General features: G+C 60.9%; 212 protein-coding genes, 1 tRNA gene, 2 pseudogenes and 3 riboswitches (1 of these 218 running past the window's edge). Of the genes and pseudogenes, 130 read left to right on the plus strand and 85 right to left on the minus strand.

The window, feature by feature from the left end:
* Positions 1-27 precede the first annotated feature (27 nt).
* The 6 genes from QTL56_RS14235 to QTL56_RS14260 all read right to left on the minus strand — a co-directional run bounded on the left by QTL56_RS14235 (position 28) and on the right by QTL56_RS14260 (position 8,225).
* Positions 28-1,959 (minus strand): beta-galactosidase, encoded by a 1,932-nt coding sequence (locus tag QTL56_RS14235; protein ID WP_245137343.1) that lies wholly within the window; start codon positions 1,957-1,959, stop codon positions 28-30.
* The gene (locus QTL56_RS14240; protein WP_245137342.1) at positions 1,959-3,050 is read right to left on the minus strand and encodes an ABC transporter ATP-binding protein; all 1,092 of its coding nucleotides are present in this window, start codon (positions 3,048-3,050) and stop codon (positions 1,959-1,961) included. Before QTL56_RS14240 ends, QTL56_RS14235 begins: the two co-directional genes overlap by 1 nt.
* The gene (locus tag QTL56_RS14245) at positions 3,043-5,148 is read right to left on the minus strand and encodes an alpha-galactosidase (RefSeq protein ID WP_245137341.1); all 2,106 of its coding nucleotides are present in this window, start codon (positions 5,146-5,148) and stop codon (positions 3,043-3,045) included. Before QTL56_RS14245 ends, QTL56_RS14240 begins: the two co-directional genes overlap by 8 nt.
* The gene (locus QTL56_RS14250; protein ID WP_245137340.1) at positions 5,145-5,996 is read right to left on the minus strand and encodes a carbohydrate ABC transporter permease; all 852 of its coding nucleotides are present in this window, start codon (positions 5,994-5,996) and stop codon (positions 5,145-5,147) included. The genes QTL56_RS14245 and QTL56_RS14250 overlap by 4 nt, the downstream gene beginning before the upstream one ends.
* Positions 5,996-6,904, minus strand: coding sequence for a carbohydrate ABC transporter permease (locus QTL56_RS14255; RefSeq protein ID WP_229575175.1), 909 nt, complete (start codon positions 6,902-6,904; stop codon positions 5,996-5,998). Before QTL56_RS14255 ends, QTL56_RS14250 begins: the two co-directional genes overlap by 1 nt.
* Positions 6,905-6,992: 88 nt before the next feature.
* A complete protein-coding gene (locus tag QTL56_RS14260) occupies positions 6,993-8,225 on the minus strand; it encodes an ABC transporter substrate-binding protein (RefSeq protein ID WP_229575176.1) in 1,233 nt (410 codons plus the stop codon).
* A gap of 260 nt (positions 8,226-8,485) precedes the next feature.
* Between QTL56_RS14260 and QTL56_RS14265 the strand changes: the two genes are divergently transcribed.
* The gene (locus QTL56_RS14265) at positions 8,486-9,295 is read left to right on the plus strand and encodes a helix-turn-helix domain-containing protein (protein ID WP_229575177.1); all 810 of its coding nucleotides are present in this window, start codon (positions 8,486-8,488) and stop codon (positions 9,293-9,295) included.
* 12 nt (positions 9,296-9,307) lie between these two features.
* Here the strand turns inward: QTL56_RS14265 and QTL56_RS14270 are convergent, their stop codons facing one another.
* Together QTL56_RS14270 and QTL56_RS14275 are read right to left on the minus strand one after the other, a co-directional pair.
* On the minus strand, positions 9,308-10,396 hold the full coding sequence (locus QTL56_RS14270) for a mannitol dehydrogenase family protein (RefSeq protein WP_245137339.1): 1,089 nt from the start codon (positions 10,394-10,396) through the stop codon (positions 9,308-9,310).
* 3 nt (positions 10,397-10,399) lie between these two features.
* The gene (locus QTL56_RS14275) at positions 10,400-11,287 is read right to left on the minus strand and encodes a GntR family transcriptional regulator (protein WP_229575179.1); all 888 of its coding nucleotides are present in this window, start codon (positions 11,285-11,287) and stop codon (positions 10,400-10,402) included.
* Positions 11,288-11,533: 246 nt separating this feature from the next.
* Here QTL56_RS14275 and QTL56_RS14280 point away from each other — a divergent pair, with 246 nt between their 5' ends.
* The 7 genes from QTL56_RS14280 (at position 11,534) to QTL56_RS14310 (ending at position 19,495) form a co-directional block, all read left to right on the plus strand.
* Complete coding sequence (locus QTL56_RS14280; protein ID WP_245137338.1) at positions 11,534-13,039, plus strand: UxaA family hydrolase; 1,506 nt, start codon at positions 11,534-11,536, stop codon at positions 13,037-13,039.
* Positions 13,040-13,067: 28 nt separating this feature from the next.
* Positions 13,068-14,087, plus strand: coding sequence for an aldo/keto reductase (locus QTL56_RS14285; protein WP_245137337.1), 1,020 nt, complete (start codon positions 13,068-13,070; stop codon positions 14,085-14,087).
* A gap of 9 nt (positions 14,088-14,096) precedes the next feature.
* Positions 14,097-14,543 carry an RbsD/FucU family protein gene (locus tag QTL56_RS14290; RefSeq protein WP_229575182.1) on the plus strand — a complete coding sequence of 149 codons (447 nt, stop codon included), beginning with the start codon at positions 14,097-14,099 and terminating at the stop codon, positions 14,541-14,543.
* Positions 14,544-14,734: 191 nt separating this feature from the next.
* Positions 14,735-15,721: an ABC transporter substrate-binding protein gene (locus QTL56_RS14295; RefSeq protein WP_229575183.1), complete on the plus strand. Its 987-nt coding sequence runs from the start codon at positions 14,735-14,737 to the stop codon at positions 15,719-15,721.
* Between the two features lie 101 nt (positions 15,722-15,822).
* Entirely contained in the window at positions 15,823-17,376 is a 1,554-nt protein-coding gene (locus QTL56_RS14300; RefSeq protein ID WP_245137336.1) for a sugar ABC transporter ATP-binding protein, read from the plus strand.
* Between the two features lie 50 nt (positions 17,377-17,426).
* Positions 17,427-18,398 carry an ABC transporter permease gene (locus tag QTL56_RS14305; protein ID WP_229575185.1) on the plus strand — a complete coding sequence of 324 codons (972 nt, stop codon included), beginning with the start codon at positions 17,427-17,429 and terminating at the stop codon, positions 18,396-18,398.
* An 80-nt stretch (positions 18,399-18,478) separates the two neighbouring features.
* Positions 18,479-19,495 carry a zinc-binding alcohol dehydrogenase family protein gene (locus QTL56_RS14310; RefSeq protein ID WP_245137335.1) on the plus strand — a complete coding sequence of 339 codons (1,017 nt, stop codon included), beginning with the start codon at positions 18,479-18,481 and terminating at the stop codon, positions 19,493-19,495.
* Positions 19,496-19,558: 63 nt separating this feature from the next.
* Here the strand turns inward: QTL56_RS14310 and QTL56_RS14315 are convergent, their stop codons facing one another.
* Together QTL56_RS14315 and QTL56_RS14320 are read right to left on the minus strand one after the other, a co-directional pair.
* Positions 19,559-20,167 carry an alpha/beta hydrolase gene (locus QTL56_RS14315; RefSeq protein ID WP_245137334.1) on the minus strand — a complete coding sequence of 203 codons (609 nt, stop codon included), beginning with the start codon at positions 20,165-20,167 and terminating at the stop codon, positions 19,559-19,561.
* Between the two features lie 62 nt (positions 20,168-20,229).
* Entirely contained in the window at positions 20,230-21,159 is a 930-nt protein-coding gene (locus QTL56_RS14320; protein WP_245137333.1) for a ring-cleaving dioxygenase, read from the minus strand.
* A gap of 121 nt (positions 21,160-21,280) precedes the next feature.
* Here QTL56_RS14320 and QTL56_RS14325 point away from each other — a divergent pair, with 121 nt between their 5' ends.
* Positions 21,281-22,192, plus strand: coding sequence for a LysR family transcriptional regulator (locus QTL56_RS14325; protein WP_229575189.1), 912 nt, complete (start codon positions 21,281-21,283; stop codon positions 22,190-22,192).
* A 5-nt stretch (positions 22,193-22,197) separates the two neighbouring features.
* Here the strand turns inward: QTL56_RS14325 and QTL56_RS14330 are convergent, their stop codons facing one another.
* Positions 22,198-22,884 (minus strand): type 1 glutamine amidotransferase, encoded by a 687-nt coding sequence (locus QTL56_RS14330; protein ID WP_229575190.1) that lies wholly within the window; start codon positions 22,882-22,884, stop codon positions 22,198-22,200.
* A 156-nt stretch (positions 22,885-23,040) separates the two neighbouring features.
* Here QTL56_RS14330 and QTL56_RS14335 point away from each other — a divergent pair, with 156 nt between their 5' ends.
* Positions 23,041-23,721 carry a GntR family transcriptional regulator gene (locus QTL56_RS14335; protein WP_229575191.1) on the plus strand — a complete coding sequence of 227 codons (681 nt, stop codon included), beginning with the start codon at positions 23,041-23,043 and terminating at the stop codon, positions 23,719-23,721.
* 15 nt (positions 23,722-23,736) lie between these two features.
* Here the strand turns inward: QTL56_RS14335 and QTL56_RS14340 are convergent, their stop codons facing one another.
* Complete coding sequence (locus tag QTL56_RS14340; RefSeq protein ID WP_245137332.1) at positions 23,737-26,442, minus strand: cation-transporting P-type ATPase; 2,706 nt, start codon at positions 26,440-26,442, stop codon at positions 23,737-23,739.
* A gap of 397 nt (positions 26,443-26,839) precedes the next feature.
* On the opposite strand from QTL56_RS14340, the gene QTL56_RS14345 reads away from it, so the two are divergent.
* The gene (locus QTL56_RS14345) at positions 26,840-31,087 is read left to right on the plus strand and encodes a hypothetical protein (protein WP_245137331.1); all 4,248 of its coding nucleotides are present in this window, start codon (positions 26,840-26,842) and stop codon (positions 31,085-31,087) included.
* Positions 31,088-31,125: 38 nt separating this feature from the next.
* On the opposite strand, the gene phnF is transcribed toward QTL56_RS14345, so the two are convergent.
* Entirely contained in the window at positions 31,126-31,845 is a 720-nt protein-coding gene (gene phnF / locus QTL56_RS14350) for a phosphonate metabolism transcriptional regulator PhnF (protein ID WP_245137330.1), read from the minus strand.
* Between the two features lie 102 nt (positions 31,846-31,947).
* Between phnF and phnG the strand changes: the two genes are divergently transcribed.
* The 18 genes from phnG (at position 31,948) to QTL56_RS14440 (ending at position 46,467) form a co-directional block, all read left to right on the plus strand.
* Positions 31,948-32,418 (plus strand): phosphonate C-P lyase system protein PhnG, encoded by a 471-nt coding sequence (gene phnG, locus QTL56_RS14355; protein WP_245137329.1) that lies wholly within the window; start codon positions 31,948-31,950, stop codon positions 32,416-32,418.
* The gene (phnH, locus tag QTL56_RS14360; protein WP_245137328.1) at positions 32,418-33,026 is read left to right on the plus strand and encodes a phosphonate C-P lyase system protein PhnH; all 609 of its coding nucleotides are present in this window, start codon (positions 32,418-32,420) and stop codon (positions 33,024-33,026) included. Before phnG ends, phnH begins: the two co-directional genes overlap by 1 nt.
* Before the next feature lie 3 nt (positions 33,027-33,029).
* On the plus strand, positions 33,030-34,136 hold the full coding sequence (locus QTL56_RS14365; RefSeq protein ID WP_245137327.1) for a carbon-phosphorus lyase complex subunit: 1,107 nt from the start codon (positions 33,030-33,032) through the stop codon (positions 34,134-34,136).
* Positions 34,133-35,038 (plus strand): alpha-D-ribose 1-methylphosphonate 5-phosphate C-P-lyase PhnJ, encoded by a 906-nt coding sequence (locus tag QTL56_RS14370; RefSeq protein ID WP_245137326.1) that lies wholly within the window; start codon positions 34,133-34,135, stop codon positions 35,036-35,038. The genes QTL56_RS14365 and QTL56_RS14370 overlap by 4 nt, the downstream gene beginning before the upstream one ends.
* Entirely contained in the window at positions 35,035-35,811 is a 777-nt protein-coding gene (gene phnK / locus QTL56_RS14375; RefSeq protein ID WP_229575199.1) for a phosphonate C-P lyase system protein PhnK, read from the plus strand. The genes QTL56_RS14370 and phnK overlap by 4 nt, the downstream gene beginning before the upstream one ends.
* An 11-nt stretch (positions 35,812-35,822) precedes the next feature.
* The gene (gene phnL / locus QTL56_RS14380; protein ID WP_245137325.1) at positions 35,823-36,530 is read left to right on the plus strand and encodes a phosphonate C-P lyase system protein PhnL; all 708 of its coding nucleotides are present in this window, start codon (positions 35,823-35,825) and stop codon (positions 36,528-36,530) included.
* Positions 36,527-37,141 carry a DapH/DapD/GlmU-related protein gene (locus tag QTL56_RS14385; RefSeq protein WP_245137324.1) on the plus strand — a complete coding sequence of 205 codons (615 nt, stop codon included), beginning with the start codon at positions 36,527-36,529 and terminating at the stop codon, positions 37,139-37,141. The genes phnL and QTL56_RS14385 overlap by 4 nt, the downstream gene beginning before the upstream one ends.
* A 121-nt stretch (positions 37,142-37,262) precedes the next feature.
* Complete coding sequence (gene phnC, locus QTL56_RS14390) at positions 37,263-38,120, plus strand: phosphonate ABC transporter ATP-binding protein (protein ID WP_245137323.1); 858 nt, start codon at positions 37,263-37,265, stop codon at positions 38,118-38,120.
* 76 nt (positions 38,121-38,196) lie between these two features.
* Positions 38,197-39,102, plus strand: a complete 906-nt coding sequence (gene phnD, locus QTL56_RS14395; protein WP_245137322.1) for a phosphonate ABC transporter substrate-binding protein — start codon at positions 38,197-38,199, stop codon at positions 39,100-39,102.
* 84 nt (positions 39,103-39,186) lie between these two features.
* Complete coding sequence (phnE, locus tag QTL56_RS14400; protein WP_229575204.1) at positions 39,187-40,149, plus strand: phosphonate ABC transporter, permease protein PhnE; 963 nt, start codon at positions 39,187-39,189, stop codon at positions 40,147-40,149.
* A gap of 7 nt (positions 40,150-40,156) precedes the next feature.
* Positions 40,157-41,683 carry a phosphonate ABC transporter, permease protein PhnE gene (phnE, locus tag QTL56_RS14405; protein ID WP_245137321.1) on the plus strand — a complete coding sequence of 509 codons (1,527 nt, stop codon included), beginning with the start codon at positions 40,157-40,159 and terminating at the stop codon, positions 41,681-41,683.
* 50 nt (positions 41,684-41,733) lie between these two features.
* Positions 41,734-42,435 (plus strand): DUF1045 domain-containing protein, encoded by a 702-nt coding sequence (locus QTL56_RS14410; RefSeq protein WP_245137320.1) that lies wholly within the window; start codon positions 41,734-41,736, stop codon positions 42,433-42,435.
* 5 nt (positions 42,436-42,440) lie between these two features.
* Positions 42,441-43,577 carry an alpha-D-ribose 1-methylphosphonate 5-triphosphate diphosphatase gene (locus QTL56_RS14415; protein ID WP_245137319.1) on the plus strand — a complete coding sequence of 379 codons (1,137 nt, stop codon included), beginning with the start codon at positions 42,441-42,443 and terminating at the stop codon, positions 43,575-43,577.
* Complete coding sequence (gene phnN, locus QTL56_RS14420; protein ID WP_245137318.1) at positions 43,577-44,176, plus strand: phosphonate metabolism protein/1,5-bisphosphokinase (PRPP-forming) PhnN; 600 nt, start codon at positions 43,577-43,579, stop codon at positions 44,174-44,176. Before QTL56_RS14415 ends, phnN begins: the two co-directional genes overlap by 1 nt.
* Before the next feature lie 321 nt (positions 44,177-44,497).
* Positions 44,498-44,812 carry a 50S ribosomal protein L21 gene (gene rplU / locus QTL56_RS14425; protein WP_076396955.1) on the plus strand — a complete coding sequence of 105 codons (315 nt, stop codon included), beginning with the start codon at positions 44,498-44,500 and terminating at the stop codon, positions 44,810-44,812.
* A gap of 36 nt (positions 44,813-44,848) precedes the next feature.
* Complete coding sequence (rpmA, locus tag QTL56_RS14430) at positions 44,849-45,118, plus strand: 50S ribosomal protein L27 (RefSeq protein ID WP_112239648.1); 270 nt, start codon at positions 44,849-44,851, stop codon at positions 45,116-45,118.
* Between the two features lie 126 nt (positions 45,119-45,244).
* Positions 45,245-45,883: a GNAT family N-acetyltransferase gene (locus tag QTL56_RS14435; RefSeq protein WP_245137317.1), complete on the plus strand. Its 639-nt coding sequence runs from the start codon at positions 45,245-45,247 to the stop codon at positions 45,881-45,883.
* On the plus strand, positions 45,880-46,467 hold the full coding sequence (locus QTL56_RS14440; protein WP_245137316.1) for a GNAT family N-acetyltransferase: 588 nt from the start codon (positions 45,880-45,882) through the stop codon (positions 46,465-46,467). The genes QTL56_RS14435 and QTL56_RS14440 overlap by 4 nt, the downstream gene beginning before the upstream one ends.
* A gap of 33 nt (positions 46,468-46,500) precedes the next feature.
* On the opposite strand, the gene QTL56_RS14445 is transcribed toward QTL56_RS14440, so the two are convergent.
* The gene (locus QTL56_RS14445; protein ID WP_245137315.1) at positions 46,501-47,364 is read right to left on the minus strand and encodes an endonuclease/exonuclease/phosphatase family protein; all 864 of its coding nucleotides are present in this window, start codon (positions 47,362-47,364) and stop codon (positions 46,501-46,503) included.
* 86 nt (positions 47,365-47,450) lie between these two features.
* Here QTL56_RS14445 and obgE point away from each other — a divergent pair, with 86 nt between their 5' ends.
* From obgE to QTL56_RS14495, 10 genes are all read left to right on the plus strand, one after another.
* On the plus strand, positions 47,451-48,539 hold the full coding sequence (gene obgE, locus QTL56_RS14450) for a GTPase ObgE (RefSeq protein ID WP_229575212.1): 1,089 nt from the start codon (positions 47,451-47,453) through the stop codon (positions 48,537-48,539).
* Complete coding sequence (gene proB, locus QTL56_RS14455; RefSeq protein WP_245137314.1) at positions 48,539-49,714, plus strand: glutamate 5-kinase; 1,176 nt, start codon at positions 48,539-48,541, stop codon at positions 49,712-49,714. The genes obgE and proB overlap by 1 nt, the downstream gene beginning before the upstream one ends.
* Positions 49,707-50,990, plus strand: a complete 1,284-nt coding sequence (locus QTL56_RS14460; RefSeq protein ID WP_245137313.1) for a glutamate-5-semialdehyde dehydrogenase — start codon at positions 49,707-49,709, stop codon at positions 50,988-50,990. The genes proB and QTL56_RS14460 overlap by 8 nt, the downstream gene beginning before the upstream one ends.
* A complete protein-coding gene (locus QTL56_RS14465; protein WP_245137312.1) occupies positions 50,971-51,624 on the plus strand; it encodes a nicotinate-nucleotide adenylyltransferase in 654 nt (217 codons plus the stop codon). Before QTL56_RS14460 ends, QTL56_RS14465 begins: the two co-directional genes overlap by 20 nt.
* Positions 51,625-51,801: 177 nt before the next feature.
* Positions 51,802-52,161, plus strand: coding sequence for a ribosome silencing factor (gene rsfS / locus QTL56_RS14470; RefSeq protein ID WP_245137311.1), 360 nt, complete (start codon positions 51,802-51,804; stop codon positions 52,159-52,161).
* A gap of 103 nt (positions 52,162-52,264) precedes the next feature.
* Positions 52,265-52,747, plus strand: a complete 483-nt coding sequence (rlmH, locus tag QTL56_RS14475) for a 23S rRNA (pseudouridine(1915)-N(3))-methyltransferase RlmH (RefSeq protein ID WP_245137310.1) — start codon at positions 52,265-52,267, stop codon at positions 52,745-52,747.
* Between the two features lie 158 nt (positions 52,748-52,905).
* Positions 52,906-54,324, plus strand: a complete 1,419-nt coding sequence (locus QTL56_RS14480; protein ID WP_245137487.1) for a murein hydrolase activator EnvC family protein — start codon at positions 52,906-52,908, stop codon at positions 54,322-54,324.
* Positions 54,314-55,633 carry a S41 family peptidase gene (locus QTL56_RS14485; RefSeq protein ID WP_229575218.1) on the plus strand — a complete coding sequence of 440 codons (1,320 nt, stop codon included), beginning with the start codon at positions 54,314-54,316 and terminating at the stop codon, positions 55,631-55,633. The genes QTL56_RS14480 and QTL56_RS14485 overlap by 11 nt, the downstream gene beginning before the upstream one ends.
* 83 nt (positions 55,634-55,716) lie before the next feature.
* A complete protein-coding gene (locus tag QTL56_RS14490) occupies positions 55,717-56,898 on the plus strand; it encodes a divergent polysaccharide deacetylase family protein (RefSeq protein WP_245137309.1) in 1,182 nt (393 codons plus the stop codon).
* A gap of 7 nt (positions 56,899-56,905) precedes the next feature.
* Positions 56,906-57,439, plus strand: a complete 534-nt coding sequence (locus tag QTL56_RS14495) for an RNA pyrophosphohydrolase (RefSeq protein ID WP_245137308.1) — start codon at positions 56,906-56,908, stop codon at positions 57,437-57,439.
* A gap of 18 nt (positions 57,440-57,457) precedes the next feature.
* Here the strand turns inward: QTL56_RS14495 and QTL56_RS14500 are convergent, their stop codons facing one another.
* A complete protein-coding gene (locus QTL56_RS14500) occupies positions 57,458-57,856 on the minus strand; it encodes a rhodanese-like domain-containing protein (RefSeq protein ID WP_245137307.1) in 399 nt (132 codons plus the stop codon).
* A gap of 96 nt (positions 57,857-57,952) precedes the next feature.
* Between QTL56_RS14500 and ftrA the strand changes: the two genes are divergently transcribed.
* A complete protein-coding gene (gene ftrA, locus QTL56_RS14505; protein ID WP_245137306.1) occupies positions 57,953-59,026 on the plus strand; it encodes a transcriptional regulator FtrA in 1,074 nt (357 codons plus the stop codon).
* A gap of 95 nt (positions 59,027-59,121) precedes the next feature.
* On the opposite strand, the gene QTL56_RS14510 is transcribed toward ftrA, so the two are convergent.
* On the minus strand, positions 59,122-59,565 hold the full coding sequence (locus QTL56_RS14510) for a metallopeptidase family protein (protein WP_229575223.1): 444 nt from the start codon (positions 59,563-59,565) through the stop codon (positions 59,122-59,124).
* A gap of 159 nt (positions 59,566-59,724) precedes the next feature.
* Between QTL56_RS14510 and QTL56_RS14515 the strand changes: the two genes are divergently transcribed.
* The 5 genes from QTL56_RS14515 (at position 59,725) to bfr (ending at position 66,642) form a co-directional block, all read left to right on the plus strand.
* Positions 59,725-60,651: an ImuA family protein gene (locus QTL56_RS14515; protein WP_245137305.1), complete on the plus strand. Its 927-nt coding sequence runs from the start codon at positions 59,725-59,727 to the stop codon at positions 60,649-60,651.
* Between the two features lie 40 nt (positions 60,652-60,691).
* The gene (locus QTL56_RS14520) at positions 60,692-62,119 is read left to right on the plus strand and encodes a Y-family DNA polymerase (RefSeq protein ID WP_245137486.1); all 1,428 of its coding nucleotides are present in this window, start codon (positions 60,692-60,694) and stop codon (positions 62,117-62,119) included.
* 10 nt (positions 62,120-62,129) lie between these two features.
* Positions 62,130-65,516, plus strand: a complete 3,387-nt coding sequence (locus tag QTL56_RS14525; RefSeq protein ID WP_245137304.1) for an error-prone DNA polymerase — start codon at positions 62,130-62,132, stop codon at positions 65,514-65,516.
* 118 nt (positions 65,517-65,634) lie between these two features.
* A complete protein-coding gene (locus QTL56_RS14530) occupies positions 65,635-65,958 on the plus strand; it encodes a (2Fe-2S)-binding protein (protein WP_229575226.1) in 324 nt (107 codons plus the stop codon).
* Between the two features lie 198 nt (positions 65,959-66,156).
* Positions 66,157-66,642 (plus strand): bacterioferritin, encoded by a 486-nt coding sequence (gene bfr, locus QTL56_RS14535; protein WP_229575227.1) that lies wholly within the window; start codon positions 66,157-66,159, stop codon positions 66,640-66,642.
* Positions 66,643-66,789: 147 nt separating this feature from the next.
* Here the strand turns inward: bfr and QTL56_RS14540 are convergent, their stop codons facing one another.
* Positions 66,790-67,629: an AAA family ATPase gene (locus QTL56_RS14540; RefSeq protein WP_245137303.1), complete on the minus strand. Its 840-nt coding sequence runs from the start codon at positions 67,627-67,629 to the stop codon at positions 66,790-66,792.
* Between the two features lie 364 nt (positions 67,630-67,993).
* Between QTL56_RS14540 and QTL56_RS14545 the strand changes: the two genes are divergently transcribed.
* The 9 genes from QTL56_RS14545 to QTL56_RS14585 all read left to right on the plus strand — a co-directional run bounded on the left by QTL56_RS14545 (position 67,994) and on the right by QTL56_RS14585 (position 77,588).
* Positions 67,994-68,284, plus strand: coding sequence for a cold-shock protein (locus QTL56_RS14545; protein WP_245137302.1), 291 nt, complete (start codon positions 67,994-67,996; stop codon positions 68,282-68,284).
* Between the two features lie 221 nt (positions 68,285-68,505).
* Entirely contained in the window at positions 68,506-69,159 is a 654-nt protein-coding gene (locus QTL56_RS14550) for a thiamine diphosphokinase (RefSeq protein ID WP_245137301.1), read from the plus strand.
* Positions 69,160-69,163: 4 nt separating this feature from the next.
* The gene (locus QTL56_RS14555; RefSeq protein ID WP_245137300.1) at positions 69,164-70,996 is read left to right on the plus strand and encodes an ABC-F family ATP-binding cassette domain-containing protein; all 1,833 of its coding nucleotides are present in this window, start codon (positions 69,164-69,166) and stop codon (positions 70,994-70,996) included.
* Between the two features lie 108 nt (positions 70,997-71,104).
* A riboswitch (TPP riboswitch) is annotated at positions 71,105-71,219 on the plus strand.
* A gap of 66 nt (positions 71,220-71,285) precedes the next feature.
* Positions 71,286-72,284: a thiamine ABC transporter substrate binding subunit gene (gene thiB / locus QTL56_RS14560; protein WP_229575232.1), complete on the plus strand. Its 999-nt coding sequence runs from the start codon at positions 71,286-71,288 to the stop codon at positions 72,282-72,284.
* 6 nt (positions 72,285-72,290) lie between these two features.
* A complete protein-coding gene (thiP, locus tag QTL56_RS14565; protein ID WP_245137299.1) occupies positions 72,291-73,949 on the plus strand; it encodes a thiamine/thiamine pyrophosphate ABC transporter permease in 1,659 nt (552 codons plus the stop codon).
* Positions 73,942-74,685, plus strand: coding sequence for a thiamine ABC transporter ATP-binding protein (locus tag QTL56_RS14570; protein WP_245137298.1), 744 nt, complete (start codon positions 73,942-73,944; stop codon positions 74,683-74,685). Before thiP ends, QTL56_RS14570 begins: the two co-directional genes overlap by 8 nt.
* 221 nt (positions 74,686-74,906) lie before the next feature.
* A complete protein-coding gene (locus QTL56_RS14575) occupies positions 74,907-76,433 on the plus strand; it encodes a M48 family metalloprotease (RefSeq protein ID WP_370660294.1) in 1,527 nt (508 codons plus the stop codon).
* 79 nt (positions 76,434-76,512) lie between these two features.
* Complete coding sequence (locus tag QTL56_RS14580) at positions 76,513-76,965, plus strand: MarR family winged helix-turn-helix transcriptional regulator (RefSeq protein ID WP_245137296.1); 453 nt, start codon at positions 76,513-76,515, stop codon at positions 76,963-76,965.
* Entirely contained in the window at positions 76,962-77,588 is a 627-nt protein-coding gene (locus QTL56_RS14585) for a cysteine hydrolase family protein (protein WP_245137295.1), read from the plus strand. The genes QTL56_RS14580 and QTL56_RS14585 overlap by 4 nt, the downstream gene beginning before the upstream one ends.
* 92 nt (positions 77,589-77,680) lie before the next feature.
* Here the strand turns inward: QTL56_RS14585 and QTL56_RS14590 are convergent, their stop codons facing one another.
* Positions 77,681-78,553: an RNA polymerase factor sigma-32 gene (locus tag QTL56_RS14590; RefSeq protein WP_229575238.1), complete on the minus strand. Its 873-nt coding sequence runs from the start codon at positions 78,551-78,553 to the stop codon at positions 77,681-77,683.
* 318 nt (positions 78,554-78,871) lie between these two features.
* The gene (gene leuB, locus QTL56_RS14595) at positions 78,872-79,984 is read right to left on the minus strand and encodes a 3-isopropylmalate dehydrogenase (protein WP_229575239.1); all 1,113 of its coding nucleotides are present in this window, start codon (positions 79,982-79,984) and stop codon (positions 78,872-78,874) included.
* A gap of 175 nt (positions 79,985-80,159) precedes the next feature.
* Between leuB and QTL56_RS14600 the strand changes: the two genes are divergently transcribed.
* Positions 80,160-81,092 carry a pyridoxal-phosphate dependent enzyme gene (locus QTL56_RS14600; RefSeq protein WP_245137294.1) on the plus strand — a complete coding sequence of 311 codons (933 nt, stop codon included), beginning with the start codon at positions 80,160-80,162 and terminating at the stop codon, positions 81,090-81,092.
* A gap of 55 nt (positions 81,093-81,147) precedes the next feature.
* Here QTL56_RS14600 and leuD read toward each other — a convergent pair whose 3' ends face one another.
* Positions 81,148-81,753: a 3-isopropylmalate dehydratase small subunit gene (leuD, locus tag QTL56_RS14605; RefSeq protein WP_245137293.1), complete on the minus strand. Its 606-nt coding sequence runs from the start codon at positions 81,751-81,753 to the stop codon at positions 81,148-81,150.
* Between the two features lie 170 nt (positions 81,754-81,923).
* Complete coding sequence (locus QTL56_RS14610; protein ID WP_229575242.1) at positions 81,924-82,154, minus strand: hypothetical protein; 231 nt, start codon at positions 82,152-82,154, stop codon at positions 81,924-81,926.
* A 110-nt stretch (positions 82,155-82,264) separates the two neighbouring features.
* On the opposite strand from QTL56_RS14610, the gene QTL56_RS14615 reads away from it, so the two are divergent.
* The 5 genes from QTL56_RS14615 to QTL56_RS14635 all read left to right on the plus strand — a co-directional run bounded on the left by QTL56_RS14615 (position 82,265) and on the right by QTL56_RS14635 (position 86,927).
* Positions 82,265-83,188, plus strand: a complete 924-nt coding sequence (locus QTL56_RS14615) for an HpcH/HpaI aldolase/citrate lyase family protein (protein ID WP_245137292.1) — start codon at positions 82,265-82,267, stop codon at positions 83,186-83,188.
* Complete coding sequence (locus QTL56_RS14620) at positions 83,185-83,391, plus strand: DUF1737 domain-containing protein (protein ID WP_229575244.1); 207 nt, start codon at positions 83,185-83,187, stop codon at positions 83,389-83,391. Before QTL56_RS14615 ends, QTL56_RS14620 begins: the two co-directional genes overlap by 4 nt.
* Before the next feature lie 112 nt (positions 83,392-83,503).
* Positions 83,504-83,581, plus strand: a riboswitch (SAM riboswitch).
* A 92-nt stretch (positions 83,582-83,673) separates the two neighbouring features.
* Positions 83,674-84,603: a homoserine O-acetyltransferase MetA gene (metA, locus tag QTL56_RS14625; protein WP_245137291.1), complete on the plus strand. Its 930-nt coding sequence runs from the start codon at positions 83,674-83,676 to the stop codon at positions 84,601-84,603.
* Between the two features lie 82 nt (positions 84,604-84,685).
* Entirely contained in the window at positions 84,686-85,870 is a 1,185-nt protein-coding gene (locus QTL56_RS14630) for a vWA domain-containing protein (RefSeq protein WP_245137290.1), read from the plus strand.
* Positions 85,871-85,916: 46 nt separating this feature from the next.
* On the plus strand, positions 85,917-86,927 hold the full coding sequence (locus QTL56_RS14635; protein ID WP_245137289.1) for an aldose epimerase family protein: 1,011 nt from the start codon (positions 85,917-85,919) through the stop codon (positions 86,925-86,927).
* Between the two features lie 109 nt (positions 86,928-87,036).
* Here QTL56_RS14635 and QTL56_RS14640 read toward each other — a convergent pair.
* Positions 87,037-87,111: transfer RNA gene (locus QTL56_RS14640), tRNA-Gly, on the minus strand.
* 273 nt (positions 87,112-87,384) lie between these two features.
* Between QTL56_RS14640 and QTL56_RS14645 the strand changes: the two genes are divergently transcribed.
* The 4 genes from QTL56_RS14645 (at position 87,385) to QTL56_RS14660 (ending at position 89,892) form a co-directional block, all read left to right on the plus strand.
* Positions 87,385-87,888: a prolyl-tRNA synthetase associated domain-containing protein gene (locus QTL56_RS14645; RefSeq protein WP_370660295.1), complete on the plus strand. Its 504-nt coding sequence runs from the start codon at positions 87,385-87,387 to the stop codon at positions 87,886-87,888.
* 64 nt (positions 87,889-87,952) lie between these two features.
* Positions 87,953-88,927: a thioredoxin gene (trxA, locus tag QTL56_RS14650; RefSeq protein WP_245137288.1), complete on the plus strand. Its 975-nt coding sequence runs from the start codon at positions 87,953-87,955 to the stop codon at positions 88,925-88,927.
* An 85-nt stretch (positions 88,928-89,012) separates the two neighbouring features.
* Positions 89,013-89,690 (plus strand): LON peptidase substrate-binding domain-containing protein, encoded by a 678-nt coding sequence (locus tag QTL56_RS14655; RefSeq protein WP_245137287.1) that lies wholly within the window; start codon positions 89,013-89,015, stop codon positions 89,688-89,690.
* 4 nt (positions 89,691-89,694) lie between these two features.
* Positions 89,695-89,892, plus strand: a complete 198-nt coding sequence (locus QTL56_RS14660; protein ID WP_229575251.1) for a Trm112 family protein — start codon at positions 89,695-89,697, stop codon at positions 89,890-89,892.
* A gap of 42 nt (positions 89,893-89,934) precedes the next feature.
* Here the strand turns inward: QTL56_RS14660 and QTL56_RS14665 are convergent, their stop codons facing one another.
* On the minus strand, positions 89,935-91,149 hold the full coding sequence (locus QTL56_RS14665) for a ubiquinone biosynthesis hydroxylase (protein ID WP_245137286.1): 1,215 nt from the start codon (positions 91,147-91,149) through the stop codon (positions 89,935-89,937).
* Between the two features lie 83 nt (positions 91,150-91,232).
* On the opposite strand from QTL56_RS14665, the gene tesB reads away from it, so the two are divergent.
* The 6 genes from tesB to QTL56_RS14695 all read left to right on the plus strand — a co-directional run bounded on the left by tesB (position 91,233) and on the right by QTL56_RS14695 (position 98,629).
* Positions 91,233-92,117 carry an acyl-CoA thioesterase II gene (gene tesB / locus QTL56_RS14670; RefSeq protein WP_229575253.1) on the plus strand — a complete coding sequence of 295 codons (885 nt, stop codon included), beginning with the start codon at positions 91,233-91,235 and terminating at the stop codon, positions 92,115-92,117.
* Between the two features lie 215 nt (positions 92,118-92,332).
* A complete protein-coding gene (locus tag QTL56_RS14675; RefSeq protein WP_162760140.1) occupies positions 92,333-92,683 on the plus strand; it encodes a P-II family nitrogen regulator in 351 nt (116 codons plus the stop codon).
* A 27-nt stretch (positions 92,684-92,710) separates the two neighbouring features.
* Positions 92,711-94,072 carry an ammonium transporter gene (locus QTL56_RS14680; RefSeq protein ID WP_245137285.1) on the plus strand — a complete coding sequence of 454 codons (1,362 nt, stop codon included), beginning with the start codon at positions 92,711-92,713 and terminating at the stop codon, positions 94,070-94,072.
* A 202-nt stretch (positions 94,073-94,274) separates the two neighbouring features.
* The gene (locus QTL56_RS14685) at positions 94,275-96,923 is read left to right on the plus strand and encodes an FtsK/SpoIIIE family DNA translocase (protein ID WP_245137284.1); all 2,649 of its coding nucleotides are present in this window, start codon (positions 94,275-94,277) and stop codon (positions 96,921-96,923) included.
* 127 nt (positions 96,924-97,050) lie between these two features.
* The gene (locus QTL56_RS14690) at positions 97,051-97,707 is read left to right on the plus strand and encodes an outer membrane lipoprotein carrier protein LolA (protein WP_245137283.1); all 657 of its coding nucleotides are present in this window, start codon (positions 97,051-97,053) and stop codon (positions 97,705-97,707) included.
* A gap of 115 nt (positions 97,708-97,822) precedes the next feature.
* Positions 97,823-98,629 carry an exodeoxyribonuclease III gene (locus tag QTL56_RS14695; RefSeq protein WP_245137282.1) on the plus strand — a complete coding sequence of 269 codons (807 nt, stop codon included), beginning with the start codon at positions 97,823-97,825 and terminating at the stop codon, positions 98,627-98,629.
* Positions 98,630-98,650: 21 nt separating this feature from the next.
* Here the strand turns inward: QTL56_RS14695 and QTL56_RS14700 are convergent, their stop codons facing one another.
* Positions 98,651-99,106 carry a cyclic nucleotide-binding domain-containing protein gene (locus tag QTL56_RS14700; protein WP_245137281.1) on the minus strand — a complete coding sequence of 152 codons (456 nt, stop codon included), beginning with the start codon at positions 99,104-99,106 and terminating at the stop codon, positions 98,651-98,653.
* A 126-nt stretch (positions 99,107-99,232) separates the two neighbouring features.
* Positions 99,233-99,916 carry a response regulator transcription factor gene (locus QTL56_RS14705; protein ID WP_136559925.1) on the minus strand — a complete coding sequence of 228 codons (684 nt, stop codon included), beginning with the start codon at positions 99,914-99,916 and terminating at the stop codon, positions 99,233-99,235.
* A gap of 124 nt (positions 99,917-100,040) precedes the next feature.
* Here QTL56_RS14705 and QTL56_RS14710 point away from each other — a divergent pair, with 124 nt between their 5' ends.
* From QTL56_RS14710 to QTL56_RS14725, 4 genes are all read left to right on the plus strand, one after another.
* Complete coding sequence (locus QTL56_RS14710; protein ID WP_245137280.1) at positions 100,041-100,598, plus strand: L,D-transpeptidase family protein; 558 nt, start codon at positions 100,041-100,043, stop codon at positions 100,596-100,598.
* Between the two features lie 156 nt (positions 100,599-100,754).
* Positions 100,755-101,585, plus strand: a complete 831-nt coding sequence (locus QTL56_RS14715; RefSeq protein ID WP_245137279.1) for an aldo/keto reductase — start codon at positions 100,755-100,757, stop codon at positions 101,583-101,585.
* A 176-nt stretch (positions 101,586-101,761) separates the two neighbouring features.
* A complete protein-coding gene (locus tag QTL56_RS14720; RefSeq protein ID WP_245137278.1) occupies positions 101,762-102,559 on the plus strand; it encodes a transporter substrate-binding domain-containing protein in 798 nt (265 codons plus the stop codon).
* A 37-nt stretch (positions 102,560-102,596) separates the two neighbouring features.
* The gene (locus QTL56_RS14725) at positions 102,597-103,418 is read left to right on the plus strand and encodes an amino acid ABC transporter permease (RefSeq protein ID WP_245137277.1); all 822 of its coding nucleotides are present in this window, start codon (positions 102,597-102,599) and stop codon (positions 103,416-103,418) included.
* Between the two features lie 7 nt (positions 103,419-103,425).
* On the opposite strand, the gene ppk2 is transcribed toward QTL56_RS14725, so the two are convergent.
* The gene (gene ppk2, locus QTL56_RS14730; protein ID WP_229575263.1) at positions 103,426-104,319 is read right to left on the minus strand and encodes a polyphosphate kinase 2; all 894 of its coding nucleotides are present in this window, start codon (positions 104,317-104,319) and stop codon (positions 103,426-103,428) included.
* 118 nt (positions 104,320-104,437) lie between these two features.
* Here ppk2 and QTL56_RS14735 point away from each other — a divergent pair, with 118 nt between their 5' ends.
* The 3 genes from QTL56_RS14735 (at position 104,438) to QTL56_RS14745 (ending at position 107,070) form a co-directional block, all read left to right on the plus strand.
* Positions 104,438-104,566, plus strand: coding sequence for a hypothetical protein (locus tag QTL56_RS14735; protein ID WP_006724282.1), 129 nt, complete (start codon positions 104,438-104,440; stop codon positions 104,564-104,566).
* A gap of 79 nt (positions 104,567-104,645) precedes the next feature.
* Positions 104,646-106,055: a 3-isopropylmalate dehydratase large subunit gene (leuC, locus tag QTL56_RS14740; protein WP_245137276.1), complete on the plus strand. Its 1,410-nt coding sequence runs from the start codon at positions 104,646-104,648 to the stop codon at positions 106,053-106,055.
* Positions 106,056-106,239: 184 nt separating this feature from the next.
* Positions 106,240-107,070, plus strand: a complete 831-nt coding sequence (locus QTL56_RS14745; protein WP_229575265.1) for an EamA family transporter — start codon at positions 106,240-106,242, stop codon at positions 107,068-107,070.
* Between the two features lie 87 nt (positions 107,071-107,157).
* Here QTL56_RS14745 and rplS read toward each other — a convergent pair whose 3' ends face one another.
* Positions 107,158-107,694 carry a 50S ribosomal protein L19 gene (gene rplS / locus QTL56_RS14750; RefSeq protein WP_229575266.1) on the minus strand — a complete coding sequence of 179 codons (537 nt, stop codon included), beginning with the start codon at positions 107,692-107,694 and terminating at the stop codon, positions 107,158-107,160.
* Between the two features lie 277 nt (positions 107,695-107,971).
* On the opposite strand from rplS, the gene QTL56_RS14755 reads away from it, so the two are divergent.
* On the plus strand, positions 107,972-108,718 hold the full coding sequence (locus tag QTL56_RS14755; RefSeq protein WP_229575267.1) for a sulfite exporter TauE/SafE family protein: 747 nt from the start codon (positions 107,972-107,974) through the stop codon (positions 108,716-108,718).
* On the opposite strand, the gene trmD is transcribed toward QTL56_RS14755, so the two are convergent.
* The 5 genes from trmD to ffh form a co-directional block, all read right to left on the minus strand.
* Positions 108,700-109,392: a tRNA (guanosine(37)-N1)-methyltransferase TrmD gene (trmD, locus tag QTL56_RS14760; RefSeq protein ID WP_245137484.1), complete on the minus strand. Its 693-nt coding sequence runs from the start codon at positions 109,390-109,392 to the stop codon at positions 108,700-108,702. The two genes, QTL56_RS14755 and trmD, sit on opposite strands and share 19 nt — an antisense overlap.
* A gap of 6 nt (positions 109,393-109,398) precedes the next feature.
* Positions 109,399-109,977: a ribosome maturation factor RimM gene (gene rimM, locus QTL56_RS14765; RefSeq protein ID WP_245137275.1), complete on the minus strand. Its 579-nt coding sequence runs from the start codon at positions 109,975-109,977 to the stop codon at positions 109,399-109,401.
* Positions 109,978-110,099: 122 nt separating this feature from the next.
* Entirely contained in the window at positions 110,100-110,474 is a 375-nt protein-coding gene (gene rpsP / locus QTL56_RS14770) for a 30S ribosomal protein S16 (RefSeq protein WP_229575270.1), read from the minus strand.
* Between the two features lie 68 nt (positions 110,475-110,542).
* Complete coding sequence (locus QTL56_RS14775; protein ID WP_245137274.1) at positions 110,543-110,863, minus strand: chorismate mutase; 321 nt, start codon at positions 110,861-110,863, stop codon at positions 110,543-110,545.
* A gap of 11 nt (positions 110,864-110,874) precedes the next feature.
* Positions 110,875-112,437, minus strand: coding sequence for a signal recognition particle protein (ffh, locus tag QTL56_RS14780; protein ID WP_245137273.1), 1,563 nt, complete (start codon positions 112,435-112,437; stop codon positions 110,875-110,877).
* 308 nt (positions 112,438-112,745) lie between these two features.
* Here ffh and QTL56_RS14785 point away from each other — a divergent pair, with 308 nt between their 5' ends.
* The 11 genes from QTL56_RS14785 to QTL56_RS14835 all read left to right on the plus strand — a co-directional run bounded on the left by QTL56_RS14785 (position 112,746) and on the right by QTL56_RS14835 (position 123,393).
* Positions 112,746-113,831 carry an MBL fold metallo-hydrolase gene (locus tag QTL56_RS14785; RefSeq protein WP_245137272.1) on the plus strand — a complete coding sequence of 362 codons (1,086 nt, stop codon included), beginning with the start codon at positions 112,746-112,748 and terminating at the stop codon, positions 113,829-113,831.
* Between the two features lie 47 nt (positions 113,832-113,878).
* Positions 113,879-113,999: riboswitch (TPP riboswitch) on the plus strand.
* Positions 114,000-114,090: 91 nt separating this feature from the next.
* Complete coding sequence (thiC, locus tag QTL56_RS14790; protein ID WP_245137271.1) at positions 114,091-115,929, plus strand: phosphomethylpyrimidine synthase ThiC; 1,839 nt, start codon at positions 114,091-114,093, stop codon at positions 115,927-115,929.
* The gene (thiO, locus tag QTL56_RS14795) at positions 115,926-116,906 is read left to right on the plus strand and encodes a glycine oxidase ThiO (RefSeq protein ID WP_245137270.1); all 981 of its coding nucleotides are present in this window, start codon (positions 115,926-115,928) and stop codon (positions 116,904-116,906) included. Before thiC ends, thiO begins: the two co-directional genes overlap by 4 nt.
* Positions 116,903-117,100, plus strand: coding sequence for a sulfur carrier protein ThiS (thiS, locus tag QTL56_RS14800; protein WP_245137269.1), 198 nt, complete (start codon positions 116,903-116,905; stop codon positions 117,098-117,100). The genes thiO and thiS overlap by 4 nt, the downstream gene beginning before the upstream one ends.
* A gap of 1 nt (position 117,101) precedes the next feature.
* The gene (locus QTL56_RS14805; RefSeq protein WP_245137268.1) at positions 117,102-117,878 is read left to right on the plus strand and encodes a thiazole synthase; all 777 of its coding nucleotides are present in this window, start codon (positions 117,102-117,104) and stop codon (positions 117,876-117,878) included.
* On the plus strand, positions 117,875-118,480 hold the full coding sequence (locus QTL56_RS14810) for a thiamine phosphate synthase (protein ID WP_245137267.1): 606 nt from the start codon (positions 117,875-117,877) through the stop codon (positions 118,478-118,480). The genes QTL56_RS14805 and QTL56_RS14810 overlap by 4 nt, the downstream gene beginning before the upstream one ends.
* An 87-nt stretch (positions 118,481-118,567) precedes the next feature.
* Complete coding sequence (dapF, locus tag QTL56_RS14815) at positions 118,568-119,476, plus strand: diaminopimelate epimerase (RefSeq protein WP_245137266.1); 909 nt, start codon at positions 118,568-118,570, stop codon at positions 119,474-119,476.
* 71 nt (positions 119,477-119,547) lie between these two features.
* Positions 119,548-120,765 (plus strand): tRNA (N(6)-L-threonylcarbamoyladenosine(37)-C(2))-methylthiotransferase MtaB, encoded by a 1,218-nt coding sequence (mtaB, locus tag QTL56_RS14820; RefSeq protein WP_245137483.1) that lies wholly within the window; start codon positions 119,548-119,550, stop codon positions 120,763-120,765.
* Between the two features lie 18 nt (positions 120,766-120,783).
* The gene (gene ftsY, locus QTL56_RS14825) at positions 120,784-122,136 is read left to right on the plus strand and encodes a signal recognition particle-docking protein FtsY (protein WP_245137265.1); all 1,353 of its coding nucleotides are present in this window, start codon (positions 120,784-120,786) and stop codon (positions 122,134-122,136) included.
* Positions 122,137-122,164: 28 nt separating this feature from the next.
* The gene (locus QTL56_RS14830; protein ID WP_229575281.1) at positions 122,165-122,806 is read left to right on the plus strand and encodes a septation protein A; all 642 of its coding nucleotides are present in this window, start codon (positions 122,165-122,167) and stop codon (positions 122,804-122,806) included.
* Positions 122,807-122,853: 47 nt separating this feature from the next.
* Positions 122,854-123,393 carry a DUF2585 domain-containing protein gene (locus QTL56_RS14835; protein WP_370660364.1) on the plus strand — a complete coding sequence of 180 codons (540 nt, stop codon included), beginning with the start codon at positions 122,854-122,856 and terminating at the stop codon, positions 123,391-123,393.
* A 3-nt stretch (positions 123,394-123,396) separates the two neighbouring features.
* Here the strand turns inward: QTL56_RS14835 and QTL56_RS14840 are convergent, their stop codons facing one another.
* Genes QTL56_RS14840 through ccmA form a run of 5 tightly spaced genes read right to left on the minus strand, consistent with a single transcriptional unit; the run spans position 123,397 to position 126,290 of the window.
* Positions 123,397-123,987 carry a DsbE family thiol:disulfide interchange protein gene (locus QTL56_RS14840; protein WP_245137264.1) on the minus strand — a complete coding sequence of 197 codons (591 nt, stop codon included), beginning with the start codon at positions 123,985-123,987 and terminating at the stop codon, positions 123,397-123,399.
* Positions 123,984-124,163: a heme exporter protein CcmD gene (ccmD, locus tag QTL56_RS14845; RefSeq protein WP_245137263.1), complete on the minus strand. Its 180-nt coding sequence runs from the start codon at positions 124,161-124,163 to the stop codon at positions 123,984-123,986. The genes QTL56_RS14840 and ccmD overlap by 4 nt, the downstream gene beginning before the upstream one ends.
* On the minus strand, positions 124,160-124,927 hold the full coding sequence (locus QTL56_RS14850; protein ID WP_245137262.1) for a heme ABC transporter permease: 768 nt from the start codon (positions 124,925-124,927) through the stop codon (positions 124,160-124,162). Before QTL56_RS14850 ends, ccmD begins: the two co-directional genes overlap by 4 nt.
* Positions 124,928-124,986: 59 nt before the next feature.
* Entirely contained in the window at positions 124,987-125,646 is a 660-nt protein-coding gene (gene ccmB / locus QTL56_RS14855; RefSeq protein ID WP_229575285.1) for a heme exporter protein CcmB, read from the minus strand.
* Positions 125,643-126,290, minus strand: coding sequence for a heme ABC exporter ATP-binding protein CcmA (gene ccmA / locus QTL56_RS14860; RefSeq protein WP_245137482.1), 648 nt, complete (start codon positions 126,288-126,290; stop codon positions 125,643-125,645). The genes ccmB and ccmA overlap by 4 nt, the downstream gene beginning before the upstream one ends.
* A gap of 273 nt (positions 126,291-126,563) precedes the next feature.
* Between ccmA and acnA the strand changes: the two genes are divergently transcribed.
* Together acnA and QTL56_RS14870 are read left to right on the plus strand one after the other, a co-directional pair.
* A complete protein-coding gene (acnA, locus tag QTL56_RS14865; RefSeq protein ID WP_245137261.1) occupies positions 126,564-129,257 on the plus strand; it encodes an aconitate hydratase AcnA in 2,694 nt (897 codons plus the stop codon).
* 258 nt (positions 129,258-129,515) lie between these two features.
* Positions 129,516-130,205, plus strand: coding sequence for a DUF1223 domain-containing protein (locus QTL56_RS14870; protein WP_229575287.1), 690 nt, complete (start codon positions 129,516-129,518; stop codon positions 130,203-130,205).
* 270 nt (positions 130,206-130,475) lie between these two features.
* On the opposite strand, the gene QTL56_RS14875 is transcribed toward QTL56_RS14870, so the two are convergent.
* From QTL56_RS14875 to chvE, 9 genes are all read right to left on the minus strand, one after another.
* Positions 130,476-131,108 carry a 2-dehydro-3-deoxy-6-phosphogalactonate aldolase gene (locus QTL56_RS14875; protein ID WP_245137260.1) on the minus strand — a complete coding sequence of 211 codons (633 nt, stop codon included), beginning with the start codon at positions 131,106-131,108 and terminating at the stop codon, positions 130,476-130,478.
* Positions 131,109-131,112: 4 nt separating this feature from the next.
* On the minus strand, positions 131,113-132,042 hold the full coding sequence (locus tag QTL56_RS14880) for a 2-dehydro-3-deoxygalactonokinase (RefSeq protein ID WP_245137259.1): 930 nt from the start codon (positions 132,040-132,042) through the stop codon (positions 131,113-131,115).
* Between the two features lie 9 nt (positions 132,043-132,051).
* Entirely contained in the window at positions 132,052-133,566 is a 1,515-nt protein-coding gene (locus QTL56_RS14885; RefSeq protein ID WP_245137258.1) for an aldehyde dehydrogenase (NADP(+)), read from the minus strand.
* Between the two features lie 21 nt (positions 133,567-133,587).
* Positions 133,588-134,517, minus strand: a complete 930-nt coding sequence (locus QTL56_RS14890) for a Gfo/Idh/MocA family protein (RefSeq protein ID WP_245137257.1) — start codon at positions 134,515-134,517, stop codon at positions 133,588-133,590.
* Between the two features lie 11 nt (positions 134,518-134,528).
* Positions 134,529-136,274 (minus strand): L-arabinonate dehydratase, encoded by a 1,746-nt coding sequence (araD, locus tag QTL56_RS14895; RefSeq protein WP_229575292.1) that lies wholly within the window; start codon positions 136,272-136,274, stop codon positions 134,529-134,531.
* A 49-nt stretch (positions 136,275-136,323) separates the two neighbouring features.
* Positions 136,324-137,289, minus strand: a complete 966-nt coding sequence (gene araD1, locus QTL56_RS14900) for an AraD1 family protein (RefSeq protein ID WP_245137256.1) — start codon at positions 137,287-137,289, stop codon at positions 136,324-136,326.
* 10 nt (positions 137,290-137,299) lie between these two features.
* Positions 137,300-138,511, minus strand: coding sequence for a multiple monosaccharide ABC transporter permease (gene mmsB / locus QTL56_RS14905; RefSeq protein WP_229575294.1), 1,212 nt, complete (start codon positions 138,509-138,511; stop codon positions 137,300-137,302).
* Complete coding sequence (gene mmsA, locus QTL56_RS14910; RefSeq protein ID WP_229575383.1) at positions 138,511-140,046, minus strand: multiple monosaccharide ABC transporter ATP-binding protein; 1,536 nt, start codon at positions 140,044-140,046, stop codon at positions 138,511-138,513. Before mmsA ends, mmsB begins: the two co-directional genes overlap by 1 nt.
* Positions 140,047-140,167: 121 nt before the next feature.
* Positions 140,168-141,220, minus strand: a complete 1,053-nt coding sequence (chvE, locus tag QTL56_RS14915) for a multiple monosaccharide ABC transporter substrate-binding protein (protein ID WP_370660365.1) — start codon at positions 141,218-141,220, stop codon at positions 140,168-140,170.
* Between the two features lie 190 nt (positions 141,221-141,410).
* On the opposite strand from chvE, the gene QTL56_RS14920 reads away from it, so the two are divergent.
* Both QTL56_RS14920 and QTL56_RS14925 read left to right on the plus strand, forming a co-directional pair.
* Positions 141,411-142,349 (plus strand): LysR family transcriptional regulator, encoded by a 939-nt coding sequence (locus QTL56_RS14920; protein WP_229575296.1) that lies wholly within the window; start codon positions 141,411-141,413, stop codon positions 142,347-142,349.
* Between the two features lie 102 nt (positions 142,350-142,451).
* A complete protein-coding gene (locus QTL56_RS14925) occupies positions 142,452-142,853 on the plus strand; it encodes a DUF2794 domain-containing protein (RefSeq protein WP_229575297.1) in 402 nt (133 codons plus the stop codon).
* A gap of 3 nt (positions 142,854-142,856) precedes the next feature.
* Here QTL56_RS14925 and QTL56_RS14930 read toward each other — a convergent pair whose 3' ends face one another.
* Entirely contained in the window at positions 142,857-143,408 is a 552-nt protein-coding gene (locus QTL56_RS14930) for a GNAT family N-acetyltransferase (protein ID WP_245137255.1), read from the minus strand.
* Between the two features lie 415 nt (positions 143,409-143,823).
* On the opposite strand from QTL56_RS14930, the gene QTL56_RS14935 reads away from it, so the two are divergent.
* Together QTL56_RS14935 and QTL56_RS14940 are read left to right on the plus strand one after the other, a co-directional pair.
* Positions 143,824-144,855: an aspartate-semialdehyde dehydrogenase gene (locus QTL56_RS14935; RefSeq protein ID WP_229575299.1), complete on the plus strand. Its 1,032-nt coding sequence runs from the start codon at positions 143,824-143,826 to the stop codon at positions 144,853-144,855.
* 181 nt (positions 144,856-145,036) lie between these two features.
* Positions 145,037-145,858 (plus strand): lytic murein transglycosylase, encoded by an 822-nt coding sequence (locus QTL56_RS14940; RefSeq protein ID WP_229575300.1) that lies wholly within the window; start codon positions 145,037-145,039, stop codon positions 145,856-145,858.
* A gap of 56 nt (positions 145,859-145,914) precedes the next feature.
* Here the strand turns inward: QTL56_RS14940 and QTL56_RS14945 are convergent, their stop codons facing one another.
* Positions 145,915-146,592: a carbonic anhydrase gene (locus QTL56_RS14945; protein ID WP_245137254.1), complete on the minus strand. Its 678-nt coding sequence runs from the start codon at positions 146,590-146,592 to the stop codon at positions 145,915-145,917.
* A 65-nt stretch (positions 146,593-146,657) separates the two neighbouring features.
* Positions 146,658-147,545 carry a pyridoxal kinase PdxY gene (gene pdxY / locus QTL56_RS14950; RefSeq protein ID WP_229575302.1) on the minus strand — a complete coding sequence of 296 codons (888 nt, stop codon included), beginning with the start codon at positions 147,543-147,545 and terminating at the stop codon, positions 146,658-146,660.
* A gap of 187 nt (positions 147,546-147,732) precedes the next feature.
* Between pdxY and QTL56_RS14955 the strand changes: the two genes are divergently transcribed.
* Positions 147,733-152,520, plus strand: coding sequence for an NAD-glutamate dehydrogenase (locus tag QTL56_RS14955; protein WP_245137253.1), 4,788 nt, complete (start codon positions 147,733-147,735; stop codon positions 152,518-152,520).
* A 99-nt stretch (positions 152,521-152,619) separates the two neighbouring features.
* Positions 152,620-153,939 (plus strand): MFS transporter, encoded by a 1,320-nt coding sequence (locus QTL56_RS14960; protein WP_245137481.1) that lies wholly within the window; start codon positions 152,620-152,622, stop codon positions 153,937-153,939.
* Positions 153,940-154,009: 70 nt separating this feature from the next.
* Here QTL56_RS14960 and purH read toward each other — a convergent pair whose 3' ends face one another.
* The 5 genes and pseudogenes from purH to htpX form a co-directional block, all read right to left on the minus strand.
* Positions 154,010-155,626 carry a bifunctional phosphoribosylaminoimidazolecarboxamide formyltransferase/IMP cyclohydrolase gene (gene purH / locus QTL56_RS14965; protein ID WP_229575305.1) on the minus strand — a complete coding sequence of 539 codons (1,617 nt, stop codon included), beginning with the start codon at positions 155,624-155,626 and terminating at the stop codon, positions 154,010-154,012.
* Positions 155,627-155,728: 102 nt separating this feature from the next.
* Positions 155,729-156,070: a heparinase II/III domain-containing protein gene (locus QTL56_RS20895; protein ID WP_353958559.1), complete on the minus strand. Its 342-nt coding sequence runs from the start codon at positions 156,068-156,070 to the stop codon at positions 155,729-155,731.
* Between the two features lie 230 nt (positions 156,071-156,300).
* Positions 156,301-157,608 (minus strand): annotated as a pseudogene (locus QTL56_RS14975) (heparinase II/III family protein); the annotation flags it as partial.
* Between the two features lie 156 nt (positions 157,609-157,764).
* The gene (locus QTL56_RS14980; protein ID WP_245137251.1) at positions 157,765-159,153 is read right to left on the minus strand and encodes an RsmB/NOP family class I SAM-dependent RNA methyltransferase; all 1,389 of its coding nucleotides are present in this window, start codon (positions 159,151-159,153) and stop codon (positions 157,765-157,767) included.
* Positions 159,144-160,106 carry a zinc metalloprotease HtpX gene (htpX, locus tag QTL56_RS14985; RefSeq protein WP_245137250.1) on the minus strand — a complete coding sequence of 321 codons (963 nt, stop codon included), beginning with the start codon at positions 160,104-160,106 and terminating at the stop codon, positions 159,144-159,146. The genes QTL56_RS14980 and htpX overlap by 10 nt, the downstream gene beginning before the upstream one ends.
* A 125-nt stretch (positions 160,107-160,231) precedes the next feature.
* On the opposite strand from htpX, the gene QTL56_RS14990 reads away from it, so the two are divergent.
* Genes QTL56_RS14990 through QTL56_RS20955 form a run of 3 tightly spaced genes read left to right on the plus strand, consistent with a single transcriptional unit; the run spans position 160,232 to position 161,268 of the window.
* Positions 160,232-160,441: a DUF1674 domain-containing protein gene (locus QTL56_RS14990; RefSeq protein ID WP_245137249.1), complete on the plus strand. Its 210-nt coding sequence runs from the start codon at positions 160,232-160,234 to the stop codon at positions 160,439-160,441.
* Positions 160,442-160,492: 51 nt separating this feature from the next.
* Positions 160,493-160,945, plus strand: coding sequence for a thermonuclease family protein (locus QTL56_RS14995; RefSeq protein ID WP_245137248.1), 453 nt, complete (start codon positions 160,493-160,495; stop codon positions 160,943-160,945).
* Positions 160,946-160,998: 53 nt separating this feature from the next.
* Entirely contained in the window at positions 160,999-161,268 is a 270-nt protein-coding gene (locus tag QTL56_RS20955; protein WP_245137247.1) for an excalibur calcium-binding domain-containing protein, read from the plus strand.
* Between the two features lie 41 nt (positions 161,269-161,309).
* Here the strand turns inward: QTL56_RS20955 and acs are convergent, their stop codons facing one another.
* On the minus strand, positions 161,310-163,262 hold the full coding sequence (acs, locus tag QTL56_RS15005) for an acetate--CoA ligase (protein ID WP_245137246.1): 1,953 nt from the start codon (positions 163,260-163,262) through the stop codon (positions 161,310-161,312).
* 233 nt (positions 163,263-163,495) lie between these two features.
* Between acs and QTL56_RS15010 the strand changes: the two genes are divergently transcribed.
* The gene (locus tag QTL56_RS15010; protein WP_229575311.1) at positions 163,496-164,197 is read left to right on the plus strand and encodes a DUF1013 domain-containing protein; all 702 of its coding nucleotides are present in this window, start codon (positions 163,496-163,498) and stop codon (positions 164,195-164,197) included.
* 69 nt (positions 164,198-164,266) lie between these two features.
* Here QTL56_RS15010 and QTL56_RS15015 read toward each other — a convergent pair.
* Together QTL56_RS15015 and QTL56_RS15020 are read right to left on the minus strand one after the other, a co-directional pair.
* Positions 164,267-166,281: pseudogene (locus QTL56_RS15015) on the minus strand (AMP-binding protein).
* A gap of 110 nt (positions 166,282-166,391) precedes the next feature.
* Positions 166,392-167,051 (minus strand): YggS family pyridoxal phosphate-dependent enzyme, encoded by a 660-nt coding sequence (locus tag QTL56_RS15020; protein ID WP_229575313.1) that lies wholly within the window; start codon positions 167,049-167,051, stop codon positions 166,392-166,394.
* Between the two features lie 193 nt (positions 167,052-167,244).
* On the opposite strand from QTL56_RS15020, the gene leuS reads away from it, so the two are divergent.
* Genes leuS through holA form a run of 3 tightly spaced genes read left to right on the plus strand, consistent with a single transcriptional unit; the run spans position 167,245 to position 171,426 of the window.
* Positions 167,245-169,866, plus strand: a complete 2,622-nt coding sequence (leuS, locus tag QTL56_RS15025; protein ID WP_245137245.1) for a leucine--tRNA ligase — start codon at positions 167,245-167,247, stop codon at positions 169,864-169,866.
* Positions 169,856-170,371, plus strand: a complete 516-nt coding sequence (locus tag QTL56_RS15030) for a hypothetical protein (RefSeq protein ID WP_245137244.1) — start codon at positions 169,856-169,858, stop codon at positions 170,369-170,371. Before leuS ends, QTL56_RS15030 begins: the two co-directional genes overlap by 11 nt.
* An 8-nt stretch (positions 170,372-170,379) precedes the next feature.
* Positions 170,380-171,426: a DNA polymerase III subunit delta gene (holA, locus tag QTL56_RS15035; protein WP_245137243.1), complete on the plus strand. Its 1,047-nt coding sequence runs from the start codon at positions 170,380-170,382 to the stop codon at positions 171,424-171,426.
* Here holA and QTL56_RS15040 read toward each other — a convergent pair whose 3' ends face one another.
* The 8 genes from QTL56_RS15040 to hemE all read right to left on the minus strand — a co-directional run bounded on the left by QTL56_RS15040 (position 171,427) and on the right by hemE (position 180,086).
* A complete protein-coding gene (locus QTL56_RS15040) occupies positions 171,427-172,308 on the minus strand; it encodes a ParB/RepB/Spo0J family partition protein (RefSeq protein WP_229575317.1) in 882 nt (293 codons plus the stop codon).
* A gap of 23 nt (positions 172,309-172,331) precedes the next feature.
* On the minus strand, positions 172,332-173,126 hold the full coding sequence (locus tag QTL56_RS15045) for a ParA family protein (protein ID WP_229575318.1): 795 nt from the start codon (positions 173,124-173,126) through the stop codon (positions 172,332-172,334).
* A 15-nt stretch (positions 173,127-173,141) separates the two neighbouring features.
* On the minus strand, positions 173,142-173,774 hold the full coding sequence (gene rsmG, locus QTL56_RS15050; RefSeq protein ID WP_245137242.1) for a 16S rRNA (guanine(527)-N(7))-methyltransferase RsmG: 633 nt from the start codon (positions 173,772-173,774) through the stop codon (positions 173,142-173,144).
* Positions 173,775-175,646, minus strand: coding sequence for a tRNA uridine-5-carboxymethylaminomethyl(34) synthesis enzyme MnmG (gene mnmG, locus QTL56_RS15055; protein ID WP_245137241.1), 1,872 nt, complete (start codon positions 175,644-175,646; stop codon positions 173,775-173,777).
* 26 nt (positions 175,647-175,672) lie between these two features.
* Positions 175,673-177,001: a tRNA uridine-5-carboxymethylaminomethyl(34) synthesis GTPase MnmE gene (mnmE, locus tag QTL56_RS15060; protein WP_245137240.1), complete on the minus strand. Its 1,329-nt coding sequence runs from the start codon at positions 176,999-177,001 to the stop codon at positions 175,673-175,675.
* 52 nt (positions 177,002-177,053) lie between these two features.
* The gene (gene rho, locus QTL56_RS15065) at positions 177,054-178,319 is read right to left on the minus strand and encodes a transcription termination factor Rho (protein WP_229575322.1); all 1,266 of its coding nucleotides are present in this window, start codon (positions 178,317-178,319) and stop codon (positions 177,054-177,056) included.
* A gap of 194 nt (positions 178,320-178,513) precedes the next feature.
* Positions 178,514-179,050 (minus strand): protoporphyrinogen oxidase HemJ, encoded by a 537-nt coding sequence (gene hemJ / locus QTL56_RS15070; protein WP_245137239.1) that lies wholly within the window; start codon positions 179,048-179,050, stop codon positions 178,514-178,516.
* 4 nt (positions 179,051-179,054) lie between these two features.
* Positions 179,055-180,086 carry a uroporphyrinogen decarboxylase gene (hemE, locus tag QTL56_RS15075; protein ID WP_245137238.1) on the minus strand — a complete coding sequence of 344 codons (1,032 nt, stop codon included), beginning with the start codon at positions 180,084-180,086 and terminating at the stop codon, positions 179,055-179,057.
* A gap of 404 nt (positions 180,087-180,490) precedes the next feature.
* On the opposite strand from hemE, the gene QTL56_RS15080 reads away from it, so the two are divergent.
* The 5 genes from QTL56_RS15080 to dnaQ are packed head-to-tail and all read left to right on the plus strand — an operon-like array spanning position 180,491 to position 184,092.
* The gene (locus QTL56_RS15080) at positions 180,491-181,312 is read left to right on the plus strand and encodes a pyruvate, water dikinase regulatory protein (RefSeq protein WP_229575325.1); all 822 of its coding nucleotides are present in this window, start codon (positions 180,491-180,493) and stop codon (positions 181,310-181,312) included.
* A gap of 31 nt (positions 181,313-181,343) precedes the next feature.
* Positions 181,344-181,943, plus strand: coding sequence for a Maf family protein (locus QTL56_RS15085; RefSeq protein ID WP_245137237.1), 600 nt, complete (start codon positions 181,344-181,346; stop codon positions 181,941-181,943).
* Positions 181,936-182,796 (plus strand): shikimate dehydrogenase, encoded by an 861-nt coding sequence (locus QTL56_RS15090; RefSeq protein WP_245137236.1) that lies wholly within the window; start codon positions 181,936-181,938, stop codon positions 182,794-182,796. Before QTL56_RS15085 ends, QTL56_RS15090 begins: the two co-directional genes overlap by 8 nt.
* On the plus strand, positions 182,793-183,398 hold the full coding sequence (gene coaE, locus QTL56_RS15095; RefSeq protein ID WP_245137235.1) for a dephospho-CoA kinase: 606 nt from the start codon (positions 182,793-182,795) through the stop codon (positions 183,396-183,398). Before QTL56_RS15090 ends, coaE begins: the two co-directional genes overlap by 4 nt.
* Entirely contained in the window at positions 183,391-184,092 is a 702-nt protein-coding gene (dnaQ, locus tag QTL56_RS15100; RefSeq protein WP_245137234.1) for a DNA polymerase III subunit epsilon, read from the plus strand. The genes coaE and dnaQ overlap by 8 nt, the downstream gene beginning before the upstream one ends.
* Positions 184,093-184,143: 51 nt before the next feature.
* Here the strand turns inward: dnaQ and secB are convergent, their stop codons facing one another.
* Both secB and QTL56_RS15110 read right to left on the minus strand, forming a co-directional pair.
* Positions 184,144-184,626: a protein-export chaperone SecB gene (secB, locus tag QTL56_RS15105; RefSeq protein WP_245137233.1), complete on the minus strand. Its 483-nt coding sequence runs from the start codon at positions 184,624-184,626 to the stop codon at positions 184,144-184,146.
* Between the two features lie 89 nt (positions 184,627-184,715).
* On the minus strand, positions 184,716-185,297 hold the full coding sequence (locus tag QTL56_RS15110) for an FxsA family protein (RefSeq protein ID WP_370660296.1): 582 nt from the start codon (positions 185,295-185,297) through the stop codon (positions 184,716-184,718).
* A 70-nt stretch (positions 185,298-185,367) separates the two neighbouring features.
* On the opposite strand from QTL56_RS15110, the gene QTL56_RS15115 reads away from it, so the two are divergent.
* The 13 genes from QTL56_RS15115 (at position 185,368) to QTL56_RS15175 (ending at position 199,087) form a co-directional block, all read left to right on the plus strand.
* The gene (locus tag QTL56_RS15115; RefSeq protein ID WP_245137231.1) at positions 185,368-186,066 is read left to right on the plus strand and encodes a Tim44/TimA family putative adaptor protein; all 699 of its coding nucleotides are present in this window, start codon (positions 185,368-185,370) and stop codon (positions 186,064-186,066) included.
* Complete coding sequence (gene mltA, locus QTL56_RS15120) at positions 186,063-187,184, plus strand: murein transglycosylase A (RefSeq protein WP_245137230.1); 1,122 nt, start codon at positions 186,063-186,065, stop codon at positions 187,182-187,184. Before QTL56_RS15115 ends, mltA begins: the two co-directional genes overlap by 4 nt.
* Positions 187,185-187,745, plus strand: a complete 561-nt coding sequence (locus QTL56_RS15125) for a Smr/MutS family protein (RefSeq protein ID WP_245137229.1) — start codon at positions 187,185-187,187, stop codon at positions 187,743-187,745. It begins immediately after the preceding gene.
* Positions 187,742-188,107, plus strand: a complete 366-nt coding sequence (locus tag QTL56_RS15130; protein WP_229575334.1) for a helix-turn-helix domain-containing protein — start codon at positions 187,742-187,744, stop codon at positions 188,105-188,107. The genes QTL56_RS15125 and QTL56_RS15130 overlap by 4 nt, the downstream gene beginning before the upstream one ends.
* A gap of 141 nt (positions 188,108-188,248) precedes the next feature.
* Positions 188,249-190,684, plus strand: a complete 2,436-nt coding sequence (gene gyrB / locus QTL56_RS15135; RefSeq protein ID WP_229575335.1) for a DNA topoisomerase (ATP-hydrolyzing) subunit B — start codon at positions 188,249-188,251, stop codon at positions 190,682-190,684.
* A gap of 554 nt (positions 190,685-191,238) precedes the next feature.
* A complete protein-coding gene (locus tag QTL56_RS15140) occupies positions 191,239-192,522 on the plus strand; it encodes a polyhydroxyalkanoate depolymerase (RefSeq protein ID WP_229575336.1) in 1,284 nt (427 codons plus the stop codon).
* A 144-nt stretch (positions 192,523-192,666) separates the two neighbouring features.
* A complete protein-coding gene (locus tag QTL56_RS15145) occupies positions 192,667-193,098 on the plus strand; it encodes a DUF2852 domain-containing protein (protein ID WP_229575337.1) in 432 nt (143 codons plus the stop codon).
* Positions 193,099-193,194: 96 nt separating this feature from the next.
* Positions 193,195-193,953 (plus strand): M48 family metallopeptidase, encoded by a 759-nt coding sequence (locus QTL56_RS15150; protein ID WP_245137228.1) that lies wholly within the window; start codon positions 193,195-193,197, stop codon positions 193,951-193,953.
* Positions 193,954-194,025: 72 nt separating this feature from the next.
* The gene (locus tag QTL56_RS15155; protein ID WP_245137227.1) at positions 194,026-194,700 is read left to right on the plus strand and encodes a phosphoribosylanthranilate isomerase; all 675 of its coding nucleotides are present in this window, start codon (positions 194,026-194,028) and stop codon (positions 194,698-194,700) included.
* Complete coding sequence (trpB, locus tag QTL56_RS15160) at positions 194,697-195,917, plus strand: tryptophan synthase subunit beta (RefSeq protein ID WP_245137226.1); 1,221 nt, start codon at positions 194,697-194,699, stop codon at positions 195,915-195,917. Before QTL56_RS15155 ends, trpB begins: the two co-directional genes overlap by 4 nt.
* Before the next feature lie 2 nt (positions 195,918-195,919).
* Positions 195,920-196,759, plus strand: coding sequence for a tryptophan synthase subunit alpha (trpA, locus tag QTL56_RS15165; protein ID WP_229575341.1), 840 nt, complete (start codon positions 195,920-195,922; stop codon positions 196,757-196,759).
* Positions 196,760-196,797: 38 nt separating this feature from the next.
* Positions 196,798-197,706 (plus strand): acetyl-CoA carboxylase, carboxyltransferase subunit beta, encoded by a 909-nt coding sequence (gene accD, locus QTL56_RS15170; protein WP_245137225.1) that lies wholly within the window; start codon positions 196,798-196,800, stop codon positions 197,704-197,706.
* Between the two features lie 40 nt (positions 197,707-197,746).
* Entirely contained in the window at positions 197,747-199,087 is a 1,341-nt protein-coding gene (locus tag QTL56_RS15175) for a bifunctional folylpolyglutamate synthase/dihydrofolate synthase (RefSeq protein ID WP_245137224.1), read from the plus strand.
* Between the two features lie 51 nt (positions 199,088-199,138).
* On the opposite strand, the gene trxA (QTL56_RS15180) is transcribed toward QTL56_RS15175, so the two are convergent.
* The 12 genes from trxA (QTL56_RS15180) to QTL56_RS15235 all read right to left on the minus strand — a co-directional run bounded on the left by trxA (QTL56_RS15180) (position 199,139) and on the right by QTL56_RS15235 (position 216,713).
* A complete protein-coding gene (gene trxA / locus QTL56_RS15180) occupies positions 199,139-199,459 on the minus strand; it encodes a thioredoxin (protein WP_136560009.1) in 321 nt (106 codons plus the stop codon).
* Between the two features lie 75 nt (positions 199,460-199,534).
* Complete coding sequence (gene addA / locus QTL56_RS15185; protein ID WP_245137223.1) at positions 199,535-203,092, minus strand: double-strand break repair helicase AddA; 3,558 nt, start codon at positions 203,090-203,092, stop codon at positions 199,535-199,537.
* Positions 203,085-206,273 (minus strand): double-strand break repair protein AddB, encoded by a 3,189-nt coding sequence (gene addB / locus QTL56_RS15190; RefSeq protein WP_370660297.1) that lies wholly within the window; start codon positions 206,271-206,273, stop codon positions 203,085-203,087. The genes addA and addB overlap by 8 nt, the downstream gene beginning before the upstream one ends.
* A 1-nt stretch (position 206,274) precedes the next feature.
* Positions 206,275-207,009: a nucleotidyltransferase family protein gene (locus QTL56_RS15195; protein ID WP_245137222.1), complete on the minus strand. Its 735-nt coding sequence runs from the start codon at positions 207,007-207,009 to the stop codon at positions 206,275-206,277.
* Positions 207,010-207,014: 5 nt separating this feature from the next.
* The gene (gene tsaE, locus QTL56_RS15200; protein ID WP_245137221.1) at positions 207,015-208,544 is read right to left on the minus strand and encodes a tRNA (adenosine(37)-N6)-threonylcarbamoyltransferase complex ATPase subunit type 1 TsaE; all 1,530 of its coding nucleotides are present in this window, start codon (positions 208,542-208,544) and stop codon (positions 207,015-207,017) included.
* Positions 208,541-210,991: a PAS domain-containing sensor histidine kinase gene (locus tag QTL56_RS15205; RefSeq protein WP_441295303.1), complete on the minus strand. Its 2,451-nt coding sequence runs from the start codon at positions 210,989-210,991 to the stop codon at positions 208,541-208,543. The genes tsaE and QTL56_RS15205 overlap by 4 nt, the downstream gene beginning before the upstream one ends.
* Positions 210,992-211,324: 333 nt before the next feature.
* On the minus strand, positions 211,325-212,722 hold the full coding sequence (ahcY, locus tag QTL56_RS15210; protein WP_245137220.1) for an adenosylhomocysteinase: 1,398 nt from the start codon (positions 212,720-212,722) through the stop codon (positions 211,325-211,327).
* A 161-nt stretch (positions 212,723-212,883) separates the two neighbouring features.
* Positions 212,884-213,162: an HPr family phosphocarrier protein gene (locus QTL56_RS15215; RefSeq protein ID WP_267499010.1), complete on the minus strand. Its 279-nt coding sequence runs from the start codon at positions 213,160-213,162 to the stop codon at positions 212,884-212,886.
* Positions 213,163-213,166: 4 nt separating this feature from the next.
* Complete coding sequence (locus QTL56_RS15220) at positions 213,167-213,568, minus strand: PTS sugar transporter subunit IIA (protein ID WP_148164974.1); 402 nt, start codon at positions 213,566-213,568, stop codon at positions 213,167-213,169.
* 117 nt (positions 213,569-213,685) lie between these two features.
* Positions 213,686-214,144: an HPr kinase/phosphorylase gene (locus QTL56_RS15225; protein WP_245137219.1), complete on the minus strand. Its 459-nt coding sequence runs from the start codon at positions 214,142-214,144 to the stop codon at positions 213,686-213,688.
* A complete protein-coding gene (locus tag QTL56_RS15230; RefSeq protein WP_370660298.1) occupies positions 214,141-215,922 on the minus strand; it encodes a sensor histidine kinase in 1,782 nt (593 codons plus the stop codon). Before QTL56_RS15230 ends, QTL56_RS15225 begins: the two co-directional genes overlap by 4 nt.
* Before the next feature lie 65 nt (positions 215,923-215,987).
* Positions 215,988-216,713 carry a response regulator transcription factor gene (locus QTL56_RS15235; RefSeq protein ID WP_229575389.1) on the minus strand — a complete coding sequence of 242 codons (726 nt, stop codon included), beginning with the start codon at positions 216,711-216,713 and terminating at the stop codon, positions 215,988-215,990.
* A gap of 339 nt (positions 216,714-217,052) precedes the next feature.
* On the opposite strand from QTL56_RS15235, the gene QTL56_RS15240 reads away from it, so the two are divergent.
* The 3 genes from QTL56_RS15240 to QTL56_RS15250 all read left to right on the plus strand — a co-directional run bounded on the left by QTL56_RS15240 (position 217,053) and on the right by QTL56_RS15250 (position 219,844).
* Entirely contained in the window at positions 217,053-218,663 is a 1,611-nt protein-coding gene (locus QTL56_RS15240; RefSeq protein ID WP_245137218.1) for a phosphoenolpyruvate carboxykinase, read from the plus strand.
* A 114-nt stretch (positions 218,664-218,777) separates the two neighbouring features.
* The gene (arfB, locus tag QTL56_RS15245) at positions 218,778-219,212 is read left to right on the plus strand and encodes an alternative ribosome rescue aminoacyl-tRNA hydrolase ArfB (protein ID WP_245137477.1); all 435 of its coding nucleotides are present in this window, start codon (positions 218,778-218,780) and stop codon (positions 219,210-219,212) included.
* Positions 219,213-219,214: 2 nt separating this feature from the next.
* Positions 219,215-219,844: an alpha-ketoglutarate-dependent dioxygenase AlkB gene (locus tag QTL56_RS15250; protein WP_245137217.1), complete on the plus strand. Its 630-nt coding sequence runs from the start codon at positions 219,215-219,217 to the stop codon at positions 219,842-219,844.
* Positions 219,845-219,859: 15 nt separating this feature from the next.
* Here QTL56_RS15250 and coaA read toward each other — a convergent pair whose 3' ends face one another.
* From coaA to hisB, 6 genes are all read right to left on the minus strand, one after another.
* Positions 219,860-220,855 carry a type I pantothenate kinase gene (coaA, locus tag QTL56_RS15255; protein ID WP_229575352.1) on the minus strand — a complete coding sequence of 332 codons (996 nt, stop codon included), beginning with the start codon at positions 220,853-220,855 and terminating at the stop codon, positions 219,860-219,862.
* Positions 220,852-221,175 carry a phosphoribosyl-ATP diphosphatase gene (locus tag QTL56_RS15260; RefSeq protein ID WP_245137216.1) on the minus strand — a complete coding sequence of 108 codons (324 nt, stop codon included), beginning with the start codon at positions 221,173-221,175 and terminating at the stop codon, positions 220,852-220,854. The genes coaA and QTL56_RS15260 overlap by 4 nt, the downstream gene beginning before the upstream one ends.
* A 16-nt stretch (positions 221,176-221,191) precedes the next feature.
* A complete protein-coding gene (hisF, locus tag QTL56_RS15265) occupies positions 221,192-221,968 on the minus strand; it encodes an imidazole glycerol phosphate synthase subunit HisF (RefSeq protein ID WP_245137215.1) in 777 nt (258 codons plus the stop codon).
* A 10-nt stretch (positions 221,969-221,978) separates the two neighbouring features.
* The gene (gene hisA, locus QTL56_RS15270) at positions 221,979-222,713 is read right to left on the minus strand and encodes a 1-(5-phosphoribosyl)-5-[(5-phosphoribosylamino)methylideneamino]imidazole-4-carboxamide isomerase (RefSeq protein ID WP_245137214.1); all 735 of its coding nucleotides are present in this window, start codon (positions 222,711-222,713) and stop codon (positions 221,979-221,981) included.
* 17 nt (positions 222,714-222,730) lie between these two features.
* A complete protein-coding gene (gene hisH / locus QTL56_RS15275; RefSeq protein ID WP_245137213.1) occupies positions 222,731-223,381 on the minus strand; it encodes an imidazole glycerol phosphate synthase subunit HisH in 651 nt (216 codons plus the stop codon).
* An 84-nt stretch (positions 223,382-223,465) separates the two neighbouring features.
* Positions 223,466-224,062 (minus strand): imidazoleglycerol-phosphate dehydratase HisB, encoded by a 597-nt coding sequence (hisB, locus tag QTL56_RS15280; RefSeq protein ID WP_245137212.1) that lies wholly within the window; start codon positions 224,060-224,062, stop codon positions 223,466-223,468.
* 200 nt (positions 224,063-224,262) lie between these two features.
* Between hisB and hslV the strand changes: the two genes are divergently transcribed.
* The 5 genes from hslV to QTL56_RS15305 all read left to right on the plus strand — a co-directional run.
* A complete protein-coding gene (gene hslV, locus QTL56_RS15285) occupies positions 224,263-224,790 on the plus strand; it encodes an ATP-dependent protease subunit HslV (RefSeq protein ID WP_245137211.1) in 528 nt (175 codons plus the stop codon).
* 66 nt (positions 224,791-224,856) lie between these two features.
* Positions 224,857-226,164 carry an ATP-dependent protease ATPase subunit HslU gene (gene hslU / locus QTL56_RS15290; protein WP_245137210.1) on the plus strand — a complete coding sequence of 436 codons (1,308 nt, stop codon included), beginning with the start codon at positions 224,857-224,859 and terminating at the stop codon, positions 226,162-226,164.
* A gap of 117 nt (positions 226,165-226,281) precedes the next feature.
* Positions 226,282-227,280, plus strand: a complete 999-nt coding sequence (locus tag QTL56_RS15295) for a DUF1402 family protein (protein ID WP_370660299.1) — start codon at positions 226,282-226,284, stop codon at positions 227,278-227,280.
* Between the two features lie 38 nt (positions 227,281-227,318).
* Complete coding sequence (locus QTL56_RS15300) at positions 227,319-228,722, plus strand: cytochrome P450 (protein WP_245137209.1); 1,404 nt, start codon at positions 227,319-227,321, stop codon at positions 228,720-228,722.
* Positions 228,723-228,820: 98 nt separating this feature from the next.
* Positions 228,821-230,686: the 5' portion of a hydantoinase/oxoprolinase N-terminal domain-containing protein gene (locus tag QTL56_RS15305; RefSeq protein WP_245137208.1), read on the plus strand. It continues 138 nt past the right edge of the window; only the first 1,866 of its 2,004 coding nucleotides appear in the window; it begins with the start codon at positions 228,821-228,823; the stop codon falls past the right edge of the window.

Below are 230,686 nucleotides of genomic sequence, written 5' to 3' on the forward strand. Positions count from 1 at the left end.
TAGTGCCGGCCATCTGGAGATCACCGATCAGGCGCGCCAGGCGGCAACCGCCTGCGGCTTCAACACCGCCTCCCCGAGCAGCGGATCAGCTCCCTCGGGAAGGGGCCAGTTTTCGGTCCCATAATTGAATGCGAAGACGAGGTCGCCACGGCGTCGGAGACGGATAGAATCTGGGACGCGCAGGGTCGCAACGCCTGCCTTCTTCGTCGCGAGTTCCAGCACCTCGGCCAGAAGTTCAGCATCGGCCCAGCAGGCGAGATAGAGCGTCTTTCCCTTTCCGGTCAGCGCCGGATCACCGTTCTCGAAGGTGGCGAGAACCGAAGCCGAGGTCTCGATATATTCCCGCCAGCGAATGGCCCGGCCCGAAACGGCGCCGGACACACCATCCGAGAGCCCCGGTCGCATCGAGGAGACCTGGATCACGCGATTGCCGGTCAAATTACCAAGCGGACCGGGCGGCAGCATGTCCGGAATACGGAAATTGCGGTCGCGCGAACCTGTGCGGGCGCCGATGACGACGACACCCTCCACTTTTTCGAGTTCCGCCTGCGCCGCTTCGCTGACTTCCGTCATACAGGGCACGACGACAAGCGGGTAACCTTCCAGCGAAGCGCCCGGACGAACGAAATCCACGTTGAGGCCAAGATGGCGCAGCGCCTCGTACCAGCGGAAGCAGAGTTCCTCGTAGCGGAAATCCTTGCCCTGCGGCTGGATCATCGTCGACCAGTAGCTCTGGTAGTCGAAAACGAGCGCGACAGGTGCCTGGCTCGTTTCAGGAAGCGCGCCGAGCGCCGCCAGCTCCTCCGAGACCTGCATGGCCTCGCGGCCGCCCGGCGACCATTCGTCGAGACCCGGCAGGTTCAGCCCAGCATGCATCTGTTCCTGCGCGAACGGTGCCTGGCGCCAGCGGAAATAGCTGACGACGTCAGCACCATGCGCCAGCGCTTCCCATGTCCACAGCCGCACCATGCCGGGCTTCGGCACGGGGTTCCACGGTGCCCAATTCACCGGGCCCGGCTGCTGCTCCATCACCCAGAAGCGACCCTTGCCGACGGCACGGTAGAGATCGTGGTGATAGGGAGCGATATCCGGGTGCGAGGTCTCGGCCCAGCGATTGCGCTCTTCTTCCGTGAACGGAAACTTCTCGACGAAGCCGATCGGATAGCTGTCCCAGGAGGCGAGATCGAGGTTGTCGCCGACCTTGAAGTGGTCGAAATCCGAGACGAAGCCCATGAAGTTATGGGTGATCCAGCGGCCTGGCGAATGCTTGCGGATGATCTCGCACTGCATCTTGTCGTAAGCCGCGACCTGATCCGAATGGAAGCGCCAGAAATCAAGACGGGTTGCCGGGTTCGGCTCCGTGACTGTGAGGTTGGGAAGAGCGACGTCGTCGAAGCTCGACAATTCCATCGACCAGAACACTGATCCCCAGGCTTCGTTCAGCTGATCGCTCGACTGGTAGCGCAGACGCAACCAGCGCTTGAAGCTTTTCAGATCCTCCGGTCCCCAGGAAATCGTCGTATCGTGGCAGCCGTATTCGTTGTCGGTCTGCCAGCCAACGATGCCGGGGTGTTCGCCGTAGCGCTTGGCGACGATCTCGACGATCCGGGCACTCTCCTTCCACCAGGTCTCCGACGAGAAGGTGTAATGCCGGCGAGAACCGAAGCCGCGCGGGCGGCCCTGTTCGTCATAGGGAATGATGTCGGGGCACTCGTCCACCAGCCACTTGGGTGGGGTGGCGGTCGGCGTGCCGAGCACGACCCTTAGCCCGGCTTCGTGCAGCACATCGATCGCGCGGTCGAGCCATTCGAAGGTGAATGTTCCGCGCAAAGGTTCGAGGCGGGACCAGGCAAACTCACCGATGCGCACGAAGGAAATGCCGAGTTCACGCATCCGGCGCGCGTCGGTTCGCCACCGGTTTTCATCCCAGTGTTCCGGATAGTAGCAGACGCCCAGCATTATCGTGTCAGATCCCCATTGATGACGGCCTTGCCGTCTTTGTCGAACAGATGGCAGGCCTTGGCATTGATGCCAAGGCGCAGCGTCTGGCCGGGCTTTTCGCTGGCAAGACCGTCGGCCTTGACCGCAAGCTCCGAGCCATCGGCCAGCGTGACGAAGAACAGCGTCTCCGAACCCAGATATTCGGCGAGCTTGACTGTCGCTTCGACAACGACATCGCCCTTGCCGGTCGCATCGATATGCTCCGGACGCAGACCGAAAGTCATTTCGCCCGCTGGAACGCTCGCCCCATGCGTCGGGATCGAGATATCAACCCCTGGCAGGTGGACCAAGGCAGCGCCCTCGGCAGAAGACGCCTGCACCTTGAGAAAATTCATCTTCGGCGAGCCGATGAAGCCGGCAACGAAGAGATTGTTCGGACGGTGATAGAGTTCGAGCGGCGAGCCGACCTGTTCGATCAGGCCAGCCGACAGCACCACGATCTTGTCAGCCATGGTCATGGCTTCGACCTGATCATGGGTGACATAGATCATCGTCGCCTTGATGTCCTGATGAAGCTTTGAAAGCTCTGTGCGCATCTGGACGCGCAGCGCCGCATCGAGGTTGGACAGCGGCTCGTCGAACAGGAAGACTTCCGGATTTCGCACGATGGCTCGACCGATGGCCACGCGCTGGCGTTGGCCGCCCGAGAGCTGGCCGGGCTTGCGCTGCATGAGCGGCTCAAGCTGCAAAAGCTTGGCCGCAATCGCGGTACGCTCCGCAATCGTGGCTTTCGGATGGCCGGTCATCTTCAGGCCGAAGCCGATGTTTTCCTCGACCGTCATATGTGGATATAGCGCATAGGACTGGAAGACCATGGCGACGCCACGGTCCGAGGGGCCGATGCTGGTCATATCCTTTCCACCGATCGACAGCACTCCGGAAGTGATGTCTTCAAGGCCCGCGATCATGCGTAGCAGCGTGGACTTGCCGCAGCCGGACGGGCCGACGAAGACGCAGAATTCGCCGTCTTTCACGTCGAGATCCACACCCTTGATGACGCTGAGCGCGCCAAACTGTTTCTTGACGCTACGCAGGCTTACGTCAGCCATGGGTCTTGCCTCCCTTGATCGCTTCGAGTTCGAGGAGAAGAGCACTTTCGGGTGTCAGCATCGGCAGCGGCAGCCCGGCAAGTCCGGCACTGGAAAGCGCGAAAGTGACAGCCCCGGAAAGCAGCGCTTTCTGACCCTCGGAGATACGGATGAATTGTGGCTCTGCCGGCAGCACGGACTTGATCCGCCATTGGCCGCCGAACTGCGTTACCTGCTCGGGCAGGCGCAAGGGTGCTGGCTGTTCCCCCACCATTTGCGGCCCCTGGGCGACGACAAGCACGATCTTCTCGGCCGAAGCCGCACCCCAGACGTATCGACCATCGATAGGCTCCATCCGGAAACCGGCGCCCGGCGCGTGGAAGAGGTGGCGCAGCTGCTTGTAGCGCTCGATATAGACCTTGAGCTCGGCGCGCTCTTCGTCGGTCAGGTCCAGCGGGTTGAGCTCGACGCCGAGGTGATAGCCCATCGCCACCAGCGCCCGGAAGGCAAGCGTGTGGCGGCGCCCGGTCTGATGGTTGGGCGACGCAGAAATATGGCTGCCCAGGATTTCCGGCGGCACGAAGACGGATGCGCCACGCTGTATCTCCAGCCTTTCCAGTGCGTCCGTGCAGTCCGACGTCCAGACGCGGTGCGTACGGGCGAGCGCACCGTAATCGATCCGTCCCCCGCCCGACGCGCAGCTCTCGATCTCGACATCGGGATGGGCGGCGCGAATGCGATCCATCAGCGCATAGACCGCACGCGTCTGCGCGGCAATCTTCGCCTTTCCGTCACGACCACCCGCATGGGTGAGATCGCGATTCATGTCCCACTTGATGTAGGACACCGCGTGCTGGGAGAGCACCGCGTCGATCTTGCCGAATAGATAGTCGGAGACCTCAGCGCGCGTCAGATTGAGCACCAGCTGCGTGCGCGATTCGAGAACCGGACGACCCTCGATGGTCAGCGCCCAGTCCGGATGCGCCTTGTAGAGATCCGAAACAGGATTGACCATTTCCGGCTCGAACCAGATGCCGAACTGCATGCCAAGCCCGGTAACATGGTCGACCAATGGTTTCAGGCCATCAGGGTATTTGCGCGCATCGATGTCCCAGTCGCCAAGACTGGTCGTGTCGTCGTCGCGCTTGCCAAACCAGCCGTCATCCAGCACGAAGCGCTCGATGCCGAGTTCAGCGGCAGCCGTCGCCTGGGCCTTCAACGAATCCATCTGGTGGCCGAAGTAATTGCCTTCCCAGGTATTGAGCGTGACGGGCCGCGGCGTCATCGTGCCACCCGGCCAGGTGATCAGTTCTTCGCGCACGAAGGCGTGGAAGTCTTCCGCATCCGCACCGGCATAGGCAATCGGGCTCTCATAGCTTTCGCCCGGTGCGAGGATGATCTCGCCGGGCTCGAACAACTCTCCGAGATGCACGAGGCGCTGGCCATCATCTGTCCGGTCGATCACCATCTGGTGGTTGCCGCTGAAGCCGAGCGTCACGCCGAAGATCTGGGTTTCGCTTTCGATGAACAGCATCGGGAAGCGGTCGTGTGATGTGCGGCCACGGCGGTTTTCCTGAATCCAGGTACCATTGCCGAGAAGCTCACGCCGCGTCTGGAATTCCCGACCCCAGATCCCGGTGAAGCTCATCACCTGCAAGTCACCCGCAGGCGCAAGAAATGTCCCGGCCATGCAGCGGTCCAGCTGGTAGTCCGTCTCGCCCCGGTTCGTCAGCTTCGTCGCCATCGATATGAGACCTGACGGGTGGGCTGTGAGCGTAATCGAAAGCGACAGCTTGGCCACGGGGTCGAGACCCGCAAGAATGGTCCGATGCCCGTCCCGGGAGAATTCCCAATTGCCGAACTGGGCGATGAAATCGCGTCCACCGCGATGGCCTGATATCGCCGGCCATCCAAAGAAGCCCATGCCACCAGTCGGCAGCAGAACCGCTGACGGCACTGCAACGTCCATACCGTTGACGCGGCTCGACCGCTCGATCTCGAAGAGCGGATCAGTTTCTGCGGGTTCTGTTCCGAACGACAGGATTTCGGGCATGCCCAGTTCCGGCAGGCGCAGGCTCAGCGCCAGTTGCCCGGAATCGATGGTGACAATCTTGCTCATCCCTTGGTCGCTCCGAGTGTAAGGCCAGCGATGAAGTGGCGCTGCATCAGGAAAAACATCGCAACCGGCGGCAAGGCCGCGACGATCGAACCGGCAGAGACGAGATGCCATGCGGCGACCCATTGGCCGTTCAGCGAATAGAGACCCGCCGTCACTGGCATGGCGTGCTGGCCCTGCACCAGGACCGTCGCCCAGAAGTAGTCGTTCCAGACGAAGGTGAAGATCAGCACCGACAGGGCAGCGATCGCCGGGCGCATCAGCGGCAACACGATGTAGCGGAAGATCCGCCATTCCGAGACGCCCTCAACGCGGGCAGACTCAATCAGTGCGAAGGGCAGGCCCTTGATGAAATTGCGCATGAAGAGCGTGCAGAACCCGGTCTGGAAGGCGACGTGGAACAACACGAGACCCATCGTGGTATCGTAGAGACCCGCGCGCAGCGTCATGTCCCGTACCGGAACCATCAGGATCTGGAACGGGATGAAATTGCCAGCGACGAACATGAAGAACAGGACGAGATTGCCCTTGAACTTGTAGACCGCGAGCGCAAAGCCGGTGAGGCAGGAGAGTGCGACAGCCCCGATGGCCGTCGGGATCGTTACCTTGAACGAATTCAGGATGTAGTAGCCGATCGGCGAATTGTTGAAGACGGCCGAATAGTTCTCGAAACCGGCGAACCCGGAGGGAATGCCGAAATAATTGCCGGCTGCGAGGTCGCCGGCCGGGCGAACCGACGTGATGGCGACGCCGATCAGCGGCAGAAGCCAGAGGAAAAGCGCCACCGGCAGCAGGATCTTGTAGGCCATCTGCGCAAGCGGGGAGGCCTTCTGGATCGGAGTGGGGAACATCAGGCGTTCCTTTCCTGGGCGAGCATGCGGACGATGAAGAGCGAGATGAAGACGATCATGATCAGGAACAGCACGACCGCAATCGACGCGCCGTAGCCCATGCGGAAGCCGTATTCGGAGAGCGCCTGCTCATACATGAAGTAGGACAGCACCGAACTCGAGCCGTAAGGGCCGCCGGCTGTCATGATCGAAACGAGGTCGAAGGAGCGCAGCGAGCCGATGACGGTCACCACCATGGCAATGAAGGTTGCCGGCGCGAGCTGCGGCAGGATCACGTACCAGAGCAGCTTCAGCCCCTTGGCGCCATCCATTCGGGCGGCTTCCACCTGCTCATGATTGATGTTGTTGAGACCCGTCAGGTAGAGGATCATGCAATAGGCTGTCTGCGGCCAGAGACCCGCGACGATGATACCGTAGGTGACGTAACGCTCGTCGGCGAGCACCGCGATCTGCTCGCCCAACAGCACTTCCGTAAGCTTGGAAAACAGGCCGAAATCCGGGGCATAAAACCAGGTGAACATCAGGCCGACAACGACCTGGCTGATCACGAAGGGAAAGAAGAACATCGACTTGTAGAGCCGTATGCCGGTGACGGTCTGGTTGAGGAAGAGCGCGACGGCAAGGCCCGCCGGGATCGACAGCAGGTAGAGCACCAGCCAGATCAGGTTGTTGTAGAGCGACGTGTAGAAGGTGTCGTCGTCGAGGAGCTCGACATAATTGCCGGCGCCGATCCAGGTCATGGCGCCGAGACCGTCCCAATCGTGGAAGCTGATCCAGATCGACTCGAAGATCGGGACAAGCACGTAGACCAGGAACATCAGCATGCCGGGCGCCAGGAACAGGAAAGGCGCGAGCGTCTGCTGGTTTCGCTTCCAGAAGCCGGACGATGAAGGAACGGTGTTGCTCATGGCGGCACCTCTGAGAAAACAGGATACGGCAACCGGATGCCATGGGCCCAGGGAGACCCACAGCACCCGGCGCAGGGAGCTTTATCGCTTACTTGTAAACGCGGGCGCGGACCTTTTCGAGCCGCTCCAGGATGGCGTCCAGACGATCCGGCTTGACCATGAACTCCTGGAAGCCTTCCATGCCGGCCTTTGCCATTTCGGCATTGGCGTCGCGGTCGTAGAACTGCGCGAGCGCATAAGCGTTCGACAGCATCTCGAAACCGGCCTTCAGGAACGGATCAGCCGGCTTTTCGGCCTGGTTGTTGACCGGCAGCTGCCCGAGCGTGGCGTTCATCTTGCTCTGGGCTTCCGGCGAAGCGAGGTAGGCGAGGAACTTCTTCGCATCTTCCTTGTTCTTCGCGCCCGACGGGATGTGGAAGGTGTCGGTCGGAGCCTCTTCAGACATCGGGATGCCCGCTGTGATTTCCGGGAACTGCATGAAGCCGATCTGGTCTTCCTTCAACCCGCCGTCCTTCATCGTGGCCACGGCGAAGTTGCCCATCAGATACATGGCCGCCTGGCCCTGGACCATCTGCGGGATGGCATCCTGCCAGTCGATCGCGGCATGGTTCTCGTTGAAGTATCCGGCCTTGACCAGCTCGCCCCACTTCTCGAACACGGCCTTCACGCGCGGATCCGTATAAGGAACCTTGCCGGAGGTCACGTCCATGTGGAACTCATAGCCGTTGACGCGCAGGTTCAGATAGTCGAACCAGCCGCCCGTCGGCCACAGCGCCTTGGTGCCGATGGTGATCGGGGTAACGCCGGCAGACTTCAGCTTTTCGCAAGCAGCAAGAAATTCCGTCCAGTTCTTCGGCGGCTCGATGCCCTGTTCGGCGAAGATGTCCTTACGATAGTAGATACCCCACTGGTAGTAGGTGTAGGGAACGCCCCATTTCTTGCCGTCGATGGTCATGGAGGCGGAAGCCGACTTCAGCTGGTCGTTCAGGCCATTGGCCTCCCAGACATCCGAAACGTCTTCGAACAGACCTGCCTTGACGAAGGGCTCCATGCGGTTGCCGGCATACCATGCGGCAACATCGGGAGCGTCAGCGGTCAGGAAGTTGCGGATGGCAGATTTGTAGCCTTCGTGGTCGAAGTTGTTCCACTTGACCGTGATATCGGGGTTGGCCTTCTGGAAATCAGCGATCAACTCTTCCATCGCCTTCTTCGGCGCCGGATCCGATTGGTCGGAATTGAGAACGATTTCACCGGCAAACGCGGTGGAAGACAGAAGGGCAGCACCCAGAGCAATGCTGCTCAGGCTTTTGAAAAAGGTCATGTTTTCCTCCCTATGACCGTTACGCAGTCCATATGCGGAGCTTGTGGCCCCGGATCCCACCGGAATTGTCAGCTCATCTTGATCATCCGACTCAAACCCGTAATAATCCACCGAGTTTCGGCCTAAGTTTTCCGGGATCCTAAGATTTGGAACCATTAGAGACAGTGCTTCGCGATGAATCCGTTCCTGTTCATCCCGATCACGATCCGCGCCATCCCCTGGTTGTCTTCGGCGACCACCGCTTTTGCGCCGGCGAAAGCATGACAGTGCACAAGATGGCCGGGCCGCACATGCACAGCCAGATCGAGCTGAACTTCGTGCTGACAGGCGCCATGACCTATTGGTTCGATGGCCGTGAACTGACCGTCGATGAGGGCAGGCTCTGCCTCTTCTGGGGTATGATTCCGCATCAGGTCATCGACCGGCGGGAGGGCACTCAGTTCATCTGCCTCTATGTACCCATGTCTGTTTTCCTTGGTCTGGCCAACCTCAACCGGTTTCGCGACGCAGTCTTCCGGGGCGCCATGATCGAGGCCTTGGAGATCCGCTCTTATGATCGGGACATTTTCGAGCGCTGGCGCCAGGAACTGCTCGCTGGCGATCCCGACCTGATGGAGATCGTCCGCAACGAGTTGACCGCGCGTGTGCTCAGGATCGAACGGGAAGGCTGGCGCGATCTGCGCGAAGAAGGGTCGGCAATTGCCAATTTCAGTACCAATGAAAGCGAGCGCGTCGAGCATATCGAACGCATGCTGCGCTTCATCGCTGAACACGCATTGGAAGAGATTTCGTCAGAGGATGTCGGGCGCGATGTGGGCCTGCATCCGAATTACGCGATGGCGATCTTCAAGCGGGCCGTTGGGCACACCATCAACCAGGCAATCGTCCGCCATCGTCTCGATACCGCGCAATCGCTGCTGATTTCGACCGACCTGTCGATTACAGACGTGGCCTTCGAGAGTGGATTCGGTTCGGCCTCTCGCTTTTATGAGGCCTTTGCCGGTCGCTTCCGGGAAAAGCCGAAGGCCTTCCGCCGACGCATGCGATCGAAGGGGCTTCCGCCGACCTGAATAGCATTTGCATCAACGATCGGCGATCGCGGATAGTCTCGGCATGGGGACACCCGGGCACCAGTCGCGGAAACCGATGATGCGACGAACGATCTTTTCCGGATGATGTCCGGCAATGTCTCGCAGCCGGTGGTCGAGATAGGGATTGCCGAACCGCTCCAGCGTCGTTTCAACATAGGCCTCGGCCTCATCACCCAGTTCATGCATCCGGAAACCGGGCACCACCTCGTTGCGATAGATCTGCTGGAGTTCCGCGCGGATCGCCGTGTCGGCAAGGATGTCCTTGACGCACTCCGCCTCGGGTCGCCCTTCTCTCATCCAGCGATCCGCAAGAACCGTGTGGCCGAGATTGAGAATATGCAACTTCAGCCTCTCGTAGGGTGTCAGATCAGCGACCACCTTGATGCAAGGATGTTCGCACGGAAGGATGAGGCCAGTCTGCCGCTCGATCGCCCAGATCGCGTAGGGCTCGGCAATCGCACCCGCCGGCTCGATCGGCTCGGACACGATGCGATCGACGAGTGTGTTGCCCCAGACGACCCGCTTCGTCAGCCAGGAAATAAATGCCTCGTCAGGCGTGTGACGGCCAGCAAGATCGACGACGAGACGCTGAAGCACTTCGCCATTCCGCGAAATCAGTTCGCAGGGCAGAATTGTCAACGGCATGCCGCCGCCGCGAAAGCGCGCGTGGAGGAGCGCCAGAAGCTTCATCGGGAAGGAACGCGGAACGCCGTTGACGCCGTCTCCATCGACAAGCGCATACCCCATGTCGCCTGTATTGCTGAGCACGACCCTCGCCTCTTCGACAAAGATCCGGGTGACTTCGTCCCAGTCCTTTGCTGTGGACAGCGATCGGGTTACCGACCGTACGCGCAGCGCCCGCTCAACCGGCGTTCCACCTTCGAGGCCCCGGATAATCACCGGGTACCCCTCCGGCGCAGAGATCGCGCCTATCCGCCCCGCCCGCGTGGGGTCGCCGCTTGTCTGGACCACGGTGATCGACCCGATTGCATGTCCTGACTCCATCGCCTCGCTGACGAAGAGGTCGGCATGCGCCTGAAGAAACCGGCTCGTGCCGAATTGCAGGATGGGCGTGCTCATGGCTCAGACGGTCTCCTGTATGGATTGCAACAGCGTCTCGCGTGCCGACTTGAGATGTTGACGGCAGGCCTTTTCGACTTTCGCTGGATCGCGGGAAAACAGCGCCTGGATGTAATCGAGATGCTCTTCCAGCGCCCGCTGGTTTCGGGCCCGCGCATTCGTCTTGTTCCACTGGTAGTGATAGTGAAAGACGATCGTGATGATGTCGTAGAAGTCGATGATGAAGCGGTTGCTCGATGCTTTCTGGACGAGCAGGTGGAAGCGCTCGTCCAGCTCCGAGAAGTCCATGTAGCGATTGTCGATATCGGCAAGCAGTGCATGATGTTGCGCTTCGACCAGCCGAAGCTCGGCCCAAGCCGGGTGATCCTCGGCCAGATGGACGAAACTCGCCGCCGAGCGGAGCTCGAACATTTCGCGCACTTCTGTCAGTTCCAACGCAAATTCTCGGGTAAAGCCCTTGAGCACCCAATGGCTGTTCGGCCGCTTCTCGATGAGCCCGAAACGACTGAAGCGAATGAGAAATTCCCGCACGCTCGTGGTACCGATGCCGATTTCACGGGCAAGTTCCAGCTCGTTGATCTGCATGCCCGGCTGTGCGCCGCCGGCGAGGATGCGGCGCATGAAACTGCGCTCGATGATCTCGGAGAGTGAACTCGTTTCCTCATCGGGAAAATAGTCAGACCCGATCGGCCGACGCAGTACGGTCTTGGAGCGCTTGTCCCAGGCGACGAGCCCCGCTTCGCCGAGCCGGGTGAGCACCGTGCGTACGGTCGTGCGGCTCACGCTCAACAGACCACAGAGCTCCGGTTCCGAGGGAAGCGTATCCGTCTCCTCGATCAGCTTCAGCGTGCGATTATAGGCGTCCTTGAAGACGGTGTTCTGCTTGGCCATGGATCTGCCTGGGTTGATGTGATGCGGGGCTTTGGCCCTTCGCCTCTTGGCGCAAGACGCGAGCCCGCGCAATACCGCCGATTGCGGTGGCCTTTCCTTCTCTGCTCTCGGGTTTTCGCCCTCCCGCTCCCTGCTGGAGCAAATTGTTCTTTATCGATAGCATACCCATTGACGAGAAACTGTCTATTGCCGATAAAAGACAAAACACAGGATCCGGTGCAGCCGGACACATGGGAGAAACATCAGGTGTCGAAACCAGCCTGCATCCTGCTGTCGCAGGACGACAATGTCGCCGTGACCACCGTTGCAATCGAGGCGGGGCACGTGCTGCCCGGCGGCGCGCCGGCAGCGGCAAAGATTGATCCCGGCCACAAGGTTGCGGTGAGAGCCATTCGCAAGGGCGAACCTGTCGTCAAATATGCCCAGGCGATCGGCCGTGCCACCACGGACATTGCCGCAGGCGAGCATGTCCATTCCCACAATCTCGCCTTCGATGAAGATCGCCTGTCCGTCACCGGGCTCGCCCAGCCCGAAAACGCAACCGCAGCCGACAAGGGCCGCACCTTCCTGGGCTATCGCCGCGCCGACGGCCGTGCCGCGACCCGCAACTATATCGGCATCATCGCCAGCGTAAACTGTTCCACCACGGTCTGCCGCGCGATCGCGGAAGCCGCCAACCGCACCATCCTGCCGCATTACGAGGGCATCGACGGCTTCGTGCCGATTGTCCACGATCAGGGCTGTGGCATGAGCTCGACCGGCGACGGCATGCGCACGCTGCATCGAACGATAGCCGGCTACACGAGGCATGTGAATTTCGGCGGCGTGCTGATGGTCGGTCTTGGCTGCGAGGTCAATCAGCTGACGCTATACGGCCAGAGCGGCGCCGGAGCCTCCAAGCGCCACTTCAACATCCAGGACGCCGGCGGATCCCGTCGCGCGGTCGAGAACGCGCTTTCGATCCTCAAAGAGATCGCAGCCGAGGTCGGTACGATGCGCCGCGAACCGATTTCCGTCAGCGAGATTATCGTGGGACTGCAATGCGGCGGGTCGGACGGTCTGTCCGGCATCACAGCCAACCCGGCCCTCGGCGTGGCTGTCGATATCCTGGCCGGTGCCGGCGGCACGGCCATCCTGTCGGAGACCTCGGAGATCTATGGCGCCGAACACTTGCTGAGAAGCCGTGCGGTCAACGAGCAGGTCGCGGTCAAGCTGGACGGGCTGATCTCCTGGTGGGAGGCCTATGTCGCCCAGCACGGCGCCTCGCTGGACAACAACCCCTCTCCCGGCAACAAGAAGGGCGGCCTCACCACCATTCTCGAAAAATCGCTCGGGGCCGTCGCCAAGGGTGGGCGCTCGCCGCTGACAGCCGTCTACAACTACGCTGAACGCGTCACCGAACATGGCCTCGTCTTCATGGACACTCCCGGCTACGACCCGGTCTCCGCGACCGGCCAGGTGGCAGGGGGCGCCAATGTGATTGCCTTCACCACAGGCCGCGGCTCCTGTTTCGGCTCACGCCCCGTGCCTTCGATCAAGCTGACGAGCAACACCGCGCTCTATAAATCGATGGAAGAGGACATGGACATCGACTGCGGCGTCATCGCCACGGGTGACGCCAGCGTCGCGGGCCTCGGCCGGAACATCTTCGACCTGATCATCGACACAGCCTCGGGCCAGAAGACCAAGAGCGAACTCTTCGGCTATGGCGACAACGAATTCGTGCCGTGGCACCTGGGTGCCACGCTCTGACCTCGACAACTGGGATCCGGAAATCAGCATGAAAACGAGACGCATCGGCAAGACTGCCCTCGAAGTGACAGAATACTCCTTCGGCACGGCACCGCTTGGCGGCCTCTACCGGCCCTGCCCCCGAGATACTGGCATCGCGACTCTGCAAGCGGCCTGGGATCATGGCATCCGCTATTTCGACACCGCTCCGCATTACGGTTTCGGCCAGGCGGAGCGTTATGTCGGCGACTTCCTGCGCGACAAGCCGGAGGACAGCTATGTGCTGTCCACCAAGGTCGGCCGCCTCCTGGCACCGGTGCCGAAGGACCAGATTCCGAATGTCGGTTTCGTCGATCCTCTGCCCTTCAAGCTGGTCTATGATTACAGCTATGACGGCATCATGCGCTCGGTCGATTTCAGCTACGCCCGGCTCGGCCTGAACCGCATCGACATTCTCTATGTCCACGACATCGGCGTCTATACCCACGGCCGCGAAGCCAACGACCGCTACGTGAAGCAATTGCGAGACGGTGGCTACAAGGCCCTCGACCAGCTGAAATCCTCAGGTGCAATCAAGGCCTTCGGCCTCGGCGTCAACGAGGTGCCGGCCTGCCTCGAAATGATGGCCGACATTGACATCGATGTCATCCTGATGGCGGGCCGCTATTCGCTGCTCGATCGCTCCGCCGTCGAAGAACTGCTGCCGCTCTGCGAGAAGCGCGGCACGTCGATCACGGCTGGCGGTGTATTCAACTCCGGCATCCTGGCGACGGGCGCGGTTCCGGGCGCCCATTTCGATTACGCCCCGGCAACGGACGAGGTCCTCGCCAAGGTGCGCGCCATGGAGGAACTTGCAGCAAACGCCGGCAAGCCGCTTGCCCAGTTTGCGCTGCAGTTTCCGCTGCATCATCCGGCCGTTGCCTCCGTCATCATCGGTACGGCAAAGCCGGAAAGCCTTGATCGCAACATGGCATTGACGACCGAAGAACTGCCGGGATCCGCCTTTGCCCCGTTCGAAACCCACACTCTCGTTGCACCGCCGCTCGGCGATGCCGCTGTCAGAGAATAGGAGCGCGCCATGTTGAAGGGCATCCATCCCCTGCTCGGACCCGACCTGCTGCATGCCATCGCGACCATGGGCCATGGAGACGAGATCGTGATTGCCGACGGCAATTTTCCGGCAAGCACCATGGGGCCGCCGGTAATCCGCGCCGATGGCGTCGGCGCCGTGGAGATCCTGGAGGCAATCCTTGCCCACATGCCGCTCGACCAGTTCGTCGAGGATGCGGCCTGGCGCATGCAGGTCGTCGGCGATCCGCATGCGGTACCGGAGATCTGCGCCGAATTCCAGGCGATGATCACGAAACTGGCCGGCGACGTACAGCTGGAAAGTCTTGAGCGCTTCGCCTTTTACCAGCGCGCACAAACGGCGGCCTACATCGTCGCGACCACGGAATTACGGATCTACGGCAACGTCATCCTGAAGAAGGGCGTCGTGTATCCCGAAGAAATTCACCGGGTCTGATAGAAGCGCGGAATACCCTGAAAACAAGGGCGAAAGGGCTTCGGAGGAGACCATTTTTGTCCGCTTGCATTCTCCAGAATGCTGGAGTAGCGTGCCTCGATAAAATGTTTTTTATCGATAAAGATCTACCTGGTTGCGTGCTGCGGGTTGATCTCACCGGAGGAACAGGACGCGTTGAGAGGAGAACCACAATGACCATTCTGAAGAGCATGACTCGCCGCGCCCTGATGGGGATCGCCGGCGCTGCAATGATGACGTCGATGATGCCGGCCGCATCCTTCGCCCAGGACGTAACCATTCCGATCATCGTCAAGGACACCACGTCCTTCTACTGGCAGATCGTGCTCGCCGGCGCTCGCCAGGCCGGCAAGGACCTTGGCGTGAGCGTGCCTGAACTCGGCGCCCAGTCGGAGTCCGACATCAACGGTCAGATCAGCATCCTGGAGAATGCAGTGGCTGGCAGCCCTGCAGCTGTCGTCATCTCGCCAACCGAATTCAAGGCACTCGGCAAGCCGATCGACGAAGCTGCCAAGTCGGTTCCGATCATCGGCATCGATTCCGGTGCGGATTCCGAGGCATTCACCTCGTTCTTGACCACCGACAACGTTCAGGGCGGCCGCATCGCGGCTGACGGCCTGGCAGCAGCAATCAAAGAAGCAACCGGCAAGGAGGAAGGCGAAGTCGCCATCATCACCAGTCTGCCGGGCGTCGGTTCGCTCGACCAGCGCCGTGAAGGCTTCCTCGACCAGATGAAGACGAAGTATCCGGGCATCACGATCGTCGTCGACCGCTTCGCCGATGGTCAGGCTACAACCGGCCTCAACATGATGACCGACTTGATCACCGCAAACCCGAATATCGTTGGCGTCTTCGCCTCGAACCTGATCATGGCACAGGGCGTCGGCCAGGCGATCGCCGAAAACAAGCTCGGCGACAAGATCAAGGTCATCGGCTTCGACTCGGATGAAAAGACCGTCGGCTTCCTCAAGGAAGGCGTTCTCGCCGGCCTCGTTGTCCAGGATCCCTACCGCATGGGCTACGACGGCGTGAAGACGGCGCTCGCGGTGTCCAAGGGCGAAAAGGTCGAGACCTTCGTCGACACCGGCGCAAATCTCGTGACCCAGGCCAATATGGCTGAGCCCAAGATGGATGCCCTTCTGAACCCGAAGGTCAACTGATCGAACTGCCGGCACGCGCGGCGTCCGTCGCGCGTGCCGGACCGGAAACGGCGGGCGCGGGAGGCGTCGGCCGCTTTCCCTGACTTGAGGGAGGAATGGACATGACTTCGCTGCACGATGTGAGCCACCGGCACGACGACCAGCCGGAACTGCGGGAGACCGATCGCATCCCGCCGGGAACGCCGATCCTCGAACTCGTCGGCCTGCAGAAGAAGTATGGCGCCGTGGAGGCGCTTAAGCCCGCAACGATCAGCTTCCTGGCCGGTGAAATCCATGCCATCGTCGGCGAAAACGGAGCCGGGAAATCCACCCTCATCAAGCTTTTGACCGGTGTCATCCCGCGCACATCAGGCGAGATACGCTGGTGCGGCAAGAACGTGGCGCTGGCGACACCCAATGAAGCGATCAATCGCGGCATCAACGCCGTGCATCAGGAGGTCGTGCTTTGCGCGCACCTGACGGTTGCCGCGAACATGTTCCTGGGCGACGAAATTTCCTCAGGCGGCATCATGCGCCAACGGGCCATGACGACCGCTGCCCAGAACGTGCTCGACGACCTCGGTTTCAATCTTCCTGCCGGCGAGATCCTCGGCAATCTGACGATCGGCCAGCAGCAACTGGTCGCTACGGCCCGAGCCGCGATGCGCGGGATCCGTTTCCTGATCTTCGACGAGCCGACGGCTTACCTCACTCGGCAGGAATCGGCCCAGCTCTTCCGCCTCATCCGGCGCCTGCAGTCGGAAGGCGTGACAATCGTCTATATCAGCCATCGCATGGAAGAGGTCTTCGAACTCGCTGACCGCGTCTCGGTTCTGCGCGACGGCACCCATGTCGGCACACGCCTGATTGGCGAGACCGACGATGCCGAACTCATTTCGCTGATGATCAACCGCTCGATCGAGCAGATCTACCACAAGGAAAAGCTGCCGATCGGCGAGACCATTCTCGAAACGAAGGGTCTTTCCGGTCCCGGTTTTTCGGATGTCTCGCTGTCGGTCCGCTCGGGCGAGATCGTCGGCCTCTACGGACTGATCGGCGCCGGCCGCAGTGAATTTGCACTCGGCCTCTATGGCCGCCACAAATGCAGCGCCGGCGATGTCTTCTGGGACGGCAAGAAGGTCGTCATCGCCACCGAGCGCAAGGCAATGGATCTCGGAATTGCGCTCGCACCAGAAAGCCGGCGCGACCAGGGTCTTTGCCTCAATCTGCCGATCGGCCTCAACATCAACCTGCCGGTCTTCGGTCGCTTGAGCCGGGGCCTCACCATCAGTCGAAAGCTTGAAGCGGGGAATGCCGACAAGCAAATCGATGACCTCATGATCAAGACCCCGACCCGGGCTGTACTCGCCTCGGCCATGTCGGGCGGCAATCAGCAGAAGATCGTCATCGGCAAATGGTTGAGCCATGGCGCGCGCCTCTTCATCTTCGACGAGCCCACCGTGGGCGTCGATGTCGGCACCAAGGCGGAAATCTACCGCCTTTTCGCCGAGCTCCTGAAGCAGGGCGCCGGCATTATCCTGATCTCGTCATACCTGCCGGAGGTCTACGAGCTGGCAGACCGTCTGCACGTGTTCCGCCAGGGCAGGCTGGTGGCGAGCCACGACTATCGAAGCGCATCGCATGAAGACGTGCTGACAGAGGCGATCGGCGTCTGAGACGAGATCCCCGCAAACAACGACACGAAAAGACGACTGGGAGGACAATGATGAGCACCGACACTACAGAGACCAAGGTCGCGCCGAAGAGGGGCATGAGCATCCTTTTCAGCCTCACTCTGCTTGGGCTCCTGCTCTTCCTGTGGCTGCTTCTCGGCTTTGCGACCAACAGCTTCTGGACCCCGAACAACATCAGCAATCTGCTGCGCCAGGGTTCGATGACGGCGATCCTTGCCGTCGGGCAGACATTCGTCATCATCACAGCCGGCATCGACCTTTCGGTCGGTGCCGTCGTCGGCTTTGCCAGTGTCATTTTGGCCTGGCTCCTGGCAGCCGGTCTGCCTGTCTGGCTTGCGATCATCTTGACGCTCCTGATGGGTGCCGCGATCGGCAGCTTCCACGCCTTTGGCATCGTCCGCATGGGTCTGCCGGCCTTCATCATCACGCTGGCCACACTCACTTCGCTGCGCGGTATCGGTCTTTTGATCACCAACGGTTCGACCATCTCGATCTCCAACGACGCCTTCACGAACTTCGCTCGCGCCGATTTCCTCGGCGTACCCAGCCTGTTCTGGATGGTCATCGTCGTTGCCGTGCCTGCCTATATCTTCCTGCACCTGAGCCGCTGGGGACGCTATCTCTTTGCGGTCGGCTCCAACGGTGAAGCGGCCCGCCTCTCGGGCGTCAACGTCAACCGCACGATCTACATGGCTTATATCCTGTCCTCGACCTGCGCGGCCTTTGTCGGCATCCTGCTGGCCTCGCGCATCGGGATCGGCAACGCCACCCAGGCGGAAGGCTGGGAATTGCAGGCGATCGCATCTTCGGTTATCGGCGGTACCAGCCTCTTCGGCGCCGTCGGTTCGGTGCAGGGTCCACTGCTCGGCGCCTTCATTCTGGCGACGATCAACAACGGCGCCAACCTGATGAACGTCAACTCCTTCTGGCAGCGCATCATCACCGGTGCCCTGATTATCCTGATCGTCTACTTCGACCAGCTCCGCCGCCGTGGCAGCCGCTGAGAGTTTCCCAAGGTGGGGGTGCCGCGAATGGCATCCCCTTTTTTTGTCAAGATCTTGCCGGGCAGCCGAAAGGAACCAACATGAAGGCCGCATTGTGTGTCGAACCGGGCCGTCTCGAAATCGTCGATCGCGATCCGGCGCCGCGTCCAGGAGCGGGTGAAGCTCGCATCGCCATCAGCCATGTCGGTATATGCGGCACCGACTACCACATCTTCGAGGGCAAGCACCCCTTCCTCGAATACCCGCGCGTGATGGGCCACGAGATCTCGGCCACCATCGTGGAGGCTGGCGAAGGGGTCGACCTGCCGGCCGGCATGAAGGTCATCGTCAACCCCTACATCGCCTGTGGCACCTGCATCGCCTGCCGCAAGGAAAAACCCAACTGCTGCACGAACATTCGTGTGCTGGGCGTGCATGGCGATGGCGCCATGTGCGAGGAGATCACGGTGCCGTCGGGCAATCTCTATCCGGCAGGCGATCTTTCACCGGAAGCCGCCGCCACGGTCGAATTCCTGGCGATCGGCGCCCATGCCGTCCGCCGATCCATGGCCCCCTCGGGCTCACGGGCGCTGGTGATCGGCGCCGGCCCCATCGGACTTGGCACGGCGATCTTCGCGCGCATAGCTGGCCACGCGGTGACCCTGCTCGATACCAGCCAGGAACGCCTGAAAATGGCAGCCGATCGCCTCGGCTTCTCGACAGGACTGCTGGCCGATGAGGGCCTGGAAGCTTCGGTCGAGGAACTCACCGGGGGAGACGGCTTCGACGTTGTCTTTGACGCTACGGGCTATCGACCCTCGATGGAACGCGCCTTCCGCTTCGTTGCCCATGGGGGAAGCCTCGTGCTCGTCAGCGTCGTGAAGGAGGACATCACCTTCTCCGATCCGGAATTTCACAAACGCGAGATGATGCTGATTGGCAGCCGCAACGCGACCCGCATCGACTTCGATCACGTCCGCAAGTCCATCGCCGAAGGACGTGTGCCGATCGACCAGTTGATCACGCACCGCACGACCATGGCGGATCTCGCAACGGATCTGCCGCGCTGGGCGCGCGAGAAATCGGGCCTGATCAAGGCTCTCATCAAGATCGGCTGATCGCCGAGACGCAAGAAAGGGCCCGCAGCTTCGCCGGGGCCCTTCGCATTTGCTGTGCCTGCATTAGGCCTTCTGCAGGAAGGCGGTGATCGCATCGACCTCGCCTTGCGAGATCTCGTGCCCGCCGTGATGCAGGAAAGTCTCGACCCGAGCGCCTTGCGCCCCGAAGTAGGCCGTCAGACGCTCGGTGAGCGGCAACGGGCAAATCGGATCGCGCTGGCCGGCAGTGATCAATACCGAAAGTGATGCGAGCCGCGGCTGCGCCGGCGGATTGAACGGGATCAGCGGATGCATCAGCACCGCCCGATCGAAGAGATCGGGAGCTTCGAACAAGACGGAAGCCAGGATATTCGCCCCGTTCGAGTAACCAAGCCCGTAGATCGGGCGATCCGGGTTGTTCTCCTTGTGGGAGCGGATGAAGGCGGCCATCTGGCTGGTCCTCTGGGCGAGGTCGGCCATGTCGTATACGCCTTCGCCGGCCCGCTTGAAGAAGCGGGCAGCCCCGTATTCGGAGACGTCACCGCGCGGCGAGACGATGCCGGCCTCTGGCAGGATCCGGTTCACGAAGCCCGGAAACTGATGTTCGTCTCCGCCGGTACCATGAAAGGTGAAGACCAGCGGTGCAGCACCCTGCGGGGCCTGGGAATGATGGATATAGCTGTCGATTGCCATGATGGTTCCTCCACAAGAGGGGACAATGCCTTCAAGTTCAGGCATCGCCCCCCTCTGTGCGATTAGTCCTGGATCGGGGGCAGTTGCGCTTCGATCTGCGAGCGATACTGCTGGTAGCGGGTCGGCAGCTTCAACGCCTCACCGAGATGAGCGGTGTCTTCGTCTCGGTTGAAACCGGGTTCATTCGTGGCGATCTCGAACAGCACGCCGCCCGGCGTGCGGAAGTAGATCGCCCAGAAGTAGTCGCGGTCGATGACAGGTGTGACCTGGTAGCCCGTGTCGAGAAGCGCCTTGCGGACTTCGAGCTGTGCCGCACGGTCTTCGACCGCAAAGGCAACGTGGTGGACCGAACCCGCACCCTGCATGGCACGCGATGCACCCGGCAGGACTTCGAGATCGATATAGTCGGCGCCATTGCCGCCTGGAACCGCGTAGCGAATGAAATCGCCCTGGTTGTCAACCGGCTGATAGCCCATGAACTTCAGGAGTTCGCCGGTGGCACCTTCATCGCGCAACCGCATGGTCACACCCCGGAAGCCATGGATCCCTTCGGAAATCCCGACCGGACCGGCAAACGGCACACGGCTGTCACCATCGACTTCCGCAAGCGCAAAACCGTCGCCATCGGGCCCGGCAAAACGCAGACGATTCTCACCGAAGAGGGAGTAGGCACCGAGGTCCTTCACGCCTTCCTTCGACAATCTTTCTTGCCAGAAGCCGAGCGTGCCCTTCGGTACGGAGAACACCGTTTCCGAAACTTCACCGGCACCGCGACCACCCTTGCCCATATTGGCAAAGGGGAAATAGGTCATGACCGACCCGGCATTGCCGACTTCGTCGCCATAATAGAGATGGTAGACATCGGGAGCATCGAAGTTGACGGTCTTCTTGACCCGGCGCAAACCGAGGGTCTTTGTGAAGAAGCTGTTGTTTTCCTGGGCATCCGCAGCCATCGAGGTAACGTGATGCAGGCCTTTGATCTGGGTAAGCATGGCTGATCCTTTCCCGGCACTCACGCCGGTCTTGTTCTGTTGGATCGAATATAGGTCATGGCTTTCTGCATGATAATGTCTGTAATATTGCGAATATTGTTACATTTGGAGCAACAATCACATGGGCGAAGTCGAGGCGATCCGGACGTTCCTGGCGGTCGCACAGCATAGCAGCTTCAGTGCGGCTGCGCGCCTTCTCGGCATGACAGCGGCTTCGGTTACCCGGACCATCTCCGCACTGGAGGAACAGCTGGGCGTTCAGCTTCTGCTGCGAACCACGCGGAAAGTTTCGCTGACCTCGGCCGGCGCCGCCTATGCCGCCCGCGTCGCCCCACTGGTTGAGGGACTTGCCCGGGCGGCGGAGGAAACGCGGGATCTGCAAAAGGTGACTGCCGGCTCGATCCGCGTATCGGCGCCGATGTCGCTTGGCCTGAAGGTATTGCCGACCGTGTTGTCACAGTTCGCGATCATTCATCCGAAGACGAGTGTCGCAATTGAACTCTCGGACCGTTTCGTCGACATCCTCGATGAGAACTACGACCTGGCGATCCGGATCTCGGGGCCCCCGACCGACAAGTCGACGATCTGGCGCAAGATCCGTCCCGTGCCCCGTCTTCTCGTGGCCTCACCATCCTATCTCGCGAAACACGGCACACCGAAGCTTCCCGAAGACCTCGCGACACTCGAATGCCTGAGCTACCACGACCATTCGAAAACCGAGACCTGGGAGCTGAGCAGGCCGGGCCAGACACGAACTGTGGATGCCAGGGGCCGCTTTTCGATCAACAACGGTGATTTTCTCTGCCGCCTGGCCGCCGCCGGGGAGGGAATTGCCTTGCTGCCACGTTTCATTGTCGAGGACGACCTGCGCGCGGGCACCCTGGTCGAGGTCCTGCCGGGGTGGACGACGCCGGAAATCTGGCTGACGCTATACTACCCGCCCTACGAACAGCTCCCCCTGCGGGTCGCGACGTTCTCGGACTTCTTCGAGGCCTTCGTCAAGGAGAGCTGGGACGGCGGCCAGTCCTCCTGATCGGCTTAGCGGTCACGCCGCAAAAACTCGCCGATTTCTTGCGCGATCTTGTCGGTCGCAATCGGGACCTCGACCTTTTTCACGTCTTCGAAAAGCGTCTCGGGAATGGCCGTCTTGCGGGCCTCGGCAAGTCCTTCAAAGAAGCGCGGTGAAAACTCTGGATGCGGCTGATAGGAGAGCCCCCAATCGCCATATCGGATGACCGCATTCTCGCAACTATCCGTCTTGCCGACGACCTCGGCGCCCTCCGGCACGCGGGTCACCTGATCCTGATGCCAGGCGAGCAAGACTTGTTCCTCACCCGTATCGGACCGCTTGTAACGGACCGGGCCGGCGGACCATCCACCCTTGAATTTTTCCACCTCGCCACCGAGCGCCTTCGCCATCACCTGATGACCGAAGCAGATGCCGACCATCGGAACCTTGGCCGCATGCACCTGACGAATGAAATCTTCGAGCCGGCGAATCCACTCGTGGTCCTCGTAGACGCCGAATTTCGATCCCGTCAGCAGCCAGCCATCGACTTCGGTCGGGCTATCCGGAAATTCGCCATCGACCACGAAATAGCGCTTGAAGGTGAAGTCAAACTTGCCCAGCAGAGCAGCGAACATGTCGGCGTAATTGCCGTATTCGCTCGCGAGTTCGGCAGGCGAATGGCCGGTGACGAGGATGCCGATGGTCTTGGCGGTCATGAGATGTTCCTGCAGCATGGCAAAAGAGGGTTTCTCCTCTTGCACTCCGTCAGACTATACCAAATGTTAGTTTGATCAAATTTCAAGAGGGTGAAGGCCCAAATCGAACAATTCCGAAGTTTGGCAACCGACAAGGGCAGGAGAATTTCGTCGAGCATGGCGAGCGAAGAGCGCAAAGTGGAGGAATCGCTGAAGCAGCGGGTTTACCGGACGCTGCGCGCCCGTGTCATGTGCGGCGCCGTTGCCCCCGGTCTGCCGATCACCATCAACGGCGTCGCAGATGATCTGGGAGTCAGCGCCATGCCCGTTCGCGAGGCCCTGCACCGCCTCGTCGCCGACGGCGCGCTGGAATATCTCGACAATCGCCGTGTCCGCGTTCCGGAAATGACGCTATCGAAGTTCGAGGAAATCATCGCCGCCCGCACGGCGCTCGAAACACTCGCGGCAATCCGCGCCTTGCCGCACATCGATTCCAACCGGCTGAAGCGCCTGCAGGAGATCGATGCGATGATCGACGAAGCCTATGGTGCAGATGATCTCCTGCGTTCGACAGAACTCAATTTCCTTTTCCACCGCACCTTGTACGAGCCAGGTGCAAGCGGCGTCCTGCTCGACCTCATGGAGTCGGTCTGGTTGCGTCTTGGCCCGTTCATGCGACTTGCAACGGCAAAGCTTGAGGAAAGCTACCGCATAGACCGCCACGCCGAAGCCTTGACTGCAATCCGCAGGGACGATGCGGAGGCGCTCTCTGCGGCGATCGAGGCCGACATCCAGGATGGTGTCGGCCACCTTGGACGCCATTTCCTGGGCAAGGAAGCGCCACCTTCGGCGTCCTGAGTGAGCCCAGCCGGCTCAAGCACGCTTCCGCAACGTCAGGCGCATCTGCTTTTCGATCTCGACCAGGGCAAAGAAGACCCATCCGAGGGCGAAGATCAGCAACCCTTCGCGCAGGGGCACGCTCTCGGTCCCGAACAACGACTGCATGAAGGGCAGATAGGTGACGGCAAACTGGGCAATGGTCACCGAGATCACGCAAATCCAAACCACCTTCGTGCCACGAACGGCGCGCCAGGTGAGCGAGGTTCCGTAAATATTGCGGATGAAAAAGACGTGGAAGATCTCCATGACGACGAGCGTGTTCATGGCCATCGTCCGGGCAAGCTCGATCGAGTGCCCCTTATCCACCGCATAAAAGAAAACACCGAAGACCGCGGCGGCGAAAAGCAGCGAGACGAGGGCGACGTGCCAGATGAGCTCGCCCGTCAGCAGCGGCTCGTCGCGCCGGCGCGGCGGCCGCCGCATCGTTCCTTCCTCAGATGGCTCGAAGGCGAGGGCGAGGCCGAGCGTGATCGCAGTGACGAGATTGATCCAGAGAATTTGCACAGCGGTCACCGGCAGGGCGAGGCCGACGAAAAGCGCAATCATGATCGTGGTGGCTTCACCGGCATTGGTCGGCAAGGTCCAACTGATCACCTTCTTGATATTGTCGTAGACGGTTCTTCCCTCACGCACGGCAGCGGCAATCGACGCGAAATTGTCATCTGCCAACACGAGTTCCGCGGCCTCCTTGGCCGCCTCACTCCCCTTGACCCCCATGGCGATCCCGGCATCGGCACGCTTGAGCGCCGGCGCATCGTTGACGCCGTCACCGGTCATCGCGACCGTCAACCCTTGTGATTGAAGCGCGGTGACGAGCCGCAACTTGTGCGCCGGCGAAGTGCGGGCAAAGATGTCGGTCTCCATCGCCGCAAGCGCCAGCGTCGCGTCGTCCATGCGGTCGATGTCTGCTCCGGTGAGCACCAGGTCGCTGTTCTTCAGCCCGACCATGCCCGCAATGGCCCGGGCGGTTGCAGCATGGTCGCCGGTGATCATTTTCACCCGGATCCCGGCCAGGTGGCATTCGGTAACGGCAGCGATCGCCTCGGGACGCGGAGGATCGATGAGACCGACGAGACCGATCAGCGTCAACGTGCCGGAGAGTTCATCCTGCGTCAGCGGCTGCTCGTCGTCCGAGGGAGCGCCGGCCGCCACAGCGAGCACGCGCTGTCCCTTGGCTGCGAGGCTTTCCACCATGGTCTCCCAATAGGCCAGGTCGAGGGCCGCAGTCTGGCCGTCCGGCATGCACTGGGCGGCGCAGAGCGCAAAAACTGCCTCCGGCGCTCCCTTCACATGCACATGCCTTCGTCCCTCCTCGTCCTGATGAAGCACAGCCATATACCGGTGCGCCGCATCGAAAGGAATGGCGTCGACACGCGTCCAGCCCACCGCGAACGGATCGCCCCCGTTCCCGGTGATCTTGCCCGCAAGGGCCATCAGTGCCCCTTCCATCGGATCACCTTCGACCTGCCATGCCCCATCGGCCGAGCGCAGGACGGCATCATTGCAGAGGCCCGCCGCACGGGCGAACGCGAGAAGCACGGCATGTTCACGCGGATCCGCATCCGCTTCATTCCAACGGACTGCGCCGCCGGGTGCATACCTGTCACCGTCGACGCGATAGATGTGACGCGCTGCGACCAGGTTCGCCACCATCATTTCATTTCGGGTCAGTGTGCCCGTCTTGTCCGTGCAGATTACCGACACCGAGCCGAGCGTTTCGATTGCCGGCAGACGGCGCACGATCGCGTTTCGGCGGGCCATGGCCTGCACCCCGACGGCGAGCGTGATCGTCATCACGGCTGGCAGGCCCTCAGGAATGGCGGCAACCGAAAGACCGACGATGATCATGAAGAGTTCGGCAAAGGGCAGATGACCGACCACGAGTCCGTAGGCGAGCAACAGTGCCGCAATGATGAGGATAAAGAGCGTCAGCCAGCGCGAGAAAATGTCCATCTGACGCACGAGCGGCGTCGACAGGGTTACGACCCTTTCCAGCATACCACTGATCTTGCCGATTTCTGTTGCCATGCCCGTTGCGACCACAATGCCCCGCCCGGTGCCAGCCGCAACGAGTGTCCCGCTATAGAGCATGGAACTGCGATCACCGAGCGCAGCATCGATTGCAACCGGGTCGGTAGATTTGTCGACCGGAACGGATTCGCCGGTCAGGACGGCCTCTTCGAGCTTGAGGCTACGCGCCTCCAGCAATCTCATATCCGCCGTCACCCGATCGCCCGCCTCGATCAGGACGATATCGCCCGGCACGAGGTCCGAAGCATCGACAGATGTCCGACGGCCGTCCCGCAGCACAGCGGCACGTGGCGCCAGCATACCGCGAATCGCATTCATCGCCTCCTCGGCGCGCCCCTCCTGCAAGAAGCCGACAACCGAGTTGCCGAGCACGACTGCAATGATAACGCCGGTATCGATCCAGTGCTGAAGGAACGCCGTTACAATGGCCGAGGCGATGAGCACATAGATCAATACGTTGTGAAACTGAGAAAGAAAGCGCACCAGTGGGCCTCGGCTCGGTGCCGCGATCAGGCGGTTCGGACCATGAGCCGCAAGTCTGCGCTCCGCCTCTGGCGTTTCGAGTCCGGTGCTTTGCGAACCGATGATCCGAAGGGTTTCGTCCTTCGGCAATGCGTGCACTGCCAGTTCCTCAAGATTGTCTGTCATCTGGGACCCTCTGCGATCAAGCGTGATCTCTCATCCGGTAATGGGAAGAACAGGCCCGAAACACCTGCAGCTGTCTGCACCATATGGCTGCAGACCAAAGCGAACATGTCGATCCAATAGGGACCTCGCCTTGATCTATGACAATTTTACAGTACGGCCGCGCCATCAAAGCACCTCACGCTTTTTGTTGTTGAACCAACCGGGAGATGTGGAAGCACAGGCTCAGGCAAGTCTTGGCGGCTAGAACCGGGTCAAACCGGGTGACTTCCACAAGCCTGCCGGGCGAGACCTTCTGCCGGAACGCTGAAAAGGTTGAGATGCGTCGCCTCGATCGGATGGAATGAAAACCGGTGAAATACTTTTGAGCACATTCGTTTGAAACAAGAGGCCGATAGACATGACGTCGCCCATTTCCCTGCTCAGCCCTGCCCAGATCCGGGCGCTCCCCAATTCGACGGTGAACTCCTGGTCTGACGAGGAGGTGAGCCAGCTTTCGAGCTCGCAGGTCAACGCGCTGACGTCGTCCCAGATATCCGCGCTGCAAACCGAAGCGGTGGCCGGGTTGTCGACGTCACAGCTCAAGGCTATCGCCCCGCGTTCGATCACCGGCCTCACCCTGGACCAGATCACGGCGCTTTCGACAGAAGATGTCTCAAGTCTGGTCTCCACCCAGGTCGCGGCCATGTCGGCGACCCAGCTCGGCGGCTTGAGCACGGAGCAGTCGGAAGCACTGACACCAGCGCAGATCGCCAGACTGACCGCGACCCAGCTCAGCGCCTTCAGCGCCGAAGACCTTGCAACCTTTTCCGCTGAAGACATGGCAGCCATCAATACGGCTGCTCTCCGCGGGCAGTCGCCGGAAAGGATCGCCGGGCTCTCGACAACCCAGATTGCGGCATTGAAATCGACCCAGATCGCCGCATTGAGCCCCGCCCAGATTGCAGCGTTGACGCCTGAGCAGGTCGCAGCCTTCTCGAACACGCAGATTGCGGCGCTCAGCGGAACGCAGGTTGCTGCTCTGACGACCGATCAGCTCGGAGCACTCTCCACGACGCAATTCACGGCGATCAGCGCGCGCGCTGTCGTCGGACTGAGCACAACCCAGATCGCCGCCCTCGGAAACGAGAAGATCGGGGCACTGACGACAGTCCAGATGGCCTCGCTGACATCCCGGCAACTTGCGGCCTTGAGTGTGGAGCAGGTCGCCAGCTTCTCGACCAGTCAGCTCTCGGCCATCAATTCGCGCGCCATTTCGGGACTTTCCACAGATCAGGTTGCGGCCTTGTCACCGACGCAGGTCGCGAGCCTGACAGGCGCGCAGATTTCGGCGCTGACCCGGACGCAGATGTCTGCCTTCAGCGAGGATCAGCTGTCGGCCCTGACCGCGACACAGGTCAGGGCTCTCAGCGCATCCCAGATCACAGCACTGCCGCCAGCGACAGTTGCGGGTTTCACGACGACCCAGATCGCGGCACTCACGCCGAAGACGGTAGCTGGCTTGAATGCCGAGCAACTTGCTGCGATGAGCGTTGATCAGGTGAAAAGCCTCAGCACATCCCAGATCTCCGCCATGACCGCGACACAGGTGGCAAGCCTCTCGACGGCCCAGATTTCTGGCCTTTCGCCCGCCCAGATCGGTGCCTTCAGTTCAGCGGCGGTCACCGGGCTGACGTCTTCGCAGATCTCGTCATTGAGCTTCAACCAGCTGGCGGCCATGTCGACCACCCAGATCTCGGCGCTCAAGGCAACACAGGTAGCAGTCTTCACGCCCGACCAGATCGCAGGATTTACTGCGACGCAGATACGCGGCCTGACCGGCACCCAGATTGCCGCCATGCCGGTCGAAGCGATCGCCAGCTTGTCGGGCGAGCAGATTGCTGCGCTCAGTGTCCGAGCCATGGCCGGCCTCACGGCTGACCAGATCGGCGCGATGTCGATGGATCAGCTGGATGGTCTGAGCACCTCACAGGTCGGAGCCCTGAGTGCCGCTCAGATCAAAGCCATGCCGGCAGAGTTGATCGACGCCATGAGCCCGGCGAAGATCGCTGCCATCAGCACCAAGGCGATCACTGGTCTGACAGCAGAACGCATGGCAGCACTTGGTCCGGACCAGATCGCAGCACTCACGACCAGCCAGATCAAGGCTCTGAAGGCCGAGCAAATCGCCGGATTGACCGCCTTCCAGACGGAAGCGATGTCGAATGGCCAGATTACGGCCCTCACCGCCGCCCAGATTTCCGCGCTTTCTGTGAGCGCAGTCAAGGCTTGGTCACCGTCCCAGATCGCAGCGCTTTCGCCAGCCTCGATCACGGGACTGACGACAGAGCAGATAACCGCGCTCGAAGACAGCCAGATCGACGGCCTCACCGCCGCACAGTTCGCGAGAATGAACGGCCCGCAGATCGGAGCACTGTCCAAAGCCCAGCTGGCAGCATTGCTTCCGGCAGAAATTGCGGCGATTTCGACGAGCGCCATCTCGTCCATCTCCGCCGACAAGATCGACAGCCTGAGCCTCGAACAGATCGCGAGACTGACGACGGGCCAGATCGCCGCCATGAAAAATGAACAGGTCGTCGCCTTCACGCCGACCCAGCTTGCATCGTTGAGTGCAAGCCAGTTGCAAGCCGTCACGACCGCCCAGATCGCGTCGCTCTCTCCGAGCAACATAGCATCGCTGTCGCGTGAGCAGATCGCAGGCCTTTCTGCGCGCACGATTTCCGCCCTGAGCACCGATCAGATCGCCGCCATGTCGGCGGATCAGATCGACGCCATGACGGCGACCCAGATCTCCGGTCTGACTGCCGCCCAGCTTGGCGCCATGCGCAAGTCCGACATCCTCGCGTTTCTGCCGGCAGAGATCGCGGCGATCAATACGAGCGCATTCGCCAGTCTCGACGCTGAAACCATTGCTGCGCTGAACCTCGACCAGGTTGCCGCCTTGACGCCCGCTCAGCTCGGAGCGATGAGCGCGGAACAGGTCGCCGCCCTGACACCGACCCAGGTGGATGCCTTGAGCGCAAAGCAGGTGGCCGGATTTGGCGCAACGCAAGCGGCGGCACTGACGACGGCTTCCCTCGGGGCGATGTCGCCGGAGCAGATCGCCGCATTGAGCGCGTCCGCGATATCAGCGCTTTCGACGAACCAGATCGCCGCGTTGTCAACCAACCAGATCGAAGCGTTGACGACGGCGCAGATGGGCGCATTGACCGGTGCGCAGGTCGCCGCACTGACACCGACCCAGCTTTCCAGCCTGCCAACCGCGAAACTGGCTGCCCTCAGCGCCACCGGGATCGGGGGCATGACTACCCAGCAGATTGCCGCACTGGGAGCCGACCAGATCAGCGCATTGACGGCCAGCCAGATCGCCTCGCTGACACCGGCACAGATCGGCGCCCTCACACCACAACAGGTCACCCTCCTGTCGACAACACAGGTTGGCGCCCTGGGTGCCAACCAGGTCGCCGCGCTGTCAAACGACAGCCTGGCCACCCTCACGAGTGAAAAGATCGCCGCATTGAACGCCAAGGCTATTCCGGGGCTGACCACCGCTCAGATTGCCTCCATGTCGACAACCCAGATCGACAGTCTCAGCCAGACCCAGATTGCCGCACTGACGGCCACGCAGATCGGTGCACTCTCGTCCGCACAGCTGGCGACGCTCTCCAACGCCGAGCTTGCTGCAATCGCACCATCCGCGATCTCGGGCTTGTCGGCCGCCAACATTTCCGGCCTGAGCCAGGAGCAGATCGGGGTGCTGACGGCAGCACAGGTCGGCGCCTTGACCTTCGATCAGTTGAATGCACTGCGGCCGGACCAGCTCGGCGTGATGACCGCAACGCAGATTGGCGCCCTCACGGCAACCCAGATCGCCTCGCTTTCGTCAGGAACCATTTCGGCCCTGTCGGCCACGCAGATCGCAGCCATTTCCACGAAGGCCATTGCCGGCCTGAGCAGTGCGCAAATCGCCACACTGACGGCAAGCCAGATCGACGCGATGACCTCTGTCCAGCTCGGTGCGCTGAGCGCCACCCAGCTGGCCGCCTTTAGCCCGGCCGCCCTCGAAACCTTGTCCTCTGCCGACATTGCGGCATTGTCCCCGAGCGCCATCGGCGGTCTGGCACCGGCGGTCTTCGCAACACTGCAACCCGAACAGATCGCAGCCCTGACCACGGGGCAAGTCGCCGGTCTTACCTATCATCAGCTTCGGGCGATGACCCAGGATCAGGTCGGGGCGCTGACGACGGCACAGATCGGCTCGATGAACGCCATCCAGTTGGCGACGCTTGGAACCGACAAGCTGAACTGGATGTCGACCAGCCAGATTGCGTCCATGGATCCCAAGGCAATCGGTGGCTTGACCGTGTCACAGGTCGGAGCTTTCTCGGCGGACCAGGCGGAAGCCCTGACGGCCGCACAGGTGGCCGGCCTGAATTCGGCGCAGTTGACGGCGCTGGGCGCCACCAACTTCAGAACCTTCTCGACCGATGACATCGCGGCAATCAGCCAGCAGGCGCTTCCCGGCCTGACGGTGAGCCAGATCTCGAACATGACTCCGGCCCAGTTGCGGGCGATCAGCGCGACCCAGTCCAACAATCTGAGCCCTGAACAGATCTCGGCGGTTCTCGCCGCCTATCAGGCCGTTTAATGTCTGCGGGATGAGGTCGGCAAAAGGCCGGCCTCATCTCAGTTTCGAATGGTGAACTGGACCCGGTCTGCCGGGAAACGGGTGACCGCGAATTGGATGGGACGCCCCTCCGGATCGGTGTTCACCGCGTGCGTGACGAGCACGATTGCACCCGGCGTCAATTCCAGATGTGCGACGTCGTCCGGCTCGGCATGCACCGCTGAAATCTCCGTCACGTCGCGCAAGTAGTCATCCACGCCACATGCCGACAGGGCACGGGTGATCGAACCTGTCTCGGCAAAAGTCTTGTCGATGCCGGCGAACCGCTCGGCCGGAAACCACATCGTGGAGCGCGAGACGGCCCGTCCATCCGCTGTTCGGACCCCGTCCAGTCTCAAGACCTCATCTCCCTGCGACAACTGCAAACGCTCGATCAGGTCCGGCGTGGCCACCTCACGCGAGGACGAGAGAAGAATACCCTTGAGATCGCGCGCCTGCTCCCCGATGCCTTGCGTGAAGCGCGTACGCCGGCTGATCGGGAAATCGAACTTGTCGCGCTGGATGATCATGGTGCCCCGGCCCTGTGCCGCACGCACGATCCCCTCCTGCTGCAGGGCGGCTAGCGCCGCCCGCACCGTGTGCCGGTTGACCCCGAATTCCTGTGCCAAGGCGGTTTCGGCCGGCACCATGCCTGTCCTGTCATAAAGACCTGCCAGGATGTTGGCGCGGATCCGATCGGAAATCTGGCGCCACAGGGCAACGCCCTTCTGTCTCTGCATCACTGGAATTGGGCTCCCTGTCACAAGCTTGTCACGACCAGCGACTACTTCTAAAGTAACTTGTATAGTTGTCTACATTACTAGACATTTCGAGGACTGACAATGCACAGAGCCAACGAAATCGAACCCGGTGCACCGGCCAGGCGAAAGCGGATCGTCGATCTGCTGGCCAGGGCCACGCTTGCCGAACTGCAGGATGCCATCGCGACGATCGAACCCGCGCCGGGCTTCACTACGCTGCGCGGTCCGGAAACCGGACTCGTGATGGTCAAGGGTCGCATCGGCGGCGGCGGCGCGCCCTTCAATCTTGGCGAAGCGACCGTGAGCCGGGCAAGCGTGCGGCTCGCCGACGGGCGCATCGGCCACGGCTATCGCCTCGGCACGAACCGGAAGGCAGCGAGCCTCTCGGCCGTGCTCGACGCCCTGGCGCAAGACGAAGCGGCCCTGGCCATGCTGGAGCCCGCACTCTTCGCGCCACTTGAGGCACGCCTCGCAGCGGAGGCCGAACGACTGGAAACCGAGACGGCTGCCACGAAGGTCGATTTCTTCACCATGGTTCGCGGAGAAGACTGATGCTTGAACACACCGAAACCCTGGAGGGCGGCTTCCCCGATGCCGCAACACATGCACAGGAAATCTTTCGCGCCGTCATGGATGCCATGGCCCGGCCCGGGACCCTCGGCCTCGTGCAGGTGCCGGTCGCGCCACCCGCACCGCTTGGCATTGCCGCCGGCGCTCTGCTGCTGACACTCTGCGACCATGACACCCCCATCTGGGTATCATCGACCATTGCGAAATCGGCCCTGCCCGCCTGGATCAGTTTCCATACGGGGGCGAGCCTGACCAGCGACAAATCCGAAACCGGGTTTGCCTTTGTCGAAGCCGGGGCTCCGATTCCTTCGCTCACGCAGTTTTCCCCTGGCACCCAGGAATATCCGGATCGGTCGACAACGCTGGTGATCGAGGTTGCAGCACTCGACGATGGCCAACCGCTGCATCTGACGGGCCCTGGTATCCGCGATACAGCCATGATCGCACCGGAAGGCCTGCCGGAAACCTTCCTGCGGCAATGGAGTGACAATGGCGCAATCTTCCCGCGCGGGGTCGATGTCATCCTCAGCTGCGGCCACCGCTTTATAGCCCTTCCGCGCACCACCAAGATCCGTGAGATGGAGGCCTGAGCCATGTATGTTGCCGTCAAGGGTGGCGAAAAGGCCATCGCCAACGCCCACAAACTGCTCGCAGACCGCCGGCGTGGAGATCGGGCGCTGCCATCCGTCACCATCGACCAGATCGTTGCCCAGCTGGGCCTTGCTGTTGATCGCGTGATGGCCGAAGCGTCGCTCTACGACTGTGCGCTCGCGGCACTGGCCCTCAAGCAGTCGCGCGGCGACATGATCGAGGCAATCTTCCTTCTGCGCGCCTATCGCACGACGCTGCCACGCTTCGGCACCTCGCGTCCGATCGAAACAGGCGGCATGCGCGTGGAGCGCCGTGTCTCCGCCACTTACAAGGATCTGCCCGGCGGACAACTGCTTGGGCCCACCTTCGACTACACCCATCGCCTGCTGGATCCTTCACTGCTTGACGATGATGCCGTGGAGACGGGCGAACAGCGCGAGGGCGGCCTCGAGCATGTCATGCGGGTCTCGGACATTCTCGACGGCGAAGGCCTGATCGAGCCGGACGGCGAGATGCCGGAAGATCACATCGCAGGCGACATAACCCGTGAACCGATGGAATTTCCGATGCCACGCGACCTGCGTCTCCAGGCGCTCGCCCGCGGCGACGAGGGCTTCCTGCTGGCGCTCGGTTATTCGACACAACGCGGCTATGGCCGTTCTCATCCCTTTGTCGGCGAGATCCGCATGGGGCTCGTCGAGGTGGAGTTCGACGTCCCGGAGCTCGGCTTTGCCGTCTCGCTCGGCGAGATCCGGGTGACGGAATGCCAGATGGTCAACCAGTTCAAGGGATCGGCCAAGGCGCCGCCCCAGTTCACCCGCGGATATGGTCTTGTCTTTGGCCAGAGTGAGCGAAAGGCCATGTCCATGTCGCTCGTCGATCGGGCGCTCCGGACGGAGGAATTCGGCGAGGACGTCGTCGCGCCTGCCCAGGACGAAGAATTTGTCATCTCCCATTGCGACAACGTCCAGGCAACCGGCTTTGTCGAACATCTGAAGCTGCCCCACTACGTCGACTTCCAGGCAGAACTCGACCTTGTCCGCCGGATGCGGGCCAAGCACGAGGCCAGCCGCACCGAACAGACTGACCTGAAGGAGGCGGCAGAATGACCGCGCTGGCTACCGAACTCGCCACTTACAATTTCGCCTATCTGGACGAACAGACCAAGCGCATGATCCGCCGCGCGATCCTGAAGGCAATTGCCATTCCCGGGTACCAGGTGCCGTTTGCCAGCCGTGAAATGCCGATGCCCTACGGCTGGGGCACCGGCGGTGTGCAGGTCACCGCTTCGATCATCGGACGCGACGATACGCTCAAGGTCATCGACCAGGGCGCCGACGACACGACGAACGCCGTCTCCATCCGCGCCTTCTTCCAGAAAGTCGCAAATGTCGCCGTGACCACAAAGACGAGTGAAGCGACGATCATCCAGACACGCCACCGCATTCCCGAGGAAAGATTGAAGGAGGGTCAGGTTCTGGTTTACCAGGTCCCGATCCCCGAACCGCTGCGTTTCCTCGAGCCGCGTGAGACCGAGACGCGCAAGATGCATGCGCTTGAAGAATACGGGCTCATGCATGTGAAGCTCTACGAGGACATCGCCAAGCACGGCCGCATCGCCACGACCTACGCCTATCCGGTGAAGGTCGAGGGACGCTACGTCATGGACCCTTCGCCAACACCGAAATTCGACAATCCCAAGATGCACATGTCGGAAGCCCTGCAACTCTTCGGCGCTGGCCGCGAGAAGCGCATCTACGCTGTCCCGCCCTTCACCGACGTCGTCAGCCTCGACTTCGAGGACCATCCCTTCGAGATCCAGACCTTCGACAAGCCCTGTGCGCTCTGCGGCGCCCACAATGTCTATCTCGACGAAGTGGTGCTCGACGACAAGGGTGGCCGAATGTTCGTCTGCTCCGACACCGACCATTGCGAGACGCGCCAGGCCGAGGGCCATGTCGGCGAAATGCTCGCCCAGAACCCAAAGCTCTCCAAGGAGGCCGCGGAATGAGCGACCAGCCGCTTCTGAAAGTTCGCAACCTCTCGAAGTTCTATGGCAAGCGCATAGGCTGCTCGAACGTATCCTTCGACCTGTGGCCGGGCGAAGTGCTGGCCATCGTCGGCGAAAGCGGCTCGGGCAAGACGACCCTTCTGAACTGCCTGTCGACCCGGCTCATGCCAACGACCGGCAGCGTCGACTACCATATGCGCGACGGCCAGTATCGCGAGCTCTACCATATGGGTGAAGCCGAACGTCGCTTCCTGATGCGGACCGACTGGGGCTTCGTGCACCAGAACCCTGCCGACGGACTGCGCATGACGGTCTCCGCCGGCGCCAATGTCGGAGAGCGCCTGATGGCAATCGGTGACCGGCATTATGGAAAGATTCGCCAGACAGCAAGCGAATGGCTGGAGCGGGTGGAGATTTCCATCGACCGCATCGACGACCAGCCGCGCGCCTTCTCCGGCGGCATGCGCCAGCGCCTGCAGATTGCCCGCAATCTCGTGACCGGGCCCCGCCTCGTCTTCATGGACGAGCCGACCGGTGGCCTCGATGTCTCGGTCCAGGCTCGCCTGCTCGATCTCGTCCGCGGCCTCGTCAACGATCTCGGCCTTTCGGCCATCGTGGTCACCCACGATCTCGCCGTGGCCCGACTTCTGTCTCATCGGATGATGGTCATGAAGGATGGCAATGTGATTGAACACGGCCTGACCGACCGCGTCCTCGACGACCCCCGCGAACCCTATACGCAGTTGCTCGTATCCTCGATCCTGCAGGTCTGACGGAGATATTCATGGCCACGCCCCTCATTGTTTCGGAAGTCGCGAAAAGCTTCATCATGCATCTGCGCGGCGGGCTCGTCCTGCCGGTGATCTCCAACGTATCTTTCTCGGTGGCGGCCGGGGAATGCGTCGTGCTCGGCGGCCCCTCGGGCATCGGCAAGAGCTCGATCCTGAAGATGCTCTACGGCAATTATGCCGTCGATCAGGGACAGATCCTGATCAATCACGGCGGCCGCATCGTCGATATCGCGAGTGCCGATCCGCGCATGGTGCTCGAAGTCCGGCGCGGTACACTCGGCTATGTGAGCCAATTCCTGCGCACCGTACCACGCGTCTCGACGCTCGATGTCGTCGCCGAACCGCTTGTCGCACGCGGCACCGCAGTCGAAGAGGCCCGCGAACGCGCAAGCGAACTTCTGGACCGGCTGAATTTGCCGCAGGATCTCTGGCAGCTGCCCCCCTCTACCTTCTCTGGCGGAGAGCAGCAGCGCGTCAACATCGCGCGCGGCTTCATCACCGATCATACCGTGCTGTTGCTGGACGAGCCCACCGCTTCGCTCGATGCCACGAACCGTGCCGTGGTGGTCTCGATGATCCGCGCCAAGAAGGAAGCAGGCGTTGCCCTGCTCGGCATCTTCCACGACGAGGAAGTCCGCGAAGCGGTTGCTGACCGGATCCTCGACGTCATGCAGTTTTCGCCCCGCAAGGCTGCAGCATGACGAAAAAGCTCGGGATTGAACCCCTCGTCCACGAGACCGCTCGGGTCATCAATTCGACGCTCGGCCGCTACACTGAAGTCGCCGATCGCTGCCGCCTCGATGAGGTGGAGATGGGCGACTATTCCTACATCATGCAGGATGGCTCCATCTGGTGCGCGACGGTCGGGAAGTTCGCCAATATCGCGGCGGCCGTACGTATCAACGCCACCAACCACCCGACCTGGCGCCCGACGCTGCATCATTTCACCTATCGCGCTGCCGACTATTTTGATGGTGCGGAAAACGATCACGACTTCTTCGCCTGGCGTCGGGGAAACCGCGTGGTGATCGGACACGACGTCTGGATCGGCCATGGTGCGACAATTCTCCCCGGCGTCAACGTCGGTGACGGCGCGGTGGTCGGCGCAGGTGCCGTCGTCTCACGCGATGTGGCCCCCTACACCATCGTCGGCGGTGTTCCGGCAAAGCTGATCCGCGAACGGTTTCCCGGACCGGTTGCCGAACGCATGCGGGCACTCGCCTGGTGGGACTGGGATCATGACCGGCTGTTCGCTGCACTCGACGATTTTCGTCACATGGACACAGAAACCTTTATCGAAAAACACCGATAATACCATTATTTTCAAGCGGTTATACGGTTTAACAAATCCTACACAAATCTGACATTCCGGCTTCACGGGCCACCGCTAATGCATTCCCAGCACCGCAATTAATGACGGCGAAGGAAAGACGATGCTTTTCAGGCTGGACAACCTCACCCGCCAGTTCGGGACCAACAAGGCCGTGGACTCGGTGACTCTGGAGATTCCGGCCGGCCAGATGGTTGGCGTGATCGGACGTTCGGGTGCCGGAAAGTCGACGCTGCTGCGCATGATCAACCGCCTCGTCGATCCGACCTCCGGCAGCATTATGTTTGGCGATCTCGAGATCTCCAATCTTCACGGCACGGCGCTTCGCAACTGGCAGCGCGACTGCGCCATGATCTTCCAGCAGTTCAACCTGGTGCCACGCCTCGACGTGCTGACCAATGTGCTGCTCGGTCGCCTGAACCATCGGTCGACCGCGCTTTCGATCCTCAGTGTTTTCACCCGCGAAGAGCGTCTGATGGCGATCGCCGCCCTGGAACGCCTTGGTATCGAGCAAACCGCCCTGCAGGCAGCCGGCACGCTGTCCGGTGGCCAGCAGCAACGCGTCGCAATTGCCCGCGCCCTTATGCAGTCGCCAAAGATGATCCTTGCCGACGAGCCGATCGCCTCGCTCGATCCCCTCAACGCAAAGATCGTGATGGACGCGCTGCGCGACATCAACGAGCGCGAAGGCATCACTGTCATCACCAACCTGCACACGCTCGATACCGCACGCAATTACTGCGAGCGCATCATCGGCATGGCCCGTGGCCGCGTCGTCTTCGACGGCTCCCCGAACGAACTCACGGCCGAAGCCGTGCATGAAATCTACGGCGCCGACAAACATGGCGCCGGCATCGACGAGACCATGACCTCGACGAGCATCAACATTGCGCATCAGGACAACGAGTTGCGCAAGACCCCATCCGCTGGCCTTCGCCCTCTCGCAGTTGCCGAGGCCTGAGCCACGACGATCGCAGGCCCTGCGACAAGGGCAAGAAGTCAAGACATTCCCATCCTATAAAACAGGAGATGCACTCATGTTGAAGAAGACCCTGCTCGCTACGGCCGCTCTCGTTGCTCTGGCTTCTGGCGTTCACGCCGAAGATCTCAAGGAATTCCGCATCGGTATCCTCGGCGGCGAAAACGAAGCCGACCGCCTGCGTAATTTCCAGTGCATGACCGAAAAGCTGCCGTCGGTCCTTGGCGTCGAAAAGGTTTCGCTCTTCCCGGCCGCCGACTACGACGGCGTCGTTCAGGGCCTGCTCGGTGGCACGCTCGACTATGCCGAACTCGGCGCCTCGGCCTTCGCCAAGGTCTATCTCGCCAAGGCCGACGCCGTCGAGCCGATCCTGACCACCGTCCAGACCGACGGTTCCAGTGGCTACTACTCGATCATGGTTGCCCGCAAGGATTCTGGCATCACCAAGATCGAAGACATAAAGGGCAAGAAGCTGGGTTATGCCGACCCGGACTCCACCTCTGGCTACCTCGTCCCGCTCGTGACCCTGCCGGAAGCTCTCGGCGCTCCGGTTGATCAGGTCGTCGCTTCGACCGGTTTCGGCGGCGGCCATGAAAACCTGGTTCTCGAAGTCGTCAAGGGCACCTTCGACGCTGGCACGACCTGGGGCTCTGGCGTTGGCGAGTTCAAGGATGGCTACTCCTCCGGCAACCTGCGCAAGATGGTCGACAAGGGCATCCTGAACATGGATGACCTCGTCGAAGTCTGGAAATCCCCGCTGATCCCGAACGGCCCGGTCGTTGTCCGCACCTCGATGAACGAGGACATGAAAACCAAGTTCAAGCAGTTCATGTTGGATCTGCCGAAGTCCGACCCGGCCTGCTTCTCGGCCATCCAGGGCGGAGATTTCGCTGGCTTCACCGAGGTCAACGTCGATTTCTACAAGCCGATCATCGACGCCCGTAAGGCGACCATCGGCGGCTGATCGCTGACGAGACCAATGAGACCGCCGGTCGGATCCACCGCCGGCGGTCTTTCCTTGAAGCCTTTCCCAGAGGAATTTGCGGCGATGGCCATGACGGCGACACAGCCCCCCTTGAGCGAACGCGGCGCGGTCGTAGAACGCCATTGGCAGGAACTCGCGGCGAAGCGGCGTATCTACACAGGCCTCGGCGCCGTCATTCTGTTGCTAGCCGTGACAGGTTCGCTCTGGTTCGCAAACGATACGAATGCCGGCAAGTTTTTTGACAGGCTGCCTTATCTCTTCGATTTCATCGGCGACCTCGCCCCTCGTGACGGATGGGAGATCTGGCGCGCCCTGTTCGACCTGCCGTCTCCCTATGATGATGGCAGTCTCAAGTACAATTACCCGGAAGGGCGGTTCTACGTTACCGAGAGCCTCTACATCCCCGAATATTTTCACAAGATGCTCGAGACGGTGAACATCGCGCTTCTGTCCACCGTGATTGCGATGATCTTCGGCTATGCCTTTGCCTTCCTCGCGGCAAGGAACACCATGCCGAACACCTGGATCCGCTGGCCGGTGCGTCGTGTCATGGAAATCCTGCGCGCCTTTCCCGAAGTGGTCATTGCCGGCTTCTTCCTGGCCATCCTGTCACTCGGCCCGATCCCGGCCATCATCGCAGTCACGGTTCACACCATCGGTGCGCTCGGCAAGATGTTCTTCGAAGTCATCGAGAACGCCGACATGCGGCCGGACGAAGGCCTGCGAGCGGTCGGCGCGAACTGGTTCGAGCGCGTCTGGTTCGCGATCACGCCCCAGGTCATGCCGAATTTCATGAGCTATTTCCTGCTGCGTCTGGAGATCAACGTACGCGCCTCGACAATCATCGGCGCTGTCGGCGGCGGCGGCATCGGCGAAGCACTCCGTCTTTCGATCGGCCAGGGCCACGAAGCAAAGACCCTCGCCATCATCCTTCTCCTTCTGTCGACAGTCATCGCCGTCGACCAATTCTCGGCCTGGCTGCGCCGCAAGCTCGTCGGCGAGCAGGCCTTCCAGTCGGTTACGTGAGGTTTCGATGTCCATGATCAACACCGCCGAACTGAACCGTCTGGCCGAGCGCTACCCGCAGGTGCTGGAGCGCAGCCTCTGGCAACGCTATCGGATCCCCTTTTCGATAGGGGTCCTCAGCTTTTACTTCCTGTTCTGCTGGTGGTTCTTTGCCATCGGCAAGACGCTGACCGAAGCCAATTGGGGCATAGCCGGAAACTATCTCGCCGATTGGGTCTCCTACGAGGTCCGCCCCGAATTCGAGATCGATCGCGACCGTGCACTGACCATCACGTATCCCCGCTTCGATCCGATCGGTCCAAATCCGAAGCCCGACTGGATCGAAACGACGCGCGAGACGATCACGCGGACCGAACCTGCACCGCCGGCCGCAGCTGCCCCGGCTTCCGCAACTCCGAAGCCCAGCTCCTCCTTCAGCTTCATGGCTCCTCCGTCTCCACAGGGATCCATCGCCACGGGCGGAGCCGATGCAGCAGCCCCTACGCCTCAAGTGACCACCGAAGAGGTGATCACGGAAGCCCGGATAACGCTCTCCGGAAACGCCCGGATCGATATCACAGGCGAGCGTGTCATGCTGGTCCGTGGCGACGAATATGTAACCCTGCTGCTGGATCCCGAGAGGGACACCGTGACGATCGACGAAGACCACCCCGACTGGGTGGAACAACGCCTTGAAGGCGGCCGCGTGATCGCCTTTTTCGGATCGGCCGGCTGGCTCGACATCTCGTCCGATCGGATCCGTGTTCGCAAGCGCTTCTTTGGCTGGGAAAACTTCATCTTCGATACCAACTCGCCCTTCTTCGGCCTCTCTTCCGCTGAAGTCTGGCAGTCGATCTCGTCCGGAGAACGTATCGACCCCAAGATGAGCAATCTGGCGCTTGCCTGGAACAACATCCTCTACAACGCCTCCTGGCAGCATCTCGACGTCTGGACGAAGCTGCTCCAGACCATCGTCATGGCTTTCATGGGAACGCTGCTGGCTTCGCTGATCGCCTTCCCCCTTTCCTTTGTTGCCGCCCGCAACATCACTCGCAACCGCCCGGTCAATCAGATCACGAAGCGCTTCTTCGACTTCGTCCGCTCGGTAGACATGCTGATCTGGGCCCTGTTCTTCACCCGCGCCTTCGGCCCCGGGCCACTGGCCGGCATTTCCGCAATTTTCGTCACGGACACCGGCACGCTCGGCAAACTCTATTCCGAGGCGCTGGAGAACATCGACGACAAGCAGCGCGAAGGCGTGAAATCGGTCGGGGCCCCGTCAGCGGCCGTACAGCGCTTCGGTGTATTGCCACAGGTCATGCCGGTTTTCGCCTCACAGGCCCTCTATTTCTGGGAATCGAACACGCGGTCGGCCACCATCATCGGTGCTGTCGGCGCAGGCGGCATTGGCCTCAAGCTCTGGGAAGCCATGCGTACCAATTCCGACTGGGAGAACGTCGCCTATATGGTTCTGCTGATCCTGATCGTGGTGTTTCTATTCGACGCCATCTCCAATAGCCTGCGCTCCCGCCTGATGGGCAAGAGCCGCCACTGACTTGCACGGTGCGGGAGCACGTCCCGCACCGCAGATAGAAAGACATGCCCTTGCGATACGCTCTTTATTTCGTCCCTTCTGCCGAATCGCCGCTCAGCCGAGCGGCAGCGGAATGGCTGGGGCGCGATGCATTCACCGGCGGGGCGCATCCGAGAAGCGTCGAGAGGGAATTTGCGGCGGAAGAACTTGATGCACTGACCGCCGATCCCCGGCGATACGGCTTTCACGCAACACTGAAAGCCCCCTTTCACCTGGCGGAAGGCATGAGCGAAGACGATCTTCTGGTCGCGTTTGCCGCCTTTGCGGAGAGAACGGCAGCGTTCGAGCTCCCCGCCGTGGTCGTCGGCCAACTCGGGCCATTCTTCGCCCTGGTCCCGGATCGGCCGCACCCGCCGCTGCAGAATTTCGCAGCCAGCGTCGTCGAAGTCTTCGAGCCCTTCCGCGCACCGCTGTCGGAGGCTGATATCGAGCGACGGAAACCCGACAGCCTGCCGTCACGCCAGCGCGAGAACCTCATGCGCTGGGGATATCCTTATGTTTTCGATGAGTTCCGTTTTCACATGACGCTGACCGGGCCCGTTCCGAAGGCCAAGGCATCCGACATGGCCAGCGTCCTCAATGACCGCTTCGCCGACTTCATTGGTCGCCCTCTGCGGATCGACGGACTTGCACTCTTCGTCGAGGCCGAGCGCGGCGCACCTTTCCTGGTCCATTCACGGCTGCCGCTGACAGCCATCCAACCGAACGGCTGACCCTTATGTCCGAACAGATTTTTTCCAACGCCCGTATCGTGCTTGAAGACCGCATCGTCGATGGCAGTGTCCTCGTTCGCGACGGCAAGATCGCCGCAATCGATGAAGGCACGAGCAGCAGCGGCGAGGACTTCGGCGGCGACTACCTGATCCCGGGCCTCGTCGAACTGCACACCGACCATCTGGAATCGCACTACTCGCCCCGTCCGGGCGTGCGCTGGCACATGACATCGGCCATCCAGGCGCATGACGCCCAGATCGTCACGTCAGGCATCACCACCGTCTTCGATTGCCTGCGCATGGGCTCAGACGAAGACGGCGGTTTCGACAAGGGCGAGATGCGCGACATGGCAGACGCTATCCAGGCCGCCGAACGGGACGACCGCTTGAGGGCGGAGCATCTGATCCACCTGCGTTGCGAGGTCGCCTCCGACAATGTGATCGAGCACTTCGCCGACTTCGAAAAAGACCCGCATGTGCGTCTCGTCTCGCTCATGGATCATTCGCCGGGCCAGCGCCAGTTCCAGACGATGGAGCAGTACACGCTCTACTACAAGACCAAGCGCGGCCTGACAGACGAACAGTTCGCCCGCTTCGTCGAGAGCCGTCTTTCGCTTTCGGAGCGCTACTCGACAGTTCATCGCAACGCTCTGGCCAAGGCCTGTGCGGAGCGTGGCATTACGGTCGCGAGCCATGACGACGCCACACTCGCCCATGTCGAGGAAGCGAGGGGCCACGGAGTGAAGCTTGCGGAGTTCCCGACCAGTTTCGAGGCCGCCGAAGCCTCGCACAAGTCCGGCATGAGCGTGCTCATGGGTGCGCCCAACGTGGTGCGCGGCAAGTCCCATTCCGGCAACATCGCCGCGCGCGATCTCGCCAAGCGCGGCCTGCTGGACGTTCTCTCATCCGACTACGTGCCACTCAGCCTGCTGCATGCCAGCTTCGTTCTGGCCGACGAGATCGATGGCATCTCCCTGCCGCAGGCGATTGCCATGGTCACGGCCACGCCGGCCCGGACCGTCAGCCTGTCTGATCGGGGTCGCATCGAATCCGGTCTGCGGGCCGACCTCGTCCGTGTCCGCCGCGACCACGGCGTTCCTGTCGTTCGTGCCGTCTGGCGGGAAGGGCGGCGGGTGGCCTGATGACGCAAGTGGCAAACGATGTTGCGCCAGAGACGAAGGCGGCAAGCGGCACCCTGATCGCCGTCGTTGGCCCGAGTGGTGTCGGCAAGGACAGCCTGATGGATATCGCCCGGCACCGTTTCGCCGGAAGAGACGACCTGCGCTTCGTTCGCCGCGTGATCACCCGTGCCGAGGACGCCGTTGGCGAAGACCATCACGCCGTCACATCAGACGCTTTCCAGGATCTCTTGAAATCCGGAGCCTTCGCGGTGAGCTGGCAGGCCCACGGCCTCGGCTATGGTATCCCCGCCGACGTCTACGACGATCTCGCCGCTGGCCATGTCGTCATCGCCAATGGATCCCGCTCGGCGCTCGACGCCTTCCACGCGGCATTCGCCCACCTCGTGGTGGTCAATGTCACCGCACGCCCGGAGATCCTGGCCAAGCGCCTCGCCTCACGTGGACGCGAGACTGCCGCCGACATCGAGGCGCGCCTTGCACGACCATCCGAGCCTCTATCGCCGCATCTGCATATCGTCACCATCGACAACAGCGGCGAGCTCGACCTTGCCGCCAAAGAGCTTGTGACGCTCATCGAGGGACTGCTCCACAAGCGATAGGGTTGGATTTACCCCCCGGAAAGCACCGTAACGCACCATGTTCTGGGAGGTATCTCGGTCAGCATTTGATGCCGCGATGTGTCTCTCTGCGGCAACCCATCGCCCATGCTGCAATGAATGCGTCAGATTTTCCCGCTTTCATCTTGACTCAGTGGGGCGCCTCACGTATGCGACGCTCGACTAAAAGCGTGGGCGAACTGCGCCTTGTGTTCTTCGCGAAACGCGAAGCTGAACCGGCGGAACGAAGGTTCCGCTCCTCCGACTGGCAAAAAGACGGCCCCTCGCAAGTGGAGAGCCGGAACGAACATGAAAGGATAAAAAATGTTCGCAGTCATCAAGACCGGCGGTAAGCAGTACCGCGTTAATGCCAACGACGTGCTGACCATCGAAAAGCTGGAAGCCGAAGCTGGTGCAACCATCGAATTCACCGAGATTCTGATCGTCGGCGAAGGCGAGACAGCGACCATTGGCGCGCCCTTCGTGGCTGGCGCCAAGGTCACGGCCGAAGTTGTCGAGCAGATGCGCGGCAAGAAGGTCATCGCCTTCAAGAAGCGTCGTCGCCAGAACTCCAAGCGTTCGCGCGGCCATCGTCAGCACCACACCGTGGTGCGTATCACCGACATCGTCGCTGCCTGAAGCGCGTCTAAGAACAAGGTTTAAAGGAGAACTCCCATGGCACACAAAAAAGCTGGCGGTTCCTCGCGCAACGGTCGCGATTCCAATTCCAAGCGCCTCGGCGTGAAGAAGTTCGGTGGCGAAGTCGTCATTCCGGGCAACATCATCGTGCGTCAGCGCGGCACCCAGTGGCATCCGGGCGCGAACGTCGGCATGGGCAAGGACCATACCATCTTTGCACTTACGGCCGGCAATGTGGACTACCGTACGAAGTCGAACGGTCGAGTCTTCGTGTCTGTAATGCCGAAAGCCGAAGCAGCGGAATAAGCCGGTAGCGCTCTAAAACAGCCGGCGTCTCATCGACCCGGCTGACCGCATCAGGTTCAGTTCAGACAAAAGGGGAGATGGGGCGCCATCTCCCCTTTTTTCTTGTCCAACGAAGGAGACTGAACCATGCAAAGTTTAATGTTGAGGGATGACCAATCACGGTCGCCCGAAGAACAGCCAAGGCCTGATCGGCCAAGGAGCGATTGCCCCGTCTTGTTGTCGCAAAGGCTCGTCCTGCGCGCACCCCACATCGAAGACATCGACGCCCTTGCCCATCTCGCCAACAACGCCGCGATTGCCACCATGGTGGCGCGCATGCCGCATCCCTACACGGCGAAAGACGCGGCCGACTTCGTGCGACGCACGAATATCGGCGAGATCGGCAAGTGCGTCTATGCCATCACGAAAGCGGACAATGGCGAGTTCCTCGGTTGCTGCGCGATGGAGCCCAATCCTGTTGACGATACAACACTGGAATTGGGGTATTGGCTGGGTGAACCCTACTGGAACAAGGGGTATGCCACCGAAGCGGCCCATGCGCTGATCGACATGGTATTCCGCACCCGCGAATGGGTGGGCCGGATCGATGCGCGATGCCGGGTGACCAACATCGCCTCGCGTCGCGTCATCCAGAAGTCCGGCTTTCAGTTCCAGGGCACCGGCATGGTCGGCAACCTCGCCATGGGCGGCACCGTTCCCGTCGAGTGGTACCGGCTCGACCGCAAGACCTGGCTGTCGCTGAAGAGCTGGGGAGACATGCGATGAGCGCGATGCTGGCGGAAAGGCCGGCGTTCAAGCCGGCAATACCTGGCCCCTGCCCGGTCATCGAAACGGAGCGCCTCGTCCTGCGTCCCCATCGGATGCAGGATGCGGATGCGATCGCTGCATCGCTCAGCGATTTCAGCGTCGTCCGCATGTTGACGCGCGTGCCGGCAACCTATGATCGGGAAGACGGCCGTGACTGGCTGAACATGGTGACGTCAGGGTTGAAGCCCGACTGGCATTTCGCCATCACGCTCGACGGCGTGCATGTTGGCGTCGCCTCCCTGGAGCTCCGGCACGGCCTCTGGCACATCGGTTACTGGCTGAACCGCTTCTACTGGGGCCGTGGCCTGATGACGGAAGCGGTCGAAGCAGCACTGGAGCGCTTCTTCCAGCGCATGCCGCAGGCCGACATCCTCGGTGGCGCCTTCGCCGACAATCCGGCATCGCTTCGCCTGCTGGAAGCGCGGGGCTTTCGGATATCAGGTGTCCGGGATGTCTTCTCCAGGGCACGCAATGCCATGTCACCTCTGGTGGAGTCACGGCTCTCGCAGGCAGACTTTGCAGCGCGCCGGCGCAAAGCATAGCCGACAATGCTCCGGGCGCTTGCCGCCCGGAGCTCAAGTTTCCGCGATTTCGACCCAGACTGGAAAATGGTCTGAGCCGCGTGCGGAATTGTCCACCCGGCAGGCCTTCAAACGATGGACGAGGCCTCCACTGACGAAACAATAGTCCAAATGCATGCGACGCGATTGATCCTCGCTGATCCAGCTGTAGCCGTCCGATGGGCGGGACCTCAAATGCGCCTCGGCATCCGTCGGATAGCCGGCCCTCGGCGCGCGCCCGTAATAGGCGTCGTTGCGACCGACCATGGCGATGTATTCGGGGCTTTCCGGCTCCATGTTGAAATCACCCATGATGAGGAAGTCCGCAGGCACCGGCAGATCGGAGATCGCGAATTCGATAGCCCCGGTCAATGGGCCACCCTCGTCCACGTAATGGCAGGCACGGTCCTTGAGAAAGTCGATCTGCGCCAGCCGCTCGTCCGGAGAGACATGATCGAGGTGAACGGAATAGACACGCAAGGCACCGCCCGGCGCATCGATGACCGTCTCGAGCGCCCCGCGCTGCAGATTGAGTTTGTCGAAAGTTCGTTTGCGCGGCAGAAGCAGGTTCCGGCTGGCGCGGATCGGATAGCGCGACAGCACCATGTTGCCGAACTGAAAACGCCGCTCGCGGAGGCGACCGTCGACGATCTGGTGGTCCACCAGGACGTCGCAGGCCGGACCAAAGGCTGCGAAATAGTCGGGAAAGAGCGCGGACATGATCTCCACCAGATCGGCGTAGTCATTCCGACTATAGCCACGGGTGACCTCTTGCAGGGCGATCACGTCGGCGTCGCGCATGCTCTCGGCGATGCGCGCAGGGTCGAAACGCCCGTCCTGCCCGATGCCATACTGGATGTTGTAGCTCACGAACTTCACGATACTCTTTGACCTCCGCGCCAAGCGGCTATATCGATGGCCGCAATCTCCGCGCAGAACCTGACAGAAGAATTGACGGCAGCAAGATGAAATTTCTCGACGAAGCTAAGGTATATATTCGCTCTGGCGACGGTGGCGCCGGTGCTGTCTCGTTTCGGCGCGAAAAATTCATCGAGTTCGGCGGCCCTGATGGTGGCGACGGCGGTCGCGGCGGCGATGTCTGGGTAGAAGCCGTCAACGGCCTCAACACGCTCATCGATTTCCGCTTCCAGCAGCATTTCAAGGCCAAGACTGGCACGCACGGCATGGGCCGCAACCGCACGGGCGCCAATGGCGAAGACGTGACGCTCAAGGTTCCTGTCGGCACGCAGATCTTCGAGGAAGACAACGAAACCCTGATCGTCGACATGACGGTCGAAGGCCAGCGTTTCAGAATTGCCAAGGGCGGCAATGGTGGCTTCGGCAATGCGCATTTCAAGACCGCGACCAACCAGGCGCCGGACTGGGCCAATCCTGGCCTCGAAGGCGAGGACAAGACTGTCTGGCTGCGGCTGAAGCTGATCGCCGACGCCGGTCTCGTCGGTCTGCCCAATGCCGGCAAATCAACCTTCCTCGCCTCGGTCACCCGCGCCCGGCCGAAGATTGCCAACTACCCCTTCACCACCCTGCATCCGAACCTCGGCGTCGCGACCATTGACGAGCGCGAGTTCATTCTCGCCGACATCCCAGGCCTGATCGAAGGTGCGCATGAAGGCGTGGGCATTGGTGACCGCTTCCTCGGCCACGTCGAACGGACCCGTGTGCTCCTGCATCTGGTCTCCTCTCAGGAAGAAGAGGTCGGCAAGGCCTACAAGACCGTGCGCCACGAACTGGATGCCTATGGCGCAGGTCTGGAGGACAAGCCGGAGATCGTGGCCTTGTCGCAGATCGACGTGCTGGATGAGGTGGAGCTGAAGAAGAAGGCAGCGGAACTGAAAAAGGCCTGCGGCCAGACGCCCCTCCTGCTTTCGGCCATCACCAACAAGGGCATGACGGATGCACTTCGCGCCCTGCGTGACGTCATTGTCGCCGCCCAGGGCAACCGGCCCCTGCCGGAAAAACGCGAAAAAAACCGTCGCAACCGCGATGACGACGGCAATCTCGAGGCCGGACTGGACGGAGAAGGCGACGACTGATGGGAACCCGGCTCCGCTCGCTCTCCCGCGTCAAGCGTGTCGTCATCAAGATCGGCTCCGCTCTGTTGGTCGATCGGGGCTCCGGCATTCGCAAGGACTGGCTCGATGCGATCAGTGACGACATCGCAGCCCTGAAGGCGCGCGGCACGGATGTGCTCGTCGTTTCCTCCGGCGCCATCGCGCTGGGCCGCACCGTGCTCGACATGCCCTCGGGCGCCCTCAAGCTGGAAGCGAGCCAGGCCTGTGCTGCGGTTGGCCAGATCGCGCTGGCCCGGCATTGGTCAGAAAGCCTCTCGCGCCACCAGATCGTCGCCGGTCAGGTTCTGCTGACGCTGGGCGATACGGAAGAGCGCCGTCGCTATCTGAACGCCCGTGCGACACTGAACCAGTTGCTCAAGATCGGCGCTGTGCCGATCATCAACGAGAACGATACGGTCGCGACCACCGAAATCCGCTACGGCGACAACGACCGGCTTGCCGCACGCGTCGCCACCATGGCCGGCGCCGACCTGCTCGTGCTGCTGTCGGACATTGACGGTCTCTACACCGCCCCGCCGCATCTCGATCCGAATGCCTTGTTCCTCGAAACGATCGAGGAGATAACGCCCGCAATCGAGGCCATGGCCGGTGGCGCCGCATCGGAACTGTCCCGCGGTGGCATGCGCACCAAGATCGACGCCGGCAAGATCGCGACAAGCGCCGGCTGCGCCATGATCATTGCATCGGGCAAGACGAAGAATCCGCTCTCCGCGATCGAGAACGGCGCGCGCCACTCCTGGTTTGCGGCGTCCAAGTCCCCCGTCACCGCGCGGAAAACCTGGATTGCGGGTCAGCTGCAGCCTGCAGGCACCCTGCAGGTCGATATCGGCGCCGAGGGGGCGTTGCGTTCCGGCAAGAGCCTTCTGCCGGCTGGCGTGCGATCCGTGTCTGGCGCTTTCCACCGCGGCGATACCGTCTCGATCGTGACAACAGACGGACGCGAGATCGCCCGCGGCCTCGCGGGCTACGACGCCGAGGAGGCCCGGCGAATTTGCGGCCGCAAATCGAACGAAATCGGGCAGATTCTCGGCTATGCCGGTCGCGCTGCGATGATTCACCGGGACGACCTCGTCATGACCGAACTCGGGCAGCGCGAAGCCAGTACCGAAGACCGGAAGGATGCAGCCCATGCTTGATACCGTGTCGAACCAAAATTCCGTCGAAGGACTGATGCTCGGCATCGGCCGTCGCGCCCGCGCAGCTGCCCGACCGCTGGCCATCGCTTCTGCCGAAGCCAAGAACACGGCACTATTGGCCATGGCCGACGCCCTTGTCGCAGCGGAAGCTGATATCCTCGCGGCGAATGCGCTCGACCTGAAGCATGCAGCAGAGGCCGGCCTTGCTGCCTCTTTCGTCGATCGCCTGACCCTCGATTCGACCCGCGTTGCGGCAATCGCGCAGTCGATGCGCGAAATCGCCGAGCTTGCGGACCCGGTCGGCACCATCATCACCGAATGGGATCGCCCGAACGGCTTGCATATAGAGCGTGTCCGCACCCCGCTTGGCGTCATCGGCGTCATCTATGAGAGCCGGCCAAACGTCACCGCCGATGCCGGCGCTCTTTGCCTCAAGGCCGGCAATGCCGTCATCTTGCGCGGAGGCTCGGATTCCGCCCATTCCTCGCGCGCCATCCATGCCTGCCTGGTCAAGGGCCTTGTCGCCGCCGACCTTCCGGCCGATGCGATCCAGCTCGTGCCCACCACCGATCGTGCAGCCGTCGGCGCACTGCTCTCAGGCCTCGAAGGCTCCATTGACGTGATCGTCCCACGCGGCGGCAAGAGCCTCGTTGCCCGCGTCCAGCAGGAAGCGCGTGTGCCGGTCTTCGCCCATCTCGAAGGCCTCTGCCATGTCTATGTCGACAGCTCCGCCGACCTCGACATGGCGAGGAAGATCATCGTCAATGCCAAGATGCGCCGCACGGGCATTTGCGGATCCGCCGAAACCCTGCTCGTCGACAGCGCCGCAATCGCCACCCATTTGCAGCCGCTGATCGAAGCACTGACGGAAGCCGGTTGCGAGATCCGTGCCTCGGCCACGGTGCTCCGCATCATTCCGGGCCTGAAGCCTGCGACGGAAGAAGACTGGCGCACCGAATATCTCGACGCGGTCATCTCCGTTGCCGTGGTCGATGGCATAGGTGGTGCGATCGATCATATCGCCCGCTATTCGTCGAACCACACGGAAGCGGTGGTCGCCGAAGATCCTGATGTCGTCGAGCGCTTCTTCAACGAGATCGATTCGGCCATCTTGCTGCACAACGCCTCGACCCAGTTTGCCGATGGTGGCGAATTCGGCATGGGCGCCGAGATCGGCATCGCCACCGGCAAGATGCATGCGCGCGGCCCCGTTGGCGTCGAACAGCTGACCTCCTTCAAGTATCGCGTCCGCGGCAATGGCCAGGTCCGTCCCTGACGTGGCGCAAGCGGAACTCGCCCATCGCCATACAGTAATGCCTCATGTCGAACGTGGCATGGTGGTCGGTCTCTTCGGTGGCTCCTTCAATCCGCCACATCCGGGACACCTGCTTGTGGCCGAGATCGCCCTGCGTCGCCTGGGTCTCGACCAGCTATGGTGGCTGGTGACCCCCGGCAACCCGCTGAAGAATCAGAAGGAGCTGGCGCCGCTTGCCGAACGCCTGGCCGCGTGCGAAGCGCTGGCTGGAGATCCACGGATCAAGGTGACGGCATTCGAGAAGACGCTCGGCACGAGCTATACGGCGAGAACTCTGGAATTCATTCGGTCCCGAAATCCGCATGTTCATTTCATCTGGATCATGGGCGCCGACAATCTGGCCGGTTTCCATCACTGGCAACGCTGGCAGAAGATCGCGACCACCCTGCCGATTGCCGTCATCGACCGTCCCGGCTCGACGCTCGCCTATCTCTCGTCGAAGATGGCGCGCACCTTCGATTTCGCGCGGATCGATGAGGAAGACGCCGGTGTGCTCTGGCAGAAGCGGGCGCCGGCCTGGACCTTCATCCACGGGCCCCGCTCGGCGCTGAGTTCGTCGGCAATTCGGGCAGCGGGCACCCTGCCGCGTCCATGACGGGATGAGGGCCACATTTCCGACCATGCCTTGAAAATTTAAAGGATCGATGCCACCTTTTAGCTGCGATCCGAGTTATGAGAATCGCAGACGTGCTGTTCTGTTTTGCCAAGGAAAGGACGAACTCTGACAACAGTACACACCAAGGGACGTGCCTCCCGCGCTATCCCGAAGAGCATGGAACGTGGCGCCGATGCTGCAGCCCGTGCACTTGAGCTGGTCCTCGCAAGCCTCGAGGACTCGAAGGCAGAAGACATCGTCTCCATCGACATTGCCGGAAAATCGGCGCTGGGCGACTACATGGTAGTCGTATCCGGACGCTCGAACCGTCATGTCTCGGCGATCAGCGAACACCTCATTTCCGACTTGAAGGACGAAGGCCTGGGTTCTGCCCGCGTCGAAGGCCTGGAGACCGGCGATTGGGTCCTGATCGACACGGGAGACATCATCGTGCATGTGTTCCGACCTGAAATTCGCGAGGTCTACAATCTCGAAAGGATGTGGGCCACTCCGGACATCGAGGACCGCCTGCACTGAAAACGGCCGGCCGTCCGTCGGACGGTCCCGAAGCCGGATTGACACGGCGGGGCACTTCCTGCCGATAGAGATGGTTTTGTGACCTGAAATTGGGACCGCCCGCATGAAGATTGGCATCTATGCCGTTGGCCGGCTGAAAGCCGGGCCGGAGAAGGAACTTGCGTCCCGCTATCTGGACCGTCTTGCCAAGGCCGGACCGCAATGCGGCCTCGAATTCACGCGCTCCGTGGAGCTGAATGAAAGCCGCGCCGGCAATACCGACACGAGAAAGCGCGAGGAAGCTGCAGAGCTTTCCCGCCAGATCCCCGACGGCGCGCTCATTGTGGTTCTCGACGAACGCGGCAAGGCCTTCGACAGCGCCGAATTTGCGAAGTTCGTCGGTGACGCTGCCGACAACGGCCAGCGCGACATGGCCTTCGTCATCGGCGGGGCCGACGGCATCGACCCGGAGCTACGCGATCGTGCCCGCCTCGTCCTCAATCTTGGCAAGCTAACCTGGCCGCATCAGCTCGTTCGTATCCTGATCGCCGAGCAACTCTACCGCGCCGTGACCATCCTGACGGGCCACCCCTACCACCGCGTTTGAACGCCTGGGGCCGATCGTCGAGGCGGTGCTTTGCCTAGAGCGCAAATCAGCGTATTTTCCCGCCGAACCGGATGAACCTCTTGCCCATCGCAGCAGCCGACACCACCCACGCCTCGAAAGCCCGCCAAAGGCGGGCCGTTCTGGCTGTGGCCTGTGTCATGGCCAGTCTCCTGGTGTCCACTGCTCCATATTCGACGCAAGCCCAGCAGGCAGAGACATCCGCAACGGGGCCCGCACCTGGCGCAGGCGAGACGAGCGAGACGCTGTCCGCGCTTCCTTCAGCGACAGTCGACCGGATCGTGCCGCAGGAAACGGCTGATCCCGCGCTCGAATTGCGCGCCAAACGCGACCAGGTCAGCTCCGAATTGCGGGACATTGCCGCCAGCATGAAGCTGTCAGAGGAAAAAGCGACCGAGCTTCAGCAAAGCATCGAGGAGCTCGAGAAAACCTCGGAAAGCCTGAAGACGGCTTTGATCGAGTCCGCAAAGCGTCGCAAGGATATTGAAAAGCAGATCAGCGAAGGCGAAAGACGTCTCGCCGATATCGGCCTGCGCGAAGATGACATTAGAGCCTCTTTCCGGGAACGTCGGACCATGCTTGCCGAGGTCCTCGCAGCTCTCCAGCGCATGGGGCGCAATCCACCCCCGGCGCTACTCGTCAGCCCCGAAGATGCACTTGGATCGGTTCGCACGGCGATCCTGCTGGGAGCGGTCGTGCCCGGCATCCGGCACGAGACCGACAAGCTGGCCGCCGATCTCGAAGAGTTGATCGCGCTCCGCGAAGCCGGAAAGAAGGAGATGGACGCCATGGTGGTCGCCATCGCCAACCGCCAGGAAGAAGAGCGACGAATGGATCTTCTGGTTGCGGAGAACGAACGCGTCGCTCGGACCAATTCGCTTCAGCTTCAGGCGGAACGCAAGCAATCAGAAGCACTTGCGGAGCGTGCCACGACGATGGAAGCACTGATCCGTTCGCTTGAAAACGAGATCACCTCTGTCCGTCAGGCCGCCGAACTTGCTCGGGCTGAAGAAGAAAGACGCAGCCAGATGAGCGAAGAACAGAGAGCCCGCGCTCTGGAGCTCGCCCAGTCTGGACTGCCCGATAAAAACCGTATTGCGCCAGCATATCCTTTCAATGATCTGAAGCAGAAACTGGAATTGCCGATTGCCGGCGAAACCCTGCGTCAGTTCGGTGACCCGGACGGGACAGGCCACCAGGCTCAGGGCATCGTCATTGCCTCACAGCCCGGCGCGCTCGTTACTGCGCCCGCGGATGCATGGGTGGTGTTTGCTGGAAATTTCCGGAGCTACGGCCAGATGATCATTCTGAACACGGGCGACGGCTATCACATGGTGCTGTCAGGCATGGACCGGATCAGCACCAGTCAAGGCAAGTTCGTGCTCTCCGGGGAGCCTCTGGCGACCATGGGTGAGAAAAGAGTGGCCAGCGCCACCGCTTTGGCGCTGGAAACCGATCGGCCAACACTTTACATTGAACTTCGGAAAGACGGTAAACCGGTTGATTCCCGCCCCTGGTGGGTCGGAGGCGATTCTGGAAAGGCACAGAATGATACGTAGGGTCTCTCTTCTCCTCGTCGGCGCACTGATGGGCGCAACTGCGATGAGCGTCATCTATTCCGCAGGCGTTCCGGCCCAAGCCGCTGGCAACTCCACCTATAGGGAACTCTCGATCTTCGGAGACGTCTTCGAGCGCATTCGTGCGCAATACGTCACGCCGCCGGACGAGAACAAGCTGGTCGAAAGTGCCATCAACGGCATGCTGACCTCGCTCGACCCGCACTCCGTCTACATGAATGCCAAGGATGCGGCGGACATGCAGACCCAGACGCGTGGCGAGTTCGGCGGCATCGGCATCGAAGTCACCATGGAAGAGGAACTCGTAAAGGTCATCACGCCGATCGACGATACGCCCGGCGCCAAGGCCGGCATCCTTGCCGGCGACTTCATCTCGGAAATCAACGGTGAATCCGTTCGCGGCCTCAAACTCGAGGAAGCCGTCGAGAAGATGCGTGGCGCAGTCAACACCCCGATCAAGCTGACCATCCTGCGCGAAGGTGCCGACAAGCCGCTCGACATCACCGTCACCCGCGAAATCATTCCGATCCGCGCCGTCAAGTCGCGCGTCGAGGGCGATGTCGGCTATCTCCGCGTCATCTCGTTCACCGAGAAGACCTATGACGACCTGGAAGCCGCGATCGAAAAGATCAAGAAGGAATTGCCGGGCGACAAGCTGAAAGGCTATGTCCTCGACCTGCGCCTCAATCCGGGCGGCCTTCTCGACCAGGCAATCTACGTTTCAGACGCCTTCCTGGAGCGTGGCGAAGTGGTATCGACCCGCTCCCGCGATCCGCAGGACACCCGCCGCTTCAACGCGACGGCCGGTGACCTGACCGATGGCAAGCCTGTCATCGTGCTTGTCAACGGCGGCTCTGCATCGGCGTCGGAAATCGTTGCCGGCGCCCTGCAGGACCTGAAGCGGGCAACGGTGCTCGGCACGCGCTCCTTCGGCAAGGGATCGGTTCAGACGATCATCCCGATGGGCGAAAAGGGTGCGCTGCGGCTCACCACGGCGCTCTACTACACGCCGTCTGGAAAATCGATCCAGGGGACCGGCATCGAACCCGACATCAAGGTGGATCAGCCGCTTCCGGAAGAACTTCAGGGCAAGGTTCGCACGGAAGGCGAATCCTCGCTGCCGGGCCACATCAAGGGGCAGGACGAAGGCGAGGAAGGTTCGGGCTCCGTTGCTTACGTGCCGCCGGAAGCCAAGGACGATGTCCAGCTCAACTACGCACTCGATCTGCTGCGCGGCGTGAAGAACGATCCGGCCTTCCCGGCCGATCCGCAGAAGGCGTCGCTTCAGTAAAGACCTCAATCGGCCGCCCGCGTATCCAGGATACGCGGGCGGCCTCTTCGTATCCGGGCCGCCGGCATCACTGGAAGTTTCGCATGGACCTTCATGCACCGCTCGGTCAGGGGCGAAAGGACAAGAGCCGAGGCAAGGCGCGCCTCCGCGTGTCTACCGTGTCGTCCGCGTTTGCCGTTCTCGCCCTGTTCGGCCTGTCTGCCTGGACAGCCCTGTCGCCCGTAGCACTGCGCAACGAACCACCGATCGGCCTGACGCCCACACCCCCGCAAGCAAGTGAAATCGCCGAAAGCGAGACTGACCGCAATCCGAAGGATGGACCTGCCGGCATTGCGACCAGCGGCCCGAACGACGGTGCCGTCATCCGCCGCACGACGACGGCCGATGGCAATGTGGTGACCACGTTCAGCCCCAATGCCCGCAAGGGCCCTGTTGTCATCGGCTCGAGCCCCACCCAGGATCCGCGTCTGGCCGGCCAGCCCAACGAGGAGCTGATCGAAATGACGGACGCGGGTGGACTTCCCACCGTCTCCGCTTCCGGTCTCCGCCCCGTCGACTTCTACGCCCGTCCATGGTCAGGCGCACGCGGCACCCGCATTGCAATCGTCATCGGCGGCATCGGCCTCAGCCAGACAGGCAGCCAGAAAGCCATTCGCGACCTGCCGGAGGACATCACGCTCGCTTTCGCCGCGACCGGCAACAGCTTGCAGCGCTGGATGCAGGAGGCCCGCCGCAAGGGACACGAAATCGTCCTGCAGGTGCCGATGGAACCTTTCGATTATCCCGCCATGGATCCGGGACGCGGCACGCTGCTCGCCGAAAAGGCGGCGACGAGCAATCTCGCCAACCTCCATCAGGCCATGGCGCAGATCACCAATTACACCGGCATCATGAACTACATGGGCGCCCGGTTCCTGGCCGATGACAAGGCCATGGACCCTGTCATGCGCGATATTGGCGAACGTGGACTGATGTTCCTCGATGACGGCTCCACGGCACGCTCCCTGTCCGGCGATTTCGCCAAGGCAATCGGCATCCCACATGCCTATGCCGACGTCATGATCGACGCGCAGGTCGATCGCCGGGCGATCCTGGCCAAGCTCGACGAGCTGGAACGCATTGCCCGGCGCAACGGCCAGGCCGTCGGGGTCGGCGCCGCCTTTGACGAGACGATTTCAGCTGTCAGCGAATGGCGGGACGAAGCCGTTGCCCGCGGCATAGAATTTGTCGGCGTTTCAGCATTGGCCAATGAAAACAGACCCTGAGGACCGCATGACCGACCCCGTATCGACGAAGCCCATGGTTAAGGCCGAGGATCTGCCCTATCGCCCCTGTGTCGGGATCATGGTGCTGAACCGGGAGGGTCTGGTCTGGTCCGGCCGGCGCATTCCGCAAGGCAATTCCGAGTATGACGGATCACCGCAACTCTGGCAGATGCCCCAGGGCGGCATCGATCCCGGCGAAGATGCGCTGCCCGCCGCCATGCGCGAACTCTACGAGGAAACCGGCATGAAGACCGTTTCGCTTCTGGCCGAGGCGAGCCGCTGGATCAATTACGACCTGCCTGCAGAACTGATCGGCATCGGCCTGAAAGGCAAGTTCCGCGGCCAGACCCAGCGCTGGTTCGCCTTCCGCTTTGAAGGCGACGAAAGCGAGATCGCCATCAACCCACCGCCTGGTGGTCACGAGGCGGAATTCGATGCCTGGGACTGGAAGCCGATTGAGGACTTGCCTGACCTCATCGTTCCGTTCAAGCGGCGCGTCTATGAAGAGGTCGTTGCAGAGTTCGCCCATTTGGCAGGGTAAACGAAGCTTCCGGTCCGCTCACGCCCCGCTCGCGAACTCGAAGCCTTCGTCGGCCCAGCCGGTCATACCGCCGATCATCACCTTGACCCTGCGCCCCAACCGCGCAAGCCGAAGCGCCGCCCGATCGGTGCCGTTGCAATGCGGTCCGGCGCAATAGACGACGAACAGCGTATCCTCGGGCCACTCCGCCATTTTCCGCTCGGTCATCTTGCCATGCGGCAGGTTGATTGCGGCAGGCACATGGGACTTTTCGAATAGCTTCGGCCCTCGCACGTCGAGCAGCACGAAGTCGGGATCACCCCGGCTGAGGGATTCGTGCACATCCCAGCAATCGGTCTCGAAGGAAAGCCTTGCAGTATAGTGCGCAGCAACGAGGGCAGGTTCGGCAGCGGGGATTTCACTCACAAGGCTCGACATGGCAGCATCCTTTCATTCGAACGATGAAAGAACGTTGCATTTTTGCCAGCTTCGATGAAACTGGCTTGAATGACAACATGCGTAAAGATCACGCCAATGGCGCAACATCATCGCGGTAACGACGCAGACGGGTATGGAACTGACGTGTCGATCGATGCGCCTCTGTCCGAAGACCCGCGGCAGACTTCGCCTTTCGCCATCTCGCCGCTCATCGGCCCACGCGTCGTGACGCTGGCCTATGATGGCCTCTGCACCTTCGAATTCGGCGTCGCCGCGGAAGTCTTCGGCCTCGCGCGACCCGAAATGGGGGAGGGCTGGTATCGTCATGCCACGGCAGCCATCGAAGCCGGACCTTTGCGCGCGGCCGGCGGACTGACCGTGATGGCAACCGGCGGGTTGGCGCTCCTCGAAGAAGCGGATCTGATCGTCGTGCCCGGCTGGCGTGGGATCGACGAGCCTGTCCCGAAGACGCTGCTTCAGGCCTTGCGCGCCGCGTATAGCCGAGGCGCCCGGCTGATGTCACTTTGCTCCGGTGTTGCAGTGCTTGCCGCCACCGGACTGCTCGACGGTCGCCGTGCCACCACGCATTGGCGCTATGCCGATGCGATTGCGGCACGCCATCCCGAAATCCGCCTCGATCCGGATGTGCTCTATGTCGATGAGGGTGAGATCCTGACCGCCGCCGGAAGCGCGGCCGGCATTGATCTCTGCCTGCATGTCGTCCGCCGCGATTTTGGCGCAGAGGCGGCCAACAGCGTCGCCCGGCGCCTCGTGGTCCCCCCCCATCGGGAGGGCGGCCAGGTACAATTCATCGTCAGGCCGGTGCCGCAGGAGCGCGAGGGTCAACGGCTCAGCCCCCTGATCGGCTGGATCGACGCCAATCTGCAGCGCGAGGTGACGCTCGCCGAAATGGCTGCACGGGCCGGCATGAGTACACGGACATTCCAGCGCCGGTTCCGTGACGCGACCGGTACGAGCCCGGGGGAGTTTCTGCTTGCCCGCAGGCTGCGCCACGCCTGCGACCTTCTGGAACGGCAGGCAAGACTGTCGCTCGATGACATTGCAGTCGCCTCGGGCTTCGGCACGCCGGCGACGCTGCGTCACCATTTTCGCACCCGCCTCTCCACAAGCCCTGCAGCTTATCGAGCCCGTTTTGCACAGGGATCCTGAGATGGCTTCGCTGGCGCACAGGGAAATATCAGCCGCAAAGAAATAGAGCCTGTAGTGGCGGCGATTCACAAACATCCCTGAATCACGGCGCGATTTTACCGTTCGGCGGATGCAGCCTCTTCGGCGCTTTCCTCGATCCGCTCCATATCATCGTCGGACAGGCCGAAATGATGGCCGATTTCGTGGATCAGCACATGAGTGATGATGTCACCCAGCGTCTCCTCGTTCTCGGCCCAATAGTCGAGGATCGGCCGGCGATAGAGCGTGATCCGGTTCGGCATCGTGCCCGTTTCCATGGAAAATCGCTCGGACAGACCCTGACCCTCGAAGAGGCCCAGAAGGTCGAAAGGCGTTTCGAGCGCCATGTCTTCGAACACTTCATCCGTCGGAAAGTCGGTGATCTCGATGATGAGATCCTTGCTCAGGTCGCGGAATTCTTGCGGCAGGTGGCCATAGGCCTCAATCGCCAGCGACTCGAACGTGCTGATCGTCGGGGCGTGCCGTTCATGCCAATCCTCGCTCTGGTCTATGCGGGCCATGAATACTCCTTACTGACCGCAGATATAGGATGTTTGCAGCGGCATTTCGAGAGTGAATTCAACAGAGGAATAAATTCTCATTTGAATCGGGTTGACTCTCGCGCGAAGCTCTGGAATCCATAGGAACAAATAGAGAACAATTCATCAGGAGAGATCGTCATGGGCGAGGGCCCTCAGGCGCGGGAGACGCTTTTTGCCTTGCGAGAGGCAATTGCCCGGATCGAGGGAAAGCCGGACCATGCCGCACGCCTGACAGCCGGCCTACACCCGGAGGCAGGTGAAGCGACACCAGAGGAGAGGCTGGAGGGACAGGGGCTCTTTGATGGCATGATGGACGAAATCCTTGCCCCGGGTACTTTGGTCGAACTCAGGGGTCTCCGGTTACAGCAGGCTGGCTCTGTGGCCGGCTTCGGCCTGGCCCTTGCCCTCATGGCTGCGGAAAAGAACGCGAAGGCAAGGCAGCGCCTGCTCTTGGTCGCCGACCCCCATGTCGTGCGCGAAGCCGGCCTTGCCTATGCACCCGGCCTCCACGACTTCGGCATGTCAACTGCCGGACTGGTCCATGCCCTGCCGCGCCGCATCGAGGATGCGTTGTGGCTCGCCGAGGCAGCCCTCACCTCGCGCGCCTTTTCCACCGTGCTTCTCGAAGTGCACGGCAATCCAAAGAAATTCGGCCTCACCGAGAGCCGGCGCCTGAGTCTCAAGGCGCGTGCCACCGGTGGAAGGCTTCTGATCCTCCGCCAGGCCGGCGAGGAAGAGGCTTCCAGCGCTTTTCTTCGCCTGTCTGTCGAACCCGCGCCGGCGGCGGCGCGCCATCTCGCCGACGGATCCCTGCTAAGCGGCAGCATCGGGTCTCCCGTCTTTCGCATCACCCCTGAGAAATCCCGCATCCCGGGCTCACCCGAACTCATTCTGGAGTGGAATTCCGATGACCGCCGCCTTCACCTTTTCGAACAGTTCCAACCATCCGGCCTCGGATCGCCGCATTCTGTCGCTCTTTTTCCCAAAGCTTCCGACCGACCGCATCGCCAGGCGGCGCTGGGGTCTCTCCTGGCGTTTGCTCCACGCCTCGACCGCGCATCCTGAACTTCCCCCGCTGGCCTGTGCCGGCCGGATCGCCAATGCCATGCGCATCACGGCACTGGATGAAACGGCGGAAAGCTTTGGCCTTCGGACCGGCCAGGGACTGGCGGAAGCCCGTGCCATTTGTCCGAGCCTCGATGTGGTGGAGGCGGATCCTGCCGCAGACCGCGCACTGCTCGGCGCCGTCGCCGACTGGTGCGACCGTTATACACCGCTGGTGGCGCTGGACGGCGACGACGGCCTGATGCTTGATATCACCGGCTGCGCGCATCTCTTCGGCGGCGAAGAAAGGCTGGTCGAGGATGTCGATCGCCGCCTGACCGCCTTCGGCCTTGCCGTCCGCATCTCGGTTGGTCCGACGCCGGGTCTGGCCCGTGCCTGCAGCCGCTTTGGCGGCCCGAGGCATATTGCAGCCTCAGAGTCCTCGGCAGCGCTCGCCCCCCTGCCGACCGTCGCTCTGCGGCTCCAATCCCAAACAGTGATGGATCTCGCCCGTGTCGGCCTGAAGACGGTTGGTGACCTTCTCGCGGCTCCGCGACCGCCGATCACCCGCCGTTTCGGGCGGGAACCGATGCTCCGCCTCGACCAGGCCCTTGGACGCGAGGGTGAGCCGATCTCACCCAGGCGCCATCTGCCGCTGCTGTCGGCCGAACGACGGCTCGCGGAACCGATCATGACAGAGGATCAGGTAATCGATCTCGCCGGTCGCCTCGCTGCGGGCCTGAAGACCTCGCTGGAGGCCCGTGGCGAAGGGGGCCGGCTGTTTGAGCTTCTCGTCTTCCGGGTCGACGGCCGGGTCTTCCGCATCGAGGTCGGCGCCTCGGCTCCCTTGCGCGACATCGCGCGCATCAAGGCACTCTTCGAGGAGCGACTTTCTGTCCTGCACGACGATCTCGAGGCTGGTTTCGGCTTCGAACTCGTCCGCCTCAATGTTCTCCTGAGCGAGACTTACGACACAAGCCAGGCCGAACTTGCCGGCGAGGAGGACAATCGCGAAGACCTCACGCGGTTCCTCGATCAGGTTTCGGCCCGTTTGGGTGAACGCGCACTCCGTCTGCCCGTGCCGCTTGCCAGCCATTGGCCGGAGAGAGCGTCGATCCATGCACCGACCACCGATGCGCTGAAGGAACTCGACCATCCGCCAGCGCGGACAGAAGTGGTCGCGAGACCGGTTCGAGGCCTGCGCCCCTTGCGCCTGCTCGATCGCCCCGAACAGGTCGAGGTGATGTCCGCCGTTCCGGACGGCCCGCCGGCAAGCTTTCGCTGGCGCCGTGTCCAGCGGCGCATCCTGCGGGCGGAGGGGCCGGAACGCCTTGCCCCGGAATGGTGGGTCGATGGCGAGGACGCCCCGCCCCGGGATTATTTCCGCATCGAGGATACCGACGGCCAGCGCTTCTGGCTTTATCGCCAGGGCCTTTACGAGCGGCGGACCGTGACCCCGTCCTGGTTCCTCCAGGGCTTCTTTGCGTGAGGCACGCGCCATGACCACGACCCCCTTTTACGAGATCGGACTGCGCAGCAACTTCTCCTTTCTGGACGGCGCCTCCCATGCCGAGGAACTGGTGCAGCAGGCGCTTCTCATCGGCCTCTCGGGTCTCGGCCTCGCCGACCGAAACACGGTTGCCGGTGTCGTGCGTCTGCATGCCTCGGCCAAGCTGAACGGTCTCGAGTTCCGACCCGGTGCCCGCCTGGTCTTTGACGACGAAACGCCCGAGCTTCTCGCCTATCCGATGAACCGCAAGGGATGGGGCAATCTCTGCCGCATGCTGAGCGAGGGAAATCTGCGGTCGAAAAAGGGCATCTGCACGCTTTGGGAGAAGGATCTTCTTGACTGGTCGGAACATCTTCTTTTCATCGCCATGCCTCCCTCACTGCCCAAGGCTGCCGATGTCGAGAGATTCGAGATCCGTCTTGCCCATATTCGACCCTGGCTTGGGGATCGGCTCCACCTCGCCCTTGTTCCTCGCTATGACGGCTTCGACCAGAAGACCTTCGGCGAACTCGATGGGATAGCGAGAAGACTCGATCTTCCCCTGATCGCGACAAATGATGCCCTTTATCATGCGCCGGAACGCAAACCCGTGGCCGATGTTGTCGTCGCGATCAAAGAGCATGTGACCATCGCCGAAGCCGGCTTGCGCCTGCATGCCCATGCCGAACGGCACCTGAAGAGCCCCGCCGAAATGGCCCGTCTTCTGAGCGCCTGGCCCGTGGCACTCGACAACAACATCCGTTTCTTTAGTCGGCTTAAGTTCTCTCTCGATGAACTGTCGCATCAGTATCCCGACGAAATCTTCGATGGCGAATCCCCGGCTCTGGCCCTGCGCCGGCTGACCTATGAAGGCGCGCGAAAACGTTATCCGGACGAAATTCCGAGGAAAGTCCTTGGCCTGCTCGACTACGAACTCAAGCTGATCGCGGAGAAGCGTTACGAGCCCTATTTTCTCACCGTCTACCGGATCGTCTGCCATGCGCGCGAGGAGGGTATCCTGTGCCAGGGCCGCGGATCGGCCGCCAATTCCGCCGTCTGTTTCTGCCTCGGCATCACAGAGGTGGACCCGCAAAAGACGACCCTGCTCTTCGATCGCTTCATTTCCACCGAACGCGACGAACCGCCCGATATCGACGTCGATTTCGAGCATGCGAAGCGCGAAGAGGTGATCCGGTTCATCTACGAGACTTACGGCCGGGAGCATGCGGCACTGACCGCTGCCGTCATCAGCTACCGCGCCCGTTCCGCCGGTCGCGAGGTCGCCAAGGCCTTCGGCCTGTCGGATGATGTACAGTCCGCACTCGCCGGTTCGATCTGGGGCTGGTGGACCAGCCATTTCACCGAAGACCAGGCCAAGGCCGCCGGGCTCGACCTCAAGGATCCGACCACACGGAACGTCCTCGCCTATGCGCAGGCCTTGCAGAATTTTCCCCGGCATCTCTCCCAGCATGTCGGCGGCTTCGTCATCACCCGGGACCGCCTGGACGAAGTGGTTCCGATCATGAACACGGCGGACGGCCGCTATATGGTCGAATGGGACAAGGACGACCTCGATACGCTGAAGATCCTCAAGATCGACGTGCTGGCACTCGGCATGCTCACCTGCCTCGCCAAGGCTTTCAAGCTGCTGTCCATCCATCACGACCGCCACGAGACCCTCGCCTCGGTCAACGAAGATCAGCGCACAGAAGTCTACGACATGATTTGCCGCGCCGACACCCTCGGTGTCTTCCAGATAGAAAGCCGGGCGCAAATGAGCATGCTGCCGCGGCTGAAACCACGCGTTTTCTACGATCTTGTCATTGAGGTCGCCATCGTCCGCCCCGGCCCGATTCAGGGCAACATGGTCCATCCCTATCTCAAACGCCGCGCAGACAAGCTCGCGGGCCGCCCGATCGACTATCCAAGCCCCGAACTCCGGCAAGTGCTCGAGCGCACGCTGGGCGTGCCCCTCTTCCAGGAGCAGGCCATGCAGATCGCCATCACTGCCGCCGGTTTTACACCCGCCGAAGCCGACAGGCTGCGCCGCGCCATGGCCACCTTCCGCCGCACCGGCCAGGTCTCCAGCTTCCAGAAGCGTATGGTCGAAGGCATGGTCGAGCGCGGTTACGACCCTGAATTCGCGGCTCGCTGCTTCAGCCAGATCGAGGGTTTCGGCGAATACGGCTTCCCCGAAAGCCATGCGGCCTCTTTCGCCCTGCTCGTCTATGTCTCCTGTTGGTTCAAGGCCTTCTATCCGGACATCTTCTGCGCCGCGATCCTGAATTCCCAGCCGATGGGCTTCTATGCGCCGGGCCAGTTGGTGCGCGATGCCCGCGAACACGGCGTTGAGATGAGGCCCGTCGACGTCAATCATTCCGTCTGGGATTGTACGCTGGAAGGCGATGAGCAAGGGCAGTCGGCCTTTGACCCCGCCCGCATCGCATCCCGTCACCGTTCCATGACCGGCGTGATCAAGAGCCGCCACGCCGTTCGTCTCGGCTTTCGGCAGATCAAGGGAATTTCCGAAAGCGAGATGGCACGGCTCGTCGAGAGGCGCGGTGCGGGTTATGATTCCATCCGTGATCTCTGGCTGCGCACGCGCCTGCCCCGCACGGTGATCGAGAAACTCGCCGATGCCGACTGTTTTTCCTCTCTCGGTCTCAACCGTCGCGATGCCCTCTGGGCCGCCCAGGCGCTTGATGCGGGAGCGGCCGTCGAAAATCTGCCGCTCTTCCTGGCGCTTCCGGGCCAGGATCTGCAGCAGGAAGTCGAGGTCGACCTGCCCCGCATGCTGCCGGGCGAAGAAGTGCTCAGTGATTATCGTACACTATCCTTTTCGCTCAAGGCTCACCCCTTGTCCTTCCTGCGCGAAGCCATGCATCGGGCCGGCCTCAAATCGGCGGCCGATCTCGAAACCCTGGCCCATGGCGCCAAGGTCGAGATCGCCGGACTTGTCCTGGTGCGTCAGCGCCCGGGATCGGCCAAGGGTGTGATCTTCATGACCCTGGAGGACGAAACAGGCACGATGAACGCCATCGTCTGGCCCAAAACCTTCGAGCTTTATCGACCGGTGGTCATGGGCGCGAGGCTGGTTGCCCTGCGCGGCCGACTGCAAAAGGCACATGGGGTCATCCATGTCGTGGCCGACCATCTCGTCGATGCCAGCGCTCGTCTTGGCCTGCTGCTCGAAGACCTCAAGACCTTCGATACGCTTGCCCATGCTGACGAGGTCCGCCGGCCGGGCATCGACCCGCGTCAGGCAAGACACGAGAAACAGGCCCGGAACCAACCGATAAAGCCACCTCCTGCACTGCCAGCTGCCGCACCGCCCCCAGGACATCCAAGACGCAGCGCCATGGCCGAGTTGATGCCCAAGGGCCGTAACTTCCACTGAAGCCCACTCTGGGGCCCGACGGATCGACCAGCCCTTTGCCTGCGAATTTTCTTGACAAAGCCCATCTTGTTTAAGAGAAAGGCGAGAGTAAGTGTCATGTTTGACGAGTGACCCGACCATGCTGGTCTGCAGCTGCAATTACATCACCGACAAGGACATACAGGCCGTCATCACCGAGATGCTCGATGATGATTGTTGGCAGCTGATCGTTCCTGGCAAGGTCTACCACGCCATGAGCAAGCGTGGCCGTTGTTGTGGATGTTTCCCAAATGTCGTCGATATCATCATTCGCACGACTGCGGAGTATCACGCCGCCCGCAAGACCGAAGAAACCAAGGTCGTCAATTTCATGGAGCGGCTCAAGCAATTCCACGAAGAGCAGAAGGCGGCATTGGCAGAGCGCCGCCAGGCCATGGCAGCTGCGCGCCGGGCTGCCGGCTGATCTCCAGATCTTTCATCGCACAGGGCAGGATTTACCTGCCCTTTTTCATGGAAACCGAAGACCGGGGTCCTGTGCCACGGTTCCATTCAGCACCGTCGGACCCTCACCCGAAAATTAGAATGCTTCTAAAGCGGCTCGACACGGGAAGACAGCGGCGCTAGAGTTGCCGCTTCCGAATTCACAAAAAGGATGAACATCATGAAGGGTGATCCGAAGGTCATCGAACGGCTCAACGAAGCTCTGTTTCTCGAGCTTGGCGCCGTCAATCAGTACTGGCTGCACTACCGCCTGCTCAACGACTGGGGCTATACGAAGCTCGCCAAGAAAGAGCGTGCCGAATCGATCGAGGAAATGCAGCACGCCGACAAGATCATCGACCGGATCATCTTCCTGGAAGGCCACCCGAACCTGCAGCAGGTTGCTCCCCTCCGTATCGGCCAGAACGTCAAGGAAGTGCTGGAAGCCGATCTCGCCGGAGAATATGATGCCCGGACCTCCTACAAGGCCTCGCGCGACATCTGTCACCAGGCTGGCGATTACGTCTCGATGAAGATCTTCGAACAGCTCCTCATCGATGAAGAAGGTCACATTGATTTCCTGGAGACGCAGCTCGAGCTTCTTTCCAAGATCGGCGAAGAGAAATACGGCCAGCTCAACGCAGATTCGGCCGACTCCGCCGAATAATCTGCAGTTGCAGCCAATGACAGAGGCCCCGTCCTGAACGGACACCCGAAAACTGGACCTCCAATTTCGGGAAGCCGTTCACGCGGGGCTTCATTTTTGTTTCCAGGTCCTGATGACCTGGCCGCGCCCGCGATCCTCGCCGAGGGATCAGCGGTCCCGCCGTGCCATGAACGCCAGTCGCTCGAAAAGATGCACGTCCTGCTCATTCTTCAATAACGCGCCGTGCAGCTTGGGAAGGGCGCTTTTCGATTCGCCGCGCAGATCGGCCGGATCGACATCCTCGGCGACCAGAAGCCGGATCCAGTCGAGCGCTTCCGATGTCGACGGCTTTTTCCGAAGACCTGGCGTTTCGCGGATCTCGTAGAACTGGGTCAACGCGTTGCGAAGCAGTGTCTTCTTGATACCGGGATAATGCACCTCGACGATCCGTTCCAGCGTCTCTGAATCGGGGAACCGGATGTAATGAAAGAAGCAGCGGCGCAGAAAGGCGTCTGGCAGCTCCTTCTCGTTGTTCGAGGTGATGATCACGATCGGTCGCACCCGGGCCATGACCGTTTCACCGGTCTCGTAGACATGAAACTCCATCCGGTCGAGTTCCTGCAGCAGGTCGTTGGGGAATTCAATGTCAGCCTTGTCGATCTCGTCGATCAGCAAAACGCATTTCCGCGCAGCGACAAAAGCCTGCCACAGCTTGCCTTTGCGAATGTAGTTGTTGACGTCGTTGACGCGGGCATCACCAAGCTGGCTGTCACGCAGGCGCGATACGGCGTCATACTCGTAAAGCCCCTGCTGCGCCTTTGTCGTCGACTTGACGTTCCATTCCAGCATGTCGAGGCCGAGAGCGGTCGCAACCTGACGGGCAAGCTCGGTCTTGCCAGTGCCTGGCTCCCCTTTGACCAGCAACGGCCGCTCCAGCCGGATCGCGGCATTGACCGCAATCATCAGGTCCTTGTCGGCAACGTAGTCGGCGGTTCCCTGAAACTGCATCTTGCATGAGCCTCTTTCATTCATGGGCGCAACCTAATGACGAGCCTCAAGGGGTGCAAGCGCGGTCACGGCTTTCACCCTATTCACCAGATAAAGCTTGTGTTTTGGCGCCAATCTGACAGGCTGTTTTCCACGAACGCTGATGCGTGTCCGTCTGCAAGCGCCCCATCCCCCAAGGACGGAATTTCAGGCACCGGACATCACCGACCTTCTCCACGACCCCATTATCACCGTCCGGACAAACGTGTTCGGCGGCCAAGACCCGCACAATGGCGGGCCCCGTGAACGGAAGGACCCAAAGTCCGACCCGCCGGTCATCTGGGCGCCTGCCACGACCGCAGCCTCCCCGCTGCAGGAGATACCCATGAGCAGACACATCTATTCCATCGGCGACACAGTGGTTCTGAAGGACGGCCCCGTCCGTCTTGCCCGCAGCAATGGCGCCTGCAAGGTACTGGCGACCCTGCCCGAGACAGGCGGAAGCCGCCAGTACAGGGTCCGCTTTGAAAGCGAGAGCTTCGATCGTTGCATCGCCGAAACCGACATTGATCCCAGCCGCAGCAAGGCCTCCGCCCGGGCAATGGCTCCTGCAAACACCCCGAAGAAGGAAAACACATCATGGCTAAAGGCCAACAGCGTTCGAACCGCGAAGTAAGGAAGCCGAAGCAGGACAAGTCCAAGCCGTCCGCGGCCCCGGTTTCGACCTTCACGACCCAGATCAAGAATGCAGAGTCAGCCGCCCCCAAGAAGCGCTGAGAAGACAAGACCCGGACCCCTCGCAGAGGTCTGTCCGGGCGACTCTCTCCCGCCAGTGCGGGCGCCTTCCCCTCAGCATTGACCTTTCCCTTTTGGGCAGAGATGCGCTATGGGCTGGCCATGACTTTGACCTCTTTCACCCTATTGCTCGGCGGCAGCCTGGCCGTCACGGATCGCCTGCGGGCGCTGACCACGGGAAGCCGCGTGATCGCGGCCGATGGCGGCATGCGCCATGCGACGAAACTCGGTGTGACACCCGAGCTATGGGTCGGCGATTTTGACAGCAGCGACACCACTCTGATCGAGCGCTTTCCTGACGTCGAACGGCGAACCTACCCCGCCGCCAAGGCCGTCACAGACGGTGAAATCGCAGTCGCCGAAGCAATCGCACGCGGCGCCACCCGGCTGATTTTCGCCGGCGCTCTCGGAGGCGAGCGGTCCGACCATGCACTGCAGCACTACCTGAACGCGCTCGGCCTGGTCGAAGACGGCTACGAGGTCGTGCTCACCTCAGGCGAGGAAGAGGCCTATCCCTTTGTCGAACAGAGCGAACTCGCGCTCGAATTGCCCAAGGGTGCGCTTTTCTCCGTGCTCGGCTTCACCATGCTCGAAGGCCTGACAATCCGAAACGCACGCTATCCGCTCCAGGATTTCCGGCTGCCCTTCGGCTCGTCGCGCACGATTTCCAACATCGCTGAGGGCCCGATCTCGGTCTCCCTTTCCCGTGGCCGGGCCATGCTGCTCGCCCGCCCTTACGATCTTTCCGGAGCCTGAAACCTTGGCGCCTCCCATTCTCAAACTCGATGACATCCAGCTTTCTTTCGGTGGTACGCCGCTGCTCGCCGGCGCGGGCCTTCAGGTCGAACCGGGAGACCGGATCTGCCTCGTCGGCCGCAACGGCTCCGGCAAATCGACACTCATGAAGATCGCCGCCGGAATTGTCGAAGCGCAGTCCGGCGAGGTTTTCCGCCATCCGTCCTCGACGATCCGCTATCTGGAGCAGGCACCGGATTTCGACGGCTATTCCAGCGTTCAGGCCTATGCCGAGGCGGGGCTCGGACCAGGCGATGATCCCTATCGTGTCACCTATCTGCTCGAACACCTCGGCCTCACCGGCCAGGAAGACCCACAGCAACTCTCAGGCGGCGAGGCACGCCGCGCAGCACTCGCCCGGGTCCTGGCGCCGGAGCCGGACATCCTGATGCTCGACGAGCCGACCAACCATCTCGATCTGCCGACGATCGAATGGCTGGAAGGGGAACTGTCGAAGAGCCGCAGCGCACTTGTTCTCATCTCCCACGACCGACGCTTCCTGGAAAAGATCTCGACCGCCACCGTCTGGCTTGATCGTGGCCTGTCACGCCGGCTGAACCGCGGCTTTGCTCATTTCGAGGAGTGGCGCGACCAGGTCCTCGAAGAGGAAGAGATCGAGCAGCACAAGCTCGGCCGCCAGATCGAGCGGGAGGAGCACTGGCTGCGTTATGGCGTTACCGCGCGTCGCAAGCGCAACATGCGCCGCCTCGGCAACCTGCAGACGTTGAGGGCCAATTACCGCGGCCACAAGGGACCGCAGGGAACGATTCAGGCGTCCGCCACAGAAGGCAAGGAAAGCGGCAAGCTCGTCATCGAGGCCGACAAGATCACCAAGACCTATGGTGACCGTGCCATCGTCGCACCGTTTTCGATCCGCGTGCATCGCGGCGACTGCATCGGTCTGATCGGACCCAATGGTGCAGGCAAGACGACACTGCTCAAGATGCTGACGGGCCAGCTGGCACCAGATGAAGGTGTCGTGAAACTCGGCACCAATCTCGAGATCGCCGTGCTCGACCAGAAGCGTGAGGACCTCAATCCGGAAGACACACTCTCCCACTATCTGACCGACGGCCGCGGGGAGAATCTGCTGGTCAATGGCGAACAGAAGCACGTCACCGGCTACATGAAGGACTTCCTCTTCCAGCCGGAACAGGCTCGCACCCCGATCCGCAACCTGTCAGGCGGCGAACGTGCGCGCCTGATGCTGGCGCGCATCATGGCCAAGCCTTCGAACCTGCTCATTCTCGATGAACCCACCAACGATCTCGACATCGAGACACTCGATCTGCTGCAGGAAATCGTCGCTGGCTATTCCGGCACCGTCATCCTTGTCAGCCATGACCGCGACTTCCTCGATCGCACGGTCACCTCGACGATTGCGCCAGCAAATCCGGATGCGCCCGATGGCCGCTGGATCGAATATGCCGGTGGCTATTCCGATATGCTCGCCCAGCGCAAGGGCGTCGAGGACGAGCGCAAGCGGGTGGAAAAGGCCGAGAAAGCAAAGGCGCAGGAAGCATCGGGCGGCAAGCCCGCAGACTCAGGCTCGAAGGGTAAGGGCAAGCTCTCCTTCAAACAGAAATTTGCGCTCGAAAACCTACCCAGGGAAATGGAAAAGGCGGAGAAAGAAATCGCCGCACGCGAAGGCAAGATGGCTGATCCCAACCTCTTCACTAAGGATCCGGCAAGCTTCAACAAGCTCGCCGCCGAAATGGAAAAGCTGCGCGCCGACATCACCCGCATGGAAGAGGAATGGCTGGAACTCGAAATGCTGCGTGAGGAACTGGAGGGCTGAAGGCCTTAGTTCCTCGCCATCATCCGAAGCTTGGCGTCTTCCAACATCAAGGCCGCTGCGACTGAATGTTCGCACCTTGCGCTCAAAGTCCCAGCGCGCTATCTCAAGTCTGCTCTAACGGGGTGCCTTCCGGTTTTCGTAGCCGGAATGCTGAGAGGCTTCATGCCAACCCGCGGAACCTGATCCGGTTAAGACCGGCGGAGGGATTAGACGCGACGATTTCAGGCGCCCTATCCCGACAGCAATGATGATTGAGGAGGAGGGCGCTATGCGACCCAGGACTGTTTCCATGCTTATCGGCGGCCTTTCGACCGCCATTCTCGGCTTCGTTTTGCCGGCCGCAGCTGCCGAGAAGACGCTCACCGTCTACACCTATGAGAGCTTCGTCTCCGAATGGGGCCCCGGCCCCAAGGTTAAGGAAGCCTTCGAGAAGACCTGTGACTGCACGGTCACTTTTGTCGGCGTTGCCGATGGCGTTGCGCTCCTCACCCGGCTCAAGCTGGAAGGTGAGACATCCAAGGCCGATGTCGTGCTCGGGCTCGATACCAACCTCGTCGAGGAAGCCAAGCAGACCGGCCTGTTTGAACAACACAGCGTCGATGCCGCCGCAGTGAAGGTGCCTGGCGGCTTCAGCGACGATGTCTTCCTGCCGTATGACTACGGCCATTTCGCCGTGATCTACGACACGGAGGCGATCAAGACGCCGCCAAAGAGCCTGAAGGAACTGGTTGAGGGCGATCCGTCGCAGAAGATCGTCATTCAGGATCCGCGCACCTCGACGCCGGGCCTCGGCCTGCTGCTCTGGGTGAAGTCGGTCTATGGCGACAAGGCGCCGGAAGCCTGGGCAAAGCTCAAGGACCGCGTGCTCACCGTCACGCCCGGCTGGTCGGAAGCCTATGGCTTGTTCACCAAGGGTGAAGCGCCGATGGTGCTCTCCTACACCACCTCGCCGGCTTATCACATGGTCGCCGAAGAAACCGACCGCTACCAGGCGGCGGAATTCTCCGAGGGCCATTACATCCAGATCGAAGTCGCCGGCCTCCTAAAAAATGCGCCGGAGAAGGAACTGGCCCGCCAGTTTCTCGCCTTCATGCTTGAGCCCGGATTTCAGGACACGATCCCGACCAACAACTGGATGATGCCGGTCGCGTCCACGTCGGAACCTCTGCCGGAAGCCTTTGGCAAGCTGGTCCAGCCGAAGACGACCTTCCTGATGGCTCCCCCCGAAGTCGCGGCCAACAGACAGGCCTGGATCGACGAATGGCTCAAAGCGATGACGCTGAAATAGTATCGTATGATCCGCCCGATCCACCAGTCACGACGACAGAGGCTGCCCGCGCTTGCGGGTGGCCTTTTCGTTCTGCTGGTCGTGACGGCTTTCGTCGGCATCGCGCTGACGGCCCTCCTCGCGGGACGATTGTCGGGCGGTCTTCTCTCCGCCTTCGCTGATCCCGTCATCCGCTCGGTTCTTTCTTTTACGCTCTGGCAGGCCTTTCTCTCCACGCTTCTTTCCGTGGGCTTGGCCCTGCCGGTCGCCAGTGCACTCGCCAGACAGCCGGCTTTTCCGGGTCGCATCTGGCTGATCCGGCTGATGGCCGTGCCGATGGGATTGCCAGTCCTGATCGGCGCGCTCGGGCTGATTGGCATCTTCGGCAGAAGCGGCATCGTCAACAATACGCTGACAGGACTTGGCCTCGACCAGCCAATCTCGATCTACGGGCTGACCGGCATCCTCGTCGCCCATGTCTTCTTCAACCTGCCGCTGGCAACCCGCCTGATGCTGTCAGCCCTTGAGCGGGTGCCGGCGGAATACTGGCGCATGTCGGCAAGCCTCGGATTTTCGCCGTTTTCCACCTTCCGCTTCATCGAGTGGCCGGTTCTGGCCCGTGTGATCCCCGGAGCAGCAGGTCTGATCTTCATGCTCTGTGTAACGAGTTTCACGTTGGTGCTGATCTTCGGTGGTGGCCCTGCGGCAACGACCATTGAAGTTGCCATCTACCAGGCGCTGCGCTTCGACTTCAACCCGGAGCGCGCCGTGTCGCTGGCGCTCCTGCAGATCACGGTGACAGGCCTGATCCTCGCTGGCCTGAGCTTCCTGCCGGCAGCACCTGATACCGGTGTTACCAGCGGTCGACACTTCCCACGATTCGACGGACGGCGTCCGCTTGTCCGCCTCGCCGACGGGCTGCTCCTGTTGTTTGCCACGCTTTTCCTCATCCTGCCGCTCGGCCAGGTGGTCGTCTCCGGCCTGCAGGCTGATCTCGGTCGACTTCTCTCCCAGGCGGCCTTTCAACAGGCATCCTTCACCAGTCTGGGTGTGGCTTTCTCTGCGGGGCTGCTTGCCACTCTGCTTGCCTATGGTGTGATCGCAGCTCGCGCCGACATCGCGACGGCTCGCGCACAAAATGCCGGCAACCGCATCTTCTCGCTTGCGCTCGCCGCGGTCTCCTCGCTGGTCTTGCTCGTCCCCACCAGCGTCCTCGCCACAGGCTGGTTCCTGGCTTTGAGACCTCGGGGCGAGGTCGCGACCTTCGCACCCTTCATCGTCACAGGCATAAACGCCCTGATGGCACTGCCCTTTGCGGTGCGCGTGCTGGAACCCACCTATCGAGAGCACCGGGCTCGCACCGGACACTTGGCCGAAAGCCTCGGCCTCTCCGTCACCCAGCGCCTGCGCCGCGTCGATTGGCCGGTCCTGAAACGGCCGTTCTTGACGGCACTCGCCTTCGCCATGACGCTGTCGCTCGGTGACCTCGGGGCAGTCGCTCTCTTCGGCTCTGAAAACATCTTGACCCTACCCGCCCTTATCTATGCCCGGATGGGCAGCTATCGCAGCACCGATGCCGATGGGCTCGCCCTTATTCTTGGTGCAATTTGTCTGGTGCTGGCGCTGATCGGAGCGCCGGGAACGCGTATCGCCCCCAACAACCCTCGGGAGAGAACCGATGCGTGATGAAGCCTCGACCGGCATCCGCCTCGACGACGTCCACCTGACGCTTGGGAACCGCGCCTTCCATTTCGACTGCGGTTTCGAGCGCGGACGGATCACAGCCGTCGTCGGTCCCTCGGGCTCAGGCAAGTCGACTTTGCTGAACCTCGTCTCGGGCTTTGAGCGGCCGGCCAGCGGCCGTATCGAGATCGCCGGACGTGATGTGACAGATCTGGCACCAGCGGAGCGCCCTGTTTCTCTGGTCTTCCAGGACAACAACCTGTTTTCCCATCTCGACCTCTTCACAAACATCGGGCTCGGCATCCATCCGGCAATGCGCCTGACACCTGCCGATCGCAGGGCGATCTCCGATGCTCTGACGCGCGTCGGACTCCCGGGATATGAACGTCGTCTGCCGGGCTCGCTCTCGGGTGGCGAGCGGCAACGCGTGGCCTTTGCCCGCGCGCTGGTGCGCCACCGCCCGGTTCTGCTGCTCGATGAGCCATTTGCAGCCCTTGATCCAGGCCTGCGTGCCGCTATGGTCGAACTGCTCGTAGACCTCCATGCCGAAACCCGCGCCACGGTCCTGATCGTCACCCACGACCCACGCGATGTGGAGCGGCTGGCAGACGATGTCATCTTCATCGATGATGGACATGTGCTCGTGAAGACCGACAAGACGACCTTCTTCCAGAGCCACGACATTGCTGCCGTGCAGAACTTCCTCGGCGAGCATGCCTTTACACGCCAATCGCCTTAATTTGGTCGTCCACGCCTGCCATGCGCGTCAGGAATAGTTGTTCCTTCGGCAAGACCATTGGTCATTTCCTCTGGCGTGACTATCTTCTGGAGCATGCGGTGTTTTCGCACTATGTGAAGGACTGCCGGATCGGTGCGAGGCGATGGCGGCAGAGGGCAATTGATGCTGCACCCGGCGGTCGGCCAATTCGGCAATCGTCCGGGCTCAGGTGAAGGGGCAGGATGCAGTTTTTGAGCCGGAACAGCGCGATGGCTGCCGAAGTGAATCGGCAGAGACGGCCATTCAGGCTCGCGTCGAGCGTAGCCGTGCTGGTTTCTGTGGGGCTGGTCCTGTCGTCCTGCCAGTCTCTGTTCGAGCAGGCCTATGAGCCGTCTGTCGCACCATCCAGCAATCCGCAGATCGTCGACGAAGTCCAGAAGGGCGACCCGCGCGCCCAGATGGGAGCCCGCGAGCATCCCCGCATCGTCGCTTCCTATGGCGGCGAATATTCCGACTCCAAGACCGAACGTCTCGTCGCCCGCATCGCGGGCGCGCTGACAGCCGTCTCGGAAAACCCGAATCAGTCCTATCGCATCACCATCCTCAACTCGCCCGCGATCAACGCCTTCGCGCTGCCGGGCGGTTATCTCTATGTCACGCGCGGTCTTCTGGCGCTCGCCAATGACGCGTCTGAAGTCGCAGCCGTGCTCAGCCACGAGATGGCGCATGTGACCGCAAACCACGGTATCGAACGCCAGCGCCGCGAAGAGGCAGAGGTCATTGCGAGCCGCGTCGTGGCCGAAGTGCTCTCCAGCGATCTTGCCGGCAAGCAGGCATTGGCCCGCGGCAAGCTGCGGCTTGCCGCCTTCTCGCGCCAGCAGGAACTGCAGGCAGACGTCATCGGCGTTCGCACGCTTGGCGAAGCCGGATATGATCCTTATGCCGCCGCCCGCTTCCTCGATTCCATGGCGCGCTACAGCCAGTTCACCTCGGTCGATCCGGATGCTGACCAGAGCCTGGACTTCCTGTCGAGCCATCCGAACGCTCCACAGCGTGTCGAGCTCGCCAAGCGTCACGCCCGCGTCTTCGGCCCTGAAGGCACGCATGGCGAGACAGGCCGCGACTATTACCTCAACGGCATCGACGGCCTGCTCTACGGCGACAGCCCGCAGGAGGGTTTCGTGCGTGGCCAGACCTTCCTGCACGGCCAGCTCGGCATCCGCTTCGATGTTCCGGTCGGTTTTCAGATCGACAACAAGGTCGAAGCCGTCCTTGCCACCGGTCCCGGCGATGTCGCGATCCGGTTCGACGGCGTGGCGGACAGTCAGAAGATCAGTCTGCCGAACTACATCTCGAGCGGCTGGGTCACCGGTTTGCTGCCGGACACCATACAGACGATCACCGTCAACGGGCTTGAAGCCGCAACGGCCCGCGCGTCCGCCGATCGCTGGGACTTCGACATAACCGTCATCCGCATCGGTCCCCAGATTTTCCGCTTCCTGACTGCCGTGCCGAAGGGCAGTCCGGCGCTGGAAACGACAGCTGCCCAGCTGCGAGCATCCTTCCGGCGCATCACGTCTCAGGAGGCGGCTTCGCTGAAGCCGCTGCGCGTCCGTGTTGTAACAGTCGGTGCCAATGACAATATCGGCACCTTGTCCGCCCGGATGATGGGCACCGACCGCAAGCTAGAGCTCTTCCGGATGATCAACGCTCTGGGTGCAACCTCGACAGTCAAGCCAGGCGCGCGCGTGAAGATCATTTCCGAGTAGTGCGCCGAGCCGGCACGCTGGATTGATCTATCCATCTCGACATTGACATGATGCATGTCATTATGACATGAACAATGTCATGAACAAGCAGGAACAGCTTTACCGTCTGATTTGGTTGTCGCGGCCGCTCATGCAGGCAGCAGAGGCGCGTGTCGAACAGGCGCTTGATGGCACCGGCTTGACAGTCCGGATGCGGGCGGTCCTTGAGATACTTCACGTCCATGGCGATGCCACTGTTCCTGAGATTGCGCTCAAGCTCGAAATCCAGCGACAGTACGTCCAGGTTATGGTCAATGAGACGCTGGCGGAAGGCCTTACCGTTGGCGAACCTAATCCGCGGCACAGAAGGTCCACGAAAATCGCCTTGACCCCCAAGGGTAAAAGGCTGATCGAAGAGGTGATCACACGTGAAAACCACATCGTGCAGCGCATGGCGACAGGAATCCGCGCAGAGGACATCGCCACCGCGCTCAACGTCGTCACCAAGATGATTGCGGAGTTGAAAGCTGACGCAGAGGATCAATCGGCATGATGCCAGGCTATCTCTTGCTCCTGCCCGCCCTCGCACTGCTCGTTTGGCTCGCTGATGGGATTAGAAGGATCGGCGCGGTCAGTCATGGCACGCCTATTGGCAAACGTCCTGGAACGGCCTTGCTGCTGATCGATCTCCAGGCCGTGTTCTGGGATGAGGGCCACTACGACGAAGCGGCAAAAGCAGCCGCTCAATCGGCCATCCTGAACGCCGTGAGCGCCGCCAAGGCTGCAGATTCACCGGTGATTGCCGTGAGGCAAGAGTGGTCCATTCCCTCGACGAAGGTCATCGCCAAGCTGACAATGCAGGGCAAGGCGGTCGAGGGTACGCCCGGAACACAGATTGCAGCGCCGTTCGAAGGACTTGCAGACCACGTTTTGATCAAGAGAGTCCAGGATGCGTTCGAAACGGGCGAGCTCGATCGACTTCTCGAACGGCTTGATGTGGGAACGCTTCGAATTGCAGGGCTGGATTTGAGCTATTGCGTAGCCAGGACTGCGCTCGCGGCACTTCGGCGCGGATATCATGTCGAGTTGATCACCCGCGCAAGCCTGTGCGAAAACCAGACCGCGGCTGATCGCACCCGCGACATGCTTTCCTCAAAGGGCGTACATCTGCGATAATCCGGCCACGGGCAATTCCGGAACATCCTTACACAACACGGAAAGGCCGGTGTCTCCACCGGCCCCTCTTTCGTGGAGTTTCTTGATTTAGCTCACATCGCCAGTTCAAGACGCGCCGAGCTTGGCGCCTTGTCGGTGAGCGCCACTTTCAGCTTCTCCAGCGCCCGCGTCTCGATCTGGCGGACCCGCTCCTTGGAAATGCCGAGTTCGGCGCCAAGTTCTTCGAGCGTTGCACCATCCTCCGTCAAACGTCGGGCCTTGATGATGCGGCTTTCCCTCTCGTTGAGGCGATTCATGGCCTCCCTCAACCAGCCATTCCAGCGTTCACCATCGATGATCGACGTAACCTGCTCGTCCGGTAGCGCTTCCTTGCTTTCCAGCATCTCGAGCTGCTCCGTACCTTCGCCGTTCTTGCCGGCGACGGGAGTCTGAAGCGAGGCATCATTGCCGGATAGGCGCGCATCCATGGACTGGACATCGGAGAGGCTGACACCGAGTGCGGATGCGATTTCCTGATGAATTGCCTGATCGGAAAGGCGATTGTCGCCCTGGGCGAGCTTGGCACGCAAGCGGCGCAGATTGAAGAACAGCGCCTTCTGGCTGGAGCTTGTCCCGCCGCGGACGATGGACCAGTTGCGCAGGATGTAATCCTGCATCGAAGCCCGGATCCACCATCCGGCATAGGTAGAGAACCGCACCTCTCGACCCGGGTCGAAACGCGCAGCAGCCTCGAGAAGCCCGATATACCCTTCCTGGATCAGATCGTTCAGAGGCAATCCAAATCCGCGGAACTTGGACGCCATGGCGATGACGAGGCGCATGTGGGCTTGCGCGATGCGATTGCGCGCACCTTGATCGTCATGCTCCTTCCAGCGGATTGCAAGGTCGAGTTCTTCCTCACGCTCCAGGTAGGGCTGCGACATGGCATACTTGATGATGTGTCTGTCAGCGGATATGGCTTTCATCGGACATCTCCATGGTCTCTAGGACCGCAGGCCTGTTGCAGGCCCTGTTGCCGGCATTGTTTCCTGAACGGCTGAACGTCGGACAGGTTCCAACAGAATGCCAGGTGCGGTGGTTGCGTCGCTCTCTTCTGCTTCTCTGACCTCAACTACGCACCCCCTGCGACATCGGATTGGCGCGCAGGGTTGCGACCACAGGCCGAAGAGGCCTGATCACGGAAAAGTGAGAGATTGGCGGGAGACACGCCGCAGGGAATGTTGCCGAAACGCAAAGCGGCGCGGGTCACCCCGCGCCGCTGAAGTCGAGCCAGAAATGTGTTTTCAGGCCGAGAGTGCCTGAAACTCGGCGAGGATGGCATCGCCCATCTCGACCGTACCAACCTGACGGCAACCCTCGGCCATGATGTCGCCGGTACGGATGCCCTTGTCGAGGACGTTAGCGATAGCCTTCTCCAGACGATCGGCCTCCGCAACCATGTTGAAGGAATAGCGCAGGCACATGGCGAACGAGGCAATCATGGCGATCGGGTTGGCGACACCCGTGCCGGCGATGTCAGGGGCCGAACCGTGCACCGGCTCATAGAGTGCCTTGCGCTTGCCCGTCTTCGCATCCGGAGCACCAAGCGAGGCGGAAGGCAGCATACCTAGTGAGCCCGTCAGCATGGCCGCGACGTCGGAGAGCATGTCGCCGAACAGATTGTCAGTCACGATGACGTCGAACTGCTTCGGCGCACGGACGAGCTGCATGCCGCCGGCGTCGGCCAGCATGTGGTCGAGCTTGACGTCGGAGAACTTCTCCTTGTGCGTCGCGGTCACGACCTGGTTCCACAGGACGCCGGACTTCATGACGTTGCGCTTTTCCATCGAGCAGACGCGGTTGCCACGGGTCCGGGCCAGTTCGAAGGCGACGGCCGAGATGCGTTCGATTTCGTAGGTGTCGTAGACCTGGGTATCGATGGCGCGCTTCTGGCCATTGCCGAGATCGGTGATGGTCTTCGGCTCACCGAAATAGACGCCACCGGTCAGCTCGCGAACGATGAGGATATCGAGACCCTCGACCAGCTCAGGCTTCAGCGAGGAAGCATTGGCAAGCGCCGGGTAGCAGATGGCCGGGCGCAGATTGGCGAAAAGCTCGAGATCCTTGCGCAGGCGCAGCAGTCCGGCTTCCGGGCGTACCTCGTAGGGCACGTCATCCCACTTCGGACCACCCACGGCACCGAACAGCACGGCGTCGGCAGAAAGCGCCTTTGCCATGTCTTCTTCTGAAATCGCCGCCCCATGGGCGTCATAGGCGGAGCCCCCGACGAGACCTTCGTCCGTCACGAACCCGGCACCCTGCGCCTCATTCATATAGGCAATGATCTTGCGAACTTCGGTCATGGCCTCTGGGCCGATGCCGTCACCGGGCAGCAGAAGAAGATTGCGAGCCGTCATGGAAACCCTCCACTCGAATAGAAGTCGCGGCTTCTTACGCCCGGGGCACGGCCATTTCAAGCGAGATAGGCCGGAAACGGTACGCATCGAGGTCTGCCATGACAGGGATAACGCCGTTGACCGCAGACCGGCTGCGGGTCCAAAAAGGCGCCTCTGCCAATTGGACCCATCCCACATGCCGCTCTCGCCGCTCCATATCGAAACTCCCCTGCTCAGAACCGCCGCCGACTACAGTGCCAGCGGCCTGCCGCTCTGGCTGAAGATCGATGCATTGCAGCCTTCCGGCAGCTTCAAGCTGAGAGGCGTTGGCCTTCTCTGCCAGCACGAGGTTGCGAAGGGTGCGAAGGAGATCTTCTGCGCGTCCGGCGGCAACGCCGGGATCGCAGCCGCGGTGGCGGGCCGCGCATTGCAGGTCCCGGTAACCATCGTCGTCCCCGAAACGACATCCGAAGCGGTTCGTGCCCGCATCGCGGCAACCGGCGCCAATGTACTCGTCCACGGGCAGGTTTTCGATGAGGCCAATGCCCATGCCGTTGCGCTCGCCGCCGAACGCAGGGCCGCCTATGTCCATCCCTATGACCACCCGCTGCTCTGGGAAGGTCATGCCACCTTGATCGATGAGGTGGTGAAATCAGGCGCAGCCTTCGACTGCGTGATCACCAGCGTCGGCGGCGGTGGGCTTCTGGCCGGCATTGTCGAGGGCCTGCGCCGCAATGGCTTGCCGGACATCCCCGTTGTCGCGGTCGAAACAGAAGGTGCGGCCTCCCTGAATGCCGCGGTCGCTGCGAAAGAGCGCGTGACCCTGCCGGCGATCACCTCGATCGCCAATTCGCTTGGCGCACGGCAGGTCGCACAGCATGTCTTCGACTTGCTGGACACCCATCCGATCGAGAGCGTCACGGTAACCGATGCACAGGCTGTCGCGGCCTGCCTGAAATTCGCCGATGCGCAGCGGATTCTGGTCGAACCGGCCTGTGGTGCAGCACTCGCCGTTGCAGATGTGCATGCCGATCTGCTGTCGCGCTTCAAGGCGCCGCTCGTCGAGGTGTGCGGCGGGATCGGCGTGTCGCTCGCGTCACTCGAGACATGGCGCACGCGCTTCCTCTGAACCAATAAAAAAGCCGGGCTCACGCCCGGCTTGATTGTCTCACATCCGCCTGGTCTCAGGCCCAGGGGCGCTGCGCAGCGTTGGACTGTTCGAAACTCGTGATATTCGATGCCTTTTCGAGCGTCAGGCCGATGTCATCGAGGCCGTTTAGCAGGCAATGGCGCTTGAAGGCATCGATTTCGAACGAGATCCGGCCGCCATCGGGACCGGTGATTTCCGAGGCTTCCAGATCGACGGTCAGCACGGCATTCGAACCGCGGCTAGCGTCATCCATCAGCTTGTCCAGATCGCTGTGGCTGACGATGATCGGCAGGATGCCGTTCTTGAAGCAGTTGTTGTAGAAAATATCGGCGAAGGACGTCGAGATCACGCAGCGGATACCGAAGTCCAGCAAGGCCCAGGGAGCATGTTCGCGCGAGGAACCGCAGCCGAAATTGTCGCCGGCAACGAGGATCTGCGCATTGCGGTAGGCCGGCTTGTTCAGGACGAAATCCGGGTTCTCCGAACCGTCTTCCTTGTAGCGAGCCTCCGCGAAGAGGCCAGTGCCGAGACCGGTGCGCTTGATGGTCTTCAGATAGTCCTTCGGAATGATCATGTCCGTGTCGACGTTGACGACCGGAAGCGGTGCTGCGACACCGGTGAGCTTTACGAACTTGTCCATCAATCTGCCTTCGATCTGGCTAATGCGGGTTTGGTGTCCCGCCCATAGAGCAAAACCGCGAGAAATTGAAGGAGATTCTTGCAAATGACGGATGCGGGCCCGCAGGATTTGCCCACGTGTCTATCCTCTCACCCGCGCGCGGGTCGGAGACGGATCGCAGTCCTGAACGATCAGAGATCGATGATGGTGCCCTTGCCGTCGTTCCAGACGCGCACGCCCTCGCTCGGTTTTGCCTTCGCATAGACCGGAGCGCGCTTCGTCTTGCCCATCAGCATGCGAGCACCGAGCGTCACGGTGAGGAGCGCCCCGATGACAAGCGTCAGCGAGACCGCGAAAGCGGCTGCGATACCGACAAATGCGAGGCCGGCAATGGCATAGGCGGCAGAGCGGATATTTTGCATGATCGTGTCCTTTCTCGCCAGCCAAGGTGGCCCTTCTTCTCCAGCATTGCAAGGGGCTTTCACCCAATTGTCATCTTGCGTGGTCGGCCAAAGCTTGCCAGAACTCGCCCATGACTTCAGAGCCATTCTCCTTTCGCTTTCACCACCCCTCTCGGTTGCGTCGGTCCGTGCTGACGGTGCCGGCGGTCAACGAACGGGCCCTGCAAAAGGTGCCTAGCCTCGACTGCGACGCGGTGATTTTCGACCTCGAGGACTCGGTTGCCGAAGACCGGAAGGCGGAAGCGCGAGACAAGCTTCTGACATTCCTGACGAATTCTGACCTCGGACATCGCGAGCGCATCATTCGCATCAACGCGACGGATACACCCCATTTTCTCGAGGACATGAACCTCATCCTTGCTGCAGCGCCCGACGCCGTCCTTCTCCCGAAGGTCGAAGAGCCGGTGACGGTTCAGGACGTTGCGGATCGTCTCGGCGAGCACGCTGCGGCGGAAGGTCTCAGGATCTGGGCAATGATCGAAACCCCGCGCGGCATCCTCAACGGTGCAGCGATCGCCTCCGCCGGCCGGACAAGCGACAGCCGGCTCGATGCCTTGGTCGTCGGCTTGAACGACCTGCGCAAGGCGACCGGCATCCCGGAGGCGCCGGGGCGCACCTATCTCGTGCCTTATCTGATGCAGGTCGTGCTCGCGGCCCGTGCCTATGGACTTGATGTCATCGACAGTGTCTCGAACGATTTCCGCGATCTCGAAGCTCTGTCAGCCGAGTGCGCGCAAGGGCGCGGCATGGGGTTCGACGGAAAGATGCTGATCCATCCGGCCCAGATCAGTCCCGCCAACCAACATTTCGGACCCGACGAGGCGGCAATCATCGACGCCCGCATAGTGGCCAATGCTTTCGCCGACCCGGCCCATGCGGGCCTCAACGTCATCAACATCGATGGGCGCATGATCGAGAAGCTGCATGCCGAGGAGGCGACGCGCCTTCTCGCCAAGGTCGCCCTGATCGACGCCAGAAAGGACAAGTCACCATGAAAGTCTATCGTTTCCTCACCGGCCCTGACGATTCCAGCTTCTGCCACCGCGTCACCGATGCCCTCAACAAGGGTTGGGAACTGCATGGCTCCCCGAGCCACTCCTTCAATGCGGCCGAGAACAAGATGTATTGCGGCCAGGCCGTGGTGAAGACCGTGCATGGCAAGGACTATGATCCGTCGATGAAACTCGGCGAGCAATAGCCAGCTCGCCACACAGCCGGCGAGGGCGAAACTGGCTTTCCGGCGCGCTGCCCGGCTGTGCCTCCATGCCTGGCCGAACCCCATTGATTCGCAGTCCGGACAGGGGTAAAACGCCTTGTTCCGTGGTGATTTGGCCGGCCGGCTTGCAGCCACGTAAAATAAGTCGCTAAAGGGCCGAGGCGAGTTATCAGACTTTCCGAGGACCGGTGGCGATATTGAAGCCGCCGGTATTTTTGTTTCCGCGGTCCGAAGACCGCCGTAACAAGGAAAGTCGAGAGTAAGATGCCGATCAGGATTCCCGATACGCTGCCCGCCTTTGAGACCCTCGTGCATGAGGGCGTGCGGGTCATGACCGAAACCATGGCTATCCGCCAGGACATTCGCCCACTGCAGATCGGCCTGCTCAACCTCATGCCGAACAAGATCAAGACCGAAGTCCAGTTCGCCCGGCTGATCGGCGCCTCGCCGCTGCAGGTGGAGCTGACACTCGTCCGTGTCGGCGGCCACAAGGCCAAGAACACGCCGGAAGACCATCTTCTGTCCTTCTACCAGACCTGGGACGAGGTGAAGCACCGCAAGTTCGACGGCTTCATCATCACCGGCGCCCCGATCGAGACCCTGCCCTTCGAGGAGGTTACCTATTGGCCGGAACTCGAGCAGATCCTTGATTGGACCGAGACCAACGTGCATTCGACCATGAATGTTTGCTGGGGCGGCATGGCTGCCATCTACCACTTCCACAAGGTTCCGAAACATCCGCTGAAGGAAAAGGCGTTTGGCGTCTATCGCCATCGAAACCTCGCGCCCTCATCGGTCTATCTCAACGGGTTTTCGGACGATTTTCAGGTGCCGGTCTCGCGCTGGACGGAAGTTCGCCGCGCCGACATCGAGAAGATATCGGACCTGGAAATCCTGCTGGAATCCGACGAGATGGGCGTCTGCCTGGTGCAGGAGAAGCGCGCCAACCGCCTCTATATGTTCAATCACGTGGAATATGACTCGACCTCGCTGGGCGACGAATATTTCCGCGACAAGTCTGCCGGAATTCCGATCAAGCTGCCCCACAATTACTTCCCCCACAACGATGACGCACTCCCCCCGCTCAACCGCTGGCGCGGCCATGCGCATCTGCTGTTTGGCAACTGGATCAATGAGATCTACCAGATGACGCCCTATGACCTGAATGAGATCGGCAGCGGTGTAACACGCTGATACCGCAGGCCGTTTTTGGCGGGACAGGCTGGTCGCTCTGTGACAGGATGCGGCCGCCGATAAACCGAGCCTATTCTGATCGATGTTTCTGCCGTTTTTCCTGCGATTGAAAGAAGAGAAGGTTCCTGTGACGCTGCGGGAATACCTCGCTCTGCTGCAAGGCCTTCAGGCGGGCCTTGTCGATTTCGATCCGGATGGCTTCTACTATCTCGCCCGCACCACGCTGGTGAAGGACGAGCGTTTCATCGATCGTTTCGATCGGGTCTTTTCAGAGATTTTCGGCGGCATTTTCAGTGGAGATGCCAACAAGCGCATCGATGCGGGCGTGATCCCGGAAGACTGGCTGCGCCGCCTCGGCGAGAAGCACCTCTCGGACGAAGACAAGAAGCTGATCGAGGCACTGGGCGGCTTCGAGAAGCTGATGGAGACCCTCAGGCAACGTCTCGCGGAGCAGAAGGAGCGCCACCAGGGCGGCAATAAGTGGGTCGGCACGGCCGGCACGTCGCCCTTCGGCGCTTATGGCTACAATCCGGAAGGCGTGCGCATCGGCCAGAACGAAAGCCGGCACCGGAAAGCGGTGAAGGTCTGGGACCAGCGCGAGTTCCGCAATCTCGATGACCGCGTCGAATTGGGCACGCGCAACATCAAGGTGGCGCTGCGACGATTGCGTCGCTTCGTGCGCGAGGGAGCCGCAGAGGAGCTGGATCTCTCCGGCACGATCCGCTCGACCGCCGAACACGGCTATCTCGACGTGAAGACCCGGCCCGAACGGCGCAATGCCGTGAAGCTGCTGATGTTCTTCGACATCGGCGGCTCGATGGACGACCATGTCCGCGAGATCGAGGAGCTGTTCTCGGCCGCACGCTCCGAATTCCGGCACATGGAATATTTCTACTTCCACAACTGCCCATATGAGAAGGTCTGGAAGGACAACCAACGCCGCCATTCAGATGCCATGTCGACCCTCGACGTCATCCGCACGTTCGGGCCGGACTACCGGCTGATCTTTGTCGGCGATGCGGCGATGAGCCCCTATGAGGTCACACATCCGGGCGGCTCGGTCGAGCACTGGAACGCCGAGAGTGGCGCGACCTGGCTGACGCGGCTCACAGATCACTTCCCGCGGCATCTCTGGATCAATCCCCTGCCGGAGACACGTTGGGACTATACGATGTCGGTGGGCCTGATTCGAAATCTGATTGGGAACCGAATGCATGCCCTGACGCTCGGTGGCCTGGAAGCCGCCGCACGCGAACTGGCGCGGTGACCGCGAAACAATAGACAACAATGAGACAAAGCGAGGAAACGACGCGATGACGAGGACTGTGTTCGGCGTGATGCCAACGGGAGACGCAGTGGAGAAAGTGGTCCTGAAGGGAGGCGGCCTGACCGCCTCGATCCTCACCTTCGGTGCTGTGTTGCAGGATCTGCGTCTCGAAGGTCACGACGCTCCTCTGGTGCTCGGCTTCGAAGATCTTGCCGGCTATCTCGATCATTCACCCTATTTCGGCGCGACACCCGGACGCTGTGCGAACCGGATAGGCGATGGCCGATTCACTCTTGATGGCGTCGATCATCAGCTTGAGCTCAACGAGCGCGGTGTCAGTCACCTTCATGGCGGCTCGGACGGCATGGGGCGCCGGAACTGGGTGATCCTCGAACTCGGCCCCGACTTCGTCCAGATGGAGATCACCGATCCGGACGGACGCGCCGGCTACCCGGGCACCACGCGCACCTGCGCCACCTTTGCACTCAAAGCCGGCGGTGTTTTCTCGGCCGTCTATGAAACGGTGACCGACAAGCCGACGATCGCCAATGTCTGTCACCATGCCTACTTCAATCTCGATGGCCGCCCCGACATTCTGGGTCATGACCTGATGATCGCCGCCGATCACTACACCCCTGTCGACGGCAGAATGATCCCGACAGGCGAAATCCGCCCGGTCGAAAACACGGCCTTCGACTTCCGCGAGATGCGGCCGATCCGCCTCGAAGTCGATGGCGCGCAACTCGGCTACGACCACAACTTCTGCTTTTCCAGCAGCCGCGTGTCCAAGCGCAGCGTTGCGCTGGCGCGCAGCGTCAATTCCGGCGTGACCATGGAGATCCTGACGACCGAACCGGGCGTTCAGTTCTATGCCGGCGGCAAGGTCGCTCCAGCCGTTCCTGGCCTCGAAGGCCGCCGCTACGGCGCCTTCGCCGGCTTCTGCATGGAAACGCAGGTCTGGCCGGACGCGATCAACCATCCGAACTTCCCGAACGCAGTTCTGCGCCCCGGTGAAGTGCTGCGCCAGGAAACGGACTACAACTTCTCGAAGGCGTGAGCCGAGGACCGCCGGCTGCGGGGAAACCTGCGGCCGGCAAAACATGCACGAAGCCAGCAGCGCCAGGACCGCGGCGCATGATCCCAAAATGTCTCTTGAGGAGAAAGAATGGAGCGGGTGAAGCGATTCGAACGCTCGACCCCAACCTTGGCAAGGTTGTGCTCTACCCCTGAGCTACACCCGCTCATAACCTCGATCCTGGGGTAGTGTCTGGATCGTGGGCCGTCCGTCTTGCGGCGACGGGCGCTATATGGCCCAACCGATTTTCAAATGCAACAGGGAAATGACGGATCGGCGCGAAAAAAATTCAACCGCGGCGCAAGAGACTGAGAAAGCTCACCTTTTCCGGGGTTTTCGGCTGCAGGAAAGATTGCAGCATGTCGGTCTTGGGCCTATCGCTCAAAGGAAATTCCGGTACAGGATCGGACCAATCGACAGACAATCGAAGCGAGGCCCCATGATGACGCCGAAAACACCAGATGATCTCTTCCGTTTCCTGGATGATTTGGGAATAGCGCACAAGACGAAGAGCCATCCGCCCGTCTTCACGGTGGCGGAATCGGTTTCGCTGCGTGACGAGATCCCAGGCGGCCACACGAAGAACCTCTTCGTGAAGGACAAGAAGGACAACTTCTTCCTGCTGACGGTCGAAGAAAATGCCGCGGTCGATCTGAAAACCGTACACACGATCATCGACGCCGCGAGCAAGGTATCGTTCGGCAAGCCGGAAAAGCTGATGGAATATCTGGGCGTTGCGCCCGGCTCGGTGACCGCCTTCGGCGCGATCAACGACACTGGCCGGAACGTCACCTTTGTTCTGGACGAGGCCCTGATGCAACACGACATCATCAATTGTCACCCGCTCTCCAACGATGCGACGACGTCGATTGGCCGTGAAGACCTGATCCGCTTCATGGCAGCGACCGGCCACACGCCGCTTGTCTTGAAAGTCACGGCCTGACATACGATCTTATCGGCAAGGACGGCGGCCGCGCGAAGGCTGCGAAACAGGCGGGAGATGCACGATGAGCGAATACGGCAACCCTTACGGCGGCTATGGCAACCAGACCATGACAGCCAAGGCCCAGTTCAATGGCGCTCCTGAAGGTTCCGCGCCGGCCGCAGATCTGATCAAGGATACAACGACGGCGAATTTCGCCCGCGACGTGATGGACGAATCCCGCAACCAGCCGGTTCTGGTCGATTTCTGGGCCCCTTGGTGCGGTCCCTGCAAGCAGTTGACCCCGATCATCGAGAAGGCCGTCAACGAGGCTGGCGGGCGCGTCAAGCTGGTCAAGATGAACATTGACGACCATCCGTCCGTTGCCGGACAGCTCGGCATCCAGTCGATTCCGGCTGTGGTCGCATTCGTCGACGGACGTCCGGCGGACGGTTTCATGGGAGCGCTGCCCGAGAGCCAGGTCAAGGCCTTCATCGACAAGGTGGCGGGCCCCGCCGGTGCCGACCAGGCCGCCGAGATCGCGGCAGTCCTGGAAGAAGCCTCCGGCCTGCTCTCGACCGGCGACATTGATGGCGCAGCGCAGCTTTTCGCCGCCATTCTGCAGGCGGACCCGGACAATACCCGGGCGATTGCCGGCCTCGCCGACTGCATGATCGGCGCCAACCAGCATCAGCGGGCGCGCGAACTGCTGACCCAGATGCCCGAGGAACTCGCCAAGGCACCGGAAGTCCAGGCGCTGTTGAAGCGGCTCGACCAGATTGATGAGGCCCGCAAGCTGGGTGACCCTGTGGCACTTGAACACACGCTGTCTCTCGATCCCGACGATCACGAGTCGCGCACGAAACTGGCCAAGATCCGCAATGTCGAAGGACGTCGCGAGGAGGCAGCCGAGCATTTGCTTCTGATCATGAAGCGTGATCGGACTTTCGACGACGATGGCGCGCGCAAGCAGCTGCTGCAATTCTTCGAAGTTTGGGGTCCCACGGACCCGGCAACAGTCATGGCGCGGCGCAAGCTGTCTTCGATCCTTTTTTCGTGAGCCGCCTCCGGCCTTGAGTTTTGGTCGGCGCGACCCAGATAGAAGAAGGAATGAACACCGGATCTTCCGGACAGGATGTGCTTCGATGCAAGTGGGAAATGCCCGATATCTGACGGCCGAGGACCTCCCAGAGACGGTCCCGGTCTTTCCAATCTCCGGCGTGCTGTTGCTCCCCGGCGGACAACTCCCACTGAACATCTTCGAGCCGCGCTATCTGGCAATGTTCGATGCGGCGATGGCTGGCAACCGCCTCATAGGGATGATTCAACCTGCCATGTCAGAAGTGCATGCCAATATCCTGCCTGAACGTCCGCATCTGGCGCCGGTCGGCTGCCTGGGGCGTGTGACATCCTTCACAGAGACAGGCGACGGCCGCTACATCATTTCTCTCGCCGGCGTCTGCCGTTTCAGGCTCATGGACGAGGTGACGACCAGCAAACCGTTCCGGAGTTTCCATATCGCGCCCTTCGTTGCCGATCTCTCCACCGCAGACGACGAAGTGCAAGTGGATCGAGCTGGCCTGCTGGCCGCCTTCAAGGCCTATCTCGAAGCCAACAAGCTGGAAGCGGATTGGGAGAGTGTCGAGCGCGCATCGAACCTCACCTTGGTGAATTCGCTCTCGATGATGTCCCCCTTCGGGCCACCGGAGAAGCAGGCGCTGCTCGAGGCGCCCGACTTGAAGACACGTGCCGAAACCCTGATCGCCATTACCGAAATCGTGCTCGCCCGAACATTCGGCGATGGCGACACCATGTTGCAGTGACCGGATGGCCGACAATCCAACCAGCCTCGTCGACCCCAAGATGCTCGAACTTCTGGTGTGCCCGCTGACGCAGGGCACCCTCAAATGGGATCGGGACAAGAACGAACTCGTCTCGGAAAAAGCGAGACTGGCTTATCCGATCCGCGACGGCATCCCGATCATGCTGGTGTCGGAAGCACGCAAGCTCGAAATGCCGGCCTGAGACAGTCCGGCAAGTTGTCTTATTGAAATCGGCACCAGTTGCTCAGATGCTTTGTCCGCCCAGCAGGCGTGGTCGGTCTCGACCGGACGCTCCCGCCGCTTCGCGGATGAAATAGCTCTTCAACGCCGGAATACGATCGACGACGCCCAGCCCGAAGTCACGCATGACGCGGATCGGCGTCATATCGTTGGAGAACAGTCGGCTGAGCACGTCTGTCGTCACCCCCATGCGGAACGTGTCGAATCGGCGCCAGATCTGATAGCGCTCGAGCACGTTGACGGAGCCGATATCGAGTCCCAGCCGGTCTGCCTCGACAACCGTTTCGGCGAGTGCGGCGACGTCCTTGAAACCGAGGTTGAGCCCCTGCCCGGATATGGGATGAATGCCATGGGCCGCATCACCGGCGAGCGCCAGCCGGGGCGCGATGAACGCACGGGCAAGCGTCAGGCCAAGGGGAAACGCACGGCGATCCTGAGTGGCGCGGATGGCCCCGAGCTTGTGCCCGAAGCGGCGTTCGAGTTCCGCTTCGAAGACAAGGTCGTCGGAAGCAACGAGCCTGTCGGCAACCTCGGTGGGCTCCGTCCAGACGAGCGACGAGCGGTTGCCCTTGAGCGGCAGGATGGCGAAGGGGCCAGCCGGGAGAAAGTGCTCCTCGGCAACGCCCTGATGCGGGCGCTCATGTTCGACGGTCGTGACGATGCCGGACTGGCCATATTGCCATGTCACCGTCTTGATGCCGGCGAGATCGCGCAGCTTGGAGCGCACCCCGTCACAGGCAACAACGAGCCGCGATGACATGACGCTGCCATCGGAAAGCGTCAGCTCGGCGCTCGGGCCCGTATCGCGGAAACCGGTGGCGCGCAGCCCGTGACGGATGGTGATCCCATGCTCCGCGCAAGCGTCCCTCAAGGCCGCAACCATGCTGACATTCGGGATCATGTGGGCAAAGGGACGGCCATCCTCTATAGCACCGTCGAAGGTCAGGAAGACCGGACGCACAGGATCAGACGTCTTGGAATCCGTGACGATCATCCGGTTGATCGGCTGGGCATCCGGCTCGATCCGATCCCAGAGGCCGAAAACATCCAGCATCTTGGTGGCGGAAGCGATGATCGCGGACGCCCGCAGATCCTTTTTCCAGGCCTCCTCGGGTGCAGCCTCCACGACTTCGATCGCAAGGTGGGGCGCGGCCTGCTTCATGGCAACGGCTGCGGAGAGACCGACATAGCCACCGCCGACGACGAGCACATCCAGCATGGCGATTTCCTTTGTTCTTGTAGACCTGACGACACCTATATAGATCAGCCTTGAACGGGTGCCTATAAGCGGAGCAATGCATTATGTCGCAGCCAGTTGGACAGACCAAACCCATGCAGGACCTGATCGAGCGTCTCGATCTTGAAAAGCTGGAGGAAAACCTGTTTCGCGGAAGCAGCCCGCAAAACGGCTGGCAACGGGTCTTTGGCGGCCTGGTGATTGCGCAGGCGCTGATCGCGGCGCAACGCTGCGTCGACCCGGACCGCATCGTCCATTCGCTGCACGCCTACTTCATGCGCCCTGGCGATCCGTCAATTCCGATCGTCTATCAGGTCGAGCGCATTCGGGACGGGTCCTCCTTCACCACTCGCCGGGTGGTCGCGATCCAGCATGGAAAGGCAATTTTTTCGATGTCGGCGTCCTTCCAGGTCGAAGAACCCGGCTTTGACCATCAGGTGACGATCCCCGATGTTCCCGCACCAGAGACCCTGATGGGTGAAGCCGAATTCCGCGCCGCCTTCCTCGCCCAGGCTCCCGATACGGTAAAGAAATACTGGGGTCGGGAACGCCCGATCGAGATCCGCCCGACGTCCCTCACGCATTATATGTCACGGGAGAAGCTCGAGCCCGAAGCCCATATATGGGTGCGCGCTTCGGGATTGGTGCCGAATGACCGGCACCTCCAGACCGCGATCCTCGCCTATCTCTCGGATATGACCTTGCTCGACACCTCGCTTTATGCGCACGGCACCTCGATCTTCGATCCGGAGCTGCAGGTTGCGAGCCTCGACCATGCCATGTGGTTTCACAGACCCTGCAGGCTGGACGACTGGCTGCTTTACACCCAGGACAGCCCTAGCGCCGCCGGTGCGCGCGGGATGACCCGTGGGAGCATATTCACCCGAGACGGGAGGCTTGTTGCGTCGGTCGCTCAGGAGGGCCTGATCCGCAAACGGGCAAATGACTAAAAAGCTATCATTTTTACTTTTCTGCTCATTTTTTATGCGCACATTGCGCATTCATTTGCCCGTTAATTAGCTCCACTTCTCAGACCCTTTACATTTCAATAACTTATAGAGAATTTTGAATCTGGCACGCCTTTTGAATGTTACTCGTCAGTCGCTGCGCGAAAGTTCCTGCCGGCGGCAAGGAGAGTCGGCTCCGAGCCGAGGACAAGCAAAGGATGGGAAACCAGATGAAGATTGTGATGGCTATCATCAAGCCGTTCAAGCTGGACGAGGTACGCGAAGCCTTGACGGCTGTGGGGATCCAGGGCCTGACCGTGACCGAGGTCAAGGGCTATGGTCGCCAGAAGGGGCACACTGAAATCTATCGCGGCACCGAATACGCCGTCAGCTTTCTGCCGAAACTGAAGATCGAGATCGCCGTCTCGTCCGAACTCGCCGACAAGGCCGTCGAAGCGATCGCTTCTGCTGCCAAGACCGGCCAGATCGGCGATGGCAAGATCTTTGTCTACTCGATCGACCAGGCTGTGCGGATCCGCACTGGCGAAACCAATACCGAAGCTCTGTAAGAACGGCTGTTAGGGGAGTTGTTACTGATGTCATTTGCCAAGTTGAATTCCAATCTCGTGCGCCTTGGCGCCGCGTCGGCAGCCCTGCTGGCGCCGGTTGTCGCCTACGCACAGGAAACCGCGCCGGCGGCTGCGGAAGCAGTTGCCGCCGCACCGGTTCCGGACAAGGGCGATACCGCCTTCATGTTCCTCTGCACGATCCTCGTGCTCTTCATGCTCATTCCGGGTCTGGCCCTGTTCTATGGCGGCCTGGTTCGCGCCAAGAACATGCTTTCCGTTCTCATGCAGTGCACGGTCATCGGCTCGACCATCATGCTCGCATGGGTCATCTACGGCTATTCCTTCGCCTTCGGCGGCTCGGAAAGCGCTTTCTTCGGCGGCTTCGCGAAGCTGTTCCTTTCCGGCGTCACGCCGGACAGCACTGCGGCAACCTTCTCTGACGCGGTCATTCCGGAATACATCTTCATCATGTTCCAGATGACGTTTGCCGCCATCACCCCGGCACTCATCGTCGGCGCCTTTGCAGAACGCATCAAGTTTTCCGCATCGGTTCTCTTCTGCCTGCTCTGGGTCACCTTGGTCTACTTCCCCATCGCCCACATGGTCTGGGATGCCAACGGCCTGCTCTTCGGCTGGGGCGCACTCGACTTCGCCGGTGGCACCGTCGTCCACATCAATGCCGGCGTCGCGGGTCTGATCGGCGCCATCATGCTCGGCAAGCGCACGGGCTATGGCAAGGATATGATGGCTCCGCACTCCATGACCCTCACCCTGGTCGGCGCGGCCATGCTCTGGGTCGGCTGGTTCGGCTTCAATGCCGGTTCCAACCTGGAAGCCAGCGGCGGCGCGATGCTCGCGACCGTGAACACCTTCGTCGCAACCGCAGCAGCCGTCGTCTCCTGGTGCCTGGTTGAAACCTTCACCCGCGGCAAGGCTTCCATGCTCGGCGCAGCATCGGGCATGATCTCCGGACTCGTGGCGATCACTCCGGCTGCCGGCATTGCTGGCCCGATGGGCGCAATCGTCATGGGCCTGATGGTATCGCCGCTGTGCTACTTCTTCGTCGCCGTCGTGAAGAACAAGTTCGGATACGACGATACCGCTGACGTCTTCGGTGTCCACGGCATCGGCGGCCTCTTCGGCGCCGTCGCCACCGGCGTCTTCGCATCGGCGTCGCTCGGCGGCATCGGCTACGCTGACGGCGTGACCATGGGTGGCCAGGTCATGACCCAGATCTACGCAGTTGTTGTCACCCTCCTGTGGTGCGGTATCGGCTCCTTCATCCTCTACAAGATCGTCGACATGGTGGTTGGCCTGCGCGTCACGGTCGAAGCCGAACGCGAAGGTCTCGACCTCGCCTCGCACGGCGAAGCCGCCTACCACAGCTGAGGTCATTCGGGATCTCCAACGAAAAAATGCGGCAGCGCCCGGGTCTCATCGCCCGGGCGTTTTTTGTCGAACGACTTGGGGGAGACCACCCCCGCCATGGTTAATGCGCCATTAACCCTCCATCCTGTAGGGTGCCAGGTGGCGATCCCGGTCCACACCGGGAGTCCGAAAGCATCCCAGCAACAGGACGGACAGATATTCCATGAGCAGAGGCCATTCCGCAGCACTTCCGGAGCATTCCACCCGCTCCGCGTTGTCAGCGTTCCTGTTCCGACAGCTTTTCGTTCTGAGCGGCTTTGCAATCTTTCTGTTGCTGATCCTTGCCGTCGCGGCATTGGCGACCTGGAACGTTTCTGACCCCAGTCTCTCCTATGCGACGGACAATCCGCCGACCAATATTCTCGGGCTGCCGGGCGCGGTCTTTGCCGACCTGATGATGCAGTTCTTCGGTCTTGGCAGTCTTCTTGCCTTGCTCCCGGTCCTTGCCTGGTCCTTCGCGCTGATTGGCGGACGCCGGTTGAGCCGCATTCCCGCGCGTCTCGGTGCCTGGGTCGTAGGCGCCCTGGTTGCGGCAGCCGCAGTCGGCTGCTTTCCACCGCCCACCACCTGGCCCCTCCCGAGCGGCACGGGCGGTGTACTTGGTGACCTGATCCTGCGCTTTCCGGCACTCTTCATCGGCGCATATCCGACGTCGACCTTCGCCATGGTACTCGGCTGCATTCTGGCAGTGCCGGCCGCGTGGATCATGCTGTTTGCAGCTGGCATCCTCGGCAAACCGGCCGAAACCCTGGACGACGAGGAGCCGGTCGCTCCGATCGCACGCAGCAAGCCGAAAACGCCCGCCATCGCCGAAGATGACGAGGAGGACGAACGAGAGGGCCCAATCGCCTTGATGATGGGGGCCGTCGCCCACAACTGGTATACGACGCGGGCCCGTGTGCGCCGGCTGTTCGGACTGAAGGCGAGCGAACGTCGGGACCGCAATTTCGAACAGCCCTATGATTTCAACGATGATGAATTCGGCACCCTGAACGAGCCGGCTCGGGCAAAGGCACCGCCACTCAGTGCCCGCGTTGAACCATCCCTGGATGGGGCAGGCATCCGCTCGCCGGGCCGATCGATTGTCTCGCCCCCGCCGATGTCGGCGGGAAGCTTCGACGACGAGGATGACGATTACGATCTCGACGATATTCCGCGCCCGGCTGGCATTCTGCCGGACGATGGCATGCGTTCGGCAGCGGTACGCGCGACCGGATCGCCGCGCGTTGTAGCCCCGGCCGCCCGGCCAAAGCCCGGGGCCCGGGTCGATCGCGATGCCCAGGGGTCGCTGCTGCGTCCTGAAGGCTTCCAGCTACCCTCGGTCCATCTTCTCGCCGAGCCGCGAGCCGTGGCACGCGACGCGACGCTGTCTGCCGATGCTCTTGAACACAATGCCCGCCTGCTTGAAGGCGTCCTCGACGACTTCGGGGTGAAGGGCGAAATCATCCATGTCCGCCCGGGTCCCGTCGTCACGCTCTATGAATTGGAACCGGCACCGGGCATCAAATCCTCCCGCGTCATCGGCCTCGCAGATGACATAGCCAGGTCGATGAGCGCGATCGCGGCGCGCGTCGCTGTCGTTCCCGGCCGAAATGCGATCGGCATCGAACTGCCGAACCAGACCCGCGAGACAGTCTATCTGCGCGAGCTCATCGGCTCCCGCGATTTCGACGGCAACAAGGCGAAGCTCGCCATGGCGCTCGGCAAGACGATTGGCGGCGAACCGGTCATTGCCGACCTCGCCAAGATGCCACACCTGCTTGTCGCGGGCACCACCGGCTCGGGTAAGTCGGTGGCGATCAACACAATGATCCTGTCACTTCTCTACAAGATGACACCGGAGCAGTGCCGGCTGATCATGATCGATCCGAAGATGCTCGAACTCTCCGTTTACGATGGTATCCCGCATCTGCTTTCTCCGGTCGTAACAGATCCGAAGAAGGCCGTGGTGGCGCTCAAATGGACCGTCCGGGAGATGGAAGAGCGCTACAAGAAGATGTCGAAGATTGGCGTACGCAACATCGACGGCTTCAACGCGCGTGTCGCACAGGCGCTCGAAAAGGGTGAGGTTCTGACCCGCACCGTCCAGACTGGATTCGACCGCCAGACCGGCGAGGCGATCTATGAAACGGAAGAATTCGACTTGCAGCCCCTGCCCTATATCGTCGTGATCATTGACGAAATGGCTGACCTGATGATGGTCGCCGGCAAGGATATCGAAGGCGCGGTACAGCGTCTGGCCCAGATGGCGCGTGCGGCCGGCATCCATGTCATCATGGCAACCCAGCGCCCGTCGGTCGACGTCATCACCGGCACGATCAAGGCCAACTTCCCGACCCGCATCTCCTTCCAGGTGACGTCGAAGATCGACAGCCGCACGATCCTGGGCGAACAGGGTGCAGAACAACTTCTCGGCATGGGCGACATGCTCTACATGGCTGGCGGCGGTCGCATACAGCGCGTCCATGGACCCTTCGTATCCGATCATGAGGTCGAGGAGATCGTTGCCTATCTGAAGACGCAGGGATCGCCGCAATATCTGGAAGCCATCACCGTCGATGACGATGAAGACGGGGAAGATGGCGGTGGACCCGCCGGCACCGGCAATCTGGGCGAGTCCGATGATCCCTATGACCAGGCTGTTTCCATCGTCCTGCGTGACGGCAAGGCTTCGACTTCCTACGTCCAGCGTCGTCTCGGCATCGGCTATAACAGGGCCGCTTCGCTGATCGAACGCATGGAAAAGGAAGGCATCATCGGCCCTGCAAACCACGCCGGAAAACGTGAAATCCTGGTGCCGACCGAAGAGTAGGCGATTGTCCCGGTTCCACGAGGGAACAACAGCGCCTCGAGACGAGTTGCCGCAGCGGCACTGGCCTTCACGGTCATGAAGCCGCCGCCTTTTTCGGCGAGACCGTGAGCATATGAAGGAGTACCGCATGACTGACAAAACCGAACGCGATGCCCGGATGCCGGTGATGGCAAGCCGCCGCCAGTTCGTCCTTGGGACCGCGGCCCTGATGGCTTGCGCGGCCATGCCTTTTCCAAGCTTCGCCGCCACCAGCGCAGCCCAGCAGATCGCCGACCACTTCTCCAGCGTCAGGACAATGATGGGCGAATTCGTCCAGTTTGGCCCACGCGGCGAACAGACCGGAGGCAAGTTCTTCATCGAGCGTCCCGGCAAGCTGCGCTTCAACTATGAGAAGCCGTCTCCGATGCGCGTGATCTCGGATGGCAAGAACGTTGTCATCGGAAACACGAAGCTCAAGACCTGGGATCTCTACCCGCTCAACAAGACGCCGCTCAGCCTCTTGCTCTCCGAGCGCATCGATCTCGGCAATCAGATGGTTCGCGATGTGAAGCAGGAAGCCGACCTCACCACGATCGTGCTCGGCGACCGCACCATTTTCGGTGATTCGACCATCACGCTGATGTTTGACCCGAAGAGCTTCGAGCTTCGCCAGTGGACGATCACCGATGTCCAGAAGAAGGACACCTCGGTGATGATCTTCAACGTCCAGAATGGCGTCCAGTTCGATCCGAGTGTCTTCGAGATCCCTTACGCCGAAGTGCATGGCCAGAAGCGTGGCGGCTGAAAAAGTCCGTTCGAATTGTGGAGAAGGCGGCGGACCGGAGAGGTCTTGCCGCCTTTTTCTGTTCATGCGTCGCGAAATCGCCTAAACACGCGGGAGTATTCGCAAGGCAGCCGCAATGACCCTCTCGATCACCACCTGGAACATCAATTCGGTACGCCTGCGCCTGCCGATCGTTCAGGATTTTCTCCGGCAGGAGAACCCGGACATCCTGTGTCTGCAGGAGATCAAGTGTCAGAATGACCAATTCCCGGCCGCCGAGATCGCGGCCCTCGGCTATTCCAACATCGTCATTCACGGCCAGAAGGGTTACCACGGGGTGGCGATCTGCTCGAAAGTGCCGCTGACGGAAGACCACCGCCGGGACTATTGCGGCGTCGGAGACAGCCGCCACATCTCGGCGATCTTCGAATGGGCCGGACGACGGATCCGCCTGCATAATTTCTACGTTCCCGCCGGCGGTGACGAGCCAAACCGCGACGTGAACCCGAAATTCGGACACAAGCTGGATTTCATCGAGGAAATGAAGACCCTTTCGGCAGAGGCAGAACCAGATACCGGCTCGATCCTCGTCGGCGATCTCAACATCGCGCCGCTGGAGCATGACGTCTGGTCGCACAAGCAGATGCTCAAGATCATCAGCCATACGCCAGTCGAGACCGAAGGGTTGCTGGACGTCATGCAGCAGGGCAGGTGGGTGGATCTCATGCGCCAGCACGTGCCTGAGACGGAAAAGCTCTACACATGGTGGAGCTACCGCGCGAAGGACTGGGCGGCTGCCGACCGGGGCCGGCGCCTCGATCACATCTGGTCCTCGAACGATCTGGCTCCGCTCTTGCAGGACATTGCCGTGCTGAAGGAAGCCAGAGGCTGGACACAACCTTCCGACCATGTGCCGGTGACTGCCCGCTTCGAAGCCCCATAGCCTGCAATGGAAAAAGTCTGCCTAGCTGAAGCGGGGAGCCAGCGCGCCTGCGCCCTCGATCAGGGAAGCCAGTGACTGCTTGATGCGGCCTTCGACCTGACGCGCCATTTGCGGGTATTCCTCGAGCAACCGATGAAACAACGCGCGCGTGATGCGGATGACATCGACATCTGCCGCTGCGACGGCCGTATATTTTCGCTCGACCATTGTCACGAGCGCGAGCTCCGACAGCATGACGCCGGGTCCGACGCGCGTCTCCAGATGCGGCTTGCCATCCCGCCCGATCACATAGAGCTCGATCTCGCCGCGCGCGATCACATAGGCACATTCGGCTGGCGCCTTTTCGCGGAAGAGCGCTTGCCCAGCAGCAACCTGCCGATGCTCCGCACCGAATGCAATGAGCCTGAGCTGGTCATTGTCGAGGCCTGAGAACAACGGCAAGGCAGCCAGTAGCTCGATATCATCGCTCAGTGCCATTGCGTGTTTCCCCTGCTGCGCATGGGCTGTTGATGAGCCCACAGACTGAAAGCCATAACGCAAAACGGGGTGAGTGACGACCCGCTGGTCATCCTCATCCCCGGTCTCGTAAGGGGGCTGGAACGGTCAGGGAACGATCTTGTATCCGCCGTTTTCCGTCACCAGAATTTCTGCATTCGACGGATCGCGTTCGATCTTCTGGCGCAGGCGATAGACATGCGTTTCCAGCGTATGGGTGGTGACACCGGAATTGTAGCCCCATACTTCTTCGAGCAGGACGTCACGCGTTACGACCTTCTGACCGGCACGGTAGAGATAGCGGATGATCGCCGATTCCTTTTCGGTGAGCCGAATCTTCTTGCCGTCCTCGGTGGTCAGCAGCTTCTGACTCGGCTTGAAGAGATAGGGACCGACGCCGAACGTTGCGTCTTCGCTCTGCTCGAACTGACGCAACTGCGCACGAATACGGGCGAGCAGGACGGCAAAGCGGAACGGCTTCGTCACATAGTCGTTTGCGCCGGCTTCGAGACCAAGAATCGTATCGGAATCCGTGTCATGCCCGGTCAGCATGATGACTGGAGACTTGAACCCACCTTTGCGCAGGAGCTTGACGGCCTCACGACCATCCATGTCCGGCAGGCCAACGTCCATGATCATGAGATCGACCTGAGCCGACTTTGCAGTCTGCATGGCACGGGTAGCGTTGCTTTCCTGAAGGATCGAAAACTCCTCGTAGAGCGAGAGCTGCTCGACCAGGATCTGCCTCAGATCATCGTCATCATCCACCAGCAGAATGGTCCGCGTCGTCATCCGTCATCCTTCCAGAATGGTCAATCGGTGGGGCCTTGCTGCCCTCTTGCACCGCATGTAAGCCTTACTCGCAGCTCTTTAAGGGCCAAGAATACAACAATATTCACGAACAAGGCAAAAAGTCGTGACCAAGAGGCCAAAAGCGCGCCCAAAGTCCTCCAGTACTCTCGCTCGACTGATCGTTCGGCCAGCCCCGCGCGACCAGAGGCGAGCTATCCTGCAAGCGGGACCACTGACACTTGCCGCCGCCTTGGGACGTGGTGGACGCACGAGCCGCAAAAGGGAGGGCGACGGAGCAACGCCGATTTCCGTGATGCCGATACTCTCTGCCTATCGACGGGGTGACAGCGGTCTATGGCCTGCCACGCGGCTTCCCATGCGCCGGACCCAGCCGAACATGCTCTGGTGCGACGCCGTCAGCGACGCGAACTACAATCGCCCCGTTCGGTCTCCCTTCACGCCAAGCCATGAAAAGCTTCAGCGCGAAGACGAGCTCTATGACATCTGCATCGTCCTCGACTGGAACCTGCGCCAGCGGAAGCGTGGATGTGGTTCGGCAATCTTCTTTCACATCGCAAGACCGGGTTATAGCCCGACAGAAGGCTGCGTGGCGATCAGCCCCCGCGACATGCGCCGTCTCTTGCCACATCTCGGACGGAAGACCGTGCTTCAGGTTCTCTGACGACGCTTTCAGGGATTTTGAAAATGGTTCCTCTTTCATCATTCTGCAGCCGGCCTACATACCAAAAAGCGATCAGCGCTCCATGCGCTCCTTCGTCCCCATTCTTGATTTCGCGCACCGCGCCCCGACCTTTCCCGATCCGGAGTATATCGAAAAATGACTGATCAAACTCACATCGCTTTGAACGACGGCGCCCGCATTCCCCAGGTGGGCCTCGGCGTTTGGCAGACACCGAACGACGAGGCGGCACCGGCCGTCAAGGCTGCCCTCGACGCAGGTTACCGCCATATTGACACAGCCGCCGTATACGAGAACGAGGAAGGTGTCGGCGAAGGAATCCGCCAATCCGGCACGGCGCGCTCGGACATTTTCCTGACGACGAAGCTCTGGAACACCGAGCAGGGCTATGACCAGACCCTGAGGGCCTTTGATGCGAGCCTGAAGCGGCTGGGAACCGACTACGTCGATCTCTACCTGATCCATTGGCCGTCGGCGCATCGCGAGCTCTTCGTCGACACCTGGAAGGCCTTCGTCAAGCTGCAGGAGGAAGGTCGCGCGAAGTCCATTGGCGTGTCGAACTTCTGTCCCGAGCATATCGAAAGGATCGTTGCCGAAACGGGCGTTGTCCCGGTCATCAACCAGATCGAGCTGCACCCGGACTTCCAGCAACGCGAAACGCGGGCCTTTCACGAGAAACACAAGATCGTGACGCAGTCGTGGAGCCCCTTGGGACAAGGCAAGCTGCTTGGGCATCCCGTGATTGCAGAAATGGCGAGCAGGCTCGGCCGGACGCCGGCCCAGGTGATCATCCGCTGGCACATCGACAATGGCCTCGTGGTCATCCCGAAATCAGTCACGCCGTCGCGCATCGTCGAAAATTTCAACGTTTTCGATTTCAAGATTTCGGCAGAAGACATGAAAATTCTGAACGCACTGGACGATGCAGGTGCACGCATTGGTCCGGACCCGATGACTGCCAGCTTCTGATTCACGTGTGACATGACTGCATGGACCGCATCCGACCTCGGATGCGGTCCAAACAAACGCCTAACCAGCCTCTGCTGCTATGAAAATTGCGGATGCGCCTTGACGCGTGGCCGGCGGTCCTTGCCAGCACGGAACAAGATGTGACAGTCTGCCCTGCCACAATTCGGGAGATTTCCATGCTGTTCCGCCGCGCTGTCCTTGCCGGTCTGTCCGCCCTCGCCCTACTGCCTATTTCCACCCACGCCAGCGATCTGCCGGATCTCGCCGGCAAGGCTGTTGTGGTCGTGACTGAGAATGCCTATCCGCCACTGCAGTTCGTCGATCCGAAGACGGGCCAGCAGATCGGTTGGGAATATGACGCGATGAACGAGATCGCCAAGCGTTTGAATTTCAAGGTCGAATACCAAAACACCTCCTGGGACGCGATGATCCAGGCCGTCTCTGACGACCAGTACCAGATCGGCATGACCGGGATCACCATCAAGGACGACCGCAAGGAGAAGGTAGACTTCTCAGATCCCTATATGCGCTCGGAGCAATTCATGCTGGTGCGCGGCGACGAGAGCCGTTTCACCGATGGCAAGAGCTTCGGCGAGTTCCAGGAAGGGCTGGTCGGCGCCCAGCCGGGTACGACGCCGTTTTATACGGCCGTCTACGAGATCCTCGACGGCAACGAACAGAACCCACGCATCAAGTTGTTCGAAACCTTCGGCGCCACGGTGCAAGCCCTCAAGACCGGCGACGTTGACGTCGTGCTGACGGACGGCACCGCCGGGAAGGGCTATGTCGACGCCTCGGATGGCGGCCTGAAGCTGATCGGCGGCCCGCTGGGCTCGGAAGACTTCGGCTTCATCTTCCCGAAGGGCTCCGACCTGGTGGCGCCGGTCAATGCCGCGATCGGGGCGATGAAGGCCGACGGCACGCTGGACGCACTCAACAAGAAGTGGTTCCTCGACTACAAAATGGGCGAATGACCCAGATCCGTCCCTGCGACCTGAAGGCGGGAGACTGATGGCATTTCAGACCCTTCCCCAGGGTGATGAGAAGGGCGACCGGCCCTGGTGGCTGGTCGCCTTCCTGATTCTGGCGCTTTCCCTGGCTGCTGTCATTTTTGTCAGCGACATCTATTCACAGGTGTTCAACACGGTGTCCAAGGGCCTCTGGGTGACAATCTTTGTCACACTGGTCGGTTTCGCCCTGGCAACGGCGCTGGGCCTGCTGATTGCGCTTCTCGGCATGTCCGATAGCGTTATCCTGCGCCAGATCGCCCGCTTCTATGTGGAAGTGGTCCGCGGCATCCCGATCCTGGTTCTCCTGTTCTACATCGCCTTCGTGGGCGCCCCGGCCTTCGTCGCGCTATATAATATTCTCACAACCCCGCTCATATCGGCTGGCCTCACCGACCCCATGGTCGTGCGCGATGTATCGCTGATGTGGCGCGCCATCATAGCACTGACGATCGGCTATTCCGCTTTCATTGCGGAAATCTTCCGTGCCGGCATACAGTCGATCGACAAGGGGCAGATCGAGGCGGCCAAGGCGCTGGGCCTCAGCAGGAGCCAACGCTTCCGGCTCGTGGTCTTCCCGCAGGCGATCCGCGTAATCTTTCCGCCACTCTCGAACGATTTCGTCGCCATGGTGAAGGACTCCTCGCTGGTCTCCGTGCTCGGCGTCGCCGACATCACCCAGATGGGCAAGGTCTATGCCTCGGGGTCTTTCCGCTTTTTCGAGACCTACTCGATCGTGGCCTATGTCTATCTGGTTCTGACCATAGGATTGTCGATTCTCTTGCGAGGCTTCGAGAAACGGATGCGCACGCGCACCCGTAGCTGACACGAGTTCAATACTGTTCCGGCACATACATCTCCAGCGGCACAGGCTGGCGGATATAGTCATCGTTTCGCACACGCGCCGGCAGCTGGACCGCCTCTTTCGGCACATGTTCATAGGGCACCTGTGACAGGAGATGGGCGATCATGTTGAGCCGCGCCTTCTTCTTGTCGACCGCCTGGACCACCCACCAGGGTGCCTCGGGAATATGCGTGCGTTCCAGCATTTCTTCCTTGGCACGGGTGTAGTCTTCCCAGTGGACCCGGCTCTCCAGATCCATCGGCGAGAGCTTCCACTGCTTCAGAGGATCGTTGATGCGCATGCGGAAACGAAACTCCTGTTCCTCGTCCGTGATCGAGAACCAGTATTTGACCAGGACGATGCCGGAACGCACCAGCATGCGCTCGAATTCCGGTACTGAGCGGAAGAATTCCTCCAGCTCGTCGGGTCCGCAAAAACCCATGACCCGCTCGACACCGGCCCGATTGTACCAGGAACGATCGAACAGGACCATTTCGCCCGCTGTGGGCAGGTGCTGGACATAGCGCTGGAAGTACCATTGGCTGCGCTCCCGCTCGGTGGGCGCCGGGAGAGCCACGACCCGGCAGACACGCGGGTTGAGTCTCTGCGTAACGCGCTTGATCGCACCGCCCTTGCCTGCGGAGTCTCGTCCTTCGAACAGCACGACCATTTTCAGCTTCTTGTATTGAACCCAGTCCTGCAGACGGACCAGCTCATGCTGGAGACGAAACAGTTCGCGGAAATAGATCTTCCGGTCGATCATGGGTTCCGACATGCCGTCGGCGACGAGCTGGTCGAGCCGATCCTCGTCCAGCTGCTGCTCCAGCTCCTCGTCGAAACTGTCGAGAAGCTCGGTCTTGATGCGGTGGATCTCTTCGTTCATGGCGCCGGCTCCGAGGGGTGCGATACGGACGAAGATCAATCATGCTTGCGCGAAAGCTTCATGACAGCCGCGTGTCACAAGGCTCTCGAACCAATTGCCGACAATTGGGAAAACTGGTATGACGCCGCCCATGGGATCGAAATTCGGATGCCTCGCGAACCAGTTCATCGTGCTGCAGGACCACAAGCGTCTGCCGGCACGGTTCTTCGCGCGCGTTCAAGGGGCACTCGCGAGCCTTCGCGGCTGAGCGCCTCGCGCCGCCGGAGCGGCGCCGATGCATCCTGAACACTCCAAAATCCTTTCCTCAGTCTGGACGGAACATAGCCATGAGCGCACCTCGCACCCTTTACGACAAGATCTGGGACGACCACGTTGTCGATCGCCAGGAAGATGGTACCTGTCTTCTCTATATCGACCGTCACCTCGTTCACGAAGTGACGTCGCCGCAGGCCTTCGAAGGCTTGCGCATGGCAGGCCGCAAGGTCCGCGCCCCACAGAAGACCTTGGCCGTGGTCGACCACAATGTGCCGACCTCGCCGGACAGGCACCTCGGCATCAAGAACGAGGAAAGCCGCATTCAGGTCGAGGCGCTCGCCACCAATGCAGCCGAGTTTGGTGTTGAATATTACTCGGCCTCCGACAAGCGCCAGGGCATTGTCCACATCGTCGGTCCGGAACAGGGCTTCACTCTGCCGGGCATGACCATCGTCTGCGGTGACAGCCACACCTCGACGCATGGTGCATTCGGGGCATTGGCGCACGGCATCGGCACGTCCGAGGTCGAGCATGTGCTCGCGACCCAGACGCTGATCCAGAAGAAGGCAAAGAACATGCTGGTGCGCGTCGACGGGAAGTTGCCCGAAGGCGTGACCGCAAAGGACATCATCCTCGCGATCATCGGCGAGATCGGCACTGCTGGCGGCACTGGCCACGTTATCGAATTCGCCGGCGAAGCCATTGAGGCCCTGTCGATGGAAGGCCGCATGACCGTCTGCAACATGACGATCGAAGGCGGCGCCCGCGCCGGCCTGATCGCCCCGGACGAGAAGACCTTCGAATACATCAAGGACAAGCCCCGCGCGCCGAAGGGTGAAGCCCTCGAGCAAGCCCTCGCCTATTGGAAGACGCTGAAGTCCGACGAAGGCGCGCATTTCGACCGCGTTGTCGTGCTCGATGCCGCCAAGTTGCCGCCGATCGTCTCCTGGGGTTCCTCGCCGGAGGACGTGATCTCGGTCCAGGGCGTGGTCCCGAACCCGGATGAAATCCAGGATGAGAACAAGCGCACCTCCAAGTGGCGCGCCCTGGACTACATGGGCCTGAAGCCGGGCACCAAGATCACCGATATCGCGGTAGATCGCGTCTTCATTGGCTCCTGCACCAATGGCCGTATCGAAGACCTGCGCGAAGTGGCCAAGGTCGTCGAAGGCAGGACCGTCGCCTCGACCGTATCGGCCATGATCGTACCGGGCTCCGGTCTCGTCAAGGAACAGGCGGAAGCCGAAGGTCTCGACAAGATCTTCAAGGAAGCTGGCTTCGACTGGCGCGAGCCGGGTTGCTCCATGTGCCTCGCCATGAACGACGACCGCCTGAAGCCGGGCGAGCGCTGCGCTTCGACCTCGAACCGCAATTTCGAGGGCCGCCAGGGCTTCAAGGGCCGCACGCATCTCGTCTCGCCGGCCATGGCCGCCGCCGCCGCAATCGCTGGCCATTTCGTCGATATCCGCGACTGGCGGTAAGAGCCGTTCCAAGGCTTGATGTGAGACCCGCCGCCCGCTTCAAAGCGGGCGGTTTCTTTTTGTCTGGCCGTTGCAATGGCGTTCGAAGGCGTTATCGTCGCGGCGTCATAAAACTGTCACATGTCGCCCGCGGGTTTCCCATGAACATCTCCGAATTCGAGTTTCCCGCCCGCAGGCCGCGGCCGTGAGCACTGTTGCCGTCGTCCTGGCGCTCATCGCGGCAATTCTTCATGCAAGCTGGAACGCTTTTCTTCGAACCGGCGCGGATCGCCTGTGGTCGATTACGGTGATGAGCCTCGCGGGAAGCATCATCTGCCTGCCCATCCTCTTCATCCTGCCCATGCCGGGATCGGCCGCTTGGCCCTATATCCTGCTCTCGGCGTGTCTGCAGGTAGGCTATAGCCTGTTCCTGGTGGCAGCTTATCGCCAAGGTGAGCTCGGGCAGGTCTATCCGATCGTCAGGGGCACTGTTCCGCTTCTGGTAACCCTCGGCGGCTTCCTCTTCTTCAGCGAGGTGCTGGGCCCCTGGCAGACGCTGGGCGTCGTTCTGATCGCCACCGGCATCATGAGCCTGTCGCTCGGCAGGACCCGTGCCGCCACCTCCTCCATTCTCTTCGCGCTGACAACGGGCTTGATCATCGCCTGTTATTCGACGGTCGACTCGCGTGGGGTCAAACTCGTCGAACAACCCGTTGCCTACGCGATATGGGTGCTTTTCCTCTTTGGCATCATGATCACGATTGCCTTCACTGTGACACGGAAGGGCTTGGTGATCGACTTGAGGTCTCCGCTCACCTGGAAGGCTGCCGCCGGCGGAGTGGTCGCCATGCTGGCCTATGGGCTGGTGGTAGTGGCCTACGCCTATGCTCCTGCAGGGCTTGTCACCGCGGTGCGCGAGACGAGCGTCGTCTTCGCCGTGCTGATCGGAGCATTCCTCCTGGGCGAGCCGCTGACGGTTCGAAGGCTGCTCGCCTGCCTGATCGTGGCCGGCGGCGCAATCAGCGTCAGCCTCTGATCGCCGGACCAACCGGCTGGATCGAGGCTCCACCAACGAAAAAAGGCTCCGAAACCGGAGCCTTTCATCGATGTCTTTAGCGACTGCTTATTCGGCAGAAGCTTCTGCAGCGGCAGCGGCTTCAGCGGCGGCAGCCTTTTCAGCGGCTTCAGCTGCAGCCTTTTCGGCGGCCAGTGCCTGTGCTGCTGCGACCTTCTCGGCTTCCAGACGTGCCTTTTCCTCGGCAACGGCGGCGCGCTCGGCGTCGTTCAGCTTGCGAGCGCGGGTGCCGGTGTTCTCGACGATACGAGCCGACTTGCCGCGACGATCGCGCAGGTAGTAGAGCTTGGCGCGACGGACCTTACCGCGGCGAACGATTTCGACGCCTTCGACGAGCGGCGAGTAGATCGGGAATACGCGCTCGACGCCTTCGCCGTAGGAGATCTTGCGGACGGTGAAGCTCTCGTTGATGCCGGCGCCCGAACGAGCGATGCAAACGCCTTCATAGGCCTGCACGCGGGTACGGTTGCCTTCCTTGACGGTCACGTTCACGCGGACCGTGTCGCCGGGCGAAAATTCCGGGAGCTTGCGCTTGGCTTCGATCTTGGCGGCCTGTTCGGCTTCCAGCTGCTGAATGATGTTCATGTCTAACCTCGGTTTCTTCTGAAACAGCCAGAGCGCTCAACAAGGATCCCTAGGTCCATGCCGCAGGATATTGACCCTGATGGGTCGGAGCGATTGCGCAGTTCTTTGTTTTGGCAGACGGGCGTAACGCCCATTTCCGAGGGGGCCATTACACCAAGATGGCTGGCTTGTCACCCCATGAGTGACAAAATTTGCGCCTGATGAGGCCCCTGGACGCCTTGCTGCGTCGGATATCTGCACTTAAGACTTCGCCTCGATCTATCAGGAGGAGCATCGGATGACCGTCGCCATGATTGTACTGCTCTTCGCATCCGGCTTTCTCTCGGGAGCGGTGAACGCGATCGCCGGCGGCGGCACCTTCTTGACCTTCGGGGCCCTGACGCTTGCTGGCCTGCCCCCGATCAGTGCCAATGCAACCTCCTCCGTCACCCAGTTCCCGGGCTATGTCACCTCAACGCTCGCCTATCGCAAGGAATTGAGCGAGATGAAGCGCAGCGCGATCGTGCTTGGCCTTGTCTCGGCGGTGGGTGCCATCGGCGGCTCTCTCTTCCTCATCTCGCTGTCCAATCCGGCCTTTCGCTCCATGGTGCCCTGGCTGCTGCTCGGTGCCACCGCCATATTCGCCGCCGGCCCCAAACTGCGACCGAAGACAAAGGGCGAGAGCCATCCGGCAAGCCCGCTCGGGCTCGCCTTGCAGGGAATTACATCCTTCTACGGTGGCTTCTTCGGCGCCGGCATGGGCATCATGATGCTCGCATCTCTGGGCCTGGCGAGCGGCGGCGATTATCATCGACTGAACGCGTTGAAGAATTTTCTGTCGATCGTGATCGCTGCCGTCGCGATCGTCGTTTTCGCCAGCGCCGGCGCGCTCTCCTGGCTTCATGCGGCGATCATGATTCCGGCCGTGGCCGCCGGTGGTTATGCGGGTGTCGCCATGGCCAGGAAAGTGCCGCAAAATCTGCTGCGCTGGCTGGTGGTTGCCGCCGGGCTCGGGCTCGCCGCCTATTACTTCTTCACTGGCTGAGCCGGCAACAGATCGGGGCGTCGCTCGCAGGTCAGGGCGACAGCCTGATCATGCCGCCATTTCTCGATCACGGCATGATTGCCGGAGGTGAGGACCTCAGGAATTTCCCGGCCCTCGAAAATCTGCGGGCGGGTATATTGCGGATGTTCGAGCAGCCCGCCTTCGAAGCTTTCATGCACGCCGGAGAGCTGGTTGCCCATAACCCCCGGCAAGATCCGCACCACGGCATCCAGCAGCGTCAGTGCTGCCGGCTCGCCGCCGGACAAGATATAGTCACCGATGGAAACCTCTTCGAGCTGGCGCGCATCAATCACCCGCTGATCGACACCTTCGAAGCGACCGCAAACGATGACCACGCCTTCGCCTGCGGCCAGCGCACGGACCCGGTCCTGGGTCAGCGGTCGGCCACGCGGGCTCATCAACAGCCGCGGCCTTCCATCGTCGGCTATGGAATCAATGGCCCGGGCGAGCACATCGGGACGGAGCACCATTCCTGCCCCGCCGCCAGACGGCGTATCGTCGACGCTGCGATGCTTGTCCTCGGCGAAATCCCGGATCTGCACCGCCTCGATCTGCCAGTCGCCCCGTTCAAGTGCGCGCCCCGCCAGCGCCAGGCCAAGATGGCCCGGAAACATGTCCGGGTAAAGCGTCAGAATGGAGGCCTTGAAGGGCATGGCCACTCAACGTCCGTTGTTGGGACGCGGCTTGCCGCCGGCATTGCCATAAGGCTTTTCTTCGCCGTCATCCTTGAGTCCGGCTGCAATCGGGTCAACGAGCAGCCGTCCGCCCTCGAGATCGATTTCCAGGACGGCCGCTTCGGAAAACGGAATGAGCACGGGCCTCTTGCCAGGCCCTTTCAGCTCCAGGAGGTCGCCAGCACCAAAATCATAGACAGCCGTCACGGCGCCGTAATGATTGTTCTCGGCGTCATAGACTTCGAGCCCCTCGAGATCCGTATAATAGAACTCGTCGTCCTCCAGATCATCGTCCGGCAGGGCATCGCGATCAACGAAAAGCTCTGTCCCGTTCAGGGCCTCTGCAGCGTTGCGATCATTGACCCCACGGAAGCGCACGATGGCGACGGTTTTGCCATCGCGGATTTCGAGGATCTCGAATTTGCGCCCGTCGGCCGCATGGAGGAAACCATAGTCACCAAGGCCCAGCGGATCCTCGGTGAATGTCTTGACCCGCACTTCCCCCCGGAGCCCCTGGGCGGCGCCGATCACGGCCATCAGTATCGGGTTTTCAAGCTTGCTCATGGGGCGGAACGGTCCTGCAGATGCATCGGTTCGACATTCCTTTTAGGCGGAAGCGACCGGAAAGAAAACGCAAAACGGGCGGTGGGATGACCCACCGCCCGCCGGTATCGACTGGATGCGGATTATTCTGCGGAACCTTCGGCAGCAGCAGCGGCTGCGTCAGCGGCCTTCTGAGCCCGCTCGGCAGTGCGTTCCTGGGCCTTCTTGCCCGGCTTTGCCTTGTCCGGGTTGCTGCGAACAGCGCGCTCGGCAATACCGGCTTCCGCCATGAAGCGCAGGACGCGGTCGGTCGGCTGGGCGCCCTTGGCAACCCATGCCTTGATCGCATCGACGTTCAGCTCGACGCGCTTTTCATTGTCCTTGCCGAGCATCGGGTTCCAGGAACCGACGCGGTCGAGGAAACGGCCGTCGCGCGGTGCGCGGGCGTCGGCGACAACGATCTGGTAGTACGGGCGCTTCTTGGAACCACCGCGGGCGAGACGAATCTTGAGGGACATGTGATTAACTCCTTGGGTTTTCGATCCAGGCTGCCGGGGCATGCCTGATTTTCTTGTTGAGGCCGCCGTCAGACGGTCTTTTCGGTTGCACCGCCATGTTCGGCGGCAATGGCTTCATGATGCCGGATGACTTCCTTGATGATGAAGTTCAAGAACTTCTCGGCGAAATCCGGATCCAGATTGGCATCCTGTGCCAGGCGGCGCAGGCGTTCGATCTGGTATTCTTCACGCGCCGGGTCTGCCGGCGGCAAATCGTGGGTGGCCTTCAGCACGCCGACGGCCTTGGTGCAGCGGAACCGCTCAGCCAGCATGTGCACCAGCGCGGCATCGATATTGTCGATCGACTGGCGGTAATCAGAGAGCTGTTCCTTGACGGACCGATCGATCATGGGCGCGCTCCTCACTTCTTCTTCGGCAGGCCGGGAAGGCCGGGAAAGCCGCCGCCACCGAGGCCAGGAAGCTTCGGTCCGCCAAGGCCCGGCAGACCACCGGCGCCGAGACCCGGCAAGCCACCCGGCTTCATGCCGGCGGCTTCCGCCTGCTTGGCAAGCGCCTCGAGCTGCTTCGGATCCATGCTCGACAGGTCAGGCATGCCCATGCCGCCGCCCAGCCCCATCTTGGAAGCGAGACCGCCCATCATCTGCTTCATCATGCCGCCGCCCTTCTTGCCGCCCATGGCTTTCATCATGTCAGCCATCTGGCGATGCATCTTGAGCAACTTGTTGATATCGGAGGCATCGGTGCCGGAACCCGCTGCGATGCGCTTCTTGCGAGAGTGCTTCAGCACGTCGGGATTGGCACGCTCGGCCTTGGTCATCGATGAGATGATGGCGAGCTGGCGCTTGAAGACCTTGTCGTCGAGGCCGGCCGCAGAAATCTTGTCCTTCATGCCGGCCATGCCGGGCATCATGCCCATGATGCCACCCATGCCGCCCATGGCCTGCATCTGCTTGATCTGTTCGGCCAGGTCATTGAGGTCGAACTTGCCCTTGGCCATCTTCTCGGCCATGGCGCGGGCTTTGTCCGCATCGATGTTCTCAGCGGCCTTTTCAACCAGCGAAACGATGTCACCCATGCCGAGGATGCGGTCGGCAATGCGGCGCGGATGGAACTCTTCGAGTTCCGACATCTTTTCGCCGACACCGATCAGCTTGATCGGCTTGCCGGTGACGGCCCGCATCGAAAGGGCTGCACCACCACGCCCGTCGCCGTCCATGCGGGTCAGAACAAGGCCGGTGATGCCCACGCGTTCGTCGAAATTGCGCGCGAGATTGACCGCGTCCTGTCCGGTCAGAGAGTCGGCGACGAGAAGGATTTCATGGGGCTTGGAGCGGGCCTTGATCTCGGCCATCTCCATCATCAGCGGCTCGTCGATATGCGTGCGGCCGGCGGTGTCGAGAATGACGATGTCATGGCCACCGAGCTTGGCGGCCTGAACGGCGCGGCTGGCAATATCCGTCGGCGACTGGCCGGCGATAACTGGCAGTGTATCAATACCGGTCTGCGCACCGAGCTGGCGAAGCTGTTCCTGGGCGGCTGGCCGACGCGTGTCGAGCGAGGCCATCAGGACCTTCTTCTTGTCGCGATCCGTCAGGCGCTTGGCAATCTTGCCCGTGGTGGTCGTCTTGCCCGAACCCTGCAGACCGACCATCATGATGACGACGGGAGCAGCCGCATTGAGGTCGATTGAAACACCTTCGGTGCCGAGCATGTCGACAAGCTCGTCATGGACGATCTTGACGACCATCTGGCCGGGCTTGATCGACTTCAAGACGGTCGCGCCGACGGCCTTTTCACGCACCTTTTCCGTGAATGATCGGACCACTTCGAGGGCAACGTCGGCCTCGAGAAGGGCACGACGAACCTCGCGCAGAGCAGCCGAGACATCCGCCTCGGACAATGCGCCACGGCCGGTCAGTCCATTCAGAATGGATCCAAGACGGTCCTGGAGGTTTTCAAACATCGGCTCTTCCTTGCATAGTTCGGGGGAACCCAAACCTCGGTCTTCTCCACGCGGAAAACAAGACGCAAAGCCAAAAACCACCCGAGGGCGCAACGCGCTGTCGGGTGTTGACCTCCGGGATCTCTTTATACCTTTTCGGGTCCCGGTCGGCGGCTCAGAGTTCTCGTCTCTTCGCAGATTGCGGCGGATAAACAGGAAAACCACCACGAAGTCAAGCCAAGTAGCGATTTCCCGGGGCTTTGCCTCCCTTCGGCGATCTGCAGCCTGCATCTTGTCGTGGAATTGACGAAACCACATATGAGTGAGCCATGAACAGACGCAACTTTCTCAAATGGTCGGGCTTCGGGCTCGTCGCCGCCACATTAGGAGGCCTCGGCATGCGTGAGGCGCAGGCGGGCAACCGCTATTACAGCGGCCCGGTCTCGGATCATTTCGACGGCAAGATCTTCTTCAATCCGGGTGGAGAGGAACCGCGCGGGTTTACAGATCTGCTGCGCTGGCAATTCGGCGGAGGCAAGATCGAATGGCCCAAGCCCGTAATGGCTGCCGACTTCGTCACGACGAAGCCGGAGCAGCGCGTGGATGGCGAACGGCTCGTGGTGACCATGGTCGGCCATGCGACGCTGCTGATCCAGACGGCAGGCCTCAACATCCTGACGGACCCCGTCTGGTCGGAGCGCGCTAGCCCCGTCTCCTTCGCCGGGCCGAGACGCGCCAATCCGCCGGGCGTCGCCTTCGACGATCTGCCGACCATCGATATTGTCATCGTAACGCACAATCACTACGACCATCTGGACATCGCGACGCTGAAGCGCCTCGTCGAACGCGACAAGCCAAGGATCGTGACCCCGCTCGGCAACGACCGGATTATCCGCGACGACATTGCTCAGATCGATGCCAGCGTGACGGACTGGGGCGACCGGTTGGATATGGGCAATGGCATAACCATCCATTGCGAGCCATGCCACCACTGGTCGGCCCGTGGTATGGGCGACCGGCGCATGGCGCTATGGGCCGCCTTCGTCATCGAAACGTCAGGCGGCAAGATCTACCACATTGGCGATACTGGCTATGCCGACGGCAAGCATTATCGCGACCTCCGCGAGAAGCATGGCGACATCCGGCTGGCCATCATGCCGATCGGCGCTTACGAGCCACGCTGGTTCATGAAGGCGCAGCACCAGAATCCGCAGGAAGCAATTGCAGGCTTCGGCTCGAGCGGCGCCACCTTCGGCATCGGACATCATTTCGGCACCTTCCAGCTGACTAACGAGGGAATAGACGACCCGCCAAAGGCACTTGCGGCCGCCATGACGGCCGCCGGGATTGGCACGGACCGTTTCAGGGGTTTACGTCCGGGCCAGCAGTTCGAGGTTCCGCGCGCCAGCGCCTGAGCGTCGCATCCCACGTTGACACGGGACGCACTTTTGACCACACTTCTCGCATTCACCAGGGGTGTCCCGACAAGGGGCTGAGATATCGCTACGCCGAAATGGCAGCGCGGTGACCCGTTGAACCTGATCCAGTTCATACTGGCGTAGGGACGGTGCAAGCGCTGCTAAACGACGATTCGGCACTCCGAATCCCGTGGCGTCTTTCCATCATTCCGGCTGACATGACTGGGTCTCCAACCTGAACACTTGGAGCTCCACGATGAACATTGCCCCGCATTTAGACAGACCCGACGTCACCACCGGGCCGCTTCCCGCCTCAACAAAGATCTTTCTGCCCGGAGAGATGCATCCGGACATCCGGGTGCCCATGCGCCAGATCGCGCTGCACCCGACATCGGGCGAGCCACCTGTTACCGTTTACGATTCCTCAGGCCCCTACACCATTCCGCAGGCAGCCATCACCATAGACCAGGGTTTGCCCCGCCACAGGACGGCCTGGGCTGAGGTGCGCGGCGATGTCGAACGCTATGAAGGCCGGGCGCTGAAGCCGGAAGACAACGGCTTCGTCTCGGCCGAGAAGATGACCCCGGTGTTTCCCGTGAATCATCCCCCGTTCCGCGCACGGGACGGCAAGGCCGTGACCCAACTCGCCTACGCCCGGGCGGGCATCATCACACCTGAGATGGAATTTGTGGCGATCCGCGAAAACCTCGGCCGCAAGGCCGTAAAGGAAGCGCTTGTGCGCGATGGCGAGAGCTTCGGCGCCGCGATCCCCGATCACGTGACCCCGGAATTCGTCCGCCAGGAAATTGCCTCGGGCCGGGCGATCATTCCCGCCAACATCAACCATCCCGAACTCGAGCCAATGATCATTGGCCGGAACTTCCTGGTGAAGATCAACGCCAATATCGGCAATTCCGCCGTCACCTCTTCGATGGCCGAGGAAGTCGAGAAGATGGTCTGGGCGATCCGCTGGGGTGCCGACACGGTCATGGATCTCTCGACCGGACGCAACATTCACAACATCCGCGACTGGATCATCCGCAATTCGCCCGTGCCGATCGGCACCGTGCCGCTCTACCAGGCGCTGGAAAAGGTCGGCGGCATCGCGGAGGATCTGACCTGGGAGGTCTATCGCGACACGCTGATCGAGCAGGCCGAACAGGGCGTCGACTATTTCACCATCCATGCCGGGGTGCGGCTGCATTACATCCCGCTGACCGTCAACCGCGTCACCGGCATCGTCTCGCGCGGTGGTTCGATCATGGCCAAGTGGTGCCTGCATCACCACAAGGAGAGCTTCCTCTACGAGCATTTCGAGGAAATCTGCGACATCTGCCGCGCTTACGATGTCTCCTTCTCGCTGGGCGATGGGTTGAGGCCCGGCTCGATTGCCGATGCCAATGATGCAGCCCAGTTTGCCGAGCTCGAAACGTTGGGTGAACTGACGCAGATCGCTTGGGCAAAAGACTGCCAGGTGATGATCGAGGGACCCGGCCATGTGCCCATGCACAAGATCAAGGAGAACATGGACAAGCAGCTGAAGACCTGCGGCGAGGCCCCCTTCTATACGCTCGGACCACTCACCACGGACATTGCGCCCGGTTACGATCACATCACCTCGGGGATCGGGGCGGCGATGATCGGGTGGTTCGGCACGGCCATGCTCTGCTACGTCACGCCGAAGGAGCATCTCGGTCTGCCCGACCGCGACGACGTGAAGACCGGCGTCATCACCTACAAGATCGCCGCCCACGCCGCCGATCTCGCCAAGGGGCACCCCGCCGCGCAGTTGCGCGACGATGCCCTGTCACGCGCCCGCTTTGAATTCCGCTGGGAAGACCAGTTCAACCTGTCGCTCGACCCGGAGACGGCACGCTCCATGCATGACGAGACCCTCCCGAAGGAGGCGCACAAGGTCGCGCATTTCTGCTCGATGTGCGGCCCCAAATTCTGCTCCATGCGGATCTCGCATGACATCCGCGCCGAGGCCCAGAAGGAGGGCCTGACCGCCATGGCAGAAAAATACCGTTCCGGCGGCGATCTCTACATGACGGCGGACGAGATGGCAGCGCTGGAGACGGGGGAACCGTCATGACCGTTCTGGTGAAAGGCGCCGGCGTCGCGGGGCTAGCGACGGCGCTGGCACTGGCGCGCAGGGGTGTCTCCGTCGAGGTCGTGGAACGCCGGGCCGATATCGGGCTTGGCGCCTCCCATTGGGCGGGTGGCATGCTCGCCCCCTATTGCGAGCGGGAGGCGGCAGAGGAGATCGTGCTCACTCTCGGCCTCTACGCCGCCGACTGGTGGGACGAAGCCGTCCCCGGTCTCGCACAGCGACGCGGCACGCTTGTTCTCGCCAATGCCCGCGATCATGCTGACCTCAAGCGCTTTGCGAGCCGTACACGGGGGCATCTCTGGGTGGGCGAGAAGGAGATTGCAGAACTTGAGCCCGCTCTGGCAGGTCGCTTCGGCACCGGCCTCTTCTTCGCCGAGGAGGCCCATCTCGATCCGCGCAAGGCATTGCGGGGTCTCTACGATGCGGCACGGGGGGCGGGGGCCTCCTTCCGCTTCGGGGAAGAGGCAGGTGATGCAGGAGACTACGCGACGGTCATCGACTGCCGCGGACCACAGGCGATCGGCGAGATCGAAGGATTGCGCGGCGTGCGCGGCGAGATGCTCTATCTGGAGACGGCCGATATCACCCTCTCCCGTCCCGTACGCCTTCTACATCCCCGCCACCCTCTCTACATCGTGCCGCGCGGCAACGGGCGCTTCATGCTGGGCGCGACCATGATCGAGACGGAGGATGACGGGCCGATCACCGCGCGTTCGATGATGGAGCTTCTGAACACCGCCTATGCCCTTCACCCGGCCTTCGCCGAGGCGCGGATCATCGAAACCGGCACCGGCATCCGCCCGGCTTTCCCGGACAATGTGCCCCGCCTCATCGAAACCTCCGAAGGCATGGCAGTCGCCGGCATGCACCGCCACGGCTTTCTGCTCGCGCCGGCACTGGCGCGTCAGGCGGCAGACAGGCTCACGACCATCGAAGCGCCCGAGAGGAGGTCAGCATGAAGCTCACCGTCAACGGAGAAACCCAGGAGCTCGATGCAGGCAACCTCGCCGATCTGCTCGCAAAGCTCGACTACGAAGGCGAGTGGCTCGCAACCGCCGTCAATGGCGAACTGGTTCACCGCGAGGAGAGAGCCGCCCATTTCTTGAAGGAAGGCGACCGGATCGAGGTCCTCTCGCCTATGCAGGGTGGCTGACATGGCACTCGAACTCTATGGCAAGACCGTTTCCTCGCGTCTTCTGCTGGGTACGGCCCGCTACCCCTCCCCTGCGATCCTGGCGGAGGCCGTGCGGCGGTCAAAGACCGAAATCGTCACGGTGTCACTCCGCCGGGAAACTGCGGGCGGCAAGGCGGGCGGCGCCTTTTTCCAGCTGATCCGCGATCTCGGCGTTCATGTCCTGCCCAACACAGCCGGTTGCCACAGCACCCGGGAAGCAGTGCTGACGGCCCAGATGGCGCGGGAGGTCTTTGGCACAAACTGGATCAAGCTCGAGGTCATTGGCAATCACGACACATTGCAGCCGAATGTTTTCGAACTGGTCGAAGCGGCAAAAATCCTGAACGCCGACGGCTTCGAGGTTTTCCCCTACACCACCGACGATCTGGTGGTCGGCCAGAGACTTCTTGCTGCCGGTTGCCGGGTCCTGATGCCCTGGTGCGCCCCGATCGGCAGCGCCATGGGCCCGCAAAACCTGCCCGCGCTGAAGTCCATGCGCGCGGAATTTCCAGACGTGCCCCTGATCGTCGATGCCGGCATCGGCCGTCCCTCCCATGCCACTGTTGTCATGGAGCTCGGCTATGACGCCGTCCTGCTCAACACCGCCGTCGCCAGTGCTGGCGATCCGGCCGCAATGGCAGAGGCGTTTGCGCGCGCAATCGAGGCGGGGCATATGGCCCGTGAGGCTGGCATGCTCGAACCCCGCGACATGGCGGTTCCCTCTACACCTGTAATCGGAAAGGGCGTCTTCGCATGAAGCTCGATCCCTTTTACCTGATCGTCGACAGCGCCGACTGGATCGAGCGGCTCGTGCCGCTGGGCGTCAGGCTGGTGCAACTGCGCATGAAGGATGTCGATGAAGCCACCCTTCGCCAGCACATTCGCCGCGCCCGGCAATGCTGCGCCGATCACGGCTGCCAGTTGATTTTCAACGACTTCTGGCAGATCGCCATTGATGAGGCCTGCGACTTCGTCCATCTCGGCCAGGAGGATCTGATGTCGGCAGATCTCCGCGCGATCAGGGGCGCGGGTCTGAGGCTAGGCCTCTCAACCCATGACGAGGGAGAACTGAATGCGGCCCGTGACGTCGAGCCCGATTACATCGCTCTCGGCCCGGTCTATCCGACGATCCTGAAGAAGATGGCCTGGGCACCGCAGGGACTTGAACGCCTCACATCCTGGAAAGGACAGATCGCCCCCCTGCCCCTGGTTGCGATCGGCGGACTTCGTCCCGACCGGCTCCAGGGGGTTTTCGAAGCCGGAGCAGACAGCGCAGCCGTCGTAACGGACATAACTCTGCATGCGAACCCCGAACAGCGAACCCGCGAATGGCTAAGGACGACTGAGCAATGGCGTTGACTATAGAAGGCGGGTTTGAGCCGCTCCACTGGTAATTCGGCTTCATTTCCGCCATATAGGCTGAAAATACACCTGTATGGAGTGACGATGTCGGATCGGGTCGAATTCGCTGTTATGAACGGGCTTGGCAACAAGATCCTGGTCGTCGACATGCGCGGCCGGACCGATCGGGTGACCCCGACTGCTGCAGTCGCGCTTGCTGCAGATTCATCGACGGCCTTCGACCAGATCATGGCGATCCACGATCCGAAGGTCGACGGAACCGACGCCTATATCGACATCCTGAACTGCGACGGCTCGAAGGCCCAGGCCTGCGGCAACGGCACCCGTTGCGTTGTGCAGGCACTCGCCAGCGAGACCGGCCGCAAAAGCTTCACCTTCCAGACCATCGCGGGCATTCTGAACGCAGTCGAGCATCAGGACGGGACGATCTCCGTCGACATGGGCAAGCCCGTCTTTGCCTGGGACAAGATCCCGCTCTCGGAAGAATTTCACGACACCAGCCGCATCGAGCTGCAAATCGGCCCGATCGACGCGCCGATCCTGCATTCGCCCTCGGCCATGTCGATGGGCAATCCGCATGCCGTCTTCTGGGTCGACCGCGATCCGATGACCTATGACCTGGAACGCTTTGGACCGCTTCTCGAAAACCATCCGATCTTCCCGGAAAAGGCCAATATCACGCTTGCCCAGGTTACCTCGAAGACAACGATGGTGACGCGCACCTGGGAGCGCGGCGCCGGCCTGACGCTCGCCTGCGGCTCAGCCGCCTGCGCCGCTGGCGTATCCGCCGCCCGCACCGGCCGCACCGACCGCAAGGTGACGATCACGGTCGCGTCCAGCCCGGGCCGCGGTACGCTCACCATCGACTGGCGTGCAGACGACAAGGTCGTCATGACCGGTCCCGCTGAATGGGAGTGGTCGGGCATGGTTGATCCGGCCACCGGTAGCTGGCAGCGAGATGCAAGCGCCGACGCAGAGGCTGCCACCCCGTGACTCCTGAGCAAAAGGGTTCTGTCGAGGTCATCACCTTCGGCTGTCGCCTGAACACCTATGAGTCCGAAGTCATGAAGGCGGAGGCGGCCAAAGCTGGCCTCGACAATGCCATCCTCGTCAACACCTGTGCCGTGACGTCGGAAGCCGTGCGTCAGGCGCGTCAGGCGATCCGTCGGGCGCGGCGCGAGAACCCGGGAACAAAGATCATCGTCACCGGCTGCGCGGCTCAGACGGAAGCGCAGAACTTCGCGGCTATGCCCGAGGTCGACGCTGTCCTCGGCAATGAGGAAAAGCTCCAGGCCGAATATTACCGCCGCCTGCCGGATTTCGGTATCTCCGCGGAAGAGAAGATTGCCGTCAACGACATCATGAGCGTGACCGAGACCGCACCGCAGATGGTCGCCCATATCGACGGCCATGTACGCGGCTTCCTGCAAGTGCAGAACGGCTGCGACCATCGCTGCACCTTCTGCATCATCCCCTTTGGCCGAGGGAATTCGCGGTCCGTACCGATGGGCGCCGTCGTCGAGCAGGCGCGCAAGCTGATTGAGAACGGGTATCGCGAAGTCGTGCTGACCGGGGTGGACGCCACCAGCTACGGAGCGGACTTGCCGGGTATGCCGACGCTTGGCCTTCTCGCCAAGACGCTGCTCAAACAGGTGCCCGAGATCCTGCGCCTGCGCCTCTCTTCGATCGACAGCATAGAGGCAGACGGCCATCTGTTTGATCTGATTGCCGATGAGCCCCGCTTCATGCCGCATCTGCATCTATCGCTGCAGCATGGCGACGACATGATCCTGAAACGCATGAAGCGCCGGCATTCCCGCACGGATGCAGTCGCTTTTGCCGAGCAGGTCCGGCGCCTGCGCCCGGGCTTCGCCTTCGGCGCTGACATGATCGCTGGATTCCCGACCGAAACGGCGGAGATGGCCGATAACTCCGCCCGCCTCGCCGAGGAAATCGGTATTGCCCATCTGCATGTCTTCCCTTACAGCCCGCGCCCGGGCACACCGGCAGCCCGCATGCCGCAACTCGACCGGGCACTGGTCAAGACGCGCGCTGCCGAACTGCGCAGCGTCGCCAACCGACTGCAGGCCATGCATCTCGCCTCGCGCGTCGGCACCCGTCAGAAGCTGCTGGTCGAGCGCAACGAAATGGCGCATACGGAAGACTTCACCCTCGTTGCGACGCCCGGCCTGAAACCCGGCAGCTTCGTCGAGGTTTCGATCGGCGGCCACACGGGCCGCCATCTGACGATTTCAGCGGCAGCGGCAATCGCCGCAGCCTGACAGACGGATAGAGTGAGTATGGCCCTCGGCTTCATCAAAAAAGTCTTCACTTTCGGCAAGGACAAGGCGGCAGATGCGCCGACCCGTCTGACGGCGGAAGAAAAGGCTGCGATCGGCGCCGAAAGCGAACCGAAGGACCGCCACGAAGACCTGCCCCTCGCCGAGGATCCGGTCATTTCGGCGGAAGTGGAGACTGCAGCGGGACCTTCCGACGACTTCTCAGAGGAAGATCTGTCCCTGGTGCCGCTCGAACTGCTTCAGGCCGAGACGAAGGAAGAGGTCCCGGCTGACAACGATCAGCAACCCCAGACTATGCAAGACACAGACGTGAGCGACAGTGTCACGGCCGCATCTGGCGATGGTCCGGAACCAGCCGTTCCGGTGCTGCCCAAGGGTTTTGCGACGGCCGAGTTGGGGGCCGCCGAGCCGGAAGCCCCCGCCCCTTCTGAAAAGCTGAGCTGGTTCCAGCGCCTCAAGGCCGGCCTGTTTCGTACCTCCTCGCAGCTCACAGGCCAGATCACCGCCCTCTTCACCAAACGCAAGCTTGACGACGAGACGCTGGAGGAACTGGAAGATCTGTTGATCCAGGCCGACCTCGGGGTCGAAACGGCGCTGCGCGTCACTGATACCCTCGCCTCCGAGCGCTACGGCAAGGATGTGACCGGCGAAGACGTCACCAGGATCATGGCGACAGAGATCGTCAAGGTTCTGAAGCCGGTGGCAAAGCCGCTCGCCCTCGATCTCAGCCACAAGCCGCATGTCATCCTTGTCGTCGGCGTCAACGGCACCGGCAAGACCACGACAATCGGCAAGCTTGCAGCCAAGCTTTCTGGCTCGGGCCTCAAGGTCATGCTGGCCGCCGGCGATACCTTCCGTGCAGCGGCGATCGAGCAGCTGAAGATCTGGGCCGACCGTACCGGCTCAACCTTTATCGGCACCAAGCTCGGCGCGGATGCAGCCGGCCTTGCCTACGAGGCCTTCGAAAAAGCGAAAGCAGAGAAATCCGATGTCCTGATCATCGATACCGCCGGCCGCCTGCAGAACAAGACGGAACTGATGGCGGAACTCGAGAAGATCGTCCGCGTCCTCGGCAAGCTCCATCCCGATGCGCCGCATACGGTTCTTCAGACGCTCGACGCGACCACGGGTCAGAACGCCCTGCAGCAGGTCGAGATCTTCCGCAACATTGCGGGGGTGAACGGCCTGATCATGACAAAGCTCGACGGCACGGCCCGTGGCGGCATCCTCGTCGCCATCGCCGCCAAGCATAAGCTGCCCGTCTATTTCATCGGCGTCGGCGAGGGTATCGACGATCTCGAGCCCTTCGAGGCGGAAGATTTCGCCAGCGCCATTGCCGGCATCGCGCGCTGAGCGCCGAAAACTTTAGGGAACGACATCAATGTCGGACACATCCACCGATACACACGCGTCCAAGGCCGAAAGACAGAACCCGCTGTTGAAGATGGCATTGGAACTCGGCCCGCTGCTGATCTTCTTCTTCGGAAACTTGCGCGGCGAGTGGCTGGCCAAGACCTTTCCGGCACTGACCGCGATCGGCGGCCCGCTTCTGATCGCCACCGCGCTGTTCATGGCCGCAACGGTACTTTCGCTGATCATTTCCAAGATCGTCTTCAAGCACCTGCCGGTCATGCCCTTCGTATCGGGGATCGTCGTCATGGTCTTTGGCGGACTCTCGATCTGGTTGCAGGACGAAACCTTCATCAAGATGAAGCCGACCATCGTCAACACGCTCTTCGGCGTTACGCTGCTTGGCGGCTTGGCCTTCGGCACCTCGCTACTCGGATATGTCTTTAATGCTGCCTTCCAGCTGGATGCCGAAGGCTGGAGAAAGCTGACGCTCCGCTGGGGCATCTTTTTCCTCTTCCTCGCGGTCCTGAACGAGGTTGTCTGGCGCAACTTCTCCGCTGACGTTTGGGTGAATTTCAAGGTCTGGGGCACCATGCCCATCACGATCCTCTTCACGCTGGCCCAGATGCCGCTGATCATGAAGCACTCGCTGGAAGAGAAGGAAGAGCAGTGAACGACGTGACCAGCCAGAGTAACGACAACTCGACGACACGTTTCTGGCTGGCGGTGACGTTTCTCGTCATCCTGGTTCAGGTCGTCTCGCAATATCTGATGGGCCGCCTCTGGATCTGCGAATGCGGCTATGTGAAGCTCTTCGAGCCAGGCGTGAATACACCCGGCAATTCACAGCATCTGTTTGATTGGTATACGCCCTCCCACATCATCCATGGCTTCCTGTTCTATGGCCTCGGATGGCTGATCATGCGCAAGAAGCCAATTGCGGCGAAACTCGCTCTTGCAGCACTCATCGAGGCTGCGTGGGAAATCCTCGAAAACTCACCGCTCGTGATCGACCGCTATCGGACCGCCACCATGGCTGTCGGTTATAGCGGAGATAGCATCCTGAATTCCGGGATGGACATGGTGGCCATGATCGCCGGCTTCTTCTTTGCGGCGCGCGTACCGATCTGGCTGACAGTCGTGATCGCACTCGCATTCGAGGCTGTCACGGCATTCGTTATCCGCGACAATCTGACTTTGAATGTCGTAATGCTGGTCTGGCCGATAGAGGTCGTGAAAACGTGGCAGGCTGCACTCTGACGATCAGGAACGCTGCAAGGCCTTCTCGATCGCCGGCATCAGCTGCGTCTCGAAACTTTCAGGATCGAACGGCCCGACCTTCTTGTAGAGGATCGTTCCGTCGGACCCGACGAGGTAGCTTTCCGGGATGCCATAGACACCCCAGTCGATCGCAGCCTTGCCGTTCGGATCGACGCCAATGGCGGCATAGGGGTTGCCGAGTTCGCCCAGGAACCGCAGCGCATTGTCGTTGCGGTCCTTGTAGTTGATACCGACGACATTGACCCGCGGATCCTTGGAAAGTTCCAGCAGCATGGGATGCTCCTGCCGACAGGGCACGCACCAGGATGCAAAGACATTGACGAGCGTGAGCTTGCCGCTGATCATCGCCGAGGTGAGGGCCGGACGCTCCGAGCCGTCGAGCCCTGCGAGCTGCAGAGCCGGCGCCTTGGTTCCGAGCAGCGCCGAAGGAATTTCCGACACGTCACGGCCCGATTGAAGCTGGGTCATGAAGATCGCCGCGAGGCCCGCGAACAGCAGGAGCGGCAAGGCTGCGATCAGGTAACGCCCGCGGCCTCTTGGCGCGGCAGGGTCCCTTCCGGATTGCTGGCTCATGCGTTCCTGTCCTGCGTAGACGATGCCGATGCCGAGCGGCGCCGGATCCCCTGTGCTTCGAGCGTCTTCAGCTCTGCCTGACGCGCGCGACCGTCGAGATAGACCCAGATGGTCAGGGCCAGACATATTCCAACCGTCAGCGCATAAGAACCGACAACATAAAAAATGTGGCTCATCCCGCATGCTCCCGACCGGCCTGGCGCGCTGCCAAGCGTCGCTGCGTACCGACGCGACGACGCCAGATCTCGTTACGCATTGCCATCAGATGCAATGTGAAAAAAAGGAAGGTGAAGGCCAGCGCCATGATCAACAACGGCCAGAGGAATTCCGGATCGACGGTCGGCCCATCAAGGCGCATGACGCTCGCCGGCTGGTGCAGCGTGTTCCACCAGTCGACGGAGAACTTGATGATCGGAATGTTGACGAAGCCGACAAGGATGAGAACCGAACTGAGCCGGGCCGCCTTCGATGGGTCGTCCATTGCACGGTTCAGCGCGATCAGTCCCAGATACATCAGGAAAAGCACGAAAACGGAGGTAAGGCGCGCATCCCAGACCCACCAGGTGCCCCACATCGGCTTCCCCCACAGGGAGCCGGTGATCAGCGCGATCAGCGTGAAGGCCGCGCCGAGGGGTGCCGCAGCCTTGTGACTGACGTCTGCGAGAGGATGGCGCCACACGAGCGTGCCGATCGCCGACAGTGCCATCACGGAGTAGCACATCATCGACAGCCAGGCGGCCGGCACGTGCACATACATGATGCGGACTGTATCGCCCTGCTGGTAGTCAGTCTCCGACGCGAAACCCAGATAGAGCCCAGCCGCAAAAAGCAGTACCGTGATGCCGGCAAACCAGGGCAGCACCCAGGCCACGAGCGCCAGGAATCGGGTCGGATTGGCGAGGTCGCCGATTTTGGTAATGGCAAGGCTGTTGTCAGTCATGATGCGTTTTAGCCTGTCTCAATCCCGCCTGCAATTGATCCTGGTCAAGCCGAAATGTCTCAGTCTGCCGCGCTGCGCAAAGCCGCCGCCGCACCCACGGGGCCGATCACGGCGAAGAGAAGCGTAATCGCCGACAGAAACATGAAAGGCGGCAGGAAAGGTGCCGGGTCCTCGACCGCCGCATAGGACGCACTGACGCCGAAGATCAGCACTGGCACGGTGAGTGGAAGCACGAGGATCGACACCAGCAGACCGCCTCGGGGCAAGGCAACAGCGACGGCGGCACCGGCTGCTCCGATGAACGTGATTGCAGGCGACCCCACCAGCAGGGTGAGCATGACGGCGCCGATAGCAACCTCGTCCATGTTCATGAAGAGGCCGAGCAACGGAGAGGCAATGACAAGAGGCAGCCCCGTCGCCACCCAGTGCGCCAGGCATTTGACGAGCACGGTGAGGACCAGCGGTGTCTCTTGCATGAGCAAGATATCGAGCGATCCGTCGTCCCTCTCGGCCTGGAAGAGCCGGTCGAGACCAAGCAGGGCCGACAATAGCGCTCCGATCCAGACAATGGCCGGACCAATGCGGGATAGAAGGTTGAGATCCGGACCGACGCCGAATGGGATGACAGCGACGACGGTCGTGAAGAAGAGCACACCGATCAGCGCGCCACCACCGGCGCGAACGGAAAGTTTCAGGTCTCTGAGGAACAGCGCCATCATGCGGAATACTCCTCCTCGACACCGTCGAATCCGAGCATTTCCAGGCTCTTGGCGCCCTCCATGCCAAGAGGCTGGTGGGTTGCGGCAATAACGATTCCGCCCGCTTGACGATGACGACGCACCAGGTCCTCGAACATCGTGTCAGCACGGCGATCGAGGGCCGCCGTCGGCTCGTCGAGTATCCAGATCGGTCGGTGCGCGACGAGAAGCCGCGCCATGGCGAAGCGTCTCTGCTGGCCGGCGGAGAGGTAGCCATAGGGGAGATGTGTGATCCCGGCGAGACCGACGGCAGAGGCCGCCGCCTCGACCTCGAGGCTTTGCCCTGCACCCAGGTCACCGAGAAAGGATTTCCAGAAAGCCAGATTTTCGGCGACCGTCAGTTCCCGCTTCATCCCGTTGCGATGTCCGAGGTAGTGGCTGAACTCTCCAGCCGCGCGGGTTTCGCCATCGTCTTCGGAGATACAAACGGCATGCCCTGTTTCCGGACGAAGAAGGCCGGCGAGAACCCTCAATAAGGTCGATTTTCCCGAGCCATTGCGCCCGGTCAATACGAGTGCTTCGCCTTCAGCCAAGGTAAAGGAAACATTAACGAAAATCAGATCGTCGCCACGGCGCGCTGAGAGATTTTCGGCATTGAGCCTGATCATGATCGCCTTCTGGCAGGATGAGGCCTGCCTCATAAAAAAATCCGTTTTCGTCCTTCGTCGGTCTGGCGCCTTTCTTAGAAATTATCTATAAGACCTGCAACCACGCCAGCGGCCGGCGTGAAGTTCATCCTTGTGCCGAACTTGGACATTGCGAGGAGCGATGTTCACGTGCGGACAGCGGAAATGGTCGTACCCGCATCCTGATGTGCATGAAGTGCATAGGCGTCCGCACGATTGTGTTGGCTATCAGAATATGCGGGGTTTCTATCCGTGGCTAAATCTCTCGACAGTTTCAATTGCCGGTCGGTCCTGACCGTCGACGGCAAGGACTATGTCTACTACAGCATCCCGAAGGCCGAAGCGAATGGCCTGACGGGTGTGTCGAAACTCCCCTACTCCATGAAAGTCCTGCTGGAGAACCTTCTCCGCAACGAGGATGGCCGCTCGGTCACCAAGAAGGACATCCAGGCCGTCGCCGAATGGCTGACCAACAAGGGGCTGGCCGAAGCGGAAATCGCCTACCGCCCGGCCCGCGTGCTGATGCAGGACTTCACCGGCGTTCCCGCTGTCGTCGACCTTGCCGCCATGCGCGATGCCATGGTCAATCTCGGCGGTGATCCGGAAAAGATCAACCCGCTGGTTCCCGTCGACCTCGTCATCGACCACTCGGTCATCGTCGATGAATTCGGCACGCCGACGGCCTTTGCCCGCAACGTTGAACTGGAGTACCAGCGCAACGGCGAGCGTTATCGCTTCCTGAAGTGGGGCCAGCAGGCCTTCAAGAACTTCCGCGTCGTTCCCCCGGGCACCGGCATCTGTCACCAGGTCAATCTGGAATACCTCGGCCAGACCGTCTGGACCAAGGATGAGGACGGCGAAACAACGGCTTATCCGGATACCTGCGTCGGCACGGACAGCCACACCACGATGATCAACGGTCTAGGCGTACTTGGTTGGGGCGTTGGCGGCATCGAAGCCGAAGCCGCCATGCTCGGCCAGCCCGTCTCCATGCTTCTGCCTGAAGTGATCGGCTTCAAGCTGACCGGCAAGGTGAAGGAAGGCGTGACCGCGACTGACCTCGTGCTGACCGTCGTGCAGATGCTGCGCAAGAAGGGCGTCGTTTCGAAGTTCGTCGAATTCTTCGGCCCCGGCCTCGACTCGATGTCGCTCGCCGACCGCGCAACGATCGGCAACATGGGTCCGGAATATGGCGCGACCTGTGGCTTCTTCCCGGTCGATGGCGAAACCATCAACTATCTGACCATGTCGGGCCGCACCAAGGACCGCATCGCCCTGGTGGAATCCTACTCCAAGGCGCAGGGCATGTGGCGCGACAGCGATGGATCGGACCTCGTCTTCACCGACACGCTTGAGCTCGACCTCGGCGATGTTGTTCCGTCCATGGCCGGCCCGAAGCGTCCGGAAGGCCGCCTGCCGCTCGAAACCATCGCACCCAACTTCGCAACCGCGCTGGAAACCGACTACAAGAAGCCGGGCCAGCTGACCAATCGTTACGCTGTCGAAGGCACCGATTATGACATTGGTCACGGTGACGTTGCCATTGCCGCTATCACCTCCTGCACCAACACCTCGAACCCGAGCGTGCTGATTGCGGCCGGTCTTCTCGCCCGCAACGCCGTTGCCAAGGGCCTGAAGTCCAAGCCGTGGGTCAAGACCTCGCTCGCACCGGGATCTCAGGTTGTCGGCGAATACCTGGCCAAGTCCGGCCTGCAGGTCTCGCTCGACGCACTCGGCTTCAATCTGGTCGGCTTCGGCTGCACGACCTGCATCGGCAATTCCGGCCCTCTGCCGGCGCCGATCTCCAAGACGATCAACGACAAGGGCCTGATCACGGCCGGCGTCCTCTCGGGCAACCGTAACTTCGAAGGTCGTATCTCTCCGGACGTTCAGGCCAACTACCTGGCCTCCCCGCCGCTGGTCGTCGCCTACGCGCTCGCCGGCACCGTCCAGAAGGACCTGACCACCGAGCCGCTCGGCGAAGACCAGAACGGCAACCCGGTCTACCTCAAGGACATTTGGCCGACCTCGCACGAAATTCAGGAATTCATCCTGAAATACGTCACCCGCGAACTTTACGAATCGAAATATGCCGACGTGTTCAAGGGCGACGCCAACTGGCAGGCCGTTCAGGTTCCCGCTGGCCAGACCTATGCGTGGGACGACAAGTCGACCTATGTGCAGAACCCGCCCTACTTCGTGGGCATGGGCAAGACCGGCTCGGGCCTGAAGAACATCAAGGGCGCCCGCGTGCTTGGGCTGTTCGGCGACAAGATCACCACCGACCACATCTCTCCGGCCGGCTCGATCAAGGCAGCGTCGCCGGCAGGTGCCTACCTGACCGAAAACGGTGTCGCGGTACCGGACTTCAACCAGTACGGCACCCGCCGTGGCAACCATGAAGTCATGATGCGCGGCACGTTTGCCAACATCCGCATCCGCAACCACATGCTCGGCCCGAACGGCAAGGAAGGTGGCTTCACCATCCACTATCCGTCCAAGGAGGAGCTGTCGATTTACGATGCAGCGATGATGTACAAGCAAGAGGGCGTCCCGCTCGTCATCTTCGCCGGTGTCGAATATGGCAATGGTTCGTCGCGTGACTGGGCCGCCAAGGGTACCAATCTGCTCGGCGTCAAGGCCGTGATTGCCCAGTCCTTCGAGCGTATCCACCGTTCGAACCTTGTCGGCATGGGCATCGTGCCCTTCACCTTCGAGGAAGGCACCACCTGGGCCTCGCTGAACCTGAAGGGTGACGAAGTCGTCACGATCGAGGGTCTGGAAGGCGAGATCAAGCCGCGCGAGAAGAAGATCGCCAAGATCACCTACTCGGACGGCACCGTAAAGGACGTACCCCTGCTCTGCCGCATCGACACGCTCGATGAGGTCACCTACATGAACAATGGTGGCATCCTGCAGACCGTTCTGCGCGATCTCGCTGCCTGATAGGTTTCTGTACGCCAGATGAAAAGCCGCCGGGCAACCGGCGGCTTTTTTCATTGCTGCCGGAATGGGAGCGTTGACAAAAATTTCACCCCTTCGTGACTTTGCGCTCGAGGGCGGAGAGGGTATCAGTGCAACGTTCAGGAAAGGCATAGCATCGGCATGTTGCAGGCAAAGACGAGGACAGGCAGACGGACGGCGTGGGCAAGGCTTGCCGCACTGTGTCTGGCACCGTTCATCGGCCTCTCAACAACTGTTGCGATGGCTGACGAATTTGCCACGCCGAAAGGTGTCGTAGAACTCTTTACCTCACAGGGCTGCCGTTCCTGCCCCCCCGCTGACCGCGCCTTCGAGCAGCTGGTCCGGGAAGGCAAGGTTGTCGCTCTGTCCTATCACGTCGACTACTGGAACTACTTGGGCTGGGCCGACACCCTGGCAACCAAGGAAAACACCGCAAGGCAGTACGCTTATGCCAAGGCCTTCGGCCGCAACGGGGTCTACACCCCCCAGGCTGTTCTGAATGGACGCGATCACCTGAAGGGCACCGATGCTGCCGAGGTCAATCGTCGCCTGGACCGGATGAATTCAAGCGGTAGAGGCCTTGTCGTCCCCGTGACGGCCTCTCGCCACGACGACCAATTGTCAATCTCGATTGGTCAGGGATCCGGCAAGGCAAATGTCGTGGTGGTGTATTTCAGCCAAAACCAGACTGTCGAGGTGCTCAAGGGCGAAAACTTCGGGAAGAGACTGGACTACTGGCACAGCGTGAACGACGTCCAGACTGTTGGGATGTGGTACGGAAAATCGCTCGAACTGACGCTTCCCGCGAACCCCATGGGCGACGACAAGAGCGACGGGATCGCCATTCTGCTTCAGGCTGCCGACAAAGCCGGCAATCCGTCCCGAATCATCGGTGCCACCGTGATGATGTCGACGGCAAAAACACTCTGATCTTATGGAAGCAGGAACTTGGTGTGGTCCGGCCCGGAAGCATTGGGGGGCTGGGGGTAAGGGGTCAATGCGCCAGACCGGACCGTTTGGCGCATCGCGCCAACCAAGTTAGTTATATACTATCTCAAAAAACGGCGGCGGTATGTTCAAATTTGGGCATCGGCACATTTATCCGTGTCGACGCGTGACGACGGTCACAGCCGACCAGAAGAGCGCGCTAGAAGCACGCCGTAGTTGTGTCGAGACGGTAGGAAAAACAGGCGGGATGGATCAGGCCAGAAGTGCGTCGTAAGCGCGGACGGACTTTAAGGCGCGCTCAGCGATGATGCTCGCATCGTCACCCGGCTTGTAGAGGCTGGAGCCAAGTCCGAAGGCACGGACGCCGACATTCCAATAGTCCGCGAAGTTTGCGTCTGAGACGCCGCCGACAGCGCCCAGCGGAAGATGTGGCGGCAGGATGGCCTTGATGGCCGCGATGCCGCTCGGTCCGAGCACGCTTGCCGGGAAGAACTTGAGTGCTGCAGCACCGCACTTCGCCGCGAGCAGGGCCTCGGTCGGCGTAAAAACTCCGGGCATTGCGACCATGCCATGCGATACCGCGCGGCGGATCACGTCGGGTTCGACATTCGGGGTGACCAGGAGATTGCCGCCGACATCGTTCAGGCGGTCAACCTGAGCAACCTCCAGAACCGTCCCTGCGCCAATCAGGACATTCGCCGGAGCGCGTTTGCGCGCTTTTTCGATGGAGACGAAGGGATCCGGTGAATTCAACGGAACCTCGATTGCCTCGAAACCGGCTTCGATCAGTACATCGACCGTGACCTCAATTTCCTCCGGCTTGATGCCGCGCAGGATGGCAACGAGATTGCGGCGAAGCGCGGGCCAGGCAACGGAGGCGGTCATGGGCTCAGTCCTTGAATTCGTGATCGAAGAGCGAAAGGGCGGATGCGAGCAGTCCCCGGCGCACAAGCACCCCGCCATCCAGCAGGACGGCTTCCCCGCCGGCCTTGGAGAGGGCCCGCGCATAAAGCCGGGTAAGCTTGCCTGTGCCGATGAGATAGGCCTTTCCGTGGCGCAGGAGGTCATCTCTGATGGCAGCGATCTCGGCGCCGATCAGGAGGCCCGAGAGACGCGCCGCAGGATTGGTCTTGGCATCCGCCGCGAGCAGGCCCTCGGCACGGATGGAAAAGAGGACGGATGTCAGCCCGAAGCCGGGTTCGAGCGCCTGTGAGACAGCCGCCTCGAAGATCTCCGGATCCGCTTCTGCGTCACCTTCCTCAGGCACGGACAGCCGGAGGATCGACTGCCGGCTAATCAGGTTGAACAACTCGCCAGTCATCACCGTCGAGAAGCGACGAACCTGACCACCCTCGACGAGAGCCCACTTGGAATGAGTTCCGGGAAGGCAGAACAGAGCATTGTCCAGACCCTGTTCCAGAGCGCCGGCGAGCTGGGTTTCCTCACCACGCATCACGTCAAACGCACCGCCTTCGCGCTGGCAGACACCAGGCAGGATGTAGACCGGCCGGCTTGCGCCTTCCGGCTGGACGGCATGCTGGAAAAGACCCACGAGAGGCGCCGGGGTCTCAACATAGGGTGCTTCACGCCAGCCTGTGCGGGCGCCTGCCATGCCGGCGATGACCACCGGCAGGTCGGATGATGCACCGAGCGCAGAAAGGTGACTTTCGAGAATGGCGGGGTAGGCAGCCCTGTCCAGGCTGCCCATACCCTCTTCGGATTGTCGTTCACCGATGACCGCGCCCTGGCTGTCGACGAGCCAGATACGCAGGTTGCTGGTGCCCCAATCGACGAGCGCGGCAAACGGTGATGCGGTCACGGCATGTCCTCAGGCGAGATCGGTCGGCAGAAGGGCTGCCGGAATATCCTGGAAGCAGACCGGCCGCAGGAAACGACGGATCGACAGCGTGCCGACAGAGGTGGCGCCAAAGTTTGTGGAGGCCGGGTAGGGGCCGCCGTGAACCATGGAATCGGCCACTTCGACACCGGTCGGGAAACCGTTGGCGAGCACGCGACCGGCCTTGCGCTCCAGGATCGGCATCAGACGTTTTCCAAGCGCTTCGTCACCATCGGCAAGATGGATCGAAGCCGTCAGCTGACCCGACAGGCTGCGCGCCATCGCGACCATCTCGTCCTCGCTATCGGCGACGACGATCAAGCCGAGCGGACCGAAGACCTCTTCGCCCAGCACATGGTTGTCGAGCCAATCCTTCGCCGTCGTCTGGAAAAGGTAAGGCGTGGCGTTGCGCAGGTCGCAAGTGGAGGTGACCAACGAGCGGACACCCTCGGTGCCTGCGATCGTGGTCGCACCCTTGCGATAGGCATCGGCAATACCATCCGTCAGCATGGTCTGGGGACCGACGGCCGAGAGGGCTTCCGTTGCCGTCTCGACAAACCTGTCGGCCTCAGCGCCCTTGAGCAGGACGACGATACCAGGATTGGTGCAGAACTGGCCGGCACCCATGGTGAGCGAACCGACCCAGCCCTTGGCCGTGGTTTCGCCACGGGTCGCGACAGCCTTTGGCAACATGAACATCGGATTGACCGAGCCAAGCTCGCCGAAGAAGGGGATGGGCTCCGGACGCTGGGCGCAAAGATCGAAGAGAGCGCGACCGCCGCCGAGCGAGCCGGTGAAGCCGACAGCCTTGATCAGCGGATGCTGGACGAGGGCCTGACCCACGTCGCGGCTGCCGCCATGCACGAGCGAGAAGACGCCCGGATGGACACCCGTGCGCTTGATCGCAGCATCGATGGCCGCGGCGACGATTTCGCCCGTGCCAGGATGGGCGTCATGCGCCTTGACGACGACAGGGCAGCCTGCAGCGAGAGCAGCAGCCGTATCGCCACCGGCCGTGGAGAAGGCGAGCGGGAAGTTCGAAGCGCCAAAGACAGCAACCGGACCGATCGGGCGCTGAACCAGCTTCAGGTCCGGGCGCGGCAGCGGCTTGCGGTCGGGCAGGGCCTCGTCATGACGACGGTCGAGATAGTCACCCTTGCGGATATGGGCGGCAAACAGGCGAAGCTGCCCGACGGTGCGGCCGCGCTCGCCGATCAGGCGCGCTTCCGGGAGGCCGGTTTCCTGAGAGCCGATTTCGGTGATCGCATCGCCACGCGCATCGATTTCTTCCGCGATCGCGTCAAGGAAAGCGGCTCGCTCTTCGCGCGTGGAATAGGCGTAGGTTTCAAATGCCTCTTCAGCAGCCTTGACTGCCTGATCGACCAGGGCAGGGGTACCCTTGGAGAAGGTGTGTGAGGAGCCCGTGGCAGGCGACGAGGCAAAGGTATCCGTGCTGGCAACCCAGTTACCGGCGATCAGGTGTTTTCCAGTCGGTGTATAGGCCATGAGATGGGCGTCCTTTTTTTGTCAGTCTTCGAAGGGAGCGACGATTTTTCGTTCCCCGCAGAGGAAGGAATCCGCCACGATGCGCAGCGGCTGATAGTCGGTGTCGCTCTGGCGGGAGCGGATGAGTTGGGCGAAGCGTTCGTAGATCCCCGCATATTCACGATCGGGGCCGGACGCCTGTTCTTCACCCCCGATATAGAGTTCCGAACCGCCCTTTGAAAGACGCAGTTCGCCGGCATTCGTCTGGACTGTGATATCCCACGTCTGCGGACCTTCCTGTCGCCAGTCGAATTCCGCAGTAACCGGCGCGCCGTCGACGGTGCGCATGGCGATGGAAGCGGCGATCGGCTGCTTCTTGTTTTCGGGGAACTCGAGAACCGAGTTCTGCACCATGATAGGATCCGGGACGATTTCCGTCAGGATTGACAAGGCGTTGATACCGGGATCGAAGACGCCGAAGCCACCCGGTTCCCAGATCCAGGCCTGGCCGGGATGCCAACGGCGCACGTCTTCCTTCCAGACGATCGAGATCGATTGGATGACCTTGTCGGAAAGCCACTGGCGAGCCGGCTCGACACCGAGCGCGAAACGCGAGTGCCAGGTTGCAAACAAGGTGACGCCAGCCTTGGTCGCGAGCTCCGACAGAGCCTCGGCTTCGCCAAGCGTCGTTGCAGGCGGCTTTTCCATCAGCACATGGCGACCGGCGGCGATAGCAGCCTTGGCCATGTCGAATCGGACTTCAGGCGGAGTGCAAAGCGACACGACCTTGATGTCCGGGCGCGCGGCCAGAAACGCTTCGAAGTCGGTGAAGTTCTCGGCACCCTCGACCTTGCCGTGACGGCTGACGCCAACGGCAACGACGAAGTCCTGACCGCCTTCGATCGACGGAATGTGCTGGTCGCGGGCGATCTTGCCGATACCGACAAGCGCGAGCGGAATACGATCTGCCATCGTCAAGGTCCTCAGTGTGCGTCCTTGCCGACCGGCGAACCGCGGCAGCCCTTCAGGAAATCGAAGTCCGCACCCGTATCGGCACCCTCGACGTGATCATGGAAGAGCTTCGCATAACCGCTTGCCGGCGGCTCGACCGACGGGCGCCAGTCTGCAAGACGGCGCTGCATCTCTTCTTCCGAAATATCAAGGTGAATGCGACGGGCGTCGACATCCAGCTCGATGAAGTCACCATTCTTGACGATCGCGAGCGGACCGCCGCGGGCCGCCTCAGGTGAGGTATGCAGGAGAACGGTCCCATAGGCGGTGCCGGACATGCGGGCATCCGATATGCGCACCATGTCGGTAATGCCCTTGCGCAGCACCTTTGGCGGCAGGCCCATATTGCCGACTTCGGCCATGCCGGGGTAGCCACGCGGACCGCAATTCTTCAGGACCATGACGCAGGTCTCGTCGATATCGAGGGCCTCGTCATCGATCTTCGCCTTGTAGTCGTCAATGTCTTCGAAGACCACGGCGCGGCCACGGTGCTTCATCAGGTGAGCCGAAGCGGCCGACGGCTTCAGGACACAGCCCTTCGGCGCGAGATTGCCCCGTAGAACGACGATACCGCCCTGCTGGGTGAGCGCCTTCTCGACCGGCAGAATGACGTCCTCGTTCCAGTTGCGAACATCCTTGACCTCGTCCCAGATGCTTTCCCCGGAAACCGTCAGTGCATCCTTATGCAATTTGCCGGCTTCGCCAAGGCGCTTGATGACGACGGGCAGACCGCCGGCATAGAAGAACTCTTCCATCAGGTACTGACCCGACGGCATCAGGTTGACAATCGTCGGGATGTCGCGGCCGAGGCGATCCCAGTCATCAAGGGTCAGGTCGATGCCGACGCGGCCCGCCATGGCGAGCAGATGCACGACAGCGTTGGTCGAGCCTCCGATCGCACCATTCACCCGGATGGCGTTTTCGAACGCTTCCTTGGTCATGATGTCGGAAGGCTTCAGGTCGTCCTTGACCATCTGCACGATGCGGCGACCCGAAAGCTGCGCCATCACCTTGCGGCGGCTGTCGACAGCCGGGATCGCGGCATTGCCCGAGAGGGCCATGCCGAGCGCTTCCACCATCGAGGCCATGGTCGAGGCTGTGCCCATGGTGTTGCAGGTACCGCTGGAGCGGGACATGGAGGCCTCGGCTTCGAGGAACTCTTCCTGGGTCATCTCACCAGCCTTCACGGCTTCGGAGAACTTCCAGAGATGCGTGCCGGAACCGACGCGCTCGCCACGGAAATAGCCATTCAGCATCGGACCGCCGGTGACGACGATCGACGGCAGGTCGGTGGAGGCGGCCGCCATGACCAGCGAGGGGGTCGTCTTGTCACAGCCGACAAGCAGCACGGCACCGTCGATCGGCTGGCCGCGCATGGCTTCTTCGACGGCGAGCGCCGCAAGGTTGCGATACATCATCGCCGTCGGGCGGAAGGTGTTTTCCGACGCCGAGAAAACCGGGATCTCGACCGGGAAGCCGCCGGCTTCCCATATGCCAGCCTTCACCTTTTCGGCCAGTTCCCGCAGGTGCCCGTTGCAGGGGGTGAGGTCAGACCATGTATTCAGGATGCCGATGACCGGGCGACCGTCGAACAGGTCATGCGGGTGCCCCTGGTTCTTCATCCAGCCACGATGATAGATCGTGTCGCGGGATGTCCCGCCATACCAGTGCTGGGATCTCAGTTGGCGCGGCCAGGCCGCCGGTTTGAACTTGCTCATGGTTTTTGTCCTGTCTCTGGGAAATGGGCGGGTCGGTTGACCGATCCGCTCAGAGCATCTTCACCTTGACGGTCTCTGCCGCGGCCTTTGCGAGTCGATTGCGCAGCGGAAGACCGAATTGCGGGGACACGATTTCGAACACGTCACCTTCCTGGGTGACGAAGCCGTCAGCGACGGAAAGGGTCGCCGTGCCATACATGTGCACGTGTAGATCTCCCGGCTGGCAGAACAGCGCATACTTGAAGTGATGATACTCCAGGTTTGCGATCGTGTGGGACATGTTGGCCTCACCCGAGAGAAAAGGCTTCTCCCAGACGGTCTGACCGCTGCGGATGATGCGCGAGGTTCCTTCGACGTGATCGGGCAAGGCGCCGACACGCAGCTCGGGTCCAAAGGATGCGGGGCGCAGCTTGGAATGGGCGAGGAACAGGTAGTTGATCTTCTCGGTCACGTGGTCGGAGAATTCATTGGCCACGGAGAAACCGAGACGATGGGCCGTACCGTCGTCTCCGATGATGTAGTAACCCGCCATTTCAGGCTCTTCGCCACCATCGAGGGCAAAGGACGGCGAGACGAGATCTTCGCCAGGCGCGACAGCGTTGAAGCCGTTGCCCTTGTAGAACCACTCGGGCTGAACGCCGATTTCGCCGGGCTTCGGCTTGCCGCCTTCCATGCCCATGCGAAACATCTTCATCGAATCGCTCATGCCGGCGGTGTCAGCATGCATGCTGTCGCGGGCGGATGCCGAACCCGTGTGGGTGAGGCCCGTACCGGTCAGGTACATATGCGCCGGATCGGGATGGCGAACCGGGCAGTCAAGCTCTCCCTCGGCCGCGAGCACAACGAGGTCCACGCTGTCACCCGCGCCCTGCTTTTCGACCAGGGTCGCGACGGTTGTGCCGGCGGCGATCGCGGCTTTGGCGAGGTCGTAAGTGGAGTTGAAACCGGGGACGAGGCGTGCAGCCTCACCCTGGCGGCAAATGACGCCGCCAGTCTTCAATTGCGAGAGAAACATAAGCCTATCCTCAGACTGCTTTGTTCTTGTTGTAAACGTCGAAGAAGACAGCAGCCAAAAGCACGAGGCCCTTGATGAGCTGCTGGTAGTCGATGCCGATACCCATGATCGACATGCCGTTGTTCATGACGCCCATGATGAAGGCGCCGATGACAGCACCGGTGATCTTGCCGACGCCGCCGGACGCCGAGGCGCCGCCGATGAAGCAGGCCGCGATAACGTCGAGTTCGAAGCCGACGCCTGCCTTCGGTGTCGCCGAATTGAGGCGAGCCGCGATGATCATGCCAGCAAGGGCCGCAAGCACGCCCATGTTGACGAAGGCATAGAAGGTCAACCGCTCGGTGTTGATGCCCGAGAGCTTCGCGGCCTTCTCGTTGCCGCCAAGGGCATAAATACGGCGACCGACGGTGGTCCGCGTCGTCACGAAGGAATAGAGCGCGATCAGGACGCCCATGACGACGAGTACGTTCGGAAGGCCGCGATAGGTCGCCAGCTGATAGCCAAGGAAGACCGCGACGACGCTGATGATGCCCATCTGCACGGCAAAGAAGACGAAGGGTTCGTTTTCGGTGCCATGCTCTTCGTTGAGCCGGCGGTTCTTCATCCCGTTGAAGATAGCCAGCGCCACAAGAAGGACGATCACGACGATCGCGACATGGTTGGCGATTCCAGTGGTCTCCACGTCTGTCAGCGGCAGGAAATCCGGGATGAAGCCGGTCGACAGAAGTGTGAATTCCTTGGGGAACGGACCGATCGGGCGTCCACCCAGAACCACATAGGTCAGGCCACGGAACACGAGCATGCCCGCAAGCGTCACGATGAAGGACGGGATCTTTTGATACGCAACCCAGTACCCCTGGGCAGCCCCCATCACGCCGCCGAGCAGCAGACACAGCGGCACGACCAGCGCGAAATGCCAGCCCCACTTAACAAGCATGATCGCCGATATGCCGCCAATGAAGGCGACGATCGAGCCGACCGAAAGGTCGATATGTCCCGCCACGATGATCAGCAACATGCCCAGCGCCATGATGACGATGAACGAGTTCTGCAGCACCAGATTGGTGATGTTGACCGGACGGAAGAGAACGCCGTTGGTCAAAAACTGGAACAGCAGCATGATGACGACGAGCGCAAGCAGCAGTCCATATTCGCGGATGTTGTTGCGCAGGTAGTCGCCTACGGAGACCTTGGGGGTTTCGGTTCTTGTGTCGATGGCCATTAGTGTTTCTCCCCAGAGCGCATGATGGCACGCATGATGGTCTCTTGGCTTGCTTCTTCCTTGGACAGTTCCGCGACGATGCGTCCCTCGTTCATGACGTAGATGCGATCGCAGGTGCCGAGCAGTTCGGGCATCTCCGACGAGATCATCAGAATGCCCTTACCTTCGGCAGCAAGCTGGTTGATGATGGTATAGATTTCGAATTTGGCTCCGACGTCGATGCCGCGTGTCGGCTCGTCGAGAATGAGGATTTCAGGGTTCGTAAACAGCCACTTCGACAGCACGACCTTCTGCTGGTTGCCGCCGGAAAGGTTCACGGCCTCCTGGTAGATCGAGTGCGACCGGATCCGCAGCTTCTGTCGATAGTCGGCAGCAACCTTGGCTTCCTTGCGGTCATCGATGATGGTGCCGTTTGACACACCATTGAGATTGGCGAGCGTGGTGTTTTCCTTGATGTTGTTCTGCAGCACAAGACCGAGATGCTTGCGGTCTTCCGTGACATAGGCGAGGCCGGCATCGATCGCCTTGGGGATCGTCGAGACATCGACCGGCTTGCCGTGCATCGAAACGTCACCGGTAATCCTGTGACCCCAGGACTTGCCGAAAATGCTCATCGCGGTCTCGGTGCGCCCGGCACCCATCAGGCCCGCAATACCCACGACTTCACCAGCACGAACGTTGAACGCGACATCGTGGAGGAACTGACGGTCGCGGTGGTTCTGGTGGAATACGTTCCAGTTCTTCACCTCGAGCAGCACATCGCCGATCTTCGGCTGGCGCTTCGGATAGCGGTCTTCCATGTCACGGCCGACCATGCCCTTGATGATCCGGTCTTCCGTGATCTCCTGGGTGTGACAGTCGAGAGTTTCGACCGTGCCACCATCGCGCAGGATGGTGATCTGGTCGGCAACCTTACGGATTTCGTTGAGCTTGTGGGAGATGATGATCGAGGTCATCCCCTGCTTGCGGAACTCCATCAGAAGCGTCAGCAGTGCGTCGGAATCCGTTTCGTTCAACGAGGCCGTCGGTTCGTCGAGGATCAGCAGCTTGACCTTCTTTGACAGGGCCTTGGCGATTTCAACGAGCTGCTGCTTGCCAACGCCGATATCCGTGATGCGCGTCGAGGGCGCGTCTTTCAGTCCCACCTTCGCCAGCAGCTCTTTCGTCCGCGCAAAGGTCTGGGGCCAATGGATCACACCCTTCTGGGCGATCTCGTTGCCGAGGAAGATGTTTTCGGCAATCGACAGGAGCGGCACGAGAGCCAGTTCCTGGTGAATGATGATGATGCCGAGTTCCTCGCTGTCGGAAATCCGGCCGAAACGACGGACCTTGCCGTCATAAAAGATGTCGCCGTCATAGGTTCCAGCGGGATAAACGCCGCTCAGTACCTTCATCAGCGTCGATTTGCCGGCGCCGTTTTCGCCGACCAGTGCGTGAATCTCGCCCTCGCGCACCTTGAAGCTGACATTGTCCAACGCCTTGACGCCGGGGAATGTCTTCGTGATGCCACGCATCTCGAGAATGATGTTGTCCATGTGCAGAATTCCGGCGCCCATTCAGCGATCCCTGAAAGATCTAGCCGACGTCGCGAGCTCCCTCAATGCGTATAGAAAATGGGTCCGCGACTCGTCGCGGACCCGGACATGATCCGAGGGATCAGTTGTCGATCTGATCGGCCGTGTAGTAGCCGGCATTGACCAGAACGTCCTTGGCATTGGCCTTGTCAAGCGCGACGGGCTTCAGCAGGTAGGACGGAACGACCTTGACGCCATTGTTGTAGGTCTTGTCGTCGTTGATCTCGGGGGTCTTGCCTTCCATGATGGCTTCGACCATCGAAACGGCGACCTTCGCGAGTTCGCGCGTGTCCTTGAACACGGTCGAATACTGCTCGTCTGCGAGCATCGACTTGATCGACGGAAGCTCGGCGTCCTGACCGGTGACCACAGGCATGGTCATGTCGCCCGAACCGTAGCCTACGCCCTTGAGAGCCGAAAGGATGCCGATCGAGAGACCGTCATACGGAGACAGAGCGCCGTTCAGCTTGTCTTCGGTGTAGGTCGAGGACAGCAGGTTTTCCATGCGCGCCTGGGCAACGGTGCCGTCCCAACGCAGGGTACCGACCTGGTCCATACCCATCTGGCCCGACTTGACGACGATGTCGCCGCTGTCGATCAGGGGCTGGAGAACCGACATTGCGCCGTCGTAGAAGAAGAAGGCGTTGTTATCATCCGGCGAACCGCCGAAGAGTTCTACGTTCCATGGCTTGGTGTCCGGGAACTTGGCCTTGAGGCCGTCCACGAGGCTGGTTGCCTGGAGAACGCCGACCTGGAAGTTGTCGAAGGTGGCGTAGTAGTCGACATTGCCGGAATCGCGGATCAGGCGGTCATAAGCGATGACCTTTACGCCGGCGTCTGCAGCCTTCTGCAGGATGTCGGACAGGGTCGTGCCGTCGATGGCGCCGATCACGAGAACCTTGGCACCCTTGGTGACCATGTTTTCGATCTGGGCAAGCTGGTTCGGGATGTCGTCGTCAGCAAACTGCAGGTCCGGGGTGTAGCCGGCTTCCGAGAACAGCTTTTCCATGGTCTCGCCGTCCGAGATCCAACGGGTAGACGTCTTCGTCGGCATGGAAATGCCGACCATGCCCTTGTCCTGTGCGAAGGACATTGGCGTAAAGGATGCGATGCCGATTGCGAAAGACGCAATCATGGCTCCAAGTTTCTTCATGGTAACCTCCCTGGTCATACCGTGCGGGGCCAAGCTCCTCCTGGCACTCGCTGAAACAAGAACGGACGGCTGACCCAGCAGCCCCCCAGCTCCGTGGCGAGTCTTATCGCGGCCGATATACCGATCAAATGATTATTTTGACTTTCTCCATACCATGGTTGATATGTGATTTATGGCCGAGATTCACGTTCATCGCTTGCAACCGAAGCACCTCAATCTCATTCGCTCCATTGCCGAACTGGGTCAGTTGAGTCTGGCCGCTCAGGAGCTTGCGCTGACCCAACCGGCGGCCTCCCGCATGCTGGGAGAGATCGAGCGCTACGTCGGGTCGCCCATTTTCGTTCGCACACCCAAGGGGATGGAGCCGACCGCCGTCGGCAGCGCGCTGGCTCGCCGCGCGCAGAACGTACTGGAAGAAATGCGCGAAGCGGCGCGCGAAGTCGAAGCAATCCAGCGGGGGCTGACGGGCAAGGTCAGGATAGGAGCGGTCACGGGAGGCGCTGTCGGGCATGTCGTCCCTGCAATCCGCGCCCTGAAGGCGGAGACATCGACGGTCGACATCCACGTCAATGTGGCGCCCAGTGGCGAAATGATCCGCGATCTGCTGTCAGGCCAGTACGACTTCGTGCTGGGACGGATTCCTGCGGGCATCGACGCACGCCAGTTTCACGTGGAAGGGGCAACGATGGAGGAGATGGAGATCGTCGTCCATCGCACGCATCCCCTGGTGAACGTCGACAGCCTGAATATATCCGACATGACGCATTTCCCCTGGGTGATGCAGGCTCCAGGGACGCCCTTGCGCCAGGCAGTGGAGAATGTCTTCATCGAAGAAGGCGTGCCGATCCCGCGCAACATCGTCAATACGACCTCGCTGCTTGTCATGATTGCGATGCTGGCCTCGTCGAACGCGATCGCACCCATGTCACGCGAGGTCTCGGATCTTCTTTGCCGGCAGACCCCCGTCGGTGATCTGACCACGCTGCGACTGGACACGCCCATCGAGGTTACGCCCTATCACCTGATCACCCTCAGCGGTAAGCGCCTGTCGCCGATCGCTGCGCGGCTTCGCGAACTCCTGCTCCGTCACTTCCTCAGCAGGGGGCGCTGAAACGATCCCGACGCCGGACGTCGCAACACCCGACATGCTTGCAATTTCAGGCATGTCAGGCACACTGTTACCTATCCGTCATAAATCGGAGCCCGTGGAGCATTGACGACAGAGCAGCCGGAGGGGCAGCGCCACGACGACGAGGGGGCAGACACGACGGCCGCTTCTGTCGTTGATCTCGGTGTCTATAGACAGGCGCTCGACCCCTTACCCGTCACCTTCCACCGCCGTGAACTCGACGCCATTCTTTGGATCTACGGCCTCATGGTCGGAGAGGGCGAATGGCGCGACTACGCGATCGATCACCTGAAGGACAAGGCCGTATTTTCCGTCTTCAAGCGGTCGGGCGAGTTTCCGCTCTACCGAATTGAGAAAAATCCGAAGCTCGCCGCCAAGCAGGGCGCATTCTCCGTCATCGCCACAGACGGACGAATTCTCAAGCGCGGCCATGATCTGCGCCAGGTGCTGAAGGTCTTCGACAAGGCGCTCAAGGCACTGGACTGACGCTCAACGCATCGTGCCCGGATAGGCAGACAGATCCGGCATGGTCGCACTGCCCTCGCCCAATGCCTTTTGCATGAAGACGGTGTCGAGCCAGAGACCGTGCTTGAAGCCCGTTGCACTCAAAGCGCCAGCGAGTTCGAAGCCACAACTGCGATGGACGGCCATTGACGCCTCGCTCGCGCCACCGATCACGGCAACCATCTGCCGGAAACCCAGGGCCTCGCATTGATCGAGCAGTGTCACGAGCAAGGTCTTCCCGACGCCGCGCCCACGGGCCTGGGGGTGGATGTAGATGGCATCCTCCACAAGCCATCGATAGGCAGGTCTGGTCCGAAACGCCGATGCATAGGCGTATCCCAGCAATTGCCCGTAAGGATCGATTGCAGCCAGGTAGGGATACCCCTTCTCCGTGAGATCCCGATGCCGTGATGACATCTCGTCGAGGGTAGGCGGTGTGAACTCATAGCTCGCCGTCCCGTGGGTGACGGCGTCGGCGTAGATTTCCGTCACGGCGGGAAGGTCCCCAGATCTCAACTCACGAATTTCAAGGCTCATGCAATATGCTCCGGTGATTGCGACTGTTTTTTCACGCCGGAAATGTCGAGGCAAGCGCGACCGTGTCGTGGTGATAAAAGGCCACTCAACCGGTCGGCATTCGCTTTTCGACGAAGCCCGCCGGTGCTCGGCTTGACTCGCGCCGAAAACCTTGTAATGCCTCGCCGCGAAGAGGAATTCGGTCCATGCACGCTTTCGGGCAACCCTTTGCGGTCTTCCAACTCCTGCAGCTTTCCGCTGCAGGCTGCGCATGCCTTTCTCTTGCATCCACGACCAAGGCCAAAACGACGACGAAAACCGTCTGACGTCTTCGGCCACCGCTCTCTCCCCGGCACGGCCGGGGACAAGGAAGGTTGCGCACAAGTCGCGAACTTCCCCCTCACCATCCGCGGAGAGACAGAAAGAGAGCATTGACATGGGTTTCAAGATTGCAGTCGTAGGCGCCACCGGCAATGTCGGTCGCGAAATGCTGAACATCCTTTCCGAACGTGGCTTTCCGGCATCGGAAGTCGTGGCGCTCGCGTCCGCCCGTTCCCAGGGGACCGAAGTCTCTTTCGGTGACAAGGTCCTGAAGGTTTCGAACCTCGACAACTACGATTTTTCCAACACCGACATCTGCCTGATGTCGGCCGGCGGCACGATCTCGCAGAAGTGGTCGCCGAAGATCGGCGCTCAGGGTTGCGTCGTCATCGACAACTCCTCGGCCTGGCGTTACGATTCCGACGTTCCGCTGATCGTCCCGGAAGTGAACCCGGACGCCATCGTAGACTTCAGGAAGCGCAACATCATCGCCAACCCGAATTGCTCGACCGCACAGTTGGTCGTGGCGCTGAAGCCCCTGCATGACTTCGCCAAGATCAAGCGTATCGTCGTCTCGACCTACCAATCCGTCTCCGGCGCCGGCAAGGAAGGCATGGACGAACTCTTCACCCAGACCCGCGCCGTCTTCGTCGCCGATCCCGTCGAAGCGAAGAAGTTCACCAAGCGCATCGCCTTCAACGTCATTCCACACATCGATAGCTTCATGGAAGACGGCTACACGAAGGAAGAGTGGAAGGTCCTGGCCGAAACCAAGAAGATGCTCGACACGAAGATCAAGGTGACCTGCACCGCCGTACGCGTCCCGGTCTTCATCGGCCATTCGGAATCGGTCAACATCGAATTCGAAAACGAAATCACTGCAGACCAGGCCCGCGACATCCTGCGCGAAGCGCCGGGTTGCCTCGTCATCGACAAGCATGAGAACGGTGGCTACATCACCCCCGTCGAATGCGCTGGCGAAGACGCGACCTATATTTCCCGCATTCGTGAAGACGCCACCGTCGAGAACGGCCTCAACATGTGGATCGTCTCCGACAACCTGCGCAAGGGTGCGGCTCTCAACACCATCCAGATCGCGGAACTTCTGGTCAATCGCGGCCTGATCAAGCCGCGCGCGACCGCCTGACAGCCAATCGCCGAGGCTTCCCGTTCACACAATGGGAAGCCTCGACCGGACCCTTCAGGCGAATGTGATCCAAATTGAGACCTCCGAGGCCCTACATTAGCGTCGGATGGATGACACGATCCACTTTCGCTGGCATGGTGCGGCCGAATCGACAAGATCCACAGTCCGTAACGAGGCATGAATGCGACTGACATCAACCCTGTCGGCAGCCCTGATTTCCGTAGTCGCCTTGACGGCCGGCGCGGGATCGGCAGACGCCGCCGCTTGCAGCAACACCTCAGCAGGCTTCGAGGAATGGAGCGCAGCCTTCAAGCAAGGAGCGGCGGCCCAGGGCTTCAACCCGCGCATGCTCGACAAGGTCTTTTCGACGGTCAGATACAGCCGCAGTACGATCAGCGCCGACCGCGGCCAGAAGAGCTTCAAGCTTTCCTTCGAGCAGTTCATGCAGAAGCGCGGTGGCCAGACGATCATCAATCGCGGCAAGACAATGAAGAAGAACAACGCCGCTCTGTTCTCGCGACTTGAGCAGCGCTACGGTGTTCCCGCCGGCCCACTGATTGCGATCTGGGGCATGGAAACGGGTTTCGGTTCCTTCCTCGGCAAGGAACACACCCTGTCTGCCGTCGCCACCCTGGCCTTCGATTGCCGCCGCAGTGAATTCTTCACCGACCAGTTCTATGCGGCTCTGGAACTCGTCCAGGCCGGAAATCTCGACGTGAACGCCAAGGGCGCTGCTCATGGCGAGATCGGCCAGACGCAATTCCTGCCGCGCAACGTCGTACGGTTTGGCACGGATGGGGATGGCGACGGCCATATCGATATGGTTCGCTCACGCTCGGATGCGCTCGCATCGACCGCGAACTTCCTCAGGGGTCACGGCTGGCAGCCGGGCGCGGGCTATCAGCAGGGCGAACCGAACTTTGCTGCCATCCAGGGCTGGAATGCCGCAAAGGTCTATCAGCAGGCCATCGCCCATATCGGCGCGCAGATCGACGCCCAGTAAGACAGGCTCTATTGAACCTTCAACGGCGGCTTCGGGCCGCCGTCATCGTTTTATGGTCAGGTCGCGTCCAGGCCTTCGACAGGCAGGCTTTCCTCAGGCTCGATCCGGGCAAAATCCTGCGTCTGCGGATCCATGAGCCACAATTCCCCATTGCTGATGTCGAACCAGGCTCCGTGGATACGCAGCTTGCCGCGCTCCTCGAGAATTCGCACGCAGGGGAATGTCCTCAGATTGGAAATGGAGTTTCGGATCGAGATCCGTTCCAGCGCGGTCTGACGCTCGCCCGAGGTCATCTGCGAGTTGCCCTGGATTTGCTCCGCCGCCGGTGCGACCAGGTTCATCCACTTCCCGATGAAATCGCCGGGCGACAGGGGCTCGGAATTTGGATCAAGGGCCGCCGTTATACCGCCACAACGACCATGTCCCATGACGATGATGTCACGAACCCTGAGCGCCTGCACGGCGAATTCCAGCGCGGCTGACGTCGAGTGATACTGCCCGTCCGGCTCATAGGGTGGCACCATGTTCGCCACGTTGCGAACGACGAAGAGTTCGCCCGGCACGGAATCGAAGATCATCTCCGGCGCGGCGCGGGAATCGCAGCAGGCAACCACGAGCGTGTGAGGCTTTTGCCCCTGCTCTGCGAGTGCCCGATAGCGATCGCGCTGGTCGAGATATCGGCCGCCCATGAAGTTGCGATAACCGGTGAGAAGTGCAGAAGGAAATTGGCTCATAGCTATCGATTACAGCGCAAGAAAGAGCATGGCAACACATGTAAAACGGCGTTTCCACGGAGGCTTCACTGCGGTCTGCCCGGTTTCCGTTGAGCCGGGTGCATAAGACGACGGATTTGCACCATGGCCATGGGTGTCGAAAGGCTTGAGGCATCACTCTCCAGCGCGAGTTCATCACCGCCTCGCTTTGCGGTACGCGCAAGGATCTCGAATACACTGGCCGTCGCCGTCTGAAGTGCCCTCTCCTCGTCCATGCCGGCCAGAAGGCGCGCAAGGAAAACCGCAGCAAGCAGATCTCCGAGGCCGTTCGGCGGATTGTCGATGAGCCTGTGTTCTGCAAGCAGGGCAGAGCGACCACTGAGCAGGAGATTGCCGGTGCCACCGGCCATCATGGGCACGGCCGAGGTAACCAGCATGCGTTTCGGGCCGAGCGTCAGCGCAGAATCGATGATGGCCTGATTGCTCGCGAGTTCGGCGCCGCCTGCCAGCCATTGCAGTTCGTATCGGTTGGGCGTAGCGATGTCGGCCATCGGGATCAGGTGGTCGCGGATCGCCGAAGCGGTCTCGACGGGAACGTAAAGACCTCCGAGATCTCCCATGACGGGATCGCAGACATAGATGAGATCAGGATTCTGTTGTCTGGCGGCCGCAACGAGACGCTGGACGGCAACCGGCTGGCGCGACGAGCCGAAGTAGCCCGACAAAACGGCCGAAACTTCACCGAGCCACGGGGCCCTGATCAGATCGTCGATGGCATGGTCGAAGTCGTCATCGGAAAATTGCAGACGCGTGGACGGCCCATGGCCGGGATGCCAGGGAAGGACGATCGTAGGCAGGGCCCAGACCGGGTGCCCGAGGGTCTCCAGCGCAAATACAGCCGCCCGGTTCCCCACCGATCCACGAACGACATGACTGGAAATGACAATGACGGCTCCATCGGGTTTTCGGTTCATTTTACGCGATTCCGCTCCACAACCGGTCATAAGGCCCGTCACATCGGCCATTTTTGACAAAATTTCTCGGAAAGCACAAATTCAACCGCATATTTTTGCCTGATTTTTTCATATGCATGATCCATACATACTTTCGCAAATCATTTGCGCGACATTACGCGAAACGACGCAAGCTTCGGAGGGGTAAATGGGCAGGACGGGCATCACCAAGCGGGACGAACTTCTGGAAAAGGCGGCGGAAACGGCCCGCAGCCTCGGTGGAGAATTCCTTGCACCCGCCGTGATCTTCGGCAGGGCCAGCAACGACGATATCGATCGCTATGACGCATCCATGCTCGCACGGTCGGCAGCCAGGGCAGCTGGCGATATCGCGGGCTGGGATCGCCAGACCCCGCACATCCGGATCGAGGCCATCGACGGCGTGAGCCCCCTCGGCGTACCCGTAAGCGTGTTGTCGATCGTCGACCACAACAAGTCCTTCCTCTACGATTCGCTGATGGGCGAGGTCACCAGCCACTTTCGCGACATCTATATGGCGGTGCATCCAATCCTTGCCGTGACTCCGCGCGGTGAGATCTCACTGTCGAACCCGGACTCGGTTCCCGAAGGCGCAATCAAGGTGAGCTATATCCAGCTCCATCTCGCGCCGCTGACTGAAGAACAATCCGCCGACCTCATCCAGAGGCTCCAGCACGTACTCGGCCAAGTCAAGATGGCAGCGACCGACTGGAAGCCGATGCTGAGCCTGCTGGAGAACGCGCTTTCGGACCTGCGCGATCTCTCCGCCGGCAGGAACGAACCGGAGCGCGACGAGGCAGTCGCGTTTCTGGAATGGCTGCGCAACAACAACTTCACCTTTCTCGGCATGCGTGAATATGTCTATTCGGGCGATGGCGCCAATGCGACAGTGGAGCGCGACAAGGGCAGTGGCCTCGGCATTCTTTCCGATCCCAATGTTCTGGTACTTCGCCAGGGTCAAAATCATGTGACGACGACGCCGGAGATTCTGGCCTTTCTTCAGGGACCGGACTTCCTCATCGTCACCAAGGCGAATGTCAAATCAGTCGTTCATCGACGCGCCTACATGGACTACGTCGGGATCAAGCGGTTTGGACCGAACGGCAAGGTTGTCGGCGAACTTCGCATCGTCGGTCTTTTCACGGCAACCGCCTACACCAGATCCATCAATCAGATCCCGCTCCTGAGGGCAAAAGTCGAGAAGGTCGTCTCCTATTTCGACTTTGACCCGCGCAGCCATTCCGGGCGCATGCTGCAGAACACGCTGGAAAACTATCCCCGCGACGACCTCTTCCAGATCACCCCGGATCTTCTGGCGAAGTTCTGCGAACAGATCAACGACCTGTCAGAGCGCCCCCGCGTCCGCGTATTGCCGCGCATCGACCATTTCGACCGCTTCGTGTCTCTGATCGTCTACGTGCCGCGCGAAGACTACAATTCCATGGTCCGCGAAAAGATCGGCCTTTATTTCCAGTCCGTTTACAACGGCCATGTATCCGCCTTCTACCCGGCCTTCCCGGAAGGCGGGGTCGCACGCGTACACATCATCATTGGCCGGCGCGAGGGCGCCACACCGCAGATCCCCCAGGCGACCCTTGAGGACGCAGTTCGTGAGATCACCGCCCGCTGGACGGATCGGTTTTCAGCGCTGGCCGGTGCCGGAGCACCTGCACTCGACGTGGGCCAGGCTTTTCAGGAAGCCTTTACCCCGGAAGAAGCCGTCAGCGACCTCAAGCACATCAAGGCATGCCTGGCCGGGGCCCCGCTTTCACTGGAATTCCACCAGGTCGCAGGCGAACAGGGACCACTCCTCTACCTCAAGATCTTTCACGCCGGGGACCATCTGCCGCTTTCCCGCCGCGTACCGCTTTTGGAGAACCTCGGCTTCCGCGTCATCAGCGAGCGCACCTTCGACATTGACGTCAGGCAATCCGATGGGACGCAGCCCACCGTTGTCCTGCACAACATGGAGCTGCAGACGCCAGACGGCGTCACATTCGACATGGCACGGCATGGCAATCAGGTGCAGGAAGCCTTCATCGCCGCCTTCACCGGCGCCGTCGACAACGATGCCTTCAATCGCCTTATTCTCGCAGCCGGCGTGAACGCGCGTGAGGCATCAGTTCTCAGGGCCTATGCCGCTTATCTGCGCCAGGCCGGCGCAGTGTATTCTCTCACCTACATGGCAGAAACGCTGACGAAGCACCCGGCTATCGCCGCCGATCTCGTTACCCTGTTCTGCAACCGTTTCGATGTTGCGCTGGCAGAGAAGATCCGCAAAAGCAGGCAGAGTGAGCTATTGCAGGCTCTCGAGACCAAACTGACAGACGTCAAGAGCCTCGATGAGGACCGCATCCTGCGTCGCTACATCAACGTGATAGAGGCGACGCTGCGCACCAACTTCTTCCAGATGGGCTACCGCCAGAGCGATCGTCCCATGCTCGCCTTCAAGTTCGATCCCCACCAGTTGGAGGGGCTGCCGGAGCCGCGCCCCTTCCGCGAAATCTTCATTTACGGCGTCGAGGTCGAAGGCGTGCACCTTCGCTTTGGCAAGGTCGCCCGTGGCGGCCTCCGCTGGTCGGATCGCGCCCAAGATTACCGAACGGAAGTGCTCGGTCTCGTCAAGGCGCAGCAGGTGAAGAACGCCGTCATCGTGCCCGTTGGGGCCAAGGGCGGCTTCTTCCCGAAGCAATTGCCGCCCGCCAGCAACCGTGAGGCCTGGTTTGCCGCCGGAACGGAGGCCTACAAGACCTATATCCGCACTCTGCTGTCGATCACCGACAACATCGTCGCCGGCGAAATCGTCCCGCCATCCGATACGCTTCGGCCGGATGGCGACGATCCCTACTTCGTTGTCGCGGCCGACAAGGGCACGGCAACCTTCTCCGACACCGCCAACGGCCTCGCGCAGGAGGCCGGCTTCTGGCTCGACGACGCCTTCGCGTCGGGAGGGTCTGCCGGCTACGACCACAAGAAGATGGGTATCACCGCGCGCGGAGCCTGGGAAACGGTCAAACGGCATTTCCGCGAAATCGACACCGACATCCAGACGACACCATTCACGGTAGCAGGCGTCGGCGACATGTCTGGTGACGTCTTCGGCAACGGCATGCTGCTGTCGGAAAAGATCCGGTTGATCGCGGCCTTCGACCACCGCGACATCTTCATCGATCCCAACCCAGATCCGGCCATCTCCTTTGCGGAGCGCAAGCGCGTGTTCGACCTGCCTCGGTCCAGCTGGCAGGATTATGACCGTTCGACCCTGTCTCCGGGCGCCATGATCATCTCGCGCGCGGAAAAATCCGTGAAGCTGACGCCGGAGGCCGCAGCTGCCATCGGCCTGGGCAGTGGATCCACCACACCGATGGAGATCATCACCGCGATCCTCAAGGCACCGGTCGATCTTCTCTGGTTCGGTGGCATCGGGACCTACATCAAGGCCGCAGCGGAAACGGATGCCGAGGTCGGGGACCGCGCAAACGATGCAATCCGCATCAATGCGACCGATGTTCGTGCCAAGGTCATCGGCGAGGGCGCCAATCTCGGCGTCACCCAGAAGGGTCGCATTGCCTATGCGTTGAACGGCGGTCGCTGCAATTCCGACGCGATCGACAACTCGGCCGGCGTGAACTCCTCAGACGTCGAGGTCAATATCAAGGTCGCACTGAGCCCTGCCATGCTGGAGGGGCGCCTGCCCCGCGAGGAGCGCAATGTTCTGCTGGCCCAGATGACCGATGAAGTCGCCGATCTGGTCCTGCGCAACAACTATCTCCAGTCGCTGGCCATCTCGTTGACGGAAGCCAAGGAGGCGGGCAACCGGGAGGAACTGAGCCGGCTGATGGACTATCTCGAGGGCATGGGACGCCTCAATCGCAAGGTCGAGACACTGCCGGATGCCGCTGCCGTTGCCGAACGTTATGTCTCGGGCAAGGGCCTCACACGGCCGGAAATCGGCGTGCTCCTCTCCTATGCGAAGATTGTGCTCTTCGACCAGCTGACCGAATCCGCACTGCCGGATGATCCCTACTGTGAAACGACACTCGCCAACTATTTCCCGGCCGCGATGCGCAAGACCTTCGGCGCCGATATCGCCAGCCATCGCCTGCGCCGGGAGATCATCGCGACTGTGCTCGCCAATCATGCGATCAACCGGGGTGGTCCGGGCTTCGTGGTATCGGTCTGCGACGCGACAGGCAGCTCACCGGACGAGGTTGTCAAGGCAGCGCTCGTGACACGTGACGCCCTCGGCCTCACTGCACTTTGGGACAAGATCGACGCGCTGGACGCCAGAATTCCGGGGCGCACCCAGAACAGGCTCTATGCGATCGTTTCCGAGGTCTACTCGACGATGACCCGGCTCCTGCTGGAAACTGGCCTCGCCAAGGGACCAGTCGGCGATGCTGTCGCACAGCTGACCACAGCCGTGGCAGCAGCAGGACCGGTCTTCAAAAAGACGGTTCCTGCCCCGCTGCGGCAGCATTTCGACGACCAGATCGCGGTGCTCATGGAGGCCGGTGCGCCATCGGCCTTGGCCACCGAAGTGGTCAACCTCCAGACCATGCAGCTCCTGCCGGAAATCCTGCAGATCGCCGAACGGACGGGAGCCGACTTCGCGACATCCATGCGCGGCTTCTTCGCCGTGTCGGAGGCCTTCCGCATCGGCCGTATCGTCGAGAACGCCGGTCGGATCCAGACGACGGATCACTATGACAGCCTGGCTCTGACACGCAGTCTCGATCGGATCGGCCAGGCGCGCCGGCAGATCGTCTGCACAGCCCTGACAAGCCATGGCAAGGAGGCACAGCCGGTCGATGCGTGGATTGCCACCGACAGGACCCGGGTCGAACGGATCGGCAAGGAGCTCGCTTCGATCGTCGACAGCGGTGAACCGAGCATCTCCAAACTTGCGGTTGCCGCCGGGCTGCTTGGCGATCTTGCGCAAGACCACATGAGGTGACACTGTCCCGGGCCTGAGAGCCTTTTGGGGGTGCGCGTGACGACAAGTGTAAACGTAGGATCCAGCCACCGCCCCATCGACAAAGGGGTCCGTGGCTGGATGTTTTTCGACTGGGCGGCCCAGCCGTTCTTTACTGTCGTGACGACCTTCATCTTCGGCCCATATTTTGTTGCGCGCATGACCGATGATCCGGTCAGCGCGCAGACCGCCTGGAGCAATGCGGCGACGATTTCCGGCGTCATCATCGCTTTGCTCGCACCGATCCTCGGCTCCATCGCGGATGAATCCGGGGCCCGAAAGCCCTGGATTGCCGTTTTCGCGGTCGTCAAGATCATCTGCCTTGCCCTGCTATGGACGGCCGCTCCCGGTTCATCCGTGGCTTTTGTAATGCTCTTGATCATCCTTGCGAGTGTCGCTGCAGAGTTCTCCATCGTCTTCAACGATTCGATGATGCCGCGTCTCGTCAGCCAGCAGGATGTCGGCCGGGTCTCCAACATCGCATGGGGACTGGGCTACATGGGCGGCATGATCGTGCTGATCTTTGTCGTTCTCTTCCTCGCGGGCAGCCCGACCACCGGCAAGACTTTGATCGGCATGGATCCCCTTTTCGGACTCGACCCCTCCTCTGGGGAAGATGCGCGCATCACGGGTCCCATCTCGGCGGTTTGGTACTTCCTCTTCATCCTGCCGATGTTCCTGTTCACCCCCGATGCGGCTAAGGGAAAGTCGCTCGGTTCGGCCGTCGGTTCCGGCCTTCGTGAGATCCGGGCAACGCTGCGCGAACTCCGGCATCGCAGCAATATCCTGCGTTTTCTGATTGCGCGCATGATCTATCAGGATGGGGTCAACGGCCTTCTTGTACTGGGCGGGGTTTTTGCCGCCGCCATGTTCGGCTGGTCGACCATGGAAATCGGTATCTACGGGATCATCCTGAACGTCGTCGCGATCTTCGGCTGCCTCATTGCTGGCCGCGTGGACCGGGCAATGGGCTCCAAGGTGGTCGTCCTGGTGGCCCTTTCCCTGCTGATTATCGCAACCTTTGGCATCATCTCGACCGGCGTTGATTTCACACTTTTTGGATTGGTCAGCCTTCCCGTCATCAGCACGGAAGGCCTCTTCGCCACACCGGCCGAGAAAGCCTATATCCTGTACGGACTGCTGATCGGCGTCTCGTTCGGTCCCGTTCAGGCCTCCTCGCGCTCCTATCTTGCGCGAAGCGTCGAACTCCATGAGGCGGGCCGCTATTTCGGCATCTATTCACTGTCGGGGCGCGCCACCAGCTTCCTTGCCACGCTTTCCTTCTCGGTTGTCACCGCCTGGTCAGGCTCGGCGCGTGCCGGCATGGCGACGCTATTGATCTTCCTGGTCACCGGTCTGGTCATGCTTTGGCGGACGAGCTACCCGGCAAGCGACCGCTAATCTCGCGGGTTGAAAGCAAAAGGGCCGGCGGATCACTCCGCCGGCCCTTTGTGGCACTGCAGGCTGCCGCTCAGTGGCGGAAGTGGCGGATACCGGTAAAGACCATCGCCACGCCATGTTCGTCCGCCGCAGCGATCACTTCATCATCCCGCATCGAGCCACCCGGCTGAATAACCGCAGTGGCGCCGGCAGCGATCGCTGCCAGGAGGCCATCGGCGAAGGGATAGAAGGCCTCGGAAGCCACGGCGGATCCCTTCGTCAGGGGCTCGGCAAGTCCGAGTGCCTTTGCCGCATCCTCGGCCTTGAGAGCTGCGATCCGGGCCGAGTCGACGCGGCTCATCTGGCCGGCACCAATGCCGGCCGTCTGACCGTCTTTTGCATAGATCACCGCATTCGACTTCACATGCTTGGCAATCTTGAAGGCGAACTTCATATCCTCGAGCTCGGTCGCTGTTGGTGCCCGCTTGGTGACGACCTTCAGGTCGAGGTCCTCGACCATGACATTGTCGCGGCTCTGCACCAGCAGACCGCCGGAAACAGTCTTCGCCATGATACCGCGAGAGCGCGGATCGGGCAGGGTGCCGGTCGTCAGCAGTCGCAGGTTCGGCTTGGCGGCAATGATTGCCCTGGCTTCATCCGTCACCTGCGGCGCGATGATGACTTCGGTGAAGAGCTTGACGATTTCCTGAGCCGTCTCGGCGTCCAGGATCTGGTTCAAGGCGATGATACCGCCGAACGCCGACGTGCTGTCGCAGGCGAGTGCACGCTTGTAGGCTTCGACGAGGCTGTCGCCGGTCGCCACGCCGCAAGGATTGGCATGCTTGATGATCGCGCAGGCCGGACCGTTCTCCGGCGGGAATTCGGCAACCAGCTCGAAGGCTGCATCGGTATCGTTGATATTGTTGTAGGAGAGCTGCTTGCCCTGGAGCAGGGTGGCGGTCGAAACACCCGGACGAGTGTCGCCATTGACGTAGAAACCGGCACTCTGATGCGGGTTCTCGCCGTAGCGCATCTTTTCCTTCAGGACACCGCCGACAACGCGATAGGACGGCATCTCGATTTCCAGCGCCTCGGCGAACCAGTTCGAGATTGCAGCATCATAGGCAGCCGTTCGGGCATAGGCCTTGGCGGCCAGTCGCTGGCGCAGGGCGTAGGTCGTCTGGCCGTCGTTTTCGCCGAGCGCTGCGACCACTTCGGAGTAATCCGCTGCGTCCGTAACAACGGTGACATAGGCATGGTTCTTCGCCGAAGCGCGGATCATGGCTGGCCCACCGATATCGATGTTCTCCACCGTCGTCGGATAATCGCCGCCAGCGGCCCGAACCTGTTCGAACGGGTAGAGGTTGATGACCGAGAGATCGATCGCTTCTATACCATGCGCTTTCATCGCCTCGACATGCTCGGCATCGTCACGGATGGAAAGAAGGCCACCATGCACAAGCGGATGAAGGGTCTTGACGCGCCCGTCCATAATTTCCGGAAAACCCGTGATTTCGGATACGTCGGTTACAGGCAGACCGGCCGTTGCCAGAGCCTTGTGCGTGCCGCCGGTCGACAGCAGCCGCACACCACGCTCATGCAGAGCCCTCGCGAATTCGACGATGCCGGTTTTGTCCGAGACCGAAAGAAGTGCGGTGCGGATGCGCACGAGGTCGGGGGCGGGGATCTTCTTGGATACGACGGCCATGGTTCACACTCCGAGCTGGCAGGCGCCCGGAAAAGCGGCAGCGGGCGCGATGCCGCCGCCTAGCACAGCTTCATCCTCGATGAAACCGCAAGATCGCTGCGTTCAGGCGTGATGGGCAAGAAACCAGCGAATTTCTGGCCCCTCGAAGACGATCTCGAGTTGCTGCGACTGGCGGATTCCCGAGACGTCGGCAAAGAAGACATCCTCTGTAACGGCCAGTTGGCCCACGGGAATGGAAAACGTCCAGCTTTCTCCGTCCGGGGCAACGAGCCGAACTTTCCGCTCGTCCGCGCGCTCAATGGTGATCGACGGATGAATATGGAAGCGCGCGACGACTTCAGCACCCGGAAGATTGGCAGTGGGAAGCCCGTCGGGAAGCAACAGTCGATCCCGTCCCGCGATCTTGTTGCCCTGTTCGTTGATGCGAATTTCGCGTTCGTGCACAACGCCGAACCGCTCCACATATCCGTCATGGCGCGCCGATAACCGGTCGCCTCCGTCAGGACCGGTCTGCCGGTCGACCCCGACCCGGCTGCCCTGCCATGATAGGACCGAGGTGGGACATACGCGCGATCTGCGCGAAGAATGTTCCGATGCAGAGCGCGTTGCCGCCGTTGTCGGGCAGCTGGCGAAGACGCTCACGCAAAACCGGTGAACCGCTCCACATATCCGTCATGGCGCGCCGATAACCGGTCGCCTCCGTCAGGACCGGTCTGCCGGTCGACCCCGACCCGGCTCGGCCCCGTCGCCATGATAGGACCGAGGTGGGACATACGCGCGATCTGCGCCGAAGAGATGTCTCCGATGCAGAGCGTGCTGTGTGCCGCCGTTGTTCGGGCAAGCTGGCGAAGACGCTCACCTGCAAAACGCGGTGAACCGCTATTGATGATGAAGCGGTTGCGCCCGGAGGAGAGCTCGAATGACAGACAGCCCGCATGCGCAGTGGCAGAGAGACGCGCCGACAGCGGGATTCCCGTATCCACCAGGATGATTGTTTCACCACCGGCAAGCCGGTGATAGCCGCCATGGGGCAGGGCCTTGAACGGCTGCCCTGCGGTTTCGTCATAACGCAAAACACTCATCAGGTCGGTAGCGAGTGACGAACAGGCCCCGTTGAACAGAGCGAGATCACCGCTGCTATGCCGGAAGAACCGCACCGCGGGATAGATCCGATCAACAACCGGAATGAGTTTCGGCGGAACGTCATGCCCAAGGTTGATATAGCTCTGTCGCAGCGGCAGAAGATCGAAAAGCAATTCCACCGAGGCTTGCGGATTGCGTGAGTAGTGGCTCCCGTCCGGCAAGACCTGCCGTTCCAGCTCCCGATCCAGCATCCGCCCTGCGCGACGCACAGCCGTCGGCCGCGCCTCCGCGGCGATGGACGCCATGGCGATGGCAATCCGTGCTGTCAGCCTCGGCAATCCCTCGGGGAGCGAGCCGACACGGCGCTGCAGATACCGGACCTGCTGACTGAGGGATGCTGTGAAGCGGCGATAGAAGCCGGCCTCGGCATCGTGTAGAACAACTGGGGAGTGGGAGAGCCAGCTGATGATGCGGCGTGAAACGACATCAGGCTCCCAGGCAACGCCAGCGGCACGGCCTCCATGCATGGCAATCCATTGGTCCACGATTGATCGCGTGTGAGCGCAGTTATCGGCTGTCTTGTTCGCCCGCATATGGCGCAGCCAGCCGAAGCCGTGCAGCCGCCGGGCAAACTGCAGTGATGGCAGTTCAAGCGTGAAGGGCGACTGGACGCCAGTGTCGAGCACTCGGCCGGCCAGAGGAAAGCGCCCGTTCAAGATTTCTTCTGCCACAAACGGATCCACCGCCCTGAGATCGGTGGGCGCGACAATGACACGTGTAATCCGGAAGCTGCCGGAGGACAGGCTCGATGGCCTGGACACCGCGGCAGCCAGCCGCAACCGGCGCCACCCTTCGGCGACGTGCAGTGTGACCAACTTGCGGCGATCGACAAATCGCATTCTGTATCCTGTCGGAAGGATCGAAATGATCCGCCGGTTTCACATCTGACACCTGGAGTCAGCAGTGCAATTCCGTTTCATAGCGACATACGCCGCGCCTGCAGAGCAGGGACGGCGGGGACAGCGAACTTCCCAACAAGTTTATTCAGATATTAGTTAAGTTTTAGCAATGACCGCTGCGTAGAAACCGTCAAGGCCGCCGAGGTCCGGCAACATGGCCGGCGTTGTCCGAAACTCTCCCTCCGGCGTGATCGCAGTTTCGAGACCCGGCCAGTCCGCCGGATTGATCGGCAACAACATCAAGCTCGGATCATCAGCGAGAACGCGCGAAACCACATCCTCCCCCTCGATCGGATCGATAGAACAGTTCGAAAAGACCAGTTGCCCGCCCGGCTTCAACAGCGTGAGGGCATGCCGAAGCAAGCCTTCCTGCACGGACGCAAGTTTCGTGATATCGCTGGGCTCCTTGGTCCAGAGCACGTCCGGGTGACGCCGCGTCGTGCCGGTAGACGAGCACGGCGCATCCAGGAGGATCGCGTCAAAGCTCTCCGGCACATCCATGGCCATCAGATTGACGCAACGAATTTCGGCCGTCAGCCCGAGCCGAGCGAGATTGCCCTCGAGCCGCTTCAGCCGCGACTTTGACTGCTCCACGGCAAGGACATCGCCGCCGGCCATGACCAATTGTGCCGTCTTGCCACCGGGGGCCGCACACAGATCCGCAACGCGTTTGCCGGAGAGATCCCCGAACAGCTGTGCAGGAAGAGCGGCAGCGGCGTCCTGCACCCACCAGGCGCCTTGATCGAAGCCCTCGAGCGAGGGGATCGATCCCTTAAATCTATCGAGCCGGATGCTGCCGGTCGGCATGACCTGTCCACCGAGCCTTTCAGCCCAGGCGCTGGCGTCGCTCTTGACGGTGAGGTCGATCGTCGGCGGCTCGAGCTGCGACGCGGCGATCGCCTGCGCATGCTCCTGACCATACACTGCCGTCAGTCGCTGCATGAACCAGTCGGGCATGCAGGGAAGATCCTCCACCGACGTGAGCAGGCCGGTCTTCTCGCGTCCGATCCTTCGGAGGATGGCATTGACAAGCTTGGCAAAGCGGCGGCTGCGCGGATCGCCGGACGCCTGCTCCACGGCAAGGTCCACCGCGGAATGGTCTGGAACATCGAGATAGAGCATCTGCGCGGCTGCCACGACCAGCAGGTGGTGAAGCGATCTCGCGCCTTCCGGCAAAGGATTGTCCAGGAGCTGTGCAATAATGGCATCGATCCGCGGCAGATGTCTGAGCGCACTCTGCAGGATCGCCTTGACGAGGCCGCGATCGGCATCGTTCAGCGGCAGAAAGGCCGGATTGCCGTGCTCCGGATCAAGCATACCGTCGAGCGAGGTCTTGCGATCGATCACGGCAGCCAGGATGCGAGTCGCGGCAATGCGCGCCTCAAGCCCCGGCTTCATGGACTGCCGGGACGATCTTTCCCCGTGGCCCCTGTTTCCCGCCTGTCTGTTTTTCGGTTTGCCCGTCGATGTGTCGCTCAAGACCATGGTCCCTTGGGTGGTTCGGCATTGCCGCGCCCCCAACCGGTGGTCGGAACGGAACGCGCAGTGCGCGTTGCCTTAACAGGGGCTTCAGGCGGCGTCGATCCCCCCGCGCGGATATCGGTCATGGCCAGCAGCGCCTCGATCCGGTTCCGGGTGTCCGGATGCGTGGAGAAAAGATTGTCCATCCGTTGGCCGTTCAAGGGATTGATGATGAACATGTGGGCGGTCGCTGGGTTACGTTCGGCAGCCGCGTTTTCGATCTGCGATGCGTCGCCCGCGATCTTCTGTAGCGCGGATGCGAGCCAGCGGGGCTGGCCACAGATCTCGGCGCCACGTCGATCGGCTGCATATTCCCGCGTTCGGCTGATTGCCATCTGGACCAGCATCGCCGCAAGCGGCGCCACGATCATGGCGATGATGACCCCGATGAAACCGAAGGGATTGTTGCGATCGTCGCGGCCGCTGGAGAACAGGAAGGCGAAGTTCGACAGCATCGAGATTGCGCCGGCAAGCGTTGCCGTAATCGTCATGGTGAGCGTATCGCGGTTCTCGATATGGGCGAGTTCATGGGCCATGACACCGGCCACTTCTTCCGGTGTCAGCCGCTGCAAGAGCCCGGTCGATGCCGCAACGGCGGCATTCTGCGGGTTTCTGCCCGTCGCAAAAGCGTTTGGCTGCGGATTGTCGAAGACATAGACCTTCGGCATCGGCAGGCCGGCATTGCGCGCCAGATCTCTCACCATGACGAAGAATTCTGGCGCTGTACGCTCATCGACTTCCTGTGCCCGATAGGCACGCAGCACCATCTTGTCCGAGTTCCAGTAGGAGAAGATATTCATGCCCGCCGCCACGACGAAGGCGATCATCATTCCGCCCCCACCGCCGATCAGAAAGCCGACGCCCATGAAGAGGGCTGTCATGAAGGCGAGCAGCATTGCAGTCCGCATTGTATTCATGTCGTGGTCCTCTAACAGCAGTGCGTCCGGCAATACTGTTGCCGTTTTCGCCTGTTGATTTAAAAAGCGGCGACCCCAATTTCAATGTTTGCGCATGAAATGGGGTCTCAGCAGAGGACGATGTGATGTCAGAAGATCGTGAAGCCGACCACGGCGGCGTGCAGGAACAGCCGCGTGAACTGAACCCAGCCGCAAAACGGGCACTCGCGGAAGCAGAGGAGCGACGCCGCAGGCAAGCATCTGCCGACATGCCCCCAGAGATCGGTGGCCGCGGTGGTGCGGATCCTGCGCGCTTCGGTGACTGGGAGATCAAGGGTCGCGCAATCGATTTCTGACAGGAAGAATTACCTATTGATCGCGGGAGCTGATCGGAATATGTTCCTATTATGTTCCGACCCCGCGCCGTTCTGATCCGATTTCTTGCAGCTGTCTCCCTGGGATCGCCAGTCTCGACAGAAGCCCATGATCTGTACGGCCCGGTAAAGGCGGACATTGTCCGCGTCGTCGATGGCGATACCATCCTGGTTGATGCACTGCCTTGGCCGAACCAGCGGATAAGGACTTATGTTCGACTACGCGGCATCGATTCCGCCGAGATGAATTCGCCGTGCCCCGCGTTTCGGCGATCGGCAAATCTGGCGAAGCAAGCGCTCGTCACAATGGTCGAAGGCCGGGAGAGTGTGACCCTGATGGCAATCACCGGCGACAAGTATTTTGGCAGGGTCGTCGCAACCCTCAAGACGGATGATGGCCGGGATCTCGCGCGTGAGCTCATGGAACGTGGGCTGGCTGAACCCTACGAGGGAAAGCGAAAGCTCAGGTCCGCCTGCCCCGGCTGACAAGTTGTATATGGATTGTGGACAATCACTGCCCGGGACTGCTTTATCACCACATGTCTATTGTTCGAGATTTTCGGCAGCGCTTCGCATTTCTGCTGCTTTCGCTTCTTTTAGCGCTCCACGGCCCTGCCACCGGTGCATGGGCAGCCAGTGCAGAATTAGCCGCACGAACCTGCAAACAGGTTTCGACCTGTGAGGACGCCGTGATTCTATGGTGCAACGGCCACCGACGCGCGGACGGAGATGGTGACGGCATTCCCTGTGAAAACGTCTGCTCCACACGGGAGCAGGTCAACGAGATCCGCCGCGTGATCGGATGCTGAAACACCGGGAGCCCTATGGGCCCCCGGTGATATGATCTTCGTCAGGCGCTCTTGTTCTGGCGATTGGCGATCAGATCGTCGACGACAGCAGGATCGGCCAGCGTCGAGGTATCTCCGAGCGCACCGAAATCGTCCTCGGCGATCTTGCGCAGGATGCGGCGCATGATCTTGCCCGAACGGGTCTTTGGCAGCCCCGGCGAGAACTGGATTTTGTCCGGCGTTGCGATCGGGCCGATTTCCGTGCGGACGTGTTTCACGAGGTCGGCGCGCAGGGCATCATTGCCCTCCTGTCCCGACATCAGAGTGACGTAGCAATAGATGCCCTGCCCCTTGATGCTGTGCGGATAGCCCACAACCGCCGCTTCCGACACGAGATGGTGCGACACCAGCGCCGATTCGACTTCAGCAGTGCCCAGGCGGTGGCCCGAAACGTTCAGCACATCATCCACGCGGCCGGTGATCCAATAGTACCCGTCCTCGTCACGACGGCAGCCGTCACCGGTGAAGTACTTGCCCTTGTAGGTCGAGAAATAGGTCTGCACGTAGCGATCGTGATCGCCATAGACGGACCGCGCCTGACCTGGCCAGCTGTCGGTGATGCAGAGATTGCCGTCGGTGGCCCCCTCCAGCACATTGCCTTCATTGTCGACCAGTTCCGGCTTCACGCCAAAGAACGGCTTGGATGCCGAGCCGGGCTTGAGCGCCGTTGCTCCCGGCAGCGGTGTGATCATGATGCCGCCGGTTTCGGTCTGCCACCAGGTATCCACGACCGGCGACTTCTGCTCGCCGACGACATTGTAGTACCACTCCCACGCTTCCGGATTGATCGGCTCGCCGACCGAGCCGAGAAGACGCAGCGAGGAGCGATCCGAACGTTTGACGAAATCGTCCCCGGCCCCCATCAGCGAACGAATGGCCGTCGGCGCCGTATAGAAGATATTGACCTTGTGCTTTTCGATCACTTCCCAGAACCGCCCCTGGTCGGGGAAGGTGGGAATACCTTCGAACATCAGCGTCGTGGCGCAGTTCGAAAGCGGGCCGTAGACGATGTAGGAGTGGCCGGTGACCCAGCCCACGTCGGCGGTGCACCAGTACACGTCCCCGTCTTGATAGTCGAAGACATATTCATGCGTCATCGAAGCATAGACGAGATAACCGCCCGTCGTGTGCATGACACCCTTGGGTTTTCCCGTCGAACCAGAGGTGTAGAGGATGAACAGCGGATCCTCCGCCTTCATCTTGACTGGCGGGCAATCTGGCTTGACCGTGTGCACTTCCTGGTGATGCCAGATGTCGCGGCCCGGGGCCCAGCCGATCTTGCCGCCGGTGCGGCGGACGACCAGAACCTTGTTGACGATGACATACTGCTTCGCTGCAATGTCGATGGCGATATCGGTGTTTTCCTTGAGCGGCACCGGCTTCCCACCGCGCACGCCCTCGTCGCAGGTGATCACAAATGTCGACTCGCAGTCGACGATGCGGCCTGCCAGAGCCTCCGGCGAAAAGCCGCCGAACACGACCGAATGTATTGCCCCGATGCGCGCACAGGCGAGCATTGCATAGGCAGCTTCCGGGATCATCGGCATGTAGATCGTGACGCGGTCGCCCTTCTTGACGCCGTGCTTCTTCAGCACGTTCGCCATGCGGCAGACATGCTCGTAAAGCTCGTTATAGGTGATCTTCTTGTCGATATAGGGATTATCACCTTCCCAGATGATGGCGGTCTGTTCGCCATGCGTCTTGAGGTGACGGTCGATACAGTTGTAGGAGACGTTCGTCAGGCCGTCCTCAAACCATTTGACCGGGACCCTCCCCTTGAATGAGGTGTTCTTGACCTTCGTGTAAGGCTTGAACCAATCGATGCGCTTGCCATGCTTGCCCCAGAACTTTTCTGGGTCTTCGATGCTCTCCTCATACCATTTCTGGTACTTGTCTTCATCGATCAGCGCGCGGGCTTTTGCCGATTTCAACACCGGATAGGTTTTGGCTGACATGAATTCCTCCTCATGTTGACGGGCCACTACTGGCGACCAGGACCGTCCTCCCCGGCCTATCGCCGACATTCATAGCAGCTGAAAAACGGCCAGCAATTAGACAAAGGTCATTCGTGACTTCGCGAATTGCAATTTCGTTACATAATCGCTATAAGGACGCCGAATTCCCGGAAATAGTGGTTTAAACCCACGGCCCGCGACAACCGGCGCGGACCCTCAGAAGGATTGTATCCATGGCCCAGACACTGCTCATGCCGAAGGCGACCGCTGTATGGCTCGTCGACAATACCGCGCTGTCATTCGACCAGATTGCGCAGTTCTGCAAGCTGCACCCGCTTGAGGTGAAGGCAATTGCGGACGGCGAAGCAGCACAGGGCATCAAGGGTCTCGACCCGATCGCAACCGGGCAGCTGTCGCGTGACGAAATCGCCCGGGCCGAAAAGGACGTGAACTACAAGCTCAAGATCTCCGAGCCGAAGGTGCGTGTCCCCGACTCGAAGCGCCGTGGCCCGCGTTACACGCCGGTTTCGAAGCGCCAGGATCGCCCGAATGCCATCCTCTGGCTCGTGCGCAATCATCCGGAACTGAAGGATGCCCAGATTTCTCGCCTCGTCGGCACGACGAAATCGACGATCGAGCAGATCCGCGACCGCACCCACTGGAACTCCGCCAACCTGGCGCCCATGGACCCCGTAACCCTTGGCCTTTGCAGCCAGATCGATCTCGACCTGGAAGTGGAAAAGGCATCCAAGGGCCGGCCACTCCCGACCGCCGCCGAACTCGGCGCGACCCTCCAGTCTACGAGCGAAACCGAGAACGCCGGTTTCAGCTATGAGCGCGAGGAAGAGAAGGAAATCGACGCCAACGCTGTCTTTGCCAAGCTCCAGTCGCTGAAATCCGATCGTCCAAGCGACGAGGAAGACGATCAATACTGATCAATTGCGACGCGTATTTTGCCCCGGCTGCTCATTGCGGCCGGGGTTTTTTATTGCCCGAAGTTAAGCTCAGGCGCTTGCGGCAGATGTGGCCGACGCAGAGACCTGTCCATGCGCCTGCAGAACGGCGGTGATTTCGTCCAGGATTGCAGGGTCGTCGATCGTCGCTGGCATCTTCCAGGGCAAACCATCCGCAATCTTCTGCATGGTACCCCGCAGGATTTTGCCCGATCGGGTCTTCGGCAGGCGATCGACCATCAGCACCATCTTGAAGGCCGCCACGGGACCGATCTCGTCACGCACCAGCTGAACGATTTCCTTCGCGATCAGGGCATGGTCGCGATGCACATTCTTCTTCAGCACCAGAAAGCCGCAGGGGATCTGGCCCTTGAGTTCGTCGGCAATCCCGATGACCGCGCATTCGGCCACATCCGGATGCATGGCACAGACCTCTTCCATGCCCCCGGTAGACAGGCGGTGCCCGGCGCAGACAGCCGTTGATGACGCCGGCATGTCGTCGGTCCGGGCCACGACCGGAAGCGCTCATCCCATCCAGACAAAGCTTGGCGACATAGCCGTCCTCGTCAATGACGCCGGCATCCGTTGGAGATCCGTCACCGAAGCAGTCCAAGACCCGCCGTGTAGTAGCCCGGGAATTCTTCGAGGCACGACGACCGGAAGCGCTCATCCGCATTCCAGAATGTGACGAGACACCCAGGGGGTAGGGGAAGCTTGGCGACTATGTTTCCGAGCGTCCCCGCTGCGACGGGATGTCCCGCATCATCAAGCACGTCGAGCGCATAGCCGGGCATGGCCTTCGTTGGAGATCCATGTTTCACGGGAAGCAGTCCAAGACCCGCCGGATTGGCCGCAATCGCCCAGCCTGTCTCCGTCTGCCACCAGTGGTCGACCACCGGGATCTTGAGGATCCGCTCGGCCCATTTCAAGGTTTCGGGATCAGCCCGCTCGCCAGCGAGGAAAAGAGCTCTCAGCCCGGACAAGTCGTGGCGGGCAACATGGTCACCCTCGGGATCGTCGCGTCGGATCGCACGAAAGGCTGTTGGCGCCGTGAAGAGAACCTTCACATCGTGATCACTCACCACCCGCCAGAATGTGCCCGCATCCGGCGTGCCCACAGGTTTGCCTTCGAAGACGACCGTGGCATTGCCCGCCAGCAGTGGGCCATAGACGATATAGGAATGGCCGACGACCCAGCCGATATCCGACGCGGCCCAGAACACCTCGCCAGGCTTGACACCATATATATTCGCCATCGTCCAGTTGAGGGCGACCATATGCCCCCCATTGTCGCGTACCACCCCCTTGGGCTGGCCTGTCGTGCCGGAGGTGTAGAGAATATAGAGCGGGTCGGTTGCCGCAACCGGCACACAGTCGACGGTGACGCCGTTGATCTTCTCCTGCTCCATCGCCAGGGCAAGATCCACGTCGCCATGCTCATATCGCAGCGGCGCATGATATTGGTCGCGTTGCAGCACGAGGCAGTAATCCGGCTTGACCTTCGCCATGTCGACGGCTTGGTCCAGCAGAGGTTTGTAAGGAACGACCCGTCCCGGTTCGAGGCCGCAGCTCGCGCCGATGACAACCTTAGCACCAGAATCGTCGATGCGCGTGGCAAGCTCATGCGCTGCAAACCCGCCAAAGACGACGGAATGCACTGCACCGATGCGGGCGCAGGCAAGCATCGAGAAAACGGCCTCCGGGATCATCGGCATGTAGATGATCACCCGATCGCCTTTGACCACTCCATGATTGCGCAGCACAGCGGCGATCGCCGAAACTTCGACAAGCATCTGGTCATAGCTGTAGCGCGCCGTCTGACCGGTCATCGGGCTGTCGTAAATGACCGCCGTCTCTGCACCCCGGCCCGCCGCGATGTGTCGGTCTATGCAGTTGAAGCAGGTATTTGTCTCGCCACCCGTAAACCAGCGGCCATAGCTACCTTCCAAAGGGTTGAAGACGGCCTCGGGCGCCTTGTACCAATGGATCTGTTCCGCAGCGGCGCCCCAGAAGCCCTCCGGGTTCGCCTCCCAGGAGTCATAGATGTCCTGATAGTTCTCGCGCATGTCGATCCTCCCATGACAACGCATCGGCTTTCGCCTTTGCGATCATTTTAGGATCGACGGGGAGGGGAGGGAAGAGAGACCAAAGCGCTATGCCGAAGGTCTAAGGCGAACTAGCGCACGCCAAAAATCGCCGACCCCACGCGGACGCTCGTTGCGCCGAAGCCGATGGCGGTCTCGAAATCACCCGACATCCCCATGGAAAGCTTCGACAGGCTGTTCTCATCCGCGAGCTTGGCGAGCAGAGCAAAGTGCGGTCCGGGATTTTCGTCGGCCGGCGGGATACACATCATGCCCTCGATCCGCATCGATAGCTCATCCCTGCAAAGCGCGACGAAAGAAGCCACATCGTCAGGCGCGATGCCCGCCTTCTGAGGCTCAAGGCCTGTGTTGACCTGAATGTAGAAGCGGATCTCACGACCCTGCCGCCTGACTTCCTCAGCCAATGCGCGCGCAATTTTTTCCCGGTCAACCGTTTCGATGACGTCGAACAGCGCCACCGCTTCTGCCGCCTTGTTGGACTGCAGGGGACCGATGAGGTGAAGCTCGATGTCCGGGGCTTGCGCTCTCAACCCAGGCCACTTGCCCTGTGCCTCCTGCACCCGGTTCTCTCCGAAAACCCGCTGCCCGGCATCGATGGTTGGGCGGATGTGCTCCGCATCAAAGGTCTTCGATACCGCAACAAGAGAGATGGAATCCGGCTCACGACCGGCTTCCGCCGCCGCTTTTGCAATCTTGCTCCGAACATCCTGAAGCCGCTCTTCAACCGTCATGCCTACCCTCGTCATTACCTGACCGATATCTGGCGTCACCAGACCTTTCTACAAGGGGGTAATCGCTCGCTCCGGCTATGGCAAGCACTCGCCCGGAAAGGCCGCGCGGATGCCTCAAAAACTTGACGCTTGGCCGGTTTCATGATGAAGGTCGGCCCTCTCTTTTTGATGCTTATTCCCGGAAATGCGATCCATGGCTACCGAACGTTACAATCCGCGCGACGCCGAGCCCCGTTGGCAGGCGAAATGGGCCGAAGACAAGGTCTTCGAGACCGACAATGCCGATCCGCGCGAGAAATACTACGTCCTCGAGATGTTCCCCTATCCCTCCGGGCGCATCCACATGGGTCACGTCCGCAACTATGCGATGGGCGATGTCGTGGCACGCTATAAGCGTGCCCGCGGCTACAACGTGCTTCATCCGATGGGCTGGGACGCCTTCGGCATGCCCGCTGAAAATGCGGCCATGAAGAACAAGGTTCATCCCAAGGCCTGGACCTATGAAAACATTGCCACCATGCGTGGTCAGCTGAAATCGATGGGTCTGTCGCTCGACTGGTCGCGCGAATTCGCCACCTGCGACGTCGATTACTACCATCGCCAGCAACACCTCTTCCTGGATTTCCTGGAAAAGGGCCTCGTTTATCGCAAGAATTCCAAGGTCAACTGGGACCCCGAGGATATGACCGTGCTCGCCAACGAGCAGGTCATCGACGGTCGCGGTTGGCGCTCCGGCGCACTCGTTGAACAGCGCGAGCTGACGCAGTGGTTCTTCAAGATCACCGACTTCAGCCAGGATCTGCTCGACGCACTCGAAGATCTCGATCAGTGGCCGGAAAAGGTCCGGTTGATGCAGAAGAACTGGATTGGCCGTTCTGAAGGCATGGCGGTGCGCTGGGAAGTCGCATCCGGCAGTGAAGCCAGCGAAGTCACCGTCTACACAACCCGTCCAGACACGCTGTTTGGCGCCTCCTTCCTGGCGATCGCAGCGGATCATCCCATGGCGAAGGAAGTGGCTGCGCGCAACGAAGCGATCGACGCTTTCTGCCAGGAATGCCGCAACGCCGGCACGTCTCTGGCAGCGCTTGAGACCGCCGAGAAAAAGGGCATCGATACCGGCATCCGCGTGAAACATCCGCTCGACCCGAGCTGGGAGTTGCCGGTCTATGTCGCCAACTTCGTCCTGATGGAATACGGAACGGGAGCCATCTTCGGCTGCCCTTCCGGAGACCAGCGCGACCTGGACTTCGCCCGCAAATATGATTTGCCGGTCGTGGCGGTTGTCATGCCTGGGGATGGTGATGCCGCAAGCTTTGAGATTGGGGACACTGCCTTCACCGACGACGGGGTGATGATCAACTCGCGCTTCCTGGATGGGCTTTCGACCACCGAAGCCTTCGAAGAGGTTGCTAACCGACTGTCGTCGCAGCAGCTGAACGGCGCCCCGCAAGGCGAACGCAAGGTCAACTTCCGTCTGCGCGACTGGGGCATCTCCCGTCAGCGCTACTGGGGTTGCCCAATCCCCGTCATCCATTGCGACGATTGTGGCGTCGTACCGGTCCCGAAGAAGGATCTGCCGGTCAAGCTGCCGGACGACGTCAGCTTCGACAAGCCTGGCAATCCGCTCGATCGCCATGCCAGCTGGCGGCATGTCGCCTGCCCGTGCTGCGGCAAGGATGCCCGTCGTGAGACGGACACGATGGACACTTTCGTCGATTCCAGCTGGTACTTCGCCCGCTTCACCGCCCCGTGGGAAGACAATCCGACGGATCCGGCGGTCGCCAGCCATTGGCTGCCAGTCGATCAGTACATCGGCGGCATCGAGCACGCGATCCTTCACCTGCTCTATTCCCGTTTCTTCACGCGAGCCATGCAGGAAACGGGGCATGTCGGACTGAAGGAGCCTTTCAAGGGTCTCTTCACCCAGGGCATGGTGGTTCACGAGACCTACAGCATTGGCGAAGGACTTCAGCGCGAATGGGTGGCGCCGGCGGATCTGCGGATCGACGAAACCGACGGAACGCGTCGCGCTTACCTGCTGAGCAGTGACCAGGAAGCGAAAATCGGCTCGATCGAGAAGATGTCGAAGTCGAAGAAGAATGTTGTCGATCCAGATGACATCATCGATTCCTATGGTGCAGACACCGCACGCTTCTTCGTTCTCTCGGACTCCCCCCCGGACCGCGACGTGATCTGGTCGGAGTCGGGCGTCGAGGGCGCACACCGCTTCGTCCAGCGTGTCTGGCGACTGATTTCAGAAGCAGCGGAACGTCTCAACTCAGTTGCTCCGAATCCGGCTAAGGACGGGGACGGGCTCCCGGTCTCTCAGATCGCGCACAAGACGCTCAAGGCCGTTCAGGGTGATCTGGACAAATTGGCCTTCAACAAGGCGATCGCACGTATCTACGAGCTCGTGAATTCATTGGCTGCGCCGCTGACGAATGTCGCGGCAGGGCAGGGTGATGCAAGCTATGTTGCGGCCGTCCGCAACGCCGCGGAGATCCTGATCCAGCTCATAGCGCCGATGACCCCACATCTCGCCGAGGAAGCCTGGTCCGTCCTTGGAAATCAGGGGCTGGTTGCCCAGGCCGCATGGCCGCAGTTTGATGAAGCACTGGTTGCCGAAAACGAGATTGTTTTGCCTGTGCAGATCAATGGCAAGAAGCGCGCCGAATTGACAATCGCGCGCGACGCAGACCAGAATGCAGTCCAGGAAGCCGTGTTGGATCTCGACGCCGTCAAGGCCGTCCTCAACGGTCAGGCCCCGAAGAAGATCATCGTTGTCCCGCTAAGGATCGTGAATATTGTCCTGTGAACTCAAGCCATCCACAGTGCTTCGGCGCTCGCTTCTGATTGGTGCGGCCTTGCTTCTCGCAGGCTGCCAGGCGCGTCCTCTTTACCAGGACGCCAATGGTGAAGCGCGAGGCGCTCTGGCGGCAATAGCCTATTCCGAGGCCTCCAGCCGCGTTGGGCTCGAGACTCGCAACCGTCTGATCTTCCTCACCAGTGGCGGTGATCAATCCAAGACACCCGAATACAGCCTGGATCTGACGGTCAGCGGTGGTGTCGAAGGGGTCCTTCTCGAAGAAGGAGCCGATACACCCAATGCTGGACGTGCCGCCATTGTCGGCACCTACACGCTCAAGCGGATTTCAGACGACACAGTGCTGAAAACCGGCAGGCGAACAGCTGTTGCACTTTTCGATTACCCGAGACAAGAATTCGCAAAGTTGCGGTCCGCACGCGACGCGGAAACTCGTGCTGCGCGGGAACTTGCGGAACTCATCTATGCCGATCTTGCCATGGCGCTCAGTCGCTGACTGCGGCCATGAGTGAAATCAAGTCTCACGAGTTCGATGGATTTTTCCAGAAATCGGTCCGGCATTACCGAATTTTCGTCATCTATGGTCCTGATCGCGGTCTCGTTGCAGAGCGCGGAGCGCAGATAGCGAAGTCCACGGGTGTGGATTTTGCAGACGGGTTTGCACTGATCAAGCTCGATGCGTCCGATATTCAGTCCGATCCAGGTCGCTTGCTCGACGAAGTCAATGCCTTCGGCCTCTTCGGAGGGGAAAAGCTCATCTGGATCCGTGGGGCGGCGAACGAAAAGCAGCTGGTCGACGGTCTGGGGCATATAGCTTCGCAGCCTCCCGAGGGTAGTTATGTGCTCGTCGAGGCCGGTGATCTCAAGAAGGGCTCGGCCCTTCGCAAGGTCGCCGAGAGTGAGCGCAGCATTGCCTGCATCGCCTGCTACCAGGATGACGCCAGGGCACTCAACGGCTTGATCGACACAGAGCTGGCAGCGTCAAACATGCGGATCACACCCGCCGCAAGACAATTGCTGCTCGACTCGATTGGCGGCGATCGCATTGCGTCTCGCAACGAAGTTCAGAAGCTGATCCTGTACTGCATGAAGGATGAGCTGATCGACGAAGCACACGTCCTCGACATTGTCGGGGATGCCAGCGCAGTCTCGATAGACGAAGTCGTGGATGCCGTTCTTGCTGGCGATCCGGATGGCTTCCTGCACGCCGTACAGAAGGTCATCGCATCAAAGACTGCGGTTTTTCTCGTCCTGCAAGGTACGATGAAGCAATTGCAAAGCCTGGAATTGATGCGCCTTGAGATGGAGGAGCGGCAACAGCAAGCCCCTCAGGTCATGCAAACCCTCGGGCGCGGCATTCATTTCAAGCGCAAGCCGGTTGTCGAGAAAGCGTTACGGAACTGGAACAGTTCTGACCTTGCGCGCGAGACTGCTCGTTTGAATTCGGCAATCCTCCAAAGCCGGCAGAACGCATCTCTCGAGGACGACGTCGCGATCCAGACACTGCTCGCCACAACCCTGCAATCGGCGCGGCGCAATAGACGGACCTGATCAGCGCGCTTCCAAGAGCCGGCAAATCTCTTCCAGCTGATCGAGTGTCTTGTAATTGATCTTCAGCTGTCCGCCGCCGCCCTTATGGCTGATTGAGACGGAAAGCCCGAGCCGGTCGGAGAGGCTCCGCTCCAACGCAATCGTATCCGAATCCTTCGGCTCCCGATTTTCGGCGGGCGCCGGATCATGCTGTGCCTTGATATGGTTTTGTGCCAGCTTCTCCGCATCGCGAACGGAAAGGCCCTTTTGGGCGATCGTCTTGGCCAGGGTTACCGGGTCAGGCGTCGAAACCAGGGCTCTCGCATGCCCTGCAGACAGGCTGCCATCCGCCAGCATGTCACGCACCGGATCAGGCAGCTTCAGCAAGCGCAGACTGTTGGCGACGTGGCTTCTGCTCTTGCCGATGATCTCACCGAGATCGTTCTGGGTATAGCCGTGCTCGGCGATCAGCTGCTCGTAACCCAATGCTTCTTCCAGTGGGTTGAGATCGGCGCGCTGGACGTTTTCGACGATAGCCAGCTCAAGTGCGGTCCGGTCATCGACATCACGAACAATAACCGGGATCTCCACGAGACCGGCCAACTGCGCAGCGCGCCAGCGCCGCTCGCCTGCAATGATCTCATAGCGATCCATGCTGATGGTACGCACGACGACGGGCTGAACTATGCCATGCTGCCGAATCGAACCAGCAAGATCCTGCAATTCTGCTTCATCGAAATATCGACGGGGGTTTTTTGGACTGCGGGCAACGAATTCAATGGGGATCGTACGATCGGGATTGACCGTCGAACGGGGCTCACCGACCGGAACAGGCTGATCCATTTCCCCGATCAGCGCCGCAAGTCCACGGCCGAGGCGCCTTTTCGATACGTCTTCGCTCATACTCATACACCCTTATACGAATTTTAGGCTGCCTTGCGCTGCCGCTCACGCTGAATGACTTCCGAAGCAAGCTGCAGGTAGGCCTGGCTGCCGGCGCATTTGAGGTCATAAAGAATAGCCGGCTTACCATATGAAGGCGCTTCAGAGACTCGAACATTGCGAGGGATCAGTGTCGTATAGACCTTCTCACCCAGATGTTCGCGAACATCGCTGACGACTTGCTGTGCCAGATTGTTGCGGGAATCGAACATGGTCAGAACGATACCCTGGATGTCGAGAGTCGGATTGACCGTCTGACGCACCTGGTTGATCGTATCGAGCAACTGGCTGAGCCCTTCGAGGGCAAAAAACTCGCATTGAAGCGGCACAAGCACGGAATGGGCGGCGGCCATGGCGTTCATGGTCAGCAAATTGAAGGAAGGCGGGCAATCCAAGAGCACATAGCTGTAGCTACGCGCGTCATCCAGATTGAGTGCCTTCTTGAGCCGGAACACCCGGTCCGGCTGCTGCGAGATCTCCATCTCGAAACCGAGGAGATCCATGGTCGAAGGCACGATGGAAAGGTTCGGCACGGCTGTTTCGAGCACAGCCTCGGATACGGTATGGGTTCCGATCAGAACATCATAGGACGAAAGACGGCGCGCACGCCGGTCTATTCCGAGACCAGTGCTTGCATTGCCCTGGGGATCCAGATCGACAATGAGAACGCGCTCGCCAATTGCTGCGAGAGCGGTCGCCAGATTAATGGCTGTTGTCGTCTTGCCCACACCACCCTTTTGGTTGGCGATGGTGATGATGCGGTTTTTTTCGAGACTCATTTGGCACCCGAAGCGTTAAACCCTGCGCGTGAGCGAGGCAATTTCCAAGATTACGGAGTCCGTCTCGACCACGCTCTGGTGTTCTACCAGATCGAAGTCCCAGCCACCACGCGCTTTATCGACTTCGGATCGATAATCCCGTCCTTTGTGGAAGATCAGCTTGATGTCGGGCTTTCTTGTCGTCCATGGCTGGACGTATTCGAAGAGCTGACCAAGTTCAGCCAGTGCACGCGCGGAGATGAAGTCTGGGGCTGGAAGTGTTTTCGCGGCGTTTTCGATCCTGACAGGATGAACCGCACCTCTGCCACCGGTTTCGGCAAGCGCCATGCGCAAGAAACTGCATTTCTTCTGGTTGCTTTCGACCAGATCGATCCATCCCTCTTGTTCTTCCGCCAGAAGGATTGCCGTGACGATTCCCGGAAAGCCACCGCCACTGCCGAGGTCGATCCAGCGTCCGGAAATCTCGATAACGTTACGGAGTTGCAACGAGTCGACAATGTGCCGCGTCCACAGCTGCTCGATCGTCGACGGTGCGATCAGGTTGATGCTTTTCGACCATTTGAGGAAGAGTTTTGCAAAGCGTTCGAGCCGCTCCTGCGTTTCACGTGAAACAATGAGGTTATATTCAGCGCCGGGGAAGTTCTGCATTCACGAAGCCAAGCCAATTGGAGGAACCTTGCGGAGGTGCACAAGCAACAGCGCAACGGCGGCCGGAGTCATGCCTTCGATCCGTGAAGCCTGCGCGACATTCAATGGCCGCTGCGCTGCCAACTTGGACTTGAGCTCGTTGGATAGACCCGACAGCGCCATATAGTCAAAATCCCCGGGAATTGGTCTGTCTTCTTCCGCCCGCACACTGAGAACATCCGCATTTTGCCGCTCCAGGTAGACGTGATAAAGACAATCAATCGCTACCAGATCCGCGACCTTACGATCCGTGCGTGCAAGATCCGGCCAGATCCGAACAATGTCGTCCCAGGAGCGATCCGGATAAGACAAGACCTCTCGCGCGGACCTGCGCCGACCGTCCTGGTTGACTGGAACGCCTGCTGTGGTCATCTCTGCTGGGGAAGCAACAAGCGTCTCGAGTTTGGCATAGAGCTCCAGGCGCGCAGTTTCGTAATCTCTGAATTTCTGTCGTCTCTCGGAACGCACACAGCCCAGCTCGATCCCGAGCGGCGTAAGACGCATATCGGCATTGTCCGCTCTCAGCGAGAGACGGTATTCGGCACGAGAGGTGAACATCCGATAGGGTTCCGCAACCCCACGCGACGTCAGATCGTCGATCATCACACCAATATAGGAATCAGTACGACTAAAAGAGGTCGCATTATTGCCGGCGGCAAGACGGGCAGCATTCAAACCGGCGAGCAAACCCTGTGCACCAGCCTCTTCATATCCGGTTGTTCCATTGATCTGCCCCGCGAGAAAGAGACCCTGCGCGCCTTTGACCGCGAGCGAAAGGTCAAGCTGCTGCGGATCGACGAAGTCATATTCAATTGCATAGCCGGGCTGAAGAATTTCGACGGATTCGAGTCCGGGAATGGATCGAATGAACGCGCATTGCACGTCTTCAGGCAGAGAGGTCGAGATCCCGTTCGGATAGACGGTATCGTCGTCAAGGCCTTCTGGCTCCAGAAAAATCTGATGACCATCGCGATCGCCAAACCGGTTGATCTTGTCCTCGATGGAAGGGCAATACCGCGGACCGACCCCCTCGATCTGTCCCGAATACATCGCAGACCGATGCATGTTTTCCCGAATGATACGATGGGTATCCGGCGTCGTTCGCGTGATCCCACAGGCAATCTGCGGAGTCGAGATTGAATCCGTCAGGAAGGAAAAGGGAATAGGGTCGGCATCCGCCTCCTGCATCTCCAGGATGCCCCAGTTGATCGTCTTGCGGTCCAGCCTCGCCGGAGTACCCGTCTTCAAGCGTCCCAGTTTCAGACCAAGAGCGGTTAGATCGGCGCTCAAACCGAGAGCAGGGGGCTCGCCCGCGCGGCCTGCAGGAATTTTTCGGTCTCCGATATGAATCAGGCCATTCAGAAACGTACCCGTCGTCAGGACAACTGCGGCGGAACGAAGTGACCGTCCATCATCAAGGATAACTCCTTTTATTTCGGAGGAGTCACGAACGAGTCCGGTAACGCCAGCTTCGAGGACGTGAACATTCTCATATTCGGACAGGAGTCTTTGCACCGCCTGTCTGTAAAGCTTTCGGTCAGCCTGCGTGCGAGGGCCCCAGACGGCCGGGCCTTTTTTCCGGTTCAGCATGCGGAACTGAATTCCGCCCAGATCAGCCGCGCGGCCCATGATGCCGTCGAGTGCATCGATTTCCCGAACGAGATGGCCCTTTCCAAGTCCTCCAATCGCAGGATTGCAGGACATTACCCCTATCGTATCAGCTCGATGGGTCACCAGCGCTGTCTTTGCGCCCATGCGTGCAGCAGCGGCGGCAGCCTCTGTGCCAGCATGACCGCCACCAACCACGATCACATCGTATGTATTGTCAGACATGCTCTGATAAACCTGTTTCACGTGAATCACTTGCCGACGCAGAATTCCGAGAAGATTTTACCCAGAAGCGTTTCGGTATCGATTCGACCGGTCACCCGCGCAAGCTCGGTGGATGCCAACCGCAAATCTTCTGCGCGAAGCTCCAACGGCTTCAGACGCTCATTTAAAGCGTCGTTCAAGAAATAAGACGCTGCCTTCAGGCGCTCTGCATGCCTTAAACGGCTCGGAATTGCAAGACTTCCCAAATTCGTGCTGCGCCTGACCTCATCCACGAGAAACCGGCGAAGAGCCTCTAACCCTTCGCCAGTGAGAGAGGAGACCCCGAACGCGCATCGCATTGAGCCGGTGTCATGTCGGAGATCCACCAGGTCTATTTTCGTCCCGATCCCGACCGCCCCTGGAACAAGGGTTTCAGCCTCGGCGCTGGCGTTTGAAAGATCGACCAGCTGAAGAACCAGATCGGCCTGATGGATCGTGCGATGCGCCCGTCTGATGCCTTCCTGCTCAACCGGGTCTTCCGTGTCACGAAGCCCTGCAGTGTCGAAAAGCTCGACCTTGTAACCATCAATGTCGAGTTCACACCGTATGATGTCACGGGTTGTTCCGGCGACTGGCGTAACGATCGCCACATCTCTTTGCGCGAGCGCATTTAAGAGGCTCGACTTACCCGCATTCGGGGGCCCCGCCAGAGCAACCTTGAAGCCATCCCTGATGATCTCGCCGGCTCGCAGGTTGGCGACTGCCTGGTCAATCTGTTCCTTGAGAACAGCAACATCCTGCCAGACACGATCAGACACGGAACCAGGGATGTCACCCTCGTCGCTGAAGTCGAGCTCGGCTTCAAGCATGGAGCGGGCAAAGATCAGCTTCTCGCGCCATGTGTCGTACATCGCCGATAGGTTGCCACCGGCCTGTTCGCTCGCCAGCCTTCGCTGCATTTCCGTCTCGGCAGCGAGCAGATCAGCCAATCCCTCCACCTCGACGAGATCCATCTTGCCGTTCTCGAAGGCACGCCGAGAAAATTCCCCGGCCTCCGCAAGTCTGGCGTTGTCGAATCCGGCTAATGATTTGAGAACAGCGTGAACGACAGCCTTACCCCCGTGCAGATGGAGCTCGGCGCAGTCCTCACCCGTGAAGGAATTTGGACCGGGGAAGATCAGTACAAGTGCGCGGTCGAGGAATTGCCCATCAGGCTGACATACCGTGCGCAAGGCTGCATGCCTCGGGACGGGCAGCTCGCCCACAAGGGCCTGCACCATGGACAGCGAAGCCGGCCCGCTGATCCTGATGACAGCAACGCCGGCTGGGAGTGCTCCGGACGCCAGAGCGAAGATGGTTTCAGTACGAGTGCTCATCCGATCACCCCGCAGCCGCCACCGAATACGGAAGAGGCGATCCGTCGATAGCTCAGGTGTTCATGGAATCGAAGAAGTCGCCATTGTTCTTCGTCTGCTTGAGCTTGTCGATGAGGAATTCGATGGCGTCGGTCGTCCCCATTGGGGCGAGGATACGGCGCAAGACAAAGATCTTCTGCAGATCCTGGCGGGGCACAAGCAGGTCTTCCTTACGCGTACCAGACTTGAGAATGTCCATGGACGGGAAGATACGCTTGTCTGCCACCTTGCGGTCGAGCACGATTTCCGAGTTGCCGGTACCCTTGAACTCTTCGAAGATGACTTCGTCCATGCGGCTACCGGTATCGATCAGCGCCGTGGCGATGATCGTCAGAGATCCGCCTTCTTCGATGTTACGCGCGGCACCGAAGAAACGCTTCGGCCGCTGAAGCGCATTGGCGTCGACACCACCGGTAAGGACCTTGCCCGAAGACGGCACAACCGTGTTGTAGGCGCGACCGAGGCGCGTGATCGAGTCCAGCAGGATGACGACGTCACGCCCGTGCTCGACGAGGCGCTTGGCTTTCTCAATGACCATTTCCGCCACTTGCACATGCCGTACAGCCGGTTCATCGAAGGTCGACGATACGACCTCGCCTTTCACCGAACGCTGCATGTCCGTGACTTCTTCCGGACGTTCATCGATCAGCAGAACAATCAGGTAGCATTCCGGATGATTGGCGGTGATCGAATGGGCAATGTTCTGCAGGAGAACGGTCTTACCGGTGCGCGGCGGCGCAACGATCAGGCCACGCTGTCCCTTGCCCAGCGGCGCAACCAGATCGATGACGCGGGCTGACAGGTCCTTGGACGTCGGAACGTCCAATTCCATCTTGAAGCGCTCATTGGGATAAAGCGGCGTCAGATTGTCGAAGTGAACTTTGTGGCGGATCTTTTCCGGATCTTCGAAATTGATCGTGTTGACCTTGAGAAGGGCGAAATAGCGTTCCCCTTCCTTCGGTCCACGAATCGGGCCTTCAACCGTGTCACCCGTCTTCAGAGAAAAGCGACGGATCTGGGAAGGCGAAATATAGATATCGTCCGGACCGGGCAGGTAGTTGGCATTGGCGGAGCGAAGAAAACCGAAGCCATCCTGAAGAACTTCCACGACGCCTTCGCCGATGATCTCAACATCCTGGCTCGCCAGCATCTTGAGGATAGCAAACATGAGCTCCTGCTTTCGCATCGTGCTCGCGTTTTCGACTTCAACCGACTCGGCAAAAGTCAGCAGATCGGTCGGCGATTTGCTTTTAAGTTCTTGTAGCTTCATTTCAGCCATGAAGAGAGGACCACGTCAGATAGATTTTCAAGGGGAACGGCGAGCTGGTGGAATTCGGTACGATCGCGTAGGCCGCAAATGACTGAATAATACGCAAGCCAATAGAGGAGGTGGCGCGAAAATAGCGACTCACCGATTCGATCGCAAGCGAAAAGCCGGCAATGGGCAAAATAAAGCGCGCGAACCTGAAAGGCTCAGAAGGGTTTCACCACCGCGAGTACGACGATGACGATCATCAGCAGGGTCGGTGCCTCGTTCATCATCCGCCAGAAACGCGGCGTGCGAATGTAGTCACCGCGAGCGAATGACCTGACCGCCTTGGCAAAATAGCCGTGTACCCCAGACAGCGCGATCACGGCAGCAATCTTGGCATGAAGCCAGCCACCCTGAAACTCGAAGACCTGCCAGGCGAGATAAAGCCCGAGGACCCAGGATACGATCATCGCAGGGTTCATGATCACCTTCATCAACCGAGCTTCCATCACGGCGAAGGTCTGGGCTTGAGACGACGAGGGGTCACAATCGCTGTGGTAGATGAACAACCGCGGCAGGTAGAGCATGCCTGCCATCCAGGAAATGATTGCGATAATGTGCAGGGCCTTGATCCAGGGATAGGCCTGGTCTGGGCCGGCAATCATGATCGCGCCTCCGACAATCACGAAGAAGGCGAGGGCAGCGGCAGCCTTTCGTGCAGCCCGCGCGCCAGGATTTGCATCAATCTGCTTTTCCATCATTTCACCGGAAATTGCGCACCTGGCGCACCAGATCGGTCACATGGGCAGGATCAGCCTGCGGAGTGATCCCATGGCCGAGATTGAAAATCAGTGGCCCCTGGCCGAGGACCTGAAGGATGGCATCGATCCCGTCCCGCAGCGCGGCGCCACCGGCAACCACACGCATTGGATCGAGATTGCCCTGGACTGGCCCATCCTTCTGAAGCTCCGCGGCAAAGCTCAACGGAACCGACCAGTCCAGCCCGATCGCATCCGCACCGGTAGCCTGACGGTAGCGCTTCAGCAGGATCCCAGCTCCCTTCGCAAAGGCGATGATCTTGGCCTGAGGCCTGCGTGCTCGGACCGACTCGATGATGCGTCGGACCGGCTTCACGGCGAAAGCGTCAAATTCGGTCTCTCCGAGGACGCCCGCCCAGGAATCGAAAATCTGCACAGCGTCGGCGCCGGCATCAATTTGCGCGACGAGATAATCGGCAGAGATATCCGCAAGCAGGTCAAGCAGGCGTTTGAACGCTTCAGGATGGCGGTAGGCGAAAAGACGGGCAGGAGCCTGATCGGGCGTCCCATGTCCCGCGATCATGTAGGTTGCCACTGTCCAGGGCGCACCACAGAAACCAAGCAGGGTCGTCTCTTCGGGAAGCTCGGAACGAAGCCGCGACACCGTTTCCATGACGGGCTTCAGGTGATCCAGGACAGCCTCCGCAGACAAGCGAAGAATTCCGTCCACATCGATCGGGTCCATCTGCGGACCATGACCTTCCGTGAACGTGACATTGCGCTTCAAGGCATCGGGAATAACCAGAATGTCGGAGAACAGGATGGCCGCATCGAAGCCATAGCGACGAATGGGTTGAAGTGTCACCTCCGTCGCAAACTCCGGCGAATAGCAGAGATCGAGGAAGCTCCCAGCCTTCCGCCGCGTTTCCCGATACTCGGGAAGGTACCGGCCCGCCTGTCTCATGAGCCAGATCGGAGGCGGAGTGACGGTCTTCCCATTCAGAACGTCCAGGACTTTACGGTTCGGCGTGCTCAAAGCTCAAGCCCTTTCAATAAAGAAAAGAGATATTGAATCTTCTTCTATTTCTAAGAGTCTCTGACTATCAAGGATTAATCCTCGATCACAGCTTGTTCCTCCTTCGGGAGAAATTGCCGTTCTCGATACAGAGATGCGGGCGGTAGCCGGGGATAATGGGGATAAGTCGAAATTAACCGGTGGTTTCAATGATTTCGGCTCCGGGTCGCCAGCCCGTTAATTGGGGATCAGGAGTCGATGGCTTCGTCGTTAACGACAGTCATCACCACAATTCACAGCCCGCGGAAAAGCGATGCCCCCGAAGGTCGAATTGTGGATAAATCGGCACTTTTCCTCTTGCCCCCGGCGACCTGCCGCCGCTACCTCTGTTTATCCCAGACTATCAACAGGGCATGGAGAACATCGTGGAGAACCGGAAAAACTTCTTCCATCTCCACCTGATATCTGACTCAACCGGGGAGACTCTGATCTCGGCCGGCCGAGCGGCCGCCGCGCAATTCCGCGGCTCAAATGCAATCGAGCACGTCTATCCGCTGATCCGGAGCAAGAAGCAGATCAAGGCGCTGATCGAGGCCATCGATCGCGAACCCGGCATCGTCCTCTATACGATTGTCGACCACGACCTTGCAGCTCTGATCGAGACCGGTTGCCACGAACTCGGTTTGCCTTGCGTGAACGTTCTCGCACCCATCATCGAGAAGTTTCAGGCTTATCTGGGCGCACCGTCCCGGGGCCGAATGGGTGCACAGCACGTCCTGAATGCGGAGTATTTCGCACGCATCGAAGCTCTGAACTTCACCATGGATCATGATGATGGCCAGGCGACGGAAAACTATGACGAGGCCGACGTGGTTATTATCGGCATCAGCCGTACGTCGAAGACACCGACCAGCATCTATCTGGCGAACAGAGGTATCAAGACGGCAAACTTGCCGATTGTACCCGGTGTGCCATTGCCAGACTCGCTGCTTGCGGCCGAGCGGCCCCTGATCGTCGGTCTGATTGCTACATCAGACCGAATTTCTCAGGTCCGCGAAAACCGGATACTCGGCGCCACTCCGGGTTATGACCGGAGCGAGTATGTCGATCGTGCCTCGATCACTGAGGAGCTCAAATATGCGCGATCGCTTTGCGCGCGCAACAATTGGCCGGTGATTGACGTGACGCGCCGCTCGATAGAAGAGACGGCCGCCGCAATCGTTGCCCTTCGCCCCAAGCCGCGCTAAGCGGGAGAACTAGCCAACGAAGGTTTCCACAATGGGATTACCCTTGATTCTCGCGTCCGGCAGCAAGGCGCGCCAGACGCTCTTGAAAAATGCCGGTCTCGAGTTTGTTGCAGTTCCGGCATCGGTTGATGAGCGGGCAATCGAAGAACGCATGCCGGTGGCGAACCGAGACCCGGTGACGATCGCCAGACATCTCGCGATCGCCAAGGCGACGGCAGTGTCACGGCTGAACCCCGGCGCCATGGTCATCGGTTGCGACCAGACAATGTCACTAGGCGCCCGGATCTTCCACAAGGCGACATCCATCGACGAAGCGGGCGAGACGCTCAGAAGCCTGCGTGGACAAGCCCATTTTCTCAACAGCGCAGTCTGCCTGATTCAGGATGGCAGAGTGCTCTGGAGCGATGTGTCGCGCGCTTGCATGCAGGTGCGCGATTTCTCGGACGCGTTTTTGGCCGGCTATCTGGAGAGGAACGGCCCAGCCATTTTATCCAGCGTCGGCTGCTACCAGCTGGAGGGGGAGGGCGTTCATTTGTTTGATGCCATCGCCGGCGACTACTTCACCATTCTGGGCCTGCCACTCCTGCCGCTCCTGGCTGCCCTGCGGCAACATGGAATTAACCATGCGTGATTCACGTGAAACAATTGGCCCCCGCGCTTTTGTCGCCGGCTACCCGATCAAGCATTCCCGCTCTCCGTTGATCCATGGTCACTGGCTTGCCACATATGGCATCGCGGGGTCCTACGAGAAGATCGCAGTCACCCCGAGCGACTTTCCCGACTTCATTGCCACGCTGAAGACGAGTGCCTCTCCCTATCATGGGGGAAACGTCACGATCCCGCACAAGGAAGCCGCTTGCCTTCTTGCTGACCGGGCTGATCCCCTTGCAGAAGAACTCGGCGCCGCAAACACCCTCTGGCGTGAAGAAGGCCGCCTTCATGCGATGAACACCGATGGTATTGGCTTCCTCGCCAATCTCGACGCGCGCCAGCCTGGCTGGGACCGCGCCCAGAGGGCGGTGGTTCTCGGTGCAGGGGGCGCAAGCCGTGCCGTTCTTCAGGCCCTGCGCGATCGGGGAATCGCAGAGATCCATGTCGTCAACCGCACCCTGGAACGCGCCCGCGAACTCGCGCATCGCTTCGGTGCACCGATCGAAGCTCACGGGATGGATTCCTTGGCGTCGCTGATCGATGGCGCTGGCCTCTTCGTGAATACGAGTTCACTTGGTATGGATGGGAGCGAAGCCCCGTTGCTCCCATTTGAACAGATGAAGAGTGATGCGCTCGTGACTGATATTGTCTACGTCCCGTTGAAGACACCCTTTCTGCGACAGGCGGAGGAGGCGGGATTGAACACCGTTGATGGTCTGGGGATGTTGCTCCATCAGGCGGCCCCGGGCTTTGAGAAATGGTTCGGCCGAATGCCCGAGGTCACCGAAGAATTGCGGAACCTCGTTCTCGCAGACATCGAGGCACCTGCATGATCGTCATCGGACTGACCGGATCAATCGGCATGGGCAAATCGACAACGGCGGGTCTCTTCGCCGACGAAGGCGTCCCGGTCAATGATGCGGATAAGGTCGTCCATGAACTTTACCGGCACAAAGCGGTGAAACCGATCTCCGAAGTCTTCCCCGACGCTGTCATCGACGGCATCGTGGATAGGCAGTTGCTTTCGCGGAATCTGGCGAAGAATCCGGCTAACTTCAAAATTCTCGAGAGCATAGTTCATCCCCTGGTGCGCGCTCGCGAGCAAGCATTCCTCGATCTCCAGCGTGAGCTGGAGACGCCCATTGTCGTCCTGGATATTCCCCTCCTGTTCGAAACCGGAGGTGAAGCGCGAATGGACAAGATCGTGGTGGTCAGCTGCGCGGCCGAGATCCAGCGCCAGCGGGTTCTTTCGAGACCCGGCATGACGCCGGACAAATTCGAGACCATCCTCTCGCGTCAGATGCCCGATGCGGAGAAACGCGCCCGTGCAGACTATGTGATCAACACTGGGCATGGGATTGACAGCGCGCGCGCGCAGGTGAAATCCATCCTCGACGAATTGAGCAAACAGGCGGGCCCGACCAACCATGCGTGAAGTCATCTTCGATACGGAAACCACGGGCCTCGACAACAAGGCTGACCGCGTCATCGAAATCGGCGGCATCGAATTGCTCAACCACTTTCCGACAGGTCGCACATTCCATGTCTACATCAACCCTGGTGACCGCAAGGTTCACCCGGACGCCTTGGCGGTACATGGCATCACGGATGAGTTCCTGAAGGACAAACCGGTTTTTGCGAACATCGTCGCAGATCTCCAGGAATTCTTCGAAGGCGCCAAGTGGATCGCCCACAATGCGATGTTCGACATGGGCTTCATCAACGCCGAATTCGATCGACTTTCCATCCCGCCGGTGCCGTCGGACCTGGTGATCGACACACTCGCGCTCGCGCGCCGCAAACATCCGATGGGTCCGAATTCTCTGGATGCCCTGTGCCGGCGCTATGGCATCGACAATTCACACCGGACGAAACACGGCGCCTTGCTCGACTCCGAACTTCTGGCGGAAGTCTATATCGAGATGCTCGGCGGTCGCCAGGCTGCCCTGGGCTTGACCTCGGTCGATACCCGGCGGAACCAGTCGGTGGAAATCTCCGACCTCGCCGAAATTAGCTACAGCCGACCGAGGCCCTTGTCGCCGCGTCTCTCCGCGGCAGAGGTTGAAAGCCATTCCAAACTCGTAGCCCGACTGAAGGACAAGGCCATCTGGTCCAAATACAGCGCATGAAAAAGGGCCCGTTTCGGGCCCTTTTGATATCGATGATTGGGTGGCTGAAACTCAGTTCGGCGATACCTGGCTCTTTGTGCGGGACTGTTCTTCCGAAACGCGCTGAGCAAACATCTGGGCAAAGTCGATCGGGTCGATCATCAGCGGCGGGAAGCCGCCATTGCGGGTAGCATCGGCAATGATCTGACGGGCGAACGGGAAGAGCAAACGCGGGCACTCGATGAAGAGAACCGGCAACATGTGCTCCTGCGGAAATCCAGCGATCCGGAAAACGCCGCCATAGACCAGCTCGGTGACGAAGACGACCTTGTCACCATCCTTGGCTTCCGCATTCAAGGTCAGCACGACATCGAAGTCGTTGTCCGAGAGCGGGTTGGCGTTGACGTTTACATTGATGTTGATGTTGATGGCCGGTGCCTTGTCGCGCGCCTGGAGCGACCGCGGTGCACCTGGGTTTTCAAACGAGAAATCCTTGATGTACTGGGCGAGAATGTTGAGGGACGGAGAAGTCGTTCCCTGATTGTTGTCGGCCATAGGGCTTGTCCTTCGAGATGAAATGCTAAGGCCATCTAACATTTGAACCTTCGCCTTACAACCCTGAGGCCGGCAAGGGTCGCGCTGCGTCAGTCACGGCCGATGCGGGGACCGCGCCACGGGGATTCGGGGTTCTGCGAGTTGGGGCCCGGCTCTCGCTGAAACTCGTCGTCCTCCAGATCAACGACAGTATCGTCCGCTGGCCGTGCCGTGCGAAAGCCTCCGCTTGCAAATGTGCTGCTCACCACGATCCGCGGCTTGATCAGTTTCCACGCGATGTCCCTGACGATGGGGATGAAGAGGAGGATGCCGATGATGTCCCCGAAAAAGCCGGGCACAATAAGCAGAAAGGCTGCAACGGCCAGCAGAGCCGCATGAACCAATTCACGCCCTGGATCGACACCCTTCTGAGCCTCGCTCTGCAGCCGACGAAGAATGCCTGCGCCTTGCAAGCGCAAGAGCACCACGCCCGCAACGCCCGACAACACGATCAGCCCGAGCGTTGGAAGAATACCGATTGCCTGACCGACGATGATGAAACTGGCGATTTCGACAAGCGGTGCGATGAGAAAGAGCACCAGAGGTAGGCGCATAGACGACTCCAAACGCCATTGTGATCCGGATATCGCAAGAGTCGGCGCACACTCGCTGCAAAGAATGCGTCTCGCCATTTGAATGATGCGGCGCTGCAGACTATATGGGAGATAGAAAAAACAAATTCAATCAAGCCTGGCGGTATTCATGGGATCTAGCGATTTCGTTACATTATTCTTCCTGGTCGCCGCGGTGCTGATCTTTTTCCAGCTTCGCAGCGTCCTGGGTCGCCGCACGGGCAACGAAAAGCCGCCCTTTGATCCCTTTACCCAACGCGATTTGGCGAAGGGTGCAGCCGGTGACGACGGCAAGGTTGTCACGTTGCCGCGCCGTGAAGATGCAAATGGCGATGAACGGTTTATCGCGGTGGATGCCTATGCACCCGCCGGCACCCCATTGAACGATCAGCTTCGCGAGCTTCTGCGTCACGATCCGAGCTTCAATCCCAAGGAATTCCTCAACGGTGCGAAGATTGCCTATGAGATGATCGTCATGGCCTATGCAGACGGTGATCGAAAGACGCTGAAGGGACTTCTCTCCCGCGAAGTGTTTGAAGGTTTTGAAAGCGCGATCGCGGACCGCGAAAGCAGAGACGAAACCGTAAAATCGACTTTCGTCGGCATCGAGAAGTCCGAGATCACTCAGGCGTCCGCACGAGACAACGAGGAGCAGGTGACGGTCCGCATCGTCAGCCAGTTGATCACGGCGACCTTCGACAAGGAGGGCACGATCATCGATGGTGACGCGGAGGCTGTATCTGAGGTCAACGACGTCTGGACGTTCGCGCGTGACGTTCGCTCGCGCGATCCGAACTGGAAGCTGATCGCGACCGAAGCGGAACAATGAGCGAGGCTACTTCTGCCTTTCGCCTGAAGCCGGTGCCATTCCAGGATCTGCCCGGCTGGAGCCTCGACGATCCTTCATCTCTCTGGTCTGCCATGACCGACTGCCGGAATTACCTGCAGTCGGTCAAATCATACAAGGCGGGCGCTTTGGGGCTCACCGCAGAAGATCTGCGGCCGCTACTGGAACTCGCAAGCCAGACCGTTCCGCGCAATGCTGCCGAGGCGCGATCATTTTTCGAGGGCGAGACCCGTCCTTTTCTGATCGAGCCCACCAGCTCACGATCAGGTCTCGTCACAGCGTTCTACGAGCCGGAGGTGGATGTCAGTGATTCGCAGGATCACGAATATCGCCATCCATTTTACCGCCGCCCCACCGACCTCGTGGATGTAGACGACATCGGTCGACCGAGTGCTGCCCTCGATCCGTCATACGCTTTCGCCTTGCAGACGGAAAAAGGGCTTGTGCCTTATCCCGATCGTCGGGCGATCGATGAGGGCTGGCTTGAGGGCAGGCATCTTGAAATCGCCTGGGCCCGTTCGAAGGTCGATGTTTTTTTTGCCCATGTTCAGGGCGCCGCCCGTCTTCGATATCCCGATGGGCGGCTTCGGCGGATAACTTACGCCGCGAAGGCCGGACATCCTTTTTCGGGGATCGGCCGTCTCCTGATTGATCTCGATGAGATTCCGGAAGCGAAGATTTCGATGCAGTCGATCCGGGCGTGGCTGGCCGAACACCCTGACAGGGTCGACGAAATCCTTTGGCACAACAGGTCATATATCTTCTTTCGCGAAGCCGAAGTGGACGATCTGTCGCGTGGGCCAATTGCGGCGGCCAAGGTGCCACTGATTGCCGGACGGTCTCTTGCGGTCGATCGCCAGATCCATACCTTCGGATTTCCCTTTTTCATTCACGCCGCTGGCCTGACCCATATGGATGGCGGGCGTGATTTCGCACGCGCCATGCTGGCGCTCGATACGGGTTCTGCGATTGTGGGGCCTGCCCGCGGCGATATCTTTACGGGGTTGGGCGATGAGGCCGGGCTGTTGGCTGGTGCCGTGCGCAATGCGGCTGACTTCTATATACTGATCCCGAAGCAGGCGGCAGAGAGGTTTGTCTGAGTGTCGGGTGGACCAAAGCTCAATTCGGAAGATCGGATCCTCTGGGGCAAGGTCGCGCGTTCGACTCGCCCGATGCCTGGACGCATGGAAGAACTGCTGGGCTTCGAGGAACAGTTCGAGATGTCCGTTGCGGAAAAGGATGTGCCTGCTCTGAACCGGGCCGCCTTGTCGTCGCCGGCAATCAAGGGTGAAGCCGAGCGTAAACCTGCACCGCATGTGCATCACCCGCTGGAGAAGCCGGTCAAGCGCAAGCTCTCCCGCGGTCACCTGGCACTGGAAGCTCGTATCGACCTTCACGGACTGATCCAGAGTGAAGCGCATGGCATGCTTCTGGACTTTCTGCTTCGTGCCCATGAGCGTGGCCTGAGGCATGTTCTGGTCATCACGGGCAAAGGCAGTTCGCTCGGCAGCGAAGGTGCGCTGAAGCGCGCAGTTCCGTTGTGGTTCGCCATGCCGGAGTTTCGTTTCATCATCTCCTCTTATGAACCGGCCGGTCGTCAGCACGGCGGGGAGGGTGCCCTCTATGTGCGGCTGTCCCGTCGCGGGCAGGATCGCCGATGACACCATTCGGCGATGCGCTGCGGCATTTGCGAAAGCGCAAGGGCGTCTCACAGAAAGAAATGGCGGCGGCCATCGGCGTATCGCCCGCCTATCTCTCGGCACTCGAGCACGGCAAGCGCGGCCTTCCGAACTTCGACTTCCTGCAGCGCGTGGCCGGATACTTCAACATCATATGGGACGAGGCCGAGGAGCTCTTCTCGACCGCCGGTCGGTCCGATCCCCGGATCGTAGTCGATACATCCGGAATGAAGCCGGAATACACCGCCTTTGCCAATGATCTGGCCAAGCTGATTCGCCAGCTCTCTCCCGATGTGATACGAGAAATGCAGGATATTCTGGATACCGCCAAAAAACGGCCGTGATGGGGTTGAAAAGCCTTGTCTATCCACGAGAAACAACGCCCTCGCCTTTGGAACTCAGGCCAAAACCCCTATAGTCGTGCCACTTGAAGCTGCTGATTCGGGTCAGCCGGGCCTTTGAGAATTGACTGGAAAGATTGCTGAATGACCGACTTGCCGATCGCGGAAAATGATGGACCGGCCGAATACGGCGCGGACTCGATCAAGGTTCTGAAGGGACTGGATGCCGTCCGCAAGCGCCCCGGTATGTATATTGGTGATACGGACGACGGCTCTGGTCTGCATCACATGGTCTACGAAGTCGTCGACAATGCGATCGACGAGGCTCTGGCCGGTCATGCCGACATCGTCACCGTGACGCTGAATGCTGACGGCTCGGTTACGGTGACCGACAATGGGCGCGGCATTCCGACGGACATTCATACCGGCGAAGGCGTATCTGCGGCAGAAGTCATCATGACGCAGCTCCATGCCGGCGGCAAATTCGACCAGAACTCCTACAAGGTCTCCGGCGGTCTGCACGGCGTCGGTGTCTCGGTCGTCAATGCGCTTTCGGTCAAGCTCAATTTGAAGATCCGTCGCAACAACAAGCTGCACGAGATCACCTTCACCCATGGCGTGGCCGATGGGCCACTGAAGGTGATCGGCGAATATGAAGGTCGCTCGGGAACGGAAGTGACCTTCCTTCCCAGCACCGAGACCTTCACCAATGTCGATTTCGACTATGGAACGCTCGAGCATCGCCTGCGCGAACTCGCCTTCCTGAATTCTGGCGTTCGGATCCTTCTGACTGACAAGCGCAAGTCGGACATCCGCCAGGAAGAAATGCTGTACGACGGCGGTTTGGAAGCCTTCGTGCGTTATCTCGACCGCTCCAAGAAGCCGCTCGTTGACAAGCCGGTTGCCATCAGGGGCGAGAAGGACGGCATCACTGTCGAAGTCGCCATGTGGTGGAACGACAGCTATCACGAGAATGTCCTCTGCTTCACCAACAACATTCCCCAGCGCGACGGCGGCACGCATATGGCCGGGTTTCGTGGCGCACTGACCCGTCAGGTCACTTCCTATGCCGATAGTTCAGGCATCACGAAAAAGGAAAAGGTCTCGCTGCAGGGCGAAGACTGCCGCGAAGGCCTGACGGCTGTTCTGTCGGTCAAGGTTCCCGATCCGAAATTCTCGTCCCAGACCAAGGACAAGCTTGTTTCGTCAGAGGTTCGCCCTGTTGTCGAAAACCTCGTGAATGAGGCCCTCAGCACCTGGTTCGAGGAGCATCCGACGGAGGCCAAGATCCTCGTCGGCAAGGTCGTCGAGGCAGCTGTGGCCCGTGAAGCCGCGCGCAAGGCTCGTGAACTCACGCGCCGCAAGGGCGCTCTGGACATCGCCTCACTGCCGGGCAAATTGGCGGACTGCTCCGAACGTGATCCGGCCAAGTCCGAACTGTTCCTCGTCGAGGGTGATTCGGCAGGTGGTTCCGCAAAGCAGGGCCGTTCGCGCGAAAACCAGGCAATCCTGCCGCTGCGAGGCAAAATCCTGAACGTTGAGCGCGCGCGCTTTGACAAGATGCTGTCGAGCCAGGAAATTGGCACGCTGATCACCGCATTGGGCACATCGATCGGCAAGGACGAATTCAACGCCGACAAGCTGCGCTATCACAAGATCATCATCATGACCGATGCTGACGTGGATGGCGCCCATATCAGAACCCTGCTGCTGACCTTCTTCTTCCGCCAGATGCCGGAATTGATCGAGCGCGGCCATCTCTACATCGCACAGCCGCCGCTCTACAAGGTAGCTCGCGGCAAGTCCGTTCAGTACCTGAAGGACGAAAAGGCGCTGGAAGACTACCTGATCACAATGGGTCTCGAGGAAGCCACGCTGACGCTTGCCAGTGGCGAGGTGCGCGCTGGGCCGGACCTGCGAGACGTGATCCAGGATGCGCTGCGTCTGCGCTCGCTGATCGACGGCCTTCATTCCCGCTATAGCCGCAATGTGATCGAACAGGCGGCTATCGCCGGCGCTCTCAATCCGGAGCTGACCGGAAACCGCGAGCAGGCCGAGGCTACTGCAGCTCTGGTCGCAAGCCGCCTCGACATGATTGCCGAAGAGACCGAGCGCGGCTGGCAGGGTTTCGTCACGGACGAAGGCGGTCTTCGCTTCGAGCGCGTTGTCCGTGGTGTCAAGGAAGTGGCATCCGTGGACGTGGCGTTGATAGGCTCCGCCGATGCGCGCCACATGGACCAGATGTCCGCGCGTCTGCGCGAGATCTATTCCGAACCGCCGGTGCTGACCCGCAAGGATGGCCGCAGCGAGATGTCGGGCCCGCGTGCGCTGCTGGACTCCATTTTCGCCACGGGCCGGAAAGGCCTTTCCATGCAGCGATACAAGGGTCTGGGTGAAATGAACGCCGAGCAGCTCTGGGAAACCACGCTCGACCCGAATGTTCGCTCACTGCTGCAGGTCAAGGTCAACGACGCGACCGATGCAGACGGTTTGTTCTCGCGCCTGATGGGCGACGAAGTCGAGCCGCGTCGTGATTTCATTCAGGAAAACGCGCTGAGCGTTGCCAATCTCGACATCTGATCCGATTTTACCTCGAATAAAAGAGGGCCGCGTCTGGTGACGCGGCCCTTTCTTTATGAAGAGGCATTTCCGCCGTCATGGTTAACGTGATTCACGTGAAACGATGAATTTGTAAGTCTGGAAGTGGCCCCCGAAGGCGATCCCGGGCAGCGGTTTGCGAGCGTTCGGAGTTTCCCTGGGACGCAGATGCTGCCGACGAAGGCACGTGGTGACCATCGATCGAGAAAGATCGGCTCGACACTGTATTCGGCTGTCGGTGGTTCTGGCGGTGATGATGTTCCTTGAAGCGCGTCTTTGGAACAACGTCTGGGCACAGACACAAGATCGCAAGCCTCGGAAAGGCCAGGGCCTGCAAGATCGGGCGAGCGCTGTGATGACAGATTAATTCAGTGCTGAGGGTGGAACCTTAAGCCTTGTTGGCCATCATCATAGGCAGTCAACTGACATCAGGCTGTAATGGTCAAGGAGAAATCCGGGCTTTTGCAATGCACAAAGTCTGTTAGTCTAGCGAATGAACGCAGACCAATTTGGTCTGAGGCAGAGGTACCAACTTCATGTTCTATCAGCTCTACGAACTGAACCACGCTTTCATGGCACCATTCCGGGCCAGCGCCGACGCGATGAATCTTGCCTGGAAGAACCCTTTGAATCCGTGGTCGCATACCGTCGTCGGGCGTACCTTTTCCGCCGGTTTCGAAGTCTTCGAGCGTGTGACGCGCCGCTATGGCAAGCCGGCCTTTGGTTTGCCAACGACCACAGTCGATGGCGAGAGTGTCACGGTCGAGGAAGAAATCGTCTGGCGCAAGCCCTTCTGCGATCTGATCCATTTCAAGCGTCACCTGCCGGCCGGCGCAGACAAAGGCCCGCGGATTCTCATCGTGGCGCCGATGTCAGGCCACTATGCCACCTTGTTGCGCGGTACCGTGGAAGCCTTGCTCCCGAACGCCGACGTCTACATCAGCGACTGGATCGATGCTCGCATGGTGCCGGTCACCGAAGGCGACTTCGACCTCGATGACTACATCGATTACGTCATCGACATGCTTCACCACCTCGGACCGGACACGCATGTCGTCGCCGTGTGTCAGCCCTCGGTGCCGGTTCTGGCTGCTGTTGCGGTGATGGAAGCCGAAGGTGACACCTGTGCTCCGGCCTCGATGACGCTCATGGGTGGGCCCATCGACACCCGTATCAATCCGACTGCCGTCAATCAGCTGGCACAGGACAAGCCGCTCGAATGGTTCCGCGACAATGTCATCATGCAGGTGCCGTGGCCGCAGCCGGGGGTCATGCGAAACGTCTATCCGGGCTTCCTGCAACTCTCGGGCTTCATGTCGATGAACCTTGACAGGCACATGATCGCCCACAAGGAGTTCTATATGCACCTCGTCAAGAATGACGGGGACTCCGCGGAAAAACATCGCGACTTCTACGACGAATACCTGGCGGTCATGGATCTGACGGCGGAATTCTATTTGCAGACTGTCGATACCGTCTTCATCAAGCATTCCTTGCCGAAGGGTGAGATGATGCATCGGGGGAAGCGCATCGATACCACCGCCATCCGCAACGTTGCTCTGCTGACGGTGGAAGGCGAGAACGACGACATTTCGGGTCTTGGACAGACGAAGGCGGCGCAGACGATCTGCACGAACATCCCCGAGCATATGCGGATGCACTACATGCAGCCGGATGTCGGTCACTATGGCGTCTTCAACGGCTCGCGTTTCCGCCGTGAAATCGCGCCGCGCATTGTCCAGTTCGCCACGACCCACGGCAAGAGCCTGAAGGCAACGACGCCGGTGAAACGCGTCATCAAGGGTGGCAAGTCTCTCTGATACTTTCGATGTTTCGAATTTAAGTAGCGGATTCAGTCGGTTCTCCGATTGAATCCGCTTTTTTCTTGAAGGGCAGGGCTTCATTTCCCACATCGAATCCATCGGACGGCATTCCGCTGTCCGCGGAAAACGAGGTTATCGAAGATGAACCAGTCAGCACTGCTTCGGCCGGATTGGACTCCGGCAACCGTCGCCTTGATGGTGCTCGGCTTCATGGTTTTCTGGCCGCTCGGTCTGGCCATGCTTGCCTACATCCTGTTCGGTGAGAAGTTCCAGAACTTCAAGCGGGAGGCCAATCAGAAGGCCGATAGCGCTTTCACCTGGTGCCGCTCCAACAGCTACACCGCCCCCAGCTCGACCGGCAACGTCGCCTTTGACGACTGGCGCAAGGCAGAACTCGGGCGTCTTGATGAAGAACGTCGCCGCCTCGACGAGATGCGTGCCGAATTCGACAACTACGCCCGCGAGCTTCGTCGGGCGAAGGACCAGGAAGAATTCGACCGTTTCATGCGTGACCGCCAGCAGATGAAGACTGCGGGCGAATCCGGTCCCACTCAGGGCTTCACCGGCAACTGACGCGACGGATGCGCAAATGATGAGTTCGAGGTCGGCGCTGTTGCGCCGGCCTTTTTTGTAGCGGCCAGAGACCACGAATCGGCTAGAACACGCATCATGTTTCCCCTGCTCAAGAAGCTGAAACCGCAAAAAGCCCCGGCAATCCAGCTGGACCGCGCAATTGCCGTGGATGGACGATCCATTCCGCTGACCATTCGCAAGAACAGCCGCGCAACCCGCATCACGCTCAGGATCGAACCGGGTGGCCGTGCGCTGAAGATGACCATACCGCCCGGATTGCGTGAAAAGGACATCGACGACTTCCTAGATCGGCATCAGGGCTGGCTCAGTACGAAGCTCAAGCGGCAGAAACCGGCCGGTAGTATCGAGGATGGCGGCGAGATCCTCCTGCGCGGTGTGGCCCACCGGATCGTTCATACGGGACAATTGCGCGGCCTCACACAGTCGATCGACAGCGAGATTGGTCATGTGCTGAGCGTCAGTGGTCTTGAAGATCACCTCTCGCGGCGTGTTGCCGATTTCCTGAAGAAGGAAGCACGCCGCGATCTGGAGCGATTGGTTGAGCATCATGCCAGGAATGTCGGCAAGCCGGTCAACAGCATGACCCTCAAGGACACCCGCAGCCGCTGGGGTTCGTGCTCCTGGGATGGCAAGCTCAGCTTTTCCTGGCGCATAGTCATGGCGCCGCCCATTGTAATCGACTATCTGGCCGCTCACGAAGTTGCGCACCTGCGCGAGATGAACCATGGTCCGGCCTTCTGGGCGCTCTGCCGCAAACTCTGCCCCGAAATGGACGAGGCCAAGGCCTGGCTGAAGCGTCACGGTTCAGCATTGCATGCAATCGACTTTTCCTGAGTGATCCGCGACCATTCAGCCTTTGTCGCAAATTGGCTCGACTCTTTTTTGATTTCGTGCGACTTCGCTGCCATGAGACCCGATATCAAGATCTGCGGACTGAGGACGCCGGAGGCGGTCGATCGCGCGGCCGAGCGCGGCGCGAGCCACATCGGCTTCATATTTTTTGACAAAAGCCCGCGCAATATCGAGCCCGATATCGCAGGTGTGCTCGCCGACCGGGTTCGCGGTCGTGTCAAGAGCGTTGCCGTCACGGTCGATGCCGACAACGACGAACTCGACGAGATCATCGCGTTGATGCGCCCTGATATCCTTCAGTTCCATGGCCACGAAAGCCCGGAGCGCCTGTTGACCGTGAAAGCCGTGACCGGGCTTCCGATCATGAAGGCATTTTCCATCCGCGATGCCGATGACCTGAGGCGTATCGAGCCCTATATAGGGATTGCCGATCGTTTTCTCTTCGATGCAAAGCCGCCTGCCGGATCAAATTTGCCGGGCGGCAATGGTGTTACTTTCGATTGGCGCCTGCTGCGTTCGCTTGACGACAGCGTGGAATACATGCTTTCCGGGGGGCTCAACAAGGCCAACATCGCGGAAGCGCTTCGGGAAACCGGAGCGCGGGCCATCGATGTATCCTCGGGCGTCGAATCCGCGCCAGGCATCAAGGATCTGCAGATGATGGACGAGTTTTTTGCGGCCGTTGCCGAAGCAAGTCGTGCGCAGCCGGTTTCAGGGAGTGTCAAGTGAACCAGTCACCCAAACCCAATTCCTTCCGTGAAGGTCCCGACGAAGACGGCCGTTTTGGCATCTTCGGTGGCCGCTTCGTTGCCGAGACGTTGATGCCGCTGATCCTCGACCTGCAGGCAGAATGGGAAAAGGCGAAGACGGATCCGGAATTCCAGGCCGAGCTGGCGCATCTCAACACCCATTACACCGGTCGTCCGAGCCCGCTTTATTTCGCCGAACGGCTGACGGAAGAACTCGGCGGCGCGAAGATCTACTTCAAGCGCGATGAGCTGAACCACACTGGTTCGCACAAGATCAACAATTGCCTCGGCCAGATCCTGCTTGCCAAGCGCATGGGCAAGACCCGCATCATCGCGGAAACCGGCGCTGGCCAGCACGGTGTGGCCTCGGCCACGGTTGCGGCCCGCTTCGGCATACCTTGCGTCGTCTACATGGGCGCAACCGACGTCGAGCGCCAGGCGCCGAACGTCTTCCGCATGAAGCTTCTGGGCGCCGAGGTAAAGCCGGTGACGGCGGGCCACGGCACACTCAAGGACGCCATGAACGAGGCGCTGCGCGACTGGGTGACCAATGTCGACGACACCTATTACATGATCGGTACCGCAGCCGGACCGCATCCGTATCCGGAGATGGTTCGCGATTTCCAGTCGATCATCGGGCGCGAGACGCGCGAGCAGATGCTCGCAGCCGAAGGCCGCCTGCCGGATATGCTGGTTGCCGCTGTCGGCGGTGGTTCGAACGCAATCGGGCTGTTCCACCCCTTCCTCGACGACGAGAGTGTCCGCATCGTCGGTGTGGAAGCCGGGGGCAAGGGTCTCGAGGGTGAGGAGCACTGCGCCTCGCTGACAGCAGGATCTCCGGGCGTCCTGCACGGCAACCGCACCTATCTGCTGCAGGATGACGATGGCCAGATCAAGGAAGGTCACTCGATCTCTGCTGGCCTGGATTATCCGGGTATCGGTCCGGAGCATTCCTGGCTGAAGGATATGGGACGCGTCGAATACGTGCCGATCAGGGACGACGAGGCGCTCGCCGCCTTCCAGCTTCTGACGCGCACCGAAGGCATCATCCCGGCGCTCGAGCCGAGCCACGCTCTGGCTGAAGTCATCAAGCGCGCGCCTGACATGGACAAGGACCAGATCATCGTGATGAACCTCTGCGGCCGCGGCGACAAGGACATCTTCACTGTCGGCAAGATTCTCGGTATGGGGCTCTGATCATGACTGCGCGTATGGACCAACGTTTCGCTGCCTTGAAGGCAGAAGGCCGACCGGCACTCGTCACCTATTTCATGGGCGGCGATCCGGACTATGACACGTCACTTGCGATCATGAAGGCCCTGCCGGAAGCTGGCGCCGACGTCATCGAACTTGGCATGCCATTCTCCGATCCGATGGCAGATGGCCCGGCGATCCAGCTTGCCGGCCAGCGTGCATTGAAGGCCGGCCAGACCCTCGTGCGCACGCTCGATCTCGCGCGCGAATTCCGCAAGACGGACAACGAAACGCCGATCGTGATGATGGGCTACTACAACCCGATCTACGTCTATGGCGTCGAGCGTTTCCTCGATGATGCACTGGCTGCCGGGATCGACGGCCTGATCGTTGTCGACCTGCCGCCGGAAATGGATGACGAACTCTGCATTCCGGCCCGCAGCCGCGACATCAATTTTGTCCGTCTGGCGACACCGACCACGGACGACAAGCGCCTGCCGACCGTTCTTCAGAACACCTCGGGCTTTGTCTATTATGTCTCGATGAACGGCATCACCGGCTCGTCGCTGCCGGATCCCTCGCGCGTCGCCGGCGCCGTCCAGCGGATCAAGGCTCATACCGACCTGCCGATCTGCGTCGGTTTTGGCGTCAAGACCGCCGAGCATGCCCGCCTGATCGGCGCCAATGCCGATGGCGTTGTCGTCGGGACCGCGATCGTCAATCAGGTTGCCACCAATCTCACAGCCGATGGAAAGGCGACGGCGGACACGGTTCAGGCTGTCGTCACCCTGGTGCGCGGTCTGGCAAGCGGGGTGCGTTCAGCGCGCCTTGCTGCTGCCGAATAAGCACCCCATATGGGCCCGAAACATCAGGAGTAAGCCGCGTGAACTGGATCACCAACTATGTGCGCCCGCGCATCAATTCCATGCTGGGTCGCCGCGAAGTTCCGGAAAACCTCTGGATCAAGTGCCCGGAAACGGGCGAGATGGTCTTCCACAAGGATCTGGAAGAGAACAAGTGGGTCATCCCGGCCTCCGGCTATCACATGAAGATGCCGGCCAAGGCGCGCCTGACCGATCTCTTCGATGACGGCAAGTATGAGGCACTGCCGCAGCCGAAGGTGGCGCAGGATCCTTTGAAGTTCCGCGATTCCAAAAAATACACGGATCGCCTGAGAGACAGCCGTATCAAGACCGACCAGGAAGACACGATCGTTGCAGGCGTTGGCAGCGTGCAGGGTCTGAAGCTCGTCGCCGTCGTCCACGAATTCAACTTCATGGGCGGCTCGCTCGGTATCGCCGCCGGCGAAGCGATCGTGAAGGCCTTCGAGCGCGCCATCAAGGAAGAGTGCCCGCTGGTCATGTTCCCGGCTTCGGGTGGGGCACGCATGCAGGAAGGCATCCTTTCGCTCATGCAGCTGCCGCGCACGACCGTGGCTGTCGACATGCTCAAGGAAGCCGGCCAGCCCTATATCGTCGTTCTGACAAACCCGACCACCGGCGGCGTCACTGCCTCCTATGCCATGCTGGGCGATCTTCACATCGCCGAACCTGGTGCCGAGATCTGCTTTGCCGGCAAGCGCGTTATCGAACAGACGATCCGCGAGAAGCTTCCTGAAGGCTTCCAGACGTCGGAATATCTCCTTGAGCACGGCATGGTCGACTTGGTCGTCAAGCGCCATGACATTCCCGACACGCTCGCGCGGGTTTTGAAGATCATGACCAAGCGCCCGGCCGAAGACATCACCGTGCCTGCCGCGGTGGAGAAGCCGGCTGAGAAGGCCTCGGCCTGATCTGCGTGTTCTGTGAGGCCGCGGCAGCGGAACGAATGTGATGACAGCCCCCATCGTCAGCCTGGCCGACGCCGAGATCGAAAAGCTCATGGGGCTGCACCCCAAAGGCTATGATCTTTCGCTCGACCGCATCCGCCGCCTTCTCGAAGTGCTGGGCAATCCGCACATGAAGCTGCCGCCGGTCATTCATGTGGCCGGGACCAATGGCAAGGGCTCAGCCACTGCCTTCTGCAGGGCGCTGCTCGAAGCTCAGGGACTTTCCGTCCACGTTCACACGTCGCCACATCTGGTGCGCTGGCACGAGCGCTATCGCATCGGGGTCAAGGGTGGTCGCGGACAGATCGTCGACGATGCTCTGTTCGCCGATGCGCTCCGCCGCGTCGCTGAAGCCAACGGCGGCAAACCGATCACCGTTTTCGAGATTTTGACGGCAGTAACGTTCATTCTCTTTTCCGAGCAGCCTGCCGACGTTGCCGTTATCGAGGTCGGTCTTGGTGGCCGCTTCGATGCAACGAATGTGGTCGAAAACCCGGCGGTCTCGATCATCCAGCCAATCTCGCTCGATCATCAGGCTTATCTCGGTGACCGTGTCGAGCTGATCGCCGCCGAAAAGGCGGGCATCATGAAGCGGGGTGTGCCGGTGGTGATCGGCCATCAGGAGTTCGATGGAGCCAAGGATGTGCTGATCGGCACCGCCGAGCGCCTCGGCTGTCCGCTCACCGTCTTTGCCCAGGATTTTCTCGCTTATGAGGAATTTGGTCGGCTCGTCTATCAGGACGAGCTCGGCCTGATGGACCTGCCACTGCCGCGGCTTCCAGGTCGTCACCAGATCGGTAATGCCGCAACTGCCATTCGCGCCGTGAAGGCAGCCGGCTATCCGGTGACGGAAGAGGTCGCCGAAAAGGCCATGCTATCGGTCGAATGGCCGGGCCGCCTGCAAAGGCTGACCGAAGGTCGTCTGGTGGAAAGAGCGCCGTCCGGGTCCGAGATCTGGCTCGATGGTGGCCACAATCCAGGGGCGGGCGAGGTGATCGCGGAAGCCATGGTCTCCATGGAAGAGCGTCAGGCAAGGCCGCTGTGTCTGGTGATCGGCATGATCAACACCAAGGATCCGATCGGCTACCTGCGCGCCTTCGTCGATATTGCGCACAACGTCTACACCGTGCCGATCCTCGGCTCGGATGTGGGGCTTGATCCCGTAGCCTTGGCCCAATCCGCTGCCGAGGCGGGTTTGAAGGCTTTGCCGATGAGTTCCGTGGGCGAAGCGCTCGATGCAATCCGGCAGAAGATGGAGGGATCGGTCCCTCCGCGCATCATGATTGGCGGCTCACTTTATCTCGCGGGCAATGTGCTGGCGGAGAATGGCACCGTCCCGGCATGAAAAAAGCCCGGCGAAGACCGGGCTTTTTCTTTGGTTACAAAGGCTTGGAACTCAGGCGGCGCCAGCGATCCAGCTGGACAGCGCAGTCTTCGGTGCAGCACCGACCTTGATGTCCGCCACTTCGCCACCCTTGAAAACAGCGAGCGTCGGGATCGAGCGAACGCCGAACTGTGCGGCCAGTTCCGGGTTTTCGTCGATGTTGAGCTTGACGATCTTCACCTTGCCAGCGAGTTCGTTGGAGATTTCTTCGAGGCTCGGGGCAATCATCTTGCACGGGCCGCACCATTCGGCCCAGAAATCCACGACGACAGGTTCGGAAGCGTTGAGAACCTCGGCCTGGAAATTGGACTTGTCGACTTTAACGGTAGCCATGGGGCTCTCCCTTCATAAACACGGATTTGACTAGATATGTGATGCCGCACGGCAGCAATTTCAATATGCGGTATCTCACGATGTCTCGAGGTCGGCAAGAGACCGCTGGAGCAAGTCCTCGTCGGGACGGATCAGGCTGCCGTTTTCGGTATAGATCAGCCAGCATTCTACTTCTTTACCCGGATAGAGCGGCTGCAGGATTTCACGATATATCGCGAGCTGAACCCGATGGGAGAGCGGTGACCGGGCGGCATCCGAGGGCGGATTCCGGTTCGTCTTGTAGTCGGCGATAATTACCCTGTCAGAAAGCACGGCCATTCGGTCGATCCGGCCCGACACCGCGCGAAGCTCCCCTTTGAGCCGCATCGTGCCCATGACCGAAACCTCTGCCCTGCTGCCTGGGCCGAAGAGTGGAGCAAGGTTCTCGTCCTCCAGAACAGACATGACTGTCGAAACGAGCTTCTCGCGCTGCTCGGCCGGCCAGAACCGCGCGGCCCGTTCCGCATAGCGCGTTGCGGCCTCCCGCTTTTCTATTCCTGTAACTCCGGGGAGGTTCTGCAACATCCGATGAATGAGCCGCCCGCGCTGCAGGGCAAGATCGGCTTTTTCCTCGGTTGCAAACAGTGCGGACGCCGTCACCGCATCCTCGTCGTCATCCACCACGATGCTGCCCGCACCTGAGGGACTGAGCGGCCTCGGCAGGCTGACCGGTGGTGGGAGCGACTTTCCGAGGGCCGACGGCAGGCTGTGCTTTTCTTCGGTCTCGGCAATCGGGTCGACCAGCGGCAAATCTCGCTCAGCCTCCCCGAGCGACCACCGCAATCCGCTCCAACTGCCGTCAGGACCATGAAACTCAGCGGGCCGCGAACGGCCCTCATCCGCGCCGAGCGCGCGGGAGATCATTTTGTGCCAGATCTCGCCCGTGTCCTGCACCCCGCGATAGCCGCCCACAATCAGGCGGTCGGCAGCCCGGGTCATCGCGACATAGAGCAGGCGACGATACTCTTCCTCGGCCTGATCCTTGCGCCTTTCCAGATCGCTTGCGGAGATCGAGTTGCCCAGCGCCTTGGTCGGAACCCAGATCGGTAGCGGGACCGATTCAGACGTTTCGAGGATCCTGAGTTTCGCCACATGATTGGAGTTGAACGGCTTTGAGCCCCCGTCGATCAGAAAGACGATGGGTGCTTCCAGACCCTTGGAGGCGTGCACCGTCATGATGCGGACTTCGTTGCGTTCCTTGTCCTGCTCGCGTTTGACCTCTGGCGCTTCCATTTCGAGCGTCGATACGAACGACTGCAGCCCGGGCAGCCCGCTGGTCTCGAAGGACAGGGCAAAGGTCAGGAATTCGTCGAGAATGTCGCTGACTTCGGAGCCGAGGCGGCCAAGATAACACCGTCTGCCACCATGGACACTCAGAACACGGGCATAGAAATCATGGACCGAATGCTGCCGCGACTGATCGAGGAACAGGCCGAGCAGGTGATGCGTCTTTCGCCAGGCGCCGTCGGTCTCTGCGCGCTCGGTCAGTCTTGCCCAGAGGCTCTGGGCTTCCGGCCGCTCGGCCGCGAGATCCATCAATGCCTCTTCGCTGTGGTTGAAGAGGGGACTTTTCAGCAAGGAAGCGAGCGAGAGGTCGTCGCCGGGAAGCAGAAGGAAGCGCCCGAGCGCCAGCATGTCCTGGACCGCAATGTGACTCGTCAACTTCAGGCGGTCGGCGCCTGCAACAGGAATGTTGTGCGGACGCTTGAGGGCGCGGGTCAGCGCATTGACGAAACCGTCGCGCTTGCGCACGAGAACCAGAATGTCGCCGGGGCGGATCAGCCGCTTCTGGCCCTTTTCGATGATCGTCTCCCGTCCCACGATCTGGCTGATATGGTGTGCAACGCGGCGGGCGAGAATGGCGGAGGGCGCACTCTCCGGCGTCGCGTCGAAGGGAGTGGTCCAGTCTTCGTCCTTCTCCTGCTTTTCAGCCACGATCATGTCCCAGACGTCGACCGTCCCGGGATGCCCGATCCGGCTCGACTGGTGCACGACCGCATCGCCCCCGGCGCTCAGGCCCCGGCTGTTTTCCGCAAAGCTGAAGACCTGATCGACGGCCGCCAGCACCGACTGCGTCGAGCGGAAGGAGAGCGGTAGACGCACCGTGTTGAAGTTCTGCCCGCTCTCGGCCACGGCCTGTGCGGTCTGGCGTGCTTCCTGCGAGAACTGCTCCGGCCGGGCGCCCTGAAAGGAGTAGATCGACTGCTTCTCATCGCCCACTGCAAAGAAGGTGCGGATGCCGGGCCGGGCACCGAGGCCGGTGAAGAAGTCTTCCCTGAGGGACCGAATGACGTCCCATTGCACCGGGCTCGTATCCTGCGCCTCGTCGACGAGGATGTGGTCTATGCCCTGGTCCAGCTTGTAATGCACCCAGGCGCCGACATCGCCCCGCGTCAGGAGCCGGGCGGTGCGAACGATCAGATCCTCGAAATCGAGCTGCGAGCGCCGCTTCTTCAGCTCCTCGTAGTCCCAGTCGAGACGAAAGGCGAGGGCGAGAGCTGAGCGCGTCGCTTCGTACATCCTGAAGATCCGCAGCCGATCGCGCATGGCAACGACATGATCCCGCGCTTCAATCACAGCATCCTTGAGGTCAGGGGCGGCCTTGGTCATGGCAGCCGCGATCAGCGAACTGTCGGCCTTCGGCGCCTCCTGGCCAGTCAGGAAGGCCTGGTCCAGCAGTCTTGCCCGCTCCACCCCATCCGTTTCCACGAGCGCCTTCTCCAGCACCTCCGCTACCGCGCGCACTTTCTCGCCGCCCTTTTCGAGAGCGAGCTGGATATAGCGGCTGAAATTGCCGCCCGACAGACCGGCGAGGGGCCAGTAGTTTTCCGCGCGACTGGCCTCGCTTTCCAGCGGGCCGATGTCGAGCCCTGTGCGTAGAGCGGCGTCCAGACCGCCAGCCAGTTCCGCACGCTGTCTGAAGGCGCGGATCGCATGCCGATTGGCCACGGTGTCGGAGATCAGCGCTTCAAGCCCACTTTCGTCGGCGATGCTGAGGACTTGCGAGAAGGCTTCCGCCAGAACTGCGTCATTCTCCGTCGAGGTCGCTGACAGCAGCGATCGACGTGCTTCGGCGAGCACGGTCACTGCCGCTCTGTCGTCGAGCACGTTGAAATGGCCGGCGACATTCGCTTCCAGCGGAAACTGGTGGAGCAGGGCTTCGCAAAAGGCATGAATCGTTTGGATCTTCAGACCACCAGGCGTTTCCAGCGCCTTGGCAAAGAGCCGCCGTGCAGCCGCAAGTGTCGCCCGGTCGGGCTCCTTCTGCTCGATGGCGGTGATGCGCTTCGCGAGCTCCGCGTCGTCCAGCGTCGCCCATTCGGCAAGCCGCTCGAACACGCGGTTCGACATTTCAGACGCAGCAGCCTTGGTATAGGTCAGGCAGAGGATAGAGGAGGGGCGGGCACCGGCGAGCAGCAGCCGGATCACGCGCTGTGTCAAGACATGCGTCTTGCCCGAGCCTGCATTGGCGGACACCCAGGCAGATTGGCCGGGATGCGAGGCACGTGACTGGGCAAGTGTCGTCCAGCCAAGCCAGGTAGCCGGATCGCTGCCCGTGGGAAGCGCATCCAGGGAAAATTGCAGGTCACTCATCCCCGGCTCCTTCTTCGGCTTCCGCCGTCGACCACTCCGCGACACGCGCAAGATGGTCGTATTCGCCGCCATAGCTGTTCTGTTCCGCTGGGATGAGACGGGACACATAACCGCGCTCGCCGCTTTGCAGTGCCTGAACGAACCGACCGAGTTCATCGACGGATTGCGTTGCAAGCTCGAGAGCCGATTTCTTGCTGTCGCCGCGCGTGGCCATCTCGTTGTTCACCTGGTCTGTCGAAAAGCGGTCGCCGGGCCGCAGTCGCACGTAAACGAGGTTAAGGGGTTTCACGTCACCGGCCGGCTTGAAGGCGCCTTCGAGAAGGGCCGCTGCCTCCAGTGCCAATTGTGGGTCGAGCAGGCTACGCGCCTGGTTGGCGCTTGGATTGAGGCCGGTCTTGTAGTCGATGATGTCGGCGAAACCACCCCCTCGTATGTCGATGCGGTCAGCAATGCCGCTGATGGTGATGTCGATCGGGCGCAGCAACACATTGCCCCGCACCTCCGTCAGCGATCGCCGGATTTCCGGTCGGCGCTGTCGCTCCCAGGTGAGGAAGGCCGAGGCGACGCTGTAGAAACGTTGCCGCCAGACGATATCGATATGAAGGGGCAGGGCCTCGGCAAGGAATTCCTCGTCGGTGATCCGGTGGAGGATCTCCAGAGCGTCGAGTCGATCGGGGTCATGTCCCTCGCGGATGAAGCGCTCAACGATCCGATGATAGAGTGTTCCGCGTTCGGCCGCACCCGGATCCTGATTGAACGTGTCGATCTGATCGAGGCGCAGGATCCGCCTCGCATAAATGGCATAAGGGTCGCGCCTGAACCGCCCGACTTCGGAAAAACTGAAGGAACGCGGCTGCAGATCGACACGCGGGCGCGGTGCCGGTCGCTGCGCCGGAGCCTGGCTCTCGCCCTGGTCGATCAGGTCGGCGTAGCGACGATAGATCAGACCACGCTCTCTCATGGCGTCTTCCAGCAACGTTCCGCCGAGGGCCATCAGGCGCTGCAGCCAGCGGGAGGCGACCGTCGGCGCGGACCCCTGGCGAAGCGCCCGTGAGAAAATCAGGTTCCGGGTGCCACAAGCCATCTGAAAATCATGAGCCACCTGGCCGATCTGCCGCTCCGGCGGTTCAAGCCCGACTTCAGTCTTCATCACGCGCGAGAGGAAGGGATTGTTCTTGGTCTGGCCGGGCCAACTGCCTTCGTTCATCCCGCCGATCACCATCATGTCGACATTCTGCAGGCGCGCTTCCAGCGTGCCGAAGATGAAGACACGCGGATGCCGCATGGCTCGCGGCTTGACCGCCTGTCCTGCCATTAGCGCAGTGAGGATGTCGACCCATTGCGCCCCGTCTGCCTCGATCTGGCCATCCGTCTCCAGAACGTCCGCGAGAAGCCGGGCAAGTGCCTCGCCCGCCGCATCGCCCCAGAGACCTGCGAGATCCGCGCGCTCGTCAATGGTGACGGCTTCCAGCACGCGTCCTGTGCGTTCTGCCCAGTCGCTGAGGGTGAGCCTTTGCGAGAGGATGTGGCCATCGCGCGACCGCACAAGCGATGAGACCAGCGGTTCGACCGCCGCCGTCACGCGTTTGGCAAGTTCTAGCGCAAGGTCGATCTCCTCGGGGCTGATCGAGATACGCCACTGCGGCTTGTGGCGGTCTGCAAGATGCAGTTCAAGCCCGCCTGCGAACAGCGGCTCCATCTCCGCGAGATCGAGAGTTGCCAGCCCACCACGCAGCGCGATCCGTTCCAATGTGTCAGCGGCCTTGCGCATGTCTTCGGCGGCGAAGCCGAAGCGCGCAAGCGGATGCTTGATCAGGGACACGATTGCCACAGGATCGCCCGGACGCAGGCATGCCTCGGCGACCACCTGGGTCAACATCGCCGCTTGTGTTCCGGTCATCGGCGTACCCGCCGAATCATCCGCCTCGATTCCGAATCGCGCAAGTTCGGACATCACGCGGCGCGCCAGTGCGCGATCGGGTGTGATCAGCGCCACGCGACTTTCGGGATTGTCCGAAGCCTGCTCCAGGCCTAGACGAAGGGCGATCGCGATGGCGGTTGCCTCCTCGCGCTCGTTCGCCGTCTCGATGAGCGCAACATCGCGGAAAGCGTCGAGTACTCGGTGATCATCCATACCCCCGCGCCAGGCTTTCCAAGTGTCTGTCGCCTCCGCAGGCGCCATGGCACGAGACAGGAACTCGGCTCGATCTCTGAGGGCTTGCGTTGCGGGTTCGAGCACCTGGACATCAGCGCGGTCGAGCTTCATGTGGCGAAGCAGATGCGCAAGGCCATATTGCGGATGCCCCCGTACGGCCGGGCTCTGTCGCATCAGAGAGATATCCCGATCGTTCAGCTTTTCCCAGTCGTCGTCCGGCATGTCGAGATCGAGCCCCGGCAGCACCACGGCGCCGTGGTCGAGTTCGGCAATTGCGGCAATCAACTCGGCTGCAGCCGGGATCGAGCCGGTCGAACCCGCAACGATGACCGGGCCATCTGCACCTTGTCTGCGGAAACGCTCTGCCTCGGCCCTGAGCACGGCATCGCGATGGCGCGCCGGAGAGGATCGCACCAGTTCCTCCAGGCGCGCCGGCCAGAAACTGGTCGCGATCTTGAGAAACTCCAGCGTCAATTGCCACCAGGACCCAAAGTCTGCGGATTGAAGTTTATCTAGGTCGCTCCAGTCACATCCCTCCGTCTCTGCAGCTTCGATCAGCTCGACGAGCGCACGGGCCAGCCAGACGGCATCGGCCGGGCTGGCGGGCGCAACGAGCGGCGTGTCGGCATGGATCGACCGCACGATGTCAGGCAACTGGTTGCGCCATGCGAGGATCAGGCGCGCCAGCTCCAGAAGCATGACGGTCCCGCTGACGGGCGGTGCGAGATCCATGAGAGAGGGAGCATTGAGATCGAAGAAGCCGCTGTCGTCGTCGGTTTCTCCGAGTGTCCGGATATCGGGCAGAATGGCAGCGCGGCCGCCCAGCAGGTCCACGAATTCCGAGCGCAGGACGCGGGCCGCCCGTCGGGTCGGCACGAGTAGTGTCACCGCAGCCAGCGCCAGGGGATCATCCGGATCGTAGCGGAAGCCGTCGGTGAGACGTCCGTCGAGCAGTGCCTCCGTCAGTGTCCTGAGAAAGGGCCGGCCCGGAGGGATCGTCAGCAGACGCGGCGCCTTTGCCATCATCTCAGGCGCTCCTGACGTTTCGGGCGACCACAGCTTCGGCAGGCGCGATCGCATCAGGCGTCCCGACGGTGAGCCACTGACCCTTGAGGCCTGTGCCGTACAGGCGACCGGCGGCAATCGCACGATCGAAATAGATGTTGAGGTTGAAGGGACCCTCGGGCGCGTCGTCGAGCATATGCGGCATCAGCACCAGTGCCCCGGCATACACGACCGGATTCGCGGCCCCGGGGACATGGCGGGTGAGCCGACCATCTTGCGCCATCGAAAAATCGTTCTTGCCGTTGTGACCCGTGGTCTGGTCCTGTTCGACGCAGAGCATCGACATGTCCATGCGAGAGGCATCGAACTGTTTCGCAAGCTTGGAAAGGTTGTCCGGCTCACCGTCCGGTTCGCCGACCCAGAAGAGGTCGGCATTCATCACCAGAGCAGGCTGATCCCGGTCGAGCAATTTGAGCCCTTTCGCCAGGCCGCCGCCGGAGTCCATTAGCCGGTCGCGTTCGTCCGAGATCCGGATCTCGACGCGCTTTTCCTTTGCCAGATGCGTTTCCATCTGGTCGGCATGATGGTGGACATTGACGACGATCGTCCTCACCCCGGCGGCAATCAGCGCGTCGAGCACATAATCGATCATCGGCTTTCCACCGATGCGGACCAGCGGTTTCGGCATCGTCTCTGTAATGGGGCGCATCCGCGTACCGAGTCCGGCCGCCAGCACCATGGCTTGCTTGATGATCATCTCTTTCAGGCCGGTGATTCGGGAAGTTCGATTCCAGCCTCTATGCACCAGTTCCGCAAGGGGGCGAGGACCGGATGTTCGAAAGCAACCGCGAGATGCCAGAGCGTGCGAGGAAGATGGCGCATGTAGCCGGGCTTTGCGTCTCGATCCCTGAGGCGCACCCAGAGCCCGTTCAGCTTGCAGGCCCGCTGCGCAGACATGATCGCCCAGCTCTTCAGGAAGGCAGCTTCATCGAAGCTCGATATCCTTGCTCGCGCAGAAAGATAATCGGCCATCAATTGATCCATGAGGGCGCGCTCGATTGTGACCCGCGCATCCTGGACCAACGAGACCACATCATAGGCCGCCGGCCCGATCATGGCATCCTGGAAGTCGATCAATCCGACCCTGTCATGCCCCTCGCGATCCCCCCGCCAGAGGATGTTCGGCGAATGGAAATCGCGGAGCACGATCGATGTGTCGGCATTCGCCAGCTCGTCGATCAGATGATCCCATATGTCGAGATAGCGTTCGCGCTCTGCCGTCGAGACCGCCTGGCCACCGCGTTTCCAGGGGAGGTGCCAGTCCAGCAGCAACTCGACCTCGAATTTCATCGCAGCACGATCAAAGTCCGGGATGATATGGTGGTGCCCGCCGGGGATGATGATCTCGCGCTCGAAGGGCGTATCATGAATGGCGGCAAGACAGGCGGCACTGGCACGATACCGTTCGGCAATCGGTTTGCCGAGATTGTCCAGAACGCCCTCTTCTCCGAGGTCTTCTAACAGAAGCAGTCCGGCATCGAGTTCCTGCGCCAGCACTGCGGGAGCTGCGAAACCCCGCTCCCTGAGCGCCTGTCCGATCGCGACAAAGGGGCGGACATCTTCTGCCAGATGCACCAACTGCGAATAGGGCTTGCCATCACGGATTGGCGGACCATTCGGCCGCTTTGGCGCATCCATCAGTACAAGCCGCGTGGTCCCGTTGGCCGGATAGACTGACTCATAGGCACGGTTGGATGCGTCACCGGTGAGGTGGCGCCTGTGCATGCCGATGTAACCGTTGTCCTCGAGAAATCGGCGGATGTCCATCACACGCCGCAGCCGGGCAAGTTTCGCTTCCGGTGCCTGGATTGTCAGATTGCGCCCACCGTCCGGAGCGAATTGAAATGTGATCCCGACATGGTTCTTCGGCAGCGCGCTGCCCGCCTTGTCGGGCCATTCGATGAGGCAGATGCCGTCTGCCAGTGCCTCGTCAAGACCCAGCTCGTCGAGCTCGCTTGGGTCAGACAGCCGGTAGAGATCGAAATGCGCGACGCGGATGCTGAGGTTGTAGTTCTGAACAAGAGTGAAGGTCGGGCTCGGAACTTCCAGTTCCGGGTCCCCCGCCATGGCTCGGATCAAGGCGCGGCTCAGCGTGGATTTCCCGGCGCCGAGATCACCCTCCAGGGCGATGCAGTCGCCGACTTGGAGGGCGAGAAGCAAGTCCTCGCCGAACAGTGCGGTGGCACGGTCGTCGGCGAGGTGGATAGTAAGCGGGGTGGCCTCGGCGCTCATTCGGCGGCGGCGATCAACTGCGGTAGACTGGCAGAGGGAATTCGGCAATTGACCGTCGTCCCGTTTCCGGGCTCGCTTTCGATCTTGACGTCGCCATTGTGCAGATTGACGAAGCTTTGCACGATCGAAAGGCCAAGGCCTGGCCCGCTCCGCTTGCCGCCCCTTGCGCTTGTCGAGAAGCGGTCGAAGGCCGAGGAGACGAGATCCGCGCTCATGCCGCAGCCGCTGTCGCGGACCGAAAAGACGAAGTCATCGGCTTCTCTCCAGCACTTCATCGAGACAACCGAGCCTTCGGGGGCGTAGTTCACGGCATTGGTGAGGATCTTGATGAGGATCTGCTTCAACCGCTGCCGGTCGGCAATCATATTGCCGAGCTGCGCCGGAGCGGCGATCTCCAGCGTCACGCCGCCCTCCTGCAGACGGTCGGTCATCTGCATCGAGACATCATCGAGAAGGTCACTAAGATCGATTTCAGAATAGTCGAGCTGCATGATGCCGGCATCGACCGTTGCGAGATCGAGAATGTCGTTGACGATGGTCAGGAGCACCGAAGACGAGGTCGAGATATGGTCGATGTATTCGGCCTGACGCTCGTTGAGCGGGCCGATTGTCGGGGTCTTGAGCAGATCGGTGAAGCCGATAATGTTGGTGAGAGGCGAGCGCAATTCGTAGGAGACGTGCTGGACGAAGTCGTTCTTCAGCTCGTCGGCCTTCTGCAGCGCCTCGTTTTTCTCCTTGAGTGCCCGCTCCGCACGAACACTGTCCGTCATGTTGACGAAGGTCAGCATGGTCTGCGCATTTGGCAGCGGCGTCACGGCGTAATCGAGCACGAGGCCCGAATAGAGTTCCAGCGTGCCCTGGCTCGAAGGTCGCTCGTCCTCGAAGCTCGTGATCATCTTGCCGAAGGCCTTCCAGCCATCAGGCTTGTCATAGGACGGGCCGCAGGCCGCTTCGAGCAGGCGTATATGCGTCCCGAAGGCGGCCTGCGCCTCGGTGATACCCCAGAGCGCGCGGAAGGCGGGGTTGGAGAGCTGGATTCGGCCATCGGGCCCGAAAACGGCTACGCCTTCCGACAGATGGTCGATGGTTTCGCCTTGAACCTGGACCAGCGTGTTGTAGCGGGTTTCCAGATTGACCTGCTCTGTGAGGTTTTCGAAGACCCAGGTCGCGCCGCCCTGCGGGTGCGCAGATGCAATCACGCGAAGCGTCTGTCCGTTTGGCAGATGCCAGAGATCCGTCTGCGTCTCCAGCGCGCGATAGACCGAGAGGCAGTTTTCCTTCCACGCTTTCCAGCTCAGCTGTTCCGGCAGCTTGTGCGCTGCCCGAAGCCGGTCGAGCAGTTCGGCATGATCGGGCCGGCTTTCGAGGAATTTGGCTTCGAGGCCCCAAAGCTGCTGGAAGGCCTGGTTGTAGAACTGCAGGCTGCGGTCGGCGTCGAAGATCGCGACCGGCGTGGCCAGATGGTCCAGCGTATCGGCATGGCTCTTGAGCGTTCGGGTGAGTTCTTCCCGAAGGGTCTCGGCCGAGGAGACATCGATCGCCATGCCGCAGGAACCCGTCGGGCCACGAACATCGACCACGTCGAAGTAGGTGCGCGCGCCGCGCACGGCTGTCGAGACCGTGTCGTGGAACGGCGATTCCGGAGTTGCCGACGCCTTGATCTTCTCGCGGGTCAGGGTGCCCAAGATCTCGCGCCCTTCCTGAACCGCCAGTTGGGGCGAGGAAGCCTCGGCGGCATCGCTGTAGGCCTGGTTGACCCAGACGAGACGACCTTCGGCATCTCTTTGCCAGACCGGCTGTTCGATCGAATCAAGCAGCGACTCGAAGGTCGCAATCGAGCTCCGAAGGCGATTTCGTTCAATCTTCAGCTCGGCGAGTTCCGCCCGCAGGTTGTCGAGAGCGACAAAATGCGCATAGGCGCGGCCGCCATAGAGATTGCCTTGGACATCGAGCACTTCGCCGCGCTGGGTCTCCACCACCAGCTCGAAGGACTTGGCATGCAGGCGCAAAGCTTCGATGGCGCGTTCGACCTCGGTTGCTGACTGCGGTTTCAACCATCGCCCGAATGCCAGGAAATCCGGATCCTGCTGTGGGGCACCCGTTTCGGCGGGAAGCTGGCCGAGCAGTTCTGCCTTGCCGTTGTGGCCTTCCCAGATCACGGTGCGCCGGTTCTTGTCGGCAATAAGGGTCTGGTAGCGGGAAATCTTGTACTGGCTGTCGGAATAGGCGGAGCGCAGTTCGCGGACCTCGACGTCGAGCCTGTTGCGCTGCCGAAGGAGCACTGCGGCGAAGATGAGGGAAGCGGAAATCGTGCCCAAAAGCACCGCATAACCCGCCACATCGATGCTGTCGAAGGCAGGGACTGGTGCGCCGGCAGATTGTGCAAGAACGATTCCAGGGGCGAGGAAGCCGGCAAGGGCGCTGCCGCAGGTCAACAAGCGTCGCATTGCTGCCACGGCGGGGCGCTGTGCCACTTTACGCAGCACACTCGTCGTCAGGTCTGTAGCTGGCCGCCAGAGGCTTGGAAAACCGGCCGTCATAGCCGTATCCCGCTGACGCGGGGCGCGTTGATGTACCGACATTTTCGGTCTGTCTCCGTCTTATTATGTGCCGCATCGTCGACAAGACATCCGTATCCGCGGACCGCTCGTGCAGTTCACGAATCAAGTCCAAAAACAATACCTTCGATGGATAGGGTCGGGAAGGCCGGGCCCCAAAAAAGAAAGCGGCGCCCTTGTCAAGGCGCCGCCTACTAGATGTAGATATTATCCAGCTATAATTTAATAGCGATAGTGTTCAGACTTGAACGGACCCTGTGCCGTGACGCCGATATAGGCCGCCTGTTCGTCGGAAAGCTGTGTCAGCTTCACGCCGAGCTTCTCGAGATGCAGACGAGCGACCTTTTCGTCGAGGTGCTTCGGCAGGACGTAGACGCCCGGCTTGTATTCATCCTTCTTCGCAAACAGCTCGATCTGGCCGAGAACCTGGTTCGTGAACGAGGCCGACATGACGAAGGACGGATGTCCCGTCGCGTTGCCGAGGTTCAGAAGGCGGCCTTCCGAAAGCAGGATCATGCGGTTGCCCTTCGGGAACTCGATCATGTCGACCTGCGGCTTGATGTTCGTCCACTTCAGGTTCTTCAGCGACGCGACCTGGATCTCGTTGTCGAAGTGGCCGATGTTGCCGACGATCGCCATGTCCTTCATCTCGCGCATGTGTTCGATGCGGATGACGTCCTTGTTGCCGGTGGTGGTGATGAAGATGTCGGCCGAGGAAACGACGTCCTCGAGCGTGACCACTTCAAAGCCGTCCATGGCGGCCTGCAGCGCGCAGATCGGATCGACTTCCGTCACCTTCACGCGGGCGCCGGCGCCGCGGAGCGATGCGGCCGAACCCTTGCCGACGTCACCATAACCACAAACAACGGCGACCTTGCCGGCCATCATCACGTCGGTGCCGCGGCGAATGCCGTCGACCAGCGATTCCTTGCAGCCATACTTGTTGTCGAACTTCGACTTTGTGACGGAATCGTTGACGTTGATCGCCGGGAAGGGAAGAAGGCCCTTCTTGGCGAGTTCGTACAGACGATGAACGCCGGTCGTCGTTTCTTCGGTCACGCCCTGGATGGCGTCGCGCTGCTTGGTGAACCAGCCGGGCGTTGCAGCCAGGCGCTTCTTGATCTGCGCGACCAGGATTTCTTCCTCTTCCGACTGCGGATTGGAAAGAACGTCCTCGCCAGCTTCGGCGCGGGCGCCGAGCAGGATGTACATGGTGGCATCGCCGCCGTCATCGAGGATCATGTTGGACAGGCCGCCATCGGTCCACTGGAAGATCTTGTCGGTATATTCCCAGTAGTCTGTGAGCGATTCGCCCTTGATCGCGAAGACCGGAATGCCGGCGGCAGCGATGGCAGCCGCCGCATGGTCCTGGGTCGAGAAGATGTTGCAGGATGCCCAGCGCACTTCGGCGCCGAGAGCCACGAGCGTCTCGATCAGCACGGCGGTCTGGATGGTCATGTGCAGCGAACCGGTAATGCGCGCACCCTTCAGCGGCTGGCTGACGCCGAATTCTTCACGGCAGGCCATGAGGCCCGGCATTTCGGTTTCGGCGATGCTGATTTCCTTGCGGCCGAAATCGGCAAGACCGATATCTGCGATCACGTAATCATGTTTGCTCATGGGATTCTCCGGCTGGATGCGACCCGATCCGCATTGGATGCGGATGGTTTGACTGGCTCTCCCGCAGATTTGTCTGCGGGGCTTGTCTCGTCTTCTAGCAGGGAAAGGCATTCGACGCAATCTGACATAAAGAAGTCTTTATGTCTTTATGTCGCGATGCTTTACATCTCTTCACCGAAGCGATCGGCGACGAGCGTCGCGAGCGCTTCCATCACATCGTGTGCCTGGTTGCCCGAAGCAGAGACGGAGATCGAGCAGCCGGGGCTCGCGGCGAGCATCATCAGCCCCATGATGGAAGTGCCGCCCACGGTCGTGCCATCTTTGGATACGCTGACCTTTGCATCGAACCCGCTTACCGTCTGGACGAATTTCGCGGAGGCTCGGGCATGCAGGCCGCGCTTGTTGATGATCAGGAGATCGCGCGAGATCGGATCAATCATGACGTCACTTACCACTGAGAACACGGCTTGCGACATTGATATATTTGCGCCCGGCCTCCGAGGCTTCGATGAGGGAGCGGTCCATGTCATTGTCGCCGCGGACACCGGCAAGCTTGATCAGCATGGGCAGGTTCACGCCGGCGATCACTTCGATCCGACCCGTGTTCATGACTGATATGGCGAGGTTCGAGGGCGTGCCTCCGAACATGTCGGTCAGGATGATCACGCCGTGACCATCATCGGCACGCAGCACGGCATCAAGAATATCCTGGCGACGCTGGTCCATATCGTCTTCGGGGCCGATGGAAACGGTCTCGATACATTTCTGTGGGCCTACGACATGTTCCACCGCATGGTGGAACTCTTCAGCCAGCTTGCCATGTGTGACAAGCACAAGTCCGATCATTCTCAACTGCCTCTTAGCGTATCTCTCGCCAAATAGCTCAAGATTGGCGTTTCGTCCATCAGTGGGACGCCATCATGTCCATGAAAGCGCGAAGTGCAAGCCAAAACAGCGTGTGGCCTAGCCGTTCCCTTTCAGCGTCTGGATACGCGCGAAAATAAGGCTGAGTGGAAATCGGCTCCAGAGAGGCACCCGGATGGCCGGCAGTCGAATGCCGGGAGCCAGATTGGCTTTCTCATTGTCCGGCGGCAGTCGATCACCTTCGTTGGAGGGAACCGGCAAGACCGCGAAATGAATCTCGGCTTCTGCAACGTGGTCGACAGAGACGATGCCGGAATATCGGAGTTCGATCAGTCCACGAATTGCATCGGGGCAACTGGCGATGATCCTGTCCTCGTCTTGCAGAATAAGGACACGATCATCCGCAACCAGCGCGCCGGGCAGCTGCCGCAGCCGAGCTTCTGCCAGACAGTCGAAGGCGAGGCCCGATTTGCCGCCACCCGACGGCCCCAGATACAGGAGCCCGATGCCGTCAACGGTAATAGCAGTGCCGTGAATGTTGGCAGGGGCCGTGTTCACGTTGATGTCTCGACAGGCAGGGAGAGCATAAAGCGCGCACCGGTGATACGCCCGGTAGCCGGATCCATGACATTCTCGGCTCTCAATGTACCGCCATGGGCTTCGGCAATCTGGCGGCTGATCGACAGGCCAAGGCCCGAATTCTGGCCGAAGCTCTCGCCCTCCGGCCGGTCGGTGTAGAAGCGTTCGAAGATACGGTCGATATCTTCGGCCTGGATGCCCGGGCCGTTGTCCTCGATCTGGATAAGGCAGCGGCTTCGATTGCGCGACAGCCTCACGAGGATACGGCCGCTGTCTGCGGGCGCGAAGGATCGCGCGTTCTCGATCAGGTTGGTGACGATCTGGCCGAGGCGAAGATCATGACCGTTTACGACGAAATGCTGGTTCGATCCGGGCTTCTGGTCGATCACATAGTCGATCTTCACGGCCTTCTTGCCACTGCGGATTTCCCGCGAGATATCGACGAGACTGGAGAGCAGGACTTCGAGATCGACCGGCTTGGCATCCGAGCGAGCCAGCTCCGCATCGAGACGCGAGGCGTCCGAAATATCGCTGATCAAGCGGTCGAGGCGCCGTACGTCGTGCTGGATGATGTCCATCAACCGCTGCCGGGATTGGTCGGTCTTGGCCAGCGGCAGCGTTTCGACAGCGGAACGCAGGGAGGTGAGCGGGTTCTTCAGCTCGTGGCTGACATCAGCGGCAAAGCTTTCGATGGCATCGATCCGGTCGTAGAGCGCAGTCGTCATTTCCCGGAGCGCAATCGAGAGATTGCCGATCTCGTCCTGGCGGATGGAAAAGTCCGGGATTTCTTCGCGCTCCCTTGCCCCGCGACGCACACGAATGGCGGCGGCCGAAAGGCGGCGAAGGGGATTGGCGATGGTTGACGACAGCAAGAGCGAAACGACGATATTGACAAGCGTCGCTACCCCGAACACGCGCAGGATGGCCAGTCGCTCGGCATGCACGATCTTGTCGATGTCGCCGGCCTGCGTCGACAGAAGCAGCACGCCCAGGACTGCTCGCGATCGCTGGACGGGAACGGCAACGGAGACGATCAACTCACCTTGGTCCGTCACGCGGACCACGGCGCCACGCACACCGGTCAGTGCGTTCATGACCTCGGGATAGATCGACCCGTCGCCGCCGGGTGCTTCGCGGTACACCGGCAGATTTCCAGGCTGCAGGATCGTGTTGAAGAGTCGCGTGATCCAGTCGGTGAAGCTGCTGGAATCGTTGTTGACGGGTGGCAGGTCAAAGCGCAGCACCTGACCGCGCGAATAGAGATGCCGTGAATCGAGCAGCAGATTGGCGTCGGCGTCGAACAGGCGGGCGCGAATCCGTGTCGGCGAGATCAGGCGCCTCAAAACCGGCGCCACGCGCTCGGGATTGATCGGGAATTCCAGATCCTCATCCTTCGGCACCGGCGTGATGCTCTGGCCAGCCTGAAGTTCGAGCAGCTTTTCGGGGTCGATGGTGATCGAATTCGTATCGATGGAGGCCGAGGCCGAGACGGCCGCTGCGATGATCTCGCCCTGGGTCAGCAGGCTTTCCACGCGGGCGTCGATCAGCCCCTCGCGGAACTGATTGAGATACATGATGCCGGCAACCAGAACGATGAGCGCGGCCAGGTTGAAAAAGACGATCCGGCGCGTCAGGCTCGAAAAGAGCGCGTGGCCGAAGATCCGCCGGATGAGCGTGAAGGGATGGGTGAACAGCCGACGCTGTTCGGAGCCGGAATCCGGCTCCTCCATGTGTCCTTCGTCAACCTGCTGGGTCAAACCTTTGCCTTTCGCCCGTCTCGACAGCCCACCTGTTCGTCGTCAGGCGCCATGTCGACGAGATCTCATGCTGCTTCGCGGAAGCGGTAGCCCACGCCGTAAAGGGTTTCAATCATGTCGAAGTCGGTATCGACCATCTTGAACTTCTTGCGCAGCCGCTTGATGTGGCTGTCGATCGTGCGATCGTCCACATAGACCTGCTCGTCATAGGCCGCGTCCATCAACGCGTCGCGGCTCTTCACGACACCAGGGCGCTGCGCGAGAGATTGCAGGATCAGGAATTCCGTCACGGTGAGCGTCACCGGATCACCCTTCCAGGTGCAGGTGTGGCGCTCCTGATCCATTACGAGCTGGCCACGCTCGAGCGTCCGGGCCTGCTGCTCGGGGCTTCCCTTTGCAGGTCCGTTGCCGGCCGCAAAGCTTTCGCGGCTCGCTGACCGACGCAGGATCGCCTTCACGCGCTCGACCAGCAGGCGCTGAGAGAAGGGTTTGGTAATGAAGTCGTCGGCGCCCATCTTCAGGCCGAAGAGCTCGTCGATCTCCTCGTCCTTGGATGTGAGAAAGATCACCGGAATGTCGGACTTCTGACGCAGGCGGCGCAGCAGCTCCATTCCGTCCATGCGCGGCATCTTGATGTCAAAAATGGCAAGCTGCGGCGGACGGGCGATAAGACCGTCGAGAGCCGAGGCGCCGTCGGTGTAGGTTTCGACCTTGTAACCTTCCGCTTCGAGCGCAATGGACACCGAAGTCAGAATGTTGCGGTCGTCATCCACGAGGGCGATCGTCTGCATGATATACGTCTCCGTCATCGTTGCGCTGCTCCTGGTCTGTCCAGCCCAGCTCTGGTTCCGTGGCAGTGCGATATGGGGATAAAGGTGGAACAAATTGTGGCAGAGGGGAAGGGGCGTGCCGGGCAGATTCAGGCCAAATGTCAGATTTGCTGTTTCGATCGCTTCATTTCACGATGGAATAGAAGCGGAACTAAACGATTTAAAAAGGTCATTTCTCATTTTAAATCGATTAAATAATTGATATTATTGATTTTTTTGGTGCTCCACCTTGCGTTTTGGTGCCCCGACGTTTAATTTTCGCGCATTCAGTTCTGGCCAATGTGAGAGGAAGGCGCACCCATGGAGGAATTCGGCGTGAGGAACCCCGTTGCGGGGATCACGGATATCGGCTTGGGGAAAGCCGCCAGCATTCGCTACAATTTCCTTGAGGCGGCTCTCTATGAAGAGGCCGTTCGCCGGGGCGAGGCTGAGTTGACGGCAGATGGCGCCCTGCGTGCCCTGACGGGCCAGCACACAGGTCGCTCGGCCAAGGACAAGTTCGTCGTTCGCGATGGAATGACCGATGGTCAGATCTGGTGGGACAACAACAAGCCGATGTCGCCGGAGCACTTCCAGGTGCTGCACCAGGACATGCTGGCCCATGTCGAAGGCAAGGACCTTTTCGTTCAGGACCTCATTGGTGGCGCAGACGCGGACAATGCCTTGCCGACGCGTGTCGTGACCGAATTTGCCTGGCACTCTCTCTTCATCCGCAACCTCCTGATCCGTCCGGAGCGCTCAGCCCTTGAAGGCTTTCTGCCGAAGCTGACCATCATCGATCTGCCGAGCTTCCGTGCAGACCCGGCCCGCCACGGCTGCCGCACCGAGACGGTGATCGCTTGCGACCTGACCAATGGCATCGTCCTCATCGGCGGCACGTCCTATGCTGGCGAAATGAAGAAGTCGGTCTTCACCGTCCTCAACTACCTCTTGCCGTCCAAGGGTGTCATGCCGATGCACTGCTCGGCCAATGTCGGCCCTGATGGCGACGCCGCCGTTTTCTTCGGCCTGTCCGGCACCGGCAAGACCACGCTCTCGGCCGATCCGAAGCGCACCTTGATCGGTGACGATGAACATGGTTGGGGCGAAAACGGCATCTTCAACTTCGAAGGTGGCTGCTACGCCAAGACCATTCGTCTTTCGGCAGAAGCTGAACCGGAGATCTTCGCCACGACCAGGCGCTTCGGCACGGTGCTCGAAAACGTTGTGCTCGATGAAAACCGTATCCCGGATTTCAACGATGGCTCGCTGACGGAAAACACCCGCTGCGCCTACCCGCTGCATTTCATTCCAAATGCATCGGAGACCGGCATCGCGCCCCATCCGAAGACGATCATCATGTTGACGGCCGATGCCTTCGGCGTTCTGCCGCCGATCGCCAGGCTGACGCCGGAACAGGCCATGTACCACTTCCTGTCAGGCTACACGGCGAAGGTGGCCGGCACTGAAAAGGGCGTGACAGAACCGGAAGCCACCTTCTCGACCTGCTTTGGCGCACCCTTCATGCCGCGTCATCCGACCGAATATGGTAACCTGCTGCGCGACCTGATTGCACGGCATGAAGTCGATTGCTGGCTCGTCAATACCGGCTGGACCGGCGGCGCCTATGGCACCGGAAACCGTATGCCGATCAAGGCAACGCGTGCCCTCCTGACCGCTGCCCTGACCGGGGAGCTGAAGAAGGTCGAAATGCGCATGGATGCCAATTTCGGCTTTGCCGTCCCGGTCGCCGTTGCTGGCGTCGATACGAAGATCCTCGACCCACGCTCCACCTGGACAGACGGTACGGCTTACGACGCGCAAGCCAGAAAGCTGGTCGGCATGTTCATCGACAACTTCGCCAAGTTCGAAGCTCACGTTGATGGCAAGGTCCGTGACGCAGCCCCGGGCATCCGTCTCGCGGCCGAATGATGCACAGATTTGACGATGAAGAAGAGGCCCGGCATGTTGCCGGGCCTCTTCCGCTTCAGGCTTGCCTTTGAAGTCTTTGCGGCCGATATGGAAGCCGAGAAAGAGACCGATGACATGGCAAGCGAACCGCTAGAGATCAACAACCGCATCACGATCGCCGGCTGGGAGCTGACGGAACAGTTTGTGCTGGCGGGCGGCCCGGGCGGTCAGAACGTCAACAAGGTCTCGACCGCTGTCCAGCTCTTCTTCAATCTGCTCGGATCTCCGGCGCTCAATGATCGCGTGAAGCAGAACGCTGCCAGGCTCGCCGGCAAGCGCCTTTCCAAGGAAGGCGTGCTGATGATCGAGGCCAGCCGCTTCCGCAGCCAGGACCGCAATCGCGAGGATGCCCGCGATCGCCTCAAGGAACTGCTGTTGGAGGCTGCCAAGCCGCCACCGCCGCCCCGCAGGAAGACAAAGCCGACGAAGGGTTCGATCGAACGGCGCCTCAAGGAAAAGTCCGGCCGCTCGGATGTGAAGAAGATGCGCGGCAAGCCGTCGGGGGATTGAGCATGGCCGCAACGAAAGCCGAGATCAGCCTCCAGCCCGGTCTTTCCTACCTGCCGGGACGTCTTTCGCGCGACGAGCAGGAGAACCTTGTCGATATCATCCGCGCCATCGTCGCCGAGGCACCGCTCTATGTTCCCGTCATGCCCGGCTCCGGTCGTCCCATGTCGGTGCGCATGACGAATTGCGGACCGCTCGGCTGGGTGACCGACAAGGAGCGTGGCTATCGGTACCAGCCGACGCATCCTCTGACAGGTCGCCCCTGGCCCGGTATCCCGCAGGTGCTGCTAGACCTCTGGCGGGAGCTCTCCGGTTTCGAAAAAGACCCCGAGGCCTGCCTCGTCAACTTTTATGCCGACGACGCCAGGATGGGGCTGCACCAGGATCGCGACGAAGCTGATCTCTCGGCCCCCGTCCTCTCGATCTCGCTTGGAAACACCTGTCTTTTCCGTGTCGGCGGTCTATCCCGCACCGACCGGACGAAATCCTTGAAGCTCGAAAGCGGCGACGTGTTCATTCTCGGTGGTGAAGGTCGTCTGTGCTTCCACGGCGTTGATCGGATCTATCCCGGGACGTCGACCCTGCTCAAATCCGGCGGCCGGATCAACCTGACGCTTCGCCGGGTCAATCCATAGCCGGTGATCGATCGCCTACAGTTTTCGGAGCGCTACCGTCTCGACGAGATGATTGGCGCCCTTGCGGAGAATCAGATCCGCGCGTGGACGGGTGGGCAAGATATTCTCCCGAAGGTTCTTCAGGTTGATGTTCGTCCAGAGCCCCTCGGCGATCTCGTTGGCCTCTTCCTCGCTGATCGTCGCATAACGATGGAAGTAGGAGTTGGGATCGCGGAATGCGGTTTGACGCAATTTCATGAAGCGATCGACATACCAGCGGTGTGTCGCGTTCTCATCGGCGTCGATATAGATCGAAAAATCGAAGAAGTCAGAGACCATTGGCACGATCTTGCCGTCGGCGGGAAGGTTGCGCGACTGAAGGACGTTGATGCCCTCGAAGATCAGGATATCGGGACGATCGATCACCCGATGCTCGTTCGGAAGCACGTCATAGGTGAGGTGCGAATAGCTGGGCGCCTTGACGTTGGGCAATCCGGCCTTGATGGCAGACAGGAAGCGCAGCAGCGCGCCGACATCGTAGCTTTCCGGAAAACCTTTGCGGTTCAGGATACCGTTCTTCACCAGATGAGCGTTGGGATAGAGAAAACCGTCGGTGGTGACGAGGTCGACCTTCGGGCTGGACGGCCAGCGAGCAAGAAGCTCTTGCAGCACACGCGCGGTCGTCGACTTGCCGACGGCCACGGATCCGGCAATGCCGATCACGAAGGGTGTCTTGAAGACATCCGACAGGCTTAGAAAGCGGTTGCGCTGCTCGAACAGCAACTGCGAGGATTCCACGTGCGAAGAGAGAAGACGCGACAGCGAGAGATAAATTCGCCTGACTTCATCGAGATCGATCGGGTCGTCGATCGAGCGCAGGCGATGAACTTCGTCAGCTGTGAGCGTCAACGGGGTGTCAGCCCGGAAATGCGCCCATTCCTCGGAACCGAAGAAGTGATAGGGAGAATAGCCGTTCGCCTGGAAATGATCGAGGACGTCTGGCGTTTCGGGGTCCCGCATAGCTACCGTCATGGATCCTGCCGACTGGCCTTTTCGCTCAGGCCCGTCTGAGCGGTCCGGCGCTCAAGTTCCTGCATTACTGCTTGTAAAGGGATGTCCGCAATTTTCAATACGACCATCAGGTGATAGAGCAAGTCCGCGCTCTCATAGACGAGGTTTTCGCGGTCTTGCCTGACCGCAGCCATCACAGTCTCGATCGCCTCTTCACCGAGCTTCTTGGCTGCCTTGCCTTGGCCGCCTGCCACGAGTTTCGCCGTCCAGGATTCGCCGGGGTCGGCTGCCGCGCGGCGGGCAACGATCGTTTCCAGATCGGCGAGGGTAAATATGGTCATGGCGGGCCTTTCCGCGTCAGTCGAGACGCATGGCGATTCCGGCTGCGGCCATGTGGGCCTTGGCCTCAGCAATCGAATGGGTGCCGAAATGGAAGATCGAGGCTGCAAGCACCGCAGTTGCATGACCATCGCGGATGCCGGCGACCAGATCATCGAGATTGCCGACGCCGCCGGACGCGATGACGGGCACGCGAACACTGTCGGCGATCGTGCGGGTGAGGCCGATATCGTAACCGCTCTTGGTCCCGTCCCGGTCCATGGAGGTGACCAGCAGTTCGCCGGCTCCACGCTCGACCATCTTCAACGCGAATTCGACCGCATCGATCCCGGTCGGCTGGCGTCCGCCATGGGTGAAGATCTCCCAGCGATCCGCTTCGCCGGCTGCAGAAACCTTCTTTGCATCGATCGACACGACGATACACTGGTTGCCGAACTTGTCGGCGGCTTCCGCGACGAAATCGGGGTTTTTCACCGCTGCCGAATTGATCGAAACCTTGTCGGCGCCGCAAAGCAGGAGCTTGCGGATGTCGGCAACGGCGCGGACGCCACCACCAACGGTCAGCGGCATGAAGCAATGGTCCGCCGTCTGTGCAACCACGTCGAAGATCGTATCGCGGTTGTCGGAAGACGCGGTGATGTCGAGGAAGCAGAGTTCGTCGGCGCCGGCAGCGTCATAGGCCTTGGCCGCCTCGACCGGATCACCGGCATCGATGAGATCGACGAAATTGACGCCCTTGACGACACGGCCGTCCTTGACGTCGAGGCAGGGGATCACACGGGCCTTGAGTGTCATGGTCTTGTCCTCAGCCTCTCGCAGCCTTGATCAGATCAAGTGCCTCTGCGGGGTCGATACGCCCATCATAGAGCGCGCGGCCCGAAATCGCACCTTCGAGCTTTCTCGCATCCGGCTCAAGCATGCGCTTGATGTCTTCGATCGAGGCGAGGCCGCCGGACGCAATCACGGGGATCGAAACGGCAGCGGCGAGTTCCAGTGTCGAGGCCCAGTTGATCCCGGTCAGGATCCCGTCACGGTCGATATCGGTATAGATGATCGCCGCGACGCCAGCGCCTTCGAAACGCTTTGCAAGTTCGATCACCCCGAGTTCGGATGCCTCGGCCCAGCCCTCGACAGCAACCTTGCCACCCTTGGCGTCGATGCCGACCGCAACCTGCCCGGGGAAGCGTTTGCAGGCTTCGATGACGAGAGCCGGATCACGCACAGCCACCGTACCCAGGATAACGCGCGACAGCCCGCGCGACAGCCAGCTTTCGATATGGTCGATCGTGCGGATGCCGCCGCCCAGCTGCACCGGATTCGTGGTTGCCTTGAGGATCGCATCGACGGCAGCGCCATTGACGCTTTCACCGGCAAAGGCGCCGTTGAGATCGACGACATGCAGCCATTCGAAGCCCTGGTCCTCGAAGGCACGCGCCTGGGCTGCCGGATCGGGATTGTAGACAGTAGCCTGCTCCATGTCGCCCAGCTTGAGGCGAACACACTGGCCGTCCTTGAGGTCGATGGCGGGAAAGAGGATCATGGGAGTATCCGTGCCCTTCAGGGCGTCCAGGTCAGAAAATTGGCGATGAGCTTCAGGCCGAGTGCCTGGCTCTTCTCGGGATGGAATTGCGCACCCACCATATTGTCGCGCCCGACAAAGGCGGTCATGGCACCACCGTAATCGGTCGTTGCGATCACATCCTCGGGTTTGTGCGCGGCGAGATGGTATGAATGCACGAAATAGGCATGCAGCCCGTCCGGCCCGGTGGGAATGCCCTGGAATAGCGGATGCGGACGATTGAGCGTCAGCGTATTCCAGCCGATCTGGGGGATCTTGAGAGAAGGATCGGACGGCGTCATTTCAACGACATCCCCTTCTATCCAGCCGAAGCCGTCGGTCACTGTCTTCTCGAGCCCGCGCGATGACATGAGCTGCATGCCGACGCAGATACCGAAGAAGGGGCGTCCCTTTGCCTCGACAACTTCAGCGATGGCGTCATGCATGCCGGGTACGGCATCGAGACCCTGCCGACAATCGGCATAGGCACCGACACCCGGAAGCACGATCCGGTCGGCGGTGGCAACGCGTTCGGCCTTGTCCGTAAGCTCGATCTCGGCGTCGAGGCCAGCCTCGCGGGCGGCCCGTTCAAAGGCTTTTGTGGCCGAGCGCAGATTGCCCGAGCCGTAGTCGATGATAGCTATACGCATGTCTTCCAGTCCTTTCTGCTCGACGGTTCGGGTTCAACGTGCGAACCGGAGCAAGGTGGCAGCTTCCCTCGGGGAAGATACCCCTTAAACCAGGGTGCCCTTGGTGGAGGGGATACGGTTTGCCTGCCGCGGGTCGACTTCGGTTGCCGACCGAAGGGCACGCGCGACCGCCTTGAAGCAGGTCTCGGCGATATGGTGATTGTTCGCGCCATAATGGTTCAGCACATGCAGCGTGATCCCGGCGTTCTGGGCGAATGCCTGGAAGAATTCACGCACCAGTTCGGTGTCGAATGTGCCGATCTTCGGCGCGCTGAAATCGACATTCCAGACCAGGAACGGTCGGCCGGAGACATCGATGGCCGCCTTGGTCATGGTCTCGTCCATGGCAAGGTCGATCGAGGCGTAGCGCGTAATGCCCTTGCGGTCGCCCAGTGCCTTCGAAATCGCCTGGCCGAGCGCGATGCCCGTGTCCTCGACGGTGTGGTGATCGTCGATATGCAGGTCACCCGTCACGTCGATGTCCATGTCAATCAGCGAGTGGCGGCAGAGCTGGTCGAGCATATGGTCGAAGAAGCCCACGCCCGTCGAAATCTTGCCCGTTCCGGTGCCGTCGATATGGACGAAAACCGAGACCGAGGTTTCGTTGGTCTTGCGGGAAACTTCGCCTTTACGCTCTGCCATTTGGCTGCTCCATGAGGATCTCGGCCCTCCCATAACAGCAGGGCGGTGAAATATCCAGAAGTTACATTGCGCTGCCGCAAGGCGGCGCTGGAGGTTTTGCGGCAGATTGCAATCGTTGAAAGCCCACTTACATAGGAACCGACAAACCCGGGCTTGAAGCCCGTTCCACAAGGCCCGCCAGGGCGGGTGACAGGTGACTGATGACAACGATTATTACCGTACGCAAGGACGGCAAGGTGGTGATGGCGGGTGACGGCCAGGTGAGCCTCGGCCAGACCGTTATGAAGAGCAATGCCCGCAAGGTCCGTCGCATCGGCAAGGGCGGCGAGGTGATCGCCGGTTTCGCCGGCGCGACGGCCGATGCCTTCACCCTTCTCGATCGTCTCGAAAAGAAACTCGAGCAGTATCCCGGCCAATTGATGCGCGCCGCCGTCGAGCTCGCCAAGGACTGGCGCACCGACAAGTATCTGCGCAATCTTGAGGCCATGATGCTGGTCGCCGACAAGTCGATCACGCTCGCAATCACAGGCAACGGCGACGTCCTGGAGCCAGAACATGGAACGATTGCAATCGGCTCCGGAGGAAACTTCGCTTTTGCCGCCGCACGCGCCCTGATGGACAGCGACCGCTCGGCGGAAGACATCGCGACACGCGCACTCACCATCGCCGGCGAGATTTGCGTCTACACCAACAACAACATGGTGGTTGAAACCCTGGACGCCGTCTGACCACTACCGGAAACCCCACTGCAAGCGACGATGCGCGGCTCTGCAGCATCGTGAGGAGCACCCTGAATGACCAATTTCTCCCCGCGCGAGATCGTCTCCGAGCTCGACCGCCACATCATTGGCCAGCATGACGCCAAGCGTGCCGTCGCGATCGCGTTGCGCAACCGCTGGCGTCGTCAGCAGCTCTCGGAAGATCTCCGCGACGAGGTCATGCCGAAGAATATCCTGATGATCGGACCGACCGGTGTCGGCAAGACGGAGATCTCCCGTCGCCTGGCCAAGCTCGCAGGCGCCCCGTTCATAAAGGTCGAGGCCACCAAGTTCACCGAGGTCGGCTATGTCGGCCGCGATGTCGAGCAGATCATTCGTGATCTGGTGGAGATCGGCATCGCGCTTATCCGTGACAAGAAGCGGCAGGAAGTCCAGGCCAAGGCGCATCAGCTGGCCGAAGAGCGCGTGCTCGACGCTCTGGTGGGAGCGACAGCATCACCGGCCACTCGCGACAGTTTCCGCAAGAAGTTGCGCAGTGGCGAACTGGACGACAAGGAAATCGACATCGAGGTCGCCGACAGCGGCTCCGGCGCGCCCGGTTTCGAGGTCCCCGGCATGCCGGGTGCGAATATCGGCATCCTCAACCTGTCCGAAATGTTCGGCAAGGCCATGGGCAACCGCACCAAGAAGGTGCGGACCACGGTCAAGGCGTCGTATGGCGACCTGATCCGTGACGAATCGGACAAGCTGATCGACAACGAAGTTATCCAGCGCGAAGCGATGCGGGCTGTCGAGAATGACGGCATCGTTTTCCTCGACGAAATCGACAAGATCGCCGCCCGGGAGGGCGCAATGGGCGCCGGCGTATCGCGTGAAGGCGTGCAGCGTGATCTGCTGCCGCTCGTCGAAGGCACGACGGTTGCGACCAAGTATGGACCGGTGAAGACCGATCACATCCTTTTCATCGCGTCGGGCGCATTCCACGTCTCCAAACCGTCGGACCTCCTGCCGGAACTGCAAGGCCGTCTGCCGATCCGGGTCGAGCTGAAGCCGCTGACGAAGGAAGATTTTCGCCGCATCCTGACCGAAACCGAAGCAAGTCTGATCCGCCAGTACAAAGCGCTGATGGCGACCGAAGAGCTGAACCTCGATTTCACCGAAGACGCAATCGATGCACTTGCAGATGTGGCAGTCCAGCTCAATGGCACGGTCGAAAACATCGGCGCCCGTCGCCTGCAGACGGTTATGGAGCGTGTTCTCGACGAGATTTCGTTCCATGCACCGGATCGGGGCGGTTCGGCGGTCATGATCGACTCGGCCTATGTTCAGCAGCATGTTGGCGATCTCGCTGCCAACACGGACTTGAGCCGCTTTATCCTGTGATCTTTGTGCATCTATGGGTCGCTTTCACCCCGGACGTGCCGGGAAAGTGAAAGCGCCCCGTATCGACAATACAGGCAGGCCTTATGTAAGGAGTGCCGCTGTCGGGTGTCGGCCACCATGCGTCGCCAATCCGTTCAAGGACAAATGTCCGAGGGGCCGCGCATCGTGCTGAACATTACCAGGATCATCGTCGTCGCATTGGGGCTGTCCGGGCTCGCTCCCGCAGTGACCTTCGCTGCCGACAAGGTGCCTTCGGGCAATCGCAATGCAGAGCAGCCGGCCATCCCGGGCGCCTCGGTACGACGCACCAAGGCCGGCAAGACCAGTTTCGACGTGAAGTATGAAAAGGTCCGGGATCTCCTGCGCACGGACTCAGCGCTCGTTGGGAAGATCAAGAAGACCGCCTCCGCATACGGTATTGCGCCCATTCACATGGTCGGGGCGATCGTGGGTGAACATACCTATAATGTCGACGCCTATGACAGCCTGCAGAGCTACTATGTGAAGGCGGCTTCCTATGCTGGCAACACCTTCCGCTTTGGCTACAAGGACGAAAGCATTTCCGACTTCGTCAGCCGGTCGGAATTTGCTGAATGCAACGGCTTTTCGGATTCCTATCGCCTGTGGACCTGCCGGGAGAATGTCTGGGAGGACAGCTTTCGTGGAAAGTCGGTAAGCGGTGTGTCCTATCCCAACAATCGCTTCAGCGCCGTCTTCTTCCAGCCCTTCTATGCCGGCCAGACTTTCGGTCTGGGTCAGATCAATCCGCTGACGGCGTTGATGCTGTCGGATCTGGTGCATGAAAAATCCGGCTATCGGAAGCTGGACGAAGATGATGCAGCAGACGTTTACAAGGCGATCATGGATCCGGATATTTCACTCGCCTTCATGGCTGCCGTGATCCGCAAGTCCATCGATGATTACCGTCAGATCGCGGATGTCGACATCTCCGGGAACCCCGGCATCACGGCCACGCTTTTCAACATTGGTGGCTCGCAGCAGCGTGCACAGGCGCTTGCATCCCGGCGGGCGGGTGGTTCGGCCAACTGGCCGGAGGAAAACTATTATGGCTGGCTGATCAACGATCGGCTGGACGAGCTTGAGGCTCTGCTCTAACTCCTGAGGGGGCGTCTAAGCCCTCGAAGGAGCATGACATGGACGCCAGTGTGCGGAAATCGACCTTTGAGCCGCCGGCACCTGTGCCGCGCACGGTCCCGCCCAGCCGGCTCGAAATCATCCGAACTGTGCTGCGTAATCCGCTCGAACTCTGGGGCACGCCGTCCTACACTTGGCCGTGGATTGTCACCCGCTTCTTTGGCCAGACTACCATTATCGCCAATGATCCCGGCCTGATCCGGCATGTGCTGGTCGACAATGCGTCGAACTACGAAATGTCCGAGATCCGCCAGCTCGTGCTCAGACCCATTTTGCGCGATGGTCTTCTGACGGCCGAGGGACCTGTCTGGAAGCGCTCCCGCAAGGCTATGGCTCCCGTCTTCACCCCGCGCCACGCGCGCGGCTTCGCACGCCAGATGCGCGAACAGAGTGAGCTTTTCCTCGATCGGTATCAATCGGATGGGCAAGGTGTTGTTCGTGACGTCGCTGTCGACATGACGGAGCTCACCTATGCGATCCTCTCCGAATGCCTGTTTTCGGGCGGCATCGTCTCCGAGCAGGGCGATTTCGCCAAGGATGTCGACGATCTGCTGCACAGCATGGGGCGGATCGATCCCTTGGACCTGCTGAAGGCACCCAAGTGGATCCCGCGTCTGACCCGCATTCGGGGTCTCGGTGTGCTTCGCAAGTTTCGCGAGCTGGTGCGCCGGACGATGGATCATCGTCGTGCGATCATCAGAACGGAGCGCGAAAAGGCACCGGATGATTTCCTGACGCTCCTGCTTGAACTTGAGCGGCCCGACGGCCTGACCTCTGCGGAAATCGAAGACAATATCCTGACCTTCATAGGGGCTGGCCACGAGACCACGGCGCGCGCCCTGGCCTGGACACTCTATTGCGTAGCGCATTGCCCTGACGTCCGGGAGGCGATGGAGCGTGAGATCGACACCGTCACTGCCTCCGGCGTCGATCCGGTGGAGTGGCTCGACCAGATGCCGCATGTGCGGGCCTCTTTCGAGGAAGCCATGCGGCTCTATCCGCCTGCACCCTCTATCAACCGCGACGCCATTGCCGACGATCGATATACGGCGCCCAACGGTGAAGTCGTGGAGATTGCCAAGGGGACGACGGTCCTGGTCATGCCCTGGACGCTGCATCGCCATGAGCTCTACTGGGACAAGCCAAGGCTCTTTGATCCGTCGCGCTTCTTGCCCGGTGAGCGGGAAAAGATCGGCCGCTTTCAGTATCTGCCTTTCGGGGCAGGGCCGCGCGTCTGCATTGGAGCCACCTTCGCGCTGCAGGAGGCAGTCATTGCGCTCGCCGTTCTCATGCACCGTTTCCGTTTCGAGACAACGCCGCAGACGAATCCATGGCCCGTGCAGAAGCTCACCACCCAGCCGGCCGGTGGGCTTCCGATGCGGATCATCCCGCGCAAGCCGTAATGCGGCGTCATCCTGCCGCTCCTTCGCTGGAAATCGAACCGAGGCCTGTGCCATAAGGGATGCGGCGCCATACCGGCGGGCACTATGGGGAAGACTGCGTGACATCCGATTACATGCTGGGCATCGATACCGGCGGCACCTATACCGACGCCGTGATCTACAGCGAGGAGCATGGGATTGTCGCCAAGGCGAAGTCTCTGACCACCCGCCACGACCTGTCGATCGGCATATCGGGCGCACTCGAAAGCGTCCTGTCCGAATCAGCGATTGATCCGACTTCCATCGGTCTGGTTTCACTCTCGACGACACTCGCAACAAACGCTCTGGTGGAAGGGCAGGGTGGTCGCGCCGGCCTGATCATGATCGGCTTCGGGCCGGAAGATCTGAAGCGCGACGGTCTGGCCGATGCGCTCGGCAATGATCCGGTGCTTTTCATTGCCGGCGGCCACGATGTCCATGGCAATGAAACGCCCTTTGATGCAGCCGCCCTGGAGGCCGCCCTTCCCGAACTCTCGGCCAATGTTTCCTCCTTTGCGATCGCCGGCTATTTCGCCGTTCGCAATCCGGCGCACGAACAAAGGGCGCGTGACATTATTCGCCGCCATTCCGGCCTGCCGGTGACCTGCAGCCACGAGCTCTCTTCGAAGCTCGGAGGGCCGCGCCGGGCGCTGACCACGCTTCTCAATGCCCGTCTCGTTGCCATGATCGACCGGTTGATTGGCTCGGCCGAGCGTTACCTTCTCGATCGTGGAATTTACGCACCCCTGATGGTCGTGCGCGGCGATGGTGCGCTGATTTCCGCTGGCGAAGCCCGCCTCCGACCGATCGAGACAATTCTCTCTGGTCCTGCCGCAAGCCTTGTGGGCGCTCGCCACCTGACCGGCCTCGACGATGCCGTTGTGTCCGATATCGGCGGCACCACCACCGATGTCGCCGTTATGGAGGCGGGCCAACCGCGCCTCGATCAGGACGGTGCGGTGGTCGGTGGCTACAGGACCATGGTCGAAGCTGTGGCCATGCGGACTTTCGGTCTCGGTGGCGATTCGGAAGTCCGTTTCGATGACCGAGGTCTCGCGGCGAAAATCGCGCTTGGCCCGCGGCGCCTCGTTCCCTTGAGCCTCGCGGCAGCCCTGCACGGAACGGCCATCACCGACGTGCTCGAGCGCCAGCTTCGCGCGCCGCATCTCGGTCGGCATGACGGGCGATTCGCCGTGCGCACCGGCGTGCCCGATCACCTCGCAGCCGGCCTCCAGCCACAGGAGGCAGCGCTGTTCCAGAAGATCGGCACTGTCCCGCTGCCGCTCGACCAGCTGATCAGCTTCACCCAGCAGAAGGCAACACTCGATCGGCTCGTCGCGCGCGGCCTCGTCCATATTTGCGGGCTTACACCCTCGGATGCCATGCATGTCCTCGGGCGTCAGGGCCAATGGAACCGTGAGGCCGCCGAACTTGGCATGCTGCTGGCGATCCGCCAGAAAGATGGAGCGGGGCAACCGATTGCCAAATCTGCTGAAGTCCTGTCTCAGCTCATCGTCGACCGCCTCACGCGCCAGTCTGCGGAGGTCATTCTCTCGGCGGCCCTTGCCGAAGATGGGCTCGCAGACGTCGAGCCTGCGAAATCTGTACTGATCGACCGCGCCCTCCGGCGCCAGTCGGGCATTGCTCGTTTCAGCCTCTCCCTCGATCGTCCGCTGATCGGCCTCGGTGCGTCCGCTGGCGTCTACTATCCGGCAATCGCCGAAATGCTGGCCTCCGATTTCGCCGTGCCCGAAGATGCCGATGTGGCCAACGCCGTGGGCGCAGTTGTCGGACAGGTGCGCAGCAGCGTCGCTGTGACGGTGACCTCGCCGGAGGAAGGGCTCTTCATCATCACCGGCGGCGGCGATAGCGAGCGCGTCGCAGACGAGGAAAAGGCCCTTGTCGCCGCGCGCCACCGTGCAACCGGACTCGCGCGTGCAAGGGCT

Source organism: Peteryoungia algae (assembly GCF_030369675.1).
In the GTDB taxonomy this organism is placed as follows: domain Bacteria; phylum Pseudomonadota; class Alphaproteobacteria; order Rhizobiales; family Rhizobiaceae; genus Allorhizobium; species Allorhizobium algae.

Coding starts and splice junctions, on each gene's coding strand:
- QTL56_RS14235 (WP_245137343.1), bottom strand. CDS start 1,959: ATGCTGGGCGTCTGCTACTATCCGGAACACTGGGATGAAAACCGGTGG.
- QTL56_RS14240 (WP_245137342.1), bottom strand. CDS start 3,050: ATGGCTGACGTAAGCCTGCGTAGCGTCAAGAAACAGTTTGGCGCGCTC.
- QTL56_RS14245 (WP_245137341.1), bottom strand. CDS start 5,148: ATGAGCAAGATTGTCACCATCGATTCCGGGCAACTGGCGCTGAGCCTG.
- QTL56_RS14250 (WP_245137340.1), bottom strand. CDS start 5,996: ATGTTCCCCACTCCGATCCAGAAGGCCTCCCCGCTTGCGCAGATGGCC.
- QTL56_RS14255 (WP_229575175.1), bottom strand. CDS start 6,904: ATGAGCAACACCGTTCCTTCATCGTCCGGCTTCTGGAAGCGAAACCAG.
- QTL56_RS14260 (WP_229575176.1), bottom strand. CDS start 8,225: ATGACCTTTTTCAAAAGCCTGAGCAGCATTGCTCTGGGTGCTGCCCTT.
- QTL56_RS14265 (WP_229575177.1), top strand. CDS start 8,486: ATGACAGTGCACAAGATGGCCGGGCCGCACATGCACAGCCAGATCGAG.
- QTL56_RS14270 (WP_245137339.1), bottom strand. CDS start 10,396: ATGAGCACGCCCATCCTGCAATTCGGCACGAGCCGGTTTCTTCAGGCG.
- QTL56_RS14275 (WP_229575179.1), bottom strand. CDS start 11,287: ATGGCCAAGCAGAACACCGTCTTCAAGGACGCCTATAATCGCACGCTG.
- QTL56_RS14285 (WP_245137337.1), top strand. CDS start 13,068: ATGAAAACGAGACGCATCGGCAAGACTGCCCTCGAAGTGACAGAATAC.
- QTL56_RS14290 (WP_229575182.1), top strand. CDS start 14,097: ATGTTGAAGGGCATCCATCCCCTGCTCGGACCCGACCTGCTGCATGCC.
- QTL56_RS14295 (WP_229575183.1), top strand. CDS start 14,735: ATGACCATTCTGAAGAGCATGACTCGCCGCGCCCTGATGGGGATCGCC.
- QTL56_RS14300 (WP_245137336.1), top strand. CDS start 15,823: ATGACTTCGCTGCACGATGTGAGCCACCGGCACGACGACCAGCCGGAA.
- QTL56_RS14305 (WP_229575185.1), top strand. CDS start 17,427: ATGAGCACCGACACTACAGAGACCAAGGTCGCGCCGAAGAGGGGCATG.
- QTL56_RS14310 (WP_245137335.1), top strand. CDS start 18,479: ATGAAGGCCGCATTGTGTGTCGAACCGGGCCGTCTCGAAATCGTCGAT.
- QTL56_RS14315 (WP_245137334.1), bottom strand. CDS start 20,167: ATGGCAATCGACAGCTATATCCATCATTCCCAGGCCCCGCAGGGTGCT.
- QTL56_RS14320 (WP_245137333.1), bottom strand. CDS start 21,159: ATGCTTACCCAGATCAAAGGCCTGCATCACGTTACCTCGATGGCTGCG.
- QTL56_RS14325 (WP_229575189.1), top strand. CDS start 21,281: ATGGGCGAAGTCGAGGCGATCCGGACGTTCCTGGCGGTCGCACAGCAT.
- QTL56_RS14330 (WP_229575190.1), bottom strand. CDS start 22,884: ATGACCGCCAAGACCATCGGCATCCTCGTCACCGGCCATTCGCCTGCC.
- QTL56_RS14335 (WP_229575191.1), top strand. CDS start 23,041: ATGGCGAGCGAAGAGCGCAAAGTGGAGGAATCGCTGAAGCAGCGGGTT.
- QTL56_RS14340 (WP_245137332.1), bottom strand. CDS start 26,442: ATGACAGACAATCTTGAGGAACTGGCAGTGCACGCATTGCCGAAGGAC.
- QTL56_RS14345 (WP_245137331.1), top strand. CDS start 26,840: ATGACGTCGCCCATTTCCCTGCTCAGCCCTGCCCAGATCCGGGCGCTC.
- phnF (WP_245137330.1), bottom strand. CDS start 31,845: ATGCAGAGACAGAAGGGCGTTGCCCTGTGGCGCCAGATTTCCGATCGG.
- phnG (WP_245137329.1), top strand. CDS start 31,948: ATGCACAGAGCCAACGAAATCGAACCCGGTGCACCGGCCAGGCGAAAG.
- phnH (WP_245137328.1), top strand. CDS start 32,418: ATGCTTGAACACACCGAAACCCTGGAGGGCGGCTTCCCCGATGCCGCA.
- QTL56_RS14365 (WP_245137327.1), top strand. CDS start 33,030: ATGTATGTTGCCGTCAAGGGTGGCGAAAAGGCCATCGCCAACGCCCAC.
- QTL56_RS14370 (WP_245137326.1), top strand. CDS start 34,133: ATGACCGCGCTGGCTACCGAACTCGCCACTTACAATTTCGCCTATCTG.
- phnK (WP_229575199.1), top strand. CDS start 35,035: ATGAGCGACCAGCCGCTTCTGAAAGTTCGCAACCTCTCGAAGTTCTAT.
- phnL (WP_245137325.1), top strand. CDS start 35,823: ATGGCCACGCCCCTCATTGTTTCGGAAGTCGCGAAAAGCTTCATCATG.
- QTL56_RS14385 (WP_245137324.1), top strand. CDS start 36,527: ATGACGAAAAAGCTCGGGATTGAACCCCTCGTCCACGAGACCGCTCGG.
- phnC (WP_245137323.1), top strand. CDS start 37,263: ATGCTTTTCAGGCTGGACAACCTCACCCGCCAGTTCGGGACCAACAAG.
- phnD (WP_245137322.1), top strand. CDS start 38,197: ATGTTGAAGAAGACCCTGCTCGCTACGGCCGCTCTCGTTGCTCTGGCT.
- phnE (WP_229575204.1), top strand. CDS start 39,187: ATGGCCATGACGGCGACACAGCCCCCCTTGAGCGAACGCGGCGCGGTC.
- phnE (WP_245137321.1), top strand. CDS start 40,157: ATGTCCATGATCAACACCGCCGAACTGAACCGTCTGGCCGAGCGCTAC.
- QTL56_RS14415 (WP_245137319.1), top strand. CDS start 42,441: ATGTCCGAACAGATTTTTTCCAACGCCCGTATCGTGCTTGAAGACCGC.
- phnN (WP_245137318.1), top strand. CDS start 43,577: ATGACGCAAGTGGCAAACGATGTTGCGCCAGAGACGAAGGCGGCAAGC.
- rplU (WP_076396955.1), top strand. CDS start 44,498: ATGTTCGCAGTCATCAAGACCGGCGGTAAGCAGTACCGCGTTAATGCC.
- rpmA (WP_112239648.1), top strand. CDS start 44,849: ATGGCACACAAAAAAGCTGGCGGTTCCTCGCGCAACGGTCGCGATTCC.
- QTL56_RS14435 (WP_245137317.1), top strand. CDS start 45,245: ATGCAAAGTTTAATGTTGAGGGATGACCAATCACGGTCGCCCGAAGAA.
- QTL56_RS14440 (WP_245137316.1), top strand. CDS start 45,880: ATGAGCGCGATGCTGGCGGAAAGGCCGGCGTTCAAGCCGGCAATACCT.
- obgE (WP_229575212.1), top strand. CDS start 47,451: ATGAAATTTCTCGACGAAGCTAAGGTATATATTCGCTCTGGCGACGGT.
- proB (WP_245137314.1), top strand. CDS start 48,539: ATGGGAACCCGGCTCCGCTCGCTCTCCCGCGTCAAGCGTGTCGTCATC.
- QTL56_RS14460 (WP_245137313.1), top strand. CDS start 49,707: ATGCTTGATACCGTGTCGAACCAAAATTCCGTCGAAGGACTGATGCTC.
- QTL56_RS14465 (WP_245137312.1), top strand. CDS start 50,971: ATGGCCAGGTCCGTCCCTGACGTGGCGCAAGCGGAACTCGCCCATCGC.
- rsfS (WP_245137311.1), top strand. CDS start 51,802: ATGGAACGTGGCGCCGATGCTGCAGCCCGTGCACTTGAGCTGGTCCTC.
- rlmH (WP_245137310.1), top strand. CDS start 52,265: ATGAAGATTGGCATCTATGCCGTTGGCCGGCTGAAAGCCGGGCCGGAG.
- QTL56_RS14480 (WP_245137487.1), top strand. CDS start 52,906: ATGGCCAGTCTCCTGGTGTCCACTGCTCCATATTCGACGCAAGCCCAG.
- QTL56_RS14485 (WP_229575218.1), top strand. CDS start 54,314: ATGATACGTAGGGTCTCTCTTCTCCTCGTCGGCGCACTGATGGGCGCA.
- QTL56_RS14490 (WP_245137309.1), top strand. CDS start 55,717: ATGGACCTTCATGCACCGCTCGGTCAGGGGCGAAAGGACAAGAGCCGA.
- QTL56_RS14495 (WP_245137308.1), top strand. CDS start 56,906: ATGACCGACCCCGTATCGACGAAGCCCATGGTTAAGGCCGAGGATCTG.
- QTL56_RS14500 (WP_245137307.1), bottom strand. CDS start 57,856: ATGTCGAGCCTTGTGAGTGAAATCCCCGCTGCCGAACCTGCCCTCGTT.
- ftrA (WP_245137306.1), top strand. CDS start 57,953: ATGGCGCAACATCATCGCGGTAACGACGCAGACGGGTATGGAACTGAC.
- QTL56_RS14510 (WP_229575223.1), bottom strand. CDS start 59,565: ATGGCCCGCATAGACCAGAGCGAGGATTGGCATGAACGGCACGCCCCG.
- QTL56_RS14515 (WP_245137305.1), top strand. CDS start 59,725: ATGGGCGAGGGCCCTCAGGCGCGGGAGACGCTTTTTGCCTTGCGAGAG.
- QTL56_RS14520 (WP_245137486.1), top strand. CDS start 60,692: ATGCGCATCACGGCACTGGATGAAACGGCGGAAAGCTTTGGCCTTCGG.
- QTL56_RS14525 (WP_245137304.1), top strand. CDS start 62,130: ATGACCACGACCCCCTTTTACGAGATCGGACTGCGCAGCAACTTCTCC.
- QTL56_RS14530 (WP_229575226.1), top strand. CDS start 65,635: ATGCTGGTCTGCAGCTGCAATTACATCACCGACAAGGACATACAGGCC.
- bfr (WP_229575227.1), top strand. CDS start 66,157: ATGAAGGGTGATCCGAAGGTCATCGAACGGCTCAACGAAGCTCTGTTT.
- QTL56_RS14540 (WP_245137303.1), bottom strand. CDS start 67,629: ATGCAGTTTCAGGGAACCGCCGACTACGTTGCCGACAAGGACCTGATG.
- QTL56_RS14545 (WP_245137302.1), top strand. CDS start 67,994: ATGAGCAGACACATCTATTCCATCGGCGACACAGTGGTTCTGAAGGAC.
- QTL56_RS14550 (WP_245137301.1), top strand. CDS start 68,506: ATGACTTTGACCTCTTTCACCCTATTGCTCGGCGGCAGCCTGGCCGTC.
- thiB (WP_229575232.1), top strand. CDS start 71,286: ATGCTTATCGGCGGCCTTTCGACCGCCATTCTCGGCTTCGTTTTGCCG.
- thiP (WP_245137299.1), top strand. CDS start 72,291: ATGATCCGCCCGATCCACCAGTCACGACGACAGAGGCTGCCCGCGCTT.
- QTL56_RS14570 (WP_245137298.1), top strand. CDS start 73,942: ATGCGTGATGAAGCCTCGACCGGCATCCGCCTCGACGACGTCCACCTG.
- QTL56_RS14575 (WP_370660294.1), top strand. CDS start 74,907: ATGCAGTTTTTGAGCCGGAACAGCGCGATGGCTGCCGAAGTGAATCGG.
- QTL56_RS14580 (WP_245137296.1), top strand. CDS start 76,513: ATGAACAAGCAGGAACAGCTTTACCGTCTGATTTGGTTGTCGCGGCCG.
- QTL56_RS14585 (WP_245137295.1), top strand. CDS start 76,962: ATGATGCCAGGCTATCTCTTGCTCCTGCCCGCCCTCGCACTGCTCGTT.
- QTL56_RS14590 (WP_229575238.1), bottom strand. CDS start 78,553: ATGAAAGCCATATCCGCTGACAGACACATCATCAAGTATGCCATGTCG.
- leuB (WP_229575239.1), bottom strand. CDS start 79,984: ATGACGGCTCGCAATCTTCTTCTGCTGCCCGGTGACGGCATCGGCCCA.
- QTL56_RS14600 (WP_245137294.1), top strand. CDS start 80,160: ATGCCGCTCTCGCCGCTCCATATCGAAACTCCCCTGCTCAGAACCGCC.
- leuD (WP_245137293.1), bottom strand. CDS start 81,753: ATGGACAAGTTCGTAAAGCTCACCGGTGTCGCAGCACCGCTTCCGGTC.
- QTL56_RS14610 (WP_229575242.1), bottom strand. CDS start 82,154: ATGCAAAATATCCGCTCTGCCGCCTATGCCATTGCCGGCCTCGCATTT.
- QTL56_RS14615 (WP_245137292.1), top strand. CDS start 82,265: ATGACTTCAGAGCCATTCTCCTTTCGCTTTCACCACCCCTCTCGGTTG.
- QTL56_RS14620 (WP_229575244.1), top strand. CDS start 83,185: ATGAAAGTCTATCGTTTCCTCACCGGCCCTGACGATTCCAGCTTCTGC.
- metA (WP_245137291.1), top strand. CDS start 83,674: ATGCCGATCAGGATTCCCGATACGCTGCCCGCCTTTGAGACCCTCGTG.
- QTL56_RS14630 (WP_245137290.1), top strand. CDS start 84,686: ATGTTTCTGCCGTTTTTCCTGCGATTGAAAGAAGAGAAGGTTCCTGTG.
- QTL56_RS14635 (WP_245137289.1), top strand. CDS start 85,917: ATGACGAGGACTGTGTTCGGCGTGATGCCAACGGGAGACGCAGTGGAG.
- QTL56_RS14645 (WP_370660295.1), top strand. CDS start 87,385: ATGATGACGCCGAAAACACCAGATGATCTCTTCCGTTTCCTGGATGAT.
- trxA (WP_245137288.1), top strand. CDS start 87,953: ATGAGCGAATACGGCAACCCTTACGGCGGCTATGGCAACCAGACCATG.
- QTL56_RS14655 (WP_245137287.1), top strand. CDS start 89,013: ATGCAAGTGGGAAATGCCCGATATCTGACGGCCGAGGACCTCCCAGAG.
- QTL56_RS14660 (WP_229575251.1), top strand. CDS start 89,695: ATGGCCGACAATCCAACCAGCCTCGTCGACCCCAAGATGCTCGAACTT.
- QTL56_RS14665 (WP_245137286.1), bottom strand. CDS start 91,149: ATGCTGGATGTGCTCGTCGTCGGCGGTGGCTATGTCGGTCTCTCCGCA.
- tesB (WP_229575253.1), top strand. CDS start 91,233: ATGTCGCAGCCAGTTGGACAGACCAAACCCATGCAGGACCTGATCGAG.
- QTL56_RS14675 (WP_162760140.1), top strand. CDS start 92,333: ATGGGAAACCAGATGAAGATTGTGATGGCTATCATCAAGCCGTTCAAG.
- QTL56_RS14680 (WP_245137285.1), top strand. CDS start 92,711: ATGTCATTTGCCAAGTTGAATTCCAATCTCGTGCGCCTTGGCGCCGCG.
- QTL56_RS14685 (WP_245137284.1), top strand. CDS start 94,275: ATGAGCAGAGGCCATTCCGCAGCACTTCCGGAGCATTCCACCCGCTCC.
- QTL56_RS14690 (WP_245137283.1), top strand. CDS start 97,051: ATGACTGACAAAACCGAACGCGATGCCCGGATGCCGGTGATGGCAAGC.
- QTL56_RS14695 (WP_245137282.1), top strand. CDS start 97,823: ATGACCCTCTCGATCACCACCTGGAACATCAATTCGGTACGCCTGCGC.
- QTL56_RS14700 (WP_245137281.1), bottom strand. CDS start 99,106: ATGGCACTGAGCGATGATATCGAGCTACTGGCTGCCTTGCCGTTGTTC.
- QTL56_RS14705 (WP_136559925.1), bottom strand. CDS start 99,916: ATGACGACGCGGACCATTCTGCTGGTGGATGATGACGATGATCTGAGG.
- QTL56_RS14715 (WP_245137279.1), top strand. CDS start 100,755: ATGACTGATCAAACTCACATCGCTTTGAACGACGGCGCCCGCATTCCC.
- QTL56_RS14720 (WP_245137278.1), top strand. CDS start 101,762: ATGCTGTTCCGCCGCGCTGTCCTTGCCGGTCTGTCCGCCCTCGCCCTA.
- QTL56_RS14725 (WP_245137277.1), top strand. CDS start 102,597: ATGGCATTTCAGACCCTTCCCCAGGGTGATGAGAAGGGCGACCGGCCC.
- ppk2 (WP_229575263.1), bottom strand. CDS start 104,319: ATGAACGAAGAGATCCACCGCATCAAGACCGAGCTTCTCGACAGTTTC.
- QTL56_RS14735 (WP_006724282.1), top strand. CDS start 104,438: ATGACGCCGCCCATGGGATCGAAATTCGGATGCCTCGCGAACCAGTTC.
- leuC (WP_245137276.1), top strand. CDS start 104,646: ATGAGCGCACCTCGCACCCTTTACGACAAGATCTGGGACGACCACGTT.
- rplS (WP_229575266.1), bottom strand. CDS start 107,694: ATGAACATCATTCAGCAGCTGGAAGCCGAACAGGCCGCCAAGATCGAA.
- QTL56_RS14755 (WP_229575267.1), top strand. CDS start 107,972: ATGACCGTCGCCATGATTGTACTGCTCTTCGCATCCGGCTTTCTCTCG.
- trmD (WP_245137484.1), bottom strand. CDS start 109,392: ATGCCCTTCAAGGCCTCCATTCTGACGCTTTACCCGGACATGTTTCCG.
- rimM (WP_245137275.1), bottom strand. CDS start 109,977: ATGAGCAAGCTTGAAAACCCGATACTGATGGCCGTGATCGGCGCCGCC.
- rpsP (WP_229575270.1), bottom strand. CDS start 110,474: ATGTCCCTCAAGATTCGTCTCGCCCGCGGTGGTTCCAAGAAGCGCCCG.
- QTL56_RS14775 (WP_245137274.1), bottom strand. CDS start 110,863: ATGATCGATCGGTCCGTCAAGGAACAGCTCTCTGATTACCGCCAGTCG.
- ffh (WP_245137273.1), bottom strand. CDS start 112,437: ATGTTTGAAAACCTCCAGGACCGTCTTGGATCCATTCTGAATGGACTG.
- QTL56_RS14785 (WP_245137272.1), top strand. CDS start 112,746: ATGAACAGACGCAACTTTCTCAAATGGTCGGGCTTCGGGCTCGTCGCC.
- thiC (WP_245137271.1), top strand. CDS start 114,091: ATGAACATTGCCCCGCATTTAGACAGACCCGACGTCACCACCGGGCCG.
- thiO (WP_245137270.1), top strand. CDS start 115,926: ATGACCGTTCTGGTGAAAGGCGCCGGCGTCGCGGGGCTAGCGACGGCG.
- thiS (WP_245137269.1), top strand. CDS start 116,903: ATGAAGCTCACCGTCAACGGAGAAACCCAGGAGCTCGATGCAGGCAAC.
- QTL56_RS14805 (WP_245137268.1), top strand. CDS start 117,102: ATGGCACTCGAACTCTATGGCAAGACCGTTTCCTCGCGTCTTCTGCTG.
- QTL56_RS14810 (WP_245137267.1), top strand. CDS start 117,875: ATGAAGCTCGATCCCTTTTACCTGATCGTCGACAGCGCCGACTGGATC.
- dapF (WP_245137266.1), top strand. CDS start 118,568: ATGTCGGATCGGGTCGAATTCGCTGTTATGAACGGGCTTGGCAACAAG.
- mtaB (WP_245137483.1), top strand. CDS start 119,548: ATGAAGGCGGAGGCGGCCAAAGCTGGCCTCGACAATGCCATCCTCGTC.
- ftsY (WP_245137265.1), top strand. CDS start 120,784: ATGGCCCTCGGCTTCATCAAAAAAGTCTTCACTTTCGGCAAGGACAAG.
- QTL56_RS14830 (WP_229575281.1), top strand. CDS start 122,165: ATGTCGGACACATCCACCGATACACACGCGTCCAAGGCCGAAAGACAG.
- QTL56_RS14840 (WP_245137264.1), bottom strand. CDS start 123,987: ATGAGCCAGCAATCCGGAAGGGACCCTGCCGCGCCAAGAGGCCGCGGG.
- ccmD (WP_245137263.1), bottom strand. CDS start 124,163: ATGAGCCACATTTTTTATGTTGTCGGTTCTTATGCGCTGACGGTTGGA.
- QTL56_RS14850 (WP_245137262.1), bottom strand. CDS start 124,927: ATGACTGACAACAGCCTTGCCATTACCAAAATCGGCGACCTCGCCAAT.
- ccmB (WP_229575285.1), bottom strand. CDS start 125,646: ATGATGGCGCTGTTCCTCAGAGACCTGAAACTTTCCGTTCGCGCCGGT.
- QTL56_RS14870 (WP_229575287.1), top strand. CDS start 129,516: ATGGCTGACGAATTTGCCACGCCGAAAGGTGTCGTAGAACTCTTTACC.
- QTL56_RS14875 (WP_245137260.1), bottom strand. CDS start 131,108: ATGACCGCCTCCGTTGCCTGGCCCGCGCTTCGCCGCAATCTCGTTGCC.
- QTL56_RS14885 (WP_245137258.1), bottom strand. CDS start 133,566: ATGGCCTATACACCGACTGGAAAACACCTGATCGCCGGTAACTGGGTT.
- QTL56_RS14890 (WP_245137257.1), bottom strand. CDS start 134,517: ATGGCAGATCGTATTCCGCTCGCGCTTGTCGGTATCGGCAAGATCGCC.
- araD (WP_229575292.1), bottom strand. CDS start 136,274: ATGAGCAAGTTCAAACCGGCGGCCTGGCCGCGCCAACTGAGATCCCAG.
- araD1 (WP_245137256.1), bottom strand. CDS start 137,289: ATGTTTCTCTCGCAATTGAAGACTGGCGGCGTCATTTGCCGCCAGGGT.
- mmsB (WP_229575294.1), bottom strand. CDS start 138,511: ATGGCCATCGACACAAGAACCGAAACCCCCAAGGTCTCCGTAGGCGAC.
- mmsA (WP_229575383.1), bottom strand. CDS start 140,046: ATGGACAACATCATTCTCGAGATGCGTGGCATCACGAAGACATTCCCC.
- chvE (WP_370660365.1), bottom strand. CDS start 141,220: ATGATTGCGTCTTTCGCAATCGGCATCGCATCCTTTACGCCAATGTCC.
- QTL56_RS14920 (WP_229575296.1), top strand. CDS start 141,411: ATGGCCGAGATTCACGTTCATCGCTTGCAACCGAAGCACCTCAATCTC.
- QTL56_RS14930 (WP_245137255.1), bottom strand. CDS start 143,408: ATGAGCCTTGAAATTCGTGAGTTGAGATCTGGGGACCTTCCCGCCGTG.
- QTL56_RS14935 (WP_229575299.1), top strand. CDS start 143,824: ATGGGTTTCAAGATTGCAGTCGTAGGCGCCACCGGCAATGTCGGTCGC.
- QTL56_RS14940 (WP_229575300.1), top strand. CDS start 145,037: ATGCGACTGACATCAACCCTGTCGGCAGCCCTGATTTCCGTAGTCGCC.
- QTL56_RS14945 (WP_245137254.1), bottom strand. CDS start 146,592: ATGAGCCAATTTCCTTCTGCACTTCTCACCGGTTATCGCAACTTCATG.
- pdxY (WP_229575302.1), bottom strand. CDS start 147,545: ATGAACCGAAAACCCGATGGAGCCGTCATTGTCATTTCCAGTCATGTC.
- QTL56_RS14955 (WP_245137253.1), top strand. CDS start 147,733: ATGGGCAGGACGGGCATCACCAAGCGGGACGAACTTCTGGAAAAGGCG.
- QTL56_RS14960 (WP_245137481.1), top strand. CDS start 152,620: ATGTTTTTCGACTGGGCGGCCCAGCCGTTCTTTACTGTCGTGACGACC.
- purH (WP_229575305.1), bottom strand. CDS start 155,626: ATGGCCGTCGTATCCAAGAAGATCCCCGCCCCCGACCTCGTGCGCATC.
- QTL56_RS14980 (WP_245137251.1), bottom strand. CDS start 159,153: ATGGTCTTGAGCGACACATCGACGGGCAAACCGAAAAACAGACAGGCG.
- htpX (WP_245137250.1), bottom strand. CDS start 160,106: ATGAATACAATGCGGACTGCAATGCTGCTCGCCTTCATGACAGCCCTC.
- QTL56_RS14990 (WP_245137249.1), top strand. CDS start 160,232: ATGTCAGAAGATCGTGAAGCCGACCACGGCGGCGTGCAGGAACAGCCG.
- QTL56_RS14995 (WP_245137248.1), top strand. CDS start 160,493: ATGTTCCGACCCCGCGCCGTTCTGATCCGATTTCTTGCAGCTGTCTCC.
- QTL56_RS20955 (WP_245137247.1), top strand. CDS start 160,999: ATGTCTATTGTTCGAGATTTTCGGCAGCGCTTCGCATTTCTGCTGCTT.
- acs (WP_245137246.1), bottom strand. CDS start 163,262: ATGTCAGCCAAAACCTATCCGGTGTTGAAATCGGCAAAAGCCCGCGCG.
- QTL56_RS15010 (WP_229575311.1), top strand. CDS start 163,496: ATGGCCCAGACACTGCTCATGCCGAAGGCGACCGCTGTATGGCTCGTC.
- QTL56_RS15020 (WP_229575313.1), bottom strand. CDS start 167,051: ATGACGGTTGAAGAGCGGCTTCAGGATGTTCGGAGCAAGATTGCAAAA.
- leuS (WP_245137245.1), top strand. CDS start 167,245: ATGGCTACCGAACGTTACAATCCGCGCGACGCCGAGCCCCGTTGGCAG.
- holA (WP_245137243.1), top strand. CDS start 170,380: ATGAGTGAAATCAAGTCTCACGAGTTCGATGGATTTTTCCAGAAATCG.
- QTL56_RS15040 (WP_229575317.1), bottom strand. CDS start 172,308: ATGAGCGAAGACGTATCGAAAAGGCGCCTCGGCCGTGGACTTGCGGCG.
- QTL56_RS15045 (WP_229575318.1), bottom strand. CDS start 173,126: ATGAGTCTCGAAAAAAACCGCATCATCACCATCGCCAACCAAAAGGGT.
- rsmG (WP_245137242.1), bottom strand. CDS start 173,774: ATGCAGAACTTCCCCGGCGCTGAATATAACCTCATTGTTTCACGTGAA.
- mnmG (WP_245137241.1), bottom strand. CDS start 175,646: ATGTCTGACAATACATACGATGTGATCGTGGTTGGTGGCGGTCATGCT.
- mnmE (WP_245137240.1), bottom strand. CDS start 177,001: ATGAGCACTCGTACTGAAACCATCTTCGCTCTGGCGTCCGGAGCACTC.
- rho (WP_229575322.1), bottom strand. CDS start 178,319: ATGGCTGAAATGAAGCTACAAGAACTTAAAAGCAAATCGCCGACCGAT.
- hemJ (WP_245137239.1), bottom strand. CDS start 179,050: ATGGAAAAGCAGATTGATGCAAATCCTGGCGCGCGGGCTGCACGAAAG.
- QTL56_RS15085 (WP_245137237.1), top strand. CDS start 181,344: ATGGGATTACCCTTGATTCTCGCGTCCGGCAGCAAGGCGCGCCAGACG.
- QTL56_RS15090 (WP_245137236.1), top strand. CDS start 181,936: ATGCGTGATTCACGTGAAACAATTGGCCCCCGCGCTTTTGTCGCCGGC.
- coaE (WP_245137235.1), top strand. CDS start 182,793: ATGATCGTCATCGGACTGACCGGATCAATCGGCATGGGCAAATCGACA.
- dnaQ (WP_245137234.1), top strand. CDS start 183,391: ATGCGTGAAGTCATCTTCGATACGGAAACCACGGGCCTCGACAACAAG.
- secB (WP_245137233.1), bottom strand. CDS start 184,626: ATGGCCGACAACAATCAGGGAACGACTTCTCCGTCCCTCAACATTCTC.
- QTL56_RS15110 (WP_370660296.1), bottom strand. CDS start 185,297: ATGGCGAGACGCATTCTTTGCAGCGAGTGTGCGCCGACTCTTGCGATA.
- QTL56_RS15115 (WP_245137231.1), top strand. CDS start 185,368: ATGGGATCTAGCGATTTCGTTACATTATTCTTCCTGGTCGCCGCGGTG.
- mltA (WP_245137230.1), top strand. CDS start 186,063: ATGAGCGAGGCTACTTCTGCCTTTCGCCTGAAGCCGGTGCCATTCCAG.
- QTL56_RS15130 (WP_229575334.1), top strand. CDS start 187,742: ATGACACCATTCGGCGATGCGCTGCGGCATTTGCGAAAGCGCAAGGGC.
- gyrB (WP_229575335.1), top strand. CDS start 188,249: ATGACCGACTTGCCGATCGCGGAAAATGATGGACCGGCCGAATACGGC.
- QTL56_RS15140 (WP_229575336.1), top strand. CDS start 191,239: ATGTTCTATCAGCTCTACGAACTGAACCACGCTTTCATGGCACCATTC.
- QTL56_RS15145 (WP_229575337.1), top strand. CDS start 192,667: ATGAACCAGTCAGCACTGCTTCGGCCGGATTGGACTCCGGCAACCGTC.
- QTL56_RS15150 (WP_245137228.1), top strand. CDS start 193,195: ATGTTTCCCCTGCTCAAGAAGCTGAAACCGCAAAAAGCCCCGGCAATC.
- QTL56_RS15155 (WP_245137227.1), top strand. CDS start 194,026: ATGAGACCCGATATCAAGATCTGCGGACTGAGGACGCCGGAGGCGGTC.
- trpA (WP_229575341.1), top strand. CDS start 195,920: ATGACTGCGCGTATGGACCAACGTTTCGCTGCCTTGAAGGCAGAAGGC.
- QTL56_RS15175 (WP_245137224.1), top strand. CDS start 197,747: ATGACAGCCCCCATCGTCAGCCTGGCCGACGCCGAGATCGAAAAGCTC.
- trxA (WP_136560009.1), bottom strand. CDS start 199,459: ATGGCTACCGTTAAAGTCGACAAGTCCAATTTCCAGGCCGAGGTTCTC.
- addA (WP_245137223.1), bottom strand. CDS start 203,092: ATGAGTGACCTGCAATTTTCCCTGGATGCGCTTCCCACGGGCAGCGAT.
- addB (WP_370660297.1), bottom strand. CDS start 206,273: ATGATGGCAAAGGCGCCGCGTCTGCTGACGATCCCTCCGGGCCGGCCC.
- QTL56_RS15195 (WP_245137222.1), bottom strand. CDS start 207,009: ATGATCATCAAGCAAGCCATGGTGCTGGCGGCCGGACTCGGTACGCGG.
- tsaE (WP_245137221.1), bottom strand. CDS start 208,544: ATGAGCGCCGAGGCCACCCCGCTTACTATCCACCTCGCCGACGACCGT.
- QTL56_RS15205 (WP_441295303.1), bottom strand. CDS start 210,991: ATGCGACGCTTGTTGACCTGCGGCAGCGCCCTTGCCGGCTTCCTCGCC.
- ahcY (WP_245137220.1), bottom strand. CDS start 212,722: ATGAGCAAACATGATTACGTGATCGCAGATATCGGTCTTGCCGATTTC.
- QTL56_RS15215 (WP_267499010.1), bottom strand. CDS start 213,162: ATGATTGATCCGATCTCGCGCGATCTCCTGATCATCAACAAGCGCGGC.
- QTL56_RS15220 (WP_148164974.1), bottom strand. CDS start 213,568: ATGATCGGACTTGTGCTTGTCACACATGGCAAGCTGGCTGAAGAGTTC.
- QTL56_RS15235 (WP_229575389.1), bottom strand. CDS start 216,713: ATGCAGACGATCGCCCTCGTGGATGACGACCGCAACATTCTGACTTCG.
- QTL56_RS15240 (WP_245137218.1), top strand. CDS start 217,053: ATGGAGGAATTCGGCGTGAGGAACCCCGTTGCGGGGATCACGGATATC.
- arfB (WP_245137477.1), top strand. CDS start 218,778: ATGGCAAGCGAACCGCTAGAGATCAACAACCGCATCACGATCGCCGGC.
- QTL56_RS15250 (WP_245137217.1), top strand. CDS start 219,215: ATGGCCGCAACGAAAGCCGAGATCAGCCTCCAGCCCGGTCTTTCCTAC.
- coaA (WP_229575352.1), bottom strand. CDS start 220,855: ATGACGGTAGCTATGCGGGACCCCGAAACGCCAGACGTCCTCGATCAT.
- QTL56_RS15260 (WP_245137216.1), bottom strand. CDS start 221,175: ATGACCATATTTACCCTCGCCGATCTGGAAACGATCGTTGCCCGCCGC.
- hisF (WP_245137215.1), bottom strand. CDS start 221,968: ATGACACTCAAGGCCCGTGTGATCCCCTGCCTCGACGTCAAGGACGGC.
- hisA (WP_245137214.1), bottom strand. CDS start 222,713: ATGATCCTCTTTCCCGCCATCGACCTCAAGGACGGCCAGTGTGTTCGC.
- hisH (WP_245137213.1), bottom strand. CDS start 223,381: ATGCGTATAGCTATCATCGACTACGGCTCGGGCAATCTGCGCTCGGCC.
- hisB (WP_245137212.1), bottom strand. CDS start 224,062: ATGGCAGAGCGTAAAGGCGAAGTTTCCCGCAAGACCAACGAAACCTCG.
- hslV (WP_245137211.1), top strand. CDS start 224,263: ATGACAACGATTATTACCGTACGCAAGGACGGCAAGGTGGTGATGGCG.
- hslU (WP_245137210.1), top strand. CDS start 224,857: ATGACCAATTTCTCCCCGCGCGAGATCGTCTCCGAGCTCGACCGCCAC.
- QTL56_RS15295 (WP_370660299.1), top strand. CDS start 226,282: ATGCGTCGCCAATCCGTTCAAGGACAAATGTCCGAGGGGCCGCGCATC.
- QTL56_RS15300 (WP_245137209.1), top strand. CDS start 227,319: ATGGACGCCAGTGTGCGGAAATCGACCTTTGAGCCGCCGGCACCTGTG.